Source organism: Ensifer sp. KUDG1 (assembly GCF_050434285.1).
In the GTDB taxonomy this organism is placed as follows: domain Bacteria; phylum Pseudomonadota; class Alphaproteobacteria; order Rhizobiales; family Rhizobiaceae; genus Ensifer.
Genome location: NZ_JBNDIG010000001.1, coordinates 388,231 through 616,151, shown reverse-complemented (window position 1 = coordinate 616,151; position 227,921 = coordinate 388,231). Strand labels below are relative to the sequence as shown.

Here is a 227,921-nt window from a genome sequence, read left to right as displayed (position 1 = left end):
GTCAGGCTGACATTGCCCTTGGCGTCGCGGTTGAACGAACCAACGACCGACTTCGTGCCAGCAGCGTTGTTCGGGTCGGTGTAAACCCAGTTTTCGCCCGAGAAGGAAGCCGACTTGGCAATGCTCACGAGCTGGTTCTGCAGCTCCTTGATTTCCTTCTGGATCTTGCTCTTGTCAACGCCCGGCTCGCTGGCGGTTACCAGCTTCTTCTTGATTTCGTCGACGACGTCCTTGGAGTTTTCCATGGCCGACGAAGCAACGTCGGTCTTGGCAGCGCCGAGGCCGAGGGCGTCCTGAACGGCCGAGAGGGCCTTGTTGTCCGAACGCATGGTGGTCGCGATCGACCAGTAAGCAGCGTTGTCAGCCGCGGTGCCGACGCGCAGACCCGACGAAATACGCTCCTGGGTGGTTTCCATCGAGGAGTTGATCGAACGCAGGGTGGCGAGTGCGCCCATGGCGGAAGAATTGGTGATGATGCTCGTCATTAGAGTGTCCCTTGATTACTTTAGACGATTTAGGGGACATACCGGACTTCCCGGTGATGGCGGATCGGCTTCATGCCACTCGGTTCCAACTATCTCGGAAGAAACCAAACCCGTCATGTGAAAGGGACTATCGCGTCCAAAGCTTGCGAATTGATTAAATGCCCAAGGCGACTTGGTCCGAGATAACTTATACTTAACAAGACTTTAATGGTGTCCCGGATGCACGGGGCACAATCCCACCGCCGCCGGCATAGATGTGTCCAACGGTCGTTCGCTCCTGCCTGAGGCAAGCTCCCCCAAGTAAACTCGCCTTCGAACAAGGACTAGCAAGCCGGCGCCGATCGCCGCGCCTCTTCGACGGAGCTCTTAGTGAACGCCCAAGCCATCTTTTCGACCGCCTCCCGGCAATACCAGAAGGGGCAGTACACGGACGCGCTCAACCAGCTGAATGTGCTGATGGGGATCAACCGCGACACCAAGACCTACGTGCTTCTGGCGAAGGTGCTTGTGAAACTTGGCTTCAAGGCTGAGGCGGCCCGCGCCTACCAGCTCGCCGGTGAAGCCGGCGGCTCGCGGGCGGAGGATTACCTCACCGACGCCATGAAGCTCTACTTCGCAAACGGGCAGGAGGACGAGGCGTTGAGCATCGGACTGCCGCTTCTGGAGAAGGCCAAGACGGACGCCGAGATCGCCTTCATCATCGCCTCGATCTTCCTCAAGCGCGGCGAAAAGGAAATCCTGGGGCTTTTCAAGGCGCCGCTGACGCTGAGCACCAACCGCCTGCATAATGCGCTTGCCTTCAAGCTTTTGACCGCCGAGATCAACGACCTGCAAGATCGTGACGCGCTGGCCAACCTCTTCCGCAACAACCCGAAGAACACCACGTTGCGGTCGGCCCACCTCGTCTATGCGCGCGAAGCCAACGACTATGCCGAGGTCGAGAAGCACGAACGCGACATCCAGAGGGCGCTGAAAGCCGGGCAGACCGAAATTCTTGCGGCTGAAGCGCCCTACTACCATGCGACCTGGTGCGGCGACGAAAGCTTCAACCGTGTCGCCGGCGCTCAGCTCAACCCGTTCCCGAGCAGCCTGACGGAAGTCCGCCGCGCCGCGCCGCACAGCTGGGGCGAGCGTATCCGCATCGGCTATGTTTCCGCCGATTTCTGGGACGACCATGCGACGATGAAGCTGCTGAAGGCGGTGTTGATGGCGCACGACAAGACGCGCTTCGATGTCACCCTCTTCTGCCATACCAAGAGCGCGCTTGCGACGCGCGACCAGGACATACGCGCAAAATGGGGCAGGATCGTCGAGATCGGCGACCTCTCCGACGACGAGGCCGCGCACGTCATTCGCCAGGAAAACATCGACATTCTCGTCGACCTGAAGGGGCACACGCTCGAAAGCCGGGTCTCTATCTTCAACCGGGCGGCAGCTCCCGTGCAGGTCGGCTGGCTGGGCTTCCCAGGCACGACGGTCAACGTCGATCTCGACTACATCATCGGCGACCCGTGCGTGCTTCCGGACAGCAGCAAGGCGTATTACTATGAAAAGTACTGCCGTCTGCCGGAGACCTACCAGCCCAACGATCCCTACGAGCGCGCGCGCCCACGGGCGATGTCGCGACAGAATGTCGGCCTTCCCGAAGATGCATTCGTGTTTGCCTCCTTCAACGCAAACCGCAAGATCTCGCTTCAGACGGTCAACCTCTGGGTCGACATCCTCCGCCAGACGCCAGGAAGCCTGCTGTGGGTGCTGTGCGACAGGGCGGACGCACGTACAAATCTGCTGGCCAAGTTCAAGAGCGCCGGCATCGATACCAAGCGCATCGTCATCTGCGGCAAGCTCGCCTACCAGAACCACGTCGACCGCGTTCCGCTGGCCGATCTCGGCCTCGACACCTATCCCTATAACGGCCACACGACCACATCCGAGCAGCTCTGGGCAGGCCTGCCGGTGCTTTCCTTCAAAGGCACTAATTTCGCTTCACGCGTGAGCGAGAGCCTGCTGAACGCCATCGGCGTGCCGGAGCTCGTGGCCGCCGGACCGGAGGACTACGTCAAGGAAGCTGTCGCGCTCTACAACAACCGTGACAAGATCGCCGACTATCGGAAGAGGCTGGACGAGAACCGGTTCCGGATGCCGCTGTTCGACGCGGAACGTTTCTGCCAGCACCTGGAAACGGGCTACGAAATGATGGCCGATCGCGCCAAGCGCGGACTTGCGCCCGATCACATCGACGTTCCGGCGTTGCCGCCGCGCAGCGGGTCGTTCGAACGCTGAACGACGACAATTCCTAAAAAGACAAAAGGCAGCGCTACGGCGCTGCCTTTTTTTGTTGTCCCGTTTCGAAGATTGCGACCCTTGATGACGCGAATGATCTGGAGCGCCATGCGCCAAAAGGTGAGCGCATCGCGGTCTTTCGCATCCGCGTCCTCACTTTGAGCTTTTGATCTGTCGTTACCGCGCCGCGCAGGTTTGCGCGGCAGGCTCAACTGAAGGAGCGCACCAGGCTGCCGACGAGCAGGTTCCAGCCGTCGATCAAGACGAAGAAGAGAATCTTGAACGGCAGCGAGATCGCCGTCGGCGGCAGCATCATCATGCCCATGGCCATGGTGATGGTGGCGACGATCAGGTCGATCACCAGAAACGGCAGCATGATCAGGAAGCCGATTTCGAAGCCGCGGCGAATTTCCGAGATCATGAAGGCCGGCACGACGGCGCGCAGGTCGACTTTATCGTCGACGACGACCGTCTGGCCCTTTTCCTTGGCGATGTCGATGAAGAGCTGCAGGTCCTTGTCGCGCGTATTGGCGAGCATGAAGTCGCGGAACGGCTCGGTGATCCGGGGGATCGCTTCCGTCTCGGTGATCTGGTTCTTCATCAGCGGGTCGATGCCGTCCCGCCAGGCGCGATCGAAGGTCGGCCCCATGACATAGAAGGTCATGAACAGCGCCAGCGAAACCATGATCATGTTGGATGGCGTCGTTGCCAGGCCCATGCCGGTGCGCAGGATCGCAAAGGCGATCACGAAGCGCGGAAAGCTGGTGACCATGATCAGGATGCCGGGGGCCACCGATAGCACGGTCAGAAGACCGAAAGTGCGGATGATCCACGAGGCGGCAGAGCCGTCGACAGGCGTATTCAGGATATCAGAGGGGAAGCTCTGGGCGCCGGCAATACCGGACATCGCCATCATGGCAACTATAAAGGCGACTAGCCGGACCATTTATCGAATCATTGGATGACGAAGGTTCTGAACATCACATTGGTTACGCGCCCATCGGAGCGCAGGTCAACCCGCTCCTGGATGTCATCCCGGAGATATTGAAAGCCGCGCGGTCCCTGGATCTGCTGCAGGGAGACGGTTTTCAGGTAGGCGGCGATATCCTGGTGGATCTGCTCGGCCAGTTTCGGGTCGGGCACGCCGTCGAACTGCAGCGCCACTTCCAGGCGGATCCAGTTTTCCGAGGGATAGGCAAGGTTCGTGGTGATCGGGTCGAGCTGGACAACGCCGTTCGCTTCGATCGCGACCTTCGGCAGCCCCTCTTCGCCGGTCGCATTGGCGGCCGGCTCCTTGGCTGCTTCCACCTGCTCCTTCGGCGGCGGTGGCGCGAGCAGGCCGCCGACCAGCCAGCCGCCGCCACCGGCAACCAGCGTCAGCACGGCGATGGCCGCAATGGTCAACACCTTCGACGGAGGCTTCGGAGCGTTGGAATCGAGTTCTTCCATCTTGCCGTTCCCTGCCGATCAGATCGGCGAAAATAGATCCATGAACTGCTGGCCGTAGGGCGGCTGCTGCACTTCAGTCAGGCGGCCACGGCCACCGTAGGAGATGCGTGCCTCGGCGATGCGGTCGTAGGAGATGACGTTGTCGGCATCGACGTCCCGCGGCCGGACGATGCCGGCGACGTTCAGGATGCGCAGTTCATGGTTGACGCGCACTTCCTGCGAACCGCTGATCAACAGGTTGCCGTTTTCGAGCACGCCGGTCACGACGGCCGCAACGAGCAGGCGCAGCTTTTCCGAGCGCTCGGTCTTGCCGTCGCCTTCGGTCTTGGTGTTCGAGCCGTATTTCAGTTCGCCCGACCAATCGAAATCGCTCGTCTGCGACTTGCCGTTGGCGCCGATGTTGAAGCCGCTCGCATTCTTGCGGCTGCGGTCGGTCTTGTTGTCGAAGGTGGCGCCTTCGTTGATCTTGATGTCGACCGTCAGGATGTCGCCGACATTGATCGCGCGTGCGTCCTTGAAGAGGGCCGCCTGCTGGTCGTTCCACAACGAATAGCCGTTCGTCATCTGGCGCGGCTGCTTCGGGTACATCGCCAGCTGCGGGGTCTGCGAATATTGCAGGCCGCTGCCGATCGGGCTCATCGACGGCGCGCGGCCGATTTCGTTGAGCGCCTGGTTCTGACATCCCGCAAGGAGGGCGGCCCCGGTCAGTATAGCCGTTAGACGCGTTTTCATGATGGTTCCTTCGAGGTGTTCGGGTCGCTGGCGCTCGAGATGATGTTGGTGAGAACCGCCGCCTTCTCGTCGCTCATTTCGCTCAGGATCAACGACGACTGGCGCGCCGGCAGCTGCATGACGATGGCGGCGGCGATTTCGGGCCTCACCATCTCAAGCTTGCCGGCAGCTGCGTCCGGCTTCATCGTCTTGTAGATGCCGACGAGGTTGAGTTCCGCCTGTTTCAGGAAATCGTTGCGGCGCTTCAGCCAGTCTTCGTATTCGTCGCGGCGCTTTTCGAGCGTTGCGATACGCTCGTCGATGCTGGCCTGCAGCGTTTCGAGATCCTTGCGCTGCAGCACATAGCGCTGGTCGCGCGCGGCATCGGCGATGTTGGTGCAGAACTGCTGGATTTCGTTCTGGGTCGCGTCGCTGGCCGGCGGCGCCGTGACGTCCTGGGCGAAGGCGCCGGGCATCGAGAGCATGGACGCGACAGCCGCTGCGGCGAGCAGCAGCTTGGGCATCAGGCCAAGAGAATGATTGTCGTTTGCCGTCATTGCAGCACGAGCTCCGCCTGGAGGGCACCGGCCGTCTTGATGCTCTGCAGGATAGCGATGATGCCGTCCGGCTTGACGCCGATGTTGTTGAGGCCGGCGACGAGCGAGCGAAGGCTCGACCCGTTGAGGATCGCCACCGTGCCGCCGTCGGACTGCGCGTTGATGGTCGTGTTCGGCTCCATCGCCGTCTGTCCGCGCGAGAAAGGCAGCGGCTGCACCACGGTCGGCGTCTCGCTGACTTCCACGGTCAAGGTTCCGTAACTGACGGCCACCTCGTTGACCCGGACATCCTGCCCGATGACGATCGTGCCGGTGCGTTCGTTGATGACGACGCGCGCGGGCACGTCGGTTTCGATGACGATGTTTTCGATGTCGGCCATCAGCCGCGCCAGATCCGCCATCTTCGGCTTCTCGACGAGAACGGCCTGGCTATCGCGGGCTTCCGCAATGCGACCGCCATATTGCTGGGCCGCATATTTGTTGATCGCTGCGGCCATGCCGACGGCGGTCGAGAAATCAGGATTGCGCAGCTGCAGCACGAGGTTGAAGCCGTCCTTGAACTTCGACGGCAGCTCGCGCTCGATGATGGCGCCGTTCGGCACGCGACCAGACGTCGTGACACCCTGGTTGAGGGTCGCAGCATCGCCCTGCGCGTTGAAGCCGGTGACGACGACGGAGCCTTGCGCGACCGCATAGATCTGGCCGTCGGCACCTGAAAGCGAGGTCATGACCAGTGTGCCGCCGCGCAGCGACGTGCTGTCGCCGAGCGAGCCGACGGTCACATCGACGCGGCTGCCGGGGCTGGCGAAAGGCGGCAGGTTCGCCGTCACCAGCACGGCCGCGACGTTGCGCGTCCGGGACTCGCCGCCCTGGGTGGAGATGCCGAGATTCTGCAGCATCGCGCGGATCGACTGGTCGGTGAACGGCGACGAGCGCAGGCTGTCGCCCGTGCCCTGGAGGCCGACGACAAGGCCGTATCCGATGAGCTGGTTGTCACGACCGGCCTGAAGCGAGGCGACGTCCTTGATCCTGGATGCGCCGAAGGCAGGCGTCAGCGCCATGGAGAACGCGACGGCCAGCGACAGGAACCATTTGCATGCAAGCATTTTCATTTCGCCACCACATGGACAGTGCCGTCGGCCATCACCGTTCCGGAAACGATGACGCCGGTATCGATGTTGCGCGCCCGGATCAGTTCGCCGACGGCGGCGTCCTGGAGCGGCGATCCGGCAGCGCTGATGGTCAGGCCGCCATTGCTAAAGACGAGGCGCACGGTCGAACCGCGCTCGACGGCGTACTGCTCGCGCAGCGCGCTCGCGAGAATCACCCGGCCGGGAAGAAGCGTGCGCTTGGTGACCTTGCCGTCGATCTCGCCCAGCGTTCTGATGTAACCGTCGGCGAGATCAGGGTTGGTGACGTCGACGACTTCGACGCGGCTCGCATCGACGGTTTCGCCCGGATAGATGGTCTGCGTGGGGATTACCGCCGTCAGCCGTTCCGCATAACCTGCCGAAGGCAACAGGAAAGCGGCGGCAAGGAGCGCGCCAGCCGCCAGCCGCCGCGCCCTGGCGCGGCCGGCCTTCGAAGCCTTGATGTCTGCGGATCGGCGAAACGTCATGTTTGCCCCCTCTTTCGTTACCTGAGGTTCTTGCTCACCGTGGCCGCCATTTCGTCGGCGGCCTGAATGATCTTGGAGTTCATCTCGTAGGCGCGCTGCGCCGAGATCAGGTCGGTGATTTCCTTGACCGGATCGACGTTGGACGCTTCGAGATACTTCTGCTTGATCTGCGCGAAGCCCGGATCGGCCGGCGTGCCGACGATCGCGTCGCCGGAGGCCGGCGTCTGCTTGAAGAGGTTTTCGCCCTGCGGCTCGAGACCCGCCTCGTTGACGAAGTTGGCGATCGTCAGCTGGCCGATTTCCTGCATGGCGGGGTCGTTGCCGATGCGCACCATCACCTGGCCGGAGCTGGTGAAGACGATGTCGGTCGCGTCCTGCGGAACGGTGATACCCGGAACAACGGTGTAGCCGTCGATCGTTACGAGCTGGCCCTGGGCATTCTTGTTGAAGGCGCCGGCGCGGGTATAGACCGTCTCGCCATCGGGCGTTTCGACCTGGAACCAGCCGCGGCCGATCAGCGCCAGGTCGTACTCGTTGCCGGTCGAAACCATGCTGCCCTGGATGTGAAGATTGCGCACGGCTGCCGTCTGCACGCCGAGGCCGATGATCGCGCCTTCCGGAACGATCGCCTGGTTGGAGCGGTTCGGCACGCCCTGAGCGCGTTCGGTCTGGTACAGCAGATCGGAAAACTCGGCGCGCGCGCGCTTGTAACCCGTCGTGTTGATGTTCGCGATGTTGTTCGCGATGACTTCGAGGTTCAGCTGCTGGGCGTTCATGCCGGTGGCGGCAATGGAAAGGGCCTTCATGTCTCGTTCCTTCAGATCTGCATGCGCGCAATTTCGAGGTAGGCGGTGACCACCTTGTCGCGGATCGCGATCGCGGTCTGCAGCGACTGTTCGGCGCTCATCACCGCATCGACCACCTCACGGGTGTTTGCCTGGCCGCGAATGCCGTCGAGCGACATGCCTTCCGCCTTCTTCATCGCGCCGATGGCGTCGGTCGCCATGTCGCCGAGAACCGAAGCGAAGCTCTGCCCCTGCGGCACGCCCTGTGTGGCGGCCGGCATGCCGAAGATCGACGACGAGGATGACGTAGAGTGGGTGCCGTCGGTCTCTTTGGTGACCGAGAACGCGCCGAGGGATTTAACTGCATCGATCATTATTGCGAGGCTCTCAACAGGTCGATTGTCTGGGAAATCAGGTCGCGGGACTGCTTGATGGTCTGCAGGTTCGCCTCATAGGCACGGTTGGCTTCGCGCATATCGGCCATCTCGACCAGGATGTTGACGTTCGGCAGCTTGACCATGCCCTTTTCGTTGGCGGCCGGATTGCCCGGATCGAACTCGATGTTGAAGTCGGAATCGTCCGTTCCCTGGCGCTCGATCTCGACCAGCGAAGCGCCGCTTGCGCGGTCCACCTCGGCAGCAAAGCTGATGGTCTTGCGGCGATAGGGATCCGCGCCCGGCGTATCGCCGGTGGAGCGGGCATTGGCGATGTTTTCGGAGACGATGCGCAGGCGGGTCGATTCCGCCTGCAGGCCGGAGGCCGATACCTTGAGGGCCGAGGTCAATGGATCCATGGTTCTTACTTCCGTACCGCCATTAGCATCATTCGGTGAAAGGCCTTTACGAGGCCCGCGGAGAGCTCGTAGTCGCGCTTGATTTCGCCGGTCTTCATCATTTCCTGCTCGATCGCGACACTGTTGCCCGATTGCTGGATCTGCACACCGTCAACCATGCCGACTTCAGCCACCTGAGAGGCTGCGAGGCCGTCCGTGAAATGCATCTTGTTGGTCGCCGCCATCTGGATGCCGGCGTCCTGCAGAACGCTTTCGAACGGCTTGACGTCCTTGGCCTTGTAGTGCGGCGTGTTCGCATTGGCGATGTTGCCGGCCACCACGTTCTGGCGAACGGTCAGCCACTGGGCTTGCCGGGACGCGAGTTCGAAAAGCTGAATCGGTTGCATCAAAAGCTCCATGCTTGGTGATGCGAACCTAGGCCGGTAATCTTGCGTGGGACTTTCGTCGGAAAGCGATGCCCGAGGGAACGCGGCGGCCACGGCCGGAGATTGCCTGCAAACGGCGGAAAGCCGCGTCATCCGTCAGAGATGGCGCGGCCGTCGTGGGCAAGAAGGCAAGCCTAAATCAGTTGGCCTGGTACATTTCGCCGGAGGAGGTGATCATCACCCAGTGGCCATCCCGCTGCTCTAGCGTAGCAAGACGCGTGTTGTCGGGCAGAACCGAACCGACGCGCACGATGTACATGCCGCTCGCATCCTCGATCAGCGCACGACCGTTGGCGACATGCATCAGCTTGAAGCCGGACTTGCCGGGAAAGGGCTGTGACAGCCCCTCTTCCGCGGCTGTCCCTTCCGGCCCCGGACCACCGCCGATGCCGGGCACGGTCGCCGTCGTCAGCTGGTCGATGGCGGCCATGGTCTCGCCGTCCGCGTCGGGCATGGCGAGCGGGGAGACCGAGACGACGTTGCGCGCGGCGCGCTCCGGCAGGTCGCGGGTCGAGCCCTGCCACAAGGGCGGCATGGTGAACTTGTCCTGGTGGAAGAAGGCGTACCAGGGAAAGAAGGTCGCGAAGGCGGCAAGCGCCACGCCGGTCGCGGCCAGGAACTTGTCGGTCATCGGCATGCGGCTTCGCTTGCGCTGATGAACCATCTCGTCCGCATCATAATCGGTCATGGTCATCACCTCGCTCTCGCACCCGGCTGATTGCCCATCGCCGCCGCCTTCAGCGCGTTGGCGAGATCGGAAAAGGCGTCCTGTGCCGGGCGCTCACCGGCGGTCTGCGTCAGGACCTCGTAGATGACCGGGACCTGCTTGATCGCCATGTCGAGATCCGGATCGCCACCCGGGCGGTAGCCGCCGATCAGGCGAAGGTCGCGGGTCTCTTCGAAGCGGTGGATCAGCGCCTTCAGGCGCGAGACCAGCTTCTCCTGGTCGGGGGTCCAGGCCTTGCGCGCCAGACGCGAGATCGAGGCGAGCGGATTGATCGGCGGGTACCGCCCCTCCTCCGCAAGGCTGCGCTCGAGAACGATGTGGCCGTCGAGGATGCCGCGCGTCGAGTCGGCAACCGGATCGTTGTGGTTGTCGCCGTCGACGAGGATGGAGATGATCGCCGTGATCGTGCCGGCGCCTTCGGTGCCCGGGCCGGCGCGCTCCAGCAGGCGCGGTAGTTCGGTGAAGACGGAGGCCGGATAGCCGCGCGCGATCGGCGGCTCGCCGGACGCGGTTGCGACCTCGCGGATTGCATGGGCGAAGCGGGTGACGCTGTCGACGATCAACAGAACGTTGTCGCCGTTGTCGCGATAATGCTCGGCAATGGTGACGGCGGTCAGCGGCGCCATCTTGCGCAGCATCGGGCTCTCGTCGCTTGTCGCGACGACTGCGACGGACTTCGCGAGATTGTCGCCCAGTGTGTCCTCGATGAATTCGCGCACTTCACGGCCGCGTTCGCCGACCAGCGCAATCACCACCTTGTCGAAGGCATCGGCCCGCGCCAGCATGGAGAGCAGCGTCGACTTGCCGACGCCGGAGCCGGCGAAGATGCCGAGACGCTGGCCGAGGCAGAGCGGCGAGAAGATGTCGATCGCGCGCACGCCGGTCAGGAAACCCTTCTCGACCCGCTTGCGCGTCATCGACGGCGGCGCGGTGTTGGTGATCGAGCGGCGCACGTCCCCCTGTTGCAGGGGACCGAGACCATCGATCGGCTCGCCGAGCGCATTGATCGCACGGCCGCACCATTGGTCGGTCGGCGCGACACGGAAGGCGCCCTTGCGAATGACGGTGTCATGGATGCCAATCGGGTCGCCGGGCTCGATCGGGCAGACGACCACCCGCTCCGGTTCGACCCGAACCACCTCGCCGAGATGGGTGCCGGTGACGCTTTTGTGGGCGACGAAATCGCCGAGCCGCACATGCCGCGACAGGCCGGTCACCGTGTAGTGGCCAGGCGAGATCGTCTGGACGTGACCGCCGGGCGCGATCGAGAATTCGGGTTTGGCATAGCGTTCGACCAGGCCGGCAAGTGCCGCCAGAGATGTCGATCCCGCGCTCGTTTTCTGGCCTTCGCTTTGCATGCCGATGTCCGTCACAGATTAGCGGCTGCCGCCAAGCGTCTTGACCGCTTCTTCAAGCGATCCTTCGCCGTCGCGCAGCAGGGCGGTGATGTTGTCGAAGGCGCGGGTGACCATGATCAGCTGCGACATTTCCTGAATGGCATTGACGTTGGACTCTTCGAGGAAGCCCTGCATGACGCCGACATCGAAACGGTCGACGACCGGCTCGACCTGTGCCGCCGGCTGAACCGCGCTGTTGTCGAGGCGAACGAACCCCTTGCTGAAATCGGCCTCGTAGAGGCCGAGCGAGGCGACGGCGACACCGTTCTGGTGAAGCGCGCCATCTGCGCCGACGGTAATCTCGCCGCCGTTGCCGTTGAGCTGGATCGGCGCGCCGCCGGCGTCGAGCACCGGATAGCCGCGGATGGTGACCAGTTCGCCGGTATCCGTTAGCGTGAACCGCCCGTCGCGCGTCAGCGCCGGGCCGGCGGGCGTCTCGATCTGGAACCAGGCGTCGCCCTTGACGGCAAAATCGAGCGCCGAGCCCGTGCGCGTCAGCGAACCGTTGCTGGTGTTGAGGAACTCCTCGCCCTTGCTGACATAGGCAACCTTGGTCGGCTTGGTGTCGCCGAGCATCTGGTTGAACTTCACCTCGGTGCCACGGAAGCCGACGGTGTTGGCGTTCGCGATGTTGTCGGCAAGTGTGTTGAGGCGCTTTTCAAGCGCCATCTGCGACGAAATCGCGACGTAAAGACCGGTTTGCACGCTCAGTTTCCCCCGAGTTTCAGGCTGTTGATGGACAGGAGAAGATCGGAAGAAATGCCGTAGCCGCTCGATGAGCCGAAGACCGCGAGCGGATCATAACCGTCCGTTGAATTTTTGGTTTCCCAGAGCGCAGTGAACCGGTCGAGAAAATCGGCAACCTTGGTCGGGTCCTGGAAGTCCTTGAAATCGAGCGCCTGCTCATAGGTCTCGGCCTGGCGATCGACATTGGTCGCCGCGAATTCGTCGGGCAGCTGCAGGGCCGTGCGCACCACCTGGGCGATCGCCTCGTCGGCGATGATGGCGTAGCCGCTGTTGATTGTCGGCGCCATGCGGGAAAAATAAAGGGCAAGCCTGACGCCGGCATTCTCTTCGCCTGCGTCCTGTTCCAGGGTCTGGCGCGTGTATTTTTCTGCGACGCCCTTCTGCGCACGATCGAAGGACGTGGCGGCCGCGCCGTGGGCTGCAAAATTCAGCGATTCGACGAGCTGCTTGTAGCGGTTGTCGGTCAGCTTGTTGGCGAAGGCATCTTCGTTGTCGACGCCTTCCGTCAGCACCTTGCGCATGAAGGCCTTGGCGTAGGCCATGTCTTCGAGGCCGTGCGCCTTCATCGCGTAATTGTAGAGGCGGGTATCGGCAAAGAAGTCGTCGATCGTTTTGACGTCGCCGATCTTCGACAGATAGTACGCGGTCTCGCGGGCCACATCCGGCTGCTCGGCAACGCGGGCCAGCGACTTCGTCAAGTCGGCCGTAATCAGCTTGTAGCTCGTATAAGTCGTGGTCACGATCGCTCCGCCCCTGCCGGAATGAGACAGGCAGCCCCTGAGCCTGTTTTGACAAATCCTGACCGGACAGCCTTGCGCGAACCTGTTCCGCCAGGTGGCCCTGTCGCCCGGACCGGCCAGCCTCACGCAAGGATGAAACCGTATCCCGTTAGCGGAAAATAAGATCGCGACAGGTATCGAATATGAACATCATCATCGGACTTCTTGTGACGTTCGGCTGTATCCTCGGCGGCTATCTGGCGATGGGCGGCCACATGGAAGTCCTCAACCAGCCGTTCGAACTGCTGATCATCGGCGGCGCCGGCGTCGGCGGCTTCATCATGGCCAACTCGATGAAGGTGGTGAAGGATACCGGCAAGGCGCTTGGCGAAGCCTTTCGCCACAAGGTGCCGAAGGAGCGCGAGTATCTCGACACGCTCGGCGTCCTCTATTCGCTGATGCGCGACCTGCGCACCAAATCGCGCAACGAGATCGAAAGCCACATCGACAACCCCGAGGAATCCACGATCTTCCAGTCGGCGCCGACGGTTCTGAAGAACAAGGAACTGACCGCCTTCATCTGCGACTACGTGCGCCTGATCATCATTGGAAACGCCCGCTCGCACGAGATCGAAGCGCTGATGGACGAGGAAATCCAGACCATCACCCACGACAAGATGAAGTGCTACCACGCGCTGAACACGATGGGCGACGCCTTCCCGGCGATCGGTATCGTCGCGGCCGTTCTCGGCGTCATCAAGGCGATGGGCGCGATCAGCGAGGCGCCCGAAGTTCTCGGCGCCAAGATCGCGGCCGCTCTCGTCGGCACACTGCTCGGCGTGTTTCTTTCCTATTCGATCGTCGCGCCGCTCGTCGCCAACGTCAAATCGGTGCGCGAGAAGCAGAACCGGCTCTACATCATCGTCAAGCAGACACTGCTTGCCTACATGAACGGTTCGGTTCCGCAGGTCGCTCTCGAATATGGCCGCAAGACCATCTCGGCCTACGAGCGTCCGTCCATCGACGCGGTCGAGCAGGAAATGATGAACCCCGGCGGCGGCGGCGAAAGCAAGGCGGCTTGATCTGATGACCTCCAACGTTCACGCATTCGACCGCAAGCTCCTCGCACGTATGACCGGCGCGCTCGGCGACGACCGGGTGATCGGCCGGCTGGCTCTCGAACTCGGCCAGGTCTTCGGCGAATTCCTGCCGGACATGTGCCGGGCGGAGACGGGTCTCGACATCACCATCGGCTATGCCGGCCACCGGACCGGGATGCGCCGCGACTTGATCTCGTCGATGGGCACGGGCGTGCTGATCAGCGAGGTTTCGCTGCGCAACTGGTGCGCGGACTTTCAGATCGGCTGCGACAGCCCGATCATCATCGCTCTGGTGGAGGCGCTGCTCGGCGCCGAGCCCGCCGGCATCGAGGAACCGCAGCCGCGCGCCCTTTCCCAGATCGAAATCGACGTGGCCGTGCCGCTGTTCGAGAAGATCGCCGACGTGCTCAGGACGGCCGTCAATGCGCCTGGCAGCTTCGAGCCGATCGTCGAACGCCCGCTCAACAGCGTCGCGCGCGCCAAGCCCGATCCGATGATCGAGGACGTTCACGCCGGCGCGATCGACATGACGATCGGCTTCGGCCCCGTGCTTTCCACCTTCTCGATCATCGTTCCGCAAAGCGTGCTTCTGAAGACGACGATCGTCTTCCCCAAGGGAAGCGGACAGCAGCGCAAGGCAAAGGCCGAGTGGACGGAACAGCTGGAGGAGCAGGTTCGCCGCTCGGCGGTGACGATCGAGGCGCGCATCCGGCTCGAAAGCCTGACGCTCGACACGATCAGCCGCCTGCAACCGGGCGACGTCATTCCCTTCCTCGATGCCCAGGACGTTCGCGTCGACGTCAACGCCAATGGCCGCGACCTCTATGTCTGCGAATTCGGGCGCGCCGGATCGAAATACACGGTTCGGGTCAAGGATACGCACGGATCCGAACAGGACATCCTTCGCCACATCATGAGTTAAATCGGCCTGCCGCGCGCTCGCAGCATGCCTGAGGCAAGCTTCAACTGGAATAGTTCTCACATGGCACCCAAAAAAGCACCCATCAACGAACAGGCCGAAGTCGCTGTCGGAGATATGGAACTCGACCAGGCGATCAACGACCTGCGCGGTGTCCTGAAGCAGGATTCCGACACGCCTGATGCTTTCGGCTCCGATTTCGGCGGCGAAACGCTTGGCACCACCGATTTCGGCAGCGATTTTGGCGCACCGGCCGCTGGCGGCCTCGACGCATTCGGCGGCGATTTCGGCTCCAGCGACTTCGGCGCCGATCTCGGCGGCGCGCCCGCGACGAGCGATTTCGGCGGCACGGATTTTGCCGCGACGTCCTTCGACAGCGCTGATGCGGCCGTCGATACGCCGCCCGGCAGCGGCATGAACGCCAATCTCGATCTGATCATGGACATTCCGATCGACGTGCAGATCGTGCTCGGCTCGAGCCGGATGCAGGTTTCGGGCCTCATGAACCTCAGCGAAGGCGCAACGATCGCGCTGGATCGCCGCATCGGCGAGCCGGTGGAGATCATGGTCAACGGTCGCGTGATCGGCCGTGGCGAAATTACTGTTCTCGAAGGCGACGATACCCGCTTCGGCGTCAAACTCATCGAGATCAAGGGCAATAAGAAGTCATAGGGCCCAATGATTGGGCGAAGGATGAATCCATGATGGATTTCGAAAGTTTCGAGGCTCAGGCGCTATCAAGGCCGCTCAGCCAGACGGACAAGGCGGCGGCCGTTCTGCTTGCCATGGGCAAGGGCGTCGCCAGCAAGCTGTTGAAGTTCTTCACCCAGAGCGAACTGCAGTCGATCATCGCCTCGGCGCAGTCGCTGCGCGCGATTCCGCCGCATGAGCTCGAAGCCCTCGTCAACGAGTTCGAAGACCTCTTCACCGAGGGCGCCGGCCTCATGGACAACGCCAAGGCGATCGAGAGCATTCTCGAGGAAGGCCTGACGCCGGACGAAGTCGACGGCCTGCTCGGCCGACGCGCCACGTTCCAGTCTTACGAAGCCAACATCTGGGATCGCCTGCAGGAATGCGACCCGGTCGCCGTTTCCGTCCAGCTTGCCAAGGAACATGCCCAGACGATCGCTTACGTGCTGTCGATGATGCCTTCGAGCTTCGGTGCCAAGGTGCTGCTGCAGCTGTCGGAAGAACAGCGCCCGGACATCCTGAAGCGCGCCGTCAACATGAAGGACGTCAACCCGAAGGCCGCCGCAATCATCGAAAACCGCGTCATGGAAATGATCGGCGAGATGGAAGCGGAGCGCAATTCGGCAGGCCCGGCCAAGATCGCCGAGGTGATGAACGAACTCGACAAGCCGCAGGTCGATACGCTGCTTGCCTCCCTCGAATCGCTCAGCACCGCGTCGGCCAACAAGGTTCGTCCGAAGATCTTCCTCTTCGACGACGTACTCTACATGCCGCAGCGCAGCCGCGTTCAGCTCTTCAACGACGTGTCGACCGACATCATCACGATGGCGCTGCGCGGCTCGACGTCGGAACTGCGCGAATCCGTGCTTGCCTCCATCGGCGCGCGCCAGCGCCGCATGATCGAGTCCGATCTCGCCATGGGCGATGCCGGCATCAACCCGCGCGATATCGCTATCGCACGACGCTCGATCACGCAGGAAGCCATCAGGCTGGCTGCGAACGGACAGCTCGAGCTCAAGGAAAAGGATGTGCAGGCCGCGTGAGGCCTGCCTCCGTCCAACGAGCCGCGCAACGCGGCCAACGGACCGCTCCTCGAAGGGTAATTTCTGTTGAGCCCCGGCGAATGCCGGGGCTCAACTCTTGCCTGGTTCCCGCGCTGGGTCCACTACAGGAGGCGCAATGCAGGGCGTATGTCCGCCGGACGCGCGTCGCTGCAGAGGAACTGGGAGCCGTCCTGTCTCATGTCGGACGATCAGGATAAAGACAGCAAAACAGAAGCCCCGTCAGAGAAGAAGATCTCCGACGCCGCCGAAAAGGGTAATGTGCCCTTTTCACGCGAAGCCACGATGTTCGCATCGACGCTCGCGATCTACATTTTCTTCGTCTTCTTCCTGACCGACGGCGTCGCCACCCTCACCGAGGCGCTCAAGGATATCTTCGAGCAACCCGAGGCCTGGCGGCTGGAAAACGCCACCGACGTCGTGGCCCTGATCACCCATCTGATCTGGAAATCGACGGCTCTGGTTGTCCCGGTTTTCGTCCTGCTGATCGTCTTCGGCGTCGGCGCGTCCATCTTCCAGAACTTGCCCCTGCCGGTTCTCGACCGCATCCAGCCCAAGCTCAATCGGGTTTCACCGATGGCGGGGCTCAAGCGGATCTTCGGCATCCAGGGCCTAGTCGAATTCGGCAAGTCGCTGTTCAAGATCATCATCGTGTCGGTCGTCGTCGTCCTGGTGCTCTGGAACGACTATTTCGCCACGCTCGACCTGATGTTTTCCGATCCGGTCACGATGTTCTCGACGATGGCGAGCGACCTCAACGAGATCATGATCGTCATTCTGCTGTCGACCGCTGTGCTGGCGATCGCCGACCTCTTCTGGTCGCGGCACCATTGGTACACCGAACTGATGATGACCAAGCAGGAAGTGAAGGAGGAAATGAAGCAGGCGCAGGGCGACCCGATCGTCAAGTCGCGCCTGCGCTCGATGCAGCGTGACCGGGCGCGCAAGCGCATGATCTCGTCGGTGCCGCGCGCCACGCTGGTCATCGCCAACCCGACCCACTATGCCGTCGCCTTGCGTTATGTCCGCGAGGAGAGCGACGCGCCTATCGTCGTGGCAATGGGCCAGGACCTGGTTGCCCTCAAGATCCGTGAAATCGCAGAGAAAAACGGCATTCCCGTCTTCGAGGACCCGCCGCTTGCACGCTCCATGTTTGCACAAGTCTCGGTCGATAGTGTGATTCCACCGGTGTTTTACAAGGCTGTTGCCGAACTCATTCACCGCGTGCATGCGTCGCAACCAAAACGGATGACATAACTCCGATGAAAAAGTGCGAATTCTCCGAGAAGCGAGAACAGATCGTAGCTGAAGCAATTCGCCCTGTGGCGACCGAACTGCGTCTCATCGACGCCGCCGATTTCATCGCGCTATTGCGGTTCGAGTCCTATGCCAGCCTCGCTGACCTCGTCGAATCGGCAGCGGAGCTCTATTTTCTGCCCGGCACGGTCAATTTCGGCCTCGGCGGCAACTACAATCTGGATTGGGACAGCGAGCCGGAAATCGTGCTCGACCTCGAACTGAAGCCCCGCGGCGTGACCATCTATGTCCGCCTGTCGCTCGGCAACGAGACGGCCGGGATCGAAATCAGCCACATCAATTTCCAGAACCCTTCGTCCGACCCGGACGAGAACACGGCCTTCCTGGCGCGGAGCCTCGCAGAGGCGAAATTCATCAAGTCCTACGAATTGCCGCTGGCGAGCTGAAAGCGCCGCTCGGGCGGATCTCGTCTTGACGTGCAATTGACGCTGGCAGGTTCAATTCCCTCGGCTCCGCTGCTCAAAAGGCCAGCGTGGTCCGTCGTGTCCGCGGCTAGCTGATGTAGCCGAGGCGGATCGCCTTGGCGATCGCCTGGATGCGGTTGACCGAATCGAGCTTGGTGGTCGCAGCCCCCAGATAGGCGTTGACCGTGTGGACCGAAAGTCCCATGCGCTCGGCGATCTCTTCGCTGATGTGACCGTCGCCGGCCATCTGCAGGCAGGCGATCTCGCGATCGCTCAAGGTTTCCGCCGGGGCGACGCGCTTCTCATCGGCCGCCAGAAGATCGGTCATGATCATGCAGCTGCGGCCGTGCAGATCGACCACCTGCTCCGTGGAGGCGTCGACGTAGCTGCCGGCAAAGACGACGTAACCGTTGCCCTGGGCGCCGAGCCTGACGGGGAAAGCAATGCCGGAATAGGGAAGTTTGCGACCCTTCAGGCGATGCGCGAAAGGCGCAAGCTCGGAGAGCTCGGCCGCCTGGTGCTCGCCGGCGCCGTCCCAAAGGATCGGTAGCAGCGACTGGTCGAGATGCGCGACCAGTTCTTCGCCATAGGCGTTGACGAGATCATGGGCGTTGGCTTCCGCTGCGACGCCCCAGTTGTCGAGGACGCAGGTGAGCTTTCGAGCGCTGCCCGTTCCCTTGCCGTTGAGGCGCAGGACTGCGAAGTGCTTGGCGTTGATCTGACGCTGCATGGCTTGCAGGCGCGTGACCAAGGTGGCCGCTCGCGCGGCGCGGTTGCCGTTTCTTGCGAGCTTCTGCTCGTCCTCGATCCGCCCGCCGCCAAGAAAATGCGTCATCGCGCCCGTTCCTTACACAAGATTATTGCGCACCGCGTAGGCAATCGCTTCGGACCGCGTCCGGGTCGCGGTCTTGCGCATGACGCTGGTGATGTAGTTGTTGATGGTGTTGCGCGAGATGCCGAGGATAACCGCGATCTCTTCGCTGGTCTTGCCTTCGGCAATCCAGAACAGGCACTCCAGTTCGCGCTCGGTCAGCTCGAAGTCGCGGTCATGGCGCACTTCTGCGCGTGTGGTGAAGCTTGCCAGATAGCCCGCCAGAAGCGTGACGTCCCGCAGGCTCTCCTGCGACAGGATCACGTCTTCCGGGACGAGCAGCATCAGGGAGAAACGCAGGCGCCCGACATTGAAGGTAACTGCGCAGTATTCGCGGCTGATGCCGCGCGGCAATTCGGTATTGTCGGGAAGCGCATGAAAACAGGGCTGCAGCACCGCGAGGCACTTTTCCAGCTCCGTCGTCTTGGCATGAAGCGCGGTGATCACGCCGGAGAGCCGCCGGACGACGTCGAACGGCCAGTCCGAGCAGACCACGTGGTCGAGGCCGCTGTCCTGCGACAGATCATAACGCGCCAACAGATAATGGCTCGCGCCGACATATTCCGTCAGAGCCGAAAGACCGCTTCCGAGACCGCCGCGCCCGGCGACTTCGCCCAGTCGTCGCAAAAGCTGCTCGCGCGAAAACCCGCCGCCGCGTGCGCGTGTCGGTGCCGTCGGCAAAGGCCAGACAGCAATGTCTGCTTGCGAAATGTCCATGAGTTCAGCCCCTGTGCCGGATCCACATCCCGGAACTGCATTTGCGCTGCCGCCGCCAACAGCCGGCCGAAGCCGAATATTACCACCAGTCGCAGATCAGGACGCGAATCAACTGCTAAAAATGTACATCGACGCGAGAAAAAAAACATCGCCCTCTTCTGGCTATTTACTTCGTGTCGCCAGCATGTCGCGATTCGCAATCACACGCCCCTGCCAACACCCATCTGCTGCCGCATGAACCGACTCAGAATCGCAACGCCTTGAAAGGAAAGGACTTTTCTCTTGAAAATCAGCGATTTTCGCGCGCGGAACGAGAGAGGGGGCCGCATTGCGAGTGGAAAATGATGGGATTTCATCCCAAAAAAGGACGGTTTTTCGCGCACAGAGAATTTCGAATGCGCGCGATATTATACTTTGTTTTCATAGCTGTTGCTCAAATGCACCAGCCTATTTTCAGGCGCAGCTCATTTTATCGATATATAAATTGTGAAACTCAAAGAATAAATTTCTATAGCAATAATGTTATATTTGCGATGAACTCTGTATAGCCCGAATCCGGAATAGTAGATAGCAACGCGGAATGCACGTCATGCGGGCGCGCCGAATCTATAAATTAAGATATCGTTAAAATATTACCATCCGAGATTCCACCGAGACTCCGCCGAACTCCCTTGGAAACTTGAAGCAATTTCGGCGCCAGATGAAATATGGCGGCCGGACTCCGGCAATATTTGACCCGAACACCAAAACCCACCGCAGGCGCGATGAGGCGTGGCGGCGACAAGAAAAATCCCGCCACAAGGGCGGGATTTGCAAGAAGTTCCGGGGCCGTTTTCTGTCCGTCAGGCCGCCTTGTCGAGAGCCCACTTGCGCAGGATCTTCGCCGCGCGCTCTTCGCTGATCTCGACCATGCGGGCCAGGCGCCGCTCCGGCCCTTCCTTGACGCGGCGGTTGAAGCTGCCGCTGTCGTCGCCCATGCTGAGCAGGTCGTCGGTGCTGTCGAAGCCGAAGTCCGAGCCGAAGCCTTCCATGAGCGCGCCACCGGCGCCGGCATTGGCCGGAGAGAAGTCGGGCAGCTCGAGGCCAGCGGCTTCGCCCTGGATCTGGCCGGCGCCACCACCGAGACCGAGCTGGCGTGCCAGCGGCCGCATGCCCATCCAGACCACCAGGAAGGCGACCACGATGAAGGCGAGCGCGTTGATGATGCCGCCGAGGTTACGGGTAAGCGTTTCCATGACACCCGGGCCGGCAACCGCCTGGTCGAGCAGCTGCGTCTCGACGAAGTCCATGGCGGTCAGGGTCACGATATCGCCGCGGCTGGTGTCGAGGCCTGCAGCCGAGGCGACGATCTTCTGCATGTCAGCGAGATAGGCGTCGATCTTGGCCTGGTCGGCCGGCTCGCCCACCATTGCTGCCAGGCGGCCACGGTTGACGACGACGGCAACGGAGAGCCGCTCGACGGTGTAGCTGTTCTTGACGGTGGCGATCGTCTTGCTGTTGATTTCGTAGTTGGTCTGCTCTTCCTTCTTCTCGGCCTGATCGCTCGACTGCGGGCCGGCACCGCCCTTCGGGGCGGCCTGAGGAATGTTCTGCTGTACGGTCGCGGCATTGTCCGGCTGCTGCTGGCTGGACTTCTGCTCTTCCTTGGTCACACGGGTCGAGCGCTCGACACGCGATTCCGGATCGAAGACCGTTTCCTGGATCTGCTGCGTGTCGGTGTTCAGACGTGCCGTGACGCTCGAGCGGAAGTTGTCCATGCCGAGGAACGGAGCAAGCGCGTTGTCGATCTTCTTCTCAAGCTCGGTCTGCACGTTCTGGACGACGCCGAGCGACTGATTAAGGGCGCTGTTGGCCGGGTCGTCACCGGAGGCGAGAAGCTGCCCGGTCGAATCGAGCACGGTCACGTCATCGACATCGAGCCCCGGTACGGACGAGGCGACGAGGTGACGGATCGAAGCGGCAGCGCTGCGGCCGACCGTGGCGCTGGCGCGGATCATGACCGAGGCGGTGGGGTTCTGGTCTGCCTTGCGGAAGCTGCCGCGCTCCGGCATCACGATGTGGACGCGGGCGGCGGCGATACCGGAAATCTGCTGGATGGTGCGGCCGATTTCACCTTCGAGGGCGCGCACGCGGGTCACTTCCTGCATGAAGGAGGTGAGGCCGAGCGAACCGACATTGTCGAAGAGTTCATAGCCGGCATTGGCGCTGCTCGGCAGGCCACGCTCGGCGAGCAGCAGGCGCGCCTTGCTGGTCATGCCGACCGGAACCTGCAAACTGGCACCGTCAGCCCCAACATTGAAATCGATGTTGGCCTCAGCCAGCGCGATGCTGATCTGGGTGACATCGCTGCGTTCGAGCCCGACATAGAGCGTCTCGAACGAGGGTCTGTTGACGTAAATTCCAGCCCCGAGCACCATGCCGACCGCAACAATGCCAGCCGCCGCCAACGCGATCAGCTTGCCTTGCCCGAGACTGCTCAGGTTCTTCGTGAACGTCGAGAGTTGATCCAACAGACTCATTCTGTTTCCGCACCCAGTATCGCAAGGTCATCGGGCCGATCATCGGCCGAGCGCCCTGCGCAGTTCCAACATTCGGGTTTTCTGGGTATCGACATGCCGAGTATCGACTTCCAATGCGCGCGAATCCACCAGTCCCGATCCGGACCGTAGGAAACGAAACTTGCGCGAACTTGGCTTGATGAGCCCAATCGAAGCGGCGGAAGCCTCGCCACAAAACTTATCCACCGGCGCGAAACGGGCCGTCGGGCGCAGCCAAGCCTCGCCGCAGAGCTGCGGCGGCATCGGGGCACGGTGCAGCAAGCTACTGATTATAAAAGGATATTCTCAGACGCACGCCCTGAAGCGCGCTTCGCAAGCGTCAGAACGCTTCGAAATCGCCGGCCGCCTTCGTCAGAGGCTGGGAGTGGCCGTGGCGCAACATGCCGTTGCCAAGTGCCTTTTTCATATCGGCAAGCTTCACCAGATTGACGGCCGTGGTGACGTCGACCATCCAGGCGTCCGGGATCGATGCGGTAATCGTGTCGATGAATTCGGCCAGCCCGCGGGTCTTCTGCACGGCAAGGTCGATGCCCTGCAGCACCATCATCTTGTCGGGATTGGCAAGCGCATCGGCGCCGTGGTCACCGGCCAGTTGCGGCTCGATCCGCTCGATCAGATAGGCGACGTCGTGCAATTCGGTGACGATGCGCATCAGCACTTCGGGGAGCGCTTCTTCCACGTGCGGCATGTGGGCCTGGTAGTCGGTCTGCATGTGTATGTCTCACGTGGCTCGGGGCTGCGGTAGAAGTCGTATTTCGGGCCTGCGAGGCGCCTGCCTCGCAGGATCAGAAGAATTCGATGGAGCTTTCGGCCGGCTTCGGCGCGACGATCGGGCGTTCCTCCAGTTGCACCGTGCGCTGCGTTTCGACACCGGTCAGGGCATATTGCCGGGCGCGGCCGGACGACGGCCAGTATTCGAGCTTGCGACCGTGCTCGCCGCCGGTGCTCTCGCCGACGATGCGGATGCCCTCGTCGAGCAGGAACTGGCGCGCGAAGGCGGCGTTCTGTTCCCCGACATTGGAAAACCGCGCGATCGTCTTGGCGCCGCCGAAGATCTTGGCTTCGAGACGATCTCGCCGGGCGCCCTGTTTCAGGAGGCCGTTGATAAGCAACTCCATGAGGTGGACCCCGTAGCGGGTCGCGTCGCCGCCGGATGTGGGCGACGTCGCGGAACCTGGCAGCAGGAAGTGATTCATGCCGCCGACACCGACCACGGGATCGCGCATGCAGGCTGCCACACAGGAGCCGAGAATGGTCGACAGAACGATGTTCGGATCGTTGAAGACCTTGTACTCGCCCTGAATGACATGCACGCGCTTGCCGGCGGATTCCATGTTCATTTGAGCGCCCCGAATACGGCTTCGATCGCAGCCTTCATCTTTTCGATGGTGAAGGGCTTGGCCAGAACGTTGTTGGCACCGAGGGCCGCCGCCTTCTGGACGAGGGCACGGTCGCCCTGGGCCGTCAGGATGATGAAGGCCGCCTTCTTGGTCGCCGGGTTCGAACGGACCGCCTGCAGCAGGCCAAGCCCGTCCATCTTCGGCATGTTGAAGTCGGAGATCACCAGGTGGTGCGGGTTCTGAGCCATGATCTTCATGCCCTGCTCCCCGTCACCGGCGGCGGTGATCTGCTTGAAGCCGAGCTGCTGCAGGGCGTCACCCAGGAGCAGGCGGCTCGTCACCTGATCGTCGACGATCAGAACTTTGATTTTTTCGGCGATGGACATTATTCGCTTCCTTCCTTGCGGAGCGCCGCTGCTTTCAGGACCTCCTCCCCGATGGAGCCGAGGGGGAGCTGAGTTTCAACGGCGCCCAATTCATAGGCGACTCTCGGCATGCCGTAGACGACACATGTCTTTTCGTTCTGGCCGAAGGTCTTTGCTCCGGCATGCCGCATTTTCAGGAGACCGGAGGCGCCGTCGCGCCCCATGCCGGTCAGAATGACACCGATCGCATTGCGCCCGGCAAGCTCGGCGACCGAATCGAACAGCACGTCGACCGAAGGCCGATGCCCGTTGACCGGGTCGCGGTCCACCAGCCGGCAGCAGGGCGCCGTCGGATTGGCGACCTGCAGATGGCGCTCGCCACCGGGCGCCAGGTAAACCTTGCCGATTTCGAGCCGCGCACCGTCCGTCGCCTCCTGCACCGTCGGCGCGCAGAGGCGGTTCAACCGCTCGGCGAAGCTTTTGGTGAAGGTGTGCGGCATGTGCTGCGTGATCACCGTCGGCGGGCAATTGGCCGGGAACTTCTGCAGGACCGTGATCAGGGCTTCGACACCACCGGTCGAGGCGCCGATGGCGATGATCTTGCGACCGGCCCGGTATTCGGACGCCGTGTTCGCATTGGCCGGAGCCGGCGCCGCAACCTTGTTACCGGTGATGATGAACTTGCGCTGCGAGCGAGCCGCAGCCTTCACCTTGTCGACGAGGCCGGCAAAGGGATGCGGGTCGCCCGGATGCGGCTTGCCGACGCAATCGAAGGCGCCGATCTCGAGTGCGGCGATCGTGGCTTCGGCCCCCTTGTGGGTGAGCGTCGAGACCATGATGACCGGCATCGGCCGCAGCCGCATGATCTTGTCGAGGAATTCGAGGCCGTTCATGTTCGGCATTTCGATGTCGAGGGTGACGACATCGGGATCGAGCTGCTTGATCGCCTGGCGCGCTTCCATGGCGTCGGCCGCCTGGCCGACGACGGTCACGTCAGGATCGGCGTTGAGCACGGCGGTGATCAGGCCACGCATGGTGGCGGAGTCGTCAACGACGAGAACGCGAGCGGGAGCGGTCATGCCCGTCCTCCATGAAATTTGCCGGTGTGGCGGTAAGTGGTAATGCCGATGTTGTCGAAGTGCGCCTTGGCGTCACCGGACACCCGTTCGGAATGGCCGATATAAAGGTGACCGTCGGTGTTCAGCATGCCGGCGAAGCGCGACCAGATCTTCATCTGCGTCGGCTCGTCGAAATAGATGACGACGTTGCGGCAGAAGATGACGTCGAACGGACCCTTGAACGGCCACTGCGCCATCAGGTTCAGTTCGTTGAAGGTGATCAGCCGCTTGACGCGATCATCGACTTGCCACTTGAAGCGGCCGCCGCTGTTGACCTCGGAGAAATATTGCTTGCGCATGGCCGGATTGACGGTTTCGAGCGCGGTCGCGTCGTAGGCACCGGCGCGGGCGAGCGCCAGGATCTTCGGGTCGATGTCGGTCGCAAGGATGCGGAAGTCGTAGTCGGCCGCGTTCGGCAGCAGCGACAGGACCGTCAGTGCGATCGAATAGGGCTCCTGCCCGTCCGAGCAGGCCGCCGACCAGATGCGCACCCGGCCACCGGCCTTGGCACGGGCGATCAACTCCGGCAGCACGTCGGTCTTCAGGTGCTCGAAGTGATGGTTCTCGCGGAAGAAGCGCGTGAAGTTCGTCGTCAGGTGCGAAAGCATGTCGCGCCGCGCGGCGGCACCGGCGGGCGAAGCGACCAGCTGGCAATACTCGCGGAAGCCTTTGAGCCCGAGATTGCGAATGTGCTTCGACAGCCGCGAATAGACGAGCGACGCCTTGGTCTCGTTGAGGTAGATGCCGGCATCCGCATAGATCATCGCGGCGATCTCGGTAAGATCGCGACGGGTCAACGGATACTCGCCGCTCGCCAGGCACTCGTCCGGCGACAGTTTCTGTTCGGCGATGATCTGGCTTCTCATGCGGCTTCCCTTTCTTCCTGCGGGAAGATCGCTTCCAGTTCAATAAGACAGATCATCCGGCCTTCGATTGCGAGCACGCCGCGGGCGAAGCTCTTTTCGAATTCCGACGAGATGACATCCGGCGTCGGCTGGATCTTGTCGTCCGTGATCGTCAGGATGTCGGAGACAGCGTCGACCAGAAGGCCGACGACCTGGCTCTTGACCTGTGCGACGATGATGACGTGGCGCACGTTCGGTTCGGCCGGTTTCATGCCGAGCCGGGCCGAGAGATCGACGATCGGCAGCACCGCACCGCGAAGGTTGATGACACCCAGCACATAGGATGGCGCATGCGGCATGGATGTCGCAGGCGTCCAGCCACGGATCTCGCGCACCTGCATGATGTTTACGCAGAATTCCTGATCACCGACGCGGAAAGCGATCAGCTCCCGTCCGTCCGTCGTCAGATTTTTTGCGGCATAGGTCATTGTCATTATCCGACTGCAGCAAGTGACATTTCAGGTTTCAGCGAGTGCCCGCGCGAGGCGGCGACGATCGCGTCGACATCGAGGATGAGCGCCACGCGACCGTCACCCAGAATGGTCGCGGCGGCGATACCCGGCACGTGGGTGTAGTTGGCTTCCAGGCTCTTGATCACCACCTGGCGCTGCCCCTGGATCGCATCGACCATCAAAGCGCGCTGGCCGCCACCTTCCGATTCCACCAAGAGCGCGACGCCCTCGACCGGGTTCGCCTGGATGGCGCGGAAGTTGAGGATGCGACCGACGTCGACGAGCGGGCAGAACGAGTTGCGGATCGAGATAAGCCGCTGGTTGGAACCGAAGGAGTGGATCGCCGAGGCTTCCGGCTGCAGCGTTTCGACGATCGCGGTCAGCGGTACAACCAGCGTCTGGTTGGCAACGGTGACCACCATGCCGTCGAGAACGGCGAGCGTCAGCGGCAGGCTCATGGTGAAGACCGAACCGTGGCCCGGCTTCGACGAGATGTTGATGCGACCGCCGAGCGCCTGGATCGAGCGCTTGACCACGTCCATGCCGACGCCGCGGCCGGAGATGTCGGAGATCTTGTCGGCCGTCGAGAAGCCGGCGTGGAAGATCAGGTTGTCGATCTCTTCGTCCGACAGATTGGCATCGGCCGCGATCAGGTCGTTGTCGATCGCCTTCTGGCGCACCTTCTCGCGGTTGATGCCGGCGCCGTCGTCGGCAAGCTCGATGACGATGCGGCCGGAACGGTGCTTCGCCGTCAGGCGGACCGTACCTTCGGCGCTCTTGCCGGCGGCAAGGCGCTTTTCCGGCGTTTCGAGGCCGTGGTCGACCGCGTTGCGGATCATGTGGGTCAGCGGCTCGGCGAGCTTGTCGATGACCGTCTTGTCGACTTCGGTGTTCTCGCCTTCGGTGATGAGGCGGACCGACTTGCCGGTCATGTCGGCGATTTCGCGAACGATACGCGACATGCGCTGGAAGACAGGCTTCACCGGCTGGGCGCGGATCGCCATGACCGAATCCTGGATCTCGCGGGTGAGCTGCTGCAGCTCTTCCAGACCCATGTTGATCGAGGACGTACCGTTGGTGTCGTTCTCGACGACGCTCTGCGAGAGCATCGCCTGGTTGATCACGAGTTCGCCGACAAGGTTGATCAGGCGGTCGACGCGATCTAGATCGACGCGGATGGTCGGCGTTGCAGCCGATGCGGCAGCCTGTTGCGCGGCAGCGCTCTGTGCGGCGGCACTGGCAGCCGGTGCTGCCTTTTCGGCCGGTGCGCGGGCGGCGGACTGGGCCATCTGCAGCACGTTGCTTGCCGTGCCGGCGGCTGAAACCGCGGCGTCGCGATCCTGCTGCTGGGAGGCAAGCTGTTCTTCTTCCTCGACGACACCGACCGATACCGCCGGTTCGTCATCAAGGATCGACAGGTCGAAGGGAACGGGCTGCATCGGCAGCTCTTCGCTCGACTGTGCAGCCTCGTCTTCGATCAGCGAAATTTCCAGGTCGCAATCCCACTCGGCAAATTCGAAGACGGTGCGGATCGCGTCCTCGCCCTTGTCGGTCTTGAGCGAGATCTTCCAGAAGAAGTAAGCGCTTTCCGGGCTCAGCCGATCGAGCGTCGGCAGTGCGCCCGTGTCGCAATGGATGCTCATCTCGCCGAGGCGCGAGAGGTCGCGCAGAAGCAGCGTTGCCTCGTTGCCCTTGGCGTAGAGATCGGACTTCGGCTTGAAGACGATCTCGTAGGTGGGCATTTCCATCAGCGGCGGTTCTTCAGCCGCGTCGAAGTCATCGAAGGAGAAGGCGACCGGCTGGAAGCCTTCGTCGTTGACCGGCGGCGGCGCCACGGCGGCGACGGGCTTGGCAACCGGTTCGGCCGGTGCTGCCGATGCCTGCGGCACTTCGCCGTTTGCGAGCGCCTCGAGTTCCTTGATCAGCTGGCGGCTGCGCGCCTCATCGACGCTGCCGCCATCGCGCGCAGCGTTGGTGAGGTCGGCGAGCACGTCGGCCGACTTCAGCATCACCTTCAGAACTTCCGGACCGGGATCGAGCCTGTTGGAACGAACGCAATCAAGGGTCGTCTCGAACACGTGCGCGAAGGAGACCAGGTCGTCCAGCCCGAAGGCGCCGGCGCCACCCTTGATGGAGTGCACCGCACGGAAAACGGCATTGACCGTTTCCGGGTCGCGGTCGCCATCATTGAGCTTCAGCAGACCCGATTCCAGTTCGGCGAGTTGTTCCTCGCATTCCTGGAAGAAGATCTCTTTGATTTCGTTCATATCCATTGGAGGCTATCCCCGGACTTCAGGCCGTTACGCGCTCGATTGCATCGATGAGTTTGGTCGGGTCGAACGGCTTGACGATCCAGCCGGTTGCACCCGCCTGACGCGCACGGTTCTTCTTTTCCGCATCGCTTTCGGTGGTCAGCACCAGGATCGGGATGGCGCGGTAGCGATCGTTCTTGCGCACGCCTTCGATGAAGCCGAAGCCGTCGAGACGCGGCATGTTGATGTCGGTGACGATCACGTCCGGATTGGCTTCCTCCAGGACCTCAAGGCCCTCGACGCCGTCTTCGGCCTGGATCGTTTCGAAACCGGCATTGTTCAACGTGACCAGCAGCATGTTTCGGATCGTCCGGGAGTCGTCGACCGTCAGAACTCGCTTCTTCATTTCTCAAATCTCCTTTGCCATCAGGTGGTCGATCTCGACCCCGATGAGCTGTGTCGTTTTGTCGAAAGCGTCCGACACCTTGCTGAAGGTGAAAGACAAATGATCCTCTTCCCAGGTCTTGGCGCCGGCCATCAGCACCTGGACACAAAGCGTCCCGACCCGCTCGACCGCGGAAGCGTCGATCACGATGTCGCTGCCCTTAAGCGCGAGCAGCTTCTCGTGCAGTGCCGTCGCCTCGTTCAGGTCCAAAACCGGAGCGAGGCTAAGCGTCTTCTGAGCGGTCTTCTTGCTGGCCATTCCTGTCTTCCTCGACTGCTAACTCTCTACTGCCCTAATAATCAGCGCTGCCAACCGGCGAGCTGCCGCTGCAGCCCCTCGTCAAACAGCGGTGCGGCCGGCTCGTCGGCAACGGCGGCCGATGCGTGACGGAAGGGCTCGCGACCGGTGCGCGCCGGCGCAACCGGATGGCGGCGCTCCAGGCGGAACTGACGGATGGTCTCGCCGAGTTCGACGATAACTGTGTGAAGATCGTCCGACGAGCGGACGGTATCGCCGGCGAGCGCGGCGCTTGCCTCGACGCCCCTGGAGATCGTGCCGATTTCGCTGGCAACGCCGCGGAGGTCGCCGACCTGCTGCTCCGCCTCGCGGGCGATGCCGGATACGGCGGAATTGATCGACGTCACCTGCTCGACAATGCTGCTGATCGCGTCCTGGGTGCGGCCGACGATCTCGACGCCGGTCTCGACCTGCGCCTTGGTGCCGGAAACGAGCTGCTTGATTTCGCGCGCCGCTTCGCCGGAGCGCTGCGCCAGCGCGCGCACTTCCTGGGCAACGACGGCAAAGCCGCGACCGCTGTCGCCGGCGCGCGCCGCTTCGATGCCGGCGTTGAGCGCCAGAAGGTTGGTCTGGAAGGCGATCTCGTCGATGACGCCGATGATCTGGCCGATCTTTTCGGCCGACGCCTCGATGTCGGCCATGGCGGTGATCGCCTGGCCGGCGATCTCGCCGCTGCGCTCGACCGCGATGCGGGTCTCGTTGGTCTTCGTTTCCGTAGCGCTGATCCGGCCCGAGCCGGTCGCCATGCGTCCGGCCATGTCTGAGAGCATGGCAAGCTGCCCGGAAAGTGCTTCGGCTTCAGCGCTCGCCTTGCCCGAGAAGGCGGTCGCGCCGTCGCGCATGCGGTCGACCAGGGCACCGGCGGCCTGGTTGCGCTGATCGGACGCCTGAAGGCTTTGCTGGATCTGTTCGAGCGCCGCATTCAGGCTCGCGACGATCGGCTGGTAGGCTTCGACGGCCGTTTCCGGCAGTCGCGCGCCGAGATCGCCCTGGCTTACGCCTTCGGCAAAGTCGCTGAAAAGCGCCTTCACCTCCAGTTCGTCGGCGCTGCGCTGCTCGGCGAGCTGCCGCTGATGCTGCTGGCGGAGAGCGTTGAAGCGGAGCGAAACGCCGATCTCGCTGTCGACAAAGGTCGTGCGCACCAGAGCGGCGACGAGGTCGCAAAGTTCGCGGCGGCGCGCCTTGCCCATCGGCAGGAAAGATCGAGGCCAGGCGTCTTCGATGAGCCCGACGATCAGATGTTCGAGTACGACAGCATGGCTTGCCATCTGCCAGCGCGGGTCGAGGCCCATGCGGCTTGCGGTGTCTGCGAGCACCTTGATGCGCTCGGCATAGAGCCCGTCAAAGCGTGCGTCGGTCAGCACGTTCCAGTGCGACGACTGAAGATCCTGGAGGCGATCGATCTGGCGGTCGCTGTCGAAATGGCGGGCGGCGTCGGGATAGGTCTGGAGACGCTGGAAGAGGTCGCGAATCGCCTGATCGATCCGGGGAGAAAGCTTTTGCCTGTGATCGCGGACGCGGTTGCAGCTCTCGTCATCGAGCCCGGCAAAGCGCAGGCGCTCCAGCAGGCTGCCTGCCTGGCCCTTTTTTGCCTGTTCTGACGATGTTTCCTGCCTCAACGCTGATCCCCGGTGTGCACGTTCGGAACTTGCCTGGGGAGCATCAGGGAGGGCCACGGTCCACCGGACGTGCACGCCACATCGATGAGATCAGCCTCCGCCGAAAAGCGTCTGCTGTCGTTCATCCCGCAAGTAAATTCGGTGAAGAATGGATACCGGACCGGAACCGGTACGGCGGGGCGGCATCATGCCTTGAGGAGACTTGTGAATTATCCCATTCCGACGTGTGGGACCATGTTTATGGTTAATTCCTTGCTTGAAGGTTAACGGTCCCTCGCCTCTAATCGGAATCACTAAAATTCACAGGGTGTTTTCGCGCGCTATTTTTGCGCTGCAACAAAACTGTAATAAACGTCGCTGAAACCAACAGGTTCTCAATCACAAGAGTTTAGAATTGTACTTCGACTTGCGCTCGCGTATCGAAGCGAAAGTGAAGTGGGCGCTGCATGCGCGAAGAAACCTTCGCATCACGCAAAGCGACATCATGACGATGCGCTTACAGGAAACGAACAATGATTGTTCTTGGCATTGGCGCCGCACTCACAGCAATCCTGACAATGATGGCAGTATCGATCGTTCTCAACATCGAGCACAACCGGTCGGCAAAGCGCAGTTCTGTGTTTTGATCGGGTTTAAGCCCGTCTCTTACTGACACAACCAGGCATCTCTGCGGCCGGGAACGGATGTTCTACGGCCGCTTTTCTATGCCCACATGGTCCTGCGTCGCCTTTTGCCATGCCTGCGCATAGGTGGCGAGGCTCTCCGCGATCTCGCCTGCAAGCGGCGTGACCCCGGTCATGACCGCGGATCCCTTAACGAGACACGCAGCGCCGAGGCTTGTCCCCGTGATATTGTGGGGATCGGCAAAGACCGGCCGGCCGGTCGCTGCCGCAAGCATGCGCAGATAGGTCCTGTTGGAAGCAAAGGGCCCCTCGACGACGATGTCGCCCCGGGCTCCGATCAGGTCGAGACAAGTAGCCGTCATCAGCGCCAGGTGGAACGAGACGACGACGAAACGTTCGGCGGCGCCTAGCTTCCGTTCGTCCGTCGTCCAGATCGCCTTTGCGGCCGGAAAGGGACCGGACCCCTCGGGAATGGACGGCAGCAGCATGTGGCCGGTGGTGGCCACGGCCTCTTCCGTTTCCGGCGACACAGGCACCACCCCCTCCCCCAACAGAAGCTGGAAGGCGCGGCCACCCATGAAGCGGGCGGAGGGTACGGGATCGCCAAGCGCGTTGACGTTTACAAGCGTGTCGCGGTGTTCGTCGAGCGCCTTCGCCTCGGCGCCGACCGCGAGCATCACCACCCAGGTGCCGGTGGAGACCACCGAGAAGGGCGCGGCCCGCGTCAGCAGATGCGGCAACAGCGAGGCGTTGGAATCGTGAATGCCGCAATAGACCGGGGTCCCTGATGCGATGCCTGTTGCAGCACATAGCTCCGGCAGCAGAGCACCGGCGATATCGCTCGCCTTCAGCACCGGTGCGAAAAGGGGCGCCCACCCCTGGCTTTCGACCAACGACGAGAACGTGCCGGCGCGCGGGTTCCAGAGATCCGTGTGGCAGCCGAGCGAGGTCAGTTCGTTGCAGAGCGTGCCGGTCAGCCGATAGGTCCAATATTGCGCATAGGTGAGGATCGAGGCGACCCTGGCGAAGGCGTCGGGAAATGTCTTCTGCTGCCAGTAGAGTTGTGCGCCGACATTGAGCCCCATCGGCAGGCGCGCGGAACCGGTCTCGGAAAAGGGCGGCCTGACATTATCATACTCGGCGGCGAGGCTGTCGGGACCGGCGTGCTCGTAGTCGAGCACCGGAAGCGCCAGATTGCCTGATGCATCGAGCACGACGGCGGTCGCGCCATGGGTGGTGATCGAGATCGCCTCGAAGGCGTGTTCGGCATGGAGTGCTGCGAGGCTTTCGAGCAGGAAGGCCCAGAGACGCTCGACATCGAAATGCGGATAAGGACCATCGGTCAGCACCGCATTCGCCGTCTTGCGGACGGCGATCTCCTCGAAACGGTCGAGATCGACTGCCGCAACCTTGGCATTGGTCTTGCCGATATCGATAACGCCAACAACCCGCATGCGATCATTCCATATGAAAGACGGTCGTGAGCGGCACCGCCACCGGCTCGTTGTCGGCCTTGGTTTCCATGATATCAGCCATATGCGCCCACCATCTCTGCATGATGGGATGGGACGGCAGGTCGGCCATGCGATGGTCGTCCGTGCGCCAGAGCACGCCGAAAAGCAGATCGGTCTCCTCGTCCAGATGTATGGAGTAGTCGGAGACGCCGGCCTCCTTCAACAGGGTGACTAGTTCCGGCCAGATGGCATCGTGCCGCGCCTTGTATTCGGCGGCCATGCCCGGGTTCAGGCGCATGCGGAAGGCGTATTTTTCCATTGGATCCTCAATGCGCGAGACGCTGGCGCGCGCGCCGCCAGAGAATGGGGAGCGCGATCACCGAGATCAGCAGCAGGCCGATGAAGATCGACATGACGATGCCCGGCACGTTGAGCAGACCGAAGCCGAAGGTTACCATGCCCATGATCAGGGCGGCCAGCACGACGCCGGGGATGGTGCCGGAGCCGCCGAGAATATTGACGCCGCCGAGCACCACCATCGTTACCACCTCCAGTTCCCAGCCGAGCGCGATCGACGGGCGCGTCGAGCCGAGGCGCGAAGTCAGGCAGATCGAGGCAAGCCCGGCCATCAGCCCGGTCAAAAGGAACAGGATGAACTTGATGCGCGCAACGCGGATGCCGGAGAACAACGCTGCCGTCTGGTTGTTGCCGATGGCGTAGACCGCACGGCCGAAATTGGTCTTGTGCAGGACGACGCCATAGACGACCGCAAGGGCAACGAAGAGCGTGAACTCGAAGGAGAACACCCACCAGACATAACCCTGGCCGAACCAGGAGAAGCTGTCGGGATAACCGGTGAAAGCCTGGTCGCCGAGAATGATGAAGGAGAGCCCGCGGAAAAGGCTCATGGTGCCGATCGTCACCACGATCGACGGCAGCCCGAGACCGGTGATCAACAAGCCGTTGATCGCCCCGCAAATGAGCCCGACTGAGAGGCCGATCACCACCAGCGCCGGCGTGTCGAAGCCGAGCTGCACGGCATAGCCCGTCGCCGTCGAGGCGAGCGCGATGATCGAGGCCACCGACAGGTCGATCTCGCCGGAAATGATCACCAGCGCCATGGCAAAGGCGATCATCGCCTTTTCGGTGAAATTGAAGGTCGCGTCCGAAAGGTTCCACGGGTCGAGGAAATAGGGCGAGGCCAGCGAGTTGCCGAGGAAGATGAGGCAGGCGACCACGAGCAGCAGGCTTTCCCAGCTCTTCAGCAACCGCGCGCCGCGGCCTTCCAGCCGGTCGGGAATATGCCGTGGGGTAAGGTGGGTCTCGGCCATCAGACAGCCTCCGCCTTTCTCAAGATGACGCGGCCCTTGCGCCGCTCGGCGCGGGCGTTGACGGCAACGGCAATGATGATGACCATGCCCGAAATCGCCAGCTGGGCGAAGGGCGAGATGTTGATGACGGGCAGAGCGTTCTTGATCACGCCAAGGAACAGCGCACCGAGCACCGCGCCTGCCACCGTGCCGATACCGCCGGCGATCGATATGCCGCCGATGACGCAGGCCGCGATGATGTCGAGCTCGAAGCCGGCAGCGATATCGACATAGGCGACGGCATATCGCGATACCCAAAGATAACCCGAGAGCCCGGCGAGCGCGCCCGAAAGGCAATAGGCGAAGAAGCGGGTGCGGCCGACATCGATGCCGGTATAGACGGCCGCATGCGGATTGCCGCCGACCGCATAGAAGGCGCGTCCGAGCGCCGTGCGGCTCATCAGCAGGAAGACGAGCGCGATCATTACCAGCGAGAGCCAGGAGAGAACCGGGAAACCAAGGAGCTCGTCGCGCGGCAAGGCCTTGAAGGCGTCGCTCATCTGGTGGGCGTTGATCCACTTGCCGCCACTCAGGAGAAAGATCATGCCGCGATAGATGGTGAGCGTGCCGAGGGTTACGACGATCGGCGGAATGTCGAGCTTCCAGACGAGCGCGCCGTTGATCATGCCGAGCAGCGTGCCGAGCGCGACCGCCGCAAGGATGATCAGCGGGATCGGCAGCCCCGGGAAGGCGGCGTTCAGCATTGCCGCCACCATGCCCGAGAGCGCGAGGTTGGCGGCCATCGAAAGATCGATGCAGCGTGTCAGGATCACCGCCATTTGGCCAAGCGCCAGAATGATCAGGATCGACGTGTCGTTATAGACGCGTGCGAGGTTCGCGGGCGCGACGAAGGGCGGGAAACGCCAGGTGATCAGCGCCAGCAGCACGGCGATCGCGCCGACCAGCAACAGTTCGCGATTCCTGAGGATGTTTGCCATCACGCGGCCTCCTGAATGCCGGCTGCGGCACGCACCAGCTTTTCCGCCGTCAGATCCGCGCGCTCGAAGCGCCCGGCGATCCGCCCCTCGCGCATGACGATGACGCGATCGGACATGCCCATGATCTCCGGGATTTCCGAGGAGACCATGATGACGCTGAGGCCCTGTGCCGCCAGTTCGCTCATGAAGGCGTGGACCGCGGCCTTGGAGCCGATGTCGATGCCCTTGGTCGGCTCGTCGAGAATAATCACCTTCGGCTTCGTCGCCAGCCACTTGGCGATGACCACCTTCTGCTGGTTGCCCCCCGAAAGCGTACCGACATCCTGATCGAGCGAGGCGGCGCGAAGGTCGAGGCGCGCGGTGTATTCGCGGGCGAGCGCGAACTCGTTGGCGAGTTTCAGAAAGCCCGAGCGCGAGGTGCGTGACAGCGACGGCAAGGTGACGTTCTGGAAGATCGGCAGGCCGATGATCGCACCCTGGCGGCCGCGTTCTTCCGGCACATAGACGATGCCAGCCCGGATCGCTTCGGACGGGCTGCGGATCACCAGCACCTCGCCATCGAGCCGGACGGCGCCGGCCGATGGCCGGGTGACGCCGATCAGCGACTGCATGAATTCGGACCGGCCAGCGCCGACCAGGCCGTAGAAGCCGAGGATCTCGCCGCGGCGAAGCTCGAAGTTGATGTCCTCGAATTCGGTCGGATGGCGATAGCCCGAAACGGTCAACACCGGTTCGCCGATCGCGACGTCCTTCTTCGGGTATACCGAGCCGACGGCGCGGCCAACCATGAGGCGCACCAGTTCGTCCTGGCTGACATCGGCGATCAGCCCTTCATCGACCATCGTTCCGTCGCGAAACACCGTGTAGCGGTCGGCGATGCGGAAGATCTCATCGAACTTGTGGCTGATGAACAGGATCGCCTTGCCGTCTGCCTTCAGCCGTTCGACGAGGGCATAGAGCTCGTGGATTTCCTTGTGCGACAGGGCGGCCGTCGGCTCGTCCATGATCACCACCTGCGCATCGATCGACAGCGCGCGGGCGATCGCGACCAGATGTTTCTTGGCGATGCCGAGATCGCGCAGGCGGATGGTCGGATCGAGATCGGCGCCGGCCCGCGCAAGCAGCGCGCGTGCATCGGCATTGAGCTTCTTCCAGTCGATCAGTCCCAAGCGATTGCGCGGAGCGTGGCCGAGAAAGATGTTCTCGGCGACCGAAAGCTCGTCGAAGAGCACGGTTTCCTGGTGAATGGCAGTGACGCCGGCGCGGGCGGCCGCAAGCGCCGTCGGAAAATGAACCTCCTGGTCACTGACGGAGATCGTGCCCTCGTCCGGCTGGTAGATTCCGGTCAGGATCTTCACCAGCGTCGACTTTCCGGCACCGTTTTCGCCGATCAGCGCGGTCACCGATCCTGGATAGAGCGCCAGCGAAACATCGGAGAGCGCCTTCACGCCGGGAAAGGACTTCGAAATCCCCTCGAGCGCAATGGCGGGCTTCATCCGCGATGTGAGCGTATCCTGCAACAAGAGACAGTCCACCATTCAGTCGTTTCGATTATGCAAAGCTTGTCGAGGCGACGGTTACGCCGCGCGAGGATGCCCCTCACCCTGCCCTCTCCGCTGACGCAGACAGGGAACGAGTATGCCGCACGCCTCCCTCCTCGTCGGGAAGGCGGCAAACCGTTGCCGCTTGTCCCTTCTCCCCGTCGAACGGGGAGAAGGTGCCGGCAGCCGGATGAGGGGCTTTCGCCGGATCAGAAGATCTTGGCGAATTCCTCGACATTCTTGGCATCGTAGACGAACGGGTCGGCCATCGCGCCTTCGTTGTTGTCGTCGAGCTTGACGGCGCCCATGCGGCCCATCTTCAGTTCAGCACCGGGCTTCGCTTCGGCACCGTTGATCAGGTCGTAGGCAATCATCGTTGCGGAGTAGCCGAGGTCGATCGGGTTCCAGATCGCGAAGGACTTGGAAGCGCCGGACTTCACGTGGCCTGCCATTTCCGAGGGAAGGCCGAGACCGGTGACGTTGATCTGGCCGATCTTGCCGGCGTCGGTGACGGCCTGGGCGGCCGCGACGATGCCGACCGACGTCGGCGCGATGATCGCCTTCAGGTTCGGATAGGACTGAATGAGGCCTTGCGTTTCGCGGTAGGACTTGTCGGCGAGGTCGTCGCCGTAGACGGTCGCGACGACATTGATGCCCTTGTAGTTGCCCTCAACCTTCTTCATCTCGGCGATCCAGGTGTTCTGGTTGGTCGAGGTCGCCGTTGCCGACAGCACTGCGACGTCGCCGCCTTCAGGCAGGTTGTCGGCGGCGAGCTTGATGATCATGTTGCCGATCAGCGGGCTCGACGACGGGTTCAGGTGCATCAGGCGGCCATCCTTGGCGACGCCCGAATCCCAGGAGATGACCTTGATGCCGCGATCCATCGCCTTCTTCAGCGCCGGAACGAGGGCGTCGGTGTCGTTGGCGGAAACGGCGATGGCATCGACCTTCTGGGCGATCAGCGAGTTGATCACCTCGATCTGGCCTTCGGCGGTCGTCGTCGTCGGGCCGGTGTAGATCACCTCGACGTCACCCAGTTCCTTGGCAGCTTCCTGCGCGCCCTTGTTGGCGGCTTCGAAGAAGCCGATGCCGAGCGCCTTGACCACGAGCGCGATCTTCTTGTTTTCCGCATGCGCGGCATTGGCCATCAGCGCCAGCGAAACGGCGGCCGTGACCATCAGTGACTTCAGGATCTTCATGCTCATTTCCTCCCAATGACCGGCACGCGACAAGCGTCGCCGGCGCGATTTCCTCCATTGGCGATGCCCCGGCCCCTCCGGTCGTGAGCGTCACCTTCCCCTCTCCTCGCCTGCCTCAGGCGGACGAGGACACGTTCTCCGCATCTGCGCCGGCTCTCGAGCTGGCAACGACCAGCCGCACGCCGGCATTTTCGAGCATCGCGGCATGCCTGTCCTCGATGCCCGAATCCGTGATGACAGTAGCGATCCGCTTCAATCCGCACAGGATCAGGCTGGAACGCTTGTGAAATTTCGAGGAGTCGACCAACACGACGAGTTCGTCGGCCTGGTCGATCAGTTTCTGCTCCGCCTGGATCAACAGCGGATCCGCCTCCATCAGGCCGAGCGGGCCGAGGCCCTGCGCCCCCATGAACATGCGGCGCGCATAGAAATTGCGCGTCACGTCATTGTCGAAGGGGCTGAGGATGATGTTCTGCTCGCGGTAGATCGTGCCACCCGACAGCATCACCGTGTTCTTCGAGTGCTTCAGAAGATGCTCGGCGATCGGAAAGGAATTGGTGAAAACCTGCATCCGCCGATTGCTGAGGAAATGCACCATCTGAAAGGTGGTGGTGCCACCGTTGATGATGATCGGCTCACCGTCCTCGCAGAGCGCCACCGCCTCCTTGGCGATCGCCTGCTTCTCGCGGGCATGCAGGCCCTCGTTGACCTTGAACGGCCGGCCGGCGAGACCGACGAATTGCGGCGGGTTGATCGCCTCGGCGCCGCCGCGCACCCGGCGCAGCTTCTTCTGCACGTGGAGGGCTGCAATATCGCGCCGGATCGTCGCCTCGGAACTGTCGGTCAGATCGACCAGTTCCTGGACGGTGACGACGGGTTTTTCCTGAACCGCCGACTGAATGATCCGGTGTCTTTCTTTCTCGTGCATGCGTTCCTCCGATGGCGTTCATGCTTCCATCACGATCGACCATTGTCAATCACAAACAATCATATTTTTTCATTGTGCAGCGCAGTATGCGCGAACTTGATCGTTTTTGATTGACTTTAACGCTCAAGTCCTGTGATCTGATGCCAACCACATCTCTGCGCGGTCGCCAAGCCGCGCGACATCAGACCGGGAGGAATTCGAGATGCTCGACAAGCAGCAGGGTGCGCGACTTGCAAACCTTTGGGACGAGGCAAAGGCTGCCGGCATGAGCGAATCCGAGCGCCTGCTCTATCGCTCCAACCTGCTCGGCTCCGACAAGCGCATCACCAATTACGGCGGCGGCAACACCTCGGCCAAGGTGATGGAGAAGGATCCGCTTGGGGGCGGCACGGTCGAGGTTCTCTGGGTCAAGGGCTCGGGCGGCGATGTCGGCACGATCAAACTCGACGGCTTTGCCACGCTCTATATGGACAAGCTCAACGCGCTGAAGTCGATCTATCGCGGCGTCGCGTTCGAAGACGAGATGGTCGGCTACCTGCCGCATTGCACCTTCAACCTCAATCCGCGCGCCGCCTCGATCGACACGCCCCTGCATGCCTATGTGCCGAAGAAGCATGTCGACCACATGCACCCCGATGCGATCATCGCGATTGCCGCGGCCAAGAACAGCCGTGACCTGACGGCAAAGATTTTTGGCGACGACATCGGCTGGCTGCCCTGGAAGCGCCCGGGCTACGAGCTCGGCCTGTGGCTGGAAAAATTCTGCCTGGAAAATCCCCGGGCGCGCGGTGTCGTGCTCGAAAGCCATGGCCTCTTCACCTGGGGCGACACGGCGAAGGAAGCCTATGAGACCACGGTCGAGATCATCAACAAGGCAATCGCCTGGTTCGAGGCCGAGAACACCAAGCCGGCCTTTGGCGGTGCGGTGAAGCCGGTGCTCGACGCGGCCGCCCGCGCCGACGTGGCGCGCAAGCTGATGCCGGTCATCCGCGGCCTGATCAGCGCCGACGAGAAGAAGGTCGGCCATTTCGACGACAGCCAGGCCGTGCTCGATTTCGTCACGTCGAAGGATCTGAAGCCGCTGGCCGCCCTCGGCACCAGCTGCCCCGACCATTTCCTGCGCACCAAGATCCGGCCGCTGGTGATCGATTTCGATCCGGCTAGTCCCGATGTCGACAAAACGCTGGCAGCGCTGCCCGAAGCGATCGCTGCCTATCGCGCCAACTATGCGGCCTACTACGAGCGCTGCAAGCACGAAGACAGCCCCGCCATGCGCGACCCGAACGCGGTCGTCTATCTCGTGCCCGGCGTCGGTATGATCACCTTTGCCAAGGACAAGGCGACCGCCCGGATCTCCGGCGAATTCTACGTCAACGCCATCAACGTCATGCGCGGCGCCTCCGGCGTTTCCACCTATGTCGGCCTGCCGGAACAGGAAGCCTTCGACATCGAATACTGGCTGCTTGAGGAAGCAAAGCTCCAGCGCATGCCGAAGCCGAAGAGCCTCGCCGGCCGGATCGCGCTCGTCACCGGCGGCGCCGGCGGCATCGGCAAGGCGACGGCCAACCGGCTGATGCAGGAGGGCGCCTGCGTCGTGCTCGCCGATATCGATGAGACCGCGCTTGCGGCGGCCGAAGGCGAACTCTCCAAGCGCTACGGCAAGGATTTCGTCCGCTCCGTCAGCATGAACGTCACCAGCGAGGCGGCGGTCGAGGGCGGCTTTGCCGACGCGCTGCTTGCCTTCGGCGGTCTCGACATTCTCGTCTCCAACGCCGGCCTCGCCTCGTCTGCGGCGATCGAGGACACGACGCTGGCGCTCTGGACCAAGAACATCGACATCCTGACGACGGGCTATTTCCTCGTCTCGCGAGAAGCCTTCCGCATCTTCCGCCAGCAGAAGGCCGGCGGCAACGTCGTGTTCGTCGCCTCCAAGAACGGCTTGGCCGCCTCCCCCGGCGCATCCGCCTATTGCACCGCCAAGGCGGCGGAGATCCACCTCGCCCGCTGCCTGGCGCTCGAAGGCGCTGCCGCACAGATCCGCGTCAACGTCGTCAATCCGGACGCGGTGCTGCGCGGCTCGAAGATCTGGACCGGCGAGTGGAAGGAACAGCGCGCCGCCGCCTACAAGATGGATGTGGACGACCTCGAGGCGCATTATCGCGAACGCTCGATGCTGAAACTCAGCGTCTTCCCGGAGGATATCGCCGAGGCGATCTACTTCCTTTCCTCCGACATGTCGGCGAAATCGACCGGCAACATCATCAATGTCGACGCGGGCAACGCCCAGTCGTTTACCCGCTGATCAAGGAGAGCTTCATGACGACCACCATGATCAGCCAGGCGACGGTCGAGGCCGAGAACGAAAGCCGGCTCAGCGCACTTCGCCGGGATTATGAGAGCCTCGGCGAGAGGCTTGGCCGGCGCGGCATCGCGATCGACGAGATCAAGCGCAAGGTCGCCGCCTACGGCGTTGCCGTTCCCTCCTGGGGTGTCGGCACCGGCGGCACGCGCTTTGCCCGCTTCCCCGGCAAGGGCGAGCCGCGCAACATCTTCGACAAGCTCGAGGATTGCGCCGTCATCCAGCAATTGACGCGGGCGACGCCGACCGTTTCGCTGCATATCCCCTGGGACAAGGTGAACGACATTTCCGAACTGAGAGAAAAGGGCACGTCGCTCGGCCTCGGTTTCGATGCGATGAACTCGAACACCTTCTCCGACGCGCCGGGCCAGGAACATTCCTACAAGTTCGGCTCGCTGTCGCATGCCGACGCCGCCACGCGCGCCCAAGCGGTGGAGCACAATCTCGAATGCATCGAGATCGGCCGGCAGCTCGGCTCCAAGGCGTTGACGGTCTGGGTTGGCGACGGCTCCAACTTCCCCGGCCAGAGCAACTTCACCCGCGCTTTCGAGCGCTATCTCGATGCGATGAAAGCGATCTATGCGGCGCTGCCGGAGGATTGGCGCGTCTACACCGAGCACAAGATGTTCGAGCCGGCCTTCTACTCGACGGTCGTCCAGGACTGGGGCAGCAACTACCTTATCGCCCAGGAACTCGGCCCCAAGGCCTTCTGCCTCGTCGACCTCGGCCACCATGCGCCGAACGTCAACATCGAGATGATCGTCGCCCGTCTCATCCAGTTCGGCAAGCTCGGCGGCTTCCACTTCAACGATTCGAAGTACGGTGACGACGATCTCGACACCGGCTCGATCGATCCCTACCGGCTGTTCCTCGTCTTCAACGAACTCGTCGATGCGGAGACCCGCAAGGCCAAAGGGTTCCAACCGGCGCACATGCTCGACCAGAGCCACAACGTCACCGACCCGATCGAAAGCCTGATGACGAGCGCCACCGAGGTTTGCCGCGCCTATGCCCAGGCGCTGATCGTCGACCGCCCGGCGCTCGCAGGCTACCAGGACGACAACGATGCGCTGATGGCGAGCGAGACGCTGAAGGTAGCCTTCCGCACCGATGTCGAGCCGATCCTCGCAATGGCGCGGCTCGACAGCGGCGGCGCAATTGCACCTGTTGCGACCTACCGCAAGAGCGGCTACCGCGCGAAAGTCGCTGCTGAGCGCCCGGCCGTTGCCGGCGGTGGCGGCGGCATCGTCTGACCCTGAACCAAGCGGCACCGGGCTGCCATTTGAGGCCCGGTTCCGCTCATCCTGCGCTCGACCGCTCAAAAAATCGCTGCGCGATGAAATTGCCCCCTATCTGATTTCAATTCCTGATCTATCTTTCCCTTGGAGATCCAAACGGAAAGGGACCCGTTCATGGGCATTGAAAGCATTCTCGTCTTCCTGATCGTCGGCGCGGTCGCCGGCTGGCTCGCCGGGCTCATCGTCAAGGGCGGCGGTTTCGGCCTCATCGGCAATATGGTCGTCGGCATCATCGGCGCCTTCATCGCCGGTTTCCTCTTCCCGGCGATCGGCATCAGTCTCGGAACCGGCATCCTCTCGGCGATCCTGCACGCGACGATCGGCGCTGTTATCCTTCTGGTGCTGATCCGCATCGTCAAACAAGCCTGACCCATCGCCGACGGCAGTACCCTTCGCGCCCGGGACATCCCCGCGACGTTCCATCTGGACGCGCGAAGGGCGCTGTAGCACTGTGATCTGCCGGACGGGACATCGCACTTAGCCAGACGGAGGCGAGCATGAACGCGCTTTACACCGACAAGATCGAAACGGCGCTGAAGTCGTTCATTGCCGATCACCCGGGAATGCAGACACGGGATCAGGCGATCATCGCGATCCTCGAAAACTGGTTCACCAATCATGGCTACCTGCCACCGCAACAGGAAGGTCTGCGTCCGGAAGACCTTGACGCCTCCAACGACGACTGAGAGATTTGCACGCCCGGCACGAAGAACCATAGCGCTCTTCGTGCCGCAGCCGACCGCCATTGCCTTTTAATTACGTGAACTGTTCGCCATGAGCCTGACCTCCGTCAAAGACTTCTTCTCAGAGCATGCCCCCGACATCGACGTCATCGAGCTTCAGCAAAGCACCGCAACGGTCGCGCTTGCGGCCGAGGGCCATGGTGTCGAGCCGGCGCAGATTGCCAAGACGCTGGCGCTTCGCGTCGGAGACGACGTGATCCTGATCGTCACGCGCGGCGACGCCCGCCTCGACAACAAGAAATACAAAGCCCGCTTCGGCACAAAGGCGCGCATGCTCGGCTTCGACGAGGTGGAGGCCGAAACGGGCCATCCGGTCGGCGGCGTCTGCCCCTTTGGTCTTGCCAAGCCGCACAGCATCTATTGCGACATGTCGCTCAAGGCCTACGACATCGTCGTGCCGGCCGCCGGCGCCACCAATGCGGCTGTGCACATCAGCCCAACCCGCATCGCCGAACTGACCGGCGCCGAGTGGATCGACGTATCCGAAACGTAGTTTGCCGTTTCGGATACGCGGCCTGCCTTGGAATGGCCACAAAGCTTAACTGAAACCGCTGGCGCGTCCCGGCAGTGATTTGCTGGGTCCGTCCTTCCGTTGCCAGGAGTCCGTCAAGCATGAAGCTACTCGCGTACCCGCTCATCTTCGCCGCCACGTTTTCCCCGGCGCTGGCGATGGATCAGTCCCTGGTACGCCAGTTCGAAAAGCTCGACCCCCAGACCCGCCTGGAGCAGCGCTGCGACACCGAAGCGATGGAGCGCATCAACGCCGACAAGTCGAGCTTCAAACCGGACAAGGTGATTGCCTATACCTTCGCCGAACCGGTCGTGAAGGAAGACAAGATGAAGGCGCCGGGCGCCGTGTTCCGCAGCAAGGGGGAATGGTACAAGCTGAAGTTCAAGTGCCGCACCGACGCCGAGCACCTGGATGTCCTGTCTTTCGAATACAAGATCGGCGAGTTGGTGCCGCACGAGAGCTGGGACGAATTCTACCTCTACCCCTGACGGACGTCGAAGGACGCCGCGGCGTTAGAAGGTGGCCAGCCCTAAAGGATGGCCACGAGAAAGAGCAGCGAGCCGAACGACAACGCCGCCATGATGCTCATCAGCATTTTCATCATGTGCTCTGCCATATCGTACACCCTTACCTCGGCACCATCGGAACGACCGCGACGGCGTATCCCGTCCGCCGCTTAGATCCGTCGGACGAGGAGCGGCGTGAGCCTGATCCGAGAGTGCGCCCGCATGGTTAACAAAGCGTTAATTCGAGTGATGCCGAGAGAGGTCGGGCATCCCCTATCCAAGACAAGGCTCACACAAGATCGACACTGAATAACGAATGGGCAGGGGAAGTTCCCTGCATGCGCGGTTTCCCCGCGTCTTGCGGCAGCTCCAGGGCTGGCAATGCGGGCAACGGGCAACGTCCGAGCGACGAGAAATCGCGCGAAATGAGCACCATGGAGAGGCGCGTGAGCCAGGTTAAGCTGAGCATTTGCATTCCAACCTACAATCGCGCGGCGTTTCTCGAAAAGGCGCTCGCCTATTTCGTCGACCTTTACCAATTCTCCTACAAGTACGAGATCATCATCTCCGACAACGCGTCGACGGACGATACGCGCGACGTGGCCGAGCGCTTCATCGCCAAGGGCTTGCCGATTCGTTATCTCAGGCAGGCGGAAAACTACGGTTCCGGCGCAAACGTCGTCAGCGCCTTCAGCCGCGCGACCGGCGAATATGTGCTCTACCTTGCCGACGACGACATCCTGATCAACGACGGCTTGCGCGAGGCGATCCGCTACCTGGATCTCAACCCGGAAGTCACCGCCTGCTACGCCCCCTGGTACACGCATGACGAAGTCGAAGAGCGTGACGATCCGCCGTTCTACATCGTCGACAAGGACACGAAGTTCAAGAAGCGCGCATTCGAGGAGGTGTTCGACTTTCTCTGCGAACGACACGTGTTTCCGGAAATCGGCATCTACCGGGCGTCGGCGCTTCGATCGGCCTGGGTACCCAGGAACTTCGCCTATTGGGCCTTCGCCTATCTCGCCCATTTCCTGGAGCAGGGCGCCGTCGCCTTCCTGAGAAAGCCGTTCTATCGACAGGTCACCCGCTCGAAGATTGCTCGCGACCGGCCGCAGGCCGGCCATGCCGACGTGCTCACCGCCTGGGACAGCTACCGCGGCGGCCTTGAATATTTCCTCTATTCCGGCGCCAAGCGCGGCGCCGTGCGGCTGACGCCCGAGCGTCGGGCCTATCTCGATGCGCAGGTGCGGGATTTCACCATGCTGCGCATGACGGTTGCGCTGCGCATGTGGATCGCGAAGAAGGACTACATCCGAGCCTATGAGCTTTATACCCGTCTGATGCTCGGCGGCTTCGAACACCATCCCGAACTGCAGCGGTCAAAGGGCGTTCTGCCACTCATGGTCGCCCTGCAGACGGTGATGTGGCATACGAACGCGGTGGCCGAGATCGATCGTCTGGTGCTTCACGGCGTCGACGACTATGGAGCGATCGAAGAGCTGTTGCGCGATCTTGGCCTGCGCTCCCATCTCGCCGTCGTTCCCGGCACGACGGAACTCACGCCGGAGGAAATTGCCCGCACGGCCGTCTTCGTCACTGTTGACAGCGACCGCAAGCACTATCTTCGCAAGGGGCACCTGCCGAACCTGGTGGTCAGCGAAAGCGACATCCTCAACCACGTTCTGCTTTAAAATACAAAAGGGCGCCGCTGGCGCCCTCGTTTCTTTTCGCAGGTTATACCGGGAAGCGCGACGGGCAAGAGGCCGCTTGGCCACGCACGCCCCAGGGATACCGCACTACTTGCGCATGATGCCCTTGTAGTAGGCGCCGTTGCGCGGCGGCGGGCGGTTCACGACCTTGGCCTCAGGATTGTACTTCTCGCTCTTGTGGCCTTCGTTGATGGGCGTTGTCGATACGCCCTTGTAGTAGCTTCCGCCGGCAAATGCCGGAGCGACGCCGCCCGCGGCGACCGTCGCAGTCACCAAAGCTGCCAGAGAGAGTGTCGCAAGTTTACGCATGTCTGATCCTCGTTGACCCGGCCACGCCCCCGTTTTTTTTCCCGGATGTCGTGGCCTAAATTGTGCGGCGACGAACTGCGCCGCTCAGGTCCTCCCGGGCGCCAGAATAGGCAGAAGCTGCGACACGCCTGTAACGCAGGTGACAGCCGGGGAATCTTGGCTGGGTTAAGCTTCGGGGTCAGTCGAAGGCAGGTCCGCACGGCGGACGGATTTCTCCCGTCCCTGAATCAAACCCTCCAGATCGACCGCTGCGTTTTGTCTCAGCGGAAAAGCTGCAGAATGTTCTGAGCGTCGGAATTGGCTATCTGCAAAGCTTGGATGCCGAGCTGCTCCTGCGACTGCAGGGCCTTCAGCCTTGTCGACGTTTCATTCATGTCGGCATCCACCAGCCGACCGACACCCTTGTCGATCGTCGCGATCAGCGTCTGTGCGAAGGTTGTCTGCATATCGATGCGCGACAGCAGCGAGCCGAGTGCTGCGGCGCCATCGATGGTCCGCTGCAGGACGACCTCGATGTCTTGGAGATAGGAATCGACCGATTGCGGGTTCGCCGCGATATCGACGTCAAGGAAGTTTCTGCGGGCGATCGGTTCGATGTTCACATCGATGTTGGTGAAGCCGATAAAGGTTCCGGCACCGGATTTCCGATCGGCGGCCGGATCTGATTTTATCAGGATCCCGCCTGACCCGTTGTTCTGGATGATCGTGTCGGGCCGGGTGATGAGCGACTGAAGCACCATCACCATTTCGTCCACCGTCTCAATCTTGCCGGTATCCTTGCCCAGCAGCGCGTTCACCTGGTTGCGATCGAAGGAATGGGTGCTGGGCGCCTCGCCGTTCACCGAAAAATTGAAGGACACGACGACGTCCTTGTAGACCTCGAACTGCTCGAAGGTCAGCGTCATTTCCGATCCGCGCTCGCCGAAGTCCGAGTTTTCGACGAGACCCGCTCCGCCGCCGCTCGACGTATTGACGACCAGGTTGGCGACCTCGACATAGGAGCCGTCGAGGGCGGAATTCTGCTGTGTCATAAAGCCGATCTGGTTGATGATGGGGGCGTAAGGCTCGTAGGGGTATCTGTAGGTCTTGACCGTGGCGCCGGTCCCGGCCTGCTTGACCGCATGGTCGAGCACCGCTGCATACTGCGTGTAGTCGGATATCACGCCATTGGCGGCTGCACCGAGCACCGTATCGACGGTCGCGCGGTCGACGGTGACCGGCGTTGTCTTTCCGGGGTGTAGCGGCGGCGACAGGCCCTGGGAGCCGCTGTCCTTGTCGACGATGACATCAAAGGTGATCTTGTCGCCGGCGTTCGAAAAGCTGAGCGGCCCCGTGAACTGGAACACGAATTCGCCGGCCTGGCCGATCCGATTGTTGTAGTTGCTGTTGGTCGTATAGCCGTCGACGTCGACCGAGGTCACGAAGCGGATGCCGCCGACGGTTCTCAGATCCCGCGTATCGGCCTGCAGGATGCCGCCGCCGGTGCTGTTGAACAGCGAGGAGTCCCGCAGGAAAAAGTCGGCCGTGTTCAGCGACACGCCGTTTCGGGCGTCTCGCGAAAACGAGGAGGCGACGGAGGTTCGGTTTAGGTCGCTGTCATAGATGTCGGAGACGCTGGTTCTCAGCCAGTTCTGCCCGCTGAAGCTCGCCGAATCCACGATGCTCAGGATCTGCTGCTTGAGCTGGTCGAGCTCCTTTTGAAGCTTGCCCTTGTCGACGCCGGGCTCCCTCGCCGTCACCAGCCTGGCCTTGAACTCGCTGAGAATACCGGTAACGGCATCCATCGCCGCATAGGCCGTTTCGACCTTGGCCGCTCCGAGCCCGAGCGCGTCCTGAACCGCGGACACAGCCTTGGCGTCGGAGCGCATGGTTGTCGAAATCGACCAATAGGCAGCGTTGTCGGCCGCCGTCTGAATTCTGAGGCCGGAGTTCAGTTGCCCGCGTACTTCGGCCATGCCGGAATTGATCGTACGCAGAGTCTGGAGCGCAGAAATCGCCCCAGCGTTCGTGAGAATGCTGACCATATTAGTGACATCTTAAAATTGAAAAATGCCCTTCATGGGCCGCTGTGATTGTGGCGATACAACCAAATACGTGGTTAACGCGGACTTAAGAAACCCGCCTCGACGTGCAAATATTGCGTCGGCGCTTCCGGTCGTTGGCAAAAATTGCGGCCCTGCCCCGGCCCGGCCCATAGCCGGGGTCAGGCACGCTCGGCCGCCAGCGGCACCGGCTGGGTTACCGGGAACAGGGCTTTCAGGGCGTCGAAGTGCTTTTCCACCAGATGCCAGGAAATCGTCGCGACGATCACGGTGATGGTGCTCATGACGAGGAATGTCATCGGCCCTGCCTTGTAGAGCGCTGGCCACTGCTCCGCGACCAGCCACCAGAGCGCCATATGGTACACATAGGTGGCGTAGCTGACCCGGCTGAGGAAGCGCGTGACGGGGTTTGCAAGCAGATAGGCCGACACGCCCTTGTATCCGATGTAGGAACTCAGAACGATCGACGACAGCGCGTAGATGCAAAGCAACTTGTAGGTTTCCGAGTGGCCGAACTTGATACCGACGAAGAGCGGCGACGCGATGATGGCGACCGATACGAGGTTGTTGAGCTTGCTCGTCAGCACCGCCCGCACGTCGGCATTGTCCTTGACCAACGCCAGGATGGCCCCTGCCGCCACGGGGTCGAAGGCAAGAACGATGTTTGACCAGGCGAGAAGGCCGAGCTCGTCGCTATAGGTCCGCGCGATCACCGACATCGTGAAGATGAGGACATAGGCCACGAATATATGCCGCCGGCTCAGGAAGATGATGATCAGCGGAGCGGTCAGGTAGAACTGCTCGACGATGTTGAGGCTCCAGAGATGCGCGGCAACCCAGGGCTCCCAGTCCTGGGTAATGGCGAAATACAGGCTCGACATTTGAAACGTGTGCCACACCAGGCTGTTGCGTATGCCATCCATGTTGAACAACGCCGCCACGAACAGCATCAGGAACAGGGCCGGAAGCAGGCGGAGCGATCGGCGAATGTAGAAGTTGGTGACGTTGATCGTCGCCTGGGTGTCTTTTGCCGACAGCAGGATCACCCCAATCAAAAAGCCGCTGATGATGAAGAAGAGTGAAACTCGAACCGATTCAAGTGTGGGATGCTCGTTCCAGTAATGAACGTACAATACCCCCGTCATGGCGATCACGCGAAGCCCGTCAATTTGCTCCCGCCTGTCGCCGCGCGCTCCCGTCGCAGCCATTCCTTTGTCCCCGCAGGATATAATACTTAAATTATTTCTACTTAAGAATATCCTTGGAGATTACGCCGCTTCCGCGCACTTGTGAAGAGGAGCGATGTTCTTGATCGACCAGAGGCGATACCTCTTCCGCCGACCCGAAAACAAGAAAGCCACGGGCGCGGCACGCCCATGGCCTTTACCAAGGTTTCAAACCAAGCCTAGGCTTCCTTGAAGACCTCGTCGCGGTTTCGCCGCATCGACGGCGAGATGGCGACCACGAGCGCCATCACGGCGATCGCAAGCAGAATGGCCGACAGTGGCGATTGCAGGAACGTCAGCGGGCTGCCGCCGGAGATGATCAGTGACTGGCGCAGCTTCTCCTCGAGCAAACGGCCGAGCACGAAGCCGAGCGCCAACGGCGCAGGCTCGAATTCGAGCTTGTAGAGGGCGTAACCGATGATCCCGAACAGGGCGGCCATCATCACCTGGGCGGCATCGTTGGCGATCGAATAGAGGCCGATGCAGCAGAAGCAGACGATCGCCGGAAACAGCAGGCGATAGGGAACGCGCAGCAGCTTCACCCAGAGCCCGATCAGCGGCAGGTTGATGATGACCAGCATGAGGTTGCCGATCCACATCGAGGCGATGAGCCCCCAGAACAGTTCCGGATTGCGCTCGATCACCTGGGGCCCGGGCACGATGCCCTGGATCATCATCGCGCCGACCATCAGCGCCATCACCGCGTTTGGCGGCAGTCCGAGGGTGAGAAGCGGGATGAAGGAGGTCTGCGCGCCGGCATTGTTGGCGCTTTCCGGGCCGGCGACAGCCGCCGGTGCGCCATGGCCGAAGTCCTGCGGCCGCTTCGACATGCGCTTTTCCACGGCGTAGCTGGCAAAGGGGCCAAGGATCGCGCCGTTGCCCGGCAGGACGCCAAGGACAGAGCCCAGGAAGGTACCGCGCAGGATCGGCGGGAAGTTTTCCTTCAGTTCCTTCAGCGTCGGCCACAGGCGGCCGATGCGGCTGCGCACGACATCGCGGGATTCCGGATCGGCAAGGTTCTTGAAGATCTCGCCAAAGCCGAAGATGCCCATGGCCAGCACGACGAATTCGATGCCGTCCTGGAGCATTTCAAGGCCGAAGGTCATGCGCTCGCGGCCCGTCTCCATGTCGGCGCCGACGCAGGAGAGCAGCACGCCGACGAGGATCATCGACACCGCCTTCAGAAGCGAGCCATGCGCCAGCACGACGGCGAAGACGAGACCCATGATCATCAGCGAGAAATACTCGGTCGGACCGAAGAGAAGGCCCATGCGCGTCATCGGAACGCCGAGGGCGGCAATCACGATGGTGGCAACCGTGCCGGCAAAGAACGAACCGATCGCCGCCAAGCCAAGCGCAAGCCCCGCCTGGCCTTTCTGCGCCATCTTGTGGCCGTCGATGGCGGTGACGACCGCTGTCGCTTCACCGGGAATGTTGACGAGGATGGCCGTGGTCGAGCCGCCATACTGGGCGCCGTAATAGATGCCGGCGAGCATGATCAGCGAGCCGGTCGGATCGAGCGAGAGGGTGACCGGCAGAAGGATCGCGATGGTGGCGACCGGGCCGACGCCCGGCAACACGCCCACCAGCGTGCCGATGAGACAGCCGATGAAGCAGAGCGCGATGTTCTGCAGGGTGAACGCCACGGTCATGCCGAGGCCGAGATTGATAAAGACGTCCAGCATCTCAGTATCCTAGAAGCCAGGGCGCGACGGGAACCGAAAGCCCGAGCGCATAGCGAAAGAGGCCGATGCAGAAGGCTGTTAGCACGGCGGCAAAGACGAGAAGTTCGCCAAGGCGCGCATCGCGCGCGGCAAGGCCGGAAGCGACGACCGCCAGCGGACAGGCGATCGAAAGGCCGAGACCGGGAATGGTAACCGGACCGAGATGATAGCCACGCACCGTAACGGCAAAGAGAACGACGCCGAGGATGACGGGGATCGTCTCGCGGATCGCCCAGCGGCCGGTCGATGGCCCCGGATCTTTTCGGCTCAGCACCAGTTGCAGGAGCCCGAGCCCCAGGATGACGATGGACAGCACCCGCGGCATCAACCCCGAGCCAACGCCTTCCGAGGTCATGAAGGGCAAATCCGAGCCGGCCCAGAGGCCAAGCCCGCCGAGGCCGACCAGCACGATGCCGGCAAGCCTCTCCCGGCCGAGCCCTCCCGCAGAGGGCTCGGTTTCAGTGTTCGTGGACGTGGCCTGCATCTTACTCGACCTTGATGTCGGCGGCTTTCACCACGTCGCCCCAGCGCGCGCGCTCCTTGGCCATGAACTCGGCAAAGGCCTGGGGGCCCATGGAGGACGGCACAGCACCGTCGTTCTTCAGCTTGTCGAGCACGTCGGCATCGCTGAGCGTCTCGGTCGTCGCCGCTTCGAGCTTCGACTTCACGTCCGCCGGCATGCCCTTCGGCCCGACGAGGCCGTACCAGGCCGATGCAGTGTAACCCGGGACGCCGGCTTCGATGGCGGTCGGCACATCCGGCAGGCTCGCAAAGCGCTTGTCGCCGGTGACGGCAAGCGCCTTCAGCGTGCCGCTCTCGATCAGCCCGATCGCCGAGGGAATGGTGGTGACCATGAAGTCGATATGGCCGCCGACGAGGTCGTTCACCGCCGGGCCAGCACCCTTGTAGGGAACGTGCCTGACCTTGATGCCGGCGGTCTGGCCGAGCAGCAGGGCGCCGAGATGGCTGGCCGAGGCATTGCCGGCCGAACCATAGACCAGCTCTCCGGACTTGGCCGCCTCGACGAGCTCGCCGAGCGTGTTGACCTTGAGCGACGGTCCGACGACGACGACGAGGGACGCATCGGCGATCATCGCGATCGGATCGAGGTCGGTGCCCGGATCGGCCTTCAGCTTGAAGATATGCGGGTTGACGACCATCGGGCCCTGATTGCCGATCAGCAGGGTGTAGCCGTCGGGATCAGCCGCAGCAGCAACTTCAGTGCCGAGGTTGGCGGCAGCACCCGGGCGGTTTTCGACGATGACGCGACCGCCGAGCGCCTTTTCAAGCCGGGCGGCAAAGACACGGGCGATGGCATCCGTGCCGCCGCCGGCGGCATAGGAAACCACCAGCGTGATCGGCTTGGACGGATAGGCATCCTGCGCCATCACAGGGGCGGCGACCGACATGGTCATGGCAACCCCGCACAGGGCAAGGGCGACGCGACGGGTAAATTTCATGGGCATTTTGTTCTCCTCCCAGTTCGTTAATGCATTCGCGACACGTTGCTCGGCAAGACCCTAAGCGTCTTTGCGAACAAGAGCCGCACCTTCAAACAGCCGACGTGTGGTGCGCATGACAGACACCGTCGGGCTATTGTCTCCCATGGCCTTCTCGACCCTCACCCGGAGCTCGCCGGTCGGGTGCTCGAAGGCGATCGTCGCCGGCAGCGAGAGTTCCGGAAACCGCTGCCCCACCAGGCTCGTCGGGATCGTTGCCGCCAGGCCGAGGCTCACCGCGCCGGTCGTTGCAAGCGCCGTGTGGCAATTGGCGGGCGTGAAGTACCGCACGGCCAGATCGCCGCCGTTTGCGGGCGCGCCGATCAGCACCGGCTTCGGCAGAACCGACTGGCTGACGTCCCCCATCCCCATCAGCCTTCCGGCCTCCCGCCGGATTTGCTCGAGCCGGACCATGAAATCCGCATCAGCGTCGAAAACCGCAGCCGGCTCCGAGCCGCTGTAGCCCATATCCTCGGCGGTGATGATCACCACCGGCGTCGCGCCATCCAGCAGCGTCACTTCGAGGCCGACAATGACATCGGTCGCCTTGCCGCTCGGCAAGAGCCGGCCGGTCTTGGCACCGATCGCGTCGCGAAAGGCCAGATAGACAGGGGCGGCCTTGCCCGGGACGCCGTCGATGGCGGCCTCGCCCTGATAGGCGATCGCGCCGCCGGGCGTCTGGATGCGGGCGTCGATGATCTTGCCGGTGTTGACGTTGTGCACCTTGATGACCGTTTCGTCGCCGGTCGGCAACACCAGGCCGGCCTCGATGGCGAAGGGACCGACGGCCGAGAGCATGTTGCCGCAGTTCGGCGCCGTATCGACGCTGCGCTCCAGCACCTTTACCTGGGCAAAGAGATAATCGACATCGGCTTCCGGACGGCTCGACGGGCCGACGATCGCGACCTTGCTCGTCAGCGAGTTGCCGCCACCGATGCCATCGATCTGCAGCGGGTGGCCCGACCCCATGATTTCAAGCAGCAGGCGGTCACGCTCGACCGGATCAGCCGGAAGATCGCGAGACAGAAAAAACGGTCCCTTCGACGTTCCGCCGCGCATCATCACGCAGGGTATCCTGATCAAGTCATCCATTCCGCATGTTCCTCCGCACCGGCCGCAACCGGCTGATCGGAGGGATCTCACGGATCAAATCTGTTGTGAAATGCAAAGAATGACGTAATTATTCCGATATGCGCAATAATTTCGAATTCCTCGACCTCAAGGCTTTTCTCGCCGTCCTCGACCTCGGCTCGTTCAACGAAGCTGCCCGCCAGCTCAATCTTTCACAACCTGCGCTTTCACGGCGGATCAAGGGTTTTGAAGCCTCCGTCGGCGCGCAGCTGATCGAACGCACGACCCGGCACGTGGCGCCGACGCAGGTCGGGCGCGAGCTTCTGCCGCTGGTGCGGCGACTGGTGGACGAATTCGAGGAATCGATCCTCTCGATCAGCGATCTCGGCGGGCGACACCGCGCCCAGGTCACAATCGCCTCGGTCCCGACCGCGGCCTTCTATTTTCTTCCCAGGGTTGTACAATCCTTCAACGAGAAATTCCCGGGCATCCGCTTCCGCATCCTCGATCTCTCGGCCAATGAAGGGCTCGATGCCGTCGCCAACGGCGAGGTGGAATTCGGCATCAACATAACAGGCGCTGCGCGCCCCGATCTCAGCTTCACGCCGCTCGTCGACGACCCGTTCGTGCTCGCCTGCCGCCGCGACCATCCGCTTGCGACGTCGAAACAACTGACCTGGGCGGATCTGACCGGCCACCCGCTGATCGGGGTGAGCAAGACCAGTGGCAACCGCGCCGTGCTCGACCGGGCGCTGACAACGGCGCAGGTGCAGCTCAACTGGTTCTATGAGGTCAACCACCTCTCGACCTCGCTCGGCCTCGTCGAGGCGGGTCTCGGCATCTCGGTGATGCCGCGGCTGGCAACACCCCAGGTCGAACACCCGGTCATCGCCACCGTGCCGCTCACCGCCCCCACCGTCAGCCGCACGATCGGCCTGGTGGAGCGCCGCGGCGGCAGGCTATCGCCGGCGGCGATCAGGTTTCGCGAGATGCTGGTGCAGGAGTGGACGTTTTTGCGGCGACCGTAGAGCCTGGCGCTGCGTATTCGGAGCCTTGAACCTTCAAGCTACGGCGCCAAATGCGGCTCAGAGGTGACTGTGTTCTTTTCAAACGTGAGTCGAGTTGCGCTAATCTCGACGCGATAGTTAGCCGACGCCGCGATAGCAACAATCGCGACAGCGCCTAGGACAAGCGCGATGCGGTTGATGTCAATTGCCTTCAAGCCTGCCTCCATACGCACCCGCGCCCTCCGCAAAGGTAGAGGGCATGCTTTATGGCTTGAAGATAACCGCCCGCTGCTGTAATTTCAATAGAAGTAGGAAAAATACTCCATAGCGAGCCGTGATGACACCATTCGATGAAACTGGAACAGTTCGCCAATTCCGTGAACTCACTGAGTCCATGTTTATGGGTCTTAACTTGAGTAAATTCGCGACCGACGAGACGGGCACAACGCAAACTCCGGTGATCCACGTCAAGGACCTAAATAATGGCGTCCTCGCAGACCGGGACAAATTAGGTAATTTTAGGATTCCAAAAAATAAGTTAGGGCGGCAAGAGCTGAGGCACGGCGATGTACTCGTAAGCGCGCGAGGAACACTCTTGAAGTGTGCAGTAGTCGGACCAACGCACGTGGGATCCGTCGCAAGCGCTAACTTCATAATTGTTCGAACAGGGAAATCACCACTTGTGAAGCCGGAACTGCTATGTGCATTTCTACGCCAAGCCGAAACACAGGCACTTCTACTCAGCAGAGTATCAAACACAGCCCAGCCGGCGCTAACAATCAGCGATCTCGAAAGCCTGTCGCTCGCCGTTCCGCCCCTAGACAAACAGCAAGCGTTGGTTCGCCTAGTTCGTGCAGCGGATGAGCTTTTCCAGATAGCTGTCACGCTCGCCGAACTTCGGCGCGACGAAGCGCTGTCTATCTTGGCTGACCATATGCATATCGCAAATGCGCAGGAATGAAGAGGATGTCGACCTTGGATAGACTTTTCAAAGAGATGCAAGATCTAGGCCGCGTCTCAGGGCACCGGGATCCAAATACTCCTCTCGCACTTTTGGGTCTGCTTTTCTTTGACCAGCGACTTGGTATCGATTCCGGCAAATGCGAGCTATCGACTTCCGATGACATCTTAAGGCTTGCCAGAGACGTCGAATTCAGCATGGGCTGGAATGAACGCCCTTTTAGCCGATACCTGCTATCTCACATACAAGCCCTCAGCCCAGCAATTGTCGCAAAATGGCTCTCCCTTGCGGAAGGAATTAGCCTCGACGCCGAGTTCAAGAATTGGTTCCCAAACCAATTCGAAAATCTAACGCTATCGACCTTCCAAGAGACGCCACCATCGGTGGCCCATCTGATAACCTCACTATTTGAAGGGCGAGACGTCCGCGTACTAGACCCGGCTTGCGGTACTGGTACCCTGTTATCCGCTGCCTTGAAACGGTTCGGCGCTGAGCACTCCAGCTTGATCGGAAAAGAGGGCAACGGATACTCATATTCCTGGGCAACCATCAGATTAGCGGCCCAAGGCGCCGGAAACGCAACAATTGAACTAGAACAAGTCCTCCGTCCCAGAAATCATCCGCTCAATGTAGAGAAGCAAGGCTTCGACATCATACTTACGAACCCACCGTTCGGTGTTCAGATGCAGGTGGCGGATCTGCCTCCGCTGATCCGCCAATCAGAACTCTTATCCGGAAAGCCTCTTTCAGGACGAGAGTCCGCCCGAGTGGCCAGCGAATCCGCTTATGTCGCAATGGCATACGAGAGCCTTTCCTCGAAAGGAACAGCAGCGCTCATCGTCCCCAACGGCTTTCTCACTAGAGGGGGGGCTGATCGGCGAATCAGAGAAGCGCTGATCGAACGAGAAGCTGTAAGCGCTGTTATCGGATTGCCACCTCGGCTTTTTGCCCCGATAACAGCCATTGAGACCTCAATTTTGGTATTGGCTAAGCCAAGTGGGCCCAACGCTCATCCGAGCACACTTTTCATTGACGCACGCGAATCGGGATATCGCAAAGGCGCGAAAGCGGTTTTGAATGAAACAACAGTCGATCACATTATAGACGTCTACAAAGCGCGTCGGTCGGAACGCGAGTTCAGTAGGGTTGTTTCTACCTCTGAATTGCTCACTGCAAATTCCTCACTCGCGCCCGCCATTTATTTTGAACACGTCGCTATTGAAAAGGTCGGCGCCCTCGACCGGCGATCCAAAATTGGCGAGTTGGAAAGCCAGTACACGTCACTTCGTGCGGAGTACGAGCAAATAGTACTTCAGCTAAAACGCGGCTGACGAAATGCCATCCGCGCCTCGCGATCGTTGAAGGCGAAAAGTTCCGTTAACTTTTGGCAGTGCGTCGAATTCGATGAACGCTACGGCGTCATACGCAGGGGCGTTTGGCCTGGTCTAATGCAATGGCTGGCAACCCATAGAAATGGTGCCCGGAGGCGGATTTGAACCACCGACACGCGGATTTTCAATCCGCTGCTCTACCAACTGAGCTATCCGGGCATCCTGCCGTTTCGGGCATTGGCTCCTTTCGGAACCATCGGGGCGCTTGTGTGTGCCCCGGGAACGAGCGGGGTTATAGCATCTTGTTCGGCGGTGTCCAGCGCCAAATGAAAGTTTTTTGACCGAAATCCTGTGGACAATCGAATGGTCGAAAAAGCCAGGAGTTTCAGAGAGATCGCATCCTCTCCCCCGTCCACTTTTCGTGGAAAGCGATCGTTGCAAGCCGAAAAAGGTGATCGCACGCACGCGGTGGCGCGCGAGGATCTTCGAGGTGTCGTTCGCGCTAAAGAGGATGTGGCGAAGGAAAGCCGGACCGGCGGGTCCGGCCGTAGCGGCACGCCTTAGCGGTCGTCGCCGTCGTCGGCCTTCGCCTCGTCGTCGGCGACCGGAATAGCGTAGGAGCCGGAGAGCCAGCGGTTGAGGTCGACATTGCGGCAGCGGTCGGAGCAGAAGGGGTAGTGCTCGCGGTGCGACGGCCGGCCACATTCCGGGCACGGGCGCGGCGCGCGCAGGGGCGCGACGTTCGAACCGCTTTTCTTCGTTTCGTCGGTCACTCGTTCAGCCTTCCAGCCAACGATTGTGCACGTCGTAGCCTTCGCCGACAAGCAGGCTGACGGTTTCGTAGAGCGGCAGGCCGACGACGTTGCTGTAGGAGCCGACGAGCTTGACGACGAAGCTGCCGGCGATGCCCTGTATGCCGTAGCCGCCCGCCTTGCCACGCCATTGGCCCGACGCGAGGTAACTCTCGATATCGAAGCCGGACAGGCGCTTGAAGCGCACCTTGGTGTCGACGACCTTCTGGCGCACGGTCTTGTCCGGAGTGATCAGGCAGACGCCGGTATAGACGCGATGGCTGCGGCCGGAAAGAAGATGCAGCGCGCTCGAGGCCTCGCTGACAAGTTCCGGCTTCGGCAGGATGCGGCGGCCAACACAGACGACCGTATCGGCCGCCAGGATGTAGCTTCCGTCCCAGCCGGCCTCGCCCTTGACCGCAGCAAGCGCCGCCCGTGCCTTTTCGGCCGACAGGCGCCGTGCGAGCGAACGCGGATGTTCGGCACGCTTCGGCGTCTCATCGAGATCCATCGGCATCAGGCGCGCGGGCTCGATGCCGGCCTGCGCCAGAAGCTCGACGCGACGCGGCGAACCGGACGCAAGTATCAGTTTCTTGGCCACTGTCATCGGAACGAGCCGTCACTCCAGAGCAATTCCAGCAAAATGCGATAGGCGGTTTACGGAATTGCAATCCAACCAAAGGTTAGAGCGTTTTCGCGATTCGAAGAAGAAGCGGAAATGCTCCAGGAATTGCTAAGAGCCAGAGCGGCTTACTTGAAGCGGTAGGTGATACGGCCCTTGGTAAGGTCGTACGGGGTCATTTCAACGAGAACCTTGTCGCCGGCAAGCACGCGGATGCGGTTCTTGCGCATGCGGCCAGCCGTGTGCGCGATGATCTCATGCTCGTTTTCGAGCTTCACGCGGAAGGTCGCATTCGGAAGCAATTCGGTGACCACGCCCGGAAATTCAAGGACTTCTTCTTTCGCCATGTAGGACTGTTCTTTCTATCTTTGTTTAGGGAACCGTCAGGTATCCCGAAAAATTCGCCGGAAACTACACAATCGACGAGGATTTGTGAACCATCTAAGACCGGCTTTTGCGCTTTTGTGACGGGCTACTGTGCCGCGCGTCGGATCAGAAGCGCGAAGCCGCTATAGCACTTCGTACCGCTCCATGTCTCTAGTCTTAAATCGATCGGGATTTAAGCGGGCATGGAAACGTCTTGGGCTGGAAACCGCCCGCGGATTTTCGGCAAAGCCTCAGACGTCTTCCGAATTCTTCGAACCGACCAACCGATGATTGATCAGCGTCGACAGGTGATCGCGCACAGCGCGATAGGCATCGACGATCTGCTCGCGCGTGCCGGCGGCCACCGTCGGATCCGGCGTCGGCCAGTAGACCACGTCGACGGCCATGGACCGCGTCAATTCAAGCGCCTTGTGATGGGCTTCCGGCGCCAGCGTGACGATGAGGTCGAAGTAATCGTCCTCCAGTTCGTCCAGCGTATGCGGCTGATGGCGACCGAGGCTCAGGCCCACTTCGGCCATGACCACGTCGACGAAGGGATCGCGCTCCCCATGCCGCACACCCGCTGAGGCGACATAGGTTCCGGCCGGCAGCGCCGCCTTGGCAAGCGCCTCGGCCATCGGCGAGCGGATGGCGTTCATGCCGCACATGAAGAGGACCGAGCGGGGCATTTTCAAGCGCTGAGCCTCGGTTCCCGCCATGCCGGTCGCCGCCCTCACCCGCGCCAGTAGAGCACGCAGACGAGCGTGAACAGGCGGCGGGCGGTGTCAAAATCCAGCCGGATCTTGCCGGAGAGGCGATCCATCAGCGTCTGCGAACCTTCGTTGTGGATGCCACGACGCCCCATGTCGATCGCCTCGATCTGGCTCGGCGTCGCCGAGCGGATCGCTTCGTAATAGCTCTCGCAGATCATGAAGTAGTCCTTCACGATCCGGCGGAACGGGGTCAACGACAGGATGTGGGTGGCGACACCGTCGCCTTTCTCGGTCGAGATCGCGAAAACCAGCTTCGCATCGACAAGAGAGAGATTGAGCTTGTAGGGGCCGCCGGGATGGCCGGCGGGCTCGAACAGGTTTTCTTCGAGCAGGTCGAAGATCGCAACCGCGCGCTCATGCTCCACGTCCGGGGTCGAGCGGCCGATGGTCTCGTCCAGAACGACATCGCAGAGACGCTGGTTGCGGTCCGCCTTCATCCAGCATCACCGAGATTGAGGCGAATGGCGACGGAGCGCGCATGGGCCTCAAGGCCCTCGGATTTGGCAAGCACGATCGCCGCCGGCCCGAGGATCCGCAACTGTTCGGCGTCAAGCCGCAGGATCGATGTGCGCTTCATATAATCGAGCACGCCGAGGCCGGAGGAGAAGCGCGCCGAGCGGGCGGTCGGCAGCACGTGGTTGGAGCCGCCGACATAGTCGCCGATGACCTCGGGCGTATGGCGGCCAACGAAAATCGCGCCGGCATTGCGGATCTTGGCGACCATCGGCTCCGGGTCGGCAAGTGCCAGCTCCAAATGTTCGGCAGCGATCCGGTTTGCCAGCGGTACGGCCTCTGCAAGATCGGGCACGAGGATGACGGCGCCGAAATCGCGCCAGCTTGCCGACGCCGTTTCGGCGCGCGGCAGCGTCTTCAATTGCCGCTCGACCGCGTTCTCGACCGCCTGGCCGAATTCCGCATCGTCGGTGATCAGGATCGACTGGGCGCCGACATCGTGCTCGGCCTGGGCGAGCAAATCAGCGGCGATCCAGTCCGGGTCGTTGTGCTTGTCGGCAATGACCAGCACTTCGGAGGGGCCGGCGATCATGTCGATACCGACCGTGCCGAAAACCTGGCGCTTGGCCGCGGCCACATAGGCATTGCCCGGGCCGACGATCTTGGCGACCGGCGCAATCGTCTCGGTGCCATAGGCAAGGGCGGCTACGGCCTGCGCGCCGCCGATGCGATAGATTTCCTCGACGCCGGCGAGCCGTGCCGCGGCCAATACTGCCGGATTGATCGCACCGCCCATTGCCGGCACCACCATGACGATGCGGGGAACGCCCGCCACTTTCGCGGGCAGCGCATTCATCAGCACCGAACTCGGATAGCTCGCCGTACCCCCCGGCACGTAGAGGCCGACGGCATCCACCGCCGTCCAGCGCGAGCCAAGGCCGACGCCCATGGCGTCTTCGTAGATATCGTCCTTCGGACGCTGGCGCGCGTGGTGCGCTTCGATGCGGGTGGCGGCGACCTTGAGCGCGCCGAGAACCTCCGGCTCGACCGCCTGGATCGCCGCATCGATCTCGGCGGCGCTGACCGCCATCGGCGTCGTCTGGAAATCGACGCCATCGAAACGCTTGGAGTATTCGGCAAGCGCCGCATCGCCGTGCAGCCGTACGTCGTCGATGATCGCCTTGACCACCGCATTGACGTCCTCGGACACCTCACGCTTGGTCGTCAGGAATGACGCGAACTTTTGTTCGAAGTCACCGTCGAGAAAATTGAGCCTGATTGCCAAAGGGACGTCCTCGTATGCCAGTGTCACATGCCAATGTGGGCGGATCGATCAGCGTCAAGCGCCTTCGGGGTGCTTGGGCTTGAAAGCGGTTTCCCACGCCCCGCCGGTATCCGCAAGCTGCGTTTCGATGCATTCGACGTCAAGCGCGATCGAGGCGTCACCAGCCAGAACCAGCTCCAGCGTGCCTTCCGGCCCCTCGCCCTCCACCGTGAACTTCAGCGTCAGCAGATCGAGCACCGCTTCGCCATCACGCCGGTCGAAGCCGACGGAGCGGACCGCATTCACCCGCTTGAAGAGGAGAAGCGCCCGCCGGCGCTCGAAGGAGCGGCGCTTGCCATCGGCCGTTTCCCAGACGAAGCGGTTGACGATGAGCGAAAACTGCTTGCGGCGCGCGTCGTATTCCAGGCCCGAAACCTTGAACACGGCATCCTGGACGTGGGCGGAGACGACAGCGAGATCCTCCTCGTCGAGCGCCAGCAGCTTCAATCCGGTCATGCCATCCATTCCTTTCGTTTCGCCGCACATCTTGACGTGCCACAATTGAAATGGACATAGGATGTTGCGCCTGAAACCGCAACGGTATCAGGCGCAACCGAAGAAATCAGTCGCTGACGCGCTCCACGTGCGCGCCGCAACGGGTGAGCTTCTCTTCGAGCCGTTCGAAGCCGCGGTCGAGGTGGTAGACGCGCGAGACCATGGTTTCGCCTTCGGCGGCAAGGCCGGCGATGACGAGCGAGACAGAGGCGCGAAGGTCGGTCGCCATAACAGGCGCACCCTTCAGGCGGCTGACACCCTCGATCTTGGCCGTCTGGCCCGAGAGCGAGATCTTCGCGCCGAGGCGAGCGAGCTCCTGCACATGCATGAATCGGTTCTCGAAGATCGTCTCGGTGATGTGCGAGGTGCCCTTCGCCATCGTCATCAGGCCCATGAACTGCGCCTGCAGGTCAGTCGGGAAGCCCGGGAAGGGATCGGTGACGATATCCACCGGCTTGATGCCGGCGCCATTGCGCACGATGCGGATGCCGCTGTTGGTCTCGGTGATCTCGGCGCCAGCGCGGCGGATCGCTTCGAGAGCCGTGTCGAGCAGGGCCATGTCGGTGTCTTCGAGGATGACGTCGCCGCCGGTCATGGCAACGGCCATGGCATAGGTGCCGGTCTCGATGCGATCCGGCAAGACGCGGTGGCGCGCGCCGGAAAGCGAACGTACGCCTTCAATTGTGATCGTCGGCGTGCCCTGGCCGGTGATCTTGGCGCCCATGGCGTTGAGGCAGTTGGCAAGGTCGACGACTTCAGGCTCGCGCGCGGCGTTGCCGAGCACCGTGGTGCCGTTGGCAAGGGTCGCTGCCATCATCAGAACGTGGGTGGCGCCGACCGACACTTTCGGGAAGGTGTAACGCGCACCGATCAGGCCGCCGGCGGGCGCCGTCGCGTTGACGTAGCCGCCATCGATCTCGATGTCGGCGGAAAGCGCCTTGAGGCCCTCGATGAAAAGATCGACCGGACGCGTGCCGATGGCGCAGCCGCCCGGCAGCGAAACTCGCGCCTTGCCTTCACGGGCGAGCAGCGGGCCGATGACCCAGAAGCTCGCGCGCATCTTCGAGACCAGCTCGTAAGGGGCGGTCGTATCGACGATGTTGCGGCAGGTGAAGTGGATGGTGCGGGCGTAGCTCTCGCCCTGGCGCTCGCGGCGGCCGTTGACGGAGATGTCCGCGCCATGATTGCCGAGGATGCGGATCAGCTGCTCGACGTCGGCCAGGTGCGGCACGTTTTCGAGCGTCAGCGTGTCGTCGGTCAGAAGCGACGCAATCATCAGCGGCAGGGCCGCATTCTTGGCGCCCGAAATCGGGATGACGCCATTGAGCTTGTTGCCGCCTACAATCCTGATGCGATCCATGAGGCCTCTCGAACGGGCTTGGCCCGCCTTTCCAAAATAATCCGATGTTGTCTGAAGGCGCCTCTTTAGTGGAGACGCCGCGAAATTAGAAGTACCTTGAACGCCGCGCATCCGTTCAGACGCCTGGCGCTGTAATATTTAGGTCGTTGCACAGCTTTCCCCCGCGATCGGTCCCGATTTACGGACCTGTGCATTCGAACGGCCGATGGCCATGCCGCCGGCAAATTGAAAACGAAGCGGCGGATACCGCTTCCTGCCCGTACTAATCTTGGGATTCGTCCGTTTTTGCGGCAGGAAGACCGCTGACTTCATCAGCAGCGCCGGATCGGCGCGCCCGCATCTGCTGCTTGCGGCGCATGAGGTTGTCGCGCAAGTTCCTGGCAAGACGCGCCTTTTTCAGGTCCGCCTCGGTCGTATCCTTTATCTTTTTCTGGCGCACCTTGCCGTCCGCCTGCCGCTCGTCAGGCGTAGACACGGCCTTGCCGCTTTCTTCGTCGTCTGTTTGCATGCCCATGCCATAGCGCAAAACCAGGGTCTTCGGAAGCGCCAGCGACTTTTCTCACAGCTCTTCACGAAAAACTTCGAAAACCTGCTTGCGCTCCCGGCTCAGCTATGGCAATAGCCCCCTCGCTTGATGCGGCTGACACACGAACCGGCCGCCAGATGCTGCTATAGCTCAGGGGTAGAGCACTCCCTTGGTAAGGGAGAGGCCGAGAGTTCAAATCTCTCTAGCAGCACCAGTTTTCTCTCAAGAGATACAATCGGTTATTCGCGTGCGAAGCGCTTCGCAATGTTCCGTCGGTTGCCATCTGCAAGCCGCCTCATCCGAACATTTGCCCGCGTCACCCATGACGGCTCAGTGGCTCACGCCTTACCCTTTTCGGTCCACCGACAGCCATTCACCTGGTACGTCCTCTGCGCTACACTTCGATTCGGGCGCGCCCACGCCTCCCCCCTCCGATCGGGAAAGCAGATTTCATGCGGGGCCATCCATCATCGAACCGACTGTTCGAGCATTGCGCATAAGGAGGGATTGCGAAGGTTGCTCGCATCAGGAGGTTACCGATGAAACTGACTGCGCCGATCTACCATCTGAAACGCAAGGCGAAACGCCTATGCCGCGGCGAAGCCATTTCCTTGCACGAGGCGCTCGATCGCATCGCGGTGCAAGAGGGTTACAGCAATTGGAGCCTGCTTGCTGCCAAACATGCGGCGGCGGGTATCGAAACGCCAATCCAGCATTCGCAACTCGACCCCGGCGATCTCGTTCTCCTCGGCGCGCGTCCCGGCCAGGGTAAGACGCTGCGAGGCCTCGCGCTTGCTGTTGAGGCGATGAGGGCCGGCCACAGAGCCTTCTTCTTCACGCTGGAATACACCGTTGCGGACGTGATCGGGCGCTTTACCGCCATCAAGGCCGACTACGACCAGTTTGCGTCGTTATTCGAGATCGATTGCTCCGACACGATCAGTGCCGACCATATCGTTGACAGGCTGTCGACGGCGACGCCAGGCACGCTTGTGGTGGTGGATTATCTCCAGCTTCTCGATCAGCGGCGTGAAAACCCCACGCTTGGCGATCAGGTGCGCAAATTGAGGGCATTCGCGCGGCAACGCGGGCTGATCATCATCTTCATCTCGCAGATCGATCGGTCCTTCGAAGCCACCGCGAGACGATTTCCGGACCTGGACGATATCCGTATGCCGAACCCGCTCGATCTCCGGCTTTTCGACAAGGCCTGCTTCTTGAGTAAAGGGGAGGCTCGGCTCCAATCAATCAATTGATAGGAAGCTTGGCTGGCTGACATCGGGAACGTATCCGCCTTCGCCGCGTTACAGTTTCAAAGGCAGCAACGCGGAGGCTTCTCAATGAAAGGTATCGTTCTCTGGCTTATGGGCGTGCCGCTCATCGTCATCATCCTTCTCTACATGTTCGTATTCTAGAGAAGCAAAATGCAACGGCAGGTTGGCAGATTAACGCGACCTTAAGATTCCACTGCCAGATTTGACATTGCGATGATGGACAATCGCAACATCTTTGATCCCCTTTTGAAACCGGCTTCTGCCGGTTTCTTTTTTTGATGCACCTGTTTCGTACTTGGCGTTACTTGCTTGCGTTACTTGGCGGTCAGACCTTGACCGCCTGCTCCACGAAATCCTGTGAGCCGAAGAACTTGAGGTAGCGCTCGACCTCGGCCGGGTCACCGGTCGCCTTGCGCGGATTGTCGGACAGCTTCACCGCCGGGCGGCCATCGGCTTCGCTGACCTTGCAGACGATCGAAATCGGGCTGAGACCGCTGATTTCTGTCGGCGCGCAACCGGCGAAATCGTTGGTGAGGTTGGTGCCCCAGCCGAAGCTCATGCGCACGCGCCCCTCGAAGTGGCGGTACGTCTCGATGATCGTGTCGACGTCGAGACCGTCGGAGAAGATCAGCAGCTTTTCCCGGGGGTCTCGGCCCATCTTCTTCCACCAGGTGAGGATCTTTTCACCGCCCTCGATCGGCGGCGCACTGTCCGGCCTGAAGCCCGTCCAGTCCGCCACCCACTTCGGCGCGTCACGCAGGAACGCCGCTGTGCCGAAAGCATCGGGCAGGACGATCAGGAGATTGCCGCCATAGAGTTGGTTCCAGTCCTGCAGCACCTTGTATGGGGCGGCAGCCAGTTCCTTGTCGTTGCGGGCAAGGGCTGCGGCCACCATCGGCAATTCGTGTGCGTTGGTGCCAAGCGCTTCCAGATCGTTGTCCATGGCGAGCAACACGTTGCTGGTACCGGAGAACGAGCTTCCGATTCCTTCCTTCAGCGCCTCGACGCACCAGCGCTGCCAAAGGAAGCTGTGGCGGCGGCGCGTGCCGAAATCGGAAATCCTGAGGTTCGGATACTGCCTGAGGCGCTCGACCTTGGACCACATCTTTGCCTTGGCGCGGGCATAGAGCACATCGAGGGTAAACGGGCCGAGGCCCTTCATCGCCGAGCGCGATCGCAGTTCGTTGATGATCGCCAGCGCCGGGATCTCCCACATGGTGGTCTCCGCCCAGCGGCCGCGGAAGGTCAGCTCGAACTGGCCGTCGCTGCGTTTCAGCTCATAGTCGGGCAAGCGGAATTTCGCGAGCCAGGCGAGAAACTCCGGGGAGAAGATCTGCTTGCGGCCATAGAAGGTATTACCGGCAAGCCAGATCATTTCCTTCTTGGAGAAACGCAGCTCGCGTGCGTGATCGAGCTGCTCGCGCAGTTCCTGCTCGTCGATCTCGTCGGCAAGCCGCACCGTCTTCGTGCGGTTGATCAACGAGAAGGTCGCGTCGACATCCGGATAGAGCTGCCAGATCATCTGCAGCATCAGGAGCTTGTAGAAATCCGTGTCCAGCAGGCTGCGTACGATCGGGTCGAGCTTCCAGGCGTGATTGTAGACGCGCCTGGCGATATCGGTCTTCGTCATCGGTGAAATTGCTCCTTCCTCTTGGGCGAGGCTAGATCATCCCGGCTAATTCAGCTCAACGCCGGCGTCACGCATGCGCGTGATCATGGCATGAAGAGAGCCATTGAGGTCGATGCCCCGACAGGCGTCGAGAACGACCGAGGTCGAGAAGCCCTGCGTCACCGCGTCGAGCGCGGAGAAAGCAACGCAGAAATCGGTCGCGAGCCCGCAGAGCGTCACCTTTTTGATGCCGCGGTCCCTGAGATAGCCAGAAAGACCGGTCGGCGTCCGGCGGTCGTTCTCGAAGAAGGCGGAATAGCTGTCGATCTGAGGGCGGAAACCCTTGCGGATCAAAAGCTCGGCGCGGGTCCATTCGAGCGCCGGATGGAATTCGGCGCCAGCGCTGCCCTGCACGCAATGATCCGGCCAGAGCGTCTGCGCGCCATAGGGCATGGCGATCATTTCGAAGGGGTTTTTACCAGGATGGCTGGAAGCGAAGCTCGAGTGGCCGGCCGGATGCCAGTCCTGGGTCAGAACCACATGCTCGAAGCGATCGATCAGGCCATTGATCATCGGCACGATCTCGTCGCCACCCGCGACACCGAGCGCTCCGCCCGGGCAGAAATCGTTCTGCACATCCACGACGATCAACGCTTTATCCGCCATCATTCACCTCTTGGCCGATCAACTGGTTATCGATCACCAAAATCGATTTAAGTCCAAGATCAATCACAGAATTTGAGCGACGACAAGCCAGTTCCGCAGGCTTCGAGGATCAGGAGGATAGATAAGCAAAAAGGGCGCCGGCATAGCCGGCGCCCTTGAACAAATGCGATTGAAAACAATCAGTTTCCGAGACTGTTGATGTTGTCCGCGATCGAGAAGCCGGAATTGGCGATGCCGACCGGCTGGGCGACGAAGTTGAGGAACTTCGAGAAATCGACCGACGGGTGACGCGAGGCATAGATGACGTCGCGATTCTTGACCGGGAAGGTCTGTCCGACGATCAGGCTGTCAGGCTTGCTCATGTCGAAGCGGTAGACGATCGGGTAGCGACCGACGCTGTCGGTCTTCATGCCCTTGCGCAGCATTTCGTTGAAACGCTGCTGACCGAGCAGGCTCATGACCACATCCGGTTCTTCGTAACGGAAGATGAAGTAGCCCTTCATGTCGAGCGTGTAGTCCGAACCACCGCCAGCAAGGCCCATGGCCTCGAGCAGGTTCAGGTCGTTGGCGCCGAATTCGACGCGCTGGTTGGCCTTGACCGCACCGAGGATCGTGAAGCGGCGCGGATCGCGCGTCACGAAGATCTGGTCGCCCGGCTTGACGTGGATATTTTCCGACGGGTTTTCGATGATCGACTTCAGAAGAACCGTTCCGGTCTTCTTGCCGCGCACCAATGTGACGAAGGTTTCATAGGGCTGCGCGACCGGGCCGCCGGCCTTGGCGATGACTTCGTTGATCGTCTCGTCGACGAGGCTGAGCGGCACCACGGACGATTTACCGACAGCGCCCGACACCGTAACGTTGCGCGACGCGGTGCTCATGCTCGTGACGATGACGTCAGGCTCGACCGCCTTCTGCTTCAAGGCTTCCAGAATTTCCTGGCGCGCCTGCTCCAGCGTCAGGCCGGCAAAACGCACGGGCCCGACATAAGGTATTGCCGCCTTGCCATCCGGCTGGACGACGAGATCGATGCTTGTCTGCTTGGAATCCTGCGTCGAGAACAGGCCGTCGCTGCCGGCTTCGAAGATCGAAACCTTGAGGGCGTCACCGACGCCGATCACGACGCGGCCGACGCCGCCGCCGACGCCGAAACGGCGATTGAGCGTCGAGGAGACATAATCGGAAACGAGACGTGCGGAGCGCCCGTCCACATCGACGATGTCGAAAACCGTTGCATTCTGGCGGCCGATCTCGGCGCCGGACTGGCCGGCATCCTTGACGATCGCCCCAGCCAGCGGCCCCTCACCAGGCACAGCCTGGCATCCGACAAGGGCGGAACAAAGCAGAAGGGCACTGACTCGTTTCAACTACGACACTCCACATTCGGCACAGCCATGATTTTGCTCATGGTTCCGCGCCGCATCATCCCCCGGCAGGGAATTTCGCCGGTCTCTGAAAAGCACAATCGCCGTCCCACAACAAGTCACCCCAAGACCAAGACGGGCAATTTATTTGAGCCCGCGTCTTTCTGGTCATACCTTCGATACCTTGAGCGTGGTTTGTCGCCCAATCCGACTTGGACTGGCGTTGACAGCGTGTATATCTTCAGTCTTTGGGGTTGAAAGCTAGGGACTTTAAGTTAAAAGCTGACTAATGAGGCGGAACGAATATAGCTGGGGATAGCCCACAAGCATGACGATTGGCGATTGCATTTCGACCTCCGCCGCGCAATCGCAGGTGCAACTTTAACGGCATTTTAGAGCGTTCGATCATACATGGCTGTTGAGATTATTGGGCGTGCATGCCTCGCCCCTGGAGCAGAATCGCCCTCGGCGTTGTTCAAACTTCTACGTCAGGGCAAGTGCACCGTCACCAGCATTCCATCGGATCGCTGGGACGTCGCGCGATTCTGGCATCCCGTCATGGGCACGCAGGGAAAGACCTATTCCTTCGCGGCCGGCGTGCTGGATCAACTCTACGATTTCGACCCGGCCGTCTTCGGCATGTCGCAGCGCGAGGCCATGTATATGGACCCGCAGCAGCGCGTGCTCCTGCAGCTTGCCTGGCGGGCGCTTGAAGACGCCAACATCTCGTCGACGTCGCTGCACGGCGAAAACGTCGGTGTCTATATCGGCGCATCGAGCCTCGACCACGCCAACCTGACGGTCGAGGATCCGGCCGCAGCCGGCCCCTATTTCATGACCGGCAACACGCTGTCGATCGTGTCGAACCGCATCTCGCATATCTTCGGCCTCAGCGGCCCGAGCATGACGGTCGATACCGCCTGTTCCTCCTCGCTGGTCGCACTCGACCAGGCGATGCGGGCCCTGACATCGGGCGAGATCGACACGGCGATCGTCGGCGGCGTCAACATTCTTGCCCACCCCCTGCCCTTCGTCGGCTTCGCCCAGGCGCGCATGCTGTCGCCGGAAGGCCTCTGCCGCGCCTATGACAATGACGGCGCCGGCTACGTGCGCGCCGAAGGCGGCGTGGTCTTCGTGCTGCGCCGTTCTGATCGCGCACGCCGCGAAAAAGACCGCAGCTATGCGCGCATCGTCGCGACCGGCGTGAATTCGGCCGGGCGCACCAACGGCATTTCGCTGCCGTCGCGCGAAGCCCAGGCCAATCTGCTGAGAGCGATCTACGAAGGCAACGGCATCGACGCCAATCAGGTGGCGTTCGTCGAGGGCCACGGCACCGGCACCAAGGTCGGCGACCCGGCGGAAGTCTGGTCGATAGGAACGGTCATCGGCGCCAAGCGCCGGGCGCCCGTGCCGATCGGCTCGATCAAGTCGAACATCGGCCACACCGAACCCGCCTCCGGCCTCTTCGGCATGCTGAAGGCCATGATGGCGCTCGAGAACAATTACCTGCCGGCGTCGCTGCATTTCGATACGCCGAACGAGCATATCGATTTCGACGGCCTGAACGTTCGCGTCACGGCAAACCCGATCGAGCTTCTGCGTGGAAAGCGCGCGCGCCTCGCCGGCATCAACTCGTTCGGCTTCGGCGGCGCCAATGCGCACGTCGTTATCAGCGACCCGGAACCGGCGGCCGATGAAAAGGCCGTTAATCCGTCGTCCTCGGGACACGTGTTCCTCGCGAGCGCCCATACGCAGTCGAGCCTGGAAGCCCTTCTCAAGGATTACAAGATGGCTTTCGCGCATGCTTCCAAGAGTGAAGCCCGTGCGATGATCGCCGCATCGGGTGCCAACCGCACCCATATGCGCCATCGGTTTGCCGCCCGTAGCGACCAGCCCGAAGATATCGTCCGTGCGATCGCCAGCCACCTGGAAAAGCCCGGCTCGGATATCGGCGAGGTCGGCGAGGCCGTCGCTCGCGACGCCAAGGTCGCGTTCGTGTTCTCCGGCAACGGCTCGCAATGGGCCGGCATGGGTGTGGAAGCCTTCCGTGAAAACCTGCATTTCCGCCAGTGTTTCACCTCGGTCAGCGCGCTGTTCAAGTTCCACTCGGATATCGCGCTTACCGATCTCCTGACCGATCCTGATCTCGACAAGAAGCTTGCCGACACGAAGATCGCCCAGCCGCTGCTCTTTGCGGTGCAGGCTGCCCTGTCGGATTCGCTGGTTGCCATGGGCATCAAGCCGGTCGCCGTTTTCGGTCACTCCGTCGGTGAAATCGCCGCGGCCTACGCGGCCGGTGCACTGTCGCTCGTCGATGCGGTTTCGATCGTTGCCAAGCGCTCGCTGCACCAGGACCTGCTTGCCGGCCATGGCACGATGGCTGCCGTCATGCTCGGTGAAGAGGCTGCTCGCGCTTTCGCCGAGGCTCGCGGCCTTGACGAACTCTGCGTTGCTGCGGTCAACGCCCATAACTCCGTGACGATCTCGGGCCCGGCCGACCAGATCTCGGCCTTCCGCGATGCCGCCCGCAAGGCGAAGATCCCGGTCCAGATCCTCGACATCAACTATCCGTTCCACCACCCGATCATCGACCGGGCGAAGGATGCCTTCCTTTCGGATATCCCCGATATCGCGCCGCGCCGCACCGAACTCGCCTATCTCTCGACGGTGACGGGTGCAGCACTCGAGGGCACGCAGCTCGATCCGGAATACTGGTGGAAGAACGTTCGCGAGCCGGTCCGCTTCCAGGCGGCTGCAGAAGCCGCGATCGAAATGGGCTGCCGCCTGTTCATCGAAATCTCGCCGCGCCCAATACTGTCGTCCTACGTCAAGGAGACGATCAAGCAGGCAGCCGCCCCCGGCATGGTGGTGCCGACGCTGCTCAGGGACGTCGCCGAAAGCGGCCAGGATCCGATTTCGGCCGCGATGGCGCGTGCCGTTGCGCATGGCGCCGTGGTCGACACGACCCGGGTCTTCGGCAAGCGCAATGCATCGATCGCCCTGCCAAGCCTGCCGTTCGAGCCCGTCGAGCTTCGCCCGGCGGCGACGACCGATGCCACCGACCTCTTCGGCCGGATTGCCAGACCTTACCGCCTGACCGGCTGGCGCAGCGATCCGAACAGCGGCAGCTGGAAGAACCATATCGACGCCCATCTCTTCCCGGACCTTGCCGAACACGTGGTGGACGGCAAGGCGATCTTGCCGGGCAGCGGCTTCATCGAGATCGCCGTTGCAGCGGCACAGCAGTTCTATGGCAGCGACGAAGTCGAGATCACCAATCTCGAAATCGTCCGACCGCTGGAACTCAGCGACACGAAAATCATGGAGCTGTCGACCGTCCTCTCGCCAGAGACTGGCGACCTCGAGATCCGTTCGCGCGAACGGCTGTCGGAAGACGACTGGGCCGTGCATGCGGTTGCCCGCTGCCGCAAGCCGCTGCCGGCCGGGGATCGCGCCTATCCGTCGCTTGCGGGCCTCGCCAAGACGGCAACGGTGGCACCGGGCCGCGCCTATGAAACGGCACGGCAGTTCGGCCTCGACTACGGTCCCCGCTTCCAGCTGCTCGCGAAAGCGGTTGCCTATGGCGACCGCCTGGTCGATGTAGAATTGAAGACGGCAGACGCCACCGGACACCCGCTGGTCAGCTATGCTCTGAACCCGATCTCGGTCGATGCGACCTTCCACGGCCTGGTGGCGCTCTTCGACCGCTTCACCGGCGACAAGAGCGGCGCACCCTATATCCCGGTCCGTTTCGGTTCCGTGCGTGTCGTCAATGGCGGCCTGCCGATCGCACGCGCGATGATCGAAATCGAACGTGTCAGCGCCAACTCGATCAAGGCGAAGTTCCACTTCTTCGGCCAGTCGGGCGAACCGATCGCGCATTTCGAGGATTGCCGTTTCCGCCGCACCTATCTGCGCAAGCACAAGACGCTCGACGCGCTGTCCTTCCACTACGAGGCAGTACAGTCGGAAGCCGTCCTGCCGGGCCTTCTGCGCAACAGCCTGGCACCGGTCTCGATCGCCATGCCAGTCGCTGGCGAGGCTGGCATCGACAACGCGACGCTGCTCTTCAATGCCGCGATCTATCGCGCCTGCCAGGAGATCGCCCTCAAGCTCGGCAAGGGTCGTTCAACGATCCAGGGCGGCAGCCTGCCCGGCGATTTCGCGTTCCAGTGTTTCCTGACGAGCTGCCTCTACGTGCTCGAAGATGCCGGGCTTTGTGAGCACAAGGATGGTGTCTGGACCGTCGCGCAGGAGTTCAACCTGCCGAGCGTGTCTGAAATTCTGAGCGAACTCTACGGCGAACGGCCTGACCGCGCCGTCGAAGCCGTGCTGATCAACAATGCCTACGCGGAAGCGCTTGCCCGCATCGACGCCTTGCACGCGGGTGACGAAGCGGCCTCGGGCTCGAACTTCATCAGCGACGCCACCATCGACCATCAGGCGGTTCACTCGGAGGCAAGCCGTCAGCGCATGGCCTTCGTGCTGGAAGCGCTCGAAACAGCGCTCTCGACACAGCCCGCCGGAGCGCGTCTGCGCATCGTCGAGCTCGGCAGCGTATCCGCCGGCTTCACCCGACGCCTGGCGACGCTTGCCGAAAAGCATGGTGCCAGCCTCACCGTGTTCGAAGCGCGCGACAACGCCCAGCGCGGCCTTGAACTCTCCTTCGAAAACGACGCCCATGTCCACATCCTCAAGAAAGGCGAACTCGCGACGCTTGCGGCCTTCGATCTTGCCGTCAGCGCCTCCGATGGGTTCTACGGCCTGATCGAAGACGATGTGACGGTTCGCACGGCGTTGCGTACCGCACTGCGTCCTACCGGTGGCATCATCGCCGCGGTCAGCGCGCCGTCGTTGTTCAACGACTTCGCGCTTGGCCTGTCCGAGGGTTGGTTCGCTCGCAGCCAGACGGCGGAGTTTCCGATCGGCAACCTCGCGGCTGGGCCGCACTGGCAGAAATGCCTCGACGATCTTGACCTGCGCGACATCGACATTGCCGACCGCGAATGTGCAAGCGGCAACGTCATCCTGCTCGAAGCGCGTGGCACAGCTGCTGCTGCCGCAGACGTGGCGGTACCGGCGTCCAGCCCCTACCTGTTGCTGGAGATCGCTGGGCACGAACAGCGCGGACCGTCTGAGCCAGCCGTTCGCGTCAGCCTGACCGGCGATGCGACTGCGGACAAGGCCGCGCTCCTGCCAGCCTTCGAGGCGCTGGCGGCCGAACCGCTTCGGGCAGTCTTCCTCGCCTTGCCGACGGCCGCGTCGCGCACCGACGATTCCGCCTCTCTGCAAACGCAGATCCTCGCGCTCGGCACGTTTGCCGAAGCGTTGCGCCAGTATATCGGCGGTGCAGAGCCGGCGGACGACAAGCGGCCCCGTCTGGTGCTTGTTGCGCCTGGCGGCGCACCGATCGCCAGCCGGACGGTCGGCGCAGCGGTCGCAAGCGACGGCGTCAATGCCGGCCTCTGGGCCTTCGCCCGCGTGCTTCAGAACGAATACGAGTTCCTCGACGTCCACTCGCTCGACATCGACGGTTCGCCGGCGACGGCTGCCCAGATGGCTGCGGCATTGCCGCTGCTTGGCGCCGCGGGAGCAAACCGCGAATGGCTGCTCGAAGGTGACGCTGGCGCTGCGCTTTCGGAGATCCGCGCCGTGCCTGGGCCGGTTGACAATGCGCACGCAGCAACAGCTGCTTTCAAGGCTGCAACCATCCGCCAGCGCGTCAGCTCCCAGGTCGGCAGCATCGTCTGGGAAGAAAGCGACATTCCCTCGGCAGGCCCAGGTGACGTCGTCGTCGCGGTCGCGGCCACCGGCCTCAACTTCCGCGACGTGATGTGGGCGATGGGCCTTCTGCCGGAAGAAGCGCTCGAAGACGGCTTCGCAGGCGCGACGATCGGCATGGAGCTTTCCGGCCATGTGGTCGCGGTCGGCGCCGGCGTCGATGACCTCGCCGTCGGCGATGCCGTCATGGCGATTGCGTCCTCCGCCTTCTCGACCCACGCGGTCGTTTCGCGCGCCGGCGTCGCCAGGTTGCCGCAATCGGTCAGCCCGGTCGCCGCAGCGACGGTCCCGGTCGCGTTCCTGACCGCCTATTACGCGATGGTCGAGCTTGGACGGATCCAGCCTGACGAGACGATCCTCATCCATGGCGCCGCCGGCGGCGTCGGTCTTGCCGCTCTGCAGGTCGCAAAGCTGAAGGGTGCCAAGGTCATCGCCACGGCAGGATCGCGCGAGAAGCGTCGCTTCCTGTCGATGCTGGGCGCCGATCACGTCTTCGATTCCCGTTCGCTCGACTTCGTCAACGACATTCGCGCCGTAACGGACGGCGAAGGCGTCGATCTCGTGCTCAACTCGCTGTTCGCCGAGGCCATGGAGCAGAGTCTGGCGCTGGTGAAGCCGTTCGGCCGCTTCCTTGAGCTTGGCAAGCGCGACTATTACGCCGACAGCAAGATCGGCCTTCGGCCGTTCCGCCGCAATGTCAGCTATTTCGGCATCGACGCCGACCAGTTGCTGGTCAATCAGCCGAAGCTGACCAAGCGGATCTTCACCGAGATCGGTGCGCTGTTCGAAGACGGCAAGCTGACCCCGCTTCCCTATCGCGCCTTCGACTTCGACGAGATCGGCAACGCCTTCCGGCTGATGCAGAATGCCGGGCATATCGGCAAGATCGTCGTGCTTCCTCCGGTCGCCGGCACGCATCGTGTCGCCAAGCGTCCGCATGGCGGCATGAAGGTCGATCCGAACGGCATGCATCTCGTCGTCGGTGGCATCGGCGGCTTCGGCCTCGCTGCCGCCAACTGGCTCGTCGAAAAAGGTGCGACGAAGGTCGCGCTCTGCTCGCGCCGTGGCCAGGCGGATGCCGAGACGACGGCGATGATCGAGCTCTGGACGAAGGCCGGCGTTGCCGCCACGGTTCATGCCTGCGACGTCACCGATCCGGCAGCGACGGAGCGCCTGCTCAAGACGCTGCGCGCTGTGGCGCCGCTGCGCTCGATCGTCCATGCTGCCATGGTGCTCGACGACGCGCTGATCAGCAACCTCAACCGCGAGCGCAACCGGCCGGTCATTGATACCAAGGCCAAGGGTGCCGCGGTTCTCGATCAACTGACCAGCGGCGACAAGATCGACAACTTCATCCTGTTCTCGTCGGCGACGACCCTCGTCGGCAACCCCGGACAGGCGAATTACGTCGCGGCCAACGGCTATCTCGAAGGTCTCGCCCGCGCCCGTCGCGCCCGCGGCCTTGCGGGTCTCGCCGTCGGCTTCGGCGCGATCGCAGACAGGGGCTACCTGGTCCAGAACACGGACGTGAACGACATCCTCGCCAAGCGTATCGGCAAGACGGCGCTGAAGGCGCAGACGGCGCTCGACATGGTCGAAAGCCACCTGGCCTTCGATCCAGGCACCGTCGATGCGGCGACCGTGATGATCTCGGAGATCGACTGGTCGGCGGCACGCAATCTGCCTGTCGCCCGCAACGCCCTCTTCGAAGTCATCCTGCGCAGTGCCGACCAGCATGCGACGGGCGGCGAAGGCACCAAGATGGACCTCGTCGCGATGATCGAGGGCAAGTCGCCGCAGGAAGCCGAGGACATTCTCTTCGATCTCGTCGCCGGCGAGATCGCCGCAATCCTGCGCGTATCGAAGGATACGGTCACCCGCAGCAAGGTTCTGAAGGAAATCGGCCTCGACAGCCTCATGGCCGTCGAACTCGGCATGAGCTTCCAGCAGAACACCGGCTTCGACATGCCGCTCAGCGGCGTCGCCGACAACACGACGGTTGGCGATGTCGCGCGCAAGCTCTATGAAAAGGTGAGCAAGCGCGACCAGAGCGACGATGCCGAACCCGCCGACGACAAGATCGTCAGCGAACTTGCGCAACGGCACGTCGGAACGGCGAAGGAAAAAGCACAAGGCCAATGAGCACGAACGGAAACGGTCCAGGCGCATCCAAGATGACCAGCAGCCTCAAAGAGAACCTGCTGGACCGGATGAGAAACACGCATCAATCCTCCGAGCGCAACCGCATGGCGCGTTCGGAGCGGGAGATGCCGCCGCCGGCACGCCGGCAGCAGGCCCGTTTCGAAGACTTGCCGGAATACAAGCAGGTGATGACGCAGAAGTTCGCAAGCGAGCAGCTCGGCATCGCCAATCCGTTCTATCGTGCGCACCAGACGGCGGCGGGCGCGACCACCGTCATCGACGGCCGGAAGCTGATCAACTTCGCCTCCTATGACTACCTTGGCCTCAACCGCCATGCGGAGGTGCTTGCGCGGGCACGCGACACCATCGGCACCTTCGGCATCTCCGCGTCGGCGAGCCGCCTCGTCGCGGGCGAGCGCCCAGTGCATGTGGCGCTCGAAGAAAAGATCGCCAGCTTCTATGGCGTCGATGCTGCGGTCTGCTTTGTCAGCGGTTATCTCACCAATGTCGCGGCGATCAGCTGCCTGATGGGGCCGAAGGACCTCGTCGTCCACGACGAGTTCATCCACAACAGCGCCCTTGCCGGCGTCAAGCTCTCGGGCGCGACACGACGCCTGTTCAAGCACAATGACGTCGCCGACCTCGAACACGTGCTGCGCACCGTTGCCGGCGACTATCGCCGCATCATGGTCATCGTCGAGGGCATCTACTCGATGGACGGCGATGTCGCCGACCTGCCGGCCCTTTTGAAACTCCGGGCCGAATACGGCTTCTGGCTAATGGTCGACGAAGCGCATTCGCTCGGCGTTCTCGGCAAGACCGGCCGCGGGCTTGCAGAACATTTCGGCGTCGATCCGCGCGAGATCGATATCTGGATGGGGACGCTGTCGAAAACCACGTCGAGCTGCGGCGGCTATATCGCCGGCAGCGAAGCGTTGGTCGAAGTGCTGAAGGCCTCGGCCGGCGGCTTCGTCTACAGCGTCGGCCTTGCGCCGGTGCTGGCGGCTGCGGCTACCGCGAGCCTGGAAGTTCTGGAACGCGAGCCGACACGCACGGCGGCGCTGCGCCGCAACGGCGCCCTCTTCCTCAAGCTTGCCAAGGAAGCGGGCCTGGACACGGGCCTCTCGAGTGGATTTTCCGTCGTTCCGGTTCTGGTTGGCGATTCCTTGCGTGCAGTCCAGCTGTCGAACGACCTGCTTGCCGAAGGCGTCAATGCGCTGCCGATCATCCACCCGGCAGTTCCGGAAGGGCTGGCGCGGCTGCGCTTCTTCATCACCAGCGACCACACGGAAGAGCAGATCCGCCGCACGGTAACGCTGACGGCCGAGCGTCTGGCCGACCTTACCGCACGCAACTTCGGCCTCGGCGGCATCGACATCGACCAGATGATGAAAGCGCTCTCGGCGCGCTGACCTGACCGCGTGTGCTGCCGGGTCATGTGGTTGCCGAAGCAGAGCCGCTTCGCACTCTTCCGAACTCTGGAGCGGAATACCAGCATGACGCATGTGATCATTACCGGTGGCTCGAGCGGTATCGGATTTGCGGTCGCATCGATCTACGCGGCGCGCGGGGCGCGCCTCTCGTTGATCGCCCGCTCCCGTGGCCTCCTGGAAGACGCCCAAGCGAAACTTGTCGCGTCCAGCGGGGCGAACGCCGACAGTATCCGGATCGAGGCCGCCGACGTCGCGGTGGAAAGCGATGTCGAAGCGGCGATCCGGCGGTGCGAACAGGCTTTCGGCCCCTGCGACATCCTGGTCGCATCCGCCGGCATCGTCGAACCCGGCCGGTTCGAGGAACTCGACAGCGCCTCGTTCCGGCAGCAGATGGACACCAATTTCTCCGGCACGGTGCATGCGGTCCGCGCTGTCTACGACAGCATGAAGCGGCGCCGGCGCGGCCGGATCATGATGATCTCGTCCGGCGCGGGGCTGCTCGGCATCTACGGCTATTCGGCCTACTGCGCCTCCAAGTTCGCCGTGCACGGCTTTGCCCAGGCTCTGCGTTCGGAAGCTCGTCCGCACGGCGTCAGCGTCTCCGTCTGCTTTCCGCCGGATACGGAAACGCCGCAGTTTCAGCGCGAGCTCGCGGCCCGACCGCCGGAAGCCGCCACGATCATGGGCACGGTCAGGCCCTGGCCAGTTGAAGCGGTGGCCAGGCGGATCGCCAAGGGGACCGACCGCGGCCGGTTCGAAGTCTATTTCGGCACGACATTGTTTCTCCTTGGCCGCTTCGCTCCCGCCGTTCGTCCCTTGCTCAACTGGTGGTTCGACCGGGCGATTGTGCGGTGCGGCAACACGGCGACGCATAATCGTGGAGTGTCCGAGCACCGGACCTGACGGTGCTTGTACCTAGCATCGATAAGATCTAAGTGTCGGGCGGACGCTGTGCCGCATAAAGCGGCATCGGCCAGCATGAAGACATGAAGGTTTCCGCTTGGCGTTGCTTCCCTTTCAGCTGCACGACTACCCGATAACACTGACGCTTAGTTGTTATCTGCTGTCCTGTGCGGTGATCTTCTTCACCGACCGCTTCGCCTTGCCGAAGCGCGAGCGGCGCGCCAATCCCTCGCCCTTCGGACGCACCCAGGACGTGATCGATGTGCTTGCCCGCCTGCCGGTGATCGCGCTGGTCTTTGCCGGCTTCTTTGCGGGATCCTGGCGTCCGCTCTATGCGGCGGCCGGCACGATGAGCTTCTTCATCATCTTCACCGGCATTTCCCGCGCCAAGTTCAAGTTCATTCGCGAGCCGCTGATCTTCTCGGACATCGCGCTCGTCGTCGACGTGTTCAAGTACAAGACCATCTTCTACGCGAGCTCGCTGAACGTCGTCTTCTGGACCGTCGCCTTCCTCTACGTCTTCGGCGTTTCCGGCCTCTACATGTATTTCGAGCCGGCCATTCTGCCGGATCGGGGCAAGGCCTTCTGGATCCTGGTGATGCTCGGCGTCGCCTATGGTCCCTGGCTCCTGCTCTTCTACGGCCCGGTGAACCGGCCGACGGCGGCCCTGGTGCAGCGGCTGCTCAAGGTCCTCGACGTCAAGATGAATACCGTGCGCTTCGGCACCTTCGGCTCGGTCGTCTTCCGCTTCATCATCTGGCTTGGTGTCCGGCGCGAAAAGATCGTCGCGGAACTCTCGGAAATCGTGCGGGCCGCCGTGCAGGACCTCATCGGCGACGACGGCTCGCCGCTGATCGTCGTCTGGCAATCGGAATCCTTCATCGACATGCGGCACTTCGGCGTCGACACGCTGAACCTGCCGACGCTGGACCGGCTGCGGCGCGAGGCAGTGCAGTGGGGCCGGCTCAGCAGCGTGTTCGAAGGTGGGTATACGCTACGCACCGAATTCGCCGTCATCAGCGGCCTCGTGCCCGACGACATCCATGTCGACGCCAGCTATCCCTATCTGCGCGCGTCGCACTATGCCGATGTCGTCTGGCCCGGAAAGATGAAGCGCGCCGGCTGGAACACCCACTTCATCCATCCCTATGACCGCACGTTCTTCCTGCGGCACAAGGCGATGCCGCAGCTCGGCTTCTCCAAGCTGACGATGCTCGACGGCTTCGACCATCGCCCCGAGCGCGACGGGCCCTATGTCTCCGACGAGAAGCTCGCGGCGAAGGTGATCGACGCCAGCGAGAAGCTGCCCGAAGACGAAAGCGGCTTCATCTTCGTCGCCTCCATGGCCAATCACGGCCCGTGGGAGCCGGGCCGCGTCGGTGATCTCACCAATCCCGTCGACATCTATCTGGCCATCCTCGAACAGTCCGACGCAGCGCTCAACACGTTGAGCGAGCGCCTCGACAAGCTCGACCGTCCGGTCTGGCTCGTCTTTTACGGCGACCATGCGCCGCTGCTCAAATCCTTCGCCGATCCCTTCCCGGATCCGCGCACGGACTATCTGATCGTGCCACTCGCCAAGGCGAAGCGGTCGTCGCACAAGCCGGCCGAGCCGAGCAACGTCGAAGCCTGGAACCTGATCGAGGCGCTTCTCAACCACGCGAATCTCAGAAAGGATACGCTGCGTTAGCGGCGATCGGCGGATGGAGAACGCTTCGATGACATCGGCCGGTGTGGCCGGCCGGCAAAGGCAGCGGGTCTTCCTGTTCCTGCAGGGCCCCTCCTCGCCGATCTTCCGCAAGATCGCCGACCGGCTCGAAGCCCTTGGCCACCGCTGCCTGAGGATCAACCTCAACGTCGGCGACCAGATCTTCTGGCGGCGCAAGGGCGGCTTCAACTATCGCGGCACGGCGGCAGCCTGGCCCGGCTATCTCGAGGCATTCATCGCCACCCACGGCGTCACCGACATGCTGCTGTTGGGCGAAGAGCGGCCCTATCACCAGGCAGCGACCGCCGTCGCCCGCAGAACCGGCGTCAATGTCGCCATTATCGAAATGGGCTATCTGCGGCCGGACTGGCTGACGCTCGAGCGCAACGGCATGTCGTCGAACTCCCATTTTCCCGTCGATGCCGGGCAGATCCTTTCGGCCGCCGCAGATCTGCCGGAACCGGACTGGCGCAAGCGCTACAGCCAGACGTTCCTCGCCGATGCGAGCTACGACCTGCTCTACAATCTGCCGAACGTCTTCTTCTGGTTCCTGTTTCCGCACTATCGCCGTCACGCGATATTTCATCCGCTCGCCGAATATGCCGGCTGGATACGGCGGCTGCTCTCCGAGAAGCGGCGCAACGCCGAAGCGGTGGCGACCGTTGCGAAGTTGCTTTCGGAGGACGTCCCCTACTTCGTCTATCCGCTTCAGCTCGAAACCGACTTTCAGCTCAGGGCGCATTCGCCCTTTCACAGCCAGAAGGATGCGATCGCTGACGTCCTGACCTCCTTCAGCGCCTTTGCCGCGCCGAATGCACGCCTGGTCTTCAAGGTGCATCCGCTCGACAACGACCTGATCCCGTGGCGCAGCTTCATCGAGCAGCAAGCGGCAACGCGTGGCTTGAGCGGACGGGTCTTCTATCTCGACGGCGGCAACCTCGATACGCTTGGCGAGGCGAGCGCCGGCATGGTCACGGTAAATTCGACCGCCGGCCTGCACGCCTTGAAGCAAGGGCGGCCGGTCAAGGTACTCGGCACTGCCGTGTTCGATATTGCCGGTCTGACCGACCAGCAGCCACTCGACGCTTTCTGGCGGGCGCCGCAGGCGCCGGAACCTGAACTCAGTGTCGCCATGTTCCGCCTGCTTGCGGCGACGATCCAGGTGCGCGGCAACCTCTATTCCCGCGCCGGAACCGATGCCGGTGCGGAAGCGATTGCCCAGCGGCTGCACGAAGACAGCCTCAACGAGCCTGGGGCCTTTGTTGACCCCGCGCCGAGACAGAAGCCTGCGAAACGCGCGCCTTCCGCTTGCCGCTAGAGTAATCGCCTACCTATCGGCGGTGATCTAGCGTGGCGCGAGTGCCGCTGCGATTGCTGCGACCAGCATAAGGCCGGCTGCGGCCAAGGGCAGCACGGAAAAGCCAGCCCCGCCATAGACCACACCGAAACCAAGCGTTCCCACAAAGAGCGACAGATAGGTGACGCCGCTGTTCAGTCCCATGATCGCGCCCCGCCTTGTGGGGTCGAGCCCCGTCAGTCGCATGATCAGCACGTTGAGACCGAAATGGTTGGCAAGGCCCCAGAAGAACACGACGACCAGCATGGCCGTGTAGGAGCCGCTTGCGGCCGCCATCGCCGCATAGACGCCGGCGACGACCAGGAAGATCAAGGGTAGCAAGTTGCCGGCGCCGAAACGGTCGATCAGCCGGTCGAGCAGTGCTGCCGCGCCGAAGCCGAAGCCGTAGGAAACGGCCACGAGGCCATTGGCGCTCAGCGGCAATCCGAGCGCCGCATGCAGGTGTTCGCCGATATAGGCATAAACGCCGTAGAAGGCGGCCATGAAGGCGGCACAGGCGATCAGCAGCGGCCCGGCGCCACGCACGCCAAGCGCAGCAAGCGGCGACGTCGTCTTGCCGGCCAGACCTTCCCGTACCGGCGCGAGCCTGACGGCAGCGCAGGCAACCAGCGTCGCCGCGGCAACGACGAAGTAGACGGCGCGCCATCCCCCGAAGTCGGCGATCGCTGCCGATAGCGGCACACCGGCCACCATGCTGAGCGTCCAGCCGGTCAATACCAGGCCGATCGTCTCGCTCTCCCGTCCGGCCGGCGCGATGACCGAGGCCAGCGTATAGATCGAGGGAAGCGCAATGCCGGTGGCGACGCCGACAACAAGCTGGGCGGCGACCAGGAAGGCCAGCACGGGCGCAAGCGCACTGCCGGCAAGCCCGCCGGCCAGAAGCAGCAGCGCGGCAGCCAGAATGCGATGAGGGCCGTACCGATCGATGAAGCGGCCAAGGAAGATGGCGCTGACGGCCGTACCCAGTCCGAACGCGGCCGAAGCGACCATCACGGAGGGAACATCCGCGCCGAGGCTCCGCGCCACCTCCGGCGCGATCGGACCCAGCGCCAGAGAGTTCGAGCCGATGACGCCGACGCACACGGTCAGGACATAGGCGAAGGGCGGGATGCGCGCCCTGTCGATCGAGACCCTGTCGATTGGATCTGGCGAAACTTGTTGATTGGTGTTCGTCATTCCTTCATTTTTGCAGAATGAAATTCAGCAACAAGAGGAATTGTCGGTATGGACCAAAATACAGATGACGTTCGGCGGAAGCGTCCGCCGGAGCGCGACCTCGACGCCATGGACCGAAAACTATTAGGCGTCCTCGTCGAGGACGCGACCACGAGTTATGCCGAGCTTGGCGAACGCGTCGGACTTTCGCCGCCGGCGGCGCATGAGCGGGTGAAACGGCTCCGGCGTTCGGGCGCGATCCGCCGCGTGTCGGCCCTCATCGATCCGGACGCGGTCGGAAAGACGCTGCTTGCCTTCGTCCATGTCGATACGACCGGCTGGGGCAAGACGCAGGCACTGCTGGCGATCGAGGAATGCCCTGAGGTGGAGGAGATCCACTCGGTCGCCGGCGACACCTGCATGCTGCTCAAGGTGCGCACCGAAAGCACGCATGCGCTCGAAGGGCTGCTGGCGCGGCTCTACGACACACCCGGCGTCAAGGCGACGCGCAGCTATGTGGTGCTTTCGACCTATCTGGAACGGCCGGTGCAGCCAGGCACGACGAGCGATTGGCCCGCCGTGGTGAAAGGTTAGGCTGCTTTCGTCAGACGGAGATCCGCTCTGGCGGCCTCAGACGACGCCGGCGCGCAGCAGGTCGTGGATATGCAGGATGCTGACCGGCGCCCCGCCATCGTCGACGACGAACAGCACGGTCACCTTGTGCTGCTGCATGAACTCCATGGCGCCGCTTGCGAGAACGTCGCCGCGGATCACGCGCGGATTGCGCGACATCACCGCTTCGACCGGCTGCAGCAGCAGGTCGCCGGACATATGACGACGCAGATCCCCGTCGGTGATCACGCCAGCCAGCTTGCCGCCATCGTCGACGATGCCGACGACACCGAAACCCTTGGACGACATCTCGATCAGCGCCTCGCTCATCGGGCGGCCGACGCTGAGAAGCGGCATCTGGGCGCCCTCATGCGCCAGCTCGCGCACCAGCCGCAGTTGCGCGCCGAGCTTGCCGCCCGGATGGAAGGTCTTGAAGTCCTCGGCCGAAAAGCCGCGCCGCTCCAGGAGCGCGATCGCGAGCGCGTCGCCGATGGCAAGCTGCAGCATGGCCGACGTCGTCGGCGCGAGGCCGTGCGGACAGGCTTCCTGAACCTTCGGCAGGACAATCGGCACTTCGGAGTTACGGGCAAGCACGCTGTCGCGGTTGGCGCAGATCGAGACGATCGGCACGTTGAAGCGCTTGGCGTAGGTGAGCATGTTGGCAAGCTCGGCCGTCTCGCCCGACCAGGAAAGCAGGATCAGCACGTCCTGCGAGGTGACCATGCCGAGGTCGCCGTGGCTCGCTTCGGTCGGGTGCACGAAATAGGCGGATGTTCCGGTCGATGCCAGCGTGGCTGCGATCTTGCGGCCGATATGGCCGCTCTTGCCGACGCCGGAGACGACGACGCGCCCCTTGCTTTCGCCGATCAGTTCGACGGCTTCGACGACGCTGCGGGCAAAGATCTCGTCGGCGCCGAATTGATCCGCAAGCGCCTTGATGCCGGCCATCGCGGTCGTCAGCGTCCGGCCGATCGATTCCAAAGCCGCATTTGCGGTGCGATCATCCGCCGATGCATGTCTCAAACCCATGATGACCCCAATTCTGCGAAGACTTAAGCAACAGGCATGAATTTGCCCGCCAGACCATTGACGGCAGATAAGCGCTTTTTCTTGGCAAACCAAGTCTTGGAAGCAGAGTTCGGGGGAAAACTGGCGCGATCCGCGGCGTTTTCGTCAGCCGGCGCGCTTTTCTTCCATTTCGAGCGGCATCGACTTGTCGGCCGCGAATTCTTCGAGCGTCATCGAATCGAGGATAGCGGCAACGGCATCGCGCACCGTCGTCATCGACACCCGCACCTGACAGGTCTCGGGATCGTTGCAGTCTTCGCACACCTCGTAGGCCGTGCGGCTCGCACAGCGGATCGGCGCAAGCGGCCCATCCAGCGTGCGGATGACGTGACCGATGCGGATTTCGGATGCCGGCCGCGACAGCGAGTAGCCGCCGCCAGGCCCCTTCTTCGAGCGCAGCATGCCGGCGTTGCGCAGCTCGAGCAGGATCGTATCCAGGAACTTCTTCGGGATATTGTTGCGCTGTGCGATCTCGGTAATGAAGGCGGTCTCCCCCGGCTCCAGCCGTGCAAGATCGACCAAGGCCTTCAGTCCGTACTTTCCCTTCTTCGTCAGCATTCCGGCACGCTTTCCCTGCGGCGGCACCCCAGAAAACGGGAATCATCCGCGCAAATGCAAATATATCTTGGCATAGCACAAGAAACGTACTGCCAACATATAATTATAGTGGGGAATTGGCCGATGTCGCCGGCATCGCGTGCCGCCGATGCGGCAAGGATTTGCGAAAGTCCTTGCGGCGGAGGCGGGAGAAAAGCCGAAACCGGCTTTTCTCATCCGCTTCAAGTGTTGCTTCAGGCAGCGGCGCTGTGGTTCTGCCGCTTCGCCTGGACGGCCTGGTGGGCCAACAGCTGACGGATCGCGGCACGCGCTTCATCGGCCGAGCCGAAGCGCTTCGCGTCCAGATCCCAGACGTGATACTTCACCGCCAGGAACTTGAAGCGATCTTCATCCGGGACAACAACGCCGACGGCTTCGCCGCCAAATTCGATAACCTGCTTGCTCATACAAATAACGCTCCTTCCACGCCGGCGGCGCGGAGACTTTCAATTTCGGCAAAAGATAAAGTTCGAGGGGTTCGAAGGTCACATTCGGCAGAGATTGCGAATGAGCCATTTTTTCTCTGTTGCGCGACAAAGGAGACGCGTGCCGAAGAAGGCGGCGGTCGAGACGGTTTCAGACATGTCACACTCCTTTGGCTGGTCCGGCATCAGCAATGCCGGAGCGTTCGATGAACAATCGTGAGGCGGACTCCCCGCGTCACATATTGGCAAACTAGAATAATCTACCAATTCCGTCAATTAAAAAGATGAAGAAGAAGAAAAAAATTCTTCACCCCTGAAATTCTAGGGGTAGAGGACGCAAAATCCATCCACCCAGTCCGGAGCCGGAGACCCACGCTATTTAGGAAGCGAAGAATCAGTCTGCAAGGCACGGGTGGATAAAGACAGCACATTCGGACAAAAAAGGGGCGGCCACTGCGGCCGCCCCTTCACGTTTTGTATCCTGAAAGACGACGCTCAGGCCGCCGGCGTTCCCGCCTGCGGCGTAGTGGTGCCGCTGCGGGACGCTTCGCGATCCTTCCACCAACGATTGAGGAAAAGCAGGATCGGACCACCGATGTAGATCGACGAGGTCGTTGCCACGATCACGCCGAAGATCATCGGCCAGGCGAAGCTCTTGACGGCATCGCCGCCCCAGATCGCCATCGGCACCAGCGAGAAGGCCGTCGCCATCGAGGTGAAGATGCATCGCGCGATCACCTGGTTGATACTCATGTCGATGAGATCCGAGAACGGCATCGACTTGTACTTCCTGAGGTTCTCGCGCATGCGGTCATAGACCACGACCTTGTCGTTGACCGAGTAGCCTATCATCGTCAGCAACGCGGCGATGGCCGTCAGGTTGAAGTCGATGCCTGTGAGCGCGAAGAAACCGATCGTCTTGGTGATGTCGAGCAAGAGCACCGCGATCGCACCGACGGCGAAGTGCCATTCGAAGCGGAACCAGATGTAGAGCAGGATCGCCACCATCGCGAGACCGACAGCGAGGAAGCCCGAACGGGCAAGCTCGGTGCTGACGGTCGGGCCGACGACCTCGGTACGCTCGAATGCCGCATCCGGGATCGTCTGGACGACGGCATCCTTGATGCGGTTGAGCGCAGCGGTCTGCTCCTGCTCGCCGCCCGGCTGGCGCTGGACGCGGATCAGGACCGACTTGTCCTGGCCGAATTCCTGCAGTGCCACCTCGCCGATGTTGAGCGCTTCGAGATTGTGGCGCAGCGTCGGAAGGTCGAGCGTGTTCTTCGAGGTGGTTTCGACCTGAATACCACCGACGAAGTCGATGCCGTAGTTGAGGCCTGGCGTGAAGAACAGCACGACCGAGCTTACCGACAGGAAGGCCGACATGCCGATGGCAATGAAGCGGCCCTTCATGAAGGAGAAGGACGGAAGCTTCGGAACCTTGCCGAACAGCGACGGGATCTCGAGCTTCTTCATCTTCCGGCGGACGACGACTTCACGCATCATCAGGCGAACGACGGTGATCGAGGTGAACATCGAGATGATGATGCCGAGCATCATGGTGACGGCGAAGCCCTTGACCGGGCCGGAGCCGAAGGCGAACAGCAGCACGGTGCCCGAAAGCGTCGTGACGTTACTGTCGATGATGGTCGCATAGGCCTTGTTGAAGCCGATATCGAGCGCCTTCATCGCGCCGGCGCCGGCTTCCGTCTCTTCGCGGATACGGGCGTTGATCAGGATGTTGGCGTCCACGGCCATGCCGATGCCGAGAATGATACCGGCGATACCGGGCAAGGTCAGCGTCGAACCGAGCATAGCCAGAAGCGCGACGGTCAGGATCGTGTGCAGCACCAGGCCGACATTGGCGATCATACCCCATGCGCCGTAGAGAACGACCATCAGGGTAACGACGAGGGCGAAGCCGGCAAGACCGGTGTAGATGCCCATGCGGATGGAATCGGAGCCGAGGTTCGGACCGACGGAGCGTTCTTCGATGACGGTGAGCGGTGCCGGCAGGGCGCCGGAGCGCAGCAGCGCGGAGAGAACGGTCGCTTCCTTTGCGGTGAAATTGCCGCTGATCTGGCCGTTGCCGCCGATGATCGGTTCGCGAATGACCGGTGCCGTCAGGACCTTGCCGTCAAGAACAATGGCGAAGGGCCGGCCGACGGCGGCCTGGGTGATTTCAGCAAACTGGCGGGCGCCGAGCGAATCGAAGGTGAAGGACACGATCGGCTCGTTGGTGCGCTGGTCGAAGCCAGCCTTGGCGTCGGCCAGGCGTTCGCCCGAAATCGCCACACGGCTTTCGACGGCGTATTTGTTGTTGTCGTGCGCACCAGGCAGGATGTCGACGCCGCGCGGCGGCGGCTGATTGGGATCCACGGCCTGGTCGACCATGTGGAAGCTCATCTGCGCGGTCGAGCCGAGGAGCTGGCGCAGGGCCGTCGGATCCTCGAGGCCAGGGAGCTGGACGAGGATACGGTCGGAACCGACGCGCTGGATCAGCGGTTCTGCGACACCGACGGTGTCGACGCGCTGGCGGATGATTTCGAGGCTCTGCTCGACCGCCTTGGTGGTGCGGTCGGCAAGGCCGGCCTCGGTCATGGCGATGTTGATGCTGTCGCCGCTATCGGTCACCTCGATATCGGAGGCCGAGCCACCGAAACCGAGCGTGCCGACAGGGGCAGCGAGTTCCTTCAGCTTCGGCAGGACCTTTTCGCGGTCAGCCGGGTCTTCGATCTTCACGGTGACGGTGTCGCCGGCAATGCGGGCCGAAGAGGCCGAAATGCGCTCGGTGCGCAGCGCCCGGCGCGTATCGTCAAGCAGGGTTTCGAGGCGAGCCTTGCGCAGGCCGGCAGCATCGACTTCGAGAACGAGGTGCGAGCCGCCCTTGAGGTCGAGGCCGAGGGTCACCGGCTTGACCGGCAGCCAGCCTGCAAATTGTTCACGTTGTGCCGGCGTCAGCACGTTCGGAAGCGCCGCGATACATCCGAAGATGATCACGACGACATAGACGAGAATCGCCCATTTCGATGTACGCATGTTGTGGTTCCAGAAGAGCCTGCGCGGGCACGGGGCGCGTCGTCAGGGCTTGTTTCATAAAAGGCAGCTGCAGCCGAAGCTGCCAGCCTGCCAAAATCCGTGTGATGGATCAGACGCGCGGAGGTGCGCGAATGTGGGGGCCATGGTTGGCGGCCCCGCCGAGATACGCGGCGGTCTCTCGGAATACCCGCCCGTCCGACGAGCGGGGAAATTCAAATTGGAGCGATGCCGGCAGGAGCGCCGGCAAGCCGTCATCGGCTGCGGACTTGGCGTCCTTGCGCTCCGCCGTAAATCGAAGGTCAGAAAGCGGTGTCGCCCGCGAGAGTTGCCGGGCGGCGGGACGGTCGGTCGAACCGGTGTCTGTGACGTTGCCGGCCTGGGCGCCGGATGCCGAACGGGACGGGATGCTCTGTCCGACCGAGATGACCTGCATTGCGAAGGAGGCGCAGAACAGCCACAGCACGGCGAGAAGCCGGCCGGCCTGCATGTTCTTGCTGCCACCACCCATGCGGTCCATCGAGGACGCGGTCCCTTTCCCTGGCGGTCGAACGCCAGCGAGACGAAAATTGAGCCCGAATGCCCGACCTTACCTAGAGAACATGGCCGGAATCGAGCATGGGCGCCTTTAACACCATTCCGGGCCGGAAAAGTCAAATCCGGCCCGCTTTGTCGTTGTCGTTGTTCAGGGCGTAAGGCCGCTCGTTCGCCGCTCGTGGATCTCGATGAGCGACGGTCCCTTGCGCCTGCCCGCCTCGGCGAGCGCCTGTGAGAGATCGGCGACGGAAGCAAGCCGCTGCCCCTCGACGCCATAGGCCTTGGCCGCCATCAGGAAGTCCGGCGCCGAAGGCTTGACGCCCTCCGGCGTGACGCCGGCATCGACCATGTAGCTTTCGATTTCCTGGTAACCGTCATTGTTCCAGACGAGGAAGACGACCTGCGCTTGCGCATCGACGGCCGAGCCGATTTCGGCCAGCGAGAACTGGAAGCCGCCGTCGCCGACGAGGCAGACGACCGGCCGCGACGGATCGGCAACGGCCGCGCCAACGGCTGCCGGCGGCGCGTAGCCCAGGGAACCGTAGCCGGTCGCCGAATTGAACCAGCTGCGCTGCCGCGGTGCATCGCAATAGAGGTTGCCGGCATAGACGGCCTGGGTCGAGTCGCCGACGACAGTGCAATCCGGCAGGACCTTGTAGATGGTGTCGATGATGCCGATCTCGGCCCGCATCTTCGGCGTCAGTTCCTTCAGCGCCGCGCGTCGCGCGGTGTCAGCCCGTCCCGCGCCATCCTTGGCGGCATGGCCCGGCAGGAAGGCGAGAATGCCCGCCGTCGCCGCCTTGGCGCCGGAGAGAATGGAGAGTGCTGCATGCGGCCCGCGTGCGAGCTGCGCCGCATCGATGTCGGTGCGGATCAGGTTGCGCAGGGCCGGAAAGCCGCCATCGGCATACATGTCGTAGTCGGTCTGGCCCATTTCGGTGCCGAGCGCCAGCACCAGGTCGGCCTCCTTCAGCAGCGACCGCACCGCCTTCAGGCTCGGGCTGGCGGGCACCCTCAAGGGACTGCCTGAGAACATGCCGCGGGCGTTGACGGTGGTGACGACGGGCGCGCCGATCTTTTCGGCAAGCTCCGCCACTTCCGCCTCCGCCGTCAGCGCGCCGCCGCCGCAGATGATGACCGGGCGCGAGGCGTCGGCGCAAAGGATCGCCGCACGCTGCAGCGTCTCGCTGTCGGAGCGCGGCCGAGTGGCCGTTGCGGGGCGCACCGCCTGCGGCGTGATCTTCGCCGACATCACGTCGGTCGGGATCTCGATATGCACCGGTCCCGGCCGGCCGGAGACGAGCACCGAGAAGGCGCGATCGACGACGAAAGGCAGGTCTTCCGGATTGAGGAGCGTGTGCGAATAGAGCGCTAGCGTCTTCATCATGCCGTGCTGGTCGGGAAGCTCGTGCAGCAAGCCGCGGCCATGGCCGAGTGAATCGCGGCGATTGACGCCCGAGATCACCAGCATCGGGATCGAATCCTGCCGCGCCTGCGCCATCGCCGTGATGGTGTTCGTCAGCCCCGGCCCGGTGATGACGAGGGCGACGCCCGGCTTGCCGCTGACGCGGGCATAGCCGTCGGCCATGAAGCCGGCGCCCTGTTCATGCCGTGGCGTCACGTGGCGGATCTTCGATGCCGCAAGGCCCCGATAGAGCTCGACCGTGTGCACGCCAGGAATGCCGAACACCACCTCGACACCATTGGCCTCGAGCAGGTCGACCAGGACTTCTCCAACCGTTTTTTCCGTGGTCATGCGCGGCGCTCCTTGCGCTGGCTGGCTCGCTCGGCAAGAGCGGTGATGCGGCGGCAGGCCTCGTCGATGGCGGCATCGGGCACGGTCAGGCTGACGCGCAGATAGTTCTGTGCTTCGTCGCCAAACGACGATCCGGGCATGACGGCAACCCCCTCTTCTTCAAGCAGCGCCCAGGCAAACGCATCGCCATCGAGGCCGGTTCCCGAAACATCGATCAAGATGAACATGCCGGCCTCAGGCGCGAACACCTCGATGCCGGGTGCCTTGGCAAGACCGGCGACGATCTGCGCTGCGCGCGACTTGTAGGACAGGCGCATCTGCCGTGCGGTGTCGATGTCATGGGTCAGGGCATAGGCGGTCATGTCGGCGATGAAGGGCTGCGTGCCGAAAAGCATGGTTTCGGAAACCGGCAGCAACCGCTCGGTGAACTCGACCGGGCCGACCGCCCAACCGCTGCGAAAGCCGGGGGCGGCGTGCGACTTCGAGATCGAGGAGACGACGATCGTGCGTTCGGCGAGATCCGGATTGTCGAAGGGCGAGGCAAAGACCGCGTCGAACACCAGCTCCTCATAGACCTCGTCGCAGACGATCCAGAGATCGTGACGGCGTGCGACTTCGCCGATCGCGGCAATTTCTTCCGCCGTCAGCACGGCGCCGGTCGGATTGTGCGGCGTATTCAGCAGCAGCACCCGGCTCTCCGGCGTGATCGCCTTTTCGAGATCTTCGGCCTGCATGTGGAAGCCGAATTCTGGCTTCAGCGGCACCAGCACCGGATGGGCGCCCGTCGAGCGGATGACGCCTTCATAGGTCGCATAGAGCGGATCGCCGACGAGCACGGCATCGCCGGCCTCCGCCAATCCCAGGATCACGGCGAAAAGCGCCGTCTGCGTGCCGGGAAAGCAGAGCACGTTCTCGTTCGTTACATCGGTACGGCGGCGACGGTATTTCTCCGCGACGGCCGCCACGACCGTCGGCTCCCCGCGGCCGTTGGAGTAGCGATAGCGCCCGGCGTTCATCGCCCGCTGGCATTCGTCAAGCAGGGCGCGGTCCGGCGGAAGATCCGGTTCGCCGATCGTCAACTCGATGATGTCGGCACCGGCAGCCTTCAACTGGCGGGCACGGATATGCAGCGACCATTTGCCCGAACCAAGATCGGCAAGACGTTCGGTGATGGACGCGTAGCGCATGGTGCTTTCTCCCGTTTTCATTGTTTTGCAGTTCCGATCTTCGTGCCGAGCAGCGCCTCGACCGAAGACATGGCGATGGCGACAAGCTCGCCCTCGCGAAAGAGATCGCCGGCAAGGCAGCCCTCGACCCAGAGGCCGTCGACCAATCCGTTGATGGCGATGGCGAAAGCCCGGCAGGTTTCGGCATCGGCCGGCTTGCCCTTGGCCGCAAGGAAATCGGCAAGCAGTTCCTGCAGCGAATTGCGAAAGGCGAGATAGCCTTCGCGATGGATCTCCGACAGCACCGGATCGACCCGGACCTGGCTGATGAAGGCCGCCCAGAGCGAGATGCTGCGGCTGTCGGCCACCGGCTCGGTGAGGTTGATGGCGATGAAATCCCTGAGCCGGGTTTCCGGATCGCCCTCGACCTTGCTCGCCTTTTCAGTGAGCGAGGCGATGACGGCGCGATAGGCCTCGGCGACCATCTGGTCCTTCGATTCGAAGTAGTGGCGCACCAGCCCGGCGGTCACCCCGGCACGGATCGCGATCTGCCTGACGGTCGCGCCCTTCAGCCCGAATTCCGAGATGCAGTCGAGCGTCGCTTCGATCAATTCCTGGCGGCGTTCGCCTTCCGGCGCACGGTGAAAACTGCGTCTGTTCATGCGGCACTCTGCTCTCGAACCGGCGCGAAACCCTGTTCAGGCGCGGTCGGCAAAGGCTTCGGCCAGAACGGCGGCATGGGCGGCTCCTTCGGGAAATCGAGCGATCGGCGGGGCGTCAAAAAATCGACGACGTCCATTATTATACGCTTGAACAATAGCGGCACAAGTGCAACCATGCCTGCCAACAAAAACCCGTGACAGGCCAAAGATGCCGCGCGGAAGACGACAGGGGAACTGTTTCGATGCTGACAGACAAAGCTCGCAGAGCCATGGGAGCGGCGCGCCGATGACGGATGCGGCCCAGGCAATCGCGGTCACTGACCTGCACAAGCGTTTCGGGCCATTGGAAGTGCTGAAGGGAGTTTCGCTCACGGCGAAGCAGGGCGACGTAATCGCCATCATCGGCGGCAGCGGCTCCGGCAAATCCACTTTCCTTCGCTGCATCAACCTCCTCGAACTCCCCTCCGCCGGCAGCGTCAGCGTGCATGGCGAAAAGATCCGGATGAAATCCGACGGTCGCGGCGGCCTGGTGCCGGAGGACCGCAAACAGGTCCAGCGCATCCGCAGCCAGCTCGGCATGGTATTCCAGAGCTTCAATCTCTGGCAGCACATGACCATCCTCGAAAACGTCATCGAAGCCCCGATCCATGTGCTCGGCAAACCGAAGGCCGAGGCTGTCGCCACCGCCGAAACCCTGCTGAAACGGGTCGGTCTCTACGAGAAACGCGACGCCTACCCGGCCTTTCTCTCCGGCGGCCAGCAGCAGCGCGCCGCGATCGCCCGGGCGCTTGCCATCCAGCCGCTCGTGATGCTCTTCGACGAGCCGACCTCGGCGCTCGATCCCGAACTCGTCGGCGAAGTTCTCTCTGTCATCGGTGACCTCGCGCGTGAAAAGCGCACGATGATCCTCGTCACCCACGAGATGAAGTTCGCGCGCGACGTCGCCAACCACATCGTCTTCCTCCACAACGGCGTGATCGAGGAGCAGGGCCCGCCGGAGGCCATCTTCGGCGCACCGAAATCGGAAAGGCTCAAGAAGTTCATCAGTTCCATTCACTGAATTCCTGAATGCTAAACAACCAAAAAGGGGAACAGCATGAAGAAGGCATTGAAAGTCCTGGCCGTTGCGGCGGCGATCGCCGTCAGCGGCGGTGTCGCGGCATCGGCGGAAGCGCTGAAGGTCGGCGTCGCAGCGGAACCCTATCCGCCGTTCACGGCACCTGACGCCAGCGGCAAGTGGGAAGGCTGGGAAGTCGAGTTCATGAACGCGATGTGCGCCGAGGCCAAGCTCGAATGCGTGCTGACGCCGGTCGCCTGGGACGGCATCATCCCGGCGCTGACGTCGAAGAAGATCGACATGATCATCAGCTCGATGTCGATCACCGACGAGCGCCTGAAGACGATCGATTTCTCCGACAAGTACTACAACACCCCGACCGGGATCATCGGCACCAAGGGCGTCGAGATGAACTCCTCGCCGGAAGGGCTGAAGGGCAAGACGCTCGGCGTCCAGGTCTCGACGGTTCACCAGGCCTATGCCGCCAAGCACTTCGCGCCGGCCGGCGTCGAGGTCAAGGAATACCAGACGCAGGACGAGGCCAACAACGACCTCGCCGCCGGCCGCCTCGATGCGGTGCAGGCGGATGCCATCGCACTCAAGGCGTTTTTGGCAACCGACCAGGGCAAGGAATGCTGCGAGTACAAGGGTGACGTTGCCGAAGACGTCGCCGTGATCGGCCCCGGCGTCGGTGTCGGCCTGCGCAAGGGCGAAACCGAGCTCAAGGACAAGATCAACGCCGCCATCAAGGCGATCCGTGACAACGGCACCTACGATACGTTCTCGAAGAAGTACTTCGACTTCGACATCTACGGCGGATAAGGCGCGATCGGCCGGCGATCGAACCGTCGCAGCGCTGTCGCGTCCGAACGGACCGCAGCGCTGTAGCGATCGCCGGCCGGCGCCATCGGAGCTCGACGACGCATGGCTGCGGATTCCCTCATCAATTGGGGCCTGCTCTCGCTTTCAGCACCCGGCTGGGGCGGCGTATTGCTGCAAGGCTTTTTCAATTCCATTCAGATCGCCGTCGGCGGCTTCACGCTCGGCCTGGCACTCGGCATCGGCGGCGCCTTCGGCAAGCTCTACGGCGGCCCGGTCCTGCGCGATCTGCTCGAATGCTACACCACGGTCGTGCGCGCGGTGCCCGAGCTGGTGCTGATCCTCCTGCTCTATTATGCCGGCACCGACCTGCTCAATCAGGTTCTGGCGTTGTTTTCGGTCGGCCCGGTCGACATCAGCGGCTTGATGGCGGGCATCTTCGTCATCGGCGTCGTCCAGGGCGCCTATTCGACGGAGGTATTGCGGGGCGCGATCAAGGCGGTGCCTGCCGGCCAAATTGAGGCGGCGCGCGCCTATGGCATGTCGCCGGCCATGGTCTTGCGGCGGATCACCCTGCCGGCGATGCTGCCCTATGCCATTCCCGGCCTCTCCAATCTCTGGCTGATCGCCACCAAGGACACGGCCCTTCTCGCCGTCGTCGGCTTCAGCGAATTGACGCTGGTCACCCGCCAGGCGGCCGGCACGACCAAGGCCTATCTTCTGTTCTTCCTGGCGGCCGGCGCCCTCTACCTGGCGCTGACGCTGATCTCCAACATCTTCATCGGCATGCTCGAACGCCATGCCCGACGCGGTTTTGCGGAGAGCCGATGACCGACGAAACCACCCACGCCGTTGCGTTTACGCCCGAAGACCTGCCAACCGCGAGGAGCTTCTTCCAACCGCACCGCATCGTCATGATGCTGGTCTTTGCAGCCTTCGTCGTCGCCGTCGCCGTCTTCATGCGCTGGGACTGGCTGCCGCGCTACCTGCCGCGGCTCGGCTGGGGCATCCTCGTCAGCCTGATGATGCTGTTCAGCACCGCCATCCTCGGCTTCCTGCTGGCAGTGCCGATCGGCCTCGTCCAGGTGACGGGGCCGTGGTTCCTGAAGTTGCCGGCAAAAATCTTCTGCACCGTCATTCGCGGCACGCCGCTGCTCCTGCAGCTCTGGCTGCTCTATTACGGGCTCGGCTCGCTGTTCCCGCAGTTTCCGGCGATCCGCCAGTCCTTCCTCTGGCCCTATTTGCGCGAGGCTTGGCCCTATGGCGTTGCGGCGCTGACGATCTCCTTTGCCGCCTACGAGGGCGAGGTCATGCGTGGCGCCTTTGCCGGTGTTCCGAACGGCGAGCTCGAGGCGGCCAAGGCCTATGGCATGGGCCGCTGGACGATGTTCCGTCGCATCTGGCTACCGCGCGCCATCCATCGGGCGCTGCCGACGCTCAACGGCGAAACGGTGCTGCAGCTGAAATCGACCCCGCTGGTCGCCACCGTCACCGTCGTCGACGTCTATGCGGTCATCTCCAAGGTGCGGCAGGAAACCTTCCTCACCTACGAGCCGCTGCTTTTGCTCGCGCTCATCTACATGTGCCTCACCGGCATCCTGGTGGTGGCTTTCCGCACGTTCGAAAATCGCATCCCAACCCGCGGTGCCTGACATGAAACTTTCCCCCTCGATCACCAACGCCATGCCGGAACTCGTCGCCATTCGCCACGACCTGCATGCCCATCCCGAACTCGGGCTGGCGGAGACGCGCACCTCCGCCTTCATCGCGGAACATCTCAGAAGCCTCGGCTACGAAGTGACGACGGGCCTTGCGAAAACCGGTGTCGTTGGCACGCTCAAGAACGGCACCGGCAAACGCTCGGTCGGCATCCGCGCCGACATCGATGCACTGCCGATCTTCGAGGAAACCGGACTCGATTACGCCAGCAAGACCTCTGGCCTGATGCACGCCTGCGGCCATGACGGTCACACGACGATGCTGCTCGGTGCTGCCCGCGCGCTTGCCGAGCGGCGTAATTTCGACGGCACTGTTCACCTGATTTTCCAGCCGGCCGAAGAGAATTTTGGCGGCGCCAAGATCATGATGGACGAGGGCCTGTTCGATCAGTTTCCGTGCGACGCGGTGTTTGCGCTTCACAACGAGCCGGGTCTTCCCTTCGGCCAGTTCGCCCTTCGCGAAGGCCCGATCATGGCCGCCGTCGACGAGGCGCGCATCACCGTGCACGGCCGGGGTGGTCACGGCGCCGAGCCGCAGGAGACGGCCGACCCAATCGTCTGCGGCGCGTCAATCGTCATGGCGCTGCAATCGATCGTCTCGCGCAACATCCACCCGATGGATCCGACCGTCGTCACCGTCGGCGCCTTTCATGCGGGTTCGGCCAGCAACATCATTCCCGAGCGCGCCGAGATCGTCGTCGGCATCCGCTCCTTCGAGCCCGATGTGCGCGACGAACTCGAACGGCGCATCCGCATGATCGCCGAAGCGCAGGCGACGAGCTTCGGCATGCGCGCGACCGTGGACTACCAGCGCAGCTACGACGCGACGATCAACCACAAGGCCGAGACCGATTTCGTCCGCGATCTCGCGGTTCGCTTTGCCGGGGCCGACAAGGTTGTCGATCTCGCCCGCCCCTTCATGGGCAGCGAGGATTTCGCCTATATGCTGAAGGAGCGGCCGGGGACCTATTTCTTCCTCGGCTCCAAGACCAGCGACGATGATCGGCCGCTGCATCACCCCGGCTACAATTTCAACGACGACCTGCTGCCGATCGGCGCAGCTTTCTGGACCGAGCTGGCCGAGACCTATCTCTCCCGAAGCTGATAGGCCGTGAACGGTTACCGCCCTGGTGGCGCGGATCCTGCCCGCGCCACCAGGGCCTGTTTCCTCATCTCGCTTAAATGTTGGACAGGCGCGAGACAGGTTCTCTCCGCATGGTGCTGCAAGCAAACCGACCGTGATGCGGAGCTTGACACACCATGCATCTGGCCCTTCCCAAGCCGATAAGGCACCTCTGGCTTCCGCTCGTCGTATTCATCCCGTTTGTCGCAGCGATATGGTTCAGGCCGCTGCTTCCGATCGACGAAACGCGCTACATCAGCGTCGCCTGGGAAATGTTCCTGCGTCGCGACTGGCTTCAGCCGCTGACGATGAATTTCGAGCCTTACCATCACAAACTGCCCCTGCTGTTCTGGCTCATCAACGCCTCATGGGCGGTCTTCGGCGTGACCCGTTGGGCGGCAACGCTGCCGGTCGTCCTGTCTTCGCTCGCAAGCGTCTATCTCACGATCGCGCTCGGCCGCCTGCTCTTTTCCGATTTCGACCGGCAGGCTGACCGCACGGCGATGGTCATGGTCGCGAGCGTGCCCTTTCTCGTTTACAGCACCCTCATCTATTTCGATCTCACCCTCACCGTCTTCGTGTTGCTGTCGCTGATCGGCATCGTGCTTTATGCCCGCAAGCGGGACTGGCGCTCTGTCCTCCTGATCGGACTGTCGCTGGGATTCGGCGTTCTCGCCAGAGGGCCGGTGGCCTTCCTCCACATCCTGTTCCCGATCGCGCTGGCTCCGCTCTGGGCGGACGATCTCAGGCGACCCGGCCGGTGGTATCTCGGCATCCTCGCATCGCTGGCCATTGCCGGCCTCATCGTTCTCTGCTGGCTCGTCCCGGTGTTGATGCAGGCGGACGGCAAGTTTACCCATTCGCTGCTCTGGGATCAGACGGTCGGCCGGGCGACGGGCACGCTCAACGCCCATGTCCGACCCTTCTACTTCTACCTGCCGCTGCTGCCCGCAATGATGATCCCATGGGTATTTTTCCCAAGCTTCTGGAAGGGCGCTGCCGCGCTGCGCCAGGGGTGGCTTAAGGAGGAAGGCACGCGGTTCCTGTTTTTGTGGGCAGCCCCCACTTTCCTATGCTTTTCCCTGATCGGCGAGAAACAGCCGCATTACCTGATGCCGCTGGTGCCGGCCGTCGTGCTTGCCGTCGTCCTCTGTCTCAAAAATGTCCCGAGCCGCCGCCTGGTGCTGAACATGGCCGTCATGGTTGCGGCCATCGTCGTCGGCCAGGCAATCGCGTCGGCGACGTTCCTGAAGCGATATGATCTGGAGCCGACGGCCGCCTATATGCGCGCAAATCGCGACCGGGACTGGGCCTTCGTCGCCAACTATCATGCCGAGTTCGGCTTCCTGTCTCGCCTGGAAAAACCTGTCGACGACGTCCCTCCACAGCGGCTGGCGCAATGGTTTGCAAGCCACCCCGAGGGCCGCGCGATCGTCGTTGGCCGAAACGCCGACGACTTTTCCGGATATCAGCTGGTCATGGACAGTCCCTACCGCGGCAAGAGGATGGGCGTGCTCGCGGCAAGGCCTCTGGCCGTCCCCTCCAAGGCGCAACCGTGTCACGACAACGGCAGCGACGCGCAAACCCCGGCATGCGACAAAGTGGCGAGCAGCGACTAGTCGCTACCGGACAGGCCACCGGCCGGGCGTCGTGTTTCCTTGGCGCCCACGGCGTCTGCGCGGCACGCTCCAATATGCCGCAGCGCAACATTGCCGCAGTGTGACAACGTGGCGGACGCGCTGTCATTGACGTTTGGCAAATTTGGCGCAGATTCAAGTGCATGCTGAAAAGCCGGCGCAACACAAGGATTTGCCTCGGCCAGAGGCCAAGATAGGTCCCCTGATCGACGATCGGTCACCGGACGAATGATGCAGCAGCCAGAGCGATACGGCCCGCGTCAGCGACGCGTCGCGTCCGTATGTCTGAAAGGATTGCGCCCGTGTTTGAGAGTTTCGATGCGACCCTGCTCGCTCGCTTCCAGTTTGCCTTCACCGTTTCCTTCCACATCATCTTCCCCGCCTTTTCCATCGGGCTTGCGAGCTACCTCGCGGTGCTCGAAGGGTTGTGGCTGTGGAAGAAGGACGAGGTCTATCTCGAGCTCTTCAATTTCTGGAAGACGATCTTTGCCGTCGCATTCGGCATGGGCGTCGTGTCCGGCATCGTCATGTCCTACCAGTTCGGCACCAACTGGAGCGTCTTTTCCGACAAGGCGGGGCCGATCATCGGGCCGCTGATGGGCTATGAGGTGCTGACCGCCTTCTTCCTCGAGGCAGGCTTTCTCGGCGTCATGCTGTTCGGCCTCAATCGCGTCGGACCGAAGCTGCATTTCCTCGCAACCGTCATGGTCGCCATCGGCACGCTGATCTCGGCCACCTGGATCCTTTCGGCGAACTCCTGGATGCAGACGCCGGCGGGCTTTGCGATGAACGAGGCGGGCCAATTCGTCCCGGTCGACTGGTGGGCGATCGTCTTCAACCCCTCCTTCCCCTATCGCCTCACCCACATGGTTCTGGCCGCCTACCTCACGACGGCCTTCGTCGTCGGTGCCTGCGGCGCCTGGCACCTGATCCGCAAGACGGCGCCACGGCGGGCGCGAAAGATGTTCTCAATGGCGATGTGGATGGCGGCGATCGTCGCGCCGATCCAGATCTTTGCCGGCGACATGCACGGTCTCAACACGCTGGAACACCAGCCGGCCAAGGTGATGGCGATGGAGGGTCACTACCAGAGCCATCCGGACGGTGCGCCGCTCATCCTCTTCGGCATTCCGAACTCGCCTGAAAAGCGCGTCGACTATGCAATCGAGATCCCGAAGCTTTCGAGCCTGATCCTGAAGCATGATCTCAACGCGCCGCTTGCCGGGCTCGATACGATCCCCGAGGAGCTGCATCCGCCCGTCGGCATCGTGTTCTGGTCGTTCCGGGTGATGGTCGGCCTCGGCTTCGCCATGCTCGGCATCGGGCTCTGGTCGCTCTGGTGTCGCTATCGCGGCACGCTCGACAGCAATGTCTGGCTGCACCGTGCCGCGATCGCCATGGGGCCTGCCGGCTTCGTCGCCGTGCTCGCCGGTTGGGTCACGACCGAAGTTGGCCGCCAGCCCTATACCGTCTACGGCCACCTGCTGACGGCAAACTCGGTGGCGCCGATCGCGGCACCCGCGGTCGCCGCCTCGCTGATCGCCTTCATCATCGTCTATTTCTTCGTCTTCGGCGCCGGCACCTTCTACATCCTCCGGCTGATGGCGCGATTGCCGCGCGATCCGATGCCGGAGCTCGGCGAAGGACCATTGCGCAGTTCCGGCATCATGCCGGGCCCCGCCATCCACAGCAGCCATGCAAACACCAAGGGAGGCCATCATGGAGTTTGATCTGCCGTTCATCTGGGCCGGCATCATCGCCTTTGCGGTGCTCGCCTATGTCATTCTCGACGGCTTCGACCTCGGCGTCGGCATTCTCTTCCCGTTTTTCCCAGAGAAGCACGACCGCGACGTGATGATGAATTCCGTCGCCCCGGTCTGGGACGGCAACGAGACCTGGCTGGTGCTCGGCGGCGGCGGCCTGATGGCGGTGTTTCCGCTGGCCTACGCGACCATCCTGCCGGCGCTCTATGCGCCCATCATCGCCATGGTCATCGGCCTCATCTTCCGCGGCGTCGCCTTCGAATATCGCTGGCGTACGCGCCGGGCCGAATATCTCTGGAACTGGGCCTTCTCCGGCGGCTCGATGCTGGCGGCCTTCGCGCAAGGGATCACGCTCGGCGCGCTCGTCCAGGGCATTCCGGTCGAGAACCGTGCCTATGTCGGCGGCTGGTGGGACTGGCTGACGCCGTTCTCGATCATGACCGGCATTGCCGTCGTCGTTGGCTACGCGCTGCTCGGCGCCACCTGGCTGGTGATGAAGACCCATGGCGACCTTGCCGATCGGGCTCGCGACCTCGCGCTCAAATGCTCCTTCGCCACCGTTGCCGCGATGGGTATCGTCAGCCTGTGGACGCCGTTCCTGGAGCCGCAATATCTGGACCGCTGGTTCAGCTTTCCGACGGCGATCTTCAGCGTCATCGTGCCGGCGCTCGTTCTCGGCTGCCTCTATGCGCTGATCACGGGCATCCGCAATCGCCACGACAGCCGGCCGTTCATCGCTGCACTGGGCCTCTTCGTGCTCGGCTATGCCGGTATCGGCATCAGCTTCTACCCCTATATGGTGCCGCCATCGCTGACGATCTGGGATGCGGCGGCCCCTGAGGAAAGCCTCTCCTTCCTGCTTGCCGGCGCTCTGGTGCTGGTGCCGATCATTCTCGCCTATACCGCCTATTCCTACTGGGTGTTCCGCGGCAAGGTCGACCCGGAGGAGGGCTACCATTGACCAGCGAAACAGGAACCGGCCGCAAGCTTCTCTGGTTCGTCGGCCTCTGGTGCGCGGGGGTGGCGGCCGTCACCCTCGTCGGCCTTGCGATCAAGCTGATGATCGGAACGTAATCGATCCATTGGAGCGGGATGCGGGCGGAAAACCGCAGACACTTTTCCTCATCCCGCTCATCGGCTGGAGCGAGATGTGGGCGGAAAACCGCAGACACTTTTCCTCATCCCGCTCTAAAAAGCCTCGCTCAAGCTTGGCCGGCTAACTTCCCTTTAACACGTCAGCAGGCGATCGCCGCAGACGGAGACAGGACCGCACCCTCCTCCCCTGCAAAGCGATCGCCTGCTGAGGTGACCATCTCGAAGGGTCGCCGGCTGCGACCCTGTTGCCCCTTCCAAGACAGCTCGCCGTTTGTTAGCAGTGCGCCGCAGAAGCGCCCCGCTTGCTGAAAGCCGAGGGACGCTCGAACATCCTGGCCCGCGCTGGCCGCGCCCCAGGCAATTGGACGAGACAGATGCAGAAAACCCCCGCGCAATGCGAAACCATGGCCGACGTGCGAGCGGAGATCGACAGGCTCGACCAGGCGCTGATGGCGTTGTTTGCCGAGCGCTGGGGCTATATCGACCGGGCGGCCGAGATCAAGGCACCGCTGAAGCTGAAGGCCGACATTCCGGCGCGGGTGATGGAAGTGCGCGAGAACGCCCGCAAGAACGCCGTGCGCGTCAACCTCGACCCTGATTTTTACGAAGACATCTGGGCTCGCCTGATCGGCCACGCGATCGCCCACGAGCAGAAGCTGCTCGGCGAAACCGGCAACGAGTAACGTCTCCGTCGCCGATCTTTCGGCCTGCGGCTGTCAGCGCCCGAGAATGTAACCCTGCAGGCGGTCCGCCGCTTCCTTCACGTGGCCCGGATCGCGCAGGAAGCAGGCGCGCATGAACAGCGAGCCACCGTCACCGAACGCGGTTCCCGGCGCCAGGCCGACACCGGTCTTATCGACGATGTCGATTGCGGCCGCGCGCGAATCCGTGACGCCATCGATTTTCAGGAACGCGTAGAGCGCACCGTCGGGCTTCAGCGTTTCCACCCGGTTGGTGGCGATCAGCGCGTCGCAGAAGACATCACGGTTCTTTGCCGCCTTGGCGACATTGGCATCGACAAAGGCGTCACCCTCGTCGAGCGCTGCGACAGCACCCCGCTGCAGGAACTGGGCGACACCCGAGGTCGAATACTGCACCAGGTTTTCGAGCACCTGGCCGATTTCTGGCGGCGCGACGATCCAGCCGACGCGCCAGCCGGTCATCGACCAATTCTTCGAGAAGGAATTGACGAAGAGGATGCGGTCGCCTTCCTCCATCACGTCGAGGAAGGACGGCGCGCGGGCACCGCCATAATAGTAGAGCGCGTAGATCTCGTCGGCGATGATCCAGAGCCCGTGCCTGCGCGCCAGCGCCAGGATCGCGGCCAGTTCCTCGCGGGTCGCGGTCCAGCCGGTCGGGTTCGAGGGGGTGTTGATGAACAGCGCCTTGGTCTTGGGGCCGATCGCCGCCTGCAGCCGATCGAGATCGAGCTGCCACTTGCCGTGTTCGAAGCGCAACTCGACCGAAACCGGCCGGACGCCGGAGAGATCGGCGGCGGCGGCAAAGTTCGGCCAGGCCGGCGTCAACAGCACCATCTCGTCGCCGGGCGAGGCGATCGCCTCGATCGACAGCTTGATCGCCTGCATGCCGGAGCCGACGACGTAGAAATGCTCGGGCGAAAGCGTCTTCTGGAAGCGGCGCTGATAGTAGCGCGACAGCGCCTCGCGCAGCGGCGGAATGCCGCGCTGCCAGGTATAGAAGGTCTCGCCGGCGGCAAGCGCATCGCGCGCGACATCGCTGATAAAGGCAGGAGTCGGCAGGTCGCCCTCGCCCACCCAGAGCGGGATCAGGCCTTCGCGCCCGCGGGCATAGTTCACCACCTCGACGATACCGCTTTCGGGCGCGGAAAGCGCGCGGGGGCTGATGGTGGCAAGCGTGGTCATCGGCGGGCTCCGGATGCACGATGGTGCAGGCTGCCGCCTGAAATCATCATGAAAGATTCCAATGGACTAGAGCGAAATGGACCGCTCCGGTTTGCCCGTTGCTTCTAGCCGCTTTCGCCGAGGCGATCACGCGACTTTATCTGACCGATTTATCGATTTTTGTGATGTTTCGCGGCCCCGGCAAAGCCAGGGCCGCGAGGAAAAACTCAGGCGCGCTGCTTCAGCAGGTCGCGGATTTCCGAGAGCAGCAGAATGTCTTCCGGCGGCGGTGCGGCCGGCGCTTCGTCCTTCTTCTTTTCCATCGAAGCGCGCATGCGGTTCACCGCCTTGATCATCAGGAAGATGATCCAGGCAAGGATCAGGAAGTTGATCAGCACGGTGATGAAGTTGCCGTAGGCAAAGACGGCGCCCTGCTGGCGGGCGGCGGCGAGAGACGTGGCCGTCACGTTGGCCGAAAGCGGCAGGAAGTAATTGGAGAAATCGAAGCCGCCGCCGGTGAGCGCACCGACGATCGGCATGACCAGGTCTTCGACGACCGACGTCACGATCTTGTTGAAGGCTGCGCCGATGATGACACCGACCGCGAGATCCATCACGTTCCCGCGGGCAATAAACTCCTTGAACTCATTCAGCATAAATCTCTCCGTATTATCCCCGTTTGAAAACGGCCGGCGGCGCTGTCCCGCGCTGCAAGCGTTTACGGAAACTAAACCAAAGCGGGCAGCGAGAAAACCTTTCTTTGCCTTTGATCAATTAGCACCGGATAGAGCAGGAACGGGAAGGCAGCTGGCGCTGCACACCGATTTCTCGTGTCGAGCCTTGAACTTAAGACTCATGCGAGGGCAATTCTCAACCCGGCGGACTTGTCCTATGCTCCGCCCTGGAGGAATGAGGCATGCTTTCGGGTTCGGTCATCTTTGCCTCGGCCTTCGCCTATCTGCTGCTGCTGTTTGCAGTGGCGAGCTATGGCGACAGGCGGGCCAGGAGGAACAGCGCTGCGCTGAAAGGCAGGCCGCTCGTCTATGCGCTGAGCCTTGCCATCTACTGCACCTCCTGGACCTATTTCGGCGGCATCGGGCTTGCGGCCGAACGCGGGCTCGAATTCACCGGCATCTATATCGGCCCGATCCTGATGTTCACGCTCGGCATGCCGCTGATCCGCAAGATCATACGGCTCGCCAAGACCGAGAAGCTGACATCGGTCGCCGACTTCATCGCCGCGCGTTACGGCAAGAACCCGGCTGTGGCCGCGATCGTAGCGCTGATTTCGCTGGTCGGCGCCATTCCCTATATCGCGCTGCAACTGAAGGCGATCTCGAGTTCGGTCGCCGCCATGATCAACACCAGCGACTACGGCATCGGCGCCGGGCAAAGCTTCATCGACCTGCCGCTGCTGGTCACGCTCTTCCTCGCCTGCTTCGCTATCGTCTTCGGCACGCGGCATACGGATGCGACCGAGCACCAGGACGGGCTGATCCTCGCGATCGCGATGGAATCGCTGGTCAAACTGGTGGCCCTCGTCACCGCCGGCTTCTACATCGTCTTCGTCATTTTCAACGGCCCGGCTCATCTGTGGTCTCTGGCCGCGCAAAGCCCTGCCGTGCAGTCGGCGCTTTCCTACGAGACCCCGATAGCGCGCTGGGTGCTGTTGATCGTCACCTCCGCCTTTGCGATCATCATGTTGCCCAGGCAGTTCCATGTGACGGTCGTCGAAAACCGCACCGAAGGCGAGCTTCGCACCGCCGGCATCCTCTTTCCGCTCTACCTGATCGGCATCAATCTCTTCGTGCTGCCGATCGCCATTGCCGGCATCCTCACTTTCTCCGGCTCCGGCGACGCCGATCTCTACCTCCTGACGCTGCCGCTCGCCAACGGTCTGCCGGTGCTGACGCTGATTACCTTCATCGGCGGCTTTTCAGCGGCGACCGCGATGGTGATCGTCGCGTCCGTGGCGCTGTCGATCATGATCTCCAACGACATCGTCATGCCGGTGTTCCTGCGCCGCAACCTCAGCCAACGCGGCGGCTTGCAGGAAAACCTGGCCGGCACGCTGCTCAACATCCGACGCTCCGCGATCTTCGCCGTGCTTCTGCTCGGCTACGCCTACTATCGCTCCGCCGACATCAGCGCCGGCCTCGCCTCGCTCGGGCTGCTCTCCTTCGTCGCCATCTCGCAGATGGCGCCGGCGCTGCTCGGCGGCCTTGTCTGGCGCCAGGCCAATGCCCGCGGCGCGATCACCGGCATGGTCTCAGGCTTTCTCGTCTGGGCCTATCTGCTTTTCCTACCGAGCCTCGGCGGACCCGACAATTCCCATGTGGCAACGACGGTCTTAAGCTTCCTGCTGCCGTTCACCGACCTGTTCTCCGGCCCCGATGCGGACCCGCTGGTGAACGCCACGACGCTCAGCCTGCTCGTCAACTGTGCCACCTATATTCTCGGATCGCTGACCCGCACGCCGAAGCCGATCGAACGCTTCCAGGCCGGCGTGTTCATCACCCGGCGGTCGCGCACCGAAGGCGCCTTTCGCGGGCGCAAGACCAAGGTCACCGTGCGCGACCTCAAGGCGACGATCGCCCGCTACATGGGCGCCGAGCGCATGCAGCGCTCCTTCCATACCTATGAGCGCCAGACCGGACGCTGGCTGGACGACAACGCGCCCGCCGACATGGCGGTGGTACATTTCTCCGAGCAACTGCTTGGCAGCGCCATCGGCTCGTCCTCGGCGCGGCTGGTGCTTTCGCTCGCGCTGCAGCGCGGCGACGATACCTCGTCCGAGACGGCCTGGCTGCTCGACCAGGCGAGCGAGGCGCTGCAATACAATCAGGATATGCTGCAGACTGCGCTCTCGCAGATGGACCAGGGCATCGCCGTTTTCGACAATGCGAACAACCTGATCATCTGGAATCGGCGCTTCCGCCAGCTTCTCGATCTCCCCGAAGCAGCCGGCCAGGTCGGCTTCCCGCTTGCCGATATTGTCTCGATCCTCACCAAGCGCGGTGACATTCGCAAGGATCAGGAAAAGGGGCTGGTCGCCAACTTCCTGACGCTCGACAAACCTTTCCTGCTCGAACTCAGCAACGGCGAGCGCATCATCGAAGTGCGCACCAACGCCATGCCCGACAAGGGCATCGTCACCACCTATACCGACATCACCCAGCGCGTCGCCGCCGACATGGCGCTGAAGCAGGCGAACGAGACGCTGGAACTGCGCGTGGCCGAGCGCACCGGCGAACTGACCCGGGTGAACCGGGAACTCGCCGAGGCGCGGGCCGCCGCGGAAGAGGCCAATATCGGCAAGACGCGGTTCTTTGCCGCCGCCGGCCACGATATCCTGCAGCCGCTCAACGCCGCTCGCCTCTACTCCTCGTCCCTCGTCGAGCGGCTCGGTGAATCTGACAACAGCACGCTGGTCGAAAATATCGATTCCTCGCTGGAATCGGTCGAGGCCATTCTTGGCGCCGTGCTCGACATTTCACGCCTCGACACCGGCGCCATGAAGGCGCGGATACAATCCGTTCCGCTCAACGAATTGCTTAGAAGGATCGAGACCGATTTTGCCCCGATGGCGCGAGCCAAGGATCTCGAACTGATCATCATGCCGACATCGCTTGTCGTGCGTAGCGATCCGAACCTGCTGCGCCGCGTCGTCCAGAACCTCGTCTCCAACGCGATCAAGTACACGCTCAGCGGCAAGGTGCTCGTCGGGGTGCGCAGGCATGGCGCCATGGCGACAATCGAGGTGCTCGATTCCGGCATCGGCATTCCCCAGTCGAAGTTCCGCACCGTCTTCAAGGAATTCGCCCGACTGGACGAAGGCGCACGCACGGCCTCCGGCCTTGGACTCGGGCTTTCTATTGTCGACCGCATCTCGCGCGTGCTCAACCATCCGGTCAGCCTGCAATCGACGCCCGGCAAGGGCACGGGCTTCAAGGTGACCCTACCGCTCGATGCCAGCGCCGGCGAGCGCGTCGCTGTCCGGCCGGTGCCACAGAGCAAGGCAAGCGAGGCGCTGAACGGCCTGCGGGTGCTGTGCATCGACAACGAGCCGCGGATCCTCGAGGGCATGCGGGTGCTGCTTTCCGGCTGGGGCTGCATCGTTAGCACGGCGGAATCGCTGGCTGCCTGTTCCGAATTCAATGCCCAGCCCGGCGAGAAGCCGCATGCCGTCATCGCCGACTACCATCTCGACGACGGGACCGGCATCGAGGCGGTCGCGCGCATCCGGGCATCGACCGGCGAAGCGACGCCGGCGCTGCTGGTGACGGCCGACCGTTCGCCGGAGGTGCGCGCCGCGGCCGAACGCGACGGCATCGCGATCCAGAACAAGCCGGTGCGCCCGGCGGCGATGCGCGCCTGGCTGACGCAACTTTCGACGGCGGCACGAACCGCTGCGGAATGAACGGCTCCCGCATTTCGGGGCCGCCTGAAACAAGGGGATATCACAAAGTCAAAGCGGGCCGCATCAGGCGGCGGCAACGGTGCCGATCTTCGAAAGCTGGATGACCGCCTGGGTGCGGCTGTCGACATTGAGCTTTAAGAGGATCGCCGAGACATGCGCCTTGATCGTCGCCTCGGAGACGCCGAGTTCGTAAGCGATCTGCTTGTTGAGCAGGCCCTCGCCGAGCATGCTGAGCACGCGGGATTGCTGCGGCGTCAAGGTCTGCAGGCGCTGCAGCAGATCGGCGACCTCAGGCTCGTATTCCTGCGCCTGGTCGTAACCCGCGGGAACGAAGACCTCGCCGGCCATCACCTTCTCGATCCCCTCGCGGATTTCCTCGATGCCGGCCGATTTCGAAAGAAAGCCGGACGCGCCGAGATCGAGCGCGCGATGGATCGTCGCCGGGTCGTCATGGGCCGACACCACCATGACCGGCAGGCTCGGAAATTCGGCGCGAAGAGCGATCAGACCAGAGAGCCCGCTGACGCCGGGCATGGTCAGGTCGAGCAGCATGAGGTCGGCGTCAGCGTTGTCCGCCGCCGCCTTGCGCGCGGCTGCGAAATCGCCAGCCTCGACGATGGCAGGCGCGCCGTCCACGCCGCTCAGTGCCTGGCGCATCGCGCCGCGAAACAGCGGATGGTCGTCCGCGATGATGATGGTCATGTCCGGTGTCATGCTGCTCCCTCCCAAGAGCCCGGGCTGAAATCTGCGCGCCCCCACGCGCCGATCCGCATCCCGCATGGCCGATCCGGCAACTCAGGTCTTCTGCGGCTCCTGAGTGGAGTCGCTGCCTTCGAGATCCTTCACGATATCCATGAACCTACGCATCATTCTTTCCATGATGCCCATTGCGCGGTCAATCTCTTCCTCAGCCGGAAGGTCCTGTTTTGCGACACTTTCACCGGCCTTGGCGGTCTTTTCCAAGGCCTCGACCCGCTTCGTCAGGAGGTCCAATTCCTGTTCGAAGGCGGCTCGCTCGTCGGCGGCCATGCGGCAGACCAACTGGCCGTCCTTCTCCTGGCACAGCGACACTTCGCCGGTCTGGGTATCGAGCCGGGCGATGCCGGTCTCGGACTTTTGCATGCTGTAGCGCCCGGGGGCCGGATCCTGTGCGCTGGCGCCGCCGGCCAGAGCCAATCCGGTGCCGAACAGAAGTATGGCAGCAGCGTTTTTCATGACATCTTCTCCGTTACGATCCTTGCCGGGACGTGATCTGTGCGCGAACGAGAAGAGCGAAATCGGTCTTCACCGCGGATTATGCGCGAATCGTCGTCCTTCTGCGATGGACAATCGCCGATATTTACGGCAAGGCCACGACAGAAAATTACGGGGACAGACGGGCACCATGGGTTCCATCATCTACAAAATCGTTCCGGCATCGTTGTGGCAGGAAGCCAAGCGCAGCGGACGCTTCGACGGCGCGCCCGTCGATCTCGCCGACGGTTACGTCCATTTTTCGACCGGCGAACAGGTGGTCGAGACGGCGGCGCGCTATTTCGAGGGACAGGTAGACCTGCTGCTGGTTGCCGTCGACGGCGACGCGCTCGGCGAAGAACTGGTCTATGAGCCCTCACGCGGCGGCGCTCTCTTCCCGCATCTCTATGCCCCCCTCTTCCTGTCGGCCGTCGTCTGGGAAAAACCACTGCCGCTCGGCGCCGATGGCGCGCATATCTTCCCGGAACTTGATGCATGAACCCGCTGACCAGCCTTGCCCGCCGCGGCCTTTTCCTCTTCGATCCGGAAGCTGCGCACGGCCTTTCGATCAAGGCATTGAAGACCGGGCTCGTACCGAACTGTTCTGCCAAGGCCGACAAGCGGCTCTCGCAGACGGTCGCGGGCATCGTTTTTCCGAACCCGATCGGCATGGCGGCCGGCTACGACAAGAATGCCGAGGTACCGGAAGCGCTTCTGAAGATCGGCTTCGGCTTCACCGAGATCGGCACCGTCACGCCGAAGCCGCAGGCCGGCAACGACAAGCCGCGGATCTTCCGGCTGGTCGAGGATGAGGCCGTTATCAACCGCCTCGGCTTCAACAATGAAGGCCATGGCGCAGCGCTGGCGCGACTGAAGGCCTGTTCGCGCGATGCGCTGATCGGCGTCAACATCGGCGCCAACAAGGACAGCGCCGACCGTATCGCCGACTATGTCGGCGGCATCCATACCTTCTACTCGGTCGCCCGCTATTTCACTGCCAACATCTCCTCGCCGAATACGCCGGGCCTGCGCGACCTGCAGGCGCGCGAAAGCCTCGCCGCCCTGCTGTCAGCCGTGCTCTCGGCGCGCGACGAAGAGGCCCTGAGGAGCAATCGCCGCGTTCCGATCTTCCTGAAGATCGCGCCCGATCTCACCGAGGAAGGCATGGACGATATCGCCGCCGAAGTGCTGGCGCACGATCTCGACGGCCTGATCGTCTCCAACACGACGCTTTCGCGCGAGGGCCTGAAGGACCAGGCCCAGGCGAAGGAGACCGGCGGCCTCTCGGGCAAGCCACTCTTTGATAAGTCGACGGCCGTGCTTGCCCGCATGCGCAAGCGCGTCGGCCCGAAGCTGCCGATCATCGGCGTCGGCGGCGTCAGCTCGGCCGAAACCGCGGCAGAGAAGATCCGCGCGGGCGCCGACCTCGTGCAGCTCTATTCCTGCATGGTCTATGAAGGCCCGGCCCTGCCCGGCCGCATCGTACGTGGCCTCTCGGATCTCTGCGATCGCGAGCGGCTCACCTCGATCCGCGATATCCGCGACAGCCGTCTCGACTATTGGGCCGGCAAGAACGTCTGACGCGCCTTCATCGGGATCCGCGACAACAGGAACAGCCCCCGCATCAGCAGGAACAGGTTCAGCCCCGCCCACAGGCCATGATTGCCGAAGGCGGGGACCAGCACGGCGAGTGCTGCGGCATAGCCGACAAAGGCCGCCAGCATCATGTTGCGCATCTCGCGCGACCAGGTGGCGCCGATGAAGACGCCGTCCATCAGGAAGGCAAGCGCACCGGTCATCGCCGTCACCGCCGCCCAGGGCAGGTATTCGTAAGCCGCCGCGCGTACATCCGGCGCCGTGGTCAGGAGATCGATGAGCCCGTCACCGAACAGCAGGAAGGCGACGGTCGTCACCAGCGCGAGCCCCAGCGACCAGGCGGCCGTCATCCGGAGTGCGCGATCGAAGGTCGGGCGGTAACCGGCACCGATCGAGCGCCCGATGAGCTGTTCCGCCGCATTGGCGAGGCCGTCGAGATAGTAGCCGGCAACAAGGAAAATCGTCATCAGCACCGCATTGGCGGCAAGCGTCACCGGCCCGAAGGCAGTGCCGATGCGGGTCATCAGCGTGAAGGCTGCCAGAAGCAGGAACGAGCGGATCATGATGTCTCGGTTGAGGCCGAAGAGCGGCTTCAACCGTTCGCGATCGAAGATCTCGGCCCAGCTTGGCGCATCCCTGCTGTCGAAACGGCCATAGACGATGGCGAAGCCAACGAGCGCGCCGATCACTTCGCCAGTCACGGTCGCCAACGCCACCCCCATCACGCCCCAGCCGAACACCAGTCCGAGCAGGATCGACAGCACGATGTTGATGCCGTTGATCAGCGTCTGCAGCATCAGGCCGATGGTGCCCTCGCCGCGGCCGAGCACGAAGCCGAGGATGGCGTAGTTGGCAAGCGCCGCCGGCGCCGAAAGGATGCGACAGAGAAAATAGGTGCTGGTGACGCCGGCTACCTCGGGCTCCGGCCCCATCAACCAGAGGCCGCCCGACAGAAGCAACGGCGAAAGGAAAAGGCTGACCGTGCCGCAAACAAGCGCGATGATCAGCGATCGCCAAAACACCGCCTGCTGCTCGCGCCGATCGCCGCGACCATAGGCCTGGGCAACCAAGCCCGTGGTCGCTGCTCGCAGGAAGTTGAAGGTGGTGAAGATCAGGTCGAACAGGATGGCCCCGACCGCAAGACCCGCCAGCAAGGTCGCCTGCCCCATGCGTCCGACAACGGCGGTATCGACGAGACCAAGCAGAGGCGTCGTCAGAAAGCCGAGCGTCATCGGCAATGCGATCGCCAGGATCAGCCGATGGGTGACATGGAACGGGCCGGCGGGATCGCCCGGCGAGACGGAAGAGGCAGCGGTCATCGGGCGGTCCGGGCGTGTTGGATGAGAGATGACCGTTTTAGGGAATGAGCATGGGCGGATGCAAGCGCGTCGTGCAGTTCGGCGAAAACGTCCCAACGCGGCAAGAGCCCCTCACCCTAGCCCTCTCCCCGCACGCGAGGAGAGGGGACGTGGCAAACGCGACGTCACACCCCTTGATACCCGTCGGAGGCCAGTCCCGTCAGCGGTCATGATGGATCGAAAGGGCGCAACTATCCGCCTTCTCCCCGCCTGCGGGGAGAAGGTCCCGGCAGGGGGATGAGGGGCGGAGTTCTATACGAATGCAGCTGATTCAGCCCGAAAGCACCATCGCCCAGAAGGGTCGGTTGCCGGAGGCTGCGTTCTGCGCGACGGCAACGCCGAGGCCACGGTAATTGCCGAGCATGTTTTCAAGATGCTTGGGCGACCTGTACCAGGCGTCATAGGCGCGCTCGGCGTCGTCCTGGCCCACGGCGATGTTTTCAGCGGCCGGAAGCGTCACGCCCTGACCCTTCATGCGGTCGTAGAAACTGTCGTTCCAGCCGATCAGGTGCTGCATCTTGCCGGCCTTGGCCATGCGTGCAGCCTGGTGCATCGCCGCGACGGACGCCGCATGGTCGGCGACGAGCTCGGTCAGGCCCTTGCCCTTGCGCAGCTTGTTGACATAGCCGAGGCTCGCTGCGGTCTGGTCGCTGCCGGTGCCGCTTTCGGGCATCAGCACCTTGGACGTGTTGCAGCCGGCGAGCGCGCCGAGCGACAGGATGGCGGTCGCGCGCAGGAGGCCGCGGCGTTCGATCAGAAGAAAACGGTCCTGCATCGTCAGCGCCGAAAGTTCAGGACGCGCAGGATGACGAAGGCCGGCACGACGATTACGGCGCCGAGCAGCAGGTAGTCGCCCACCCGGCCAAGTGCTGCAAAGCCGGTGTACCAGAGGTCGAGCAGGAAGTTGCGGACGGCGAAGTAGATATCGGTCGGATACCAGCCGAACATCCTCATCACGAAGCCGACGAGGATCGACACCACGATGAGCTTGACCAGCACGCGCAGCGGCGAGTCACCCAAGAATCTGTTCATTCCGTCCGACATCAGCGAACTTCTCCTATTTGTCTTCACATAAGCCGCGATCGGCGGCGTCGCAAGTCGCTGGCCCCGGCGGGCACGGCTCGGGCTTCCGATCACGCCAGATTCCGCTTGTATTTTGCGGCATCCGGCGTCAGAAGCGCTGATCGCAACCAACATCTCACATTGATGACGCTCAACCAGCTCTCCTCCGGCGACCTGATCGCCGACCGCCGCGCCGACTACGCAAAAATGCTTGCCGAGGGCGGCGAGCCCGCAAGTGCGGCCGAACTCATGGCGCAAGCGCTGGAACAGGCACCCAACTGGGCAGCCGGCTGGTTTCGGCTCGCGGACTATGAAGAAAAATCTGGCCGGAAAGAGGCGGCGATCGAAGCGCTGAGGAAAACACTGGCGCTCAGCCCCCAGGATATCTTCGGCGCCGGCCTGAAACTGGCGCTGCTCGGCGCTGCCGCCATGCCCGAACAGCCGCCGAGCCTCTATGTCGAGCGGCTCTTCGACGACTATGCCGACCGCTTCGACAAGGCCTTAGTGGAGAAGCTCGGCTATACCGTACCGCAGAAGCTCGCGGCGCTCATTCAAAGCCATGTCGGGCAAAGCCACACGGGAGGCCTCATCTTCGAGCATGTGACGGATCTCGGCTGCGGCACCGGCCTTTTTGGCGAGCGCATCCGGGATCAGGCACAGTTCCTCGAAGGTTTCGACATCTCCATCAACATGCTCGCCAAGGCCGAGGCGAAATCCACCTACGATCGGCTGGCCCGCGCCGACCTTTCTCTTTCGCCTGATGCCTCCGGCATCTTCGGCAACTTCGCGCCCGCCCGGGCCGACCTCGTCAGCGCCGCCGACGTGCTGATGTATCTCGGCAATCTCGACAGTGTCTTCGACATCACCACTCGGCTGCTCGCACCAGCGGGCTACTTCGCCTTCTCGGTGGAAGATGCCGGCGATGCCGAGGAGTTCCTGCTGCGGCCGTCGCTGCGCTACGCCCATGGCGAAGCCTATGTCCGCGGCCTCTGCACGGCGCATGGTCTCACACTGCTGGCGGTCGAGCGCACCGCCATCCGCATGGATGCCGGCGCGCCGGTGTTCGGCATCCTGTTCCTGGCGCGCAAGCCTGCATAAAACGCAAGGCAGAGTCGCAAAAATAGGTCAGCATAACTGACATATTTTCCTTGATTGTTGTTGTGCATTGCAGCATTGCTCAAGCCATCGCAATCGAGGATTTGCCATGGCCCAGATCAGCAGCGTTTTCGGTCTCTGGAACACCAGCCCGACCCGGCATTCCGCCGTCGAGGATCTGCAGGGCATCTTTACCGGCAGCCTGATCGCAGCGCTCGGCCTCTATTTCCTCGCTAGCGCCGGCCTATTGACCGGCAGCACGGCGGGCGTCGCCTTCCTTTTGCACTATGCCTTCGGCGTCAATTTCGGCCTCGCCTTCTTCCTGCTGAACCTGCCCTTCTTCTATCTTTCGCTGAAACGGCTCGGCCCGGCCTTCACAGTCAAGACCTTCATCGCCATCGGCGTGACCTCGTTCCTGACCGACATCCAGTCGCGCCTCTTCCAGATCGGCACGATCCAGCCGACCTGGGCGGCGCTACTCGGCGGCCTGCTGCTTGGCTACGGCCTCTTGGCGCTCTATCGCCACCGCGCCAGCCTCGGCGGCGTCGGCATTCTCGGCATCTACCTGCAGGAGCGTTTCGGCATTCGCGCCGGCCTCGTGCAGCTTGCGATCGACATGGTCGTGCTCGTCTTCGCCTTCGGCGTGACTTCGCCCGAGGTCGTCGCCTGGTCGGTGCTCGGCGCAGTCGTCTTGAACCTTTTCGTGGCCATCAACCACCGCGCTGATCGTTACATCGCACTCTAGAGCGCCGTGCGTTCACCGGAACGCGCAAGGACGCTCTAGGATGCAGAGCAGCTAGCCCCGAAGCGGACCTCGGGGCTAGCTGGAGCTTTCTCACTGGATATCAGGCGGCCATAACCGGCTGATCGACCGGATGCTGCGAACGCAGGCCGACGGCGACACGGTTCCAGACATTGATGACGCCGATCGCCATGGTGATCTTGGTGATCTCGGCTTCGCTGAAGTGCGCGCGCAGCGGCTCGAAATCCGCGTCGGGCGCGCCGGTCTGGGCAAGGTTGGTCAGCGATTCCGTCCAGGCGAGCACTGCGCGTTCGCGCGCGTCATAGATCGGCGATTCCCGCCAGGCGCAGATCAGGTGGATCCACTGCTCGCTCATGCCGGTGTGCCGCGCTTCCTTCACATGCATGTCGATGCAATAGGCGCAGCCGTTGATCTGCGAGGCGCGCAGCTTGATCAGGTGGATCAGGCGCGGCTCCAAGCCCGATTCCTTGATGATGTAGCTGTCGAAAGCCGCAGCAGCCTTGTAGGCATCGGGAGCGGCTTTGACGAAGTTGAAACGCGGCTGCATGGACTTCTCCTTGGGCTGAACAGGATTGATGGAGGTCAGGCGTTGGCGGACGATTTGCGTTCGTTGATCGCCAGAAAGGCTTCTGTTCGTGCCGATACGCTGCCGTCATCCTTGGCATTGAGGTCATCCAGGATGCTGGCGATGGTCACGCGGCGCAGCTCGGCGCGGTAGGCCTGCTCGGCCTTCAGCATCGCGACATTGATGGTGCAGGGTGCCGTCGGCTTGCAGGCGTAGGGATTGGGACCTCGCAGGCGGATCTCATTGCAGCGGAACGCCGGCTCCGAACCTTCGACCGCAAGCACGATATCGAGCAAAGTGATCCTCTCCGGCGTCTTGGCGAGACGGTAGCCCCCCTTGGGGCCCGGCACCGCTTCCAGCAGTCCGGCACCGGACATCGCCTGCAGGTGCTTCAAGAGATAGCTGGTGGAAACACCATGGAACTCGGCAAGCGCTGCCGCCGACAGAGTGCTGCCGAGCTGAAGACAGCTCAGCATCGTCACGCTGTGAATGGCCTGCTCGACCCCGTCACCGAGTTTCATGGGCGCCTCCGTAATCGTGGATAATTTTTATCTACGATCAGGCCGAGAGTCAATCCTCGTGATTGCACCCATCGGACAGGCTTCTCTTTTGGCGGATTTGATCTACCTTTGTTCTCCGTGAACAGGATCGATTCCAGAGAGCCGCAGGGCGATGCCCTGAGCCTGCCCGCTCCCTTTCTGCGCTGGTTCGGCGAGAAGGGCTGGCGGCCGCGTGCGCACCAGCTGGAGCTGCTCGCCCGCGCCGAGGCCGGGGACAGCACGCTGCTGATCGCGCCGACCGGCGCCGGCAAGACGCTCGCCGGCTTCCTGCCGTCGCTGGTCGATCTCACCCGCCGTGGCAAAATTCCGCCGGGCTCAGCCTTCGTCGGCATCCACACGCTCTACATCTCGCCCCTGAAGGCGCTCGCCGTCGACATCGAGCGCAACCTGATGAAGCCGGTCGGCGAAATGGGGCTTCCGGTGCGCGTCGAGAACCGCACAGGCGATACGCCCACGGCCAAGCGCCAGCGACAGAAGCTCAATCCGCCCGACATTCTGCTGACGACGCCGGAACAGCTCGCGCTGCTGCTCGCCAACGGCGAGGCGCAACGCTTCTTCAAGGACCTGCGCTATGTCGTGTTCGACGAGCTGCATTCGCTCGTCACCTCCAAGCGCGGCCATCTGCTTTCCCTTGGCCTTGCGCGGCTGCGCCGGCTGGCGCCCGGCCTGCAAACGATCGGCCTTTCGGCGACGGTCGCCGATCCGATGGATCTGCAGCGCTGGCTGGCTCCGCAAGAGCCGGACGCGAACAATCACGCAGGCCTCGTCCAGGTAAAGGGCGGGGCCAAGCCGCAGATCACCATTTTGAAGACCGAGGAACACGTGCCCTGGGCCGGTCACTCGGCGCGCTACGCGATCCCCGACGTCTACGAGGCGATCAAGGAGCACGGTACGACCCTGCTCTTCGTCAACACCCGCAGTCAGGCGGAGCTTCTGTTCCAGGAACTCTGGACGAACAACGACGACAATCTGCCGATCGCGCTGCATCACGGCTCGCTCGACGTCGCCCAGCGCCGCAAGGTCGAGGCAGCGATGGCCGAGAACCGCTTGCGCGCCGTGGTCGCCACCTCGACGCTCGATCTCGGCATAGACTGGGGCGATGTCGACCTCGTCGTGCATGTGGGCGCGCCGAAGGGCGCGAGCCGCCTTGCCCAGCGCATCGGCCGCGCCAACCACCGCATGGACGAACCGTCGAAGGCGATCCTGGTGCCGGCCAACCGCTTCGAGGTGATGGAATGCCAGGCGGCCCTCGACGCCAATTATGTCGGCGCCCAGGACACACCGCCGGTCGGCAAGGGCGCGCTTGACGTGCTCGCCCAGCACGTGCTTGGCATGGCCTGCGCAGCACCCTTCGATCCGCTCGACCTCTACGACGAGATCACCACCGCCTCGCCCTATGCTACGCTTTCCTGGGAGACCTTCGAACGGGTGATCGATTTCGTCGCGACCGGCGGTTATGCGCTGAAGACCTACGAGCGCTATGCCCGCATCCGCAAGACCAAGGACGGGCTCTATCGCGTCTCCAATCCGCTGGTGGCGCAGCAATACCGGTTGAACGTCGGCACCATCGTGGAATCGCCGATGCTGAACGTGCGCATGGTCAAGCGCAACGCCCGCGGCTCGCTCGGCCGCGGCGGCATGCCGCTCGGCAAGGTCGAGGAGTATTTCCTCGAAATGCTGTCCCAGGGCGACACCTTCATGTTCTCTGGCAAGGTGCTGCGCTTCGAGGGCATCCGCGAGAACGAGTGCCTCGTCAGCCAGGCTTTTACTTTCGATCCCAAGGTGCCGAGCTATGCCGGCGGCAAGTTCCCGCTCTCGACCTATCTCGCCGAACAGGTCCGAAGGATGCTTGCCGATCCGGCACGGCGTGCGGCGCTGCCGGAACAGGTGCGCGACTGGCTGTCCTTGCAGAAGGACGTCTCGATGCTGCCGCGCGAGGACGAGCTGCTGATCGAGACTTTTCCGCGCGGCAGCCGCCACTACATGGTCATCTATGCCTTCGAAGGGCGGTTGGCGCACCAGACGCTCGGCATGCTCTTGACCCGCAGGCTCGATCGCGCCGGGCTGAAGCCGCTCGGCTTCGTCGCCACCGATTATTCGCTGGCGGTCTGGGCGCTCGACGACCTCGGCGCCACCTTCGAACTCAGGCGCGGCGCGCTTGCCGATCTCTTCGACGAGGACATGCTCGGCGACGACCTCGAAGCCTGGCTCAACGAATCCTTCCTCTTGAAACGCACCTTTCGCAACTGCGCCGTCATCGCCGGGCTGATCGACCAGCGGCATCCCGGCAAGGAAAAGACCGGCCGGCAGGTGACGGTCTCGGCCGACCTCATTTACGACGTATTGCACGCGCACGAGCCGGACCATCTGCTGCTCGAAGCGACTCGCAACGACGCGGCAACGGGGCTTTTGGACATCGCCCGCCTCGGGGATATGCTGAAACGAATCAAGGGCCACATCACCCACCGACGGCTCGACCATATCTCGCCGCTGGCGGTGCCCGTCATGCTGGAGATCGGCAAGGAAATGGTCCAGGGCGAGGCACAGGACTTCCTGCTTTCGGAAGCAGCAGACGACCTGATCCACGAGGCGATGGGCGGTCTGGATGTGGGTTGATAGGAAAATGACCTTGAGAATGAGCAGTCAGTCGATGTCGGCGGATTTTTACCCCGTCCGCGCACAACGTGCGAGACCGTGACTATGCATCGCCTTGCCCACGCCCTCTCGGCTCAGACGACCACTCCCCTCCTCCACGCCCAGACAATCGTCAACGGCGTCGTCGCGATGTGCGATCCGCTTGGTAGCCTCTACCTGCCGGAGACGGGCACGCTCGTCGTCTCGGACCTGCATCTGGAAAAGGGCTCCGCCTTTGCCCGGCGCGGCATGCTTTTGCCGCCCTACGATACGCTTGCGACGCTGCGCGTGCTCGAGGCGGCGATCGCGCGGCACGACCCGAAGCTCGTCATCAGCCTCGGCGACAACTTCCACGACCGCGTCGGCTCGGCGGCCATGCCCGATCATTTCCGGCATATGATTGCCGCCATGGCCTATGGACGCGAATGGGTCTGGATCAACGGCAACCACGACCCCGACGGCGCCTTCGGCCTGCCGGGCGCCTCGATGGACGAGCTTAGCCATGCGGGACTGACCTTCCGGCACGAGCCGAAGCGCAGCGATGCCGTCGGCGAGATCGCCGGGCACCTGCATCCGGCAGCAACGGTGGTAAGACGGGAAAGAGCTGTGCGCCGCGCCTGCTTTGCGACCGATGGCACGCGCCTGCTGATGCCGGCTTTCGGTGTCACCACCGGCGGGCTCGATCTCAGGCACCGCGCCATGACCGGCCTCTTCGACCGCAGCAAGCTTGTCGCCCATATGCTCGGGCGCGACCGGATCTATTCAGTTCGCTTTGCCAATCTCATCGCCTGACGAGAGCGGTGAAAACGGCGCGGCTCTCCCGCGCCGGAGCGCCGCCTGCGATCAAAACGCGTTGAAGGTCAGCGTCGTCAGCGAGCGCGAGATGCCCGGCACCGTGGCAATGTTGTCGTTGATGAACTTGCCGATGTCCTGGCCTTCTTCGATATAGACCTTGATGATCAGGTCGTAATCGCCGCTCGTCGAATACATCTCCGAAACGATCTCCTTGCGGTAGATCTCGTCGGCGACCTCGTAGGTCTTGCCGGGAGCGCACTGCAACTGGACAAAAATCGGTTTCATCGAGCTTCCTCTGTTTTTTATTTGCCACGGCATGCGCTGATGAAACGCATGCGGCATGCCTTTCCATAGCGCTCCGGCGCGCAAAAGGAAACGTCGGCGAAGGTCGCCCGTCACTATTCCTTGCGGAAGATCAGGCTGGCGCCCCAGCCGGTAATGACGGCGAGCAGCACGGCCATCAGGCCGTAGAGCAGCGGCTGCTGGTGTGCCGCCTGGGTGATGAACTGTTCGAGGCCGGTCTTGACGACACGCAGCGGCAGCGCCTTGGCGGCGACGAAGACACCGTCGCGGAAGAGATAGGCGCGCACCACATGCACGCCGTTCGGCACGTTGGCCGGCAGGCGTACAGACGCCTTGAACAGGCTGGAACTGATGAACTGCACGCCGCCGGGATCGCGCTCGTAGACGCCGCTGGTCTCGCGGATACGGCGGAAGGCGTTGCGGAACTCGCCGAGATTGCTGCCGTCACCGACGAAGCCGAGCGGCACCAGCCGCATGTGGTCGACGCCGATGCCCATATTGCCCATCTCGCCGGGCGGCGCGATCGTCTCGATATCGCGCGTCGACGACAGCGAATAGGATTCCGGCACCAACTCGAAGGTCATGGAGCTGGTGTTCACCCAGATCCCGAAGACACGCTCCTTCTTGCGCACCGTCGCATTATCCTTGGGCCCCTCGAGGCTGACGACGATGTTGTAGCGGCCCTGGGCAAGCAGGCCCTGGTCGAAGCCGTCGACCGCGCCGAAGATCGTCAGGTCGGCGCCGCGGAAATCGGAGGTGATCGCGATCTCGTCGGTGGAGATGCCGATCTCCAACTTCTCGGTGAAATCGGCATTCTCGTCCTGCAGCGCAGCCAGGGCCGGAGCGGAGAAGGCGAAAGCCAGGAGCGTCAGAGCTATGCGGGCGAAACGGTGCATCAGAAACCGAACCCCGCGGATACGACCGAATAGACGTCCTTCGGCGGGATGATGAGTTCGATCGCCAGACGAATGCCGACAGCAAGAACAAGCAGCGCCAGCAATGCGCGCAGCTGTTCGCCGCGCAGCTTCTGGCCGACGCGCACGCCGTATTGGGCGCCGATGACGCCGGCGATCATCAGCACGAAAGCGAGCACGATGTCGACGGTGTAGTTGGTCGAAGCCTGGACGATGACCGTGTAGGCGGAAACGAAGATGATCTGGAACAGCGACGTGCCGACGACGACATTGGTCGGAATGCGCAGCAGATAGATCATCGCCGGCACCATGATGAAGCCGCCGCCGACACCCATGACCGAGGTCAGGATGCCGATGCAGAAACCGAGGGCGATCACCGGAATGACGCTCAGATAGATCTTCGACTTCTTGAAGCGCATCTTCAGGGGCAGGCCATGCACCCAGTTGTGCTGGCCGGGGCGGCGCAAGGTCGTCTGCTGGTTCTTGGCCGCCTTGCGCATGGCGACGACGCTCTCCCAGAGCATCAGCCCGCCGACGGTGCCGAGCAGCACGACGTAAAGCAGCGAGATCACCAGGTCGAGCTGGCCGAGGCGGCGCAGCAGCGAGAACAGCCAGACGCCGACGGTCGCGCCGGCAAGACCGCCGCACAGAAGCACCGTGCCGAGCTTGATGTCGATGGTGCCTCTTCGGAAATGCGTGATCGCGCCGGAAATCGACGAGGCCACCACCTGGTTGGCACCAGTCGCCACCGCGACGACGGGAGGAATATTGTAGAAGATCAGAAGCGGCGTGATCAGGAACCCGCCACCGACGCCGAACATGCCGGACAGAAAGCCGACGGCAGCGCCCATACCGAGAATGATGAGTATGTTCACCGACAACTCTGCGATGGGCAGATAGATCGTCACGCCGGATCCTCGATATGCCAACGGCCCGCGATGCGGGCAAACCAGTTAGTGTGGCAAGCAAATCACCACGATTGAGGGATTATTCGAAGGGCCGACACCTCCCCCGAGGGCGAGGCGGCCTCCGTCATGCACTCCTGCAGCGTTGCGCTTCCGCCAGGACGTGCCAAGGCCACGAATCGGACCTTGATTGCTGCATCGGTTCTTCCTTAGCCCGATTCCGATTAAGGAATTATGCAGCAGCCCGAGATTTCAACCTTTTCAGCCACATGGCGGATGGCTTCGCCACCCGCAACCCGTGTCGCCCGGCTCTGCGGCTTTATTACGGCGCTGGGCCTGAGGGTCAGGAATTGCGCTTCAGCAATTCCTTGACCAGCTGCTCGGTGATTTCGCCCGTCGGCTCCTGGCCGACCGACTTCTGGAAAGCCTTGATGGCGGCGACGGTCTTCTTACCCATCTGGCCATCCGGCTTGCCGGCGTCGAAGCCGTTGTTGTTGAGGATCGCCTGGATGTTGCGGACCGCCTTGCTCATGTCGACGCTGGCCGTCTTGTTGGCCGGGCCGACCCATGCATCCGGAACGTCGACGCTGTTTGCCTTGGCGTCGACCGGCTCAGCCTTCCAGGCTTCGGCCTTGGCCTTGGCGCTTTCGAGCTGCTCCGGCTTCATCGCCTTGGCAACCTCGTCGCGCTTGGCGCCGGCATCGAGATCGCCTTCGCGGGCAGCCGCCGAGAACCACTTGTAGGATTCCGTCAGGTCCTGCGGCACGCCGTTGCCGCGGGCATAGAGAACCGCAAGGTTGAACTGGCTGTCGCGGATGCCGAGTTCGGCAGCCTTCGCAAACCACTTCGTTGCCTCGTTAAAGTCAGGCGCTCCATCGCGACCGCTTGCCAGCATGACCGCGAGATTGTGCATGGCGCTGGCGTTGCCCTGGCCGGCGGAAGCGATATAGAGCGCCTTCGCCTTGGCCGTGTCGCGCGTGACGCCGGTGCCCTTCTCGTAAAGGGTTGCAAGACGGTACTGAGCCGGCACGACGCCGGCATCGGCGGCGCGCTGATACCATTTCGCGGCTTCCGCCATGTTTTCCTGAACGCCCCGGCCCTCGGTGAAGCGCACGGCGATTTCGTAGAAGGCGAGCGGATCGCCACCCTTGGCGGCCGTCACCAGAGCGACCGGGCCGAAACCTTCCGGCAATACCACGTCGGTCGCCACGGCTGCAGCGGCAGTCGTCGAAGGGGTCATCGCGGCGCCATCGGCCGGCGCGCTTGCGACCGAAGCGCTCGCCACCGGCGTCGCTGCAGCCGCTGCCGGCTGGAACTCGGTGACCGGCGTCTTCGTCTCGGCGACAGGCGCAAGCATCGGCGCCTTGCCTTCCGCCGGCGTTGCAAAGCTGGTCGTCGGCACGGTCGTTGCCGTCACCGCGATCGAGGTCTCGGGGGTCTTTGCCGGCGCTTCAACGGAATCGAGCGGTGGCGCAACAGCCGTTTCGGACGCAGCAACCGGTGCTGCCTGTGCCGCAACGGTCGTGCCCTGCACCAGTTGGTCGTCGGCGACCTTGAATTCGGATGCCTGTGGGTTGACCGTCTGCTCGATGACCGCCACCGGTTCGACCGGCATCTCGTCCTTGTTCAGCATCGAGCTGACCATCGGGTAGGACATGATCGCCAAAAGCACGGCGCCGACGGCCATGAGGATCGGCCGGCGATGACGGGCAAAAGCGCCGCCGATGCCGGACGTCGCGGCCTTGTCGCCGGTCTTGTTGAGGGTGTCGGCTTCCTCGACGGCGAGCTGGGCGGCGCGGCGAGCGGCGGCAATGAAGTCCGACTTGTCGCCATCGGCCGGCTGAATGCCTGCCTTGTTCATCTGCCCGGCGCGCACGCGCTCCAGGATCTTCTTCACGTCCGGAACGCCGGAGCCCGGCTCGAGCAGCTGGTTGGCTTCTTCCGGCGCCAGCATTTCGGAGGGATCGATCGACGGCGTCGGCTCGACGAGCTTGCGCGCCTGCTCCGGTGCCTGTTCCGAGCGTTTGCCGGAAAAGCGACGGGTGAGGCCGGCGAGCAGGCCGGTGCGGCCAGCGGCTACCGGCTCGCGCTCTTCTTCGAGCTCGACGGTCGAGATCTGCGCATCGTCGGCAAGGGCCGTTACCGGTTCGGCGGCCTCGGCTGCGACGGCCTGGTCCTCCGCCTGGAGGGCGCGGACATTGCGCTGCAGGTCGTCGTAGCGATCATCGAGGTCGCCGCCACCGAAGGGGTCGTTGAACTCCGGCTGCGCGGCGCGCGGCATCGGAGCGGCTTCGCGTACCACCGCCATGGCAGGCTGGGCCGCCAGTGCCGGCTCGCGGTTTTCGATGCGTTCCAGCTTGTCGGCGATGTGGACGAGGGTTTCGTGCAGCGCCTCGAACGTGCGCGCAGTCCGCTCTTCGCTGGAGCGGCTCAAGTCCTCAAGTGTCCGCAGATCTTCGGCAAGCGCCGAGATCGCGGCCAGGTCGCTACCGGAGGAGGCCTGCGTTGGGCCGTTCTTGGAATAGGCTTCCATCACCGCTTCGGCCGCCTGGCGGGCGGCTTCGACGATGTATTCGTCGCTGGTCGAGAAATAGTCCTCGAGCGCGGTCATACGGTTTTCGAAATCGACGGGCATCACGCTCTGGGCGACGTCCGCCCGCGGCTGGCTGACCAGCGTCGACAGGTTGGCGATCTGGGCTTCAAGGTTCTGAAGCGCCGCGCGGTCGTCGAACGGCGCTGCCTGTGTTTCCTCCAGCCGCTGGGCGATACCGGCGAGGCGATCTTCCAGCCGGTCGAAACGCGGATCGGAGACAGGCTGGGCGCCATGGGCGTCGAGCTCGTCGATGCGGCGGGCGAGATAGTCCAGCCGCTCGGCGAGAGCGTCGTTGACGCTGCCCTGGTCGAGGGCCTCGATCTTGCGGGAGATATCCGACAGGTAATCGTTGAGGTCCGACTGCGCCGTCCTGTTGCTGCGCTCCATCATCAGCGACAGCTGGTCCAGCCGCTCTTCCAGGCGGGCGGCGGCCTTTTCGCTGGCGAGATCCTCGACACGGACGGTCAGGGCTTCCAGACGGGCGCTGAGGCCCGAATCGTTCGGGCGCGACAGGCTGTCGATCTGGTGGGAGAGATCGCCGAGCCGGCTTTCGAGGCGATTGACGAAGCCGGTATCAAGCCCCTGGGTCGTGCGGCTGTTGGCGGCAATGGCGCGGCTGATTTCGTCGAGCCGGCTGTCGAGATCGGCAAACTGCGAGACGAGGCGGCGATCGTCGGGCTGGATCTGCCGGCCGAGCATTTCGATCGCCTGGGCAACGGCGATAAGCTTGTCTTCGAGCACATCGACGGCGGAGCTGCTCTTCAGCGAGCCTATCTGCGACTTGATTTCGTCCAACCGATAGGCGAGCGCGACCAGTTCGTCGTCGCGGCTCTGGTCGAACGCGATCAGCCGATCCTCGACACCATTCCAGCGGTTTTCCATGCGGCGCATGCTGTCTTCGCGCGCAAGTCCGTCGATCATCGCGCGCAGGTCGTCGAAATCGCCGCGCAAGGCGTCAGCCTGGGCGGGCGAGGCCTGACGGCCGAGATGCTGGATGCTGTCGGCAAGGCGCTGCATGTCGCCACGCACGTCTTCGGCGAAGCTGTGATCCTGTGCCTGGGCCTTGATGCCGCGAATTTCGGAGCGCAGCGAATTCATCTCGCGCGTCAGGCCGTCGGTGATGTCACGCTTCAGGTCCTGGCGCAAACCGACGAGGGCTTCGGCGATATCGTTGACGGCTGCGGAGGCGCGTTGCGGCTGGCTGTGAAGCTGGGGGCGCGGCTCTTCGACGTAGCGGTCCTGGACCGGCCGTTCGGAAATGGGGCGTTCGGAAGCGGGGCGCTCGGGGGCATACCGTTCCGGCCCGCGCTGCGGCAGCCGGTCGCTAAGCGCTGGGCGCTCGCGCGAGGCGCTGAGGCTGCGCTGGCGTTGCATGATTTCGGCGACGGCATCGCGGGGCGATGCCGTTTCCCGGACGGGTTCGCGGGCGGGCTGGCGCTCGGGCGGCCTTGGCGCCGGGTCGCGGGCCGCACCGCTCATCAGGCCTTCGATCCGCGCCTCCAATCCTTCAATGGTGCGGTTCAAGGCGTCGAGCGACGGCCGCTCGCTATAGGACTGGCTGCCTGCGCGCTGAGGATTTGATCGCAATCCACTCATGTTGTTCTTCGCCCCTGTCGTCGGCCATCTCGAAAGTCGTCACGGAAGAAAACTGCTTTCTTCACCCCTGTGGCGCTTCCGACGCGGGCAAAACTACAACGATGCGACGCCAGGACAGGTTGCAGCTTTGACCATCTCAACACGCACCTTTCACGAAACGTGGTAAACAAGCGGTTAACCTGCGGATGATTTTTTAACGATTTGGCAGGATCGTACGAAGTTGAGGCGCTGCGGTGCCGCCGACCTCCCCCACACGCCACCAAACTGCGCGACACGTAATTTTTGACGTTTACGCAAACGTCAAAATTTTGTAGCATCCGGCCAACGATGCGAGACCGCCCCGGCGGCATCCGCTTTCCCGTGGAAAAACGGGAGGAGAGGATGCTCTGGAAACAATGAGGATGGCGGCGCATCCGGCATCCTGCAACCGGGCGTCGACGACGACAGACGGCGGCCCGAAGCACCAAAGGCGAGGAAAGAATGCCCATCTACAAGGCTCCGGTCGACGATACCCTCTTCATCCTGAACGACGTGCTCGGCATCGAGCGCTACAACAACCTGCCCGGATTTGCCGATGCGACGCCCGACATGATCGAGGCGATCGTCGGCGAAGCCGCCAAGCTTGCCGAAGAAGCTCTGTTTCCGGTCAACCTTTCCGGCGACCAGGAAGGCTGCAAGCGTCGCGACGACGGTTCGGTCAGCGTGCCGAAGGGCTTCAAGGAAGCCTTCGACCTCTACCGCGAAGGCGGCTGGCTCGGCCTTGCCGTGCCTGAAGAATTCGGCGGCCAGGGCCTGCCCTATACGCTGCACACCGCCGTCGGCGAATACATGTCGTCGGCCAACATGGCGCTGACCATGTATCCGGGCCTCACCCAGGGCGCGATCGCCGCGATCCTGGTTCACGGTACCGACGAGCAGAAGCAGGCCTATCTGCCGAAGATGGTCGCCGGCATCTGGACCGGTACGATGAACCTGACCGAGCCGCATTGCGGCACGGACCTCGGCCTCCTGCGCACCAAGGCGGTGCCCACCGGCAACGGCGCCTACAAGATCTCCGGCCAGAAGATCTTCATCTCGGCCGGCGAGCACGACATGTCCGACAACATCATCCATCTGGTGCTCGCCCGCATCGAGGGCGCGCCGGAGGGCGTGAAGGGCATCTCGCTGTTCATCGTGCCGAAGTTCAAGCTCGACGGCGCCGGCGAACCGGGCGAACGCAACGGCGTTTCCTGCGGCGCGATCGAACACAAGATGGGCATCCACGGCAACTCCACCTGCGTCATGAACTATGACGAGGCCGAGGGCTACCTCATCGGCGCGGAGAACAAGGGCCTCAACGCCATGTTCGTGATGATGAACGAGGCCCGCCTCGGCGTCGGCCTGCAGGGCCTGTCGATCGCGGAAATCGCTTACCAGAACGCCGCCAACTACGCGCGCGACCGCATCCAGGGCCGCTCGCTTTCCGGCCCCAAGGCGCCGGACAAGAAGGCCGACCCGATCATCGTGCATCCGGACGTGCGCCGCACGCTGATGACGATCAAGGCCTTCAACGAGGCCGGCCGCGCCTTCACGCTCTGGACCGCGCTCAAGTCCGACATCGCGCACCGTTCCGACAATGAAGCCGACCGCCAGGCGGCGGACGATATCCTCGGCCTGATGACCCCGATCCTCAAGGGCGTCATGACCGACAAGGGCTTCGACCATGCGGTCATGGCGCAGCAGATGTTCGGCGGCCACGGCTATATCGAAGAACACGGCATGAGCCAGTATGTCCGCGATGCCCGCATCGCGATGATCTACGAAGGTGCCAACGGCATCCAGGCGCTCGACCTCGTCGGCCGTAAGCTCGGCCTCAACGGCGGCCGCGCCGTCATGGCCCTGTTCAAGGAGATCGGCGATTTCTGCGAGGAGAACCGCAGCAACGAGAAGCTGTCGGCCTATACCAAGGCGCTGAAGAAGGGCCTCAACGACCTGCAGGCCGCCACCATGTGGTTCATGCAGAACGCGATGGCCAAGCCCGACAATGCCGGCGCCGGCTCGACCGACTACATGCACCTCTTCGGCCTCGTCGTGCTTGGCTACATGTGGGCGAAGATCGCCAAGACGGCCGAGGAAAAGCTTGCCTCTGGCGAAACGGCGCGTGCAGACTATCTGAAGAACAAGCTGATCACCGCGACCTTCTTCATGGAAAGGATCCTGCCGGAAACGGCCCTGCGCAAGGCCCGCATCGAAACCGGCGCCAACACGCTGATGGCGCTCGACGCAGCCGCTTTCTAATCTCGTCGCGGAAGCGATCTAACATGTTTGACGGGCGGCACCAGCGGGTGCTGCCGAAAGGGAGATGAAACATGACGAAAGTCTTCGTTTACGACCACGTGCGCACGCCGCGCGGCCGTGGCAAGAAGGACGGATCGCTGCACGAAGTGCCGTCCGTTCGGCTGGCCGCCAAGATGCTGGAAGCGGTGCGTGACCGCAACGACCTCGACACGTCGACCGTCGACGACATCATCATGGGTTGCGTCGATCCGGTGATGGACGCGGGCGCGGTGATCCCGAAGGCTGCCGCCTTCGAAGCCGGCTATTCGACCCGTGCACCGGGCATGCAGATCTCGCGCTTCTGCGCTTCCGGCCTCGACGCCGTCAACTTCGGCGCGGCGAAGATCGCCCAAGGCGCCGACGACATCGTCATTGCCGGCGGCGTTGAATCGATGTCGCGCGTCGGCCTCGGCATGTCCGGCGGCGCCTGGTTCATGGACCCCTCGGTCAACCTGCCGGCCTTCTTCATGCCGCAGGGCGTTTCGGCCGACCTGATCGCCACCAAGTACGGCTTCAGCCGCGACGACGTCGACGCCTATGCCGTCGAAAGCCAGAAGCGCGCAGCGCATGCATGGGAAAACGGCTACTTCAAGAAGTCCGTCGTTCCCTTCAAGGACCAGAACGGCCTGACCATCCTCGACCGCGACGAACACATGCGTCCGGGCACCGACATGCAGGCGCTCGCCTCGCTCAACCCGTCCTTCCAGATGCCGGGTGAAATGGGCGGCTTCGAAGCGGTCGGCATCCAGGCGCATCCGGAAATCGAAAAGATCAACTACGTGCACCACGCCGGCAATTCGTCGGGTATCGTCGACGGCGCCGCAGCCGTGCTGCTCGGCTCCAAGGCCGGCGGCGAAAGCATGGGCCTGAAGCCGCGCGCCCGCATCCGCGCCTTCGCCAATATCGGCTCCGATCCGGCATTGATGCTGACCGGCCCGGTCGACGTCACCGAGAAGCTGCTGAAGCGCGCCGACATGAAGCTGTCGGACATCGATCTCTTCGAGCTCAACGAAGCCTTTGCGGCCGTCGTCCTGCGCTACATGCAGGCCTTCGACATCCCGCACGACAAGATCAACGTCAACGGCGGCGCGATCGCTATGGGCCATCCGCTCGGCGCGACCGGCGCGATGATCCTCGGCACCGTGCTCGACGAACTGGAGCGCCGCGATCTCAACACCGCGCTCGTCACCCTTTGCATCGGCGCCGGCATGGGCACGGCCACGATCATCGAAAGGGTCTGACGATGGACGTGATGCGCCGCACCCTTCTTGGACTGATGGGCCTGGGGCTGCTTGCAGCCGCGGGCTGCGTCTCCGACGAGGAGGAAGGCGGCGACAGCTTCACGCTCACCGGTGCGATCACCAATGTCGCCAGCGGCCCGGTTCCAGTCGGCACCGTCACGATCCGGCTCGAAGAGCAGGGCGTGATGGACGTCGCCGCCAAGCTGATCGCCGAGACGTCCGTCGTCAGCGACGGCAAGGCCACCCGCGTGCCCTTCGTGCTGCAGGTGCCGAAGCCCGAACTCGACAAGGCTGTCGACGCCGGCTTCAGCATCCGTGTCGAGCGCGACGGGCGGCTGATCGCCACCAACACCAGCAAGCAACGTTACAGCGGCGGATCGAACGTCTCGCTGCAGATCGAACCCATTCTCTACTGAGGGGGAGAACCATGACGAATTACACCAATTTCAAGATCGAGACCGACGCCGACGGCATTGCGCTCATCACCTGGGACATGCCCGAGAAGTCGATGAACGTCTTCACCCAGGAGGTGATGGAAGAGCTGAACGCCATCGTCGACCAGACCACCGCCGATGCGGCGGTCAAGGGCGTCGTCTTCACGTCGGGCAAGTCGAGCTTCTCCGGCGGCGCCGATCTCTCGATGATCAAGTCGATGTTCACCTTCCAGCAGGAAGAGAAGAAGAAGGATCCGGATAACGCCGCCCAGAAGCTCTTCGATCTGGTCGGCCGCATGACGGGCCTGTTCCGCAAGCTCGAAACCTCCGGCAAGCCCTGGGTCTCGGCGATCAACGGCACCTGCATGGGCGGCGCCTTCGAGCTTTCCCTCGCCTGCCACGGCCGCGTCGCTTCGAACTCCAAGTCGGTGAAGATCGCCCTGCCGGAAGTCAAGGTCGGCATCTTCCCGGGCGCCGGCGGCACCCAGCGCGTGCCGCGGCTTACCAACGCGCAGGACGCGTTGCAGATGATGACGACCGGTTCGTCGCTGACGGCAGCCCGCGCCAAGGCGATGGGCCTCGTGCACGAAGTCGTCGACGCCGACAAGCTGGTCGATGCTGCCAAGGCGATGATCAAGAACGGCCTGAAGCCGGTGCAGCCCTGGGACGAAAAGGGCTACAAGGTTCCCGGCGGCGGCATCTGGACGCCGGCCTCTGCCCAGCTCTGGCCGGCCGCTTCCGGCATTCTGCGCCGCGAGACCTACGGCAACTATCCGGGCGCCGTCGCGATCCTGAAGTGTGTCTATGAGGGCCTGCAGGTTCCGTTCGACACGGCGCTCAAGATCGAGCAGCGTTACTTCACCGAGATCCTTCAGACGACCGAAGCCTTCTCGATGATCCGCTCGCTGTTCGTCTCGATGCAGGAGCTCGGCAAGGGTGCCCGCCGCCCGGCCGGCGTGCCGAAGTCGGAGTTCACGCATGTGGGCGTCGTCGGCGCCGGCTTCATGGGCGCCTCGATCGCCTATGTGACGGCTGCTGCAGGCATCGCCGTGACGCTGATCGACCGCGACATGGAAGCGGCCGAAAAGGGCAAGGCGCATTCGGAAGGCTTGGTGAAGGATTCGGTCGGCAAGGGCCGCCTGACCAAGGAAGAAGGCGAAGCGCTGCTTGCCCGCATCACGCCGTCGGCCGACTACAACGATCTCAAGACCGCCGGTCTCGTCGTCGAAGCAGTGTTCGAGGATCGCCAGGTCAAGAAGGACGTGATCGAGAAGGTGGAAGCGGTGATTGCCGAGGACGCGATCTTTGCGTCCAACACCTCGACGCTGCCGATCACCGGCCTTGCCAAGAACTCCAAGCGCCCGAGCCAGTTCATCGGCGTCCATTTCTTCTCACCGGTGGAGAAGATGATGCTGACGGAAGTGATCCTCGGCAAGGAAAGCGGCGACAGGGCACTCGGCGTGGCACTCGACTATGTGGCCGCTATCAAGAAGACACCGATCGTCGTCAACGACACGCGCGGCTTCTACGTCAACCGCTGCGTCTTCCGCTACATCCACGAAGCCTATGACATGCTGATCGAAGGCGTGCCGCCGGCAATGATCGAGAATGCCGCCAAGATGGCCGGCATGCCGGTCGGCCCGCTGTCGCTCAACGACGAAGTGGCGATCGACCTCAGCCAGAAGATCCTCAAGGCCACCGTCGCCGACCTCGGCGAAAAGGCCGTCGATCCCAAGCACCTGGCGCTGATCAACAAGATGGTCGACGATCTCGACCGCCGCGGTCGCAAGAACGGCAAGGGCTTCTACGAGTACCCGGCCAAGCCCGCCAAGAAGTATCTGTGGCCGGAGCTGAAGACGCTCTATCCGCAGAAAAACGCCGACAAGATCGATGTCGAGGTGCTAAAGCAGCGGCTTCTCGCCACGATCGCGCTCGAAGCGGCGCGCACCATGGAAGAAGGCATCGTCACCGATCCGCGCGAAGCCGACGTCGGCTCGATCCTCGGCTTCGGCTTTGCGCCCTATACCGGTGGCACGCTCTCCTACATCGACGGCATGGGCGTAAAGGCCTTCGTCAAGATGTGTGAAAAGCTCGCCAAGGACTATGGCGACCACTTCAAGCCGACGGCGCTCTTGAAGGAAATGGCCGAACGCGGCGAGACGTTCTACGGCCGCTTCGATCCCTACGGCGAGAAGAAGCAGGCGGCGTAAGCTTCGCTCATCGCATTGGAAGCAGGCCCCTCGGGGCCTGTTTTCGTTTGAACACGGCACATTCGAGGCCCTTGCCGGCTCAACGCTCACCCGGCCGCCATCACCCTGTTACAGTTCTGGTGCTAGGCCCACGCGGATGGAACCGCTACCCACGACGAACCCATGACGAAAACGACATTCCGCGCCGCCGCCCCCGGCGACGAACCTTATCTGCACTGGCTCGAAGAAGCCTGCATGCGCGACTATGCCGTCGCACTCTGGGGCAGTTGGCGCCCGCGTCCGGCGGATGCGCTGATCCTCGATGAACATCGCCTCATCGTTGCAGACGGCGAAGATGCCGGCTGTGTTTCGGTGACGCCGCGCGCGGACCATCTCTGGGTGAACAAGCTCTATGTCGCGCCCGCATATCAGAAGCGTGGCTACGGGGCTTTCGCCCTGAGGCAGGTGCTTGGCGAGGCGGGAGCGATCGGCCTGCCCGTGCGGCTCAGCGTGCTGACGACCAATCCGGCAGTGGCCTTCTATCGCCGCGAAGGCCTTGTGATCTATGAGGAAACCGCGGAACGGCGCTTCATGACATCGCGGGCGCGTTAAGCTTATCAGCATCTTCTGATTGACGCCCTCCGTGCGGGGGCGCATCCTCCGCGACTTCAGAGGGGGACACGCCATGAGCGAGCCTGATCTCTATCTGCTTGGGCGCGCAGGGCCCGAAGAAGCACGCCTGAAACGACAAATCGCCAATCTCGCACCCGATTCCGACCAGCAACTCGAAAGGGTCGGCATCAAGCCGGGCGAGCGCGTCGTCGATCTCGGTTGCGGTCCCGGCGGCGTGCTGCATCTCATCGGCAAGCGCGTCGGGCCGACCGGCTCGGTGCTCGGCATCGAACGCGACCCGCATTTCGTCGAGCTTGCCCGCCGTTTCGTTGCCGGCCACGCGCTGCCGCAGGTGGAGGTGCGTGAGGGCGACGCCTATGCCACCGGCCTACCGCGCCGCTCCTTCGACGGCGCCCATATGCGGCTGGTACTGGTCAACGTGCCACGGCCGGAACTCATCGTGCTCGAAATGGTGTCGCTGGTGAGGCCCGGCGGCTGGATCGCGAGCTTCGAGGCCGATTTCCTGGCGCATATCTGCGATCCGCCGCTTGCCGCCTGGGACCGGCTGCTGGCCGCCTACACCGCCTATTCCACGGCCAGAGGCATCGACCTCAACATCGGCCGTCGGCTGCATCGGCTGTTCCGAAGTGCCGGCGTCGAGGCGATTTCCGTCGATGCGGTCGAGCACGTCTACCCGCCCGGCCACGACCGCCGATCGATCCTTCGGGATTTCATCAACAATGTCCGTGACAGGCTCGTTGCCGAAGGCTTCATCAGCCAAGTCCAGCTGGATGACGATCTCGCCGCCCTCGACCGGCATCTTGCCGACCCCACCGTGCTCGTGACGTCCCACCTGTTCTTCCGGTTGACCGGTCGTATACCGGAAGCCCTCGTCATCAAGGCGTGAAGCGTTCCGCTTCCATTCGGCCTCAGGCGGTTGCGCCCTGGCGCCGGTGCGCCAGGCGTTCGCCGACGATGATCAGCAGGCCGGCCGCAAAGATCAGTCCGGCGCCGGCGAAAACATTGGTGGCCGGTACGTCGCCCCAGATCAGGAAGCCGAGACCGAAGGCCCAGACGAGCGAGGTATATTCGAACGGTGCGATCACCGAGATCGGTGCGCGACGCATGCCCTCGAAAAAGGCGTACTGGGCAATGCCGGCGATGACGCCGGTACCGGCCATCAGCGCAACGTCGAAGAGCGCCGGCGGCGTCCAGAAGAAACCGACCGCAACTCCGGTCATGCCGATGAAGAAGACGTTAGAGATCGTCATCTGCACCAAGGTCGTTTCGTGGAGTGCGGTCTTGCGCAGCATCACCGTGCCGATCGCCCAGAAGACGGCGGCAAGCAAGGCCAGGAATACAGGCAGCGACAGCTTCATGCCGGTGCCAAGCACATCGCAGGCGACGAGCACGCCGACGAAGCCGATGAAGACGGCGAACCAGCGGATCGGCGGCACGTCCTCCTTCAGGATCGGCACCGCCAACAGCGTCACGACGATCGGCGCGGCATAATAGAGCGTCGTCATTTCGGCGAGGCTGAGATCACGCGCCGCGTTGAAATAGCAAAGCCAGGCGGCAAGCAGCAAAAGATTGCGCACGAAGAGCGGCTTGAGCACCGGCGACACGATGGCATTGCGCACCAGCTGGCCGCGGCCGATGACGAGGCAAAGCACCAGGATGGTGATGCTGCGGGTAAACAGGATCTGCCAGACCGAGTAGCCGACGACCAGCCATTTGACCGACGCATCCTGCAGCGAAAACAGGAAATAGGAAAACGTCGTCATGACGATGCCTGACAGGACGGTCTTGTTCATGGGAGCCTCGATCACGCCGGCGGGAAGGGAAGCGGCGGAGCCCGTCTGATAGCGCGGCGGCGGCGGGCGCGGAAGGGGCATGGCTGGGCGGCGCTGTGGCGATTTCTTGGGGTGGCCTGCGCCACGATCGGGCACCAGGCTTGATGGAGATCAAGAACCGGCGCTTGCACCGCTGCTAGAAGGCGGCGATAACGACCATGAAACCTAGGTCTCAATGACATGCAGCCGCTCGCCTTCGCCCTTGCCGCCCTCGTCCTGCTCGCGACACCCGGTCCGACGAACACGCTGCTCTGGCTTTCCGGCGCATCGGCAGGCTTCCGCCGGTCGCTGCCGCTTTTGACCGGCGAACTCGGCGGCTATCTTGCGGTGATCATTCCCGCCGTCGCGCTGCTCGCCCCGTTCCTCGCCGCCCATCCGAACCTCGGCCTGGCGCTGAGGTTCATTGCCGCCTGCTGGGTGCTCTATCTCGCCTATGCGCTCTGGACGACCGATGCCGAACGCAGCGAAGGCGTTGTCATCTCCATCCGACAAGTCTTCGTCACGACGCTGCTCAATCCGAAAGCCCTGATCGTCGCCCTGGTGCTGTTGCCGCAGACGGGATTGGCAGCCGTCTGGCCCTGGATCGCCGGCTTTTCGCTGCTGGTCGTCGCTGCCGGGTCGGCCTGGATCGGGGCCGGCGCCCTGCTGGTGCAGATGTCCAAGGGTCTGTCGACCTCGCACCTGCCGCGCCGGATCGCTGCCGTCTGCCTCACGCTGTTCTCTGTCGGCATCGCCGGTAGCGCGATTGCCGCCATGCACTAGAAAAATCCCGGAGGACCAGCACGTGTCCTCCGGGATCGATCGCGAGAAGCGGCCAGCCGGTCGTGTCTCAGGCGGCAACCGCCTCGCCGAGTTCCTTCGCCAAGGCGCCCATCAATTCTTCCCAGCCTCCGCGCCGGTACTCGAGCTTGTCGAGCCCGTCGAGGAAGGCGACCTGTTCGGTAAAGACGAGGCGCGTGCCGGTGCCCGCGGGCTGGATATCGACCGTGGCGACGGAGGCGGAAATCCGCCTGTCGTTCTGCGTCATCGTATAGGCAAAGATGATCCGGCGGTTCTCGACGATATCCAGATAGATGGTGTCGTCGTAATAGGTCGTCCCGTCGTCCACGCTGAAGCGACCGCTTTCGCGGCCGCCGACGCGGAAGTCGTGGGTGATCTGCGCCCCGGCTTCGACGTTGACGAACCAGCGCTCCTTTGCGGCCGGTTCCGAGAACGCCCTGAACACCTCGACCGGTGTTGCCTTGAAGTTGCGCTCAATAGTGAAGCTCGAATGTTCCACGGATCTGTCAGTCATGTCTTGCCTCCTCTGGGTCGGAAACTGATGGCTTATGATTAACTGGTTTCGAATATGAACTGCTATAATTTTGAAATCAGTTGAACGTTAGCGTCAGTGATGCGATAATGCAAGCGGTTTTAAAGAGGTGCCAATGAAGGACGACATGCGCTCGGGTTGCCCGATCAATCTTTCGCTCGAAGTGTTCGGCGACAAATGGAGCCTGCTGATCATTCGCGACATGATCTTCGGCGGCAAACGGCACTTCCGGGAGCTGCTGCGATCGCAGGAGGGCATCTCCTCGAACATCCTGGCGGACCGGCTGAAGATGCTGGTCGAACAGGGCATGCTGACGAAGCGTGACGACCCCACGCACAAGCAGAAGGCGATCTACAGCCTGACGGAAATGACGATTGCACTGGTGCCGATCATGGCCCAGCTTGGCGCCTGGGGGCGACGCTACCTGCCGGTCAGCGAAGAGCTCAGCATTCGTGCCGAACTCATGGAGAACGGCGGCCCGGCGCTCTGGGACCGCTTCATGGACGAGTTGCGGCACGACCATCTGGGGACGCCGCTCGACGGTCCTCCCAGGGTGCGCGCGACGCTGCAGGCCGCCTATGAAGAAGTGGTGGCCAGGAAAGCGCGCGAAGAGGCGACGGCCTGACGCTCCCCCATCATCCGCTCAGAGGCCGATCGCCGAGAGCATGACGAAGGTGGCAAACAGCACGAAATGCGTCATGCCCTCAATCGCGTTGGTCTGCCCGTCATTGAGGTTGATCGCCGCAACGATCAGCGTGATCGTCACCATCACCGTCTGAACCGGCGACATCGCCATCAGGAAGGGCTGGCCGGTATAGAGCGCGATTGCCTCCATCACCGGCACCGTCAGGATGACGGTCGAAAGCGAGGCGCCGAGCGCGATATTGACGACCGCCTGCATGCGGTTGGCGAGAGCGGCGCGCATGGCGGTCATGATCTCCGGGGAGGCGGAAATCGCCGCGACGACGATGGCCGTGACGGCGAGCGGTGCACCGCTCCCTTTCAAGCCTGAGGTCAGCAGCGACGACATTACTTCCGCCAGAAAGCCGATCAGCACGATGCCGAGTATGAGGATCACGATCGACGGCAGCACCGGTTGGTCCGGATCGCCTTGTCTCGCGCTCCCCTCTCCCTTCGCCTTCGGATAGCTGTAGCTGAAGAAGTAACTGTGCACGCCCACCTGCATGCGCAGGAACAGGGCGTAGAGCGTGATCATCGCGCCGATGGTGAAGGCCGAATAGAGATGCCATTTGGCCGCCGGCACGAATTCCGGCACGATCATCGAAATCCCCATCGCCGTCAGGATCATCACGCTGTAGGTGCGGGCGGAATCGTCGTTATAGGGCTGCTCGCCGTGCTTCAGGCCGCCGAGGAGGGCCGCGAGCCCCAGGATGCCGTTGATGTCGAGCATGACAGCCGCGTAGATCGTGTCGCGCACCAGTGTCGGAGACGTCTCGCTCGTCATCATGATCGCCAGGACGACGACTTCGACGAGCACTGCCGAGAGCGTCAGGATCATCGTGCCATAGGGATCGCCGACCTTCGACGCCAGCACCTCGGCGTGATGCGATACCCGCAGCGACGCAAGCACGATCGCGACCACCAGGCCGCCGGCAGCGAGAAGCGTTGCAAGGCGCCCCATTTCAAGCAGGTGATCTTCGAGCGCAAGTCCGGCGACCGCGGCAAGCATGGCGACGATCAGCAGGCGTTCCGCTTTCATGCGCATCAACAAAACGCCCTCCACCGAAAGCCTGCCTGCCCATCACCGGAACTATAGGGGCGACGCCCCGCAAAGCAAATGACGGGACGAGGACTATTTTCCTCCCGATTCTTTACCGCCCTGCAGCGTTTCGGTAGTGTGGCCGGGAACCAAAGCAGCAAGTGGCCGCCTGCCCGGCCTGGATCTCTCGTCATGTTGTCTCACGGCACGATCTGGCACGCTATCGACACCCTGGCCGAGCGCCACCAGCTCTCGCCTTCCGGTCTCGCGCGCCGTGCCGGCCTCGACCCGACCTCCTTCAACAAGTCCAAGCGTCGCTCCGCCGACGGGCGGGAGCGCTGGCCCTCGACGGAATCGATCGCCAAGGTGCTGGAGGCGACTGGCGCCACCATGGACCAGTTCACAAGCCTGCTGCAGCCGGACGGGGCCACAGCGCCTTCAGATCCTGTGGCCGCTGCCACGATCCCGCTGATCGGCTTTGCCCAGGCGGGTGCCGGCGGCTACTTCGACGACGGCGGCTTTCCCGCCGGTCAGGGCTGGGACGTCATCGATTTTCCCACGGATGCGGAAAAGCGCAGCGGCACCTATGCACTCGGGGTACAGGGAGACAGCATGCTGCCGCTCTACCGCGACGGCGACATCCTGATCGTCGACCCCGGCGCGCCGATCCGGCGTGGCGATCGCGTCGTGGTGAAGACGCAGGAGGGAGAGGTCATGGCAAAGGTGCTCACGCGCCAGACGCCGCGTGTGATCGAACTTCTGTCGCTCAATCCCGAGCATCCGAACCGCAGCTTCGAGACCAGCCAGATCGAATGGATCGCCCGGATCATCTGGGCCAGCCAATAGGACGTCCTTCCTGATGCGGCAGCATTTGTACACCCATGCCGGCGGCATCGCCGCAATCGCCCTTTTCACCGGCATCCTCTATGCGGGCGCCGTCGCCATCCGCGACCGCGAGACCGCCGCCACGCCGGAACTCGTTCTCGAAACGCCCGACATGACCGATTTCGAGGCGACGCCGGATCAGGCCGACGACGAGGTCCCGCTCGACCCCGGCGCGCCCTCCGGCGGCGCGACGAAGACCGGCGAACAACCGCAGGGCACCACCACGACGGAAAAGGCCGCGCGCGCCATCGAGCCCCAGCAGTTCGGCCTGCCCGACACCGTCACAAGCGCGCCGCTCGAGCGGGTGGAACCGCGCGCGCCGCTGTCGGAGCCGAAGAAGGAAGCGAAGGCCGCCGGGCCGACCGTGCTCTATCGTCCGGTCGCGGTTGCAGCCGGCGTGATCCAGTTCGACAAGCTGACCCTGCAGATCGACGGCATCGAGCCGGAGCAGGCGGAGCGGACCTGCGAGAGCGGCGGCAAGAGCTGGCCCTGCGGCATCGTCGCGCGAACCGCCTTTAGAAACTTCCTGCGCGCACGTGCGGTCAGCTGCGATCTGCCCGAAGCAGGTCCCGGCTCTTCGGCCACCGCCTCCTGCACGCTTGGCGGGCAGGATCTCGCCACCTGGCTCGTCGACAATGGCTGGGCGACACCGGTCGCGGGCTCCTCCCTCGAAAAACGCGCCGACGCGGCACGCCAGGCAAAGCTCGGTTTTTACGGTGACGATCCGCGCGACCTCAGCCAAACGCCGATGACCTTCGACGATCCGACCCTCGGCCTCGGAGTGGACGCCTCGCAGCCAGACTTGTAAACAGCCGCGACAATTCCCAGCTCTCGACCGTCTGCCGAAAGCAACAGACGGCCCGACTCTTTGAAACGACGCAACTCCGGATCAGGAACCACCCTCTCTCTGGAATTGCCCTACCGCCGGAAAGCCCCATGCTGCCAAGCCTCAGCCACCACGAAGCTCTCGTTTATGTCATGGTGATGATGTCGGCGGTCGACCGCGAGATGAGCAACGACGAGTTTGCCCGCATCGGCCGGCTGGTCCAGTTCCTGCCCGTGTTCGAAGGCTTCGACGAAGATAGCCTCGTCCATATCGGCCATGAATGTTCGGCACAGCTGGCGGCGCCCGAGGGGCTCGACATCATGCTCGAGATCGTGCGCGAAGCGTTGCCGGAGAAGTTCCACGAGACGGCCTACGCGCTCGCCGTCGAGATCGCGGCCGCCGACCAGCGCATCCGCAACGAAGAAATCCGCCTGCTGCAGCTGCTGCGCGACCGGCTTGGCCTCGACAAACTGACCTGCGCCGCCATCGAGCGCGGCGCGCTTGCCCGCTTCCGCCGATAGGCCGGCCGACGATCGCGCCGGGAAGCCCTGAAGCTCAGTAGATGCCGTTGGGGAAATAGCGCAGGTAGATTTCCTCCAACCGCCCGCTGCGCGACAACGCCAGCAGCGCGTGATCGATCGCCTGGGTCAGCGCCGGCTCCGACTTGCGGTTCATGATCGTCAGGCCTTCGCCGAGGAAGCGCTGTGAGAAGTAGGCGCCATCGACGAGCGCGCAGCAACCGCCGGCAGCGCTGCCAGAGATCCAGAAGGAAAGCTGCATGCCGTCGGAAAACACCGCCGGCACATCGCCCTTCTGCAGCGCCGTCAGCATCGCCTCGCGGTCGGGAAAGACCTTGGCCTCGATCTTCGGGAAGAACGCCTTGAACATCGCCTCATGCGTGGTTCCGGCGACGACACCGACCGGCTTGCCCTTCAGATCCTTCGGCGCGGCCACTGCGCCCGCCGCCTTGGTGTTGACCGCGAACCGTGCCGGAAGCCGCATGAAGGCGCGCGAAAAGCCGAAGCGCTGGCGCAGTTCCGGACCGACGGCGACGCCGGCGGCCACCGCCTCGCCCTGCCCCTCTTCCAGCGCCGGCAGCAGCTCCGCATAGGTCACCGCCTGGATCTGGCACTTGGCTTCGATGTCGAGCTCGCGGCAGATCTCGCGCACGAGATCCACATGAAATCCCGAAAGCTTGCCCGACTGGTCGATGAAGTTGAACGGCGGAAAGTCCACCGTCGTCAAAAAACGCAGGCGCGCGAGGCCCGTGAGGTCCGGCTTGGCGATGCGTTCGCGCGCATCGAAAAGGAGCGGCAGGTCCTTGGGCTGAGCCGCAAGCGGCGTTGCGATCAAGGACGCACAAAGGGCGAACAGGGAGAAAAGCTTCATGGGCAGCGGGCCGGCACGTCTCGTGTGTCAGATGCGGCCCTTAGAACCGCGGATGATTCATCCCATCCCAGGTTAGCCGTCCACGGCGCAACTGGCCATAGGCCTTATGCCATCGAGGCAATGAGCGGTCAGAAGGAATGGAGCGGGTGATCGGGATCGAACCGACGACATCCAGCTTGGGAAGCTGGCGTTCTACCGCTGAACTACACCCGCGGCGCCTGCGAAATTTCCCGAACCGGGGCGATCTGTCAAGCACCCTTGCGCCGGATCGCGCCAGGGTCGCTTCGAAATCCCCTACTCGGCGCGGAAATGCTTCGAGAGTTTCAGGCCCTGCGCCTGGTAGTTGGATCCGACACCGAGGCCGTAGAGACCATCCGGGCGTTCCAGCATGTGTTCGTAAATCAGGCGGCCGACGATCTGGCCGTGTTCGAGGATGAACGGCACCTCGTGGCTGCGCACTTCCAGCACCGCACGGCTGCCCGTGCCGCCAGCAGAGGCATGGCCGAACCCCGGATCGAAGAAACCGGCGTAATGCACGCGGAATTCGCCAACCAACGGATCGAACGGCGTCATCTCGGCCGCATAAAGCGGTGGCACATGCACGGCCTCGCGCGAGACGAGAATGTAGAACTCATCCGGGTCGAGGATCAGTTCGTCGCGGCCGCGGCTGTAGAGCGGCTCCCAGAAATCGAAGATCGCGTGCTGCGCCTTCTTGTCGACGTCGATAACCGCCGTGTGGTGCTTGCCGCGATAGCCGATCAGGCCTTCGGGCCCGGTACCCTTCAGATCGATCGACAGCGCGATACCGCCGCCGCTGACATTCGGCTTGTCGCTCGCCACCAGCACGTCGCTATCATGCAGCGCCTGCAATTCCTGCTCCGACAGGATCGATTGGCCCATGCGGAAGCGGATCTGCGACAGGCGCGAGCCGCGGCGCACGACGATCGGGAAGGTGCGCGGGCTGATTTCGAGATAGAGCGGACCGCTGTAGCCGGCCGGGATCTTGTCGAATTCCTGGGCGCGGTCGGTGATGACGCGGGTGAAGATGTCGAGGCGGCCGGTCGAGCTCTTCGGGTTGGCCGAGGCCGACATGCCCTTGGGCAGCGCCAGGCTTTCCATCAGCGGAACGATGTAGACGCAGCCGGTCTCCAGCACCGCACCCTCGGTCAGGTCGACCACGTGCAGCTTCAGCCGGTCGAGCTTGTCGGCAACGAGATGAGATGGACCCGGCATGAAGCTCGCGCGGACGCGAAAAGCCTTGGCGCCGAGGCGCAGGTCGAGGCTTGCCGGCTGGATCTGATCGTCATCCAGCGGCTTCTCGCTCTTCAAGCGTCCCGATTCGAACAGCGCGGCGATCGCGCGATCGGCCAAAATCCCAGTGTCGCGGCCCATTGCAGTCCTCTTTTCAGTTGCGAGACAAAACCAAACTCCGGGAATTGACGCAAGCGTACCCTGGCAGTATTGAAGCTTTATCCCGTGGTGATTTGGCCGGTCGGCTTGCAGCCACGTTAAACAAGTAGCTAAAAAGGCCGGGTGTCAAACCGGCCCTTCACGCGGCCGGTTTTTTTGTTTTTGAAAGTGATCGTCACATGAGCAAAAACTGGCGCCCCGCAACGCAACTGGTCCATGGCGGCACGACCCGCTCCCAGCACGGCGAGACCTCCGAAGCGATCTTCCTCACCCAGGGCTTCGTCTACGAGACCTCTGAAGCCGCCGAGGCGCGCTTCAAGGGCGAGACCGAAGGTTTCATCTACGCCCGCTACGGCAGCCCGACCAACGACATGTTCGAAAAGCGCATGTGCATGCTGGAAGGCGCTGAAGACGCGCGCGCCACCGCATCGGGCATGGCCGCGGTCACCGCCGCCATCCTCTGCCAGCTGAAGGCCGGCGATCATATCGTCGCCGCCCGCGCGCTCTTCGGCTCCTGCCGTTGGGTGGTCGAGACGCTGGCGCCGAAATACGGCATCGAGTGCACGCTGGTTGACGGGCGCGATCTCGCCAACTGGGAAAAGGCGATCCAGAAGAACACCAAAGTCTTCTTCCTCGAAAGCCCGACCAACCCGACGCTTGAAGTCATCGACATTGCCGGCGTCGCCAAGCTCGCCAACCAGATCGGCGCCAAGGTCGTCGTCGACAACGTCTTTGCGACGCCGCTCTTCCAGAAGCCGCTCGAACTGGGCGCCCATATCGTCGTCTATTCCGCCACCAAGCATATCGACGGCCAGGGCCGTTGCCTCGGCGGCGTGGTGCTTTCCGACAAGGAATGGATCAACGAGCACCTGCACGACTACTTCCGCCACACCGGCCCGGCGATGTCGCCGTTCAACGCCTGGACGCTGCTGAAGGGCATCGAGACGCTGCCACTGCGCGTGCGTCAGCAGACGGAAACAGCCCGCCGCGTCGCAGACTTCCTGGCGGAACAACCGCAGGTCGCCAAGGTCATCTATCCCGGCCGCAAGGACCACCCGCAGGCCGACATCATCGCCAAGCAGATGACCGGCGGCTCGACGCTCGTCGCCTTCGAGCTGAAGGGCGGCAAGGACGCTGCCTTCGCGCTGCAGAATGCGCTGGAGATCGTGCGCATCTCCAACAACCTCGGCGACAGCAAGAGCCTGATCACCCATCCGGCCACGACCACGCACAAGAACCTGACCGACGAGGCCCGTACGGAGCTCGGCATGTCAGCCGGCACCGTGCGCTTCTCGGCTGGTATCGAGGACAGCGACGACGTGGTGGAAGATTTCGCCCGCGCGCTGAAGGCGGTGAAGGCCTGATTTACGAAGACGCGGCCGCCGTGACCAACGGCGGCCGACGCCCTTGCCGGCCGTCACAAGATGGTTTCCGGCGGCCCAGCGCCAGGGCGCCAAGCCGGTTTCACCCGCGCGATCCCGTCAGCACGACCATCTGTCCCATCGTGGGATCGCACAATCTTGCCGTTATTCTTGACGAAACCATCTTGCTGTAGAATACCCTGAAAGACCTGAAGCAAGGTGATGCCCATGTATCGCGCTTTGACCCGCGACATAGAAGTTACGGTGGAGCCGTACTATCTCGAAGAACAGTCGGATCCCGATGACGGCCGTTATGTCTGGGGCTATCGCATCGTCATCTCAAACCACTCGGACGCGACCGTGCGGTTGATGACGCGCTACTGGCACATTACCGATGAGAATGGGCAAGTCGACGAGGTCAGCGGTCCGGGCGTCATCGGCGAGCAGCCGCTGCTCAATCCCGGCGATACCTATGAGTATTCGTCCGGATGCCCGCTGGATACGCCCTCGGGCGTGATGTTCGGTCACTACAGCATGGAATCGGAAGGCGGAGAGACGTTCAACGTGGCCATCCCCGCCTTCTCGCTCGATTCACCCGGGCTCGTGCGCACCCTGAACTGAAGCCAATCCGGAACAGCCTGTCCTTCACTGACGTCGCTCTAACTCGCGGCCAGTCGACCGGAGGCGCCCGCTACTGCGGGCGCACCTCGCTAGCTTCGAAGCGATAGGTCGTCGAGCAGAACTCGCAGGTAACCTTGACTTCGCCATCGTCGATGGTGCTTTCGAGGTCGTCCGTGCTCAGGTTCGACAACACCGACTGAAGCTTTTCGCGCGAGCAGCTGCAACGGTCATAGACCGCCTGCGGTTCATAGACGCGGACGCCGCGCTCGTGGAACAGGCGATAGAGCAGCCGCTCGGTTCCGACCATCGGATCGGTCAACTCGTCCATGTCGATCGTTTCGACCATCACCTTGGCTTCAGCCCAGAGATCGTCGTCCTCGAACGCGCTTTCGCCGTCATCGCCGTCGCCGCCCGAGAGGTCGGGCTGGCGCATGCGCTCCGGTGCTTCGGGCAGGAACTGCGCGACCATGCCGCCGGCGCGCCAGCGATGCCGCGGCTTGCCGTTTTCGTCGCGATCGAGAAGCTCGGCCACGCCCAGGCGCACCTTGGTCGGGATCTGCTCCGACTGACGGAAATAGACGCCGGCGATTTCTTCCAGCGTCGCTCCGTCGAGCGCAACGATACCCTGGTAACGCTGGGTATGGGCGCCCTGGTCGATGGTGAAGGCGAGCACGCCCTTTCCGAGCAACTCGTGCGAAAGGGTCCGGCCGTCCTTTTCGGCAGCCGCAAGTGCTTCCTGATCGTAGCGGGCATAGGCGCGCACGCGATCCGGCGTCGAGAAATCGGCGACCACCAGATCGACGGGGCCATCGCCCTGGGTCTGGACGATCAGCTTGCCTTCGAACTTCAGCGAGGTCCCGAGCAACACAGTGAGCACGACGGTTTCAGCAACCAGGCGCGCAACCGGAAGCGGATAGTTGTGGCGCTCGAGGATTGCGTCCAGCATCGGGCCGAGCTGCACGGCGCGGCCGCGCACGTCGAGGCCTTCCACCTGGAAAGGCACGACGTGATCGTCACCGGCAAAGTCGAACTCACCAAGCCCTGGCGTCATGTCGGTCATGTCTTGCTCCTTGCCTTCAGCCACCAAGCTGCACCAGAGATATTGCTATCCCCGCGCAACGTGCTCGCTGTCTCAGTTGATCCCGCGATAAACGGATTGTCCACCAGGTATGTGCCGCCGCCATAGCAACGCACCACCTCGACGGTTGCGCGCTCACTACTTTCAGGAGCGCCCGTATGCCGCCTAAATCGTGTCGCACGTGGACAATGTCAAGTGCGGTGCACACGCCCCTATACGGCGCACGCTCGGCGGAGCGCACTGAAGCCTCTTCGCCGCCGTCGCGCGCGACCGGGCAGCCGGCTCAGACGAGCCCCATGCACCAGGCAATGACCGACTTCTGTGCGTGCAGCCGGTTTTCCGCCTCGTCGAAGACCACGGACTGCGGGCCGTCGATCACATCGTCGGTCACCTCTTCGCCGCGGTGCGCCGGCAGGCAGTGCATGAACAGCGCATCGGAGGCCGCACGCTTCATCAGCGCCTCGTTGACCTGGTAGGGCTGGAAGACGTTGTGGCCGCGGGCGCGATGTTCCTGGTTCATCGAAATCCACGTGTCGGTCACGACGCAATTAGCGTCGGCGACGGCCTGCTCGGCATCATGACACAAGAGGACCTCGCCGCCATTGTTGCGCGCCCAATTCAGGAACTTGTCCTGCGGCTCGGAGCCGAGCGGCACGGCCATGTTCATGCGATAGCCGAAACGGGCGGAACCTTCGATCAGCGAATGCAGAACGTTGTTGCCGTCGCCGGTCCAGGCAATCGTCTTGCCCTTCACCGGGCCGCGATGCTCCTCGAAGGTGAGAATATCGGCCATGATCTGGCACGGGTGGGTATCGTCGGTCAGGCCGTTGATGACGGGGACCGTCGCATGTTCGGCCAGCTCCAGAAGACGGCGGTGGTCGGTGGTGCGGATCATGATGGCGTCGACGTAACGCGACAGGACCTTGGCCGTGTCGCCAATCGTCTCGGCGCGGCCGAGCTGCATTTCGGTGCCCGACAGAAACAGGGTTTCGCCGCCGAGCTGGCGCATGCCGACATCGAAGGAAACGCGGGTGCGGGTGGAGGGCTTTTCGAAGATCATCGCCAGCATCTTGCCGGCGAGCGGCTTCTCGGCGGTTCCGGCCTTGGTCGCCGCCTTTCGGACGCGCGCATCGTCGATGATCGTCCGGAGGTCGGCGGCCGTCATGGCCGAAAGATCGAGAAAATGTCTGGTGCCTGCCATCGTACTCGGTTCCTGTCTGAAAAATCGATCCCCGGTGCGGCACGCCATATACGTGCTCGCACGAAGGTCATTCTAGCGCCATAGTCGGCCTTGGGTCGCTACCTTCAGGCCGCGGCGTTGCCGCTTGCCTTGCGAACCGCCTCGGCGGCGCGTTCGATACGTGCCAGGCCCTCGCGGGCCTCCTCGGCCGTGATCGTCAGCGGCGGCAGCAAACGCAGTACGTTTTCGCCGGCCGGCACAGCCAGAAGCTTCTCCGCGCGAATTTCCTTCAGCAGATCGGCCGAAGGGCCCTTCACCTTGATGCCCAGCATCAGACCGTCGCCTCGGATCTCCTCGATGACATCAGGGAAACGGTCCTTGAGCGACGCAAGACCCTGGCGGAAGACCAGCGCGACATCGCGCACATGCGTGAGGAACCCGTCGGCCAGAACGACGTCGAGCACGGCATTGCCGACGGCCATGGCCAGCGGATTGCCGCCATAGGTGGAGCCGTGCGTGCCCGCCACCATGCCAGATGCGGCTTCCTCGGTCGCCAGGCACGCGCCGAACGGGAAGCCCCCGCCGATGCCCTTGGCGACCGCCATGATATCCGGGCGGATGTCGGCCCATTCATAGGCAAACAGCTTGCCGGTACGGCCGACGCCGGTCTGAACCTCGTCCAGGATCAGGAGCAGGCCGAACTCGTCGCAAAGCGCGCGCAGTTCCTGCATGAACTCCTTGGTCGCCGGGCGGATACCGCCCTCGCCCTGGATCGGCTCGATCAGGATCGCTGCGGTTTCCTCGGTGATCGCATTCTTGACGGCAGCGATGTCGCCGAACGGGACCTGGTAGAAGCCCGGCGCTTTCGGACCGAAACCTTCGATGTATTTCTGCTGACCGCCGGCGGCGATCGTCGCGATCGTGCGGCCGTGGAAAGCCCCCTCGAAGGTGATGACGTGGAATTTCTCCGGGTGACCCTTGGAGAAGTGGTAACGCCGTGCCGTCTTGATGGCGCATTCCAGCGCCTCTGCGCCGGAATTGGTGAAGAACACCTTGTCGGCAAAGGTGACTGCGGTCAGCCGGCGACCGAGGCTTTCCTGGCCCGCAATCTCATAGAGGTTGGACAGGTGCCAAACCTTGTCGGCCTGCGCCTTCAGCGCTTCGACGAGGTGGGGATGCGCGTGGCCAAGCGAATTCACGGCAACACCGGCGCCGAAATCGAGATAACGCGTCCCGTCTTCAGCGATCAGCCAGGCGCCCTCTCCTCGCTCGAAACGCAACGGCGCGCGCATGTAGGTATCGTAAAGCGGCGTTGTTGCAGTCATGCGAGGCTCTCCTTCACTCCAGATCGACATCGATCCCGCGCCTCACGCGGGCCGATAAAAATCAAAAATGCCGCCTTTCGGCGGCGCAGGCACTATTCCCATTTCGCGCTGCAATGTCAACAAAACCAAGCCTTGCAGCGCAACATGAAGGGTCGATTCCTGGCAGCAGAAAAATCGTCCGGGAGGGCTTGCAAAAATGCAACGCCGGCCGAGCAAGTTGGGGAAAACTACGAAATCGATTCGGCCTGATTCCCGGGACTCTTGCCACAGAGTCCAGCGGTCAGTACGTTAACATTCAATTACTAGACGCATGCGGCGGACCTAGTCACCAAAAGAGTTATCGCGTTTGCAACCCCGGGGTTCAGCCGGGGTGCGGTGAGGGATTCTGCCATCCCCAACGCTGAGAACGGAGAGTGCAGAAATGAACTGGACTGACGAGCGGGTGGAGAAACTGAAGAAGCTTTGGTCCGAGGGCCTGAGCGCGAGCCAGATCGCGGCACAGCTCGGCGGCGTCAGCCGTAACGCTGTCATCGGCAAGGTTCACCGCCTGAGCCTGCCAGGTCGCGCCAAGGCCGGCGGTAGCACCACGACGGCGGCCCGTCCGAAGCGCCCGACCTCGGCACCGCGTGCGCCGAACTACGCTTCGCGCGTTTCGGCCCGCCCGGTTGCACGCACGGCCGGCGCTGTCGTTCTCAAGGAAGAAATCGAAGTCGATCTCGTTGCCGAGCAGGATTTCAGCACCCGGACCGACGTTGTCGTGCCGATGTCGCGCCGCCTCGAGCTGACCCAGCTCACCGAGCGCACCTGCAAGTGGCCGATCGGCGACCCGCTGAAGGAAGAGTTTCACTTCTGCGGCAACGATTCCCCGGAATCGTCGCCTTACTGCACCTTCCATGCGCGGCTGGCCTACCAGCCGTCGGGCGAGCGCCGCAGGGCCCGCTAAGAAGCCGGACAGCATCAATAAAAAAGGGGCCGATCGGCCCCTTTTTTTGTTGGAGACTTCCGGATCTGTCAGCTTTCGAGCGAATAGCCGGCGCCGCGAACGGTGCGGATGACGTCGGGCATGTTCGAGAAATTCAGAGCCTTGCGCAGGCGACCGACATGCACGTCGACGGTGCGTTCGTCGACATAGATGTCATGGCCCCAGACGCCATCCAGAAGCTGCGAGCGCGAGAAGACGCGGCCCGGCGAGGACATCAGGAACTCCAGAAGACGGAACTCGGTCGGGCCGAGGCGCACTTCGCGGCTGCGGCGGTGAACGCGATGGGTCTCGCGGTCGAGCTCGATGTCGCCGCAGCGAAGCAGCGTCGACAGGACCTCGGGCTTTGCCCGGCGCAGCATCGCCTTGACGCGCGCCATCAGCTCCGGCGTGGAGAATGGCTTGACCACATAGTCGTCGGCGCCGGTCGCCAAACCCCGGACGCGCTCGCTTTCCTCGCCGCGCGCCGTCAGCATGATGATCGGCAGGCGCTCCGTCTCCGGGCGCTGGCGCAGCCGGCGGCAAAGCTCGATGCCGGAAACACCGGGCAGCATCCAGTCGAGGATGAGCAGGTCGGGCAGCCGCTCCTGAAGCCGGATCTCCGCCTCGTCGCCCCTGAGGATCGTGTCGACGTCGAAGCCCTCGGCTTCCAGATTGTAACGCAGCAGAACGCTCAGCGCCTCTTCGTCTTCGACTACGGCGATTTTTGGCAACATCAGGTAACGTCTCCTTACCGCGGGCGACCCTTGGGCTCATCGGCCCGGCCGGCGCTCAGACACTCTAAATCTGGAGCACGTCCGCCGATTTCAAAGGCGGGGCGAAAACCGCGTGCTTCAGATACAGGAATTCGGGGCCGCGACCGAAGCCGCGACCGGATCAGATTTCAAAGGGCATGCATGCTTACGGCGCGCTCGGCGCTCAGTCGTTGACCGAGCCCAGCGTCGACGTGGTGTCATCCTTCGGGCGCTCGCCTTCCGGCTGGGCACCCGTCGCCATGTAATAGATCGTCTCGGCGATGTTGGTCGCGTGGTCGCCGATGCGCTCGATGTTCTTGGCGCAGAACAGAAGATGCGTGCAGGGCGTGATGTTGCGCGGATCTTCCATCATGTAGGTCAGCAGTTCGCGGAACAGCGAGGTGTAGATCGCATCGATCTCCTCGTCGCGCTCGCGGATGCTGTTGGCCTTCTCCGGCGAGCGCGAGGCGTAGACGTCGAGCACTTCCTTGAGCTGGACCAGAGCGAGCTCCGCCAGGTGCTCCAGGCCGCGGGCGAGCTTGCGCGGAATACCGGATCCGGCGACCGCGATCACGCGCTTGGCGGTGTTCTTGCCGAGATCGCCGACGCGCTCCAGATCGGAGGCGATGCGGATCGAACCCATGATCTCGCGCAGGTCGGCGGCGACCGGCTGGCGCTTGGCGATGGTGACGATCGCCTTCTCGCCGATCTGGCGCTCGGCGTCGTCGAGAACGGTGTCGTCCGAGATCACCTTCTGCGCGAGAGCGAGGTCGGAATTGACCAGCGCGCGAACGGATTCAGCGACCATCTGCTCGGCGAGACCGCCCATCTCCGAGATGCGGCGCGTCAGGTACTTCAGTTCTTCGTCATAGGCGGACATGATATGCATGGACATGATCGTCGATCCTTACGGGCGCTTTGCAGTTACTGTTGCAGCCTTATGCGGCCTCAGCCGAAGCGGCCCATGATGTAATCCTGGGTGCGCTGGTCATCCGGATTGGTGAACATCTTGTCGGTGTCGTTCTCCTCGACGAGATTGCCGAGGTGGAACATGGCGGTGCGCTGCGAAACGCGGGCGGCCTGCTGCATCGAGTGGGTCACGATGACAATCGTGAAGTTCGTGCGCAGTTCGTGGATGAGTTCCTCGACCTTGGCGGTCGCAATCGGGTCGAGCGCAGAGCAGGGCTCGTCCATCAGGATGACTTCCGGGCTGACGGCGACGGCACGGGCGATGCAGAGGCGCTGCTGCTGACCACCGGAAAGGCCAGTACCCGGCTCCTGCAGGCGGTCCTTTACTTCGTTCCACAGACCGGCCTTCTGCAGGCTGGTCTCGACCACTTCGTCAAAGTCGGCCTTGGTGCGGGCAAGTCCGTGGATGCGCGGACCGTAGGCGACGTTGTCGTAGATCGACTTCGGGAACGGGTTCGGCTTCTGGAAGACCATGCCGACGCGGGCGCGCAGTTCGACGACGTCGATCGTCGGGTCGTAGATGTCGTCTTCGTCGAGCGTGATCTTGCCGGTGACGCGGCAGTTCTCGATCGTGTCGTTCATGCGGTTCAGCGTGCGCAGGAAGGTCGACTTGCCGCAACCCGAAGGACCGATCAGCGCCGTGACCGTGTTCTCGCGGATGTTGAGGTTGACGTCGAAAAGCGCGCGCTTCTCGCCGTAATAGACCGACACATCCTTGCCGATCATCTTGTAGGGCACGGTGTTCATTTTCTGATCCAGGGCCTTCTCGACTGCTGCTTCTGACATGATGTTCATAGTAATTACCTCACTACCAGCGGCGCTCAAAGCGACGTCGCAACAGAATGGCTCCAAGGTTCATGACGACCAGGAAGATGAGAAGAATGATGATTGCGCCAGAGGTGCGCTCGACGAAGGCGCGTTCCGCCTCGTTGGCCCACATGTAGATCTGCACCGGCAGCGCAGTCGACGGCTCCATCGGCGAACCGGGAAAATCGACGACGAAGGCGACCATGCCGATCAGGAGCAGCGGCGCGGTTTCGCCAAGCGCATGGGCAAGACCGATGATGGTGCCGGTGAGGATGCCAGGCATGGCGAGCGGCAGCACGTGGTGGAAGATGGTCTGCATCTTCGACGCGCCGAGCCCGAGGGCCGCCGAGCGGATCGACGGCGGGACCGCCTTCAATGCTGCACGGGTGGCGATGATGATGGTCGGAAGCGTCATCAGCGTCAGCACGAAGCCGCCGACGACGGCTGCCGAACGCGGCATGCCGGCGAAGTTGATGAAGACGGCAAGGCCCAGGAGACCGTAGACGATCGACGGAACGGCCGCGAGGTTGTTGATGTTGACCTCGATCAGGTCGGTCAGCCGGTTCTTCGGCGCAAACTCCTCGAGGTAGATCGAGGCGGCGACGCCGATGGGAAGCGACAGAACCAGCACGATCAACATCATGTAGAGCGAGCCGAGGGCAGCGACGCCGACGCCTGCCGCTTCAGGACGGCTGGAGGCACCGAAGGTGAAGATGCCGGTGTTGAAGCTCTTCTTCAGGATGCCGGCGCTGGCCAGCTCGTTCATCCAGGTGACCTGCTGGTCCTTGACCTTGCGCTTGCCCTCATCGACCGAGAGATCGATCTGGCCCTTGAAGGCGGAGTCGATGTTGGCTTCGGCCAGCAGCGTGACGGGAACCGTCTTGCCGATGATCGACGGGTCGGCGACGACCATGTCGCGCAGCAGCGTGCGGGAGCTGGCGGAAACCATGTCGGTCGCCTGCTTGACCTGCGGCCTCTTGGTGGCGTCGATGCCGAGCTGCTTGACGAGCGCATCGCGCACCAGCAGCGGGTAGTTGGCGGTCATCAGCACCTTGCCGTCGGTCGCGCGTTCGCCTTTGGGGTCGATGACCTTTTCGGTGAACTCGATCGGCAGCGTGATCGTCGTCTGCTGGAATGCGGTGTAGCCGTTGGAAAAGACGGTCCACAGCAGCAAAGCCAGGAAGAAGAGACCGGTGCTGATCGCGGCCATGCCGTAGAAGCGGAAACGGCGTTCGGCAGCATAGCGACGCTTGATGCCGATATCGCGCTTGGCGGATGCGGGACGGGCGGAGATCCGGACGGTCGGGGAAGCGATGTCGGTCATTCGTACTGTTCCCGGTATTTGCGCACGATGTAGAGCGCGTAAATGTTGAGGCCGAGCGTGATAACGAAGAGCGTGATGCCCAGCGCGAAGGCCACCAGCGTCTGCGGCGAGGTGAACTCAAGGTCACCCGTCAGCTGGTTGACGATCTTCACCGTCACCGTCGTCATCGGCTCGAAAGGATTGATCTGCATGCGGGCCGCGACACCGGCTGCCAGCACCACGATCATGGTCTCGCCGACGGCGCGCGAGGCGGTCAGCAGCAGCGCGCCGACGATGCCGGGAAGAGCGGCGGGAAGGATGACCTTCTTGACCGTTTCCGAGCGAGTGGCGCCAAGGCCGAGCGAGCCGTCACGCAGGGCCCGCGGCACCTGGGTGATGATGTCGTCCGACAGCGACGACACGAACGGGATCAGCATGATGCCCATGACGATGCCGGCCGTCAGCACGCTCTGTGCCTGGATGAAGTTCTGGTAGTTGCCGGTCATGAGACCGTTCATCTGCGCCGAGATATCGCGCAGGAACGGGCCAACGGTCACCAGTGCAAAGAAACCGTAGACGATGGTCGGAATGCCGGCGAGCACTTCGAGCAGCGGCTTTGCGGTGGAGCGCAGGCGCGGGCTTGCATATTCCGCCATGTAGATCGCCGCAAAGAGGCCGATCGGCACGGCGAAGAGCATGGCGACGAAGGCGATATAGAGCGTACCGGCGAGGAGCGGGATCAGGCCGAACTGGCCCGAAGCGCCGCCGCTTCCGGCAGCTGCAAAGCGCGGATCCCAGACCGTGCCGAAGAAGAACTCGAACGGCGAGACCATGGTGAAGAAGCGGCCGGCTTCCGACAGCATCGATGCGACGATGCCGACCGTCGTCAGGATGGCGATAGAGGACGCGACGATCAGCGAGCCGAGAATGACGCGCTCGACCTGGTTGCGGGCGCGGAAGCGGGTCGCGACGTTGCGGATGGCGTAGACGCCGCCGGCGATCGCGATCAGCAGAACGGCGGCTGTCATCAGCCAGCGGTTGGTCGCGGTCATCGCATTGAAGTGCTTGGCGACGGTGACCATGTAGGGGTCGCCTTCACCGGCAAGGGCAACGCCCTTGGAGGCGAGCGTCGCGCGCAGATTGGCAGAGCCACTCTCGAGCGCTGCGAGTTCCTCGCCGCTCAGGCGCAGAAGGCCACCGGCAACGGACTTGACCTGACCGAGCGCGAGCTGCACGGCGGCAGGGCCCTGGCTCTGGACGGTATCCGGCAGGGCCGCGCGCGTGCTTCCGTCGATATAAACGGGAGCGGCGAACAGCCAAGTGCCGAGAACGAGTACGGCCGGAAGCATCGCCCAGATGGCGACGTAGCTACCGTGATAGCCCGGCAGAGAATGAAGGTTGGAGAGCTTGCCGCCGGACTGCGCCAGCGAACGGGCGCGGCCTGCAAAATAAGCAATGAAACCAATAACAATAATGAGCAAAAGAAGGAGCGAAGTACTCATCCGCACGTCTCCCCGGCATCGCCCGTCATGGGTGCCGGCAAATCGAATGAAGGCATGCCCCGGCGCGAAGACATCGCGCCGGGGCTTGTCGTTATCAGAGCATGTTGCCGGCAGAGAAAGCCTTGCGGATTTCTTCGCGCTCAGCGTCCGGAGCGGCAACCAGGCCGTATTCGGCGAGCGGGCTTTCCGGGCCGATCATCTGATCGTCGAGGAAGAACTCAACATATTCCTTGAGGCCCGGGATAACGCCGAGATGTGCCTTCTTGACGTAGAAGTACAGCGGGCGGGAAACCGGATACTCGCCGGAAGCGATCGTTTCGGTCGACGGTACGATGCCGTTGACGGTCGCGACCTTCAGCTTGTCGGCGTTGTTTTCGTAGAAGGACAGGCCGAACACGCCGATGCCGTTCTTGTTGGCAGCGATGCGAGCGAGCGTTTCGGTGTAGTCGCCGTCGATGTCGACAGCCAGCCCGTCCTTGCGGACTGCGACGCACTTGCTGTGCTGCTGCTTTTCATCGGCAACGGCAGCCTTGATCACGTCAACGGCGCCAGCGTCCTTGCAGCCTGCAGCGAGGATCTTTTCTTCGAAGACTTCGCGGGTGCCGTGCTTTTCACCCGGGATGTAAGCGGCGATTTCGACGGCCGGCAGGGCGGCGTTGACTTCGGACCACTTCTTGTAGGGGTTGGCGACGACCTTGCCGTCGACGACGACTTCAGCAGCGAGCGCCTTGTAGAGGTCTTCCGGCTTCAGCGCGAGGTCAGCATTGCCGGCGTCGGTCGCAAAGACGATGCCGTCATAACCGATCTTCACTTCCTGGATTTCGGTGACGCCAGCGGCCTTGCAGGCCTCGACTTCGCTGTCCTTGATCTTGCGCGAGGAGTTGGCGATGTCGATGGTGTCCGGGCCGACGCCCTTGCAGAATTCCTTCAGGCCAGCGGAGGAGCCGCCGGATTCGACGACCGGGGTCTTGAAGTCGGGGAAGGTCTCGCCGAACGTCTCGGCGACGATCTTGGCGTAGGGAAGAACGGTCGAGGAGCCAGCGACCTGAACCTGATCGCGAGCGGCGGCTGCGCCGGCAAATGCGGCCGAAGCTACCAGCGCCGCGACAGTGAGTTTAAGAGCTTTCATAAAAGTTCTCCCGGAATGGGCTTGTGTTGGTGTGCGCCAAGCGTTGCAGCGCTCTTCGCCGTCTTATCGGCTGCCCCTAACTAGCTGCCGATGGCCACACCTTTTATGTCAGTTTGACGAAACATTTATGACAGCTCATGTCATTGAAAATGCTAATGAAAAATAAACGGTCCCGGGTTTTCCCGCGCCAATATGTCAGAAGCGGACCGTAAAAGTCGTACCTTTACCGACCTCGGAATGGATGAGGAGGCGGGCGCGGTGGCGCGTAAGAATGTGCTTGGCGATGGCAAGGCCAAGGCCGGTGCCCTTCTTCGAGCGGCTGGCTTCGACATTGACCCGGTAAAACCGCTCGGTGATGCGCGGCACATGTTCGGCCGGAATGCCCGGGCCATAGTCCTTGACGACGACTTCAGCCTCGCCGCCCTCGCCGCCGCGCAAGGTGACGTCCACCTTCTTGCCTTCCTGGCCGTACTTGCAGGCATTCTCGATCAGGTTCTCGAAGACCTCGATGAGCTCGTCCCGTTCGCCGCGGACGACCACGGGCTTGTCCGGCACGACGAGCGAGACCGTGACATCCAGATCCTTCGCCAGCGGCAGAAGGCTGTCGCGGACATGCCCGAGCAGAGGCGCCAGATCGACCGGATCATCGGGCGCGATGTGCGAGCGCAGCTCCAGCCGCGACAGCGACAGAAGATCGTCGACGAGCCGGCTCATGCGGGTCGCCTGCTCGTGCATGATGCCGAAGAACTTTTCCTGCGCCTTCAGATCGTTGCGCGCCGGCCCCTGGAGCGTCTCGATGAAGCCGCGCAAGGACGCCAGCGGCGTGCGCAGCTCGTGGCTGGCATTGGCGACGAAGTCAGAGCGCATGCGGTCGATGCGGCGCGCCTGGGAGATGTCGCGATAGGTCAGCAGGAAGATCCGCTTGACCGGCCCGTCGCCCGGAATCTCAGCCGGAGCGACGCGCACCACATAGACGGCGTCGGACGGCAACTGCTCGTTATGCTCGATCTGGTTCGCCTTGCCGGTCGCCATCGTCTCGCGGACCATGTCGAGGATGCCGGGCGAGCGCACCCGAGCGGCGAGATAGGTGTTTGGCGGGATGGTCCCGAAGGCCTTCTCGGCGGCGATGTTCTGGAAGACCACCGTCTCGTCGGCGGCAATCACCAGAACCGGCATGTCGAGTGCGTTCAATGCCGGCACGAGCGGATCGCTCGCCGGGCCGGCAGCAACCACCGCCTTGGCCGGACTCAGGATCACCGAGGCCGGCGCGCTACGGTTGAGCAAGGCGGCGACGAGAACGATCCAGAAGGGCAGGACAATGAGGAAATGAATGCCCGCGACGGTCGCAAGGATCGCCAGCAGCACGGTCAGTCCCAGCAGCCAGCGCTCTGCTTTCAGTCGCGGAACCAGGTTCCGCCAGAACGCTTTCGAACCGTCCACCTCGACATCCTCGTGAATCACTTTCTTTTCCTCCCGGACCAAAATGGTCGAGGAATAGCGATCCTTCATGACATGATTTTCACGACCGGCTTGAATCCGCAACGCAATTATGGCCTCCTCCAACGAAATCGGGTCGCAAGCGCCTTCTCCATCAGACGGCAGGCGCGGGCCCGAAAGTTTGAAAACGCGCATGATCCTTCCGATGATCGAGGCCGGTTTTCGGGCCCGTGCGCCAAGCCGAAAGGGCGAACCGATGGCGTCGACGGAAACGACGGACAAGGCTGAGAACCGCGCAGTGGAACTCGAAATCGACGGCAAGAGCCGCGTTTTCGACATCGACAATCCCGAGTTGCCGAAGTGGATCGACGACGCATCCTTTTCCTCCGACGACTATCCCTACAAGAAGAAGCTCGACGAGGACGAGTACACCGAGACGCTGGAAGCGCTTCAGGTCGAGCTGGTCAAGGTCCAGCTCTGGCAGCAGAAGACCGGCAAGCGCATGATGGCGCTGTTCGAGGGCCGGGACGCTGCCGGCAAGGGCGGTGCGATCCATGCGACCATGGACAACCTCAACCCCCGCTGGGCGCGCGTCGTCGCGCTGACCAAGCCGACCGAAACCGAGCACGGCCAATGGTATTTCCAGCGTTATGTAGCGACGATGCCGACGGCTGGCGAATTCGTGCTGTTCGACCGCTCCTGGTACAACCGCGCCGGCGTCGAACCGGTCATGGGCTTCTGCACGCCCGAAGAGCACAAACAGTTCCTGAAGCAGGTTCCCCGCTTCGAAAAGATGATCGTGCATGAAGGCATCCAGTTCTTTAAATTCTGGATCAATATCGGCCGCGAGATGCAGCTCAAGCGCTTCCACGATCGCCGCCACGACCCGTTGAAGATCTGGAAGCTGTCGCCGATGGACATCGCGGCGCTCAACAAATGGGACGATTACACCGCCAAGCGCGACGAGATGCTGAAGGCGACCCACACGGATCATGCGCCCTGGACGGTGGTGCGCGGTAACGACAAGCGGCGGGCCCGGCTCAACCTGATCCGCCACATCCTGCATTCGCTCGATTACGACGGCAAGGACAAGGGTGCGATCGGCGAGATCGACGACAAGATCGTGGGATCCGGCCACGGCTTCCTGAAATAGACGCCGGCCCCCTCAGAGCCGGCAAAGCTGAGCGGCCGGCAGGTTTTCCTGCCGCCCTGTCTCGAAAAGCCTTGGCGACCGGTATTATTGCCCCGGCAGGACGCGGATGGCGTAGAGGTTGAGGCTGTTGCCCTCGCCGGTGATATCGCTGTTGATCACGATCTGGCCGGGCGAACTCGGCGCCAGACTGCGGTCGAAGGTGACCTTGAACAGCATGTCGATCCGCTCGTCATGCACGGTGAAGCGGTAACGGCCGCATTCGCCGAGCGAGGAGAAATTGCACTCGACGGCAAACTCCGTGGTCTTGCCGGGCTCGGCCTGCACGGTCAGCGCCAGGGTCGACGTCTTGCCGGAGAGTTCGGCGAGAACGGCGGCCGGGATCTCGATGGTGATGTCCCCAGCCGCGTCGGCGACTTGCGAGGTCAACAAGACACGCCGCCCGCCTTCGTCGTCCACAGGCTCGATCTTTGCCTGCGCCCCGGGCGCGATCGCGCCGGTTTCCGTCGGCTTGAAGACCTCCACCCAGTCACCGGTGAATCCCTGCTGGGCACCCAGCGTCTGCAATCCGGCGGCGCCATCGAAGTTTTCGGAGGCAACCGATGCCGGAGGGTTGGCGACATTGGTGTCGCGCTCGGCGGCGGATTTCAGGAGATCGTTGGTCTGCACCCACCAGGCGGCGGCCCCGACTGCGGCTGCAAGCGTGAGAACCACCATGGTGAAAGACAAAAAGCGGCTGCGCTTGCGCCGGCGCTTGCGCGTATCTCCGCGGACCGTCGGCGCAAGGCCCGCCGCTTCGCCAGCATCCGCCGTGCTCTCGGCCGCTGCCCGCGTCGACACCACCGGACCGTCACGATCGGCACGCAGACCGCCGAGACCACCGAGACCGCCGTCGCTCGCCGCCTGACGCGGCGCGTCAGCGGCAAAGCCGGGCTCCCGACGACCCGTTGCCGGGGCCTGTGGCTGGTTCTGCGGCGGTGTCTGGGTCTGGGGTTGAGGTTGGGCCTGCGCCGGGGGCTGCGACCGGACTTGCGGCTCGACCCGCGGCTGTGCGGCCCCACGCGCCCGCGCGGCATCGTCGAGGCTGACCACCGGCGGCGCCGGCTGTCGCGTCCTCAGCGCCGCCCTCTCCTCCGTTTCGATCGCATGGATAACGGCTTCGAGCCGATGGCGCTGCTGGGCGATGACGTTGCCGTCCTCGATACCCTGCTTCTGCAGTCCGGTTTCCAGCGCCTGGCGGGCAGATTGATAGATGCGCGCCCGCGTTTCCGCATTGGAGCGATCGGAGCGCTCAAGGGCATTTCTGATTGCAGTCTCAAGTCCGCTCACATCAAGTCCTTCTGTGTAGGCAGGGCTTTGGACCTGCCGGCGCGCCGCGGTTGACCACCGCTCTCGATCCAACCGCAAGGGCATAAGGGTTAAATCTGGAGGCACGCCGTTGGTTTTGTTAACAATTGCGTAACCGCTGCTGCCAAAATCCGCAAGTCCGGCGACGAGCGCTGCCGGCCAAGGCGGGGGAAAACGCTTTGCTTGGCCGCGCCTGCGCGAAAAAGAGGCGGCGACATCGCGGTCAAGCCGCCCTTTGCAAGCGGCGAACTTGCTGCTATCTATTTTGACGTTTACGCAAACGTCAAAAATTTGGCGCGCCTTATCGAGGGATGGAGAAACCGATGCCGCTTCCGCCAATTCTTTCCGGAACGACGAGACTGCCGGTTGTCGGCGCCCCCCTGTTCATCATTTCCAACCCGAAGCTGACGATCGCGCAATGCAAGGCCGGCGTGATCGGCGCCTTCCCGGCGTTGAACGCCCGCCCGCAATCGCAACTCGACGAATGGCTGGCGGAGATCACCGAGACGCTCGCCGATCACGATGCCAAGAATCCGGGCCGGCGCGCCGCGCCCTTTGCCGTCAACCAGATCGTGCACAAGTCCAATGCGCGGCTCGAGCAGGACCTGATGCTCTGCGTCAAGTACAAGGTGCCGGTCGTCATTTCCTCGCTCGGCGCCGTGCCGGAGGTCAATGCCGCCATCCATTCCTACGGCGGCATCGTGCTTCATGACGTCATCAACAATCGCCATGCCAATTCGGCGATCCGCAAGGGCGCCGACGGCCTGATCGCGGTTGCTGCCGGCGCCGGTGGCCATGCGGGCACGCTGTCCCCCTTCGCATTGGTCCAGGAAATCCGCTCCTGGTTCGACGGGCCGCTGCTTCTGTCCGGTGCGATCGCGACCGGCGGCGCCATTCTGGCGGCCCAGGCGATGGGCGCCGACATGGCCTATATCGGCTCGCCCTTCATCGCGACGGAGGAAGCGCGCGCCAGCGACGCCTACAAGCAGATGATCGTCGACAGCAACGCGGCCGACATCGTCTACTCCAATTACTTCACCGGCATCCACGGCAACTACCTGAAGCCCTCGATCTCGGCCGCCGGCATGGATCCGGAAAACCTGCCCGAGGCCGACCCGTCGAAGATGGATTTCGGCGCAGCGACTGACGGCGCCAAGGCCTGGAAGGACATCTGGGGCTGCGGCCAGGGCATCGGCGCAGTCAAGGAAGTGACATCCGTCGCCCGCATGGTCGACCGGCTGGAGCGCGAATACGACGCGGCCCGCACCCGCCTCGGCCTGCATTCCGCACCCGCAGCGACAGCCAACAAGGAATTTTCAAGTTCTCGCAACTGATGGCTTGAAATCTCGGCGCTTTGCGTTTATCAGCGCCTCACATTCGTTCCGCGGACTTCCGCGGAACTGCCTCCGGGCCGCTTTAGCTCAGTCGGTAGAGCACATCATTCGTAATGATGGGGTCACGTGTTCGAGTCACGTAAGCGGCACCACTTCTCTCCCATAAATCAAACCGACCTTTACGTAGCGAACGCAGGCTATACCGCGTGAACCTTCCAGCCGTGGAGAGGGTTCGCCAGCATTCCTGGCACTTTCACGCCTTCAAGTAAAATTTCCAGGCCCTTCGCGCTCGGCAACTGGCGCCGCTCCGGGAACCACGGCCGGTCTGGGGCGACGGCGATCAGAAGTCCCTCGTCGTCACCAATGGCGGCAAAGCTGGATGAGGCCTGGCCGAGAGTGGTCACCGCGAACGTGCGGGCGAATTCGGCAGCGGTGCCGACAACATCATCGGCTGGAACACCGACTTCGCTGACGCAGTCCAGGTCCGAGCCCCCAAAGGGTCCTGTTTGGGACGAGCCAGCGAGCCTGCGGCGACCGATCAGTTCGAGAACCGCATTGTCGGGACCTCCGAAATAGACGGATTTCGACTGCCAATCGCCCTCCAGCACCGCGCATTCTCCGTTGTCCGGCACGCGTTGCAGCGGGGTGCGTTGCTTCAACCATGACATTGCGGCATCAAACCGCTCATAGCCCACATTGAACGCCAGATGGACACCGCGCGGCGGCTCGCCGATCGCAGGAACCAGGAAAATCTCGCTCCATCCGACGCGGATCGAACTTTCGATCGCCGGCAACTCAAGCAGGTCTCGAAAGAAGGCAACGCTTTTCGAAACATCGGACGTTGGCAATGTCAGTTTACGGATGCGCATGGAGCCTGATCCTATCGCGAGTGAGTGACTCGTGACGGATACAACCTCAAGCCAACTTGAGGTCAAGACGGACGCCGGTGGCAGTGCCTGATCAAAGCAGCAGCAGCTTCTTCAGCACCGAAAAGACTTCCTTGTAGGGCAACCTGGTTGCGCCGGCGACGGCGAAGGGGATGAGGGCGGCGGCGGCGACCGGCACGACGGCGTCGCGGCTGATGAGCATGGTCGAGAGTTTCTTGGTCGCGTCGAACAGCTTGCCCGGGTCGGCGATCTCCTCGTCCGCTTCAGGGCCGGGATCGGCCGCCACATTGCGGCCGAGCACCTTGCGTTCGGCGGCGCGCTGGAAGCGGGTCGCCTGCACCCCGAGCATCAAGAGACCGCTTTCCTTCAACTTTGCCAGCGGCTTGGAGAAGGCCGACAGCGGATAGGCGAAGAAGGCGATGACGATCGCCAGCCACCCACTCATGATCATGCTGAAGGTCGTCATCGACAGCGTCTCCTGCAGGAGGTGCTTCATGACGGCGGCGGCGATCGCGGCACTCATGCCGAAGACGAAGAACATGTAGGCGTTCGGGTACTGCGACAGGAAACCGAGCCCGCCCTTGCCATCGGGATGGGCGGCGACGAGGCGCAGTTCCAGATCGGCGATCTTTCGCAATAGCTGCGCCCAGACAAGGTGCCGCCAGACGCCGCGCAGGAACAGGAAGACGAAGAACGGCAGGCTGACGCAGATCGACCACCATCCGGCCGCCGTAATCCGGTTGCCCTCGGCCGTATGCTGCACAGCCCAGAAGGAAATGTCCGACGTGTGGAAATTGAGGAACGACAGCAGCGCGGCCAGCGCCGCAAGGCCGAGGCAGATCAATTCGGCGAGCCGGGAGTCGCGCCGTTTCAGCGCCGTGGATATCGCCTGGGCGGCCGCCGGCATCGAGCTCGGCGCGATCAGCGGCGCGTGGGCAAACTGCCCGAGCTTGATGCGCAGGCCCCGTTCGACCTGTTGCTCGGCCAGCACAAAGGCGGCGATCGCGATGAAGAACTTCGCCCACACGCCCGGGTCGGTGAGGAAGGAACCTTGAGCGTGATCGAGCGACAGGCTGTCGGGCAGGCCGAGCAGAAAGGGAACGCCCCAGGCAAGCGCGACGAAAACAAAGGCGCGCTTGCCCGACTGCAGCGCGTTGGAGCGCAGGAGCTTCAACCGCGCCTGAAGCTCGAAGAACGGCCCGCCATGCGAAGCGAGATACTCGGCGATCTTGCCTTGCCGCGTCGCCGCGGGGTCCCCGGCAGGCTGGCTGCCGGGCAGATTGTCTCCGGGGACCGCTGCGCTCATGGCGTCAATCCTCCACGACCTGCCAATTGTCGTTCGGGTTGAATTGCCGGATCCCTTGCGCAACGCTCTCGGTCTTGTCGCCGAGATCGGCCTGGTAGACCGTCCCATTGCGGTTGACGACGAAGGTGTGCACGCCCGTCGCCCCATAGCGCACAGGCCAGGCGACCAGCGCGAAGCCGGCGATCATGTTGCCGTTGATGATGTAGTCGAACTTGCCGCCGGCGATGTTGTCGCCCTGGCTCGTCAGCACCCGGTAGCGATAGCCGAAATAGCCCTTGCCGGCTTGCGCCTTGGCCAGCACCGCGCCATCGGCGAGCGCTTCGCCGGCCGGGCTCTGCGGCTCGCCTTCGCCGGCGGGCCAGTAGAGCCCGTCGGTCTTGCCCTCGCTGCTGATCAGCTTCTGCGCGTATTCGAGCACGCCATCGCCGTCATGATCCTCGAGCGCGTATTCCTCCTGCGCCTCGACATAGGCGCGGACGGTCGCGATCGTGTCCAGTTCGTTGCGGCCGACGAGGCGATTGGCGATCTCCTCGAGCCCGACATAGGTGTCGAAGGCCCACTTGCCGTCGTCGCCCTTGGCGATCGGGAACGGGAAGGGCCAGAGCACCTCGCCGATCTCCAGAACCTTGCGGTTCTCGACATCCTGCACCGCCACCTTCTTCTTCACCCCTGCCTGAATATCGGCATAGGCATCCATGACGCCGTCGCTCGTCTTGGCCTTGGCGGCATCAAGGCCGACGAGATTTGCGAGCTTGTCGAAATCGCCGGAAGCGACGGCCGACTTGAAGGCGTCGACGGCTTGTTCCGGCGTGTCGAACACCGGCGGATCGCTTGCTGCCGCATAGTCGGAGAGCGGCGTGTGCGCCGCGGCATCCTGCGCCGACGCGAACGCCACGGAACCGCTGACGAGCAGGGCGGCAGCTACGGAGGACAGGAGCAGATGATGTACGCGCTTGGTCATTTTCGTTCTCCTCTCCTTCAGTTACCGGTGCCGTCCGCCGCCACCACCGCCGCCGCGCTTGATTTCGCGATGCGGCTGGCCACCACCGCGCTGGCCGCCGCCGAGCGCCTGTCGACCGCGATCCGACTGGACCTTGGTGACCCGTCCACTCTGGACCTGGCCGAGCGCCGATGGCTTGCCACCGCCGCCACGATCGACCTTGCCACCCGGTTTCGGCTTGGCGACCTGCCGGTCGGCCCGGGCCGCGGGCTTGGCATTGCCGATCTTGCCGGCACCGTCAGGCCTTGCCTTGACCTGGCTGCCCGGCTTGCGGTCGCCAGGAGTTGCGTTGGCTCGCCCGACATTTTCGCGCTGGCGCGCCTCGACCTTGCTCTTGCGGACATCGTCGACCGAGACCCGGCTACCGGCCCGGTTTGCCGCCGCGCCGACCTGGTCGGTGCGGGCCACCTTCGCCCGGTTGGCGATGTTGTTGCCTTTCGCCGACTTGAAGTCCCGCTCCATCGAGGTGCGATCGATCTTGGCGAACTGGTTCTTGTCGAAGCTGATCTTGCTGCGATCGACATTCTTCCAGTCGACGTCGTTGAACTTCACCTTGCCGTTGACGTTGTTGAAGCAGTTGTTGCAGTCGATATCGACATCGCCGCCGTTCCAGCGCCCGCCCCAGACACCCCAGTCGTCCCAGTCGACGACAGCGGCAAAGGCAGCGCCCGTGACCACGCCGGCAAAGAAGGTCGCCGTCGGATAGTAGTAGTTCGGATAGGGCTCGGGATAATAGGCTATCGGGGCCGGCTGATAGCCCGGATCATAGAGCATCTGCGGCTCGTATTGCGGGACGTAGATTTTTTCCGGATCGGCGGCCTGGATCACGACGTTGTTGTTTTCCTGCTTCACCACCACCTTTTCGTCCGACTTGATGACGCCGTCGGCGACCGCCTTGTCGCGCAATTGCTGGATGGCGACGAGCACATCCTGCTGCTGGTAGGCGAGCGCGTCGCTGAGCGACTGGGTCCAGTCGAGGTCGTCGCTCATCATCTTGACGATCTGGGGGTAGTTCAGCAGCGAAACGATGCTGCCGTCCCAACTGTCCTTCGGCTTCATGTCCTTCTTGGTCTTCGAATCCTCAAGGAAGCGCTCCGCCTCGACGATCTGCAGCGGATAGAGCGAAGCGGAGGTCACGAGCGCCACGAGTTCGTCGGGATAGAGCGCAATGCGCGCGACGAGGACCTCGAGTTCGTCTTCGCTGAGCGGCTGCGGCGCCTCTTCGCTCGCCGCCTGGGTGGCGGCCTGCTCCTGCGCCAGCGCAGTGCCCACCGCAAACGAACCCGTCAGCATGGCAAGCAATGCCACCGTCGGCGCACGCAAAGAACGAGGTCGGTCGAACATGGTCTCTCCTATCCAGGCACAACGATCAACAAACGAGCCCGGGAGATCCCCCGGCTTGGACGTCAAGGCGCCGGCCATGCGGCCGGCGGAGCAATCGCGAGAATTCCCCTTCGCTGTCGTCGACGTCCCCTTGCGCAAGACGGATGCTTGCATTGGGAACTAGGTCGCTTGTCAGAAAGCCGAATGGGACAATCAGGAAGAGCGGCATGAGCACCGGCAGCCAGGTGGCCAGCTGCCGGTGAATTTTAGCTAAGAGAAACAGAACGCCCGGCAAATGCAACCGGAAAATGAGGCCATATCAGCGTGCACGCCTCCTTTCTTGCGCGATGCCGTCGGCCGGAGCCTGTGCCGGCAGCCGGGACGGCCGAACTTCATGGCGGCCGGCTCCGGCTCCGTGCATCATTTCAGGCTGCCGTCGCCGCTTCGATCCGCGGTTTTGAAATCCGCCATCACCCGATCCAGAAACTCGTTCCGGCTGATCTTGCCGTCACCATTGGTATCGGTGGCGGCAAACTGCTGAGCGTTCAGCGCCTGCTTCGTCTCCTCGGACGTCAGGTTTCCGTCCTTGTTCTTGTCGAGATTGTCAAAGGCGCTCGCCATGAAGGCCTCGTACTCGGACCGCTCGACCGCGCCGTCCTTGTTGCTGTCGAGCGCGCTCATCTGTCCCTGGTTCATCGTCGCAGCTTGCTGCGCGATCGCCGGTGTGATCTGGCCGAGCGCAAGCACGCTCATAAGAACGATTTTCTTCATCCTGCTTTGTTCCTCGATCAATAATAGCGGCATGTCAGCGCGTTGCCGGCAGCAGCGCCGAGTGTTGCTCCACCACCAACGGCCCATAGCTGACCGGTGCCTGAACCAATGGTCGAGCCGATCAGGCCGCCGACGATGGCCCCACCAACGGTTCCGGCAATGCAGCCGAATTCGTTGCCGGTCGAACCGCTCTTGGACATATAGGCCGATTGGCACCCTGATAAGGCTAGGGCGCCGGCAAGAATGAGAGTTATGGTCTGCTTGCTCATTTTATCCTCCAATATGGCCGTCTGATTGCAATAGAGATCGGCGGAGGCGCCATTGATTGGCGTCGGATGTAAATAAGCTTCCGAATATGCTCCCGGAATCGGGGAGACTCTTCTGTTCGATCAGAAGCAGCTCGTGGATTAAACATGCAGCCTGGCAACAACAGGGCCCTAAACTGCCGGCGAATACTACGCCCGAGCGCCCGCAATGACAACGGACCACGCAATTTTATGGAATGCACGCGCCAACGTCCCCTCGCCGCCGCCTTCGCCCCCTGAAAATCATCTCCCCCGGCGCGACATCTCACCTTAGATTTTCTAGGGTCTCTCTCGAAATATCGTCATTTGTACCGTCGGGCCGGGCGGTCTAGCTCTTTGCCGTCCTGCTGGGCTCCCCTTGCAGGTCTCCCCTTGCAGGTCTCCATCACCTGACGGGAAAATGGGGTTGGTAAAGCGCCGGCTCGATCCGACACCCCATCTCCGACCGTGGCCGCACGTCCCCCCCAATGCCCGCGCCACCGACAAAACACCTATCGAGAGAGAACACATCGAATGGACAGATTGGCGACAATTAAATTAGGCCTTGCTACTGCAACCCTTGCAGCCCTGGCGTCGAACGCACTCGCCGAAGGCGGCGATCGGGCCCAGATTGCCGCTGCCGTGGACAAGGCAATCCGCCCTGTCATGCACGAACACAAGGTGCCGGGCATCGCCGTCGCGGTGACCGTTGACGGCCAGCGCTACTTCATGAATTACGGCGTCGCTTCCAAGGAAACGAAGGCTCCCGTCACCGAAGATACGTTGTTCGAACTCGGCTCGATCAGCAAGACTTTCGCCTCGACACTGGCGTCCTATGCGCAGGTAACCGGCAAGCTCTCGTTCGACGACCATCCCGGCAAATTCATGCCGGCCCTTGCGGGCACGGCGATTGACAAGGCGACCCTCCTCCATCTCGGCACCTATACCGCCGGCGGGCTGCCGCTGCAGTTCCCCGACGCGGTCAAGAGCGACGCCGACATGGTCGGCTATTTCAGCACGTGGAAGCCGGAAGCCAAGCCCGGCAAGAAGCGTCGCTATTCCAACCCGAGCATCGGCCTCTTCGGCCACACCGCGGCATTGGCGATGGGCGGCGACTTCAGCGCGGTTCTCGAAAGCGAGATCTTTCCCAAGCTCGGGCTGAAGCACAGCTATGTCCGCGTTCCCGACAGCCAGATGGGCAGCTACGCCTGGGGCTACGGCAAGGCCGACAAGCCCATTCGCGTCACCGCCGGCACGTTCGACGCGGAGGCCTATGGGGTGAAGTCGTCGGCGGCAGACATGATCCGCTTCGTCGAGGCCAACATCCGGCCTGAACAGTTGGACGGGCCTATCCGCGAGGCGATCGAAGCCACCCATGTGGGGTATTTCGACAGCGGCAAGATGGTGCAGGGGCTCGGCTGGGAGCAGTACCCCTACCCGGTCTCGCTGGAGCGGCTGCTCGACGGCAATTCGCGCGACATGGCCCTGAAGAGCAACCCGGTCAAGGCATTGAGCCCGCCGAAGCAACCCGACGGTTCGACGCTCTACAACAAGACCGGCTCCACCAACGGTTTCGGCGGCTATGTCGTCTTCGTGCCGGAGAAGAAGATCGGCATCGTGATGCTCGCCAACCGCAACTTCCCCAACCCCGAGCGGATCAAGGCGGCCCACGCGATCCTGAAGGCGTTGGAAGCGACGGCGAAGTAGCGGCGGGGTTTTCCCACGGCTAAATCCTCGTGTCGCGGCAAGCCCGCGGCGCGGGAATCGACATTCACCAACAACTCTGTAGCGAAACGTCAATCAGCGCCCGCTTGCATATTCGCGCCGAGTATTGTCATCTGCGCTTCGCGAAAGCGCTATTAGTTGCAGTCGAGTTCAGGCGTATGTGGGGATGCCGATGTTCGAGTGGGTGGGATTTCAGGATTCACAACAGCAGGGGCGTGCAGGCAGGGGACGAACGATATTCGTGCTGGCCGGCTTGGCGCTGCTCGCCGGCTGCGGCGGCCATGCCAAGGGCGTGATGGCGCCCGTCGCGCTGACCGCGCCGGTTCCAGGCGCCTCCACCGTCGACATGCTTGTGGCGACCACGCGCGAACCCTCGGGCGATCCGGCGACACTCTTTTCCGGCGAGCGCGACGCCAACACCTTCCTTACCGATGTCGCGGTTTCGATCCCGCCGGAAACGGCACGCAAGTCGGGCACGGTACAATGGCCGAAGAAGCTGCCACCGGATCCGGCCAAGGAATTCGCCGTCACGCGGGTCAATGAACTCAGGTCGCTCGACGAGGCCAAATCCTGGTTCGTGCAGCACGATGTCGGCGGCAATGCCTTCGTCTTCGTGCATGGCTTCAACAACCGCTATGAGGACTCAGTCTACAGGCTTGCGCAGATCGTCCATGACTCGGACGTCCAGGCAACGCCGGTCCTCTTCACCTGGCCTTCGCGCGCCAATGTGTTCGACTACAACTACGACAAGGAAAGCACGAATTATTCGCGCACGGCGCTTGAAGACATTCTGAAAAAGCTCTCCGATGCGCCGAAGGTCAAGAGCATAACCATCCTCGCCCACTCCATGGGCACCTGGCTGACGATGGAGTCGCTCAGGCAAATGGGCATTCGCGACGGCAACGTGCCGTCGAAGATCGAAAACGTCATCCTCGCCTCACCCGACATCGACCTCGACGTCTTTGCCAAGCAGTTTGTCGAGATGGGCAAGAAACGGCCGAAGTTCACGATCTTCGTTTCGCAGGACGACCGTGCGCTGGCGCTTTCGAGCTTCATCTCGGGCGACGTCTCTCGCCTCGGCGCCATCGACCCGTCGGCAGAGCCCTACCGCAGCCAGCTGGAAAAGGCCGGCATCACCGCCATCGACCTGACGAAGGTTAAGTCCGAGGACGGCCTGCACCACGGAAAGTTTGCGGAAAGCCCCGAGATCGTCCAGCTCATCGGCACGCGGCTTGCCACCGGCCAGACGCTGACCGACTCCGACATCTCGGTCGGAACCGGCATTGCCGCAGTCGTCGCCGGCACGGCGAGAAACGTCGGCAACGTCGCGGCCGTGACGGTCTCGGCGCCTGTGTCGATCCTCGAAAACCCGCAGCCGGCAAAGAAGAAGAAGGTGGTCGTCGGAGACACGCTCGCGACCGACATGCCGACGCCGGTGAAGATCAAGTAAGGGTCTCAGTGGCCGTTGGCGGCAACCGCCGTTAACCGTCGTCGCCGACGAAGCGGTAGCCGACGCCGGGCTCGGTGCGGATGATCTTCGGGTCGGCCGGATCGCGCTCGATCTTGCCGCGCAACTGGCCGATGAAGACCCGGAGGTAATGCAGGTCCTCGCCATGAGCCACACCCCAGACCGAGGTGAGCAAGGTCTTGTGGGTCACGACGCGGCCGGCATGATGCGCCAGCATCACCAGGAGGTCGTATTCCTTCGGCGTCAACCGCACCGGCTCGCCGTCCTTGGTCACCACGCGCTTGATCGTGTCGATCGCCACGCCATCGGCCGACAGCTGCGTCTGGCCGCCTTCCATCTGCACCCGGTGGCGAAGGGCCGCGCGGATGCGGGCGGTCAGTTCGCCGATGCCGAAAGGCTTTTCGATGTAATCGTCGGCGCCGAGATCGAGAGCTGCGATCTTTTCGCTTTCCCGGTCGCGGGCCGACAGGATGATGATCGGCACCTGCGACCAGCCGCGCAAGTTGGCGATGACCTCCTTGCCGTCCATGTCCGGCAGGCCGAGATCGAGGATGACGACATCCGGCGCCATCGTCGCGGCTGCCTTCAGCGCCTCGGCCCCGGTTATCGCCTCGCGAACATCATAGCCGGCGGCACTCAGCGCGGGTTTCAGGAAACGCTGGATCTGGGGTTCGTCGTCGACGACGAGGATACGCTCCACGCTCATGCACGGTCCTTTTCGGAAATTTCAGCCTTGGCGGCGGGAAAGCGCATGGAGATGCGCGTGCCGCGGCGGCGAAGCGCCGGGCTTTCCGCCTTGATCTGTCCGCCCATCGCCTCGACGAAGCCCCTGGCGATCGACAGTCCCAGCCCCGTTCCCGGCGTGCGGCCGTCGGCCTTGCCGCGGCGGAAGAATTTCTCGAAGACCTGCTCGAGATCCCGCGGCGGAATGCCCTTGCCGAGATCGGTTACCGACAGCACGATCTCGCTGCCTTCGGTACGGGCATAGATGCTGATCGGCTCGTCGCCGCCATACTTGTTGGCATTGTCGAGCAGGTTGAACAGCACCTGGCCGAGCAGCACGCTGTCGCCCCGCATCAAGGGCAGGTCGGCTGCAATGCTGGTCTCGATCTCGCGGTCCGGGAAATACTTTCGGGCGCGATCGACGGCGGCCCGCACGACGTCGGCGACATCGACCCAATCGCGCTTGGCGTTGACGGTGCCGGCCTCGATGCGGGTCATGTCGAGCAGGTTGGCGACGAAGCGCGTCAGCCGGCCGCCCTCCTCCTCGATCGACTGCAACAGGTCGTCGCGGCTTTCCGGCGGCATACGGTCGCCGAGCTGGCGCAGGCTGGTGACGGCACCGGTGATGGTTGCAAGCGGGGTTCTCAGGTCATGCGAGATGGATGAGAGAAGAGCAGCGCGGAACCGTTCGCCTTCGAGCTTGGCGGCTTGGTCGAGGCTTTCGCGCGACAGGCGCGCCCGGTCGACCGCGATCGCCGTCTGGTCCAGGATCGCCGCCAGTGCCCGCTCTTCGTTGATCTCCAGTGGCTTGTCCGCCTGGACGAAGCCACAGACGCCGACAACGCCATGCGGGCTTGTCAGCGGACGGAAGTGGAAAGGGCTGTTCGGCAACGTGCCGGTGCCATTGCCGGCCGGCTCGCGTTTGTCCATCGCCCAACGCGCCGCCATGATGTCCGTGACGTCGAGTTCGGTGTCCGGAGGCCAGGCTGCCTTCAGCTGCAGGTCGCCTTCCTCGGGCAACAAAAGGGCGGCGCTGCGTTTCAGCGTCGACTGCATCTGCGTGACCGCGGCCCAAAGCACGTCGTCCGGCTTGGCCGTGCCGGAAAGCTTGCGGGAAAAATCATAAAGCGCCTGGGTCGCGGCGGCACGCTGCCGCGCTGCCTTGGCCTGTTCGCGCACGCGGGAGGCGAGGCTGCCCGCGAGTGCCGCGGCGACCAGGAAGACAACGAGCGCGAAAACCTCGTGCGGCTCGGCGATGGTGAAGGTGCCGGTCGGCTTGATGAAAAAGAAATTGTAGGCGAGCACCGAAAACAGCGCTGCGGCGATCGCCGCGATATGGCCGGCATAGGTCGCGGATGCCAGCACCGCGAGCAGATAAAGCAGCGAGATATTGGGCAGGACGACGAAACGGCCGAGCAGCAGGCCGACACCGGTCGAGATGGCGACCGATCCGGCAGCGATGCCGATCGCCCGCCCACTTCCCGGCGGCAGCGTCCTCTTCCTCTTTGATCGCCGCTTGACGGGCGTCGTCTCGCGGTCAGTAACGAGGTAGATGCCGATGCCGGACACGCGCTCGGCCAGGGCGTCGGGAAGCGATTGCCGGAAGAACCGCATCGGGAAGGATTGGCGGCGCGCGCCGATGACGATCTGCGTCGCGTGTTCGCGGCGCGCGAGCTTCAGGATTTCCTCGACGAAATCATTGCCGACGATGCGGCGGGTTTCGGCGCCGAGCTGTTCGGCAAGACGGAAGGTTTCGTCGAGCCGGCGCACGTCCTCGCCGTCGCCGCTCTCGCGGTCGGCGCGCTCGATGAAGACGACGATCCACGGTGCGTTCAAGCCCTCGGCAAGCCGGCTTGCGGTACGCACGACCTTTTCCGACAGCGGATCGGGGCCGATGCAGACGAGCAGGCGCTCTCCGCTCGCCCAGATGCCTTCGATCGCGTTCTGCTTGAGGTAGTCGACCATCTGGTCGTCGACCCGGTCGGCTGTACGCCGAAGCGCGAGTTCGCGCAGCGCCGTCAGGTTGCCGAGGCGGAAGAAGCGATCGACGGCGCGCTTGGCGCTATCGGGCAGATAGACCTTGCCGTCCTTCAGGCGCTCGATCAACTCGGCCGGCGGCAGATCGACAAGCAGCACCTCGTCGGCCCGCTTCAGCACGGTATCCGGGACCCGCTCGCGCACGGGAACACCGGTAATCTGGGCGACGATGTCCGAGAGGCTCTCGAGATGCTGGATGTTGAGCGCGGTCCAGACATCGATGCCGGCAGCGATCAGTTCCTCGATGTCCTGGTAGCGCTTGGGGTGCCGGCTTTCGGCCGGGTTGCTATGGGCCAGTTCGTCGACGACGATGATCCTTGGACGCCGCGCAAGGGCGGCGTCCAGGTCGAACTCCGACAGCACGCGGCCGCGATGGTTCACATCGCGGCGCGGCAGTATTTCCAATCCATCGATGAGCGCTGCGGTCTCGCTGCGCCCATGCGTCTCCACCAGCCCGACGACGATATCGATGCCGTCGTCCTTCAGTCGGCGGGCCCGAGACAACATCGCAAAGGTCTTGCCGACGCCGGGAGCGGCACCGAGGAATACGGTCAGCTTTCCCCGGCGGTCCTGCGCGGCAAGCGCCAGCAATGCGTCTGGATCCGGGCGACTTTTGGCGTCGCGTTCACTGTCGGGCATTCATGATCTCAGGCGTGAGGAATCAGGTTCGGGGCGCATCAAGGGCGAGGTTCAGTTCTAGCACATTGACGCGCGGCTCGCCTACGACCCCGAACAGCCGTTCCTCCGTCGCCCTGGAAACCAGGCCGGCAACGTCCGCTTCGCTCAGACCCCGCGCCTTGGCGACGCGGGCAACCTGGGCTTCGGCAAAGGCCGGCGTGATGTGCGGGTCGAGACCGGAGCCTGACGTGGTCGCCGCATCCGCCGGAATTTCACCGTTGACGCCGGCCGCCTTCAGCCGCTCGACATCGGCTGCAACGCGGTCCTTCAGCTTGACCGAGGTGGTGCCGAGGTTGGAGCCGCTCGAAGCGCCGGCGTTGTAGGCTTCCGGACCGGTCGCGGAGGGCCGCGGCCAGAAATATTTGTCGGAGGTGAAGTTCTGGCCGATGAGGGTGGAGCCGATGAGGGTGCCGTCCTTTTCGATGAGGCTGCCATTTGCCTGGGCGGGCATCAGCACCTGCGAGGCGCCGGTGATGGCGAAGGGATAGGCAAGGCCGGTGATCGCAGTCAAAAGCACGATCATCACGATGGCGGGGCGAAGTTGGTTCAGCATGGTTACACCAGATTGAGTGCGTTGACGGCAAGGTCGACGAGCTTGATGCCGGCGAAGGGCAGGACGATGCCGCCGAGGCCGTAGACGAGCAGGTTGCGGCGCAGAAGGGCTGCCGCACCGACCGGCCGGTACTTGACGCCCTTCAGCGCCAGCGGGATCAGCGCGACGATGATGAGCGCGTTGAAGATCACCGCCGACAGGATCGCCGATTGCGGCGAGGCGAGGCCCATGACGTTGAGCGCGGCCAGGGCAGGATAGGTGGTGATGAACAGCGCCGGGATGATGGCGAAGTACTTCGCCACGTCGTTGGCGATCGAAAAGGTCGTCAACGACCCGCGGGTCATCAGCAACTGCTTGCCGATCTCAACGATCTCGATGAGCTTCGTCGGACTGGAATCGAGGTCCACCATGTTGGCGGCCTCGCGGGCAGCCTGCGTCCCGGTCTGCATGGCGACGCCGACATCGGCCTGGGCGAGCGCCGGCGCGTCGTTGGTACCGTCGCCGCACATGGCGATGAGACGACCGCCCTGCTGTTCCTTGCGGATGTAGCCAAGCTTGTCCTCGGGGGTGGCTTCGGCGAGGAAGTCGTCGACGCCCGCTTCGGACGCGATGGCTGCCGCAGTTACCGGGTTGTCGCCGGTGACCATGACCGTGCGGATGCCCATGGCGCGAAGGGCGGCGAAGCGTTCCTTGATGCCGGGCTTGACCACATCCTTCAGGTGGATGACGCCGAGCAGGCGTGGACCGTCGGCGACGGCAAGCGGGGTGCCGCCGGTGCGGGCCACCTGGTCGACGGCGCGGCGAAACTCGTTCGGCACGTTCTCGTCGCGGATGCCGGTGAACTTCAGGATCGAGTCGACGGCACCCTTGCGCAGCCGGCGACCGCCGAAGTCGACGCCAGAAAGCCTCGTTTCTGCAGCGAAGGGAATGACCGCGTCGATCCGCGTCGCACCGGCCCGACTTGCGCCGCCGCCGACGGCGAGCGCCAGGACCTCGCCCTTGTCGGACGCGGGCAGCGACACATCTGGCGTCTGGCGGCCAAATTCACCAGTGGCGAGCGCTGCGATCGAGCGCCCCTCCGGCGTTTCGTCGGCAAGGCTCGCAAGCAGTGCGGCATCGGCAAGCTCGGCCTCGGTAACGCCCGGCACCGGCATGAAGTCGGCGGCCATGCGGTTGCCGAAGGTGATGGTGCCGGTCTTGTCGAGCAGCAGCGTATCGACGTCGCCGGCGGCCTCGACAGCGCGGCCGGAGGTGGCGATGACGTTGAAGCGGACCAGACGGTCCATGCCGGCGATGCCGATCGCCGAAAGCAGGCCACCGATGGTGGTCGGGATCAGCGTTACGAGCAGGGCGGCCAGCACGGTGACCGAGAGAACGGTACCGGAATAACCGGCAAGGCCCCAGAGCGTGACGACGGCGACGAGGAAGATCAGCGTCAGGCCCGAAAGCAGGATCGAAAGGGCGATCTCGTTCGGGGTCTTCTGGCGCTGGGCACCCTCGATCAGAGCGATCATGCGGTCGACGAAGGTGTCGCCGGGGGCGACGCCGATGCGGACCTTGATCCAGTCGGACAGCACCTGCGTGCCGCCGGTGACGGCCGAGCGGTCGCCACCGGATTCGCGGATGACGGGGGCCGACTCACCGGTGATGGCGCTCTCGTTGACGGAAGCGACGCCTTCGACGACTTCACCGTCGCCGGGGATCAGGTCGCCGGCCTCGACAAGCACGAGGTCGCCGACCTTGAGCGATGTCGCCGGGATCGTCTGGGTCTCACGGCCTTCGGCGGCGACGAGCTTGCGCGCCGTCAGCTCGGACTTGGTGCGGCGCAGGCTGTCGGCCTGGGCCTTGCCGCGACCTTCGGCGACGGCTTCGGCGAAGGTGGCGAAGAGCACGGTGAACCAGAGCCAGGCAGCGATCTGGCCGGAGAAGAGCGCGCTTCCGCCGCCGGTTACGAGATCACGGACGAAGAGGCCGGTGACGACGGCGGCGACCACTTCGGTGACGAAGATCACCGGATTGCGCACGAGCTGGCGCGGGTCGAGCTTGACGAACGCCGCCTTGATCGCCGGCAGCAGGATCGCCGGGTCCAGAAGACTGGGAGCGATGGGTTTGGAAGACATGTGTCGAATTCCTTTAGAAGGTCTGACCGGCAAGCATCGAGAGATGCTCGACGATGGGACCGAGCGCGAGCGCCGGGAAGAACTGCAGCCCGCCGAGAATGAGGATGATGCCGACGAGCAGGCCGACGAAGAGCGGCGTGTCGGTCGGGAAGGTACCCTTGGAGGCCGGTACGCGGGTCTTGACCGCGATCGAGCCGGCGATCGCCATCACCGGAACGGCATAGGCGAAGCGGCCGAGCAGCATCGCGAACCCAAGCGTCGTGTTGTACCAGGGCGTGTTGCCGGTGAGCCCGCCGAAAGCCGAGCCGTTGTTGCCGGCCGCCGACGTGAAGGCATAGAGGATTTCCGACAGGCCATGCGGACCCGCCGTGCCGATGCTGGCGACGGCAAAGGGCAGCATCGCGGAGACGGCGGCAAAGCCGAGGATCGTTGCCGGCAGGATGAGGACGGCGAACATCGCGTATTTCATCTCGCGGCTTTCGATCTTCTTGCCGAGCAGTTCCGGCGTACGGCCGACCATCAGGCCGGCAACGAAAACGGCGAGGATCGCAAAGACCACCATGCCGTAGAGACCAGAACCGACACCGCCCGGCAGGACTTCGCCAAGCTGCATCAGGAACATCGGCACGAGACCGCCGAGGCCCGTCAGCGAGCCGTGCATGCCGTTGACGCCGCCATCCGACAGGCCCGTCGTGACAGCCGCATAGAGCGCCGTCATCGCCTGGCCGAAGCGAACTTCCTTGCCCTCCATGTTGCCCTGGGCGGCATCGAGGCCAAGGGCGGTCAGGATCGGGTTACCCTGGGCTTCAGCCCAGTAGACGACCGCAACGCCCGAGATCAGCAGGATGCCGGTGACGGCGATGAAGGCCCAGCCCTGGCGGCGGTTGCCGACCATCTGGCCGAAGGTGTAGACGAGCGCCGCCGAGATCGACAGCATCGAGAAAATGTTGAGATAGTTGGAGAAGGCCGTCGGGTTTTCGAACGGATGGGCGGCGTTGACATTGAAGAAGCCACCGCCATTGGTGCCGAGCTGCTTGATCGCTTCCTGGCTTGCGACCGGGCCGACTGAGATCGTCTGCTTGGCGCCTTCGAGCGTGGTTGCGGTGAGATCGGCATGGAAGGTCTGCGGCAGGCCACTCCAGACCATGGCAAGCGCCATGACGACGGCGATCGGCAGGAGCACGTAGAGCGTCGAACGGGTGAGGTCGACCCAGAAATTGCCGACGGTCGAGGCGTTCGAGCGGGCGAAGGCGCGGGTGACAGCAAGCGCCATGGCGATGCCGGTCGCAGCCGAGACGAAATTATGCACCGTGAGCCCGGCCATCTGGCTGAAATGGCTGAGCGTGGTTTCGCCGCCGTAGTTCTGCCAGTTGGTGTTGGTGACGAAGCTGACCGCCGTGTTGAAGGCGAGGTCGGACGGCATGCCCGAGAAATCTTGCGGGTTCATCGGCAGATAGGCCTGCAGCCGGAGGATCGCGTAGAGCGAGACGAAGCCCGCGAGGCTGAAGGCAAGCATCGACATCGTATAGGCGAGCCAGCCCTGCTCCTTCTTCGGATCGACGCCGGAGGCAAGATAAAGACCGCGCTCGACGGGGCCGAGGACGGGCGAAAAAACGTTGCGTTCACCGGAGAAGACCCGCGCCATGTAAAGCCCCAACGGCTTGATGACGATCAGGACGGCGATGAAGAGGAGGCTGATCTGCAGCCACCCGATGATAGACATGAGATTACTCCGCTAAGGGCGGCCGGACGGCGCGACGGCGCCCGGCTGATGCGAACGGCCAACGGGTCCGATCCCGTCGACCGGGTCAGAACCGTTCCGGGCGAACGAGGGTGACGACGAGGTAGGCCGCAAGCGCGACAGCGACGGCAAGACCGAGCAGGGCTTCAAACATGACGCCCTCCTAAAGCCGGCTCAGCGCGCGCGCATAAAGCGCGAACACGACAAAGCCGCCGATGCCGGCGGCAAGAAAAAGAACATCGGACATGCAAATTCTCCGGACTGTTGAGGTCCGAAGTGTGCATCCGCAACGGGTCAATTATCGATTGCGATGGTCGGAAGGCGGCATAAGGAAAAGATAAAGACGCCCGCCAGGGTCCGCTACCGAAGGCGGAATACGATCTCGATAAGCGCGGGATCCGGTCGGTATCGGCCTATCAGCGAGATGCCGAACAGATTAAGGCGACCGCACGTCCGCGACCGCCGGCTTGGCGTGACGCCTAGCCCTTGATGATGTGGTTCACGCTCGTTTCGGTGGGCGCGGTGACTTCGCGCATCCACTCGCGCCAGATGGCAACGAGCAGCGCCATCAGCACCGGGCCGACGAAGAGGCCGAGGAAGCCCATGGTCTTCACGCCGCCGACGAGGCCGAAGAAGGTCGGCAGGAAGGGAAGCTTGATCGGGCCGCCGACGAGGCGCGGGCGCAGTGTCTTGTCGACGATGAAGAGTTCGGTCGTGCCCCAAGTGAACAGCGCCAGGCCGTGAACGGGCGAGCCGCTGGCGACGAGATAGACCGAGACCAGCGTGAAGCAGAGCGGCGCGCCGCCCGGGATCAGCGCCATCAGGCCGGTGATGATGCCAAGCGTGACCGGCGACGGTACGCCGGCAAGCCAGTAGGCAACGCCGAGCACGATGCCCTCGCCGATGGCGATGATGCCCATGCCGGTCACCGTCGAGCTGATCGTCAGCGGCACAACGCGCGACAGTCGTTCCCAGCGCATCGGGAAGATGCGCTCGCCGAGCTTGTCGAGCTGACCGGAGAAGGACTGGCCATCGCGATAGACGAAGAACAGCGTGATCATCATGAACAGCAGCGTCAGGAAGGCATGGAAAGTCGACGCGCCCACGACCAGGACGCCGCGGTAGATATTGCCGATGTTGGAGCCGCTGACGAGTTGGACGAGTTCGCCGAGCGCACCCGGATGGCCGATATGCTTGACCCATTGTTCGCCGAGCCAGGCGCCGGCAACCGGGATACCGGACAGCCAGGCGGGCACCACGGCGCCATTGGCATTGGTCTCGACCGCCCAGACGACCCAGTCGCGCACCTCGTCGACCGCATAGACGGCAGCGATCGAGATCGGCACGACGATGAAGGAAATGACGCAAACGATCGCGATGGTGGCGGCCAGCGTCCGGTTGCCGTTCACACCGGCGAGCAGCCGGCGATATATCGGCCAGCTGGCAAAGCCGATGACGACGGCGGCCAGAACCGGAACGACGAAACCATGGAAGAAGTAGACGCCGGCAAGCAGAACGAAGACCAGCATCCAGCGGGCAGCGGTCATGGGGCCGACAAGGGCATGGCGCGAAATAGCGGTTTGCCCAAGGAGCCGCGGCTCCACGGCAAAATTCTCTCGTTCACGATTGCCCAATTGCACCAATGATCCTCCGTCTTTCGACGACTTTACAACAAACCCGAGGCCTTGCCAGCCTGTCTGGCGCCGCGCGCCGCCCCTTTGCCCCTGCTTTACGGTAGTTTCAGGGCCGTGGTCGACGCTAGCGGCGGGACATGACAGAAAAATTTAGGAGGGTTCAAGAGCCCCTGGCTTTCTTTCGATAAAGCCGGTCATTCCGCCGCAGGTTTTGCAGCCATACGCGCAGGCTGTGCGCGATCGACGAAGACTGAAGCGAGAAAGATGCCGAAGCCGGCGACGCCGAGAACGGCGCCGACGAGACCGGTGGAAGTCCAGCCGTAACCGGCGGCGATCGAAACACCGCCGAGCCAGGCGCCAAGCGCATTGGCGAGATTGAAGGCGGAGTGGCTAAGGGCGGCGGCCAGCGTCTGGGCCTCGCCGGCGACATCCATCAGCCGCGTCTGTACGCCCGGAACGACGGCAAAGCCGCCGCCGATGAAGAGCACGTTGACGATGGCGATCCACGGATTGCCCATGGTGAAATAGAAAAGCACATAGGCGAAGATGTTGAAGGCGATGGCGATGCCGATCGCCGGCATCAGCGCCCAGTCGGCAAGCCTCGCCCCGACGATGTTGCCGAGGATCATGCCGGCGCCGAACACAGAAAGCATGATCGGCACATTACCAAGCGAAACACCCGCGACTTCGGTCAGCGCCGGCGTGATGTAGCTGAAGACGGCGAACATGCCGCCGCAGCCGATGGCGCAGATGCCGAGCATCAGCCAGACCTGCAGCTTGCCGAGCGCGCCCAGTTCGCGAAGCGGCGTCGCCTTCGGGTTGCCCTTGTCCCGCGGCACGTGGGCGAAGGTGAGCACCATGGTCAGGAGGCTGATGGCGCCGACAATGGCAAAGGCGGAGCGCCAGCCGAGCGCCTGGCCGAACCAGGCGACGAGCGGCGTGCCGAAGAGCGTGGCGATGGTCAGCCCCATCATCACCCGGCCCACGGCGCGGGCCCGCTGGTTCGGCGCGGCAAGGCCCGCCGCCACCAGGGCAGCGACGCCGAAATAGGCGCCGTGCGGCAGGCCGGCGAAGAAGCGCGCGGCAATCAGCGTGTAGAAATCCGGAGCGATGGCGCTCGCGAAGTTGCCGACGGCAAAAACCAGCATCAGGACCAGAAGCACCCGGAAGCGCGAGAAGCGAGCGGCAAGCACCGCGATCAGCGGCGCACCGACGACGACGCCGAGTGCATAGGCGCTGATGACAGCGCCGGCCTGGGGTACCGAGACCGATACGTCTTCGGCGACCTGCGGCAGCAGACCCATGATGGCGAATTCGCCGGTACCGATGCCGAAGCCGCCGACGGCGAGCGCCACTTCGGCGGCGGAGACGCGGGCCCGGCGCGGATCGACGGCAGAGGTGAAGGCTTCGTCACACATGGGATCACTCATGGGCAATGGCCAGTGTCGCCGTGCCTTGCGGCCGGAGAAAAATCTGGGGGATATGTCGACGGATGTTGGATTGGACCAACAGGGATATGCTGCAATGCAATACAGGTTTTTCCCGCGGCAGGCAAAGCTTTTGCGGTTCTCGTCATACTTTTTCGCGAGGCTCGCAGGGGCCTGTTAACCGTAAGCTCGGTTGACGTTTACGTCAAAGTTATATAATCCCGAATCTCAGCTTGAAGAGGTGTCGCAAAAGCATCATCTTCATCGGCATGAGAGGATCGGGAGGGATTTTCTCAGGCCGCGATCAGGCCAGCCTGTGGCGACCAGAGGGAGAGAGGTCATGGCGGAAGTCAGCGCACAACAGACGGGTATCAGCCCAGGCAAGATCTGGCTGAAATCCTACCCAGCCGGAATAGCCGGCGAAATTGGCCCCCTGCCCTACAAGTCGATCGGCGAATTCTTCGACCATGCCGTGGCCCGCTATTCGAGCCGCCCGGCCTTCACCTGCATGGGCAAGACGCTCACCTTTGCCGATCTCAACGCCCAGTCCGCGCGGATCGGCGCCTGGCTGCAATCACTCGGCCTTGCCAAGGGCGACCGCGTCGCGGTGATGATGCCGAACATTCTGCAAAATCCGGTGATCGTCTACGGCATCCTCAGAGCCGGCTTCACCGTCGTCAACGTCAACCCGCTCTACACGCCGCGCGAGCTGCAGCACCAGTTGGTCGACTCGGGCGCCAAGGCGATCTTCGTTCTGGAGAATTTCGCCCATACCGTGCAGCAGGTGGTCGACAAGACCTCGGTCAAGCACGTCGTCGTCGCGACCATGGGCGACATGCTCGGCCTCAAGGGTGCGATCGTCAACCTGGTCGTCCGCCGCGTCAAGAAGCTCGTTCCGGCCTGGTCGATCCCTGGACACCTTTCATTCAAGGACGTGCTTGCCAAGGGTGGCCGAGCCAAGCTGACCAAGCCCAATGTCGCCGCCAGCGACGTCGCCTTCCTGCAATATACGGGCGGCACGACCGGCGTTTCGAAGGGCGCGACGCTCACCCATTCGAACCTTTTGTCGAACATGGCGCAGATGGAAATCTGGTTCCAGACGGCGTTCCGCTCGAGGGCCCGGCCGGACAATCTCGTCTTCATGTGCGCGCTGCCGCTTTACCATATCTTCGCGCTGACGGTGAATTCGCTGATGGGCCTTGCCACCGGTGGCAACAACATCCTGATCCCCAATCCGCGTGACATTCCGGGCTTCGTCAAGGAACTCGGCAAGCACAGGACAAACATCTTCCCGGGCCTCAATACGCTGTTCAACGCGCTGATGAACAATGCGGAGTTCCAGAAGCTCGACTTCTCGTCGCTGATGCTGACCTTCGGCGGCGGCATGGCGATCCAGCGCCCGGTCGCCGAACGTTGGAAGCAGATGACCGGCTGCTCGATCGCCGAAGGCTACGGGCTTTCGGAAACCTCGCCGGTGGCAACGGCCAACATCCTCGACGCGACCGAGTTCACCGGCACGATCGGCATGCCGATCCCGTCCACCGACGTCGAGATCCGCGACGACCAAGGCAATACGCTGGCGATCGGCGAAGTCGGCGAAATCTGCATCCGCGGACCGCAGGTGATGGCCGGCTACTGGCAGCGGCCGGACGAGACCGCCAAGGCGATCTCGCCGGATGGCTTCTTCCGCTCGGGCGACATCGGCTTCATGAACGCCGACGGCCTCGTCAAGATCGTCGACCGCAAGAAGGACATGATCCTGGTCTCCGGCTTCAACGTCTTCCCGAACGAGATCGAGGAAGTGGCGATGACCCACCCGGGCATCCTCGAATGCGCGGCGATCGGCATTCCGGACGAGCATTCCGGCGAAGCGGTGAAGCTCTTCGTGGTCAAGAGGGACGCGGCACTGACGGAAGAAGAGGTCAAGCGCCACTGCGCCGCCAACCTCACCAACTACAAGCGCCCGCGTTTCGTCGAATTCCGCACCGAACTGCCGAAGACCAATGTCGGCAAGATCCTGCGCAAGGATTTGCGCGGGTAAACTACTCCAAAATTCAAACGATTTAAAAAATCCTGAAAACCGCCACTTCGGCGGTTTTCCAGTCTTGATTTGGTCCACTTAAAGCGAATAGCTACGCAGGCGATTGTCCGACACCCCTGTCCGACCAAGGAGCCCCGCGATGAAAGCGCTTGTCGACCAACTCAAAGCAACCGCCGCTGAAACCAAAGCAACCGATATCCGCGCGGCGTTTGCCGCCGACGCAGAACGTTTTGCGCGCTTCAGCACCACGCTCGGCGACCTGCTGCTCGACTATTCGAAATGCGCCGTCAACGACAAGGTGCTGGATGGCCTCGAGGCGCTCGCCAAGGCCGCCAAGGTCGAGGAGAAGCGGGACGCCATGTTCCGCGGCGATATCATCAACATCACCGAGGAGCGCGCCGTCCTGCACACGGCGCTACGCAACCGCGGCAACCGCCCGATCCTCGTCGACGGCAAGGACGTGATGCCCGATGTCAACGGCGTGCTTGCCGCCATGGGCGCCTTTGCCGACGGCATCCGCTCGGGCGCGCTGAAAGGTGCGACCGGCAAGAAGATCACCGACGTCGTCAACATCGGCATCGGCGGCTCGGATCTCGGCCCTGTCATGGCGACGTTGGCGCTTGCGCCCTTCCACGACGGCCCGCGCCTGCACTTCGTTTCCAACATCGATGGCGCCCATATCGCCGATACGCTGAAGCTGGTCGATCCGGAAACCTCGCTCTTCATCATCGCCTCGAAGACCTTCACCACCATCGAGACGATGACCAACGCGGCGACCGCCCGCGCCTTCATCGCCGGCAAGCTCGGCGAGGCTGCCGTCGGCCATCACTTCGCTGCCGTTTCGACCGCGCTCGACAAGGTCGCCGCCTTCGGCATCGACCAGGCCCGCGTCTTCGGCTTCTGGGATTGGGTCGGCGGGCGCTACTCGATCTGGTCGGCGATCGGCCTGCCGCTGATGATCGCGGTCGGCAAGGAGAATTTCGGCCGCTTCCTCGATGGCGGCCATGCCATCGACGAGCATTTCCGCACAGCCCCGATCCGTCAGAACATACCGGTTCTGCTCGGGCTCCTCGGCTTCTACCATCGCAACGTGCTCGGCTACCCGTCGCGCGCGATCCTGCCCTACGATCAGCGCCTGTCGCGCTTCCCCGCCTATCTGCAGCAGCTCGACATGGAATCGAACGGCAAGGCCGTGACGCTTGAGAGCACACCGGTTGAGTACTCCACCGGTCCCGTCGTCTGGGGCGAACCCGGCACCAACGGCCAGCACGCCTTCTACCAGCTGATCCACCAGGGAACGGACGTCATTCCGGCCGAGTTCATGATCGCCGCCAACGGCCACGAGAAGAACCTGCGCCACCAGCACGAGCTTTTGATCGCCAATTGCCTGGCCCAGTCGGAAGCGCTGATGAAGGGCCGCACGCTCGCGGAAGCCAAGGCACAGTTGACCGCCAAGGGTATGGCAGACGCCAAGGCCGACAAGATTGCCCCGCACCGCGTCTTCACCGGCAACCGTCCGTCGCTGACGATCGTTTACGACCAGCTCGACCCCTTCGCGCTCGGTCGCCTGATCGCGCTTTACGAGCACCGCGTCTTCGTCGAGGGCGCGCTCTTCAACATCAACTCCTTCGACCAGTGGGGCGTCGAACTCGGCAAGGAACTGGCAACCGGCCTGCTTCCGGTCGTCGAAGGCAAGGAAAGTGCCGAAGGTCACGACTCGTCCACGGCAGGGTTGGTGGCAGCACTGCTGAAGGCGGCCCGTTAAACCAAACGCTGAGCGCGGAGGGTGCAGATCGCGCCTTCCGCGCAGCCTTTCGGCGCACGGGGCCATGGGCCCTGGCAGACGCACAATCAAAGGCAGCAGTATTTCTTAGCCGATTCTTATCGCATTTACCTGTAGTTGTACGCGCAACGGAGAGTGTTGATGCGTATAGCTATCCTTGCGGCCGCACTTTTGGCGACAGGCGCTTCAGGCGCCTATGTCATCTCGAATGATGAAAAGACGCCTTTTGCCGCGACCTATGTTTCCCTCTTCGAAGAGAGCCCCGATCTCGTTCAGTCCCACGTCGAACGGGCGATGGAGGAATGCCCACTGACGAGCATGCAGTTCCGCCACAGTACGCAACCGGTCAAAACACTGGCGGCGCGGACATTCACGCGGTCAATGCTGCTGACGGCAAAGGACACGCCACCGGAAGAGGCCTCTCGCGAAATGATCCCTTGGATCATGGCGAACGCGGAGCAGCTCAATTCGGATGAGCAAGCGAGATATCTCGAACTCATCCGTCAGATGAACAAGATCGACTCTATGCTCCGCATCATGTCTTCGATCCAGGACTCTGCAAAATTCAGGTTCGATGCCGCTGCAGCGGCCTGGGCAATCCGCTCCTAGGGCGTGCCTCCCTTGCGCCTGAGAGGGCGAGGCCGCCCGTGCTCGTTCAGCCTCGTCACAAACCAAGATCACAATTGACGGCAATTATTTATTGTTTTACGATAAAAATACAAGCAAAACGATAAAGGATTTTTTATGACGAACTCCGCCGAGAGGCTGCGCAAGCTCAGCCGCTTGATGAAACTCATGATCATTTTGTGCGGAGCGTTGTTCTGTTCGGCGGTCGTCTACACCCATTGGCAGATCTTCTTCGACCGGCAAGGCTTCGAACAGGGCGTTCGCGACATCGTCTTCCCCCGTGTCGAGGTGATCACGCTGTCCTATCGCGCCATCGGGACCGTCGTCTTACTGGCCGCGCTCAACAACGCGCTCGTCATTGCCGGCCTGGCATTCGCCTGGCAGCTTTTCGACAGCTTCCAGCGCGGCGAGATCCTGTCCGGCCGCAATGGCGTGCTGTTGCGGCGGGTGGGCCTCACCGCCCTTTTCGGTTCGCTGTGCATGACCGTCAGCAATGGGATCGGCATATTGGCCGTCACCTACGACAACCCGGGTACCACGGGGCATGCGGTGATGTTCGACATCAATGGCGGCACGATGATCGTGCTATTGATGGCGGGCCTGGTGGTCGGACTGGGCCACGTCATGGTCATCGCGTCGGGGATCGAAGCGGAGAACAGGAGCTTCGTCTAAAGCATGCCGATCGTCGTCAATCTCGATGTGATGCTGGCGAAACGCAAGGTTCGCTCACGCGACCTTGCCGAGCAGGTGGGGATCACCGAGCAGAACATCTCGCTGCTGAAATCCGGAAAAGTGAAGGGCGTGCGCTTCGACACGCTGGAAAAGATCTGCGCAGCCCTCGACTGCCAGCCGGGCGATATCCTGGAGTACCGCCCGGACCCGGACTGACGATCAAAGGCCGATCTCGTGCCTCCACGGCGGGTTGGCGCCGGCGCGCGAGACGGTGACGGCTGCCGCCTTGGCGCCGAGCGCCAGCGCATTGCGGACGGCGGTCTCAGTGAGATCTGCAACATCCGCCTTGCTCAGGAGGTCGGCCAGCTTCAGCGATGCCAGCACGCCGGCATCGAACGTGTCGCCGGCGCCAACGGTATCGACCACGGTCACCCGCTCACCGGCAACTTCGACCTTGTGGCGGGCGGTGTAGCCGACGGCACCATCGGCGCCCTTGGTGATCAGCACCAGCTTCGGGCCGCGTCTCAGCCATTCGGCGGCTAGATCGTCGTGGCTTCCCTCCATGCCGAACCAGGCAAGATCCTCGTCGGAGAACTTGATGATATCCGACATCGCCGCCATGCGGTTCATGCGGGCGAGGTGCGCTTCCCTGTCCTTGATGAAGCCGGGCCGGATGTTCGGATCGAAGGAAATCACCCGCTTCTCATGCTCGCGCGTCATCAGCGCTTCATAGGTCGAGCCGCAGGGCTCAGGGATCAGGCTGATCGCGCCGAAGTGCAGCGCCTCGCAGAAGTCGCCAAGCGCCGGCAGGTGCTCTGACGTGATCATGCGCCCGGCAGTGTTTTCGTCGAAGAAGGCGTAGCTTGCGTGGCCGTTGACCAGCTTGACGAAGGCGAGCGTCGTGTGCAGCGGCAGCGTCGCGCAGGGACCGAAATCGACATTGGCCGCCTTCAGCGTTTCGCGCAGGATATCGCCGAACATGTCGTCGGAGAGGCCGGTAAAGAAGCCGGTCTGGATGCCGAGACGGCCAAGGGCGATCGCCGTGTTGAAGATTGCGCCGCCGGCATAGGGCGCAAAGGCGCTCTCGCCCGCGGTCGTGTTCCGCGGCAGCATGTCGATCAGCGCTTCTCCGCAGCATACGATCATCGGCTTATCCTCCTCGACAGATTTTCAATCGATTTAAAAAGTGTAGCTCAAGACGCTGCGCGGCCCCGGTAGAACCGGGGCCGCGCCAAAGATTACGCCAGGGCGCTGACGCCGCCGTTGCGGCCCGACCAGGCGAGCGGCGCATTGAGGAAGGCCTCGACCTCACCGAGCGTTTTTTCGTCGAACAGCTTCTGCTCGCGGGCGACCGCAAGCACGTTGCGCCAGGTGGCGATCCAGTGCAGGTCGACGCCCTTGCCCTTCATCTCGCCGACCGCTTCCGGGAAGATGTCGTAGTAGAAGAGTGCGATGCCATGGTCGACGATGCCGCCGGCCGCACGAATGGCGTCGATGAACTTGAACATCGAGCCGCCAGCGGTCGTCAGGTCCTCGATGACGAGGACGCGGGCGCCTTCCGGCATATGGCCCTCGATCTGGGCGTTGCGGCCGTGGCCCTTGGGCGCCTTGCGCACATAGATCATCGGCAGGCCAAGACGTTCGGCAAGCATCGCGGCGAAGGGAATGCCGGCGGTTTCGCCGCCTGCAACCACGTCGAACTTCTCAAAACCGGCTTCGCGCAGGATCGATGCGGCGGCAAAATCCATCACCGCCGAGCGGATGCGCGGATAGGAAATCAGCTTGCGGCAGTCGATATAGACAGGGCTCGCCATGCCGGACGACAGCTTGTAGGGCTTGTCGGCGCTGAAATGCACCGCCTTGATCTCCCAGAGCATCTTGGCGACCAGCTCGGCCATGACGGCCTTGTCGGTGAACGCGTTGGAAAACATCAAACTCTCCTTCAATTCTCTGCAGCGCCGCGCGTCTGTTCAGCCGCGCAAAGGTCGCTGTAACATCTTCAACTGCTGCATAATTTTGCCTTTGGATTCATCTGACCCAAGGAATTATGCAGTTGCGATCAAGCGACGGCCCAGTGCAGCGGGAACATCGGATCGAAAACGGTGACCGTACCGGCGCCGGTCTCGATCTTCTTCGGATAGGTCACGGCCTCGGCCTGCTTGCGCAGCGTGATCGTTTCCTCGTTCACCGGCAGGCCGTACCAGGCGGGGCCGTTCAGCGAGGCAAAGGCTTCGAGCTTGTCGAGCGCACTTTCCTCTTCGAACACATGCGCCAGGCAGCTCATGGTGTTGATCGAGGTGTAGATGCCGGCGCAGCCGCAGGCGCATTCCTTCAAGGGATCGACGTGCGGTGCGGAGTCCGTGCCGAGGAAGAAGCGCTTGTCGCCGGAGACCGCAGCCGCGCGCAGTGCGAGGCGGTGGTTCTCGCGCTTGGCGACAGGCAGGCAGTAGTAATGCGGCTTGATCCCGCCAACGAGAATGGCGTTGCGGTTGATGATCAGGTGATGGGTGGTGATCGAACCTGCAAGGTTCGCTTTCGACGCCTTGATGTAGTCGATGCCGTCCTTGGTGGTGACATGCTCCATCGTCACCTTCAGTTCCGGCAGGCGCTGGCGCAAGGGGTCGAGAACGGTCTCGATGAATACGGCTTCGCGGTCGAAGATATCGACATCCGCGCTCGTGACTTCGCCGTGCACGCAGAGCGGCAGGCCGATCTTTGCCATGCGCTCCAAGACCGGCATCGCCTCATCGATGTTACGCACGCCGCTATGCGAGTTCGTCGTCGCACCTGCCGGGTATAGCTTGACCGCCTTGACGAGGCCGCTGTTGTGGCCGGCCTCGACGTCGTCGGGATTGGTGCCTGCGGTCAGGTAGAGCGTCATCAGCGGCTCGAACCGGTCCCCGGCCGGGATCGCCGAGACGATGCGTTCGCGATAGGCGGAGGCGTCTGCGGTGGTGACGACCGGCGGCACCAGGTTGGGCATGATGATCGCGCGGGCGAAATGGCGGCTGGTATCGGCAATGACGCCCTTCAGCATGTCGCCGTCGCGCAGGTGAAGGTGCCAATCATCCGGGCGGCGGATAACGAGGTCTTGCATGGTCAGCGTTCTCCTAGGTCAGAGCAGGCGCAGACGGAAAACCGCAGCCCCGGGCTCGCGCCCGATCCGCGCGCGCGGCTTTGCGAGCCGGCGGGTGCGCGGGTGACGGGCGGTTTCTCATGTGGTGGAACCGCGTCTCGATATCACCAATGCGCCCGCAAACACAATCCGCAATCCGGCCATCGCTCAGAAATCCGCAAGCACCAGATCGGCAGCCCGCTGACGCTCCACCACCCGATGCGCGTTCGGGATATCGTTGCCAAGGGCTTTGCGCTTTGCCGCCTCCTCGTCATAGCCGTGATCGTACCAGCGTTTTAGAAGCCGCCGCTCCAGTTCCTCGACGCCGGGGTTGATGAAGATCGAGAAATCGAAGGCGCCTTCGAGCCCCGTCCAAGGCGCCTCGTCGAGCAGCAGGTAATTGCCCTCCACCAGGATGATGCGGGTTTCGGGCGCAACGATCCGGGCCGAGGCGATCGCGATCTCGCGCGAGCGGTCGAAGACCGGAACCAACACCTCGCCGTCATTGGCGCGGACGGCTGCGACTGTCGAAAGAAAAGCCCTGACGTCGAAGGTCTCCGGCGATCCCTTGCGAGGGAGCAGACCTTTTTCCTCGAGAACGGCATTGTCCATGTGGAAACCGTCCATCGGCAGCACCGCCGCCTTTTCGCCGCCGGCAACCAGGGTTTCGGCCAGCGCCTCGGCCAGCGTCGACTTGCCGGCACCGGGCGGCCCGGCGATGGCGACGACGAAGCGGGCGGCACCGGCCGCCCGTTTCAGGATTTCGTTGGCGATCGGCTCGACGTTCATGCCGCAAGCGCCTCGCGCGGCGGCTCCTTCGCCCCGGTCATGAAGGCAACCGCATCCGACATCGTGTGCTCCTTCGGATTGATGACGCAGAGACGCTTGCCGAGACGGTGCACGTGGATGCGGTCGGCCACCTCGAACACATGCGGCATGTTGTGCGAGATCAAGACGATCGGCAGGCCGCGGGCGCGCACGTCAAGGATCAGTTCCAGCACGCGCCGGCTCTCCTTGACGCCCAGTGCCGCGGTCGGCTCGTCCATGATCACCACCTTGGAGCCGAAGGCCGCGGCGCGGGCCACGGCCACGCCCTGACGCTGGCCGCCCGAGAGTGTTTCCACCGCCTGATTGATGTTCTGGATGGTCATCAGTCCAAGCTCGGAGAGCTTTGCCCGTGCTTTCTGTTCCATCGCCGAGCGATCGAGCGTGCGGAAGAGCTTGCCCATGATGCCGGGTTTACGGATCTCGCGACCGAGGAACATGTTGTCGGCGATCGACAGTGCCGGCGACAGCGCCAGGTTCTGGTAGACCGTCTCGATGCCGGCGGCGCGCGCATCCATCGGCGACCGGAAGTTGACCGTCTGCCCCTCGAGCTTGATCTCCCCTTCGTCAGGATGGATCGCACCCGAAATCGCCTTGATCATCGAGGATTTTCCGGCGCCGTTGTCACCTATCACGGCGAGAATTTCGCCGGGATAGAGATCGAAATCGGCTTGGTCGAGAGCGGTGACACGGCCGTAACGCTTGACCAGACCGCGCGCGGTGAGAATGGGTTCCTGGGCCATCAGCCTGCTACCTTTCTGATCCATTGGTCGATTGCGACGGCGGTGATGATCAGCACGCCGGTGAGGAAGACCTTCCATTGCGGATCGGCGCCCAGCATGTTGAGGCCCATGGAGACGACACCGACGATCATCGCGCCAATCAGCGTCCCGAGGATCGACCCACGTCCGCCGAAGAGCGAGATGCCGCCAATCACGGCTGCGGTAATGGCCTGGAGGTTATAGTCGGTGACGGCAGCCGACGGCGATATCGAGCCGTTGCGGCCGATCGAGACCCAGGCGGCAAGCGCCGCGATCAGGCCGGCCAGCGTATAGGCGCTCAAAAGCACGCGGCTGGTGCGGATACCCGAGAGCTTCGCCGCTTCCGGATCGTCGCCGACCGCATAGAGGTGCCGGCCCCAGGCGGTGTGGTTCAGCGCGTACCAGAGGCCGAAGACGAGGGCGACCATGACGATGACGCCGAGCGTCAGCACCGCCGAACCGATCTTGAAGCTGACGCCGAAGACATGCAGCATCTGGGTGACGGCGGTGACATCGGCTTCGCGGATCGTTTCGTTCGCCGAATAGATGAAGTTCGTCGACATGATCACGTACCAGGTGCCGAGCGTCACGATGAACGGCGGCAGCTTTACCCTGGAAACGAGGAAACCGTTGAGGAAGCCGCAGGCGCCGCCGACAAGAAATCCGATGGCGATAGCGATCGGTGCGGGAAGCCCGTAGGTCACGGCGCAATTGCCCATGATGACGGCTGAAAGCACCATGATCACGCCGATCGAAAGGTCGATGCCGGCGGTCAGAATCACCAGCGTCTGCGCCGCGCCGAGGATACCGACGATGGCGATCTGCTGGAGGATGAGCGTCAGGGTGTAGGACGAGAAGAACTTGCCCCCGATGGCGATGCCGAAAATCAGGATCGCCGCGACCAGCACGATGAACGGCACGGCGGCCGGCGTCGAATGCAGGAAATGCTGGATCTTCTGGACCGCTGTCTTGTCATGCGTGTCGAACGACGCGACCTGCGTCGAACTGTTGACCAGGACTTTTTCGAATTCCTGGGATGGCTGCGCGGCTGTGTTGGGCTCGCCCATGGACCTTCCTCCCGTGAACCCCGCTCCCAAGGGGTTGCGATGCTGCTTGGTGCACAGCCCGCCCGCCTTCGGGCGGGCATCAGCACTCCTACAAGAGGCTGCGCGGTTTTCATCGCCTTGTCAAAGACATCGGCGCTTACGCGAAGGGCGGCCGGGGCCGCCCTTCGGTGACTGGCTCATACGTTCGAAGCGAGGTGGCGATCAGCCCCAGCACTTCTCCGTGCCGACCTTGGTGTCGATCGATTCGACGCCGGCTGCCGGCTTGTCGGTGACCAGCGAAACGCCGGTGTCGAAGAAGTCCTTGCCTTCGGTCGGCTTCGGCTTCTCGCCAGTGTCGGCGAACTTCTTGATCGCCTCGATGCCCAGCGCCGCCATCATCAGCGGGTACTGCTGCGAGGTCGCGCCGATGACGCCTTCGGCGACCGACTTGACGCCCGGGCAACCACCGTCGACCGACACGATCAGCACGTCCTTTTCCTTGCCCACGGCCTTCAGTGCCTGGTAGGCGCCGACGGCGGCCGGTTCGTTGATCGTGTGGATGACGTTGATATCGGGATCCTTCTGCAGAAGGTTCTCCATCGCCTTGCGGCCGCCTTCCTCGTTGCCGTTGGTGACGTCGTGGCCGACGATGCGCGGATCATCCTCGTCGCCGATCTTGTTCGGGTCCTTCGGGTCGATGCCGAAGCCCATCATGAAGCCCTGATCGCGCAGAACGTCGACGGTCGGCTGCGACGGCGTGAGGTCGAGGAAGCCGACCTTGGCGGTCTTGGCGCCGTCGCCCATGGTGGCGGCAGCCCATTGGCCGATCAGCTTGCCGGCGAGCAGGTTGTCGGTGGCAAATGTCGCGTCGGCTGCGGTCGCCGGATCGAGCGGGGTGTCGAGCGCGATCACGAGCAGGCCAGCCTCCTGCGCCTTCTTCACCTGATCGACGATCGCCTTGGTATCGGAGGCGGCAATCAGGATGCCCTTTGCGCCATCGGCGATGCAGGATTCGATGGCGGCCACCTGGCTGTCATGGTCGCCGTCGATCTTGCCGGCATAGGCCTTCAGCTCCACGCCGAGTTCCTTGGCCTTGGCGGTGGCGCCTTCCTTCATCTTGACGAAGAAGGGGTTGGTGTCGGTCTTGGTAATCAGGCAGGCGCTGACATCGGCAGCGTGTGCCGGTGCGGCGAAGACGACGCCAAGCGACAGCGCGCCAAAGGCGGCGGAAAGAACAGTCTTCTTCATGAAATCCTCCCAAGGATTGAAAATCGTGCCGGCGGACCGGCCCAGGCCACGCCAGCGCAGCATTCTCCTCCGCTGCAATTGGCGCTTCCGAGATAAAAACAAACACTAAAATTCCGGGGTGTCAATAAATAAATCAAATTGAATTATTATTTCGATGTGGCATTCTTGGGATCAAGGCGCACCACCGGAGGATTGGCGCGCCGATCAAATTGACACAGCCGCGACAAGTGGAAACAAGAGACCTGCGCCAAGCGGGCAGCAGAACGGGATGGGAATGCCCCATGCGGTTTCCGCCTGCATCCTGCGCACATGATCCAATGCCAACGGGAGGAGACGGTGGCATGTCACTGACAGACGGCCCCGACAGGGGACCGACGCAACCTGAAGTCATAGACCCGAGTGGCGGCGCCAACCAGACGCGTGTGCGCGCCTATAACGAGCGGCTGGTCATGTCGCTTGTCCGGCGCCACGGCGGCCTCTCCAAGGCCGACATTGCCCGGCGCTCCGGGCTTTCGGCGCAGACCGTTTCGGTGATCATGCGGGCGCTCGAAAGCGACGGCCTTCTGGTCAAGGGCGATCCCGTCAGAGGCAAGGTCGGGCAGCCCTCGACGCCGATGCGGCTCAATCCGGACGCGGTCTATTCCTTCGGCGTCAAGATCGGCCGACGCAGCGCCGATCTGGTGCTGATGGATTTCGTCGGCACCATCCGTCTGCATCTGCACCATGTGCACCCCTATCCGCTGCCCGGCGATCTCGTCGACTTCATCATTTCGGGCATGGCAAAGCTCGAGCAGCAGTTGAACCCCGACCAGCGCAAGCGCATTGCCGGCATCGGCATCGCCACGCCCTTCGAACTCTGGAACTGGGCGGAAGAAGTGGGCGCGCCGCGCGAAGAGATGAACAAGTGGCGCGACGTCGACCTGCAGGCGGCGGTCGCGGCCCGCACCACCTATCCGGTTTTCCTGCAGAACGACGGCACCAGCGCCTGCGGCGCAGAACTCGCCTTCGGCGTCGGCGCCAGCTATCCGGATTTCGTCTATTTCTACATCGGCTCGTTCATCGGCGGCGGCGTCGTGCTGAACTCCGCGCTCTTTTCCGGACGCACCGGCACGGCCGGTGCCGTCGGACCGCTGCCGGTCTCAGGCAAGGACGGCAAGACCATCCAGCTCCTCAAGATCGCCTCGGTCTTCGTGCTCGAGAACCTCCTGCGCGAGCGCGGCATCGATCCGCGACCGCTTTGGTATTCGGCCGACGACTGGATCGATTTCGGCGAGCCGCTCGACATCTGGATCGACGACTGCGGCGCAGCTCTTGCCCAGGCCGTCGTCTCCGCCGTCTCGATCGTCGACTTCTCCGCCGTCGTCATCGACGGCGGCTTTCCGCCCTGGGTGCGGGCGCGGCTGCTTTCCGCCACGCGCAAGGCACTCTACGACCTCGACCTTCAGGGCGTGACCATTCCCGAACTGGTGGAAGGCATGGTCGGCAGCCACGCGCGCGCCATCGGCGGCGCGAGCCTGCCGCTCTTTTCCCGCTACCTGCTCGACACCAATGTCCTCTTCAAGGAGCTCGGCTGATGCTGAAAGGCCTGAACCCGATCCTCAGTCCCGAACTGCTCGCAACGCTGCGGGCGATGGGCCACGGCGACGAGATCGCGCTGGTGGATGGCAACTATCCCGGCCAGGAACATGCGCGCCGGCTCGTGCGGCTCGACGGGCATGGGCTGATCCCGGTGCTCGACGCCATCTTGAGCGTCTTGCCGATCGACGACTTCGTGGCCGACGCGATCTTCCGGGCAACGGTCAAACAGGACAAGGACGCGCTCGACCCCGTCCACCAGGAGATCGTCGCGTGCTGCGGCAGGCACGAGCCGAACCGCCACGTCGTTCCCCTGCTCGGCGCCGATTTCTATCCGCGCGTTCGAGCCGCCCATACGATCGTGCAGACCAGCGAGCCTCGACTTTACGGCAACGTCATCCTGCGCAAGGGCGTGATCTATCCCTAGAGCATGTCGCGCAAGAGCGCGCAGCGGTTTTGCGATGACGACACGCGAAAATCAAAGACCGAACGCGCCGAGAACGCGATGAGGAAACGTGTGCGCGGTTTTCCGCACGCACCCCACTCCGACCCTGTTCAAACGCAAAAAAGCCCGCCGATCGACGGCGGGCTTTTGTTATCACGGTGAGACCAAGCCTCAGGCGCCGCGCTTGTCGACCGACAGCGCGCCGGGGCCGAAAGCGCCGAGCACCAGGAAGCCGCCCGCGATCGCAACGTTCTTCATCATCATCAGGCCGTTGAAGACGGTGAGCAGGCCATTGGCTTCCGGCGGGAAGTTCGGAACATTGATCGCGCCGCTGTGGAAGGCAAAGGCGGTGACCAGGCTGAAGGCGGCGAGCAGATAGGCAGCAATCTTCGTCTGGAAGCCGACGAGGACGGCGAGACCGGCAACAAGCTCGAAGAGACCTGCGAGGTAGGCAAGCACGGTCGGAGCCGGCCAGCCGGCGCCGGTGATCATCTGGGCGGTGCCCGAGGGATCCATCAGCTTGCTGAAACCGGACATGATGAACATGATAGAAAGCAGGATGCGTCCGACGAGGACGGCAACATTCTGAGGCATGGAAGGCTCCTGTGAGAAACGGTTGTTGACAACAGAAGTATCAGCATTCTCAAAATCATCTAGCCGCTCCGCAAGCGACAGATCGTTCACAAAAATGAAACGCCTACGACCCATCGTCAACCTTCTACCGACCGGTTCTCGACGCAGAACTGCAAGGCAATGCGGAACCACAACGACGGCGCGCCGTTCTTTTCTGTTGCAAGGACGCAGCGGCTGGGCAAAGAATTTCGGCGCGGCTGGGGAACGCCGCGCGGGGGCATGACATGAACGAAATCAACCGGAGCCCGACATTCTGGCGCTCGTTTCCGATTTTTGAAGAATTCGACAAGAGCACGATTGCCGAGCTTGCGGATATCGCAACCTACCGGAAGTGGCCGGCCGGCACCGTGATCTTCCAGCGCGGCGACGAGGGCAATTACATGATTGTCGTCATCTCCGGGCGCATCAAGCTGTCGCTGATCACGCCGCAGGGGCGCGAGCTCATGCTGCGCCAGCACGAAGCCGGCGCGATCTTCGGCGAGATGGCCGTGCTCGACGGCCAGACCCGTTCGGCCGATGCGACGACCATGACCGCGTCCGAAGGCTATGTGATCGGCAAGAAGGCCTTTCTCGATATCGTCACCAATCGCCCGGAAGCGGCCGAAGCGGTCATCCGCTTTCTCTGCGCCCAGCTTCGCGATACGACCGAGCGGCTGGAAACCATCGCGCTTTACGACCTCAACGCCCGGGTAGCGCGCTTCTTCCTCGCGACGCTCCGGCAGATCCACGGCAACGAATTGCCGGAAAGCGCCAATCTGAGGCTGACCATGAGCCAGACGGATATCGCCGGCGTGCTCGGCGCCAGCCGGCCAAAGGTTAACCGCGCCATCCAATGGCTGGAGGAGAGCGGCGCGATCAAGCGCAACGAAGGCATCATCGCCTGCAAGGTCGGCCGCCTGCAGAGCATCGCTGACCCCGAGGAGGACTAGACCGTATGGTCGCTGAGCGGCGCCGGCGTTTGCGTTTCACGCCGCTTGCCGGCGGTTGCCTCACGAGCCTGCTTGCGGCCATAGCGCTCTATCTTTACGCCGGACCTCTGTTCGAAACCCAGCGCGAGCTGTTCTTCGACAGTCTGACGCAATGGGTTCCGGCACCCCAATCGCCTGATATCATCGTCGTCGACATCGACCGGCAGGCCCACCAGTCGCGCCCCTCGGGCGAGTGGGACCGGGCAGCGACCGCCGAGCTTCTGTCGCAGCTCGCGACCGCCGGCGCCAAGGTGATTGCGGTCGACTTCGTCTTCAGCGCCGATTGTAACCCCACCTCCGACGGCAACCCGGCGCTTGCCGCAGCGCTTTCGAAGACCGCCGTCGTGCTTGGATTCCTCGTTGCCGATACTGTCCAGGAGCGACCGCGTCCCGTGCCGCCGCTGGCGCTCAGCCGTCCCTTCACCGCACCCGAACTGTGGTTTCTCGACGGCGCCGAAGCCTCGTGCCCGGCCTTCATGGACCAAGCGAGTGCGGCGGCCTCCTCGTTTCTCGTCGGCGACGAGGATGCGCGCATACGCCGGGTTCAGGCCTATGCCATACTCGGCAACGACGCCTATCCGACGCTGGCGATCGAAGCGACCCGGCAGATGCGGGGCGGTGGCACGCCCATCCTCGGCGGCCAGCCGGCTTGGGTTCGCATCGACGGGCAAACGATCTTGCTCGACGACACAGGAAGCCTGCGTTTCGTGGCAACCCCGCAGGAGCGGCTGAGCGAACGCACGGTTTCGGCGGCCGACGTCCTGTCCGGCAAGGCTTCTGCGGAACGCTTCGCCGGCAAGCTCGTGCTGATCGGCAGCAGCCTGCCAAGCCTCGGAGGCCTGAGGCCGAGCGCTTCGATGCCGCTCGAACCCTCGGTGCAGATCCACGCCGACATCGCCAACGCGATCCTGACCGGCTTCCTGCCCCAGCGCGACGGCCGACTGCCGCTGGCCGAAGCCGTGGCTGCACTTGTCGCCGGCCTCGGCGTCGCCTTCGCCGCCACCCGCCTGCGCCCGCTGACATCGGCGGCGCTCGGCCTTGGCGCCGTCGCCACCGCCGTCACGGCCGCCGCCGTCATCTACGATGGCAGCGGCTGGCTCGTCGACGCCGTCAGCATTTCGATCGCCCTTGTTGCCGTCCTTGCGGTGACCAGCGTGCTGCAATTTGCCGAGGTTCGGCGCGCGGAAGCGACGGCCCGGCAGAAGTTTTCGCAATATCTGCCGCAGTCGGTGGTCGCCCGCTACATCGACAATCCCGGACTTGCCCGCATGGCTGGCGAGGAGCGTCAGGTGACCGCGCTCTTTACCGACATCGAGAGCTTTTCCACCCTGTCGCAAAGGCTGAAGCCGCGCGAGCTCATCGCCCTGCTCGACATCTACTTCGCCGAAGTCAACGCGCTTGTGGCCGACCATGGCGGCATGGTTGACAAGGTGGTGGGCGATGCGGTGCACGCGTTCTTCAACGCCCCGGAGGACCTGGCCGATCATGTCGACAGGGCGATCGATTGCGCCAAGGCGATCCACGCGCTGACGGAAGAGATGCGCAGGCGTCCGCAGTTCGCCGCCAACGGTTTCGGCCGGACGCGGATCGGCATCGAGACCGGGCCGGCCGTCGTCGGCGAGGTCGGCGCCGGCGGCAAGCTCGACTACACGGCCCACGGCGATGCGATCAACCTGGCGGCACGCCTTCAGGAGGCAAACAAGTTTCTCGGTACGGCGATCTGTGTCGGGCCCGCTGCCGCTCAGGAAAGCAAACGGCCGCTTCGCCCGCTTGGCAGCCACGAGATTCGCGGGTTCTCGACGATGGAACTGTTCACGGTCGCCGATTGAGGCGGCGCGCCGTCTGCACCCGCCGCTGCGGATAAAGTCGGCGCCAGCTCAGCGCGTCAGGCCGACACTGGCATAGGCCTCCTTGATGCGCGCCTCGCCCCAGTTGGCGGGCTCGCTCGGGGCGTCCCCGCGATGATGAAACTCCACCCCCTGCCCTGCAGCGACAATCTTGGTTACGCCGCCGCGCGCGACCGAAACGCTTCCATGTTCGACGAAGACCGCAAAGGCGGCCCGGCTCGGACCACAGAAGAACTTGGTGCCGCGCACGCCGATCATGCCGAAGGCGGTGCGCACGGCGACATCGACCTTCGGCAGTCCCTCGGGCCGGTCAAAGACCATGCGGCCCGTTCCAAGCTCGAGCGTGCCGCCCTGCCCGGCAATGAAACTGTCGACGAGCAGTTCGGTTTCGGCGCCCAGAAGCACGCGCGTATCCGTGCCGAGGTTCAAGGTTGCAAAACTCTCGGCGTTCGTGTGGACGCGGTCGTTTTCGAAAAGCTGGCCGCCAACGGCGAGCGGCTTGTCCTTTTTCGCCTGCCTTAGCCGGACATCGCCGCGGATCTCCGTCGCCTCGCCAAGGGCTGAGCCTGCCCAGGCGGGCGCAGCACCACCGCTAACGGCTGTCAGCAACAGGCCGCCGACGACGACGCGCCGGCTCACCAGCAACTTGCGGTTCGACGCTGCCAGATCATCCATTTGCATCTCTCCCGTTTTGCGCGCTGCCGCCATCCGAGGATAGTCCCGGCGCTCCCGGATGCAAGCGGGCGCGAGGCCGGGCCTGCGGCAATCCTCGTCACTTCGCCAGAGCTTTCGTTGCCGGGCTGTTCCCGCCGGAACAGCCGTCTCCAACGGACAGCGATAAGTTCACGGTCAAGAGAAGGGAGAGCTTCATGGAAAATCGCAGCGCATCCGGCACCCGCATCATCAACGCCGTATTCCTGGCCGTCGTCAGCCTGCTGGCGGTTGCTGCGATCGCACTTCCTTCAGCCCGCGCCGCCGAGCTTTCCGCAGCCGATGTCTGCGACCGCGAGGCAGGCAGCATTTTCGACCTGCAGCGCAACATGGCCTTCCCGGCGGTCGCCACCGAGGACATCAAGATCGGCGTCGCACTGTCGGCCTGCCGCGAGGCCTATAACCAGAAGAGTGGCGCCCGCACCGAGTTTCAGCTGGCCCGCGTTCTCGACAAGGCCGGCCAGAAGATCCAGTCGCAGCGCATCCTCGGCGAAGCCGCCGAGCATGGCCATGCGCTCGCCATGACCAACTATGCCGTCCTGGTCGGCGAAGGTGGCGATATCGCAACCGAATTCGCGTTGAACCAGAAGGCGGCCGCCGCCGGCAACATTCTTGCCGCCTACAATCTCGGCGTCTCCTATCGCGACGGCATGGGAACCTCGGTCAACGGCGAACTGGCGATCGCATGGTTCGAACGGGCATCGCTCGCCGGCGACGACGTCGCCGCCTTCAATCTCGCGGTCATCCTGGATGAAGGAAAGCTGGTCGCCGAGGACAACGCCAAGGCCGCGAAGTTCTACCGGCTGGCCGCAGACCGCGGCAACGTCGATGCCATGGTCAATCTCGGCCTGATGCTCGAGAACGGCGAAGGCATCAACAAGGATATACCCGCGGCACGGGAAATCTTCCGCAAGGCGGCCAATGAAGGCGATGCGTTTGCTGGCCAGAAGCTCGCCGAACTCAGCGTCAGCGACGGATTTGAGACAGCCATGCTGCCCAAGGCCAGCCGCGTCAAGTAATCGAACACGCCTCCCAAGGGCCACGCGGGTCGGAGATCCCATGATCTTCGGCCCGCGTTTTCGTTTGGAACAGCCCCTAAGAGCCGACTAGCGGATTTCGCCTGCCTGAGGTCCCCAGGTATCGGTGAGCGCAAAGCCGTCGGCCAGCGGATCGAACGGATCGAGCGCCACCTGGTGCAGGCCGAAGGTCCAGCCTCGGCCGGCGATCGTCGGGATGATCGCCTCGCGGCCGGCAACCGTCGTCACACCTTCGAGGCCGACTTCGAACTCCGAACCGATGATCGAGCGCGATTTCAGGACGTCGCCGACCTTGACCTTGCCGCGCGCATGCAGCGTCGCGAGATTGGCCGAACTGCCCGTACCGCAGGGCGAGCGGTCGACGCGACCCGGCCACATGGTGGTGCATGTGCGGATCGTGCCATCGGCCTCGACATCGCGGAACATCACATAGGCGACGCCCTTGATCTCAGGGATTTCCGGATGGACGACCGGGATGGTGCGGTTGACGATGTCTTTGAGGATCATGCCGGCCTCGACGATCTCGCGGGCGTTTGCCTTGTCGATCGTCGTGCCGATCTGGCCGACATCGACCAGGGCGTAGAAGATGCCGCCATAGCAGAGGTCGAGCTTGATCTTGCCCCACTTCGGCGTGTCGACCTCGACGTCGAGCTCATGCACGAAGGACGGCACCATGGTCAGCTTCACCTTCTCGCAGCGGCCGTCGCGGCAGGTGGCGGTTGCCTTGACGAGGCCGGAGGCGGTGTCGAGCATGACGACGGTCTCGGGTTCCTTCATCTCGATGATGCCGGATTCCAAGAGCGCGGTCGTGACGCAGATCGAGTTCGAGCCCGACATGGCGTGCGCCTGGTCGGCCTGCAGGATGATGAAGCCGGCGTCGGCTTCCGGACGCTTCGGCGGCACCAGCAGGTTGACCGAGCCGATCGAGCCGGAGCGCGGCTCCAGGCACAGGAACCGGCGCAGGCTGTCGTCGACCGTGTTGATGTGGTTGAGCTGCTCGGCGATCGAGTTGCCCGGGATCTTCGGCACGCCGCCGATCGCGACCTTGCCGATTTCGCCCTCGCAATGAACGTCCAGCAACTGGATCGTGCGCTTCCACCGCATGCCGTTTCTCCAACGCGTTTGCCATCGCCTCAACGGCGATCATGGCTGATATATCAGATGCGCCTGCATTACCGCTTTCCGCGGGCGCCCGCAAGAAAAACCGCGAGCCGCTGTTCGTCTGTCGAGCCCAAAGATGCGGCTTGACGCAAGTCCGCCCGCACGACAGCTTGGGCCAATCGGACGCAACCCTCTGGAACTCCATGACAAAGCTGATCATCTTCACCGACCTGCACATGGTGCCCGAGGGCACGACGATCATCGGCCTCGATCCGTATCAGCGGCTGGCCAACGGCATTGCCCATGTCAACCGCTACCATGCGGATGCGGACCGGGTGGTCTTCATGGGCGATCTCACCCACCACGCAGACCATGCGTCCTACCAGCGTCTGAAACGGCTGATCGATCGGCTGACGCCGCCGGTCGCCATCACCATCGGCAATCATGATCGGCGCGAGGTGTTCCGCGAGGTCTTTGCCGACGCGGCGACCGACGAGAACGGCTTCGTGCAGCAGGCAATCGATTTTGCCGACTGCCGTATCCTCCTGCTCGATACGCTGTTTGCCCCACCCTATGATTATCCGACCAGCCATGCGGGTGTGCTTTGCGCCAAGCGGCTCGCCTGGCTCGACAGGCAACTGGCCGATGCCGGCGACCGGCCGGTGCTCATCTTCATGCACCACCCGCCGCACAGGACGGGCTTTAGCGGCATGGACATGATCCGGCTCGCCAACGAGACGGAGTTCTACGACCTCGTCAAACGGCACGGCAATGTGCGGCACATCTTCGCCGGCCATGTGCACCGGACGATCAGTGGTTCCAGCCGGGGCATCCCGTTTTCGGTCTTCAAGAGCCCTGTGCACCAGCAGCCGATGCCCTTCGATGCACCCGACGCCTCGCTGTCGGTCGATGAGCCGGCCGCCTATGGCATCGCCGTCGTGACCGACGATGGCGTGCTGGTGCATACGGAGGACTACGAGATCGCCCGTCGGGACGCCGCCATCGCGTAAGGGCCATTTCAGACCGCGGACCTTCATGCTAGTTTGAGGCTATGACCGAACCCGTATCCCTCGACGAAAACTTCGATTGCCAGAGCTGCGGCGCTTGCTGCGCCTATTCGGCCGACTGGCCGCGTTTCTCGCTGGAGACGGACGAGGAGCTCGACCTGATCCCGGCGGAATATGTGTCCGCCGACCTCGGCGGCATGCGCTGCGAGGACGATCGCTGCTTGGCGCTCAGCGGCAAGCTCGGCGACCATGTCGGCTGCAAGATCTACGCGATCCGGCCGATCGTCTGTCGCACCTGCATGCCCGGCGACGACGAGTGCCTGATGGCCCGCGAGAAGCACTTCGGCAAGGCCGCATAACACCGGATCATCCGGCGATTTTGCGAACATTCCGCATCCTCTGCGGCTCCGCACGCACCGGACGGTGAAACATTCCGCGAAAGATCAAATTTGCCGGATGGATGTACGGCGAAAGGAAGCGTATTTTCCGGCCACGATCGGGCGCGCGCTGCGCCCTTCAAACCGCTTCCCGGAGGATAGCGCTCGATGAGCCAGACACCGCTTCACAAGACCACTGCAGAGACCGGCGCGCCTCAGGCTCCCTTTGCCGAATTCGCCCCGCCGGTTCGACCGCAGAGCACGCTGCGCCAGGCAATCACCGCCGCCTACCGCCGGCCGGAAACGGAAGCACTGCCGGCACTGGTCGAAGCTGCAACGCTCGACGCGGCCACCCGTGCCGACGCCGCCAAGACCGCCCGCAAGCTGATCGAGGCGCTGCGCGCCAAGCACAAGGGCTCCGGTGTCGAGGGCCTGGTGCAGGAATATTCGCTGTCGAGCCAGGAAGGCGTGGCGCTGATGTGCCTGGCCGAAGCGCTGCTACGCATCCCGGACACGGCAACCCGTGACGCGCTGATCCGCGACAAGATCGCCGACGGCGACTGGAAGTCGCATATCGGCGGCGGCCGCTCGCTGTTCGTCAACGCCGCCACCTGGGGTCTCGTCGTCACCGGCAAGCTGACCTCCACCGTCAACGACCGCAGCCTTTCGGCAGCGCTGACCCGCCTGATCGCCCGTTGCGGCGAGCCGGTCATCCGCCGCGGCGTCGACATGGCAATGCGCATGATGGGCGAGCAGTTCGTCACCGGCGAGACCATCGACGAGGCGCTGCGCCGCTCGCGCGCGCTCGAACAGAAGGGCTTCCGCTACTCCTATGACATGCTCGGCGAAGCGGCGACCACGGCTGCCGATGCAGAGCGCTACTATCGCGACTACGAGCAGGCGATCCACGCCATCGGCAAGGCATCGGCCGGCCGCGGCATCTATGAAGGCCCCGGCATCTCGATCAAGCTTTCGGCCCTTCATCCGCGCTATGCCCGTTCGCAGGCCTCGCGCGTCATGGAAGAGCTGCTGCCGAAGGTGAAGGCGCTCGCCGTCATCGCCAAGAAGTATGACATCGGCCTCAACATCGACGCGGAGGAAGCCGACCGTCTCGAACTTTCGCTCGACCTGCTCGAAGAGCTGTGCCTCGACAAGGACCTCGCCGGCTGGGCCGGCATGGGCTTCGTCGTCCAGGCCTACGGCAAGCGCTGCCCCTACGTGCTCGACTTCATCATCGACCTTGCCCGCCGCGCCGAACGCCGCGTCATGGTCCGCCTCGTCAAGGGCGCCTATTGGGATGCCGAGATCAAACGCGCCCAACTCGACGGCCTGGAAGATTTCCCGGTCTACACGCGCAAGATCTACACCGACGTTTCCTACATCGCCTGCGCCAAGAAGCTCTTGGCCGCGACCGACGTGATCTTCCCCCAGTTTGCCACCCACAACGCCCAGTCGCTCGCGACCATCTACGAAATGGCCGGCAAGGACTTCAAGGTCGGCAAGTACGAGTTCCAGTGCCTGCACGGCATGGGCGAGCCGCTCTATGACGAAGTCGTCGGCAAGGGCAATCTCGACCGTCCCTGCCGCATCTACGCCCCCGTCGGCACCCATGAGACGCTGCTTGCCTATCTCGTTCGTCGCCTGCTCGAAAACGGTGCAAACTCCTCCTTCGTCAACCGCATCGCCGACCCGAAGGTGTCGGTCGACGAACTGATCGCCGATCCGGTCGAGATCGTCCGCGCCATGCCCGTCGTCGGCGCGCCGCACGACCAGATCGCGCTGCCCGACAACCTCTTCGGTGACACGCGCCGCAACTCCGCCGGTCTCGACCTTTCCAACGAAGCCGGCCTCACCTCGCTGACGGCGGCACTCCAGGCGAGTGCGACCGTCGACTGGAAGGCCGTTCCGCAGCTGGCAACCGGCCCCGCCTCCGGCGAAACCCGTGCCGTCGTCAACCCCGGCGACCACCGCGATGTCGTCGGATCGGTCACCGAAGCCTCAGAAGCCGACGCCCGCCAGGCCGCAACCCTTGCCGCCAACGCCGCCGCAAGCTGGGCTGCCGTCTCGCCGGCCGAGCGCGCCGCCTGCCTCATGCGCGCTGCCGACCTGATGCAGGCGCGCATGCCGACCCTGCTCGGCCTGATCTCGCGCGAAGCCGGCAAGTCGCTGCCGAACGCAATCGCCGAAGTGCGCGAGGCGATCGACTTCCTGCGCTATTACGCCGAACAGACGCGCCGCACGCTCGGGCCGGCCCACAAGGCGCTTGGTCCGATCGTCTGCATCAGCCCGTGGAACTTCCCGCTGGCGATCTTCGCCGGCCAGATTGCCGCCGCACTCGTGGCCGGCAACCCGGTGCTGGCAAAGCCGGCCGAGGAAACGCCGCTGATCGCCGCCGAGGGCGTGCGCATCCTGCACGAGGCCGGCATTCCCGCCGACGCGCTGCAGCTGCTGCCCGGTGACGGCCGCATCGGCGCGGCCCTGGTTGCCGCCCCCGAGATCGCCGGCGTGATGTTCACCGGCTCGACCGAGGTCGCGCGCCTGATCCAGGCGCAGCTTGCCGACCGGCTGTCGCCTTCCGGCCGGCCGATCCCGCTGATTGCCGAGACCGGCGGCCAGAACGCCATGATCGTCGACAGCTCGGCGCTTGCCGAACAGGTCGTCGGCGACGTCATCGCCTCGGCCTTCGACAGCGCCGGCCAGCGCTGCTCGGCGCTGCGCGTGCTTTGCCTTCAGGAAGACGTTGCCGACCGCACGCTTTCGATGCTGAATGGCGCGCTGCACGAACTGAAGATCGGTCGCACCGACCGGCTCTCGGTCGACGTCGGCCCCGTCATCACCGCGGAAGCCAAGGGCATCATCGAAAAGCACATCGAGACGATGCGCGGCCTCGGCCGCAAGGTCGAGCAGATCGGCCCTGCCTCCGGCACCGAACAGGGCACCTTCGTGCCGCCGACGATCATTGAGCTCGACAAGCTCTCGGACTTGAAGCGCGAAGTCTTCGGTCCGGTGCTGCATGTCATCCGCTACCGCCGCGATGATCTCGATCGGTTGATCGACGACATCAACGCCACCGGCTACGGCCTGACCTTCGGCCTGCACACGCGTCTCGACGAGACGATTGCCCACGTCACCTCGCGGGTGAAGGCGGGCAACCTCTACGTCAACCGCAACGTCATCGGCGCCGTCGTCGGCGTTCAGCCGTTCGGCGGGCGCGGACTCTCGGGCACCGGCCCGAAGGCGGGGGGCCCGCTCTATCTCGGCCGCCTCGTCGCCACCGCCCCAGTGCCGCCGCAGCACAGCTCGGTTCATACCGATCCCGTTCTGCTCGACTTCGCCAAGTGGCTCGACGGCAAGGGTGCCAAGGCGGAAGCCGAAGCCGCCCGCACCGCCGGCAGCAACTCGGCCCTCGGCCTTGCCTCCGAGCTTCCGGGCCCGGTCGGCGAGCGCAACCTCTATGCGCTGCATCCGCGTGGCCGCGTGCTGCTCGTTCCGGCGACGGAAACCGGTCTCTACCACCAGCTGGGTGCCGCCCTTGCCACCGGCAACACCGTCGTCGTCGACGCGGCCTCCGGCCTGCAGGCGTCGCTGAAGGACCTGCCGGCGAGCGTCTCCGCACGGCTTTCCTGGTCGAAGGACTGGGCAGCCGATGGTCCGTTCGCAGGCGCGCTTGTCGAAGGTGACGGTGCCCGGGTGCGCGAGGTCAGCAAGACGATCGCCGGCCTGCCGGGCCCGCTCGTTCTCGTCCAGGCAGCCTCGAGCGAAGAGATCGGCAAGAACCCCGACGCCTATTGCCTGAATTGGCTGCTCGAGGAAGTCTCGACCTCGATCAACACGGCGGCTGCCGGCGGCAATGCCAGCCTGATGGCGATCGGCTAAAACCACAGCTCGACGCACGCCTTCCCTACTCAAGAGGGCGCACTGGAACTTCTCCTCCCCCCACCGTCGGTGCGGGGGGAGGCAACCACGTCCACACCACCTCATCCCTGTGCCCCGTCACAGGGATCCAGCCGCGCCGCGTCGGCGGCGCGAAAGAATGTCTCAACAAAAATGAGTCTTCCCACGGCGCAGACGCGCCGTGACTGGATTCCTGTGACAAGCACAGGAATGACGGTGGGAGCCACGCGGCCTCAATTACAGCGCCGCCCCAGACCCGGCGCTAATCCAAACCATTGTGGCGGCGCCCCCAACAATCCGTTATCAGCTTCTCAAGAAACGGAAGCAGCCATGTTCACCCTCAAGCGCATTGAAACTGCAAACCAGGACGTCAAGAAAAGCCGCTTTCTGGCCTTTGCCGCGCCCATTGCCGACGAACAGGCTGCGAAAGACTTCCTCGCCTCCCATTCCGATCCCACCGCCAACCACAATTGCTGGGCATGGCGCATCGGCCAGGCCTATCGTTTCAGTGACGATGGCGAGCCGAGCGGTACGGCCGGCAAGCCGATCCTTGCGGCCATAGACGGCCAGGAGCTCGACCGCGTCGCCGTCGTGATCACCCGCTGGTTCGGCGGTATCCTGCTCGGCAGCGGCGGCCTGGTGCGCGCCTATGGCGGCACGGCGGCTCTCTGCCTCAGGGCAGCAGAAAAGATCGAGATGATCGAGATCGTGCGCGCCACCGTCGCCCTCGACTTTTCCGACATGGCGCTGATCAAGGCGCGGCTTCTCGCGCGCGATGTGGCGATCAATAACGAAAGCTTCACCGACAAGGGGCCCGTACTGACCGTCGAGCTGCGCAAGGACGAGGCAGAAGCGATCCTCGCCATGGTCGTCGACCTCAGCCGCGGCAAGGCCGTGGTTTCGCTGGACGACTAGCCTCTTGGGTCCGAGAAACTCCGCGACGCCGCACCGATCGGAACGAACGGGTCACCGCCAAAAGATGTGCGCGGATCTCTGCATCACATCTCATGCTAATTTACTCGATCCGAACAGTCATACTAGAAGCGCCCCAGCCAGCGTATGATCCGCGACGCACAACAGGAGACAGCACGATGAAGACGAGAGTTCTTGGCAAGACCGGCGCAACCATATCCGAGATCGGCTTCGGCGCCTGGCAAATTGGCGGCTCCTGGGGCGATGTCAGCGAGGCGGACGGCAAGCGAGCGCTCAATGCTGCGCTCGATGCCGGCGTCACCTTCGTCGACACCGCCGACGTTTATGGCGACGGCCGCTCCGAAAAGATCATTGCAGCGGTGTTGAAGGAACGCGGTGGCGACAAGCCCTTCGTCGCGACCAAGGCCGGCCGCCGGCTGAGCCCGCATGTGACCGAAGGCTATACGGGCGAGAACATCGAAGCCTTCATCGACCGCAGCCTAACCAATCTCGGCGTCGAGACGCTCGATCTGGTACAACTCCATTGCCCGCCGACCGAAGTCTATTACCGGCCGGAACTGTTCGGCGCGCTCGACCGGCTCGTCGCCAAGGGCAAGATCCGCCACTACGGCGTCTCGGTCGAAAAGGTCGAGGAAGCGCTGAAGGCGATCGAATATCCCGGCGTTGCGACCGTGCAGATCATCTACAACATCTTCCGCCAGCGCCCGCACGAGCTGTTCTTCGCGGAAGCACAGAAGAAGAATGTCGGCGTCATCGTGCGCGTGCCGCTCGCCTCCGGTCTGCTTTCGGGCAAGATCAACCGCGAAACCGCCTTTGCCGCAGACGACCACCGCAACTTCAACCGCCATGGCGAAGCCTTCGATGTCGGCGAGACCTTTGCCGGCGTGCCGTTCGAAGCGGCGCTGGAAGCCGTCGAGCAGCTTCGCCCGCTCACGCCTCAGGGCGTGCCGATGGCGCAGTTTGCGCTGCGCTGGATCCTTGAGCAGCAGGCGGTCTCCGTGGTGATCCCGGGCGCCCGCAACGAGGCGCAGGCACAATCCAACGCGGCCGCCAGCGCGCTTGCCGCCATCGACGACGACACGAAGGCGGCGATTGCAACGGTTTACGAGCGGCTGGTGAAGGTTCATGTTCATCACCGCTGGTAACTGACGCCGCGCCGACGGGGCGGCCAAGGGAGGTGCAGCGATGACCGACCCCTTCGACCTGCAACGGTTTGTCGACGCTCAGGACCGCGTCTATGCCGCGGTCCTCGATGAACTCGGGCATGGCCAAAAGCGAACCCACTGGATGTGGTTTGTCTTCCCGCAGCTCGCCGGCCTTGGCCATTCGCCGATGGCACAGCGCTATGGGATCTCCGGGCTCGACGAAGCGTCGGCCTATCTCGTCCACCCGGTGCTCGGCCCGAGGCTGCGAGAATGCACCGAGCGCGCCAATGCGGTTGCGGGCAGCTCGGCCCACGACATTTTCTCCAGCCCCGATGACATGAAGTTCCGGTCATCGATGACGCTGTTTGCCGAGGTCGAGAAAGACCGGGGACCGTTCGGAGTGGCGCTTGCGCGCTATTTCGCGGGAGAGAAGGATCGGCGCACTATGGAAATCCTGGCGCAGCGGCGTTGATGCCGGCGTTCAAGCGCTCAGGAAGCGCGCTTCGGCGACCCTCAGAGGTTGGGTGTCGAATTGATCAGGAAGAACAGGATCATGAAGGCACAAACCGAAAGGCCAGCAACAATCACCAGCAGTTCTTTCATCATATAGCGATACATCGGCACCTCCTTTCTTCGAGCGGCCCCTTCCTCCTTCATATAGGAAGCCGCGGGACCGATTTTCACACTTCGGCGTCAAAAGATCGTGAACCCACCAGCGCTTTCGTGATCGGGGTCTCAATCGTAGCAACCCGGCCCATTCGCCACCGCAACACCGCTCACGAGAAACGTAAATCATTATATACTAACATATATTATTGTCTCCTAATCCTTTCGAAGGGCGGCGACGCCGGAACTGACCCGGCGCCCGAAGCCCCACCGGATGCGGCGCACTGCCCGCTCCTTCGAAACAAGCGGCACTACCACCATTGACGAACGGCAGATCGCTTCTTAAATCTACACCCAACGTCAGGTTTAGATAGGTGTCGGATTGTCGTCGCTCATGCAGATTGGGGAATTGTCGGAACGGGCCGGCGTCAGCCACCGCACGATCCATTATTACGAGCGGCTGGGCCTGGTGAAGCCGGCCGAGCGCGAAGGGGCCGGTTACCGCTACTATGACGACACCGCCGCGAAACGGCTGGAAAAGATCGCCGCGCTGAAGCGTCTCGGTCTCAGCCTCGACGAGATCGCCGCTGTCATCGACCTCTATTTCGAGGATGCCAGCGGCATCCGGGGCAAGGAGCGCGTGCTGGAAATACTTCAGGCACAGCTCGACAAGACGAATGCCCAACTCGACGAACTCTCGACATTCAAACGGGACCTCGAAAACAACATCACCCGCATGCACGGGCTGATCGCCGAGGCGCGGCAAAAGTGAACGCGACACGAACGGGACGCGGCATATGTTCAATCTACACTTGACGTCAAGTTTCGCTCATAGATCCACGTGCCCCGCCAGCTCCCTGCCGGCACTCCGGTTCCGTTGTCGGCAGCATCCGCTTCTCAAGTGCCCCCTTGGCGATCCGCGATCGGTTTCATGACCACCTTCCGCCCCCCAACCAGACAAAAGGAGCTCTGGACATGCCGCATAGACGCCCTCTCGCGGTCCTCGCCGCCCTCGGCCTTGTCGCCGGCACGGCAACCGCAAACATGGCCTTCGCAGAGACGGGAGTGAGGCCCGCTGCAAGCGACAGCGCTCGGCCCGCAGCCGCCACCATCGGCGCCTTGATGCCCGCCGGCTACCGCGAGGCGGGCCGCCGTGCCGCCGTCGTCGATGGTGAAGCTGCGGAACTCGTCCGCTACGCGCGCGCCGACGGACGCAATGCAACGCTCGGCGGCGAGCATTTCAGCACCGTCATCGCCGACGATGGCCGCCTCAAGGGCTTTGCCCGGATCGACCTGGATCTGGTCGGCCGCCCGCTGCCAACCCGCGAGGACGCGCAGGCAATCGCCATGGATTTCCTGCGCCAAGCAGCACCAGACCTTCTACCGGGAACGAGGATCAGCTGGATCGACCCGCATGACGAACCCCTGCGGGTTGCCCGCAACGGCCGCAGCGAAGACCTGACCCTCACGGGCATGAAGGTCAAGATGCGCAACGAGGCCGACGGCCTCTGGATGTGGGTCATCGTCGGCCCGGACCGAAAGGTCATGGTCTTCGAGCGCGACATTCACTGGATCAGTTTTCCCGGCCACCGCGGAACGGAAAAGTGGCTTCACGATGCCTGGCTCGTCGAGAAGGGCTACAGCGTAGGCCAGTCCTGAGCGGTCTGCCGGACTAACAGCAACGCTCCCCCGTCGGACCGCCTTATGCCGTCTTACATCCTCGTGAAGAACCATAACGGCGTTTCACCAGCCGCAAGCCTGCGCCGCCTGGCGCTATAGAGGACGGCACTCGAAGGACAGGAGGAGCGCGTCGCGAAACGCAAGATCGCGACGCGCGGCCCGACCGAGAGGTCTAGGCGCCGCAGGAAGGGCCATCATGCCGGGAACGTCAGCCGCACCACGCTCAGACCAACAAGCGAATTCCATCAGGCGAGATGGAAAACCCCTTCTGCGCAGCTTCCCGCCAGTCACACTGGACAATCTTATCCAGACTCAACCACGGAGCCGCCCCCGTGTGCGGACGTCGCCAGCGGCTTGAATGCCAAAACATGAAGTGAAGATACAATATGCCGGACGAGAACCGCTCATTCGAGAGCTGTCCGTTCTTCCAGGTCCATGCGTCAGGGCTCTGCAAACCATCCGGCCAAAGACGCTCGCCACCGCCAGGTGTCGTATAGCGCTCAACCAGGAGCGACTTCGGCGCCAACAGCCTTTTGATGACATGCTTGCGGCGCGGCACCATCATCGTTGTCAAAGCACCTTCGTCCAAACCGAAGTGTTCGACGGCCGCTATGCGCTCACGCCAATTTGGAATGCGTTTGGCGATTGTCTGCATTTTGGGCGTATTTCGAAAAACCGACAGATGACCGGCCATTCTGTCTGAATGCGATGAAATCGCTTCATACCTGTCAAGAATATCGTCAGTGTATATCGCCCGCAAATTTCCAAAAATAATATCATTGTCGCAATACCCAAAAGACTTGTAGCCTTCCAACTGCCTTGAGAATATCAACCCTAAAAATGGCTTCAAATCACACAACTTATATGGCGTTAGATTGTGAAGATCGACGCCAACTTCGCTGGAGATCTTTTCTTTATAATCATCAAACGAATAGTGAACAAACTTTACATTTGGCGCTTTGTTTTCAGGCTCAGCTTGATCAGTTGGTATCAACCAGTCAATTTCACGATTATGCTTACAGGACTCGATAAAGAAATTTATCCATTCAGGCCACGCCCCGAACCATGGCGAAATAAGCAGCAATCGTTTCATGCAAATGCGCACTCGATCTTAATAAGCGATGGCTTATTGTATTCTTGGATAAAATCCACGTTAAAGCATCGAAATATTATTGAATATTGCCGCGCCTTTTTCATCCACAGCACATCAAGATCTTCCGACGTCAGCGCGCGGACGGCAGCAAAGCCTGGAGAAAAACCGCCAAGCTGCAAAATTGCGCACCGCTCATCGGACCACTGCGGAACAGGGCAAAAAACGATCGAAAAGGCGTCGTCAGACTACCGCGCGCAAATTCTAGTAAGTTATTGAAAAGAATGGCGCACCCGAAGAGATTCGAACTCCTGACCCCCAGATTCGTAGTCTGGTGCTCTATCCAGCTGAGCTACGGGTGCGTTTGTCTGCCGCGGTCAAACCGCTTGCGTGAGCGGTTCTCTAAAGGGTCCTTTCGGGGATTGCAAGCGCCGTTCCGCAAAAAAATTCATTTTTACGACGGCAATTCCGCTTTGCTGTGGAAGGACGAAACCGTGCCGGTGCTGAACCCGCTGGAAAGCAAGGCATCGTGGCCTGCGAGCCTGGCCGCGAATTTTTTCGAGGGACCCGCATTTGCCGCTTTCGCTTCGCACAATCAGCCCTATTGCGGAACGCGCGCAGCCCATTTGTGAATGGAATCATTGAAAACGACGCGACCTCGGGCCCCACCTTTCGTCGCCCAACGACGCCGAACTAATGGCGGAACTTCGAACGGAAGGCGTCGAGCGGCACCGGGCGGTCGGGCAGTTCGATGCGGAACAGCGTGCCGGGCGTCGGCTTTTCGACGAGGGCGATGGTGCCGCCATGGGCAAGCACAAGCTCGCGCGCGATCGCGAGGCCAAGTCCGGTGCCGCCTGAGCGCGCCGAGCCGCGGAAAGCGGCAAACAGGTTTTCTCGCGCCTTGGGCGGCATGCCGGGGCCGGTGTCGTCCACGGAAATGGTGACGACACTGCCGATGCGCATGGCGGAGACGGCAACGGCGCGTGGGCGCCCGTCTTCGGGCTCGTGATTGGTCAGCGCCTGCACAGCGTTGCGGCAGATATTGTGCACCACCCGGAAGAGCTGCTCGCTGTCGGCGTCGACTTCGAGGTCGTCCTGCATCTGGATTTGGAAATCGATGCCGGCTTGCGGATCGATCGCCAGCAGTTCGGCGACATCGGAGACCAGCGGCTTCAGCGCGACGAAGCGCCGATGCGGCTCAGCCTCGGTGGTGCGACCGTAGGACAGGACTTCGCGGGTGTAGCCGACGGCGCGGTCGATGGTGCGCAACAGGGTCGGCGCGAAGCGCTTGACGACAGGATCGTCCACATCGGCCAGCCGGTCGGAAATCAGCTGCGCAGAGGACAGAATGTTGCGCATGTCGTGGTTGATCTTCGACACCGCGAGCCCGAGTTCGGCCAGGCTCTTCTGCTGTTTCAGCGTCTTTTGCAGTTCGCGCTGCATGCTGGCGAGATGCTGGCCGGCGACGGCGAGTTCGTCGTGACCCTGCGGCGGCACGAGCACGCGGGCGGGATCGGCCGGGTCGTTGGAAAAGTCCTGCATGTTCGCCGTCATCCGCCGGATCGGCGCGATCAGCATGCGGTTGATGGCGAGGAAGATCAGCGCCGCGGTGATCAGCGAAATGATCAGGGAGAGCACAAAGACATTGCGCGAGTAGACGAGCATCGCCTTGCGCAGGCTCGCATCCTTCATCAGCAGCTCGATCGTCGCATCGCTTTCGCCAAGCGGACCATAGACGCGGATCACGCGATCGCCGCCGAAAAGCAGCGTGTCGAAGGCATCGCGGATGGCGGCGACGGCGGTGGAATTGGCGACGTCGTATTCGCCCTGGATCTCGAGCGGCATGTCGGTGAGCGCGATCATGCGCGAGGCGTCCTTGCGCCGAATGACGATCGCCTTGGTGCCGGTCGCCATCAGCGTGTCCTTCTGGACGCTGCGCGGCAGCTCGACATTCTGCAGGCCGTCAACGACGACGGCTGCGGCCGCTGCCGTATTCAGCCGGTCCTCGAGCCAGCGGATGCGCATGGTGGCAACGGACGGAGCGAAAATCAGCACTTCGGCCAGCATGACGAAAACGATGGTCAACAGCAGCAGCTTGCCGGATAGACCGCGGAAGAACCCGGCACTGGTTTTCAATGCCTCGCCTGCCTTCGCCGGACGTGTTTCTTCCGCCATGCCTTAAAAACTTTCCTGCCCGTCAACCAAAACGCCTGGGACCCCGTATGAACATCCGGGCCATGGGGCATCGCGCCTGAAGCGCATAATAGGAGATGGCGGCCGTTTTTCCAATCGCTGACGGACTTTAGAGGGTGCGGCATAGGCGCGGCCATCTCTCCGTCTCGTGCCGTCGATCATGACCAAGGATCGCATCCCGCTCATCTTTCTCCCCTTGCATCGCCGAAGCAAATCTCGGCACACCGCCGCCTCGGCTCGACCTACCTGCACAGAATTGGCATCGATGTAAGTCACCCAGGGAACAGTTCACGTGGCGCCCTTGCGGGCGGCGACGGCAGCCCTGCCCATGATCAGGGGCAAGCCTTGATTGCCCCAAAGACAGAAAGCCCGCGGCACCTTGTGGCACCGCGGGCTCCAATCACCTGGCGAGGCAAGCCGCCGATCAGAACTCTTCCCAATCGTCCTTGGCGGCCGCCGCAGCGGCGCCGCCGCCGCCAAAGGCGCGGGCGACGTTGCCCATCATGCGCCGCGCCGGCGATGCGACCGGCTGGGCCGTCTCGCGGGCGACGGCGATCGGCCGCGCGGCAACATTGTCGACCTTGAAGTAGGCGATCAGGCTGGCGAGATTGTTGGCTTCGCCGGAGAGCTTGTGGGTTGCGGCATTCGCCTCTTCCACCATGGCAGCGTTCTGCTGGGTCACCTGGTCCATCTGGTTGACAGCCGTGCTGACTTCGCTGAGGCCCGTCGACTGTTCACGCGCGGCGGTCGCGATCGAGTGGATGTGGTCGTTGATTTTCAGGACCCGTTCCTCGATCTCGCCGAGCGCCGAACCGGTCTCCTGTACCAGGCGGACGCCGGTTGCCACTTCGCTGCCGGACTTGGAGATCAGCGATTTGATATCCTTGGCGGCACTTGCGGCGCGCTGGGCGAGCTCGCGCACTTCCTGCGCGACGACAGCGAAGCCCTTGCCGGCATCACCGGCACGGGCTGCCTCGACGCCGGCGTTCAGCGCCAGGAGGTTGGTCTGGAAGGCGATTTCGTCGATCACGTTGGTGATCTGGCCGATTTCGCTCGAGGCCTGCTCGATCCGGCCCATGGCGTCGACGGCGTTGCGCACGACGGCTGCCGACTGCGCGGCGCTGTGCTTGGCCTCGTTGACCATGACGGTCGCTTCCTGCGCCCGCTCGGTGGAACTCTTGACGGCGACCGTGATCTGGTCGAGCGCTGCAGACGTTTCCTCAAGGGCGGCGGCCTGCTGTTCCGTCCGCTTCGACAGATCGTCGGCGGCCGAACGCAGCTCGGACGAATTGCCGTTGATCGAGTCGGTGGTCACACGGACCTCGCGCAGCGTCTTTTGCAGCGTGGAGAGGGTCTCGTTGACGTTCTTCTGCAGCTCGGCGAAGGCGCCTTGGTAGTGGCCGTTCATGCTCTGGGTCAGGTCGCCGGCCGCAAGGCTCGCAATGACCCGGCGGGTTTCGGCGATACCGGCATCGACGCTGCCGACCAGCTCGTTGACGCTGCCAGCAAAGCGGTTGAGATCGTCGTTCTCGTAGTCCTTGCCGATGCGCTTGGTGAAATCGCCGGCGGCGGCGGCCGCAACGACGACACCGATGCTCGACTGCAGGTCGGCGCTCTTTTCACGCAACACCGCTTCCTGCGCATTGAGGTCGCGCACGGCCAGGCCGTTCTGCTTGAAGACCTGCACGGCTTCGGCCATTTCGCCGATCTCGTCCGTGCGGCCCACGAAGGGCACGTCTGCGGCGAGATCGCCGCCAGCCAGTTGCTTCATCTTGCCGGTCAACTCGAGGATCGGACGGCTCAGATGGTTGGTGGCGATATAGAATGCCGCGCCTATGCCGGCGATGAGGCCAAGGCCAGCGATAGCAAGAATCGTGATGATCACGCCGCGCTCAAAGACAGCAACGTCAGCCGTCACGACTTCAAGCGTCTTCAGGTTGATGTCGACGACGCCGTCGATCTGCTCCTGGAACGCCTTGCGGTTGGCGCGATTGGCGTCAGTATTGCCCTGTTCGTTGGCAGCCTGCGGCGAAACTTCCTCGCCAAGACGGGCGGTCTCGACGCGGAAAGCCTTGAACTCCGCGGCGCGCGCGACCAGCGTGTCGAAGGAGGCCATGGTTTCAGCCGGGATCAGCAGGCGCCACTCGGCGAGCAGCGTATCGATCTTGTCGAGATTCTTGCGAATGCCTTCGGCGAAGGGCTTTGCCTTCTCAAGGGTCGGGGCGGCATAAATGCCACGCGATTCCATCACCACCGCGGTCACCAGGCGGTTGAGGCGCTCGGCATTGAAGGCGCGCTCCGCAACGTTCTCGTACTGATGGAATTTTTCGTTGTATTTGTTGACCGCCACCAGCGACATGCCGGTCACAGCGACCGCCAGCATGCTCATGATGCCGACGATTAGATTGATCTTTCCGCGTATTTTCATCCCGACCTCCACGGAGTGACGAGAGCGTCCGATTATCGGACATGCCGCCGCCCCATATGCACCGGGAAGACCCTAAAATAGGCGTGGTTAATAAAGCTCGTCGGCCTCGACCGGCATTCTGGGGAGATCCAGTTAGGGCTCCCTTTACCAATCTCGGCTAGTTGACCTTCCTTTTCGCGGTCCGACGGATCGCCATTGGCGGGTGCGCCGGCGCTTTTTGCGGCGCTGTCGCCACTGAATCGCCGCCCGCAATTGACTTTCCGGGAAAATTCCCCTTATAAGCCGCCCACGTCCGGTCAAGCCCTCCTGCCCGAAATGGCGGAGCCATGTCCGATAACGTAAACGCTCCTTGCTACACGCAAACCCAAGAAGGGCCGCACACCGCGGTATTAAATAAATGAAGCGTACTTACCAACCGTCCAAGCTTGTCCGCAAGCGTCGCCACGGCTTCCGTTCGCGTATGGCTACCAAGGGTGGCCAGAAGGTCCTCGCAGCCCGCCGGGCTCGTGGCCGCAAGCGTCTTTCGGCTTAAGCCGAAACTGCCCGAAACCAGTGTCCGGGCACATGACGTCAGATAAAGACAAAACGACTGTCGGGCGGCTGAAAAGCCGTCCGCAGTTTTTGGCCGTTCGGGCTGGAGAAGGCCGCAGAGGCCCCCTGTTTCTCCTCGAAGTGCTCGACCGCAACGATCCGGAAGGCGAAGCCCGCGTCGGCTTCACCGTGACCAAGAAACACGGCAATGCCGTCGAGCGAAACCGGATGCGCCGACGCCTGAAAGAGGCGGTGCGGCTTTCCGCCGGGTTTGCAATGAAACCCGGACACGACTATGTGATTGTCGCCCGACGCGAACTCCTGAATGCTCCCTTCGACGCCTTGACCCGGGGCCTTCACGAGCGCATCGAAAACAAGCCGAAACAGAAGCGGCCGCCGGCCGGTTCCAGGAAACTATGATGGAAAAAAACCGCAACTATTTCGTGGCGATTGGCCTGTCCGTGCTGATCCTCATTGCCTGGCAGTTCCTTTACGTCAATCCTAAGATTGAAAAGGAACGCATCGCTGCGGAAGCGCTGCAGGCCCAGCAGGCACAGTCGCAGTCGGCAACGCCGGCACAGCAGACGCCAGGCCAGGCCCTGCCGGGCGGCGGCGCAATCCCGGGCGCCGGTGAAAACCGCGACCAGGCCATTGCCAAGTCGGCCCGCGTTGCGATCGACACGCCGGCGCTTTCCGGCTCCATCAACCTGACCGGCGCCCGCTTCGACGACCTGAAGCTCAAGGAGTACCGCGAGACGGTCGATCCGAAGAGCCCGGTCATCACCCTTTTCAGCCCGGCTGAAACTGCTGACGGCTACTTCGCCGAAATCGGCTATGTCGGCAGCGACGCGACCGGCACCGTGCCCGGCCCGCAGACCGTCTGGACGCTTTCGGGCGGCGACAAGCTGACCTCGGCAACCCCGGTGACGCTGACCTTCACCAACGAGAAGGGCGTCACGTTCAACCGCACCATCTCGGTTGACGAACATTACATGTTCCAGGTGGTCGACAGCATCAAGAACGGTGCAGCCGAGCCCCTCAGCCTTTCCTCCTACGGCCGCGTGACCCGCTTCAACAAGCCGACGACGCCGAGCGTCTACGTGCTGCATGAAGGCTTCATCGGCGTGCTTGGCGAACACGGCCTGCAGGAACTGAAGTACGGCAAGATCGAAGACGAAAAGTCGGTCGAGCCGGGCAAGGCGACCGGTGGCTGGCTCGGCATCACCGACAAGTACTGGGCAGCGGCCATCGTTCCGCCGCAGGCAACCCCCTACGACACGCGCTTCACGCACTTTACCGACGGTCGCGCCCGCTACCAGAGCGACTACAAGAGCGACGCGATCACGGTCGCGCCTGGCCAGTCCTCGGAAATCAAGAACCTCGTCTTTGCCGGCGCCAAGGAAGTTCCTGTCGTCGACAACTATGAAGTGGCCTACTCGATCCCCAACTTCGACAAGCTGATCGACTGGGGCTGGTTCTACTTCATCACCAAGCCGATGTTCAAAATGATGGATTTCTTCTTCCGTCTGTTCGGCAACTTCGGCATCGCCATCCTGATCACCACCATCGTGGTCAAGGCCATCTTCTTCCCGCTCGCCAACAAGCAGTACGCTTCGATGGCGAACATGAAGAAGGTTCAGCCGAAGATGGAGGAACTGAAGAAGAAGTTCGGCGACGACCGCATGGGGCTGCAGCAGGCGATGATGCAGCTTTACAAGGACGAGAAGATCAATCCGCTGGCCGGCTGCTGGCCGATCCTGATCCAGATCCCAGTGTTCTTCGCGCTCTACAAGGTGATCTACATCACCATCGAAATGCGCCACGCACCGTTCTTTGGCTGGATCCGCGATCTCTCGGCACCGGATCCGACAACGATCGTCAACCTCTTCGGCCTCCTGCCGTTCGACGGTCCAGCCTTCCTGCACCTCGGTGTCTGGCCGATCATCATGGGCGTCACCATGTTCGTGCAGATGCGCATGAACCCGACGCCGCCGGATCCGACCCAGGCGATGCTGTTCACCTGGATGCCCGTGGTCTTCACCTTCATGCTGGCCTCCTTCCCGGCCGGTCTGGTGATCTACTGGGCCTGGAACAACACGCTTTCGGTGCTGCAGCAGTCGATCATCATGAAGCGCCAGGGCGTGAAGATCGAGCTCTTCGACAATCTGAAGGGCCTGTTCTCGAAGAAACCCAAACCGGCGGAATGACGCCGGCCGACACCACAATCGCAGAGCCCCGGACTTCGGTCCGGGGCTTTTTTGTTTCCACGCCGCGGCGCGACACGCGGATGGCGTTGACGCGGGCGTGCGGTCCGGGCATCTGGCGTTATTGAAATCAGCGCGCTGCTGCTCCAGGACAACTTGCCATGACCGACCCGTCGGCCACTTCCACCCCGTTTGCCGCCAACGAGAAGCTTGGCGCCCTGCTCGTCTTCGGCTCGGCCTTCTTCTGGAGCTTCGGCGGCGCCATTGCGCGGTTCCTGCACATTTCCGACAGCTGGACGATCGTCTTCTGGCGCTGCCTGTTCGCCGGCCTGTTCCTGCTCGCCTTCATGCTGGTGCGCGACGGACCGCGCGGCACGGTGGCGCTGTTCAAGGGCATGGGCTGGCCGGGCATCGCGGTCGGGCTCTGTTTCACCATCGCTTCGACGTCCTTCATCATTGCGATCTCCTACACGACGATCGCTAATGTCGTTCTGCTCGGCGCCGGTGTGCCGCTGTTTGCAGCGCTGATGAGCTGGGTATTGTTTCGCGAACGGGTCTCCCGCTTCACCTGGGGTGCGATCACCGCCGTCATCTTCGGCGTCGGGATCATGGTGTCGGAAAGCCTGACGGGAACGATGTCACCGGTCGGCGACGCGCTGGCGCTCTTGATCCCCGTCGTCTTTGCACTGGCGACCGTCATTACCCGCCGCTACCCGCATGTGCGCATGACGCCCGCCACCTGCTTCGGCTGCTTTGCCGCAAGCGGCATTGCCGCCAGTCAGTCGTCGGGCCTGGCGGTGACCGGAGGCGAACTCGCGCTGCTCTTCGTCTTCGGCGCCTTCAACCTCGGGCTTGGAATGGCGCTCTTCGTCACCGGCGCCCGGCTGGTCCCCTCGGCGCTGGCCGCACTGCTGGGGACGGCGGAAACCGTGCTCGGGCCGCTCTGGGTCGCGATCATCCATGGCGAGGTACCGAGCAGCCGGACGATCGTCGGCGGCACCTTCATTCTTCTGGCGTTGCTTGCCTACCTGCTCAACGAATTCCGGCGGACGCAAACCATCCCCACACGGCCGGTCCGCACGCCGACGCCTTGACATCCACGGCCAAAACCTTGAAGCCAAGGACTTTCTCGATGAAGGACCGACCACCGATGGCCGATACCAGACCCAAAGACGACAAGCCGTTGTTCGGCCGGCCGTGGATTTTCATTCGCGGCGTCCCCGCCATGAAATTCCTGCCACCGGAAGGACCGGCCGAGATTGCCTTTGCCGGTCGCTCGAACGTCGGCAAATCGTCGTTGATCAACGCGCTGGTCGGCCACAAGGGCCTGGCGAGAACCTCCAATACCCCTGGCCGCACGCAGGAACTCAACTACTTCGTGCCGGATGGTTTTTCCGGCGAGGCCGACGACCTGCCGCCGATGGCGCTGGTCGACATGCCCGGCTACGGCTATGCCCAGGCGCCCAAGGACCAGGTCGATGCCTGGACGAAACTCGTCTTCGACTATCTGCGCGGCCGCTCGACGCTGAAGCGCGTCTACGTGCTGATCGACAGCCGTCACGGCATCAAGAAGAACGACGACGAGGTGCTCGACCTGCTCGACAAGGCAGCGGTCTCCTACCAGCTCGTGTTGACCAAGACCGACAAGATCAAGGCCGCCGGCGTGCCGCGGCTGGTCGCCGAGACGCTCGAAAAGATCAAGAAGCATCCGGCGGCCTATCCCGAGGTCCTTTCGACCTCTTCGGAAAAGGGGGAAGGTCTCGAGGAACTGCGGGCCGCGATCGCCACGGCGATTGCCCACTAGCGGAACCCGCGGGACAAACCCGGGGCGGCGCGGCCTCGACAACCTCTGCCAATTCTCTGTCTTTGATCTCTGTCACTACCCCGACATGCAATCCGCTCTATCTCTGCGTTGCGCCCAGAACGGTGGCGCGGCCAGAGATAGGAGTGAGACATGTCCGATTTGATCGTTGTCGGGTTCGATTCCCCCGAGGAGGCTGACAGAGTTCTGGTCCGGCTCGCCGGGCTGAAGAAGGAATATCTGATCGACCTCGAGGATGCGGTGGTCGTCGTGCGCGACACCGAAGGCAAGGTCCACCTCAAGCAGAGCCTCAACCTGACGGCCGTCGGCGCCACCTCGGGCCTGCTCTCCGGCTCACTCTGGGGCGGCCTGGTCGGCCTTCTGTTCCTCAATCCGCTGGCTGGCTTTGCAATCGGCGGCGCGCTTGGCGCCGGTGCCGGCGCTCTCTCGGGGTCGCTCAGCGACTACGGCATCGACGACGAATTCATCAAGTCGCTCGGCAACACCATCCCGAACAATTCCTCCGCTCTGTTCATCCTGGTGCGCAAGGTCCAGCCGGAAAAGGTTCTCGCCGAATTCCCCGACCTGCGCGGCCGCGTGTTGAAGACGTCGCTTTCGCCCGAACAGGAGCAGAAGCTGCAGGCAGCCCTCTCCGGCGCAGCACCGGCTACGCCGCCTGCCGGAGCCTAATCGTCCGGGCTGGCTTATCGAGACAGCGCGAAGGCAAGCGCCAGGCCATTGATGCAATGGCGCTTGCCGGTCGGTGGCGGGCCGTCGTCGAAGACGTGACCGAGGTGGCCGCCGCAACGGCGGCAATGGCATTCCGTCCGGGTCATGAGCAGCGAATTGTCTTCCCGTGTCGCCACGGCATTGGGGAGCGATTGCCAGAAGCTTGGCCAGCCCGTGCCGCTGTCATATTTCGCCTCCGACGAATAGAGCGGCAGCGCGCAGCCGGCGCATTGGAAGGTGCCCTTGCGCTTTTCGTGGTTGAGCGCACTGGTAAAGGGACGCTCCGTATCCTCGTGCCGCAGGATCCGGTACTGGTCGTCGGTGAGCGTCGCCCGCCATTCGGCATCGGATTTGACGACTTCGAAGGTCTCCGTTCCCGCAGCCCATGCCAGCGGCGTGAGGCCGCGAAACGCAAATGCTGCGGCCAATGCCGTGCCTGCCATCAGGAAGACGCGCCGGCTGATCATGAAAACCTCCTACCTATCCTAAAGCGCGTCACGGTCATTCGTGCGGTGCGCTGTAAGTTGTCGATTTGTCGGATGTCGAGATCGACGATATCGCCCGGACGGAGGCACTGCAAAACAATGCCGTTCAAAGCGTCGTGACGCGGCGAAAAGCCATCCCGTACGACAGATGCGCCAGGCCGCCGGCAGCGGCCCGGCGCAACAGAGGGTCAGCTTTTCGGCAGGAGAACCTTGTCGATCACGTGGATGACGCCGTTCGACTGCTTGACGTCGGCGATCGTTACCGTCGCGGTACCGCCGGTTTCGTCGGTCAGCATCAGCTTGCCGCCATCTTCCCTGGCTTTCAGCACACAGCCCCCGACCGTCTTGACGTCATGCTCGCCGCCGTCCTTCTTGATCATCTCGGCAATCGTCGCCGACATCGCCTCGGCGGCAACCACATGGCAGGTCAGAACCTTGGCGAGCTTGTCCTTGTTTTCCGGCTTCAGCAGCGTATCGACGGTACCGGCCGGCAGTGCGTCAAAGGCGGCATTCGTCGGCGCAAACACCGTGAATGGCCCCTTGCCCTCCAGCGTCTTCACCAGGCCGGCGGCCTTGACGGCGGCGACCAGCGTCGTGTGATCCTTGGAATTGACCGCGTTTTCGACAATGTTTTTCTCTGCATACATCGGCGCACCGCCGACCATCGGATTTTCGGCGTGGGCGACGAATGCACTTGCTGCGAGGACGGACGCTGTTGCGACCAAGCGGATGGCAGACGTGAACATCTTCTCTTCCTTCCTGTTGAGGGAGGCGGCATAGCGCCGCCCGCCGAAGCTGCCGTTCCCTGCGGGGAACAGGACAAGCAACGGAAGGACGACAGAAAGAGTTTCAGGAATTCGCGGGAAAGTTAGCCGACTGATAAATAAGGGTATTTGTCAGGCTGATGCGATCAGAGGTTTCGCGCCTTGCCGAGCGCAATGATCGGTCCGGTGGCCGCGCCGGTTGGCGAACCGCCGAGCGGCTCGACGCTGACGGCAAGAACCGAACCGGCGGAGATCCTCGAGCGGAACGTCGACGGCACGGCGATTTCGCCTTCCCCGGTCTGCGGCAAAACACCGAGCGAAATCGCCGGATTGTTGCCGTTGATCAGCCAGAGTTCGAGGGATTTCTGTTCCGCCTGGCTGGCGGCCACCGGCGTTACCTGCAGGCGGCCCGATGCCCGGTCGAAGCGGGCGACGAGATCGATGGCGGCACCTTTGCCCGTAAGCTCGGCAACGAGCGAAGCACCGGTCGACGGCGTTTCGAACAGGCCGGCCATGGAGGCGCCCATCACCATCAGCGCGGCGAGCGAGGCCAGCGCCAGCCCACGCCAGAGCGCCAGCGAATACCACAGCCCGCGAGACCGCACAGGTTCCGGCCGTAACGTATCGAACAGCTGCCGCTCGATCGCGGCGAAAGTCCTGGGTGGAGGCACCACCGGATCATAGGCTTCATCGAAGGAGGATAGGTTGCTCTGCCAGCGGTCGACCATGGCGGCGAAGTTGCGATCGGAGGCAAGCCGGGCTTCGACCTTGCGGCGATCGTCGGCAGACAACACGCCGAGCACATACTCGCCCGCAATCACCTCGTCGCGGCGAAAGTCCCGGCCCTCTGGGGTTGGTGTCGTCATCGCTCCATACACTCTCGCAACTTCAGGAGGCTGCGCCTCAACCAAGTCCGCATCGTGTTCAGCGGCACCGCGAAGACGTCAGCCAGTTCCTGGTAGCTCAGGCCCTCGACATAGGCGCGCCGCACCGCTTCCGCGCGGTCTTCTTCAAGCTCCTCCATGCAGGCGTCGATCCGCCTGCCCTCCGCTTTCACCACTGCCGATTTTTCCGGATCGGCAGCAGGATCAGCCAAATCGTAGGCTTCGTCAATCACGTTGGCGGCTGGTTTGCGCGCCCGGATGAGATCGATCGCCTGATTGCGCGCGATCGCCGCCAGCCAGGACGCCGCCGGCGCCTGTCCTTGCGCGAAACGCCCGGCGTGCTGCCAGATCTTGACGTAGATTTCCTGCAGGGCTTCTTCCGCTTCGCTCCTGTTTGCAAGGATACGCAAGCAGATGCCGAAGAGTTTCGGGCTGGTCTGGCGATAGAGTTCGGAAAAGGCATCGCGGTCGCCGAGCGAAATGCGGCCGAGCAGCCCGGCTATGTCCTCGTCCATCATCCAGTGCGCGCCCCAAAGCCTCGTTCACGAAACGTGAGATAGGGCGCCGATCACAATGTGCCAGCCGTTCCGTCATTCCGGCTTTATCTTGTTCGCCGATCATTCCCTCGGTCCGGAACTTGCGCTAAACAGCAGCCGGTATTTTTCGAGGGTCCGCCATGTCCGCCAATGAAAGTGAAATCCAGGCACGCCTGCTCACCCAGGCCCTGCCCTACATGCAGCGCTACGAAAACAAGACGATCGTCGTCAAATATGGCGGCCACGCCATGGGCAACAGCGAGCTCGGCCGCGCTTTTGCCAGCGACATCGCGCTTCTGAAACAGTCGGGCGTCAACCCGATCGTCGTGCATGGCGGCGGCCCGCAGATCGGCGCGATGCTGACGAAGATGGGCATCGAATCGAAGTTCGAAGGCGGCCTGCGCGTCACCGACGAAAAGACTGTCGAGATCGTCGAGATGGTGCTGGCCGGCTCGATCAACAAGGAGATCGTCGCGCTCATCAACCAGACGGGCGAATGGGCGATCGGCCTTTGCGGCAAGGACGGCAACATGGTCTTCGCCGAAAAGGCGCGCAAGACCATCAAGGATCCGGACAGCAACATCGAGCGCGTGCTCGATCTCGGCTTCGTCGGCGAAGTGGTCGAAGTCGACCGCACGCTGATCGACCTGCTTGCCCGCTCGGAAATGATCCCGGTGATCGCGCCGGTGGCGCCGGGCCGTGACGGCCACACCTACAACATCAACGCCGATACCTTTGCCGGCGCGATTGCCGGCGCGCTCAACGCCACGCGCCTGCTGTTCCTGACGGACGTTCCAGGCGTGCTCGACAAGCAGGGCAACCTGATCAAGGAACTCTCGGTTTCCCAGGCGCGCGCACTGATCGCCGACGGCACGATCTCCGGCGGCATGATCCCGAAGGTCGAGACCTGCATCGACGCGATCAAGGCGGGCGTCCAGGGCGTCGTCATCCTCAACGGCAAGACCGCCCATTCGGTGCTGCTCGAAATCTTCACCGAGCGCGGCGCCGGCACGCTGATCGTGCCCTGATCAAGCCGATCGGCAATGACATGACGAGGATCCGGAAGCCGTCCCGCACGGCTTCCGGATTTTTTATGCGGCCGCGCTGTCTGCCGGACGGCGCCGGCGCGGCGGCAGCATCGATTCTTCCTCGGTCTCCTGCGGCGCGCCCCAGAACACCTGAAGCGTCGGGCCGGAGTCGAAATGGCGGCGGCGGAAGACGAATTCATAGAGCTCGTGAAACCAGACCCTGCGTCCCATGCGAGTGTACCACCGCATCGAATGGCGCTGCTGCGGATCGCGGTGCAGGAGAACGCGTGCGAGGGCCTTCGGCCGCGCCTGGATCGCAACCTCGATCAACTTGACGCTCAGGAAGAGCACGGCTGGATGAAGGTGCTTCATCTTCAGTACCTGATGCTTATAGTCCCATTTGCGGACGTCCGGCTCGATGACGGTGCGATCTCTGGCAAGACCAAAGAAGGGGGTCCACCGATGGGGCGTGACGTAGAGCGCCTGGATCTGGTCCGGATCATAGGACAGGAGCTGCTTGAAGCCGCGCCAAAGGTCGCCCAGGCGCTCCTCCTCGAAGCCAACCACCCAGGTGGCCATCGAGAGAATATCGTGCTGGCGCAGGAGCGCGATTGCCTGTCGGTCGCTCGTGGTCGTCCCGCCCTTTTTGATGAGCTTCAACGTGGCGTCGTCAGTGTTTTCCATTCCGAGCAGCCAACGCACGACACCCGCCTTGCGATACAGGGGCAATATGTCGGCATCGCGTACAATATCGTCCGCCCGCGTCGAACCGACGATCTGCACCGGTACGTTCTCGGCGATCATGGCGTTCAGGAAGGCGAGCCAGGCCTTGCGCGACGAGGTCGGGTTTTCGTCGGCGAGATTGATCAGTTCCACGCCCTCTTCGCGGTGAAGGCGGGCGATCTCCTTAGCGAACGCGACCGGATCCCGGTACCGCCATCGCGTCCAGAAACCGCGCTGGCCGCAATAGTTGCACAAATGCGGGCACCCTCTCGAAAACTGCAGCACGACAGCGCGCTTTCCGCCCCAATAGCTGTAACGCCTATGCTCGATCAGCTCCCAGCCGATGCGGTAGGCATCGAGATTGGCGATCGCCTCCGCCGGATGGGTGGCGAGAGCCCTGCCGCCATCATCGCGATAGGCGATGCCCAGAACCTCGCTCAAGGGTTCTAAGGATGACAGGGCGCGCACGAGCCGTCGCACTGTCTCCTCGCCCTCTCCCCTGACGATGAAATCGAAGGCGCCGCTCTCGCTTAGAACCTCGCGCCAATGATAGGTCGGGAACACACCGCCATAGATCACCCGCACGGACGGTGCGGCCATTCTGACATCGCTGGCAATACGCCTGGCCGTCGGGTGGGCCGACGTCGACCCCGAATGTCCGATCAGCAGAAGATCCGGGCAGTCGTCGAGCACGCGTGCGACAATCTCCTCGAAGCCCAAAGGGCCGAATTCGCAATCGATGAGCCGCACGGCATGGCCGTCATCAAGGAGCGGCCCGCCAACGGCGAGCAGGCCGAGGGGCGGAAGATGGTCATCGGGAATACGGCTACCGATGGCCGTATGCGGCGGATTGAGCAGAACAATCTTCATACGGTGCCTCTCGGGTCGCAAAGAATTGCCAGAGACACCATAAAGCTGAAGATTGCGGAAATAACAGCTCCAGGCTGCGGCCAAAAACGTACGCTTTCAGGGTGAAATCGCGCAGCTTGCGCCGCGCGACCAGCCGGCCCTCACGTCAGCGCGGAGCGTAGATTTCCGACGCAGCCGCCTTCAGCTTCTCCATCATCACGCGATAGGGCCCCGGACCATAGCTGACGCGCGAAACGCCGGCGCGGGCGAGCGCTTTCAGGTCGGGTGCGGCCGGGCGCATCATGATGTTGACGGGCAGGATCGACGCGGCGCAGACCTTGGCGATCAGCGCCTCGTCCACCAGCCACGGCACGAAGAAGCCGCTGGCGCCGGCTTCGGCATAGGCCCTGCCGCGGGCAATCGCCTCGTCGACGAGGCCGGCATGCCGGCTCTCGTCACTTTCTTGCAGGAAGAGATCGGTGCGGGCATTGATGAACAGAGGGATGCCGCGCCGGTCGGCCATCTCGCGGATGGCGCGGATGCGCGTCGCCTGCTTTTCGACCGGGTGTACGCCACC

At 63.0% G+C, this 227,921-nt stretch carries 212 protein-coding genes, 5 tRNA genes, 1 pseudogene and 1 riboswitch (2 of these 219 only partly in view); of the genes and pseudogenes, 89 read left to right on the top strand and 129 right to left on the bottom strand.

Going from position 1 to position 227,921, the window contains the following annotated elements; translation table 11 throughout:
• A protein-coding gene (locus tag M2267_RS03080; RefSeq protein ID WP_402323336.1) for a flagellin crosses the window boundary here: on the bottom strand, positions 1–485 show its 5' portion. Its footprint begins 457 nt before the window's first position; 485 of the gene's 942 nt are visible here — the first part of the coding sequence; its start codon is at positions 483–485; its stop codon lies beyond the left edge, outside the window.
• A gap of 369 nt (positions 486–854) precedes the next feature.
• On the opposite strand from M2267_RS03080, the gene M2267_RS03075 reads away from it, so the two are divergent.
• A complete protein-coding gene (locus tag M2267_RS03075) occupies positions 855–2,768 on the top strand; it encodes a glycosyl transferase (RefSeq protein WP_429112396.1) in 1,914 nt (637 codons plus the stop codon).
• On the opposite strand, the gene M2267_RS03070 is transcribed toward M2267_RS03075, so the two are convergent.
• The 15 genes from M2267_RS03070 to M2267_RS03000 form a co-directional block, all read right to left on the bottom strand.
• Complete coding sequence (locus M2267_RS03070) at positions 2,717–2,980, bottom strand: hypothetical protein (RefSeq protein WP_429112393.1); 264 nt, start codon at positions 2,978–2,980, stop codon at positions 2,717–2,719. The genes M2267_RS03075 and M2267_RS03070 overlap by 52 nt on opposite strands.
• Entirely contained in the window at positions 2,977–3,714 is a 738-nt protein-coding gene (fliP, locus tag M2267_RS03065) for a flagellar type III secretion system pore protein FliP (RefSeq protein WP_043613015.1), read from the bottom strand. Before fliP ends, M2267_RS03070 begins: the two co-directional genes overlap by 4 nt.
• 8 nt (positions 3,715–3,722) lie before the next feature.
• On the bottom strand, positions 3,723–4,217 hold the full coding sequence (locus tag M2267_RS03060) for a flagellar basal body-associated FliL family protein (RefSeq protein ID WP_043613019.1): 495 nt from the start codon (positions 4,215–4,217) through the stop codon (positions 3,723–3,725).
• Positions 4,218–4,235: 18 nt separating this feature from the next.
• Complete coding sequence (gene flgH, locus M2267_RS03055) at positions 4,236–4,949, bottom strand: flagellar basal body L-ring protein FlgH (protein ID WP_043613021.1); 714 nt, start codon at positions 4,947–4,949, stop codon at positions 4,236–4,238.
• Positions 4,946–5,485: a MotE family protein gene (locus tag M2267_RS03050; protein ID WP_429112390.1), complete on the bottom strand. Its 540-nt coding sequence runs from the start codon at positions 5,483–5,485 to the stop codon at positions 4,946–4,948. The genes flgH and M2267_RS03050 overlap by 4 nt, the downstream gene beginning before the upstream one ends.
• Entirely contained in the window at positions 5,482–6,597 is a 1,116-nt protein-coding gene (locus M2267_RS03045) for a flagellar basal body P-ring protein FlgI (RefSeq protein WP_043613025.1), read from the bottom strand. The genes M2267_RS03050 and M2267_RS03045 overlap by 4 nt, the downstream gene beginning before the upstream one ends.
• Positions 6,594–7,103 (bottom strand): flagellar basal body P-ring formation chaperone FlgA, encoded by a 510-nt coding sequence (gene flgA, locus M2267_RS03040; protein WP_052201629.1) that lies wholly within the window; start codon positions 7,101–7,103, stop codon positions 6,594–6,596. Before flgA ends, M2267_RS03045 begins: the two co-directional genes overlap by 4 nt.
• Before the next feature lie 17 nt (positions 7,104–7,120).
• The gene (flgG, locus tag M2267_RS03035) at positions 7,121–7,909 is read right to left on the bottom strand and encodes a flagellar basal-body rod protein FlgG (RefSeq protein WP_034796905.1); all 789 of its coding nucleotides are present in this window, start codon (positions 7,907–7,909) and stop codon (positions 7,121–7,123) included.
• Between the two features lie 11 nt (positions 7,910–7,920).
• Complete coding sequence (locus M2267_RS03030) at positions 7,921–8,262, bottom strand: flagellar hook-basal body complex protein FliE (protein WP_043613027.1); 342 nt, start codon at positions 8,260–8,262, stop codon at positions 7,921–7,923.
• Positions 8,262–8,681, bottom strand: a complete 420-nt coding sequence (gene flgC / locus M2267_RS03025) for a flagellar basal body rod protein FlgC (RefSeq protein WP_034796910.1) — start codon at positions 8,679–8,681, stop codon at positions 8,262–8,264. The genes M2267_RS03030 and flgC overlap by 1 nt, the downstream gene beginning before the upstream one ends.
• Positions 8,682–8,686: 5 nt before the next feature.
• The gene (gene flgB / locus M2267_RS03020) at positions 8,687–9,067 is read right to left on the bottom strand and encodes a flagellar basal body rod protein FlgB (protein ID WP_034797574.1); all 381 of its coding nucleotides are present in this window, start codon (positions 9,065–9,067) and stop codon (positions 8,687–8,689) included.
• A gap of 178 nt (positions 9,068–9,245) precedes the next feature.
• Positions 9,246–9,800, bottom strand: a complete 555-nt coding sequence (locus M2267_RS03015; protein ID WP_429112385.1) for a flagellar protein — start codon at positions 9,798–9,800, stop codon at positions 9,246–9,248.
• Complete coding sequence (gene fliI / locus M2267_RS03010) at positions 9,800–11,191, bottom strand: flagellar protein export ATPase FliI (protein ID WP_043613184.1); 1,392 nt, start codon at positions 11,189–11,191, stop codon at positions 9,800–9,802. The genes M2267_RS03015 and fliI overlap by 1 nt, the downstream gene beginning before the upstream one ends.
• Before the next feature lie 18 nt (positions 11,192–11,209).
• On the bottom strand, positions 11,210–11,935 hold the full coding sequence (gene flgF / locus M2267_RS03005) for a flagellar basal-body rod protein FlgF (protein ID WP_043613031.1): 726 nt from the start codon (positions 11,933–11,935) through the stop codon (positions 11,210–11,212).
• 2 nt (positions 11,936–11,937) lie between these two features.
• The gene (locus M2267_RS03000) at positions 11,938–12,717 is read right to left on the bottom strand and encodes a DUF1217 domain-containing protein (RefSeq protein ID WP_043613033.1); all 780 of its coding nucleotides are present in this window, start codon (positions 12,715–12,717) and stop codon (positions 11,938–11,940) included.
• Positions 12,718–12,899: 182 nt separating this feature from the next.
• On the opposite strand from M2267_RS03000, the gene motA reads away from it, so the two are divergent.
• The 6 genes from motA to M2267_RS02970 all read left to right on the top strand — a co-directional run bounded on the left by motA (position 12,900) and on the right by M2267_RS02970 (position 18,169).
• Positions 12,900–13,778 (top strand): flagellar motor stator protein MotA, encoded by an 879-nt coding sequence (gene motA, locus M2267_RS02995; RefSeq protein WP_043613037.1) that lies wholly within the window; start codon positions 12,900–12,902, stop codon positions 13,776–13,778.
• Between the two features lie 4 nt (positions 13,779–13,782).
• Positions 13,783–14,718, top strand: coding sequence for a FliM/FliN family flagellar motor switch protein (locus M2267_RS02990; RefSeq protein WP_043613039.1), 936 nt, complete (start codon positions 13,783–13,785; stop codon positions 14,716–14,718).
• Between the two features lie 60 nt (positions 14,719–14,778).
• On the top strand, positions 14,779–15,387 hold the full coding sequence (fliN, locus tag M2267_RS02985) for a flagellar motor switch protein FliN (RefSeq protein ID WP_429112383.1): 609 nt from the start codon (positions 14,779–14,781) through the stop codon (positions 15,385–15,387).
• Between the two features lie 29 nt (positions 15,388–15,416).
• Positions 15,417–16,448: a flagellar motor switch protein FliG gene (fliG, locus tag M2267_RS02980; protein ID WP_034796925.1), complete on the top strand. Its 1,032-nt coding sequence runs from the start codon at positions 15,417–15,419 to the stop codon at positions 16,446–16,448.
• A gap of 198 nt (positions 16,449–16,646) precedes the next feature.
• Positions 16,647–17,723, top strand: a complete 1,077-nt coding sequence (flhB, locus tag M2267_RS02975) for a flagellar biosynthesis protein FlhB (RefSeq protein WP_043613043.1) — start codon at positions 16,647–16,649, stop codon at positions 17,721–17,723.
• 5 nt (positions 17,724–17,728) lie between these two features.
• Positions 17,729–18,169 carry a hypothetical protein gene (locus M2267_RS02970; protein WP_043613045.1) on the top strand — a complete coding sequence of 147 codons (441 nt, stop codon included), beginning with the start codon at positions 17,729–17,731 and terminating at the stop codon, positions 18,167–18,169.
• Between the two features lie 106 nt (positions 18,170–18,275).
• Here M2267_RS02970 and visR read toward each other — a convergent pair whose 3' ends face one another.
• The 13 genes from visR to M2267_RS02905 form a co-directional block, all read right to left on the bottom strand.
• On the bottom strand, positions 18,276–19,022 hold the full coding sequence (gene visR / locus M2267_RS02965; RefSeq protein ID WP_052201630.1) for a transcriptional regulator VisR: 747 nt from the start codon (positions 19,020–19,022) through the stop codon (positions 18,276–18,278).
• 12 nt (positions 19,023–19,034) lie between these two features.
• Positions 19,035–19,775, bottom strand: a complete 741-nt coding sequence (gene visN / locus M2267_RS02960; RefSeq protein WP_043613049.1) for a transcriptional regulator VisN — start codon at positions 19,773–19,775, stop codon at positions 19,035–19,037.
• 842 nt (positions 19,776–20,617) lie between these two features.
• Entirely contained in the window at positions 20,618–22,294 is a 1,677-nt protein-coding gene (fliF, locus tag M2267_RS02955; protein WP_043613052.1) for a flagellar basal-body MS-ring/collar protein FliF, read from the bottom strand.
• Positions 22,295–22,652: 358 nt separating this feature from the next.
• The gene (gene cheT, locus M2267_RS02950; protein ID WP_043613055.1) at positions 22,653–23,045 is read right to left on the bottom strand and encodes a chemotaxis protein CheT; all 393 of its coding nucleotides are present in this window, start codon (positions 23,043–23,045) and stop codon (positions 22,653–22,655) included.
• A 73-nt stretch (positions 23,046–23,118) separates the two neighbouring features.
• A complete protein-coding gene (cheD, locus tag M2267_RS02945) occupies positions 23,119–23,673 on the bottom strand; it encodes a chemoreceptor glutamine deamidase CheD (RefSeq protein WP_429112378.1) in 555 nt (184 codons plus the stop codon).
• A complete protein-coding gene (locus tag M2267_RS02940) occupies positions 23,670–24,059 on the bottom strand; it encodes a response regulator (protein ID WP_025425902.1) in 390 nt (129 codons plus the stop codon). The genes cheD and M2267_RS02940 overlap by 4 nt, the downstream gene beginning before the upstream one ends.
• A complete protein-coding gene (gene cheB / locus M2267_RS02935) occupies positions 24,059–25,117 on the bottom strand; it encodes a protein-glutamate O-methylesterase CheB (protein WP_043613062.1) in 1,059 nt (352 codons plus the stop codon). Before cheB ends, M2267_RS02940 begins: the two co-directional genes overlap by 1 nt.
• A complete protein-coding gene (gene cheR / locus M2267_RS02930; protein ID WP_402323351.1) occupies positions 25,114–26,022 on the bottom strand; it encodes a protein-glutamate O-methyltransferase CheR in 909 nt (302 codons plus the stop codon). The genes cheB and cheR overlap by 4 nt, the downstream gene beginning before the upstream one ends.
• Positions 26,019–26,489 (bottom strand): chemotaxis protein CheW, encoded by a 471-nt coding sequence (locus tag M2267_RS02925; RefSeq protein ID WP_043613065.1) that lies wholly within the window; start codon positions 26,487–26,489, stop codon positions 26,019–26,021. Before M2267_RS02925 ends, cheR begins: the two co-directional genes overlap by 4 nt.
• A gap of 5 nt (positions 26,490–26,494) precedes the next feature.
• A complete protein-coding gene (locus M2267_RS02920; protein ID WP_429112375.1) occupies positions 26,495–28,786 on the bottom strand; it encodes a chemotaxis protein CheA in 2,292 nt (763 codons plus the stop codon).
• Between the two features lie 19 nt (positions 28,787–28,805).
• Complete coding sequence (locus tag M2267_RS02915) at positions 28,806–29,171, bottom strand: response regulator (RefSeq protein WP_025425897.1); 366 nt, start codon at positions 29,169–29,171, stop codon at positions 28,806–28,808.
• 3 nt (positions 29,172–29,174) lie between these two features.
• The gene (locus M2267_RS02910; protein WP_043613068.1) at positions 29,175–29,468 is read right to left on the bottom strand and encodes an STAS domain-containing protein; all 294 of its coding nucleotides are present in this window, start codon (positions 29,466–29,468) and stop codon (positions 29,175–29,177) included.
• A gap of 41 nt (positions 29,469–29,509) precedes the next feature.
• On the bottom strand, positions 29,510–31,126 hold the full coding sequence (locus M2267_RS02905; RefSeq protein WP_429112370.1) for a globin-coupled sensor protein: 1,617 nt from the start codon (positions 31,124–31,126) through the stop codon (positions 29,510–29,512).
• A 394-nt stretch (positions 31,127–31,520) separates the two neighbouring features.
• Here M2267_RS02905 and M2267_RS02900 point away from each other — a divergent pair, with 394 nt between their 5' ends.
• Positions 31,521–31,778 carry a hypothetical protein gene (locus M2267_RS02900; protein ID WP_429112368.1) on the top strand — a complete coding sequence of 86 codons (258 nt, stop codon included), beginning with the start codon at positions 31,521–31,523 and terminating at the stop codon, positions 31,776–31,778.
• A gap of 36 nt (positions 31,779–31,814) precedes the next feature.
• Here the strand turns inward: M2267_RS02900 and M2267_RS02895 are convergent, their stop codons facing one another.
• From M2267_RS02895 to M2267_RS02865, 7 genes are all read right to left on the bottom strand, one after another.
• The gene (locus M2267_RS02895) at positions 31,815–33,203 is read right to left on the bottom strand and encodes an FGGY-family carbohydrate kinase (protein WP_429112367.1); all 1,389 of its coding nucleotides are present in this window, start codon (positions 33,201–33,203) and stop codon (positions 31,815–31,817) included.
• Positions 33,204–33,207: 4 nt separating this feature from the next.
• Entirely contained in the window at positions 33,208–33,522 is a 315-nt protein-coding gene (gene rhaM, locus M2267_RS02890) for an L-rhamnose mutarotase (RefSeq protein ID WP_429112364.1), read from the bottom strand.
• A 7-nt stretch (positions 33,523–33,529) separates the two neighbouring features.
• Positions 33,530–34,534, bottom strand: a complete 1,005-nt coding sequence (locus M2267_RS02885; protein ID WP_429112361.1) for an ABC transporter permease — start codon at positions 34,532–34,534, stop codon at positions 33,530–33,532.
• Entirely contained in the window at positions 34,534–35,514 is a 981-nt protein-coding gene (locus tag M2267_RS02880) for an ABC transporter permease (RefSeq protein WP_429112358.1), read from the bottom strand. Before M2267_RS02880 ends, M2267_RS02885 begins: the two co-directional genes overlap by 1 nt.
• Positions 35,511–37,007 (bottom strand): sugar ABC transporter ATP-binding protein, encoded by a 1,497-nt coding sequence (locus M2267_RS02875; protein WP_043613189.1) that lies wholly within the window; start codon positions 37,005–37,007, stop codon positions 35,511–35,513. The genes M2267_RS02880 and M2267_RS02875 overlap by 4 nt, the downstream gene beginning before the upstream one ends.
• A gap of 254 nt (positions 37,008–37,261) precedes the next feature.
• Entirely contained in the window at positions 37,262–38,251 is a 990-nt protein-coding gene (gene rhaS, locus M2267_RS02870) for a rhamnose ABC transporter substrate-binding protein (protein ID WP_043613083.1), read from the bottom strand.
• A gap of 115 nt (positions 38,252–38,366) precedes the next feature.
• Positions 38,367–39,179: a DeoR/GlpR family DNA-binding transcription regulator gene (locus M2267_RS02865; RefSeq protein WP_043613086.1), complete on the bottom strand. Its 813-nt coding sequence runs from the start codon at positions 39,177–39,179 to the stop codon at positions 38,367–38,369.
• Between the two features lie 202 nt (positions 39,180–39,381).
• Here M2267_RS02865 and M2267_RS02860 point away from each other — a divergent pair, with 202 nt between their 5' ends.
• The 7 genes from M2267_RS02860 to M2267_RS02830 all read left to right on the top strand — a co-directional run bounded on the left by M2267_RS02860 (position 39,382) and on the right by M2267_RS02830 (position 46,290).
• Entirely contained in the window at positions 39,382–41,481 is a 2,100-nt protein-coding gene (locus M2267_RS02860) for a bifunctional rhamnulose-1-phosphate aldolase/short-chain dehydrogenase (RefSeq protein ID WP_429112354.1), read from the top strand.
• A 14-nt stretch (positions 41,482–41,495) separates the two neighbouring features.
• Positions 41,496–42,791, top strand: coding sequence for an L-rhamnose catabolism isomerase (rhaI, locus tag M2267_RS02855; RefSeq protein ID WP_429112352.1), 1,296 nt, complete (start codon positions 41,496–41,498; stop codon positions 42,789–42,791).
• 159 nt (positions 42,792–42,950) lie between these two features.
• Positions 42,951–43,205, top strand: coding sequence for a GlsB/YeaQ/YmgE family stress response membrane protein (locus M2267_RS02850; protein ID WP_034796969.1), 255 nt, complete (start codon positions 42,951–42,953; stop codon positions 43,203–43,205).
• A 128-nt stretch (positions 43,206–43,333) separates the two neighbouring features.
• Entirely contained in the window at positions 43,334–43,522 is a 189-nt protein-coding gene (locus tag M2267_RS02845) for a hypothetical protein (RefSeq protein WP_034796970.1), read from the top strand.
• Between the two features lie 88 nt (positions 43,523–43,610).
• Positions 43,611–44,072 (top strand): YbaK/EbsC family protein, encoded by a 462-nt coding sequence (locus tag M2267_RS02840; RefSeq protein WP_043613094.1) that lies wholly within the window; start codon positions 43,611–43,613, stop codon positions 44,070–44,072.
• A 119-nt stretch (positions 44,073–44,191) separates the two neighbouring features.
• Positions 44,192–44,578 carry a DUF930 domain-containing protein gene (locus tag M2267_RS02835; RefSeq protein WP_402323362.1) on the top strand — a complete coding sequence of 129 codons (387 nt, stop codon included), beginning with the start codon at positions 44,192–44,194 and terminating at the stop codon, positions 44,576–44,578.
• Positions 44,579–45,042: 464 nt separating this feature from the next.
• Entirely contained in the window at positions 45,043–46,290 is a 1,248-nt protein-coding gene (locus tag M2267_RS02830; protein ID WP_429112348.1) for a glycosyltransferase family 2 protein, read from the top strand.
• A gap of 105 nt (positions 46,291–46,395) precedes the next feature.
• Here M2267_RS02830 and M2267_RS02825 read toward each other — a convergent pair whose 3' ends face one another.
• The 7 genes from M2267_RS02825 to M2267_RS02795 all read right to left on the bottom strand — a co-directional run bounded on the left by M2267_RS02825 (position 46,396) and on the right by M2267_RS02795 (position 54,200).
• Positions 46,396–46,617 carry a hypothetical protein gene (locus tag M2267_RS02825; RefSeq protein WP_429112346.1) on the bottom strand — a complete coding sequence of 74 codons (222 nt, stop codon included), beginning with the start codon at positions 46,615–46,617 and terminating at the stop codon, positions 46,396–46,398.
• Between the two features lie 260 nt (positions 46,618–46,877).
• Positions 46,878–48,641, bottom strand: coding sequence for a flagellin (locus tag M2267_RS02820; protein ID WP_429112344.1), 1,764 nt, complete (start codon positions 48,639–48,641; stop codon positions 46,878–46,880).
• Between the two features lie 179 nt (positions 48,642–48,820).
• Entirely contained in the window at positions 48,821–49,867 is a 1,047-nt protein-coding gene (locus M2267_RS02815) for an acyltransferase family protein (protein ID WP_429112341.1), read from the bottom strand.
• 197 nt (positions 49,868–50,064) lie between these two features.
• Positions 50,065–51,570, bottom strand: a complete 1,506-nt coding sequence (locus M2267_RS02810; protein ID WP_043613103.1) for a tripartite tricarboxylate transporter permease — start codon at positions 51,568–51,570, stop codon at positions 50,065–50,067.
• 1 nt (position 51,571) lies between these two features.
• Complete coding sequence (locus tag M2267_RS02805; protein WP_429112334.1) at positions 51,572–52,093, bottom strand: tripartite tricarboxylate transporter TctB family protein; 522 nt, start codon at positions 52,091–52,093, stop codon at positions 51,572–51,574.
• Between the two features lies 1 nt (position 52,094).
• On the bottom strand, positions 52,095–53,075 hold the full coding sequence (locus M2267_RS02800) for a Bug family tripartite tricarboxylate transporter substrate binding protein (RefSeq protein ID WP_245281596.1): 981 nt from the start codon (positions 53,073–53,075) through the stop codon (positions 52,095–52,097).
• Between the two features lie 54 nt (positions 53,076–53,129).
• Complete coding sequence (locus tag M2267_RS02795) at positions 53,130–54,200, bottom strand: 4-oxalomesaconate tautomerase (protein WP_429112331.1); 1,071 nt, start codon at positions 54,198–54,200, stop codon at positions 53,130–53,132.
• Between the two features lie 98 nt (positions 54,201–54,298).
• Here M2267_RS02795 and M2267_RS02790 point away from each other — a divergent pair, with 98 nt between their 5' ends.
• The 3 genes from M2267_RS02790 (at position 54,299) to M2267_RS02780 (ending at position 57,478) form a co-directional block, all read left to right on the top strand.
• Positions 54,299–55,207: a LysR substrate-binding domain-containing protein gene (locus M2267_RS02790; protein WP_429112329.1), complete on the top strand. Its 909-nt coding sequence runs from the start codon at positions 54,299–54,301 to the stop codon at positions 55,205–55,207.
• A 316-nt stretch (positions 55,208–55,523) separates the two neighbouring features.
• A complete protein-coding gene (locus M2267_RS02785) occupies positions 55,524–56,147 on the top strand; it encodes a restriction endonuclease subunit S (protein WP_429112326.1) in 624 nt (207 codons plus the stop codon).
• A gap of 5 nt (positions 56,148–56,152) precedes the next feature.
• Positions 56,153–57,478 carry an HsdM family class I SAM-dependent methyltransferase gene (locus M2267_RS02780; protein WP_429112324.1) on the top strand — a complete coding sequence of 442 codons (1,326 nt, stop codon included), beginning with the start codon at positions 56,153–56,155 and terminating at the stop codon, positions 57,476–57,478.
• 143 nt (positions 57,479–57,621) lie between these two features.
• Here the strand turns inward: M2267_RS02780 and M2267_RS02775 are convergent.
• The 10 genes from M2267_RS02775 to M2267_RS02730 form a co-directional block, all read right to left on the bottom strand.
• Positions 57,622–57,697 (bottom strand) — tRNA-Phe (locus M2267_RS02775).
• 341 nt (positions 57,698–58,038) lie between these two features.
• Positions 58,039–58,251: a DNA gyrase inhibitor YacG gene (gene yacG / locus M2267_RS02770; protein WP_043613109.1), complete on the bottom strand. Its 213-nt coding sequence runs from the start codon at positions 58,249–58,251 to the stop codon at positions 58,039–58,041.
• Positions 58,252–58,255: 4 nt separating this feature from the next.
• Positions 58,256–58,876 (bottom strand): Maf-like protein, encoded by a 621-nt coding sequence (locus M2267_RS02765; RefSeq protein ID WP_034797002.1) that lies wholly within the window; start codon positions 58,874–58,876, stop codon positions 58,256–58,258.
• A gap of 143 nt (positions 58,877–59,019) precedes the next feature.
• Entirely contained in the window at positions 59,020–59,238 is a 219-nt protein-coding gene (gene infA / locus M2267_RS02760; RefSeq protein ID WP_004435948.1) for a translation initiation factor IF-1, read from the bottom strand.
• Between the two features lie 270 nt (positions 59,239–59,508).
• A complete protein-coding gene (locus tag M2267_RS02755) occupies positions 59,509–59,976 on the bottom strand; it encodes a low molecular weight phosphatase family protein (protein ID WP_429112313.1) in 468 nt (155 codons plus the stop codon).
• A 14-nt stretch (positions 59,977–59,990) separates the two neighbouring features.
• Complete coding sequence (locus M2267_RS02750; RefSeq protein ID WP_043613116.1) at positions 59,991–60,467, bottom strand: UPF0262 family protein; 477 nt, start codon at positions 60,465–60,467, stop codon at positions 59,991–59,993.
• Positions 60,464–61,768, bottom strand: a complete 1,305-nt coding sequence (gene hisD, locus M2267_RS02745; protein ID WP_043613119.1) for a histidinol dehydrogenase — start codon at positions 61,766–61,768, stop codon at positions 60,464–60,466. Before hisD ends, M2267_RS02750 begins: the two co-directional genes overlap by 4 nt.
• A 54-nt stretch (positions 61,769–61,822) precedes the next feature.
• Positions 61,823–62,263 carry a DUF2948 family protein gene (locus tag M2267_RS02740; protein ID WP_043613197.1) on the bottom strand — a complete coding sequence of 147 codons (441 nt, stop codon included), beginning with the start codon at positions 62,261–62,263 and terminating at the stop codon, positions 61,823–61,825.
• Positions 62,264–62,369: 106 nt separating this feature from the next.
• On the bottom strand, positions 62,370–63,662 hold the full coding sequence (gene murA, locus M2267_RS02735) for a UDP-N-acetylglucosamine 1-carboxyvinyltransferase (protein ID WP_043613121.1): 1,293 nt from the start codon (positions 63,660–63,662) through the stop codon (positions 62,370–62,372).
• Between the two features lie 262 nt (positions 63,663–63,924).
• On the bottom strand, positions 63,925–64,176 hold the full coding sequence (locus M2267_RS02730) for a hypothetical protein (protein ID WP_210335871.1): 252 nt from the start codon (positions 64,174–64,176) through the stop codon (positions 63,925–63,927).
• Positions 64,177–64,327: 151 nt separating this feature from the next.
• Here M2267_RS02730 and M2267_RS02725 point away from each other — a divergent pair.
• Together M2267_RS02725 and M2267_RS02720 are read left to right on the top strand one after the other, a co-directional pair.
• Positions 64,328–64,402, top strand: a tRNA-Thr gene (locus M2267_RS02725).
• Positions 64,403–64,727: 325 nt separating this feature from the next.
• Positions 64,728–65,444, top strand: coding sequence for a DNA helicase (locus M2267_RS02720; RefSeq protein ID WP_429112311.1), 717 nt, complete (start codon positions 64,728–64,730; stop codon positions 65,442–65,444).
• Positions 65,445–65,787: 343 nt separating this feature from the next.
• Here M2267_RS02720 and pncB read toward each other — a convergent pair whose 3' ends face one another.
• The 3 genes from pncB to M2267_RS02705 form a co-directional block, all read right to left on the bottom strand.
• The gene (gene pncB / locus M2267_RS02715) at positions 65,788–67,092 is read right to left on the bottom strand and encodes a nicotinate phosphoribosyltransferase (RefSeq protein ID WP_043613125.1); all 1,305 of its coding nucleotides are present in this window, start codon (positions 67,090–67,092) and stop codon (positions 65,788–65,790) included.
• 45 nt (positions 67,093–67,137) lie between these two features.
• On the bottom strand, positions 67,138–67,737 hold the full coding sequence (pncA, locus tag M2267_RS02710; RefSeq protein WP_429112309.1) for a bifunctional nicotinamidase/pyrazinamidase: 600 nt from the start codon (positions 67,735–67,737) through the stop codon (positions 67,138–67,140).
• Between the two features lie 179 nt (positions 67,738–67,916).
• Positions 67,917–69,104, bottom strand: a complete 1,188-nt coding sequence (locus M2267_RS02705) for a polysaccharide biosynthesis/export family protein (RefSeq protein WP_043613126.1) — start codon at positions 69,102–69,104, stop codon at positions 67,917–67,919.
• 408 nt (positions 69,105–69,512) lie between these two features.
• Here M2267_RS02705 and M2267_RS02700 point away from each other — a divergent pair, with 408 nt between their 5' ends.
• The 5 genes from M2267_RS02700 (at position 69,513) to M2267_RS02680 (ending at position 82,386) form a co-directional block, all read left to right on the top strand.
• Entirely contained in the window at positions 69,513–77,024 is a 7,512-nt protein-coding gene (locus M2267_RS02700) for a type I polyketide synthase (RefSeq protein WP_429112307.1), read from the top strand.
• Positions 77,021–78,436, top strand: coding sequence for an aminotransferase class I/II-fold pyridoxal phosphate-dependent enzyme (locus M2267_RS02695; protein WP_043613128.1), 1,416 nt, complete (start codon positions 77,021–77,023; stop codon positions 78,434–78,436). The genes M2267_RS02700 and M2267_RS02695 overlap by 4 nt, the downstream gene beginning before the upstream one ends.
• Positions 78,437–78,520: 84 nt before the next feature.
• Entirely contained in the window at positions 78,521–79,360 is an 840-nt protein-coding gene (locus M2267_RS02690) for an SDR family oxidoreductase (RefSeq protein WP_429112305.1), read from the top strand.
• Between the two features lie 97 nt (positions 79,361–79,457).
• The gene (locus M2267_RS02685) at positions 79,458–81,050 is read left to right on the top strand and encodes an LTA synthase family protein (protein ID WP_429112303.1); all 1,593 of its coding nucleotides are present in this window, start codon (positions 79,458–79,460) and stop codon (positions 81,048–81,050) included.
• Between the two features lie 28 nt (positions 81,051–81,078).
• On the top strand, positions 81,079–82,386 hold the full coding sequence (locus M2267_RS02680) for a capsule biosynthesis protein (protein WP_429112302.1): 1,308 nt from the start codon (positions 81,079–81,081) through the stop codon (positions 82,384–82,386).
• A gap of 27 nt (positions 82,387–82,413) precedes the next feature.
• On the opposite strand, the gene M2267_RS02675 is transcribed toward M2267_RS02680, so the two are convergent.
• Positions 82,414–83,601 (bottom strand): MFS transporter, encoded by a 1,188-nt coding sequence (locus M2267_RS02675; protein ID WP_429112300.1) that lies wholly within the window; start codon positions 83,599–83,601, stop codon positions 82,414–82,416.
• A 48-nt stretch (positions 83,602–83,649) separates the two neighbouring features.
• Between M2267_RS02675 and M2267_RS02670 the strand changes: the two genes are divergently transcribed.
• Positions 83,650–84,174 (top strand): Lrp/AsnC family transcriptional regulator, encoded by a 525-nt coding sequence (locus M2267_RS02670; protein ID WP_034797032.1) that lies wholly within the window; start codon positions 83,650–83,652, stop codon positions 84,172–84,174.
• Between the two features lie 36 nt (positions 84,175–84,210).
• Here the strand turns inward: M2267_RS02670 and M2267_RS02665 are convergent, their stop codons facing one another.
• The 3 genes from M2267_RS02665 to M2267_RS02655 all read right to left on the bottom strand — a co-directional run bounded on the left by M2267_RS02665 (position 84,211) and on the right by M2267_RS02655 (position 86,264).
• Entirely contained in the window at positions 84,211–85,221 is a 1,011-nt protein-coding gene (locus M2267_RS02665) for a KpsF/GutQ family sugar-phosphate isomerase (RefSeq protein ID WP_429112298.1), read from the bottom strand.
• Positions 85,222–85,365: 144 nt separating this feature from the next.
• A complete protein-coding gene (locus M2267_RS02660) occupies positions 85,366–85,818 on the bottom strand; it encodes an RrF2 family transcriptional regulator (protein WP_034797035.1) in 453 nt (150 codons plus the stop codon).
• A gap of 233 nt (positions 85,819–86,051) precedes the next feature.
• On the bottom strand, positions 86,052–86,264 hold the full coding sequence (locus M2267_RS02655; protein ID WP_034797039.1) for a hypothetical protein: 213 nt from the start codon (positions 86,262–86,264) through the stop codon (positions 86,052–86,054).
• A 100-nt stretch (positions 86,265–86,364) separates the two neighbouring features.
• Here M2267_RS02655 and M2267_RS02650 point away from each other — a divergent pair, with 100 nt between their 5' ends.
• Positions 86,365–86,502 (top strand): hypothetical protein, encoded by a 138-nt coding sequence (locus tag M2267_RS02650; RefSeq protein ID WP_429112296.1) that lies wholly within the window; start codon positions 86,365–86,367, stop codon positions 86,500–86,502.
• Between the two features lie 275 nt (positions 86,503–86,777).
• On the opposite strand, the gene secD is transcribed toward M2267_RS02650, so the two are convergent.
• The 5 genes from secD to M2267_RS02625 form a co-directional block, all read right to left on the bottom strand.
• Positions 86,778–89,318 carry a protein translocase subunit SecD gene (gene secD, locus M2267_RS02645; protein ID WP_429112294.1) on the bottom strand — a complete coding sequence of 847 codons (2,541 nt, stop codon included), beginning with the start codon at positions 89,316–89,318 and terminating at the stop codon, positions 86,778–86,780.
• A 109-nt stretch (positions 89,319–89,427) separates the two neighbouring features.
• Positions 89,428–89,835, bottom strand: a complete 408-nt coding sequence (locus M2267_RS02640; protein WP_246764908.1) for a hypothetical protein — start codon at positions 89,833–89,835, stop codon at positions 89,428–89,430.
• Positions 89,836–90,000: 165 nt separating this feature from the next.
• A complete protein-coding gene (locus M2267_RS02635) occupies positions 90,001–91,608 on the bottom strand; it encodes a 5-guanidino-2-oxopentanoate decarboxylase (RefSeq protein ID WP_429112292.1) in 1,608 nt (535 codons plus the stop codon).
• Positions 91,605–92,795, bottom strand: coding sequence for a pyridoxal phosphate-dependent aminotransferase (locus M2267_RS02630; protein WP_429112290.1), 1,191 nt, complete (start codon positions 92,793–92,795; stop codon positions 91,605–91,607). The genes M2267_RS02635 and M2267_RS02630 overlap by 4 nt, the downstream gene beginning before the upstream one ends.
• Positions 92,796–92,812: 17 nt before the next feature.
• Positions 92,813–93,436, bottom strand: coding sequence for a TetR/AcrR family transcriptional regulator (locus M2267_RS02625; protein ID WP_043613143.1), 624 nt, complete (start codon positions 93,434–93,436; stop codon positions 92,813–92,815).
• Positions 93,437–93,722: 286 nt separating this feature from the next.
• On the opposite strand from M2267_RS02625, the gene M2267_RS02620 reads away from it, so the two are divergent.
• From M2267_RS02620 to M2267_RS02580, 9 genes are all read left to right on the top strand, one after another.
• A complete protein-coding gene (locus M2267_RS02620) occupies positions 93,723–94,496 on the top strand; it encodes an ABC transporter ATP-binding protein (RefSeq protein ID WP_043613145.1) in 774 nt (257 codons plus the stop codon).
• Positions 94,497–94,532: 36 nt separating this feature from the next.
• Positions 94,533–95,315 carry a transporter substrate-binding domain-containing protein gene (locus M2267_RS02615; protein WP_034797062.1) on the top strand — a complete coding sequence of 261 codons (783 nt, stop codon included), beginning with the start codon at positions 94,533–94,535 and terminating at the stop codon, positions 95,313–95,315.
• A 102-nt stretch (positions 95,316–95,417) separates the two neighbouring features.
• Positions 95,418–96,143: an ABC transporter permease gene (locus tag M2267_RS02610; protein WP_429112288.1), complete on the top strand. Its 726-nt coding sequence runs from the start codon at positions 95,418–95,420 to the stop codon at positions 96,141–96,143.
• Complete coding sequence (locus M2267_RS02605) at positions 96,140–96,964, top strand: ABC transporter permease (protein WP_043613147.1); 825 nt, start codon at positions 96,140–96,142, stop codon at positions 96,962–96,964. Before M2267_RS02610 ends, M2267_RS02605 begins: the two co-directional genes overlap by 4 nt.
• Before the next feature lies 1 nt (position 96,965).
• A complete protein-coding gene (locus M2267_RS02600; RefSeq protein ID WP_429112287.1) occupies positions 96,966–98,135 on the top strand; it encodes a M20 aminoacylase family protein in 1,170 nt (389 codons plus the stop codon).
• A 155-nt stretch (positions 98,136–98,290) separates the two neighbouring features.
• Positions 98,291–99,772: an ArnT family glycosyltransferase gene (locus M2267_RS02595; protein WP_429112286.1), complete on the top strand. Its 1,482-nt coding sequence runs from the start codon at positions 98,291–98,293 to the stop codon at positions 99,770–99,772.
• A 320-nt stretch (positions 99,773–100,092) separates the two neighbouring features.
• Positions 100,093–101,520: a cytochrome ubiquinol oxidase subunit I gene (locus tag M2267_RS02590; protein ID WP_429112284.1), complete on the top strand. Its 1,428-nt coding sequence runs from the start codon at positions 100,093–100,095 to the stop codon at positions 101,518–101,520.
• A complete protein-coding gene (gene cydB / locus M2267_RS02585) occupies positions 101,510–102,514 on the top strand; it encodes a cytochrome d ubiquinol oxidase subunit II (RefSeq protein WP_429112283.1) in 1,005 nt (334 codons plus the stop codon). Before M2267_RS02590 ends, cydB begins: the two co-directional genes overlap by 11 nt.
• A 508-nt stretch (positions 102,515–103,022) precedes the next feature.
• Positions 103,023–103,331 (top strand): chorismate mutase family protein, encoded by a 309-nt coding sequence (locus M2267_RS02580; protein WP_429112281.1) that lies wholly within the window; start codon positions 103,023–103,025, stop codon positions 103,329–103,331.
• Positions 103,332–103,364: 33 nt separating this feature from the next.
• Here M2267_RS02580 and M2267_RS02575 read toward each other — a convergent pair whose 3' ends face one another.
• Entirely contained in the window at positions 103,365–104,531 is a 1,167-nt protein-coding gene (locus tag M2267_RS02575; protein WP_429112279.1) for a pyridoxal phosphate-dependent aminotransferase, read from the bottom strand.
• Positions 104,532–104,737: 206 nt separating this feature from the next.
• Positions 104,738–105,166, bottom strand: coding sequence for a large conductance mechanosensitive channel protein MscL (mscL, locus tag M2267_RS02570; protein WP_043613162.1), 429 nt, complete (start codon positions 105,164–105,166; stop codon positions 104,738–104,740).
• Between the two features lie 260 nt (positions 105,167–105,426).
• On the opposite strand from mscL, the gene M2267_RS02565 reads away from it, so the two are divergent.
• Complete coding sequence (locus tag M2267_RS02565) at positions 105,427–108,930, top strand: PAS domain-containing hybrid sensor histidine kinase/response regulator (RefSeq protein WP_429112277.1); 3,504 nt, start codon at positions 105,427–105,429, stop codon at positions 108,928–108,930.
• 63 nt (positions 108,931–108,993) lie between these two features.
• Here M2267_RS02565 and M2267_RS02560 read toward each other — a convergent pair whose 3' ends face one another.
• Positions 108,994–109,644 carry a response regulator gene (locus tag M2267_RS02560; protein ID WP_429112275.1) on the bottom strand — a complete coding sequence of 217 codons (651 nt, stop codon included), beginning with the start codon at positions 109,642–109,644 and terminating at the stop codon, positions 108,994–108,996.
• Positions 109,645–109,725: 81 nt separating this feature from the next.
• Positions 109,726–110,145 carry a hypothetical protein gene (locus M2267_RS02555; protein ID WP_043613169.1) on the bottom strand — a complete coding sequence of 140 codons (420 nt, stop codon included), beginning with the start codon at positions 110,143–110,145 and terminating at the stop codon, positions 109,726–109,728.
• Between the two features lie 169 nt (positions 110,146–110,314).
• Between M2267_RS02555 and M2267_RS02550 the strand changes: the two genes are divergently transcribed.
• On the top strand, positions 110,315–110,662 hold the full coding sequence (locus M2267_RS02550) for a DUF952 domain-containing protein (RefSeq protein WP_192447914.1): 348 nt from the start codon (positions 110,315–110,317) through the stop codon (positions 110,660–110,662).
• The gene (locus M2267_RS02545) at positions 110,659–111,744 is read left to right on the top strand and encodes a quinone-dependent dihydroorotate dehydrogenase (RefSeq protein ID WP_429112273.1); all 1,086 of its coding nucleotides are present in this window, start codon (positions 110,659–110,661) and stop codon (positions 111,742–111,744) included. The genes M2267_RS02550 and M2267_RS02545 overlap by 4 nt, the downstream gene beginning before the upstream one ends.
• Here M2267_RS02545 and M2267_RS02540 read toward each other — a convergent pair.
• From M2267_RS02540 to M2267_RS02530, 3 genes are all read right to left on the bottom strand, one after another.
• Entirely contained in the window at positions 111,720–113,078 is a 1,359-nt protein-coding gene (locus M2267_RS02540; protein ID WP_429112271.1) for an MATE family efflux transporter, read from the bottom strand. The genes M2267_RS02545 and M2267_RS02540 overlap by 25 nt on opposite strands.
• A gap of 310 nt (positions 113,079–113,388) precedes the next feature.
• The gene (locus tag M2267_RS02535; protein ID WP_429112269.1) at positions 113,389–113,892 is read right to left on the bottom strand and encodes a CAP domain-containing protein; all 504 of its coding nucleotides are present in this window, start codon (positions 113,890–113,892) and stop codon (positions 113,389–113,391) included.
• Positions 113,893–113,894: 2 nt separating this feature from the next.
• A complete protein-coding gene (locus M2267_RS02530; protein ID WP_034797119.1) occupies positions 113,895–114,161 on the bottom strand; it encodes a DUF6460 domain-containing protein in 267 nt (88 codons plus the stop codon).
• 162 nt (positions 114,162–114,323) lie between these two features.
• Between M2267_RS02530 and M2267_RS02525 the strand changes: the two genes are divergently transcribed.
• Entirely contained in the window at positions 114,324–115,277 is a 954-nt protein-coding gene (locus M2267_RS02525; protein WP_429112267.1) for a methyltransferase, read from the top strand.
• Positions 115,278–115,383: 106 nt separating this feature from the next.
• A complete protein-coding gene (locus M2267_RS02520) occupies positions 115,384–116,019 on the top strand; it encodes a YitT family protein (protein WP_429112265.1) in 636 nt (211 codons plus the stop codon).
• 100 nt (positions 116,020–116,119) lie between these two features.
• Here M2267_RS02520 and M2267_RS02515 read toward each other — a convergent pair whose 3' ends face one another.
• Positions 116,120–116,584: a carboxymuconolactone decarboxylase family protein gene (locus tag M2267_RS02515; RefSeq protein WP_043622424.1), complete on the bottom strand. Its 465-nt coding sequence runs from the start codon at positions 116,582–116,584 to the stop codon at positions 116,120–116,122.
• Positions 116,585–116,619: 35 nt separating this feature from the next.
• Positions 116,620–117,123, bottom strand: a complete 504-nt coding sequence (locus M2267_RS02510; RefSeq protein WP_429112264.1) for an Rrf2 family transcriptional regulator — start codon at positions 117,121–117,123, stop codon at positions 116,620–116,622.
• Between the two features lie 108 nt (positions 117,124–117,231).
• On the opposite strand from M2267_RS02510, the gene M2267_RS02505 reads away from it, so the two are divergent.
• Together M2267_RS02505 and pdeM are read left to right on the top strand one after the other, a co-directional pair.
• Entirely contained in the window at positions 117,232–119,778 is a 2,547-nt protein-coding gene (locus M2267_RS02505) for a ligase-associated DNA damage response DEXH box helicase (RefSeq protein ID WP_429112263.1), read from the top strand.
• Positions 119,779–119,862: 84 nt separating this feature from the next.
• Entirely contained in the window at positions 119,863–120,588 is a 726-nt protein-coding gene (pdeM, locus tag M2267_RS02500) for a ligase-associated DNA damage response endonuclease PdeM (RefSeq protein WP_429112262.1), read from the top strand.
• 51 nt (positions 120,589–120,639) lie between these two features.
• Here the strand turns inward: pdeM and M2267_RS02495 are convergent, their stop codons facing one another.
• The 4 genes from M2267_RS02495 to M2267_RS02480 all read right to left on the bottom strand — a co-directional run bounded on the left by M2267_RS02495 (position 120,640) and on the right by M2267_RS02480 (position 126,902).
• Positions 120,640–120,876, bottom strand: coding sequence for an Lrp/AsnC ligand binding domain-containing protein (locus M2267_RS02495; protein ID WP_034797129.1), 237 nt, complete (start codon positions 120,874–120,876; stop codon positions 120,640–120,642).
• Positions 120,877–120,989: 113 nt separating this feature from the next.
• Entirely contained in the window at positions 120,990–121,790 is an 801-nt protein-coding gene (locus M2267_RS02490; RefSeq protein ID WP_205237163.1) for a TIGR02186 family protein, read from the bottom strand.
• Positions 121,790–122,716 (bottom strand): sulfite exporter TauE/SafE family protein, encoded by a 927-nt coding sequence (locus M2267_RS02485; protein ID WP_043622412.1) that lies wholly within the window; start codon positions 122,714–122,716, stop codon positions 121,790–121,792. The genes M2267_RS02490 and M2267_RS02485 overlap by 1 nt, the downstream gene beginning before the upstream one ends.
• 340 nt (positions 122,717–123,056) lie before the next feature.
• The gene (locus tag M2267_RS02480; RefSeq protein WP_429112260.1) at positions 123,057–126,902 is read right to left on the bottom strand and encodes a peptidoglycan-binding protein; all 3,846 of its coding nucleotides are present in this window, start codon (positions 126,900–126,902) and stop codon (positions 123,057–123,059) included.
• Between the two features lie 480 nt (positions 126,903–127,382).
• On the opposite strand from M2267_RS02480, the gene M2267_RS02475 reads away from it, so the two are divergent.
• The 6 genes from M2267_RS02475 (at position 127,383) to M2267_RS02450 (ending at position 134,601) form a co-directional block, all read left to right on the top strand.
• Positions 127,383–129,179, top strand: a complete 1,797-nt coding sequence (locus M2267_RS02475; RefSeq protein WP_429112259.1) for an acyl-CoA dehydrogenase C-terminal domain-containing protein — start codon at positions 127,383–127,385, stop codon at positions 129,177–129,179.
• 71 nt (positions 129,180–129,250) lie between these two features.
• Positions 129,251–130,459 carry an acetyl-CoA C-acetyltransferase gene (locus M2267_RS02470; protein WP_429112258.1) on the top strand — a complete coding sequence of 403 codons (1,209 nt, stop codon included), beginning with the start codon at positions 129,251–129,253 and terminating at the stop codon, positions 130,457–130,459.
• An 11-nt stretch (positions 130,460–130,470) separates the two neighbouring features.
• Complete coding sequence (locus M2267_RS02465; RefSeq protein ID WP_192447927.1) at positions 130,471–130,875, top strand: YbaY family lipoprotein; 405 nt, start codon at positions 130,471–130,473, stop codon at positions 130,873–130,875.
• Between the two features lie 11 nt (positions 130,876–130,886).
• A complete protein-coding gene (locus M2267_RS02460; protein WP_429112256.1) occupies positions 130,887–133,103 on the top strand; it encodes an FAD-dependent oxidoreductase in 2,217 nt (738 codons plus the stop codon).
• A gap of 162 nt (positions 133,104–133,265) precedes the next feature.
• Positions 133,266–133,694: a GNAT family N-acetyltransferase gene (locus M2267_RS02455; protein ID WP_052201998.1), complete on the top strand. Its 429-nt coding sequence runs from the start codon at positions 133,266–133,268 to the stop codon at positions 133,692–133,694.
• 73 nt (positions 133,695–133,767) lie between these two features.
• Positions 133,768–134,601, top strand: coding sequence for a methyltransferase domain-containing protein (locus tag M2267_RS02450; protein WP_043622399.1), 834 nt, complete (start codon positions 133,768–133,770; stop codon positions 134,599–134,601).
• A 22-nt stretch (positions 134,602–134,623) separates the two neighbouring features.
• On the opposite strand, the gene M2267_RS02445 is transcribed toward M2267_RS02450, so the two are convergent.
• Entirely contained in the window at positions 134,624–135,508 is an 885-nt protein-coding gene (locus M2267_RS02445; RefSeq protein ID WP_043622443.1) for a DMT family transporter, read from the bottom strand.
• A 219-nt stretch (positions 135,509–135,727) separates the two neighbouring features.
• On the opposite strand from M2267_RS02445, the gene M2267_RS02440 reads away from it, so the two are divergent.
• Positions 135,728–136,309, top strand: coding sequence for a LysE family translocator (locus M2267_RS02440; protein WP_043622397.1), 582 nt, complete (start codon positions 135,728–135,730; stop codon positions 136,307–136,309).
• 67 nt (positions 136,310–136,376) lie between these two features.
• On the opposite strand, the gene M2267_RS02435 is transcribed toward M2267_RS02440, so the two are convergent.
• Entirely contained in the window at positions 136,377–136,841 is a 465-nt protein-coding gene (locus tag M2267_RS02435; protein ID WP_429112255.1) for an SRPBCC family protein, read from the bottom strand.
• A 133-nt stretch (positions 136,842–136,974) separates the two neighbouring features.
• Here M2267_RS02435 and M2267_RS02430 point away from each other — a divergent pair, with 133 nt between their 5' ends.
• Positions 136,975–137,484 carry a winged helix-turn-helix transcriptional regulator gene (locus M2267_RS02430; RefSeq protein ID WP_043622393.1) on the top strand — a complete coding sequence of 170 codons (510 nt, stop codon included), beginning with the start codon at positions 136,975–136,977 and terminating at the stop codon, positions 137,482–137,484.
• Between the two features lie 18 nt (positions 137,485–137,502).
• On the opposite strand, the gene M2267_RS02425 is transcribed toward M2267_RS02430, so the two are convergent.
• Positions 137,503–138,585, bottom strand: coding sequence for a calcium:proton antiporter (locus M2267_RS02425; protein ID WP_429112253.1), 1,083 nt, complete (start codon positions 138,583–138,585; stop codon positions 137,503–137,505).
• 186 nt (positions 138,586–138,771) lie between these two features.
• Between M2267_RS02425 and M2267_RS02420 the strand changes: the two genes are divergently transcribed.
• The 3 genes from M2267_RS02420 (at position 138,772) to M2267_RS02410 (ending at position 140,811) form a co-directional block, all read left to right on the top strand.
• Positions 138,772–139,425 carry a S24 family peptidase gene (locus tag M2267_RS02420; protein ID WP_429112252.1) on the top strand — a complete coding sequence of 218 codons (654 nt, stop codon included), beginning with the start codon at positions 138,772–138,774 and terminating at the stop codon, positions 139,423–139,425.
• Between the two features lie 13 nt (positions 139,426–139,438).
• On the top strand, positions 139,439–140,272 hold the full coding sequence (locus M2267_RS02415) for a thermonuclease family protein (RefSeq protein WP_429112250.1): 834 nt from the start codon (positions 139,439–139,441) through the stop codon (positions 140,270–140,272).
• 128 nt (positions 140,273–140,400) lie between these two features.
• Positions 140,401–140,811, top strand: a complete 411-nt coding sequence (locus M2267_RS02410; protein ID WP_429112248.1) for a tellurite resistance TerB family protein — start codon at positions 140,401–140,403, stop codon at positions 140,809–140,811.
• 34 nt (positions 140,812–140,845) lie between these two features.
• Here M2267_RS02410 and M2267_RS02405 read toward each other — a convergent pair whose 3' ends face one another.
• The 3 genes from M2267_RS02405 to M2267_RS02395 form a co-directional block, all read right to left on the bottom strand.
• Positions 140,846–141,679: a transporter substrate-binding domain-containing protein gene (locus M2267_RS02405; protein WP_429112246.1), complete on the bottom strand. Its 834-nt coding sequence runs from the start codon at positions 141,677–141,679 to the stop codon at positions 140,846–140,848.
• 138 nt (positions 141,680–141,817) lie between these two features.
• Positions 141,818–141,892 (bottom strand) — tRNA-Gly (locus M2267_RS02400).
• A gap of 81 nt (positions 141,893–141,973) precedes the next feature.
• Positions 141,974–143,071, bottom strand: a complete 1,098-nt coding sequence (locus tag M2267_RS02395) for a 2'-deoxycytidine 5'-triphosphate deaminase (RefSeq protein ID WP_043622376.1) — start codon at positions 143,069–143,071, stop codon at positions 141,974–141,976.
• Positions 143,072–143,145: 74 nt separating this feature from the next.
• A riboswitch (SAM riboswitch) is annotated at positions 143,146–143,224 on the top strand.
• 44 nt (positions 143,225–143,268) lie between these two features.
• Here M2267_RS02395 and M2267_RS02390 point away from each other — a divergent pair.
• Together M2267_RS02390 and apaG are read left to right on the top strand one after the other, a co-directional pair.
• On the top strand, positions 143,269–144,453 hold the full coding sequence (locus M2267_RS02390) for an O-succinylhomoserine sulfhydrylase (RefSeq protein WP_043622374.1): 1,185 nt from the start codon (positions 143,269–143,271) through the stop codon (positions 144,451–144,453).
• Between the two features lie 225 nt (positions 144,454–144,678).
• Positions 144,679–145,071 (top strand): Co2+/Mg2+ efflux protein ApaG, encoded by a 393-nt coding sequence (gene apaG, locus M2267_RS02385; protein ID WP_043622371.1) that lies wholly within the window; start codon positions 144,679–144,681, stop codon positions 145,069–145,071.
• A 70-nt stretch (positions 145,072–145,141) separates the two neighbouring features.
• Here the strand turns inward: apaG and M2267_RS02380 are convergent, their stop codons facing one another.
• The 3 genes from M2267_RS02380 to M2267_RS02370 form a co-directional block, all read right to left on the bottom strand.
• Positions 145,142–146,131, bottom strand: coding sequence for an Hsp33 family molecular chaperone (locus tag M2267_RS02380; protein WP_043622368.1), 990 nt, complete (start codon positions 146,129–146,131; stop codon positions 145,142–145,144).
• A gap of 301 nt (positions 146,132–146,432) precedes the next feature.
• Complete coding sequence (gene argF, locus M2267_RS02375) at positions 146,433–147,350, bottom strand: ornithine carbamoyltransferase (protein ID WP_043622364.1); 918 nt, start codon at positions 147,348–147,350, stop codon at positions 146,433–146,435.
• Positions 147,351–147,454: 104 nt separating this feature from the next.
• Positions 147,455–148,654, bottom strand: coding sequence for an aspartate aminotransferase family protein (locus M2267_RS02370; protein WP_043622361.1), 1,200 nt, complete (start codon positions 148,652–148,654; stop codon positions 147,455–147,457).
• Between the two features lie 421 nt (positions 148,655–149,075).
• On the opposite strand from M2267_RS02370, the gene M2267_RS02365 reads away from it, so the two are divergent.
• Entirely contained in the window at positions 149,076–149,597 is a 522-nt protein-coding gene (locus tag M2267_RS02365; protein ID WP_043622357.1) for a GcrA family cell cycle regulator, read from the top strand.
• Between the two features lie 68 nt (positions 149,598–149,665).
• On the opposite strand, the gene phoB is transcribed toward M2267_RS02365, so the two are convergent.
• The 7 genes from phoB to phoR form a co-directional block, all read right to left on the bottom strand.
• Positions 149,666–150,349 (bottom strand): phosphate regulon transcriptional regulator PhoB, encoded by a 684-nt coding sequence (gene phoB, locus M2267_RS02360; RefSeq protein ID WP_034797168.1) that lies wholly within the window; start codon positions 150,347–150,349, stop codon positions 149,666–149,668.
• Between the two features lie 202 nt (positions 150,350–150,551).
• Positions 150,552–151,265 carry a phosphate signaling complex protein PhoU gene (gene phoU, locus M2267_RS02355; RefSeq protein ID WP_089043230.1) on the bottom strand — a complete coding sequence of 238 codons (714 nt, stop codon included), beginning with the start codon at positions 151,263–151,265 and terminating at the stop codon, positions 150,552–150,554.
• A 50-nt stretch (positions 151,266–151,315) separates the two neighbouring features.
• A complete protein-coding gene (gene pstB, locus M2267_RS02350) occupies positions 151,316–152,131 on the bottom strand; it encodes a phosphate ABC transporter ATP-binding protein PstB (protein ID WP_034797173.1) in 816 nt (271 codons plus the stop codon).
• A 13-nt stretch (positions 152,132–152,144) separates the two neighbouring features.
• Complete coding sequence (gene pstA, locus M2267_RS02345; protein ID WP_205237174.1) at positions 152,145–153,467, bottom strand: phosphate ABC transporter permease PstA; 1,323 nt, start codon at positions 153,465–153,467, stop codon at positions 152,145–152,147.
• Positions 153,464–154,948, bottom strand: a complete 1,485-nt coding sequence (pstC, locus tag M2267_RS02340) for a phosphate ABC transporter permease subunit PstC (protein WP_429112242.1) — start codon at positions 154,946–154,948, stop codon at positions 153,464–153,466. The genes pstA and pstC overlap by 4 nt, the downstream gene beginning before the upstream one ends.
• Before the next feature lie 94 nt (positions 154,949–155,042).
• Positions 155,043–156,077, bottom strand: a complete 1,035-nt coding sequence (locus M2267_RS02335; protein ID WP_043622347.1) for a substrate-binding domain-containing protein — start codon at positions 156,075–156,077, stop codon at positions 155,043–155,045.
• Positions 156,078–156,272: 195 nt separating this feature from the next.
• A complete protein-coding gene (gene phoR, locus M2267_RS02330) occupies positions 156,273–157,538 on the bottom strand; it encodes a phosphate regulon sensor histidine kinase PhoR (RefSeq protein WP_043622440.1) in 1,266 nt (421 codons plus the stop codon).
• A 232-nt stretch (positions 157,539–157,770) separates the two neighbouring features.
• On the opposite strand from phoR, the gene ppk2 reads away from it, so the two are divergent.
• Positions 157,771–158,667 carry a polyphosphate kinase 2 gene (gene ppk2 / locus M2267_RS02325; protein ID WP_043622436.1) on the top strand — a complete coding sequence of 299 codons (897 nt, stop codon included), beginning with the start codon at positions 157,771–157,773 and terminating at the stop codon, positions 158,665–158,667.
• 84 nt (positions 158,668–158,751) lie between these two features.
• On the opposite strand, the gene M2267_RS02320 is transcribed toward ppk2, so the two are convergent.
• A complete protein-coding gene (locus tag M2267_RS02320) occupies positions 158,752–159,993 on the bottom strand; it encodes a biotin transporter BioY (protein WP_429112240.1) in 1,242 nt (413 codons plus the stop codon).
• Positions 159,994–160,334: 341 nt separating this feature from the next.
• Here M2267_RS02320 and M2267_RS02315 point away from each other — a divergent pair, with 341 nt between their 5' ends.
• Together M2267_RS02315 and M2267_RS02310 are read left to right on the top strand one after the other, a co-directional pair.
• Positions 160,335–161,345 (top strand): NAD(P)H-dependent flavin oxidoreductase, encoded by a 1,011-nt coding sequence (locus tag M2267_RS02315; RefSeq protein WP_429112238.1) that lies wholly within the window; start codon positions 160,335–160,337, stop codon positions 161,343–161,345.
• 76 nt (positions 161,346–161,421) lie between these two features.
• Positions 161,422–161,497: transfer RNA gene (locus M2267_RS02310), tRNA-Thr, on the top strand.
• Between the two features lie 45 nt (positions 161,498–161,542).
• Here M2267_RS02310 and M2267_RS02305 read toward each other — a convergent pair.
• The 6 genes from M2267_RS02305 to M2267_RS02280 all read right to left on the bottom strand — a co-directional run bounded on the left by M2267_RS02305 (position 161,543) and on the right by M2267_RS02280 (position 166,901).
• On the bottom strand, positions 161,543–162,214 hold the full coding sequence (locus M2267_RS02305) for a VOC family protein (RefSeq protein WP_429112237.1): 672 nt from the start codon (positions 162,212–162,214) through the stop codon (positions 161,543–161,545).
• Between the two features lie 91 nt (positions 162,215–162,305).
• Complete coding sequence (locus M2267_RS02300) at positions 162,306–163,538, bottom strand: hypothetical protein (RefSeq protein ID WP_429112235.1); 1,233 nt, start codon at positions 163,536–163,538, stop codon at positions 162,306–162,308.
• Positions 163,539–163,542: 4 nt separating this feature from the next.
• Positions 163,543–164,499 (bottom strand): DUF2950 domain-containing protein, encoded by a 957-nt coding sequence (locus tag M2267_RS02295; RefSeq protein WP_429112234.1) that lies wholly within the window; start codon positions 164,497–164,499, stop codon positions 163,543–163,545.
• A 21-nt stretch (positions 164,500–164,520) separates the two neighbouring features.
• A complete protein-coding gene (locus M2267_RS02290) occupies positions 164,521–165,882 on the bottom strand; it encodes a DUF3300 domain-containing protein (protein ID WP_429112232.1) in 1,362 nt (453 codons plus the stop codon).
• A 399-nt stretch (positions 165,883–166,281) separates the two neighbouring features.
• The gene (locus tag M2267_RS02285; RefSeq protein ID WP_429112230.1) at positions 166,282–166,632 is read right to left on the bottom strand and encodes an EF-hand domain-containing protein; all 351 of its coding nucleotides are present in this window, start codon (positions 166,630–166,632) and stop codon (positions 166,282–166,284) included.
• A gap of 17 nt (positions 166,633–166,649) precedes the next feature.
• The gene (locus tag M2267_RS02280; protein WP_043618828.1) at positions 166,650–166,901 is read right to left on the bottom strand and encodes a glycine zipper 2TM domain-containing protein; all 252 of its coding nucleotides are present in this window, start codon (positions 166,899–166,901) and stop codon (positions 166,650–166,652) included.
• A 549-nt stretch (positions 166,902–167,450) separates the two neighbouring features.
• Here M2267_RS02280 and ampC point away from each other — a divergent pair.
• Entirely contained in the window at positions 167,451–168,623 is a 1,173-nt protein-coding gene (ampC, locus tag M2267_RS02275) for a class C beta-lactamase (RefSeq protein ID WP_043618831.1), read from the top strand.
• A 313-nt stretch (positions 168,624–168,936) separates the two neighbouring features.
• Positions 168,937–170,091 carry an alpha/beta hydrolase gene (locus M2267_RS02270; protein ID WP_429113028.1) on the top strand — a complete coding sequence of 385 codons (1,155 nt, stop codon included), beginning with the start codon at positions 168,937–168,939 and terminating at the stop codon, positions 170,089–170,091.
• A gap of 31 nt (positions 170,092–170,122) precedes the next feature.
• Here M2267_RS02270 and M2267_RS02265 read toward each other — a convergent pair whose 3' ends face one another.
• The 8 genes from M2267_RS02265 to M2267_RS02230 all read right to left on the bottom strand — a co-directional run bounded on the left by M2267_RS02265 (position 170,123) and on the right by M2267_RS02230 (position 181,025).
• Positions 170,123–170,815, bottom strand: a complete 693-nt coding sequence (locus M2267_RS02265; protein ID WP_429112228.1) for a response regulator — start codon at positions 170,813–170,815, stop codon at positions 170,123–170,125.
• The gene (locus M2267_RS02260) at positions 170,812–173,508 is read right to left on the bottom strand and encodes a DUF4118 domain-containing protein (RefSeq protein WP_429112226.1); all 2,697 of its coding nucleotides are present in this window, start codon (positions 173,506–173,508) and stop codon (positions 170,812–170,814) included. Before M2267_RS02260 ends, M2267_RS02265 begins: the two co-directional genes overlap by 4 nt.
• 22 nt (positions 173,509–173,530) lie before the next feature.
• The gene (gene kdpC / locus M2267_RS02255) at positions 173,531–174,100 is read right to left on the bottom strand and encodes a potassium-transporting ATPase subunit KdpC (protein WP_043618840.1); all 570 of its coding nucleotides are present in this window, start codon (positions 174,098–174,100) and stop codon (positions 173,531–173,533) included.
• A 2-nt stretch (positions 174,101–174,102) separates the two neighbouring features.
• On the bottom strand, positions 174,103–176,220 hold the full coding sequence (kdpB, locus tag M2267_RS02250) for a potassium-transporting ATPase subunit KdpB (protein WP_429112224.1): 2,118 nt from the start codon (positions 176,218–176,220) through the stop codon (positions 174,103–174,105).
• A 13-nt stretch (positions 176,221–176,233) separates the two neighbouring features.
• Entirely contained in the window at positions 176,234–177,943 is a 1,710-nt protein-coding gene (gene kdpA, locus M2267_RS02245; RefSeq protein WP_429112223.1) for a potassium-transporting ATPase subunit KdpA, read from the bottom strand.
• An 85-nt stretch (positions 177,944–178,028) separates the two neighbouring features.
• Positions 178,029–178,115 carry a K(+)-transporting ATPase subunit F gene (gene kdpF / locus M2267_RS02240; protein ID WP_043618850.1) on the bottom strand — a complete coding sequence of 29 codons (87 nt, stop codon included), beginning with the start codon at positions 178,113–178,115 and terminating at the stop codon, positions 178,029–178,031.
• A gap of 325 nt (positions 178,116–178,440) precedes the next feature.
• Positions 178,441–179,601 (bottom strand): AI-2E family transporter, encoded by a 1,161-nt coding sequence (locus M2267_RS02235; RefSeq protein WP_043618916.1) that lies wholly within the window; start codon positions 179,599–179,601, stop codon positions 178,441–178,443.
• A 188-nt stretch (positions 179,602–179,789) separates the two neighbouring features.
• On the bottom strand, positions 179,790–181,025 hold the full coding sequence (locus M2267_RS02230) for an MFS transporter (RefSeq protein WP_429112221.1): 1,236 nt from the start codon (positions 181,023–181,025) through the stop codon (positions 179,790–179,792).
• A 337-nt stretch (positions 181,026–181,362) separates the two neighbouring features.
• On the opposite strand from M2267_RS02230, the gene M2267_RS02225 reads away from it, so the two are divergent.
• The 5 genes from M2267_RS02225 (at position 181,363) to M2267_RS02205 (ending at position 186,361) form a co-directional block, all read left to right on the top strand.
• Positions 181,363–183,063: a long-chain fatty acid--CoA ligase gene (locus M2267_RS02225; protein WP_429112219.1), complete on the top strand. Its 1,701-nt coding sequence runs from the start codon at positions 181,363–181,365 to the stop codon at positions 183,061–183,063.
• A gap of 139 nt (positions 183,064–183,202) precedes the next feature.
• Positions 183,203–184,828, top strand: coding sequence for a glucose-6-phosphate isomerase (gene pgi / locus M2267_RS02220; RefSeq protein ID WP_429112217.1), 1,626 nt, complete (start codon positions 183,203–183,205; stop codon positions 184,826–184,828).
• Positions 184,829–184,981: 153 nt separating this feature from the next.
• Complete coding sequence (locus M2267_RS02215) at positions 184,982–185,455, top strand: hypothetical protein (protein ID WP_429112215.1); 474 nt, start codon at positions 184,982–184,984, stop codon at positions 185,453–185,455.
• A 135-nt stretch (positions 185,456–185,590) separates the two neighbouring features.
• Positions 185,591–186,145, top strand: coding sequence for a DUF2975 domain-containing protein (locus tag M2267_RS02210; protein WP_429112213.1), 555 nt, complete (start codon positions 185,591–185,593; stop codon positions 186,143–186,145).
• Positions 186,146–186,148: 3 nt separating this feature from the next.
• Complete coding sequence (locus M2267_RS02205; protein WP_034797229.1) at positions 186,149–186,361, top strand: helix-turn-helix domain-containing protein; 213 nt, start codon at positions 186,149–186,151, stop codon at positions 186,359–186,361.
• A gap of 3 nt (positions 186,362–186,364) precedes the next feature.
• On the opposite strand, the gene M2267_RS02200 is transcribed toward M2267_RS02205, so the two are convergent.
• The 7 genes from M2267_RS02200 to M2267_RS02170 all read right to left on the bottom strand — a co-directional run bounded on the left by M2267_RS02200 (position 186,365) and on the right by M2267_RS02170 (position 193,140).
• Positions 186,365–187,291 carry a carbohydrate kinase family protein gene (locus M2267_RS02200; RefSeq protein WP_429112210.1) on the bottom strand — a complete coding sequence of 309 codons (927 nt, stop codon included), beginning with the start codon at positions 187,289–187,291 and terminating at the stop codon, positions 186,365–186,367.
• 92 nt (positions 187,292–187,383) lie between these two features.
• The gene (locus M2267_RS02195) at positions 187,384–188,076 is read right to left on the bottom strand and encodes an orotate phosphoribosyltransferase (protein ID WP_043618867.1); all 693 of its coding nucleotides are present in this window, start codon (positions 188,074–188,076) and stop codon (positions 187,384–187,386) included.
• Positions 188,077–188,204: 128 nt separating this feature from the next.
• Positions 188,205–189,242: a dihydroorotase gene (gene pyrC, locus M2267_RS02190; RefSeq protein ID WP_429112208.1), complete on the bottom strand. Its 1,038-nt coding sequence runs from the start codon at positions 189,240–189,242 to the stop codon at positions 188,205–188,207.
• 186 nt (positions 189,243–189,428) lie between these two features.
• On the bottom strand, positions 189,429–190,049 hold the full coding sequence (locus tag M2267_RS02185) for a nucleoside triphosphate hydrolase (protein ID WP_429112207.1): 621 nt from the start codon (positions 190,047–190,049) through the stop codon (positions 189,429–189,431).
• Complete coding sequence (locus M2267_RS02180; RefSeq protein ID WP_043618874.1) at positions 190,046–190,828, bottom strand: ATP-binding cassette domain-containing protein; 783 nt, start codon at positions 190,826–190,828, stop codon at positions 190,046–190,048. Before M2267_RS02180 ends, M2267_RS02185 begins: the two co-directional genes overlap by 4 nt.
• Positions 190,828–191,913 carry an ABC transporter permease gene (locus tag M2267_RS02175; protein ID WP_429112204.1) on the bottom strand — a complete coding sequence of 362 codons (1,086 nt, stop codon included), beginning with the start codon at positions 191,911–191,913 and terminating at the stop codon, positions 190,828–190,830. The genes M2267_RS02180 and M2267_RS02175 overlap by 1 nt, the downstream gene beginning before the upstream one ends.
• A gap of 201 nt (positions 191,914–192,114) precedes the next feature.
• On the bottom strand, positions 192,115–193,140 hold the full coding sequence (locus tag M2267_RS02170; RefSeq protein WP_429112203.1) for a sugar ABC transporter substrate-binding protein: 1,026 nt from the start codon (positions 193,138–193,140) through the stop codon (positions 192,115–192,117).
• Positions 193,141–193,481: 341 nt separating this feature from the next.
• Here M2267_RS02170 and M2267_RS02165 point away from each other — a divergent pair, with 341 nt between their 5' ends.
• Positions 193,482–194,714 carry an ROK family transcriptional regulator gene (locus M2267_RS02165; RefSeq protein ID WP_429112201.1) on the top strand — a complete coding sequence of 411 codons (1,233 nt, stop codon included), beginning with the start codon at positions 193,482–193,484 and terminating at the stop codon, positions 194,712–194,714.
• The gene (locus M2267_RS02160) at positions 194,714–195,142 is read left to right on the top strand and encodes an RbsD/FucU family protein (protein ID WP_429112199.1); all 429 of its coding nucleotides are present in this window, start codon (positions 194,714–194,716) and stop codon (positions 195,140–195,142) included. The genes M2267_RS02165 and M2267_RS02160 overlap by 1 nt, the downstream gene beginning before the upstream one ends.
• A gap of 189 nt (positions 195,143–195,331) precedes the next feature.
• On the opposite strand, the gene M2267_RS02155 is transcribed toward M2267_RS02160, so the two are convergent.
• Entirely contained in the window at positions 195,332–195,754 is a 423-nt protein-coding gene (locus M2267_RS02155) for a DoxX family protein (RefSeq protein ID WP_043618888.1), read from the bottom strand.
• Between the two features lie 263 nt (positions 195,755–196,017).
• On the opposite strand from M2267_RS02155, the gene M2267_RS02150 reads away from it, so the two are divergent.
• Together M2267_RS02150 and M2267_RS02145 are read left to right on the top strand one after the other, a co-directional pair.
• Entirely contained in the window at positions 196,018–196,722 is a 705-nt protein-coding gene (locus tag M2267_RS02150; protein ID WP_043618891.1) for a Crp/Fnr family transcriptional regulator, read from the top strand.
• Positions 196,723–196,727: 5 nt separating this feature from the next.
• Entirely contained in the window at positions 196,728–198,590 is a 1,863-nt protein-coding gene (locus M2267_RS02145; protein ID WP_429112197.1) for a CHASE2 domain-containing protein, read from the top strand.
• 48 nt (positions 198,591–198,638) lie between these two features.
• Here M2267_RS02145 and M2267_RS02140 read toward each other — a convergent pair whose 3' ends face one another.
• Positions 198,639–199,283, bottom strand: a complete 645-nt coding sequence (locus M2267_RS02140) for a FecR family protein (RefSeq protein ID WP_429112196.1) — start codon at positions 199,281–199,283, stop codon at positions 198,639–198,641.
• A 194-nt stretch (positions 199,284–199,477) separates the two neighbouring features.
• On the opposite strand from M2267_RS02140, the pseudogene M2267_RS02135 reads away from it, so the two are divergent.
• Together M2267_RS02135 and M2267_RS02130 are read left to right on the top strand one after the other, a co-directional pair.
• Positions 199,478–200,023, top strand: a pseudogene (locus M2267_RS02135) (sel1 repeat family protein); the annotation flags it as partial.
• On the top strand, positions 200,000–200,338 hold the full coding sequence (locus M2267_RS02130) for a tetratricopeptide repeat protein (RefSeq protein WP_429113025.1): 339 nt from the start codon (positions 200,000–200,002) through the stop codon (positions 200,336–200,338). The pseudogene M2267_RS02135 and the gene M2267_RS02130, both read left to right, overlap by 24 nt.
• A gap of 87 nt (positions 200,339–200,425) precedes the next feature.
• Here M2267_RS02130 and M2267_RS02125 read toward each other — a convergent pair whose 3' ends face one another.
• Positions 200,426–201,460 carry a proline racemase family protein gene (locus M2267_RS02125; protein ID WP_034797259.1) on the bottom strand — a complete coding sequence of 345 codons (1,035 nt, stop codon included), beginning with the start codon at positions 201,458–201,460 and terminating at the stop codon, positions 200,426–200,428.
• 200 nt (positions 201,461–201,660) lie between these two features.
• On the opposite strand from M2267_RS02125, the gene spdA reads away from it, so the two are divergent.
• The 8 genes from spdA to M2267_RS02085 all read left to right on the top strand — a co-directional run bounded on the left by spdA (position 201,661) and on the right by M2267_RS02085 (position 211,078).
• Positions 201,661–202,467, top strand: a complete 807-nt coding sequence (gene spdA, locus M2267_RS02120; protein WP_429112194.1) for a 2', 3'cyclic nucleotide phosphodiesterase SpdA — start codon at positions 201,661–201,663, stop codon at positions 202,465–202,467.
• Positions 202,468–202,508: 41 nt separating this feature from the next.
• Positions 202,509–202,823: a YkgJ family cysteine cluster protein gene (locus M2267_RS02115; RefSeq protein WP_429112192.1), complete on the top strand. Its 315-nt coding sequence runs from the start codon at positions 202,509–202,511 to the stop codon at positions 202,821–202,823.
• 186 nt (positions 202,824–203,009) lie between these two features.
• Entirely contained in the window at positions 203,010–206,717 is a 3,708-nt protein-coding gene (putA, locus tag M2267_RS02110; RefSeq protein WP_429112191.1) for a trifunctional transcriptional regulator/proline dehydrogenase/L-glutamate gamma-semialdehyde dehydrogenase, read from the top strand.
• Between the two features lie 348 nt (positions 206,718–207,065).
• Complete coding sequence (locus M2267_RS02105) at positions 207,066–207,650, top strand: IMPACT family protein (protein ID WP_429112189.1); 585 nt, start codon at positions 207,066–207,068, stop codon at positions 207,648–207,650.
• A 176-nt stretch (positions 207,651–207,826) separates the two neighbouring features.
• Positions 207,827–208,813, top strand: coding sequence for an aldo/keto reductase (locus M2267_RS02100; RefSeq protein ID WP_429112188.1), 987 nt, complete (start codon positions 207,827–207,829; stop codon positions 208,811–208,813).
• A gap of 40 nt (positions 208,814–208,853) precedes the next feature.
• Complete coding sequence (locus tag M2267_RS02095; protein ID WP_429112186.1) at positions 208,854–209,285, top strand: DUF1810 domain-containing protein; 432 nt, start codon at positions 208,854–208,856, stop codon at positions 209,283–209,285.
• 528 nt (positions 209,286–209,813) lie between these two features.
• Positions 209,814–210,191 carry a MerR family transcriptional regulator gene (locus M2267_RS02090; protein ID WP_429112184.1) on the top strand — a complete coding sequence of 126 codons (378 nt, stop codon included), beginning with the start codon at positions 209,814–209,816 and terminating at the stop codon, positions 210,189–210,191.
• A 203-nt stretch (positions 210,192–210,394) separates the two neighbouring features.
• Positions 210,395–211,078, top strand: a complete 684-nt coding sequence (locus tag M2267_RS02085) for a hypothetical protein (protein ID WP_429112182.1) — start codon at positions 210,395–210,397, stop codon at positions 211,076–211,078.
• Between the two features lie 244 nt (positions 211,079–211,322).
• Here the strand turns inward: M2267_RS02085 and M2267_RS02080 are convergent, their stop codons facing one another.
• Complete coding sequence (locus M2267_RS02080) at positions 211,323–212,192, bottom strand: DUF6625 family protein (protein WP_429112180.1); 870 nt, start codon at positions 212,190–212,192, stop codon at positions 211,323–211,325.
• 282 nt (positions 212,193–212,474) lie between these two features.
• A tRNA-Arg gene (locus M2267_RS02075) sits at positions 212,475–212,551 on the bottom strand.
• A gap of 24 nt (positions 212,552–212,575) precedes the next feature.
• On the opposite strand from M2267_RS02075, the gene M2267_RS02070 reads away from it, so the two are divergent.
• Positions 212,576–212,821, top strand: coding sequence for a hypothetical protein (locus M2267_RS02070; protein ID WP_429112179.1), 246 nt, complete (start codon positions 212,576–212,578; stop codon positions 212,819–212,821).
• 61 nt (positions 212,822–212,882) lie between these two features.
• On the opposite strand, the gene M2267_RS02065 is transcribed toward M2267_RS02070, so the two are convergent.
• The gene (locus M2267_RS02065) at positions 212,883–214,364 is read right to left on the bottom strand and encodes an ATP-binding protein (RefSeq protein ID WP_429112177.1); all 1,482 of its coding nucleotides are present in this window, start codon (positions 214,362–214,364) and stop codon (positions 212,883–212,885) included.
• A 442-nt stretch (positions 214,365–214,806) separates the two neighbouring features.
• Entirely contained in the window at positions 214,807–216,810 is a 2,004-nt protein-coding gene (locus tag M2267_RS02060) for a methyl-accepting chemotaxis protein (RefSeq protein ID WP_043616854.1), read from the bottom strand.
• A 397-nt stretch (positions 216,811–217,207) separates the two neighbouring features.
• On the opposite strand from M2267_RS02060, the gene rpmH reads away from it, so the two are divergent.
• The 6 genes from rpmH (at position 217,208) to M2267_RS02030 (ending at position 222,036) form a co-directional block, all read left to right on the top strand.
• Complete coding sequence (gene rpmH / locus M2267_RS02055) at positions 217,208–217,342, top strand: 50S ribosomal protein L34 (RefSeq protein WP_077962533.1); 135 nt, start codon at positions 217,208–217,210, stop codon at positions 217,340–217,342.
• 20 nt (positions 217,343–217,362) lie between these two features.
• Positions 217,363–217,761 carry a ribonuclease P protein component gene (rnpA, locus tag M2267_RS02050; RefSeq protein WP_034797300.1) on the top strand — a complete coding sequence of 133 codons (399 nt, stop codon included), beginning with the start codon at positions 217,363–217,365 and terminating at the stop codon, positions 217,759–217,761.
• Positions 217,761–219,548, top strand: coding sequence for a membrane protein insertase YidC (yidC, locus tag M2267_RS02045; protein WP_082006016.1), 1,788 nt, complete (start codon positions 217,761–217,763; stop codon positions 219,546–219,548). Before rnpA ends, yidC begins: the two co-directional genes overlap by 1 nt.
• Before the next feature lie 158 nt (positions 219,549–219,706).
• The gene (locus M2267_RS02040) at positions 219,707–220,639 is read left to right on the top strand and encodes a DMT family transporter (RefSeq protein WP_043616849.1); all 933 of its coding nucleotides are present in this window, start codon (positions 219,707–219,709) and stop codon (positions 220,637–220,639) included.
• Positions 220,640–220,695: 56 nt separating this feature from the next.
• Positions 220,696–221,349, top strand: a complete 654-nt coding sequence (gene yihA, locus M2267_RS02035; RefSeq protein ID WP_043616883.1) for a ribosome biogenesis GTP-binding protein YihA/YsxC — start codon at positions 220,696–220,698, stop codon at positions 221,347–221,349.
• A 150-nt stretch (positions 221,350–221,499) separates the two neighbouring features.
• Positions 221,500–222,036 (top strand): DUF1269 domain-containing protein, encoded by a 537-nt coding sequence (locus M2267_RS02030; RefSeq protein WP_043616846.1) that lies wholly within the window; start codon positions 221,500–221,502, stop codon positions 222,034–222,036.
• 14 nt (positions 222,037–222,050) lie between these two features.
• On the opposite strand, the gene msrB is transcribed toward M2267_RS02030, so the two are convergent.
• From msrB to M2267_RS02010, 4 genes are all read right to left on the bottom strand, one after another.
• On the bottom strand, positions 222,051–222,542 hold the full coding sequence (gene msrB / locus M2267_RS02025) for a peptide-methionine (R)-S-oxide reductase MsrB (protein WP_043616844.1): 492 nt from the start codon (positions 222,540–222,542) through the stop codon (positions 222,051–222,053).
• Between the two features lie 206 nt (positions 222,543–222,748).
• Entirely contained in the window at positions 222,749–223,306 is a 558-nt protein-coding gene (locus tag M2267_RS02020) for a fasciclin domain-containing protein (protein ID WP_429112175.1), read from the bottom strand.
• A 164-nt stretch (positions 223,307–223,470) separates the two neighbouring features.
• On the bottom strand, positions 223,471–224,190 hold the full coding sequence (locus tag M2267_RS02015) for an anti-sigma factor (RefSeq protein ID WP_429112174.1): 720 nt from the start codon (positions 224,188–224,190) through the stop codon (positions 223,471–223,473).
• Positions 224,187–224,726: a sigma-70 family RNA polymerase sigma factor gene (locus M2267_RS02010; RefSeq protein ID WP_043616839.1), complete on the bottom strand. Its 540-nt coding sequence runs from the start codon at positions 224,724–224,726 to the stop codon at positions 224,187–224,189. Before M2267_RS02010 ends, M2267_RS02015 begins: the two co-directional genes overlap by 4 nt.
• Positions 224,727–224,884: 158 nt before the next feature.
• Here M2267_RS02010 and argB point away from each other — a divergent pair, with 158 nt between their 5' ends.
• Positions 224,885–225,772, top strand: a complete 888-nt coding sequence (argB, locus tag M2267_RS02005; RefSeq protein WP_065372260.1) for an acetylglutamate kinase — start codon at positions 224,885–224,887, stop codon at positions 225,770–225,772.
• A gap of 63 nt (positions 225,773–225,835) precedes the next feature.
• Here argB and bchE read toward each other — a convergent pair whose 3' ends face one another.
• Together bchE and M2267_RS01995 are read right to left on the bottom strand one after the other, a co-directional pair.
• Entirely contained in the window at positions 225,836–227,365 is a 1,530-nt protein-coding gene (bchE, locus tag M2267_RS02000) for a magnesium-protoporphyrin IX monomethyl ester anaerobic oxidative cyclase (protein ID WP_429112172.1), read from the bottom strand.
• A 145-nt stretch (positions 227,366–227,510) separates the two neighbouring features.
• Positions 227,511–227,921 carry the 3' portion of an isocitrate lyase/PEP mutase family protein gene (locus tag M2267_RS01995; protein WP_043616832.1) on the bottom strand. Its footprint extends 360 nt past the window's final position, so 411 of the gene's 771 nt are visible here — the last part of the coding sequence; its start codon lies beyond the right edge, outside the window; it ends in the stop codon at positions 227,511–227,513.

What these genes read in the sequence shown, in the direction of transcription:
- fliP (WP_043613015.1), bottom strand. Translation starts at nt 3,714, where the DNA reads ATGGTCCGGCTAGTCGCCTTTATAGTTGCCATGATGGCGATGTCCGGT.
- M2267_RS03060 (WP_043613019.1), bottom strand. Translation starts at nt 4,217, where the DNA reads ATGGAAGAACTCGATTCCAACGCTCCGAAGCCTCCGTCGAAGGTGTTG.
- flgH (WP_043613021.1), bottom strand. Translation starts at nt 4,949, where the DNA reads ATGAAAACGCGTCTAACGGCTATACTGACCGGGGCCGCCCTCCTTGCG.
- M2267_RS03050 (WP_429112390.1), bottom strand. Translation starts at nt 5,485, where the DNA reads ATGACGGCAAACGACAATCATTCTCTTGGCCTGATGCCCAAGCTGCTG.
- M2267_RS03045 (WP_043613025.1), bottom strand. Translation starts at nt 6,597, where the DNA reads ATGAAAATGCTTGCATGCAAATGGTTCCTGTCGCTGGCCGTCGCGTTC.
- flgA (WP_052201629.1), bottom strand. Translation starts at nt 7,103, where the DNA reads ATGACGTTTCGCCGATCCGCAGACATCAAGGCTTCGAAGGCCGGCCGC.
- flgG (WP_034796905.1), bottom strand. Translation starts at nt 7,909, where the DNA reads ATGAAGGCCCTTTCCATTGCCGCCACCGGCATGAACGCCCAGCAGCTG.
- M2267_RS03030 (WP_043613027.1), bottom strand. Translation starts at nt 8,262, where the DNA reads ATGATCGATGCAGTTAAATCCCTCGGCGCGTTCTCGGTCACCAAAGAG.
- flgC (WP_034796910.1), bottom strand. Translation starts at nt 8,681, where the DNA reads ATGGATCCATTGACCTCGGCCCTCAAGGTATCGGCCTCCGGCCTGCAG.
- flgB (WP_034797574.1), bottom strand. Translation starts at nt 9,067, where the DNA reads ATGCAACCGATTCAGCTTTTCGAACTCGCGTCCCGGCAAGCCCAGTGG.
- M2267_RS03015 (WP_429112385.1), bottom strand. Translation starts at nt 9,800, where the DNA reads ATGACCATGACCGATTATGATGCGGACGAGATGGTTCATCAGCGCAAG.
- fliI (WP_043613184.1), bottom strand. Translation starts at nt 11,191, where the DNA reads ATGCAAAGCGAAGGCCAGAAAACGAGCGCGGGATCGACATCTCTGGCG.
- motA (WP_043613037.1), top strand. Translation starts at nt 12,900, where the DNA reads ATGAACATCATCATCGGACTTCTTGTGACGTTCGGCTGTATCCTCGGC.
- M2267_RS02990 (WP_043613039.1), top strand. Translation starts at nt 13,783, where the DNA reads ATGACCTCCAACGTTCACGCATTCGACCGCAAGCTCCTCGCACGTATG.
- fliN (WP_429112383.1), top strand. Translation starts at nt 14,779, where the DNA reads ATGGCACCCAAAAAAGCACCCATCAACGAACAGGCCGAAGTCGCTGTC.
- fliG (WP_034796925.1), top strand. Translation starts at nt 15,417, where the DNA reads ATGATGGATTTCGAAAGTTTCGAGGCTCAGGCGCTATCAAGGCCGCTC.
- flhB (WP_043613043.1), top strand. Translation starts at nt 16,647, where the DNA reads ATGTCGGACGATCAGGATAAAGACAGCAAAACAGAAGCCCCGTCAGAG.
- M2267_RS02970 (WP_043613045.1), top strand. Translation starts at nt 17,729, where the DNA reads ATGAAAAAGTGCGAATTCTCCGAGAAGCGAGAACAGATCGTAGCTGAA.
- visR (WP_052201630.1), bottom strand. Translation starts at nt 19,022, where the DNA reads ATGACGCATTTTCTTGGCGGCGGGCGGATCGAGGACGAGCAGAAGCTC.
- visN (WP_043613049.1), bottom strand. Translation starts at nt 19,775, where the DNA reads ATGGACATTTCGCAAGCAGACATTGCTGTCTGGCCTTTGCCGACGGCA.
- fliF (WP_043613052.1), bottom strand. Translation starts at nt 22,294, where the DNA reads ATGAGTCTGTTGGATCAACTCTCGACGTTCACGAAGAACCTGAGCAGT.
- cheT (WP_043613055.1), bottom strand. Translation starts at nt 23,045, where the DNA reads ATGCAGACCGACTACCAGGCCCACATGCCGCACGTGGAAGAAGCGCTC.
- cheD (WP_429112378.1), bottom strand. Translation starts at nt 23,673, where the DNA reads ATGAACATGGAATCCGCCGGCAAGCGCGTGCATGTCATTCAGGGCGAG.
- M2267_RS02940 (WP_025425902.1), bottom strand. Translation starts at nt 24,059, where the DNA reads ATGTCCATCGCCGAAAAAATCAAAGTTCTGATCGTCGACGATCAGGTG.
- cheB (WP_043613062.1), bottom strand. Translation starts at nt 25,117, where the DNA reads ATGACCGCTCCCGCTCGCGTTCTCGTCGTTGACGACTCCGCCACCATG.
- cheR (WP_402323351.1), bottom strand. Translation starts at nt 26,022, where the DNA reads ATGAGAAGCCAGATCATCGCCGAACAGAAACTGTCGCCGGACGAGTGC.
- M2267_RS02925 (WP_043613065.1), bottom strand. Translation starts at nt 26,489, where the DNA reads ATGACCTATGCCGCAAAAAATCTGACGACGGACGGACGGGAGCTGATC.
- M2267_RS02920 (WP_429112375.1), bottom strand. Translation starts at nt 28,786, where the DNA reads ATGGATATGAACGAAATCAAAGAGATCTTCTTCCAGGAATGCGAGGAA.
- M2267_RS02915 (WP_025425897.1), bottom strand. Translation starts at nt 29,171, where the DNA reads ATGAAGAAGCGAGTTCTGACGGTCGACGACTCCCGGACGATCCGAAAC.
- M2267_RS02910 (WP_043613068.1), bottom strand. Translation starts at nt 29,468, where the DNA reads ATGGCCAGCAAGAAGACCGCTCAGAAGACGCTTAGCCTCGCTCCGGTT.
- M2267_RS02895 (WP_429112367.1), bottom strand. Translation starts at nt 33,203, where the DNA reads ATGCGGGTTGTTGGCGTTATCGATATCGGCAAGACCAATGCCAAGGTT.
- rhaM (WP_429112364.1), bottom strand. Translation starts at nt 33,522, where the DNA reads ATGGAAAAATACGCCTTCCGCATGCGCCTGAACCCGGGCATGGCCGCC.
- M2267_RS02885 (WP_429112361.1), bottom strand. Translation starts at nt 34,534, where the DNA reads ATGGCCGAGACCCACCTTACCCCACGGCATATTCCCGACCGGCTGGAA.
- M2267_RS02875 (WP_043613189.1), bottom strand. Translation starts at nt 37,007, where the DNA reads ATGAAGCCCGCCATTGCGCTCGAGGGGATTTCGAAGTCCTTTCCCGGC.
- rhaS (WP_043613083.1), bottom strand. Translation starts at nt 38,251, where the DNA reads ATGAAGATCCTGAAGTCACTGATGGTCACGGCCGCCGTTTCGCTGGCG.
- M2267_RS02865 (WP_043613086.1), bottom strand. Translation starts at nt 39,179, where the DNA reads ATGCACGAGAAAGAAAGACACCGGATCATTCAGTCGGCGGTTCAGGAA.
- M2267_RS02860 (WP_429112354.1), top strand. Translation starts at nt 39,382, where the DNA reads ATGCTCGACAAGCAGCAGGGTGCGCGACTTGCAAACCTTTGGGACGAG.
- rhaI (WP_429112352.1), top strand. Translation starts at nt 41,496, where the DNA reads ATGACGACCACCATGATCAGCCAGGCGACGGTCGAGGCCGAGAACGAA.
- M2267_RS02850 (WP_034796969.1), top strand. Translation starts at nt 42,951, where the DNA reads ATGGGCATTGAAAGCATTCTCGTCTTCCTGATCGTCGGCGCGGTCGCC.
- M2267_RS02845 (WP_034796970.1), top strand. Translation starts at nt 43,334, where the DNA reads ATGAACGCGCTTTACACCGACAAGATCGAAACGGCGCTGAAGTCGTTC.
- M2267_RS02840 (WP_043613094.1), top strand. Translation starts at nt 43,611, where the DNA reads ATGAGCCTGACCTCCGTCAAAGACTTCTTCTCAGAGCATGCCCCCGAC.
- M2267_RS02835 (WP_402323362.1), top strand. Translation starts at nt 44,192, where the DNA reads ATGAAGCTACTCGCGTACCCGCTCATCTTCGCCGCCACGTTTTCCCCG.
- M2267_RS02825 (WP_429112346.1), bottom strand. Translation starts at nt 46,617, where the DNA reads ATGCGTAAACTTGCGACACTCTCTCTGGCAGCTTTGGTGACTGCGACG.
- M2267_RS02820 (WP_429112344.1), bottom strand. Translation starts at nt 48,641, where the DNA reads ATGGTCAGCATTCTCACGAACGCTGGGGCGATTTCTGCGCTCCAGACT.
- M2267_RS02815 (WP_429112341.1), bottom strand. Translation starts at nt 49,867, where the DNA reads ATGGCTGCGACGGGAGCGCGCGGCGACAGGCGGGAGCAAATTGACGGG.
- M2267_RS02810 (WP_043613103.1), bottom strand. Translation starts at nt 51,570, where the DNA reads ATGCTGGACGTCTTTATCAATCTCGGCCTCGGCATGACCGTGGCGTTC.
- M2267_RS02805 (WP_429112334.1), bottom strand. Translation starts at nt 52,093, where the DNA reads ATGCAGGCCACGTCCACGAACACTGAAACCGAGCCCTCTGCGGGAGGG.
- M2267_RS02800 (WP_245281596.1), bottom strand. Translation starts at nt 53,075, where the DNA reads ATGCCCATGAAATTTACCCGTCGCGTCGCCCTTGCCCTGTGCGGGGTT.
- M2267_RS02795 (WP_429112331.1), bottom strand. Translation starts at nt 54,200, where the DNA reads ATGGATGACTTGATCAGGATACCCTGCGTGATGATGCGCGGCGGAACG.
- M2267_RS02790 (WP_429112329.1), top strand. Translation starts at nt 54,299, where the DNA reads ATGCGCAATAATTTCGAATTCCTCGACCTCAAGGCTTTTCTCGCCGTC.
- M2267_RS02785 (WP_429112326.1), top strand. Translation starts at nt 55,524, where the DNA reads ATGACACCATTCGATGAAACTGGAACAGTTCGCCAATTCCGTGAACTC.
- M2267_RS02780 (WP_429112324.1), top strand. Translation starts at nt 56,153, where the DNA reads ATGTCGACCTTGGATAGACTTTTCAAAGAGATGCAAGATCTAGGCCGC.
- M2267_RS02765 (WP_034797002.1), bottom strand. Translation starts at nt 58,876, where the DNA reads ATGACAGTGGCCAAGAAACTGATACTTGCGTCCGGTTCGCCGCGTCGC.
- infA (WP_004435948.1), bottom strand. Translation starts at nt 59,238, where the DNA reads ATGGCGAAAGAAGAAGTCCTTGAATTTCCGGGCGTGGTCACCGAATTG.
- M2267_RS02755 (WP_429112313.1), bottom strand. Translation starts at nt 59,976, where the DNA reads ATGGCGGGAACCGAGGCTCAGCGCTTGAAAATGCCCCGCTCGGTCCTC.
- M2267_RS02750 (WP_043613116.1), bottom strand. Translation starts at nt 60,467, where the DNA reads ATGAAGGCGGACCGCAACCAGCGTCTCTGCGATGTCGTTCTGGACGAG.
- M2267_RS02740 (WP_043613197.1), bottom strand. Translation starts at nt 62,263, where the DNA reads ATGACCGGATTGAAGCTGCTGGCGCTCGACGAGGAGGATCTCGCTGTC.
- murA (WP_043613121.1), bottom strand. Translation starts at nt 63,662, where the DNA reads ATGGATCGCATCAGGATTGTAGGCGGCAACAAGCTCAATGGCGTCATC.
- M2267_RS02730 (WP_210335871.1), bottom strand. Translation starts at nt 64,176, where the DNA reads ATGGGCATGCAAACAGACGACGAAGAAAGCGGCAAGGCCGTGTCTACG.
- M2267_RS02720 (WP_429112311.1), top strand. Translation starts at nt 64,728, where the DNA reads ATGAAACTGACTGCGCCGATCTACCATCTGAAACGCAAGGCGAAACGC.
- pncB (WP_043613125.1), bottom strand. Translation starts at nt 67,092, where the DNA reads ATGACGAAGACCGATATCGCCAGGCGCGTCTACAATCACGCCTGGAAG.
- pncA (WP_429112309.1), bottom strand. Translation starts at nt 67,737, where the DNA reads ATGGCGGATAAAGCGTTGATCGTCGTGGATGTGCAGAACGATTTCTGC.
- M2267_RS02700 (WP_429112307.1), top strand. Translation starts at nt 69,513, where the DNA reads ATGGCTGTTGAGATTATTGGGCGTGCATGCCTCGCCCCTGGAGCAGAA.
- M2267_RS02695 (WP_043613128.1), top strand. Translation starts at nt 77,021, where the DNA reads ATGAGCACGAACGGAAACGGTCCAGGCGCATCCAAGATGACCAGCAGC.
- M2267_RS02690 (WP_429112305.1), top strand. Translation starts at nt 78,521, where the DNA reads ATGACGCATGTGATCATTACCGGTGGCTCGAGCGGTATCGGATTTGCG.
- M2267_RS02680 (WP_429112302.1), top strand. Translation starts at nt 81,079, where the DNA reads ATGACATCGGCCGGTGTGGCCGGCCGGCAAAGGCAGCGGGTCTTCCTG.
- M2267_RS02675 (WP_429112300.1), bottom strand. Translation starts at nt 83,601, where the DNA reads ATGACGAACACCAATCAACAAGTTTCGCCAGATCCAATCGACAGGGTC.
- M2267_RS02670 (WP_034797032.1), top strand. Translation starts at nt 83,650, where the DNA reads ATGGACCAAAATACAGATGACGTTCGGCGGAAGCGTCCGCCGGAGCGC.
- M2267_RS02665 (WP_429112298.1), bottom strand. Translation starts at nt 85,221, where the DNA reads ATGGGTTTGAGACATGCATCGGCGGATGATCGCACCGCAAATGCGGCT.
- M2267_RS02660 (WP_034797035.1), bottom strand. Translation starts at nt 85,818, where the DNA reads ATGCTGACGAAGAAGGGAAAGTACGGACTGAAGGCCTTGGTCGATCTT.
- M2267_RS02655 (WP_034797039.1), bottom strand. Translation starts at nt 86,264, where the DNA reads ATGAGCAAGCAGGTTATCGAATTTGGCGGCGAAGCCGTCGGCGTTGTT.
- M2267_RS02650 (WP_429112296.1), top strand. Translation starts at nt 86,365, where the DNA reads ATGAGCCATTTTTTCTCTGTTGCGCGACAAAGGAGACGCGTGCCGAAG.
- secD (WP_429112294.1), bottom strand. Translation starts at nt 89,318, where the DNA reads ATGCGTACATCGAAATGGGCGATTCTCGTCTATGTCGTCGTGATCATC.
- M2267_RS02640 (WP_246764908.1), bottom strand. Translation starts at nt 89,835, where the DNA reads ATGGACCGCATGGGTGGTGGCAGCAAGAACATGCAGGCCGGCCGGCTT.
- M2267_RS02635 (WP_429112292.1), bottom strand. Translation starts at nt 91,608, where the DNA reads ATGACCACGGAAAAAACGGTTGGAGAAGTCCTGGTCGACCTGCTCGAG.
- M2267_RS02630 (WP_429112290.1), bottom strand. Translation starts at nt 92,795, where the DNA reads ATGCGCTACGCGTCCATCACCGAACGTCTTGCCGATCTTGGTTCGGGC.
- M2267_RS02625 (WP_043613143.1), bottom strand. Translation starts at nt 93,436, where the DNA reads ATGAACAGACGCAGTTTTCACCGTGCGCCGGAAGGCGAACGCCGCCAG.
- M2267_RS02620 (WP_043613145.1), top strand. Translation starts at nt 93,723, where the DNA reads ATGACGGATGCGGCCCAGGCAATCGCGGTCACTGACCTGCACAAGCGT.
- M2267_RS02615 (WP_034797062.1), top strand. Translation starts at nt 94,533, where the DNA reads ATGAAGAAGGCATTGAAAGTCCTGGCCGTTGCGGCGGCGATCGCCGTC.
- M2267_RS02610 (WP_429112288.1), top strand. Translation starts at nt 95,418, where the DNA reads ATGGCTGCGGATTCCCTCATCAATTGGGGCCTGCTCTCGCTTTCAGCA.
- M2267_RS02605 (WP_043613147.1), top strand. Translation starts at nt 96,140, where the DNA reads ATGACCGACGAAACCACCCACGCCGTTGCGTTTACGCCCGAAGACCTG.
- M2267_RS02600 (WP_429112287.1), top strand. Translation starts at nt 96,966, where the DNA reads ATGAAACTTTCCCCCTCGATCACCAACGCCATGCCGGAACTCGTCGCC.
- M2267_RS02595 (WP_429112286.1), top strand. Translation starts at nt 98,291, where the DNA reads ATGCATCTGGCCCTTCCCAAGCCGATAAGGCACCTCTGGCTTCCGCTC.
- cydB (WP_429112283.1), top strand. Translation starts at nt 101,510, where the DNA reads ATGGAGTTTGATCTGCCGTTCATCTGGGCCGGCATCATCGCCTTTGCG.
- M2267_RS02580 (WP_429112281.1), top strand. Translation starts at nt 103,023, where the DNA reads ATGCAGAAAACCCCCGCGCAATGCGAAACCATGGCCGACGTGCGAGCG.
- M2267_RS02575 (WP_429112279.1), bottom strand. Translation starts at nt 104,531, where the DNA reads ATGACCACGCTTGCCACCATCAGCCCCCGCGCGCTTTCCGCGCCCGAA.
- mscL (WP_043613162.1), bottom strand. Translation starts at nt 105,166, where the DNA reads ATGCTGAATGAGTTCAAGGAGTTTATTGCCCGCGGGAACGTGATGGAT.
- M2267_RS02565 (WP_429112277.1), top strand. Translation starts at nt 105,427, where the DNA reads ATGCTTTCGGGTTCGGTCATCTTTGCCTCGGCCTTCGCCTATCTGCTG.
- M2267_RS02560 (WP_429112275.1), bottom strand. Translation starts at nt 109,644, where the DNA reads ATGACACCGGACATGACCATCATCATCGCGGACGACCATCCGCTGTTT.
- M2267_RS02555 (WP_043613169.1), bottom strand. Translation starts at nt 110,145, where the DNA reads ATGAAAAACGCTGCTGCCATACTTCTGTTCGGCACCGGATTGGCTCTG.
- M2267_RS02550 (WP_192447914.1), top strand. Translation starts at nt 110,315, where the DNA reads ATGGGTTCCATCATCTACAAAATCGTTCCGGCATCGTTGTGGCAGGAA.
- M2267_RS02545 (WP_429112273.1), top strand. Translation starts at nt 110,659, where the DNA reads ATGAACCCGCTGACCAGCCTTGCCCGCCGCGGCCTTTTCCTCTTCGAT.
- M2267_RS02540 (WP_429112271.1), bottom strand. Translation starts at nt 113,078, where the DNA reads ATGACCGCTGCCTCTTCCGTCTCGCCGGGCGATCCCGCCGGCCCGTTC.
- M2267_RS02535 (WP_429112269.1), bottom strand. Translation starts at nt 113,892, where the DNA reads ATGCAGGACCGTTTTCTTCTGATCGAACGCCGCGGCCTCCTGCGCGCG.
- M2267_RS02530 (WP_034797119.1), bottom strand. Translation starts at nt 114,161, where the DNA reads ATGTCGGACGGAATGAACAGATTCTTGGGTGACTCGCCGCTGCGCGTG.
- M2267_RS02525 (WP_429112267.1), top strand. Translation starts at nt 114,324, where the DNA reads ATGACGCTCAACCAGCTCTCCTCCGGCGACCTGATCGCCGACCGCCGC.
- M2267_RS02520 (WP_429112265.1), top strand. Translation starts at nt 115,384, where the DNA reads ATGGCCCAGATCAGCAGCGTTTTCGGTCTCTGGAACACCAGCCCGACC.
- M2267_RS02515 (WP_043622424.1), bottom strand. Translation starts at nt 116,584, where the DNA reads ATGCAGCCGCGTTTCAACTTCGTCAAAGCCGCTCCCGATGCCTACAAG.
- M2267_RS02510 (WP_429112264.1), bottom strand. Translation starts at nt 117,123, where the DNA reads ATGAAACTCGGTGACGGGGTCGAGCAGGCCATTCACAGCGTGACGATG.
- pdeM (WP_429112262.1), top strand. Translation starts at nt 119,863, where the DNA reads ATGCATCGCCTTGCCCACGCCCTCTCGGCTCAGACGACCACTCCCCTC.
- M2267_RS02495 (WP_034797129.1), bottom strand. Translation starts at nt 120,876, where the DNA reads ATGAAACCGATTTTTGTCCAGTTGCAGTGCGCTCCCGGCAAGACCTAC.
- M2267_RS02490 (WP_205237163.1), bottom strand. Translation starts at nt 121,790, where the DNA reads ATGCACCGTTTCGCCCGCATAGCTCTGACGCTCCTGGCTTTCGCCTTC.
- M2267_RS02480 (WP_429112260.1), bottom strand. Translation starts at nt 126,902, where the DNA reads ATGAGTGGATTGCGATCAAATCCTCAGCGCGCAGGCAGCCAGTCCTAT.
- M2267_RS02475 (WP_429112259.1), top strand. Translation starts at nt 127,383, where the DNA reads ATGCCCATCTACAAGGCTCCGGTCGACGATACCCTCTTCATCCTGAAC.
- M2267_RS02470 (WP_429112258.1), top strand. Translation starts at nt 129,251, where the DNA reads ATGACGAAAGTCTTCGTTTACGACCACGTGCGCACGCCGCGCGGCCGT.
- M2267_RS02465 (WP_192447927.1), top strand. Translation starts at nt 130,471, where the DNA reads ATGCGCCGCACCCTTCTTGGACTGATGGGCCTGGGGCTGCTTGCAGCC.
- M2267_RS02460 (WP_429112256.1), top strand. Translation starts at nt 130,887, where the DNA reads ATGACGAATTACACCAATTTCAAGATCGAGACCGACGCCGACGGCATT.
- M2267_RS02455 (WP_052201998.1), top strand. Translation starts at nt 133,266, where the DNA reads ATGACGAAAACGACATTCCGCGCCGCCGCCCCCGGCGACGAACCTTAT.
- M2267_RS02450 (WP_043622399.1), top strand. Translation starts at nt 133,768, where the DNA reads ATGAGCGAGCCTGATCTCTATCTGCTTGGGCGCGCAGGGCCCGAAGAA.
- M2267_RS02445 (WP_043622443.1), bottom strand. Translation starts at nt 135,508, where the DNA reads ATGAACAAGACCGTCCTGTCAGGCATCGTCATGACGACGTTTTCCTAT.
- M2267_RS02440 (WP_043622397.1), top strand. Translation starts at nt 135,728, where the DNA reads ATGCAGCCGCTCGCCTTCGCCCTTGCCGCCCTCGTCCTGCTCGCGACA.
- M2267_RS02435 (WP_429112255.1), bottom strand. Translation starts at nt 136,841, where the DNA reads ATGACTGACAGATCCGTGGAACATTCGAGCTTCACTATTGAGCGCAAC.
- M2267_RS02430 (WP_043622393.1), top strand. Translation starts at nt 136,975, where the DNA reads ATGAAGGACGACATGCGCTCGGGTTGCCCGATCAATCTTTCGCTCGAA.
- M2267_RS02425 (WP_429112253.1), bottom strand. Translation starts at nt 138,585, where the DNA reads ATGCGCATGAAAGCGGAACGCCTGCTGATCGTCGCCATGCTTGCCGCG.
- M2267_RS02420 (WP_429112252.1), top strand. Translation starts at nt 138,772, where the DNA reads ATGTTGTCTCACGGCACGATCTGGCACGCTATCGACACCCTGGCCGAG.
- M2267_RS02415 (WP_429112250.1), top strand. Translation starts at nt 139,439, where the DNA reads ATGCGGCAGCATTTGTACACCCATGCCGGCGGCATCGCCGCAATCGCC.
- M2267_RS02410 (WP_429112248.1), top strand. Translation starts at nt 140,401, where the DNA reads ATGCTGCCAAGCCTCAGCCACCACGAAGCTCTCGTTTATGTCATGGTG.
- M2267_RS02405 (WP_429112246.1), bottom strand. Translation starts at nt 141,679, where the DNA reads ATGAAGCTTTTCTCCCTGTTCGCCCTTTGTGCGTCCTTGATCGCAACG.
- M2267_RS02395 (WP_043622376.1), bottom strand. Translation starts at nt 143,071, where the DNA reads ATGGGCCGCGACACTGGGATTTTGGCCGATCGCGCGATCGCCGCGCTG.
- M2267_RS02390 (WP_043622374.1), top strand. Translation starts at nt 143,269, where the DNA reads ATGAGCAAAAACTGGCGCCCCGCAACGCAACTGGTCCATGGCGGCACG.
- apaG (WP_043622371.1), top strand. Translation starts at nt 144,679, where the DNA reads ATGTATCGCGCTTTGACCCGCGACATAGAAGTTACGGTGGAGCCGTAC.
- M2267_RS02380 (WP_043622368.1), bottom strand. Translation starts at nt 146,131, where the DNA reads ATGACCGACATGACGCCAGGGCTTGGTGAGTTCGACTTTGCCGGTGAC.
- argF (WP_043622364.1), bottom strand. Translation starts at nt 147,350, where the DNA reads ATGGCAGGCACCAGACATTTTCTCGATCTTTCGGCCATGACGGCCGCC.
- M2267_RS02370 (WP_043622361.1), bottom strand. Translation starts at nt 148,654, where the DNA reads ATGACTGCAACAACGCCGCTTTACGATACCTACATGCGCGCGCCGTTG.
- M2267_RS02365 (WP_043622357.1), top strand. Translation starts at nt 149,076, where the DNA reads ATGAACTGGACTGACGAGCGGGTGGAGAAACTGAAGAAGCTTTGGTCC.
- phoB (WP_034797168.1), bottom strand. Translation starts at nt 150,349, where the DNA reads ATGTTGCCAAAAATCGCCGTAGTCGAAGACGAAGAGGCGCTGAGCGTT.
- pstB (WP_034797173.1), bottom strand. Translation starts at nt 152,131, where the DNA reads ATGAACATCATGTCAGAAGCAGCAGTCGAGAAGGCCCTGGATCAGAAA.
- pstA (WP_205237174.1), bottom strand. Translation starts at nt 153,467, where the DNA reads ATGACCGACATCGCTTCCCCGACCGTCCGGATCTCCGCCCGTCCCGCA.
- pstC (WP_429112242.1), bottom strand. Translation starts at nt 154,948, where the DNA reads ATGAGTACTTCGCTCCTTCTTTTGCTCATTATTGTTATTGGTTTCATT.
- M2267_RS02335 (WP_043622347.1), bottom strand. Translation starts at nt 156,077, where the DNA reads ATGAAAGCTCTTAAACTCACTGTCGCGGCGCTGGTAGCTTCGGCCGCA.
- ppk2 (WP_043622436.1), top strand. Translation starts at nt 157,771, where the DNA reads ATGGCGTCGACGGAAACGACGGACAAGGCTGAGAACCGCGCAGTGGAA.
- M2267_RS02315 (WP_429112238.1), top strand. Translation starts at nt 160,335, where the DNA reads ATGCCGCTTCCGCCAATTCTTTCCGGAACGACGAGACTGCCGGTTGTC.
- M2267_RS02305 (WP_429112237.1), bottom strand. Translation starts at nt 162,214, where the DNA reads ATGCGCATCCGTAAACTGACATTGCCAACGTCCGATGTTTCGAAAAGC.
- M2267_RS02300 (WP_429112235.1), bottom strand. Translation starts at nt 163,538, where the DNA reads ATGAGCGCAGCGGTCCCCGGAGACAATCTGCCCGGCAGCCAGCCTGCC.
- M2267_RS02295 (WP_429112234.1), bottom strand. Translation starts at nt 164,499, where the DNA reads ATGACCAAGCGCGTACATCATCTGCTCCTGTCCTCCGTAGCTGCCGCC.
- M2267_RS02290 (WP_429112232.1), bottom strand. Translation starts at nt 165,882, where the DNA reads ATGTTCGACCGACCTCGTTCTTTGCGTGCGCCGACGGTGGCATTGCTT.
- M2267_RS02285 (WP_429112230.1), bottom strand. Translation starts at nt 166,632, where the DNA reads ATGAAGAAAATCGTTCTTATGAGCGTGCTTGCGCTCGGCCAGATCACA.
- M2267_RS02280 (WP_043618828.1), bottom strand. Translation starts at nt 166,901, where the DNA reads ATGAGCAAGCAGACCATAACTCTCATTCTTGCCGGCGCCCTAGCCTTA.
- ampC (WP_043618831.1), top strand. Translation starts at nt 167,451, where the DNA reads ATGGACAGATTGGCGACAATTAAATTAGGCCTTGCTACTGCAACCCTT.
- M2267_RS02270 (WP_429113028.1), top strand. Translation starts at nt 168,937, where the DNA reads ATGGCGCCCGTCGCGCTGACCGCGCCGGTTCCAGGCGCCTCCACCGTC.
- M2267_RS02265 (WP_429112228.1), bottom strand. Translation starts at nt 170,815, where the DNA reads ATGAGCGTGGAGCGTATCCTCGTCGTCGACGACGAACCCCAGATCCAG.
- M2267_RS02260 (WP_429112226.1), bottom strand. Translation starts at nt 173,508, where the DNA reads ATGCCCGACAGTGAACGCGACGCCAAAAGTCGCCCGGATCCAGACGCA.
- kdpC (WP_043618840.1), bottom strand. Translation starts at nt 174,100, where the DNA reads ATGCTGAACCAACTTCGCCCCGCCATCGTGATGATCGTGCTTTTGACT.
- kdpB (WP_429112224.1), bottom strand. Translation starts at nt 176,220, where the DNA reads ATGTCTTCCAAACCCATCGCTCCCAGTCTTCTGGACCCGGCGATCCTG.
- kdpA (WP_429112223.1), bottom strand. Translation starts at nt 177,943, where the DNA reads ATGTCTATCATCGGGTGGCTGCAGATCAGCCTCCTCTTCATCGCCGTC.
- kdpF (WP_043618850.1), bottom strand. Translation starts at nt 178,115, where the DNA reads ATGTTTGAAGCCCTGCTCGGTCTTGCCGTCGCTGTCGCGCTTGCGGCC.
- M2267_RS02230 (WP_429112221.1), bottom strand. Translation starts at nt 181,025, where the DNA reads ATGAGTGATCCCATGTGTGACGAAGCCTTCACCTCTGCCGTCGATCCG.
- M2267_RS02225 (WP_429112219.1), top strand. Translation starts at nt 181,363, where the DNA reads ATGGCGGAAGTCAGCGCACAACAGACGGGTATCAGCCCAGGCAAGATC.
- pgi (WP_429112217.1), top strand. Translation starts at nt 183,203, where the DNA reads ATGAAAGCGCTTGTCGACCAACTCAAAGCAACCGCCGCTGAAACCAAA.
- M2267_RS02210 (WP_429112213.1), top strand. Translation starts at nt 185,591, where the DNA reads ATGACGAACTCCGCCGAGAGGCTGCGCAAGCTCAGCCGCTTGATGAAA.
- M2267_RS02205 (WP_034797229.1), top strand. Translation starts at nt 186,149, where the DNA reads ATGCCGATCGTCGTCAATCTCGATGTGATGCTGGCGAAACGCAAGGTT.
- M2267_RS02200 (WP_429112210.1), bottom strand. Translation starts at nt 187,291, where the DNA reads ATGATCGTATGCTGCGGAGAAGCGCTGATCGACATGCTGCCGCGGAAC.
- M2267_RS02195 (WP_043618867.1), bottom strand. Translation starts at nt 188,076, where the DNA reads ATGTTTTCCAACGCGTTCACCGACAAGGCCGTCATGGCCGAGCTGGTC.
- pyrC (WP_429112208.1), bottom strand. Translation starts at nt 189,242, where the DNA reads ATGCAAGACCTCGTTATCCGCCGCCCGGATGATTGGCACCTTCACCTG.
- M2267_RS02185 (WP_429112207.1), bottom strand. Translation starts at nt 190,049, where the DNA reads ATGAACGTCGAGCCGATCGCCAACGAAATCCTGAAACGGGCGGCCGGT.
- M2267_RS02180 (WP_043618874.1), bottom strand. Translation starts at nt 190,828, where the DNA reads ATGGCCCAGGAACCCATTCTCACCGCGCGCGGTCTGGTCAAGCGTTAC.
- M2267_RS02175 (WP_429112204.1), bottom strand. Translation starts at nt 191,913, where the DNA reads ATGGGCGAGCCCAACACAGCCGCGCAGCCATCCCAGGAATTCGAAAAA.
- M2267_RS02170 (WP_429112203.1), bottom strand. Translation starts at nt 193,140, where the DNA reads ATGAAGAAGACTGTTCTTTCCGCCGCCTTTGGCGCGCTGTCGCTTGGC.
- M2267_RS02165 (WP_429112201.1), top strand. Translation starts at nt 193,482, where the DNA reads ATGTCACTGACAGACGGCCCCGACAGGGGACCGACGCAACCTGAAGTC.
- M2267_RS02160 (WP_429112199.1), top strand. Translation starts at nt 194,714, where the DNA reads ATGCTGAAAGGCCTGAACCCGATCCTCAGTCCCGAACTGCTCGCAACG.
- M2267_RS02155 (WP_043618888.1), bottom strand. Translation starts at nt 195,754, where the DNA reads ATGCCTCAGAATGTTGCCGTCCTCGTCGGACGCATCCTGCTTTCTATC.
- M2267_RS02150 (WP_043618891.1), top strand. Translation starts at nt 196,018, where the DNA reads ATGAACGAAATCAACCGGAGCCCGACATTCTGGCGCTCGTTTCCGATT.
- M2267_RS02145 (WP_429112197.1), top strand. Translation starts at nt 196,728, where the DNA reads ATGGTCGCTGAGCGGCGCCGGCGTTTGCGTTTCACGCCGCTTGCCGGC.
- M2267_RS02140 (WP_429112196.1), bottom strand. Translation starts at nt 199,283, where the DNA reads ATGGATGATCTGGCAGCGTCGAACCGCAAGTTGCTGGTGAGCCGGCGC.
- M2267_RS02125 (WP_034797259.1), bottom strand. Translation starts at nt 201,460, where the DNA reads ATGCGGTGGAAGCGCACGATCCAGTTGCTGGACGTTCATTGCGAGGGC.
- spdA (WP_429112194.1), top strand. Translation starts at nt 201,661, where the DNA reads ATGACAAAGCTGATCATCTTCACCGACCTGCACATGGTGCCCGAGGGC.
- M2267_RS02115 (WP_429112192.1), top strand. Translation starts at nt 202,509, where the DNA reads ATGACCGAACCCGTATCCCTCGACGAAAACTTCGATTGCCAGAGCTGC.
- putA (WP_429112191.1), top strand. Translation starts at nt 203,010, where the DNA reads ATGAGCCAGACACCGCTTCACAAGACCACTGCAGAGACCGGCGCGCCT.
- M2267_RS02105 (WP_429112189.1), top strand. Translation starts at nt 207,066, where the DNA reads ATGTTCACCCTCAAGCGCATTGAAACTGCAAACCAGGACGTCAAGAAA.
- M2267_RS02100 (WP_429112188.1), top strand. Translation starts at nt 207,827, where the DNA reads ATGAAGACGAGAGTTCTTGGCAAGACCGGCGCAACCATATCCGAGATC.
- M2267_RS02095 (WP_429112186.1), top strand. Translation starts at nt 208,854, where the DNA reads ATGACCGACCCCTTCGACCTGCAACGGTTTGTCGACGCTCAGGACCGC.
- M2267_RS02090 (WP_429112184.1), top strand. Translation starts at nt 209,814, where the DNA reads ATGCAGATTGGGGAATTGTCGGAACGGGCCGGCGTCAGCCACCGCACG.
- M2267_RS02085 (WP_429112182.1), top strand. Translation starts at nt 210,395, where the DNA reads ATGCCGCATAGACGCCCTCTCGCGGTCCTCGCCGCCCTCGGCCTTGTC.
- M2267_RS02080 (WP_429112180.1), bottom strand. Translation starts at nt 212,192, where the DNA reads ATGAAACGATTGCTGCTTATTTCGCCATGGTTCGGGGCGTGGCCTGAA.
- M2267_RS02065 (WP_429112177.1), bottom strand. Translation starts at nt 214,364, where the DNA reads ATGGCGGAAGAAACACGTCCGGCGAAGGCAGGCGAGGCATTGAAAACC.
- M2267_RS02060 (WP_043616854.1), bottom strand. Translation starts at nt 216,810, where the DNA reads ATGAAAATACGCGGAAAGATCAATCTAATCGTCGGCATCATGAGCATG.
- rpmH (WP_077962533.1), top strand. Translation starts at nt 217,208, where the DNA reads ATGAAGCGTACTTACCAACCGTCCAAGCTTGTCCGCAAGCGTCGCCAC.
- yidC (WP_082006016.1), top strand. Translation starts at nt 217,761, where the DNA reads ATGGAAAAAAACCGCAACTATTTCGTGGCGATTGGCCTGTCCGTGCTG.
- M2267_RS02040 (WP_043616849.1), top strand. Translation starts at nt 219,707, where the DNA reads ATGACCGACCCGTCGGCCACTTCCACCCCGTTTGCCGCCAACGAGAAG.
- yihA (WP_043616883.1), top strand. Translation starts at nt 220,696, where the DNA reads ATGGCCGATACCAGACCCAAAGACGACAAGCCGTTGTTCGGCCGGCCG.
- M2267_RS02030 (WP_043616846.1), top strand. Translation starts at nt 221,500, where the DNA reads ATGTCCGATTTGATCGTTGTCGGGTTCGATTCCCCCGAGGAGGCTGAC.
- msrB (WP_043616844.1), bottom strand. Translation starts at nt 222,542, where the DNA reads ATGATCAGCCGGCGCGTCTTCCTGATGGCAGGCACGGCATTGGCCGCA.
- M2267_RS02020 (WP_429112175.1), bottom strand. Translation starts at nt 223,306, where the DNA reads ATGTTCACGTCTGCCATCCGCTTGGTCGCAACAGCGTCCGTCCTCGCA.
- M2267_RS02015 (WP_429112174.1), bottom strand. Translation starts at nt 224,190, where the DNA reads ATGACGACACCAACCCCAGAGGGCCGGGACTTTCGCCGCGACGAGGTG.
- M2267_RS02010 (WP_043616839.1), bottom strand. Translation starts at nt 224,726, where the DNA reads ATGATGGACGAGGACATAGCCGGGCTGCTCGGCCGCATTTCGCTCGGC.
- argB (WP_065372260.1), top strand. Translation starts at nt 224,885, where the DNA reads ATGTCCGCCAATGAAAGTGAAATCCAGGCACGCCTGCTCACCCAGGCC.
- bchE (WP_429112172.1), bottom strand. Translation starts at nt 227,365, where the DNA reads ATGAAGATTGTTCTGCTCAATCCGCCGCATACGGCCATCGGTAGCCGT.